This is a genomic window from Microbacterium sp. SSM24, assembly GCF_025989145.1.
Classification (GTDB): Bacteria; Actinomycetota; Actinomycetes; order Actinomycetales; family Microbacteriaceae; genus Microbacterium.
The window spans coordinates 228,150-450,774 of the sequence record NZ_JAPDNQ010000001.1; the positions used below are offsets into that span (position 1 = coordinate 228,150).

The window sequence follows — 222,625 nt, forward strand, 5'->3', positions numbered from 1 at the left end:
ACAGTGATCCCTCGTACGGGCGGCGTCAGAGCTGAGCCGCGAACTCCTTCAACCAGGGCCGCAGTTCGGGACCGAGATCCTCGCGATCGGAGGCGAGCTGGACGATGGCCTTGATGTAGTCCACCCTATCGCCGGTGTCGTAGCGGCGACCGCCGAACACGACGCCGTACACGCCGGGACCCTCGGGGTCTGCGGCGAGCTCCTGCAGGGCGTCGGTGAGCTGGATCTCTCCGCCCTTGCCGGGCTGGGTGCGCTCGAGGATGTCGAAGACGCCCGGAGTCAGCACGTACCGCCCGATCACCGCGAGATTGGAAGGAGCGTCCTCCCGCTTCGGCTTCTCGACGAGGCCGGTGACGCGCACGATCCCGTCCACGTCGGTCTCCTGCACCGCGGCCGCGCCGTAGAGGTGGATGTGGTCGGGGTCGACCTCCATGAGGGCGATGACGGTCGCTCCGGTTCGCTCGTGCTCGGCGATCATGGTCGTCAGCAGCGGATCGCGCTCGTCGATGAGGTCGTCGCCGAGCAGGACGGCGAACGAGGCGTCGCCGACGTGGGCCTTCGCCCGCAGCACCGCGTGGCCGAGGCCCTTCGGCTCACCCTGGCGCACGAAGTGGATGTCGGCGAGATCGCTCGACGCCATCACCCGGCGCAGGCGGTCGTCGTCGCCCTTGTCCTTCAGCTTCTCCTCGAGCTCGGGCACCGAGTCGAAGTGGTTCGAGATCGCGTTCTTGTTGCGCCCGATGATGACGAGGATGTCGTCGATGCCGGCCTGCGCGGCCTCTTCCACGACGTACTGGATCGCCGGCTTGTCGACGACAGGCAGCATCTCCTTGGGCATCGCCTTGGTGGCCGGCAGGAATCGCGTGCCGAGTCCGGCGGCGGGGATGACGGCCTTCATGGGGGTATGGGGCATGCCTGGCATTCTAGGGTGCCGATCGCGCAGGACCGCGCGCGTTGACAGGCCGGTCCCCCGGCCGGTACCGCCCGCCGCGACGCTCATCGCGTTCGCGCCGCCTAGAATCGAGGACATGTCCGACGCGATCGCCGATGCGAAGCGCGCGCTGCGTGCCGAGCTCCGCGAGCGCCGGCAGCTGCTGACGCCGCACCAGCGCGAGCTGGCGGCCGGCGGCATCCGCTCCCAGCTCGATGCGCTCGTCGACCGCCTCGGCGTCACGTCGATGTCGTGCTTCCTGTCGACGACGACCGAGCCGGGCACACGCGAGTTCGTCGCGGCAGCGGTGGAGCGCGGCATCCGGGTCCTTCTTCCCGTCACGCGCGCGGACGGCCTCCTCGACTGGGCGGTCGCCACGCCCGACCTCGACATCGCCGAAGGCATGTTCGGACTCCCCGAGCCCGTCGCCGAGGTCATCGGCCCCATCGCCGTGAACGACGTCGACCTGCTCGTGATCCCCGCGGCCGCCGTCGATCGTCACGGCATGCGCCTCGGGTGGGGCCGCGGCTACTACGACAAGACGATCGGCTCGATGCACCGCTGCCCGCCCGTGTACGCCGTCGTGTTCGACTCCGAAGTCCTCGACGACGTGCCCAGCGACGTGCACGACCAGCCCGTCACCGGCATCGTCACCCCCACGCAGACCCTTGACCTCGCGCCGGTCCGGCGCTGACTCCCGAGAGATCCATGCCCACCTACGCCTACGCCTGCAAGCAGTGCGGCCATCGCTTCGACGCCGTCCAGTCCTTCGCCGACCCCACCCTCACCGAGTGCCCCGAGTGCGGCGGACCCCTGCGCAAGGAGTACGGCTCGATCGGCGTGACATTCAACGGCTCGGGCTTCTATCGCACCGACTCGCGCGCCTCGGGAGCGAAGGGCGGGTCGGATGCCTCGGCCGGCGGCTCCTCGTCGGCGGGCGGGTCGTCGTCGAGTGGCGGGTCCTCCTCGACTTCGGCATCATCGAAGGCCGAGGCGAAGTCCTCCCCCGCCTCGACCGGAACCTGATCGGCGGAAGCCGATGACAGTGAGGAGAGTCACATGATCAAAGGCTTCAAGGAGTTCATCCTCCGCGGCAACGTCATCGACCTGGCGGTCGCGGTCGTCATCGGCGCCGCGTTCACGCTGATCGTGAACGCGATCGTCAAGGGCATCATCGATCCCCTGATCGCGCTCATCTTCAACGCGAGCAGCCTCGACAAGGTCGGCTGGACGGTCGAGAACTACAACGGCGACGAGGTGTTCTTCGGCTTCGGCATGATCCTCGGCGCGGTGATCAACTTCCTCGCCGTCGCCGTCGTCGTGTACTTCGTGTTCGTCTACCCGATGAACCGCTTCAAGGAGCGGGCGGCCGCCAGGCGCGGCATCGTCGAGGAAGAGGCATCCGACCTCCCCACCGAGCAGGAGCTGCTGGTGCAGATCCGCGACCTGCTCTCCACGACGCCCCGGGCCTGACCCCGATTCGGCTCAGTAGTGCGGCGGGACGTCTCTCCGGAGACGGTCGTCGTTCGGGCCCGACGCGGCGCCGGATGCCGCGTCCGCGGCGACGTCCGCGTTCGTGTCGTCTCCCGGCACGGGCTCGGCGCTCGTCCCGGGGGCAGGAGTGAGCCTCACGCGGCGTGAGCCGGGCACGCGTTCGATGCGCTGGCGGTCAGTCGAAGACATCGAGCGGCTGCGTGTCGGACTCGACGCGCGGCGCGTCGGGCGGCAGGCCGAGCATCGTGGCGATGCGCTGTGCGACGCCCGCGGGGTCGCTGTACAGGTCGAACGAGTGCACGCGCACGTAGTGCCAGCCGAGTCGGCGCAGGATCTGGGGGCGCAGCCGCAGGGACTCCCGCAGCGATTCGCCGATCGTCTCGGGGTCGCTCTCGACGACCACCGCCTTGCCGTCGTATTGCGCGACGAGCGGGAGCAGTCCGCGGTAGTGCACGTCGACCGAGAGGCCGAGGCGGCGCAGTTCCCGGGCGAGACCGAGCGTCAGCGGGTCGGCGAGGTCTTCGAGGCGGGCCTCGCGCGATCGCGCGGCGATGCCGCCGAGGATCGACATGAGCGTCGCGGCGCCGTGCTCGAGACGCCCGTCGTCGAACGCCGAGGGCCGGATCGACGAGACGATCACCATCGACCGCCGGGCGCGCGTCATGCCGACCGTGAGCAGCCGCTCACCGTCGGGTGTCGACAGGTCGCCGAAGTCGCTGAGCACGCGTCCGTGCTTGGTGAGCCCGAATCCGAGCGAGAAGATCACGCGGTCGCGGCTCTCGGCGACGGACTCCTCGAGACTCAGCACCGCGAACGGCTCGGCCGTGTCGCGTGAGACGAAGTCCGCGACATCCGATCGTCCGGCGAACGCGGCCTCGACCGACGCGCGGATGCGCTCGGCGTGACGCGTGCTCGCGGTCACGACCATGAGCGACTCGGAGCCGCGATTGACGGCGTGCTCGACGACGAGCGTCACGACGCGGCGCACTTCGGCGTCAGGGCTCTCGACCGCGCCGGTGACGGGGTCGGGGGCACCCGTGCCGCCTTCGACGTAGTCCACGCCCAGGCTGCCGCGGCCGAGGTACGAACCCGCCCACGGCAGCGACACGAGCTCGCCGCCGTAGAACGCGTCGTTCACGAGCTCTGCCAGGTCTTCGCCGCCCGCGCGATAGCTGCGGGTCAGCGTCTCGACCGGAAGCAGCTCGGCCAGCCGCTCGAACACGCTCACCGCGTCGAACGGCGTGTCGAACTCGGATGCCTCGGCCTGCGCGTCGGCGGGCACACCGGCGGCCACGCGGAACGGCGTCGGCTTCTGCGTCACGGGGTCGCCGAACAGGACGACCTGACGCGCACGGCGCAGCGCGGGCGTCGCCTCCGCGAGGCACAGGGCTGCGGCATCCGCGATCACGACCACGTCGAACGCGTCGGACGGGAGCAGCGGAACGTCGTAGGGCGACGCGAGCCACACCGGCGCGAGCGTGCGCGAGAGCGTCGGAGCGACCTCGGCGAGGCGTGCCGGGGTGACGTCGCCGTTCTTCAGCGCGAGCTTGAGCGCGGCGGCCTCGTCGGCCTCGTCGACGATGCCGATGCGCCACTGGGTGGCGAGCTGCGCGGCGAGAAGGGGTCCGGATGCCGCGGCATGCGCTTCGTCGACGAGCCGGAAGTCGCGTTCCAGGCGGTCGACCACGGCCGTGTTCGCGCCGAGGACGGCCCGGTCGCTGCGCAGCAGCTGCTCCAGCGCCGACTGCCACCACGCGAACTCGAGTTCGTCGGCCACCTGGCTCTCGGGCACGTGCCGCACCGACAGCTCGGTGAGCAGCGGCTCGAGGCCGAGCGCGGCGAGCTCGGTGCGCAGCGTCGCGCGCTCCTTGAGGTTGTCGAAGACGTCGGAGTCCGCGGCGAGCCCGGCGAGCGTGCGCACGAGCTGCTTCACGGGCAGGGTGGAGAGCCGGTCGGGGTCGGTGCGGCCCAGGATCGCGTCGAGCTCACCGAGTTCGGCCTCGACGCGCGACCAGGCCACGTGCACGTCCGACAGGCCGATCGGCACTTCGGGCGTGACGCCGGGCTCGACGAAGCGCTGCCACTCGGTGCGCTGCTGCTGAATGCGCACGAGCGCCTCGTACATGTCGGGCACGTGCACCCCCGGGCGCACGTACTCGCGCGACAGGCGCCGCAGGCGACGACGGTTCGGCCCGCTCATCGACGGGGCGTCGCGACGCGGTCCGTGCGCCTGGATCAACTCGCCCAGCGGCCGCTCGAAGACGGTGAGGCTGAACTTGTCGAGCGAGTCGCGGATGCCTGCGAGCACACGCAGGTAGACGCCGAGCTCGGAGATCGTCTGGAACGGCCGCATGCGCGTCTGCGCGATGAGCGCGTATCCCCGCTCGAGCAGGCTCGGCAGATCGCTGCGCTGCAGCTTGCCCGCGAGCGCGTGCGCGGCGCGGGCCTCTTCGGTCGTGGCGAACGAGACGCCGTACCACGGCGAGTCGTCGGGCCCGAAGCGGAACTCCCCCAGGCGCGCGGCCGCCGCGAGCTTGCCCGCCGCCTCGGCGCGCGTGTGCGCCAGCCGCTCGAGCGTGCCGTGGCCGAATCGTGCGGCGGTGGACGGCGGCGTCTCGCGACCGGAGAGCGTCGACAGCGCGCGCAGGATCTCGAGCACCGACACGTCGAGGGACGGATGCTGCGCGGTGACCGCTCCGCGGTAGTCGCGCAGCACGCCGCGAAGCCGCACGAGGGCGTCGTCGATGTCGGCCACCTTGGGCTTCTCGGCCTTCTCGTTGCGGCCGATCGCGCGGATCAGGTCGGCCCGGAGGCGACGGGGCGAGACCGCGAGACCGGGCAGTCCGATGCCCGCGAGACGATGACGGATGCCGTCGATGGTCGAGCTGCGGGCGCTCACCACGAGCACGCGCTTGCCGTCGCGCACGAGCGCTCCGACGGCGTTGATCACCGTCTGGGTGCCGCCGGTGCCGGGGAGCGTGTGCACGGCGATCGACTGGCCGGCGGTGATGCGGGCGAGCACGCGCTCCTGCTCGGAGTCCGCGTCGAGGAGCAGCGTGTCGGCGGCCGGCGGTCGCTCGTCGGGGCTCGCAGGCTCGACGGCGTCGCGCCGCATGGTCAGCGACTCGCGATCGGCCGGGTGCCCGGCGAGCGCGTTGAGCACGGGATGGTCGAGGTCGGCGGCGTCGCGCGCCATGCCGCCCGCGACATCGGCGAAGCTCGACACGAGAAGCCGCGGCTTGACCGTGTACGAGTCGATCCACGATGTGAGGGCACGCAGGTGGTCGATCACGGGCTGCGGCTTGAACAGGCCGTCCTCGTGCGCCAGGGCGGCGAGCCCGGCGCCGTCGAGCTCGATCGAGAAGTGGGCGAGCATCGCGCGCACCAGCTCGGGGTTGACGATGAACGTGCCGTGGAGCTTGAGCTCGAAATCGGAGTGGTGGCGGCGGATCGCGAGCGGTCGCAGCAGGATCGGCGCGGAGCACTCGAGGCCGCCGATGCGCCATTCGGCGAGGCCGACGGCGAGGTGCACGGATTCGAGCCCGCGCGTGGTTCGCAGTTCGACGTTCTTGGCGGTGATCCGCTCGGCGGCGAGTCGCGCGTTCCGCAGTGCGACCTCGTCGCGGAACAGGTTCGACAGCAGCGTCGAGCGTCCGGTGATGAACTGGGGAAGGCTTCCCGGGTGCGCCTTCGTGATCTCGATCGACGAGTCCAGGGCGTCGGTGAAGTGCAGGAGCGTCGAACGTCCGCCGAGCTCGGCGGACTCCCGCCGCAGGCGCTCGCGCTCGGGGTCGGCGATGTGCGCCACGGTCACGTCAGGATCGGCGAGGCCCAGATCTCCGGGCGTCACCGCGTTGCCGTGCACAGCGTTCTCTGCGTCGCCGGCCACGACGCTGCCTTCTGCTCGCCACACATCAGCCACACTAAGCGCGCTTCTGCCGGGCCACTTGCAGCGGAGCCGAGTTTCGCGGTATTGGAACACGCCGAGTGACCAGCCGTTCCTCCCCAGGTCTCTCGAGCGTTCCTGATCGCACAGCCCGCACCCGCTCGGGACGTGCTGCCACCCGGGCGCGCCAGGATGGTCGCATGACCTCGCCGACCTCCCCGCGGTTCCTCGTCCACCCCTCACCCGTCGGCGACGTGATCATCGTCACGACCGACGAAGGCGTCGTCACGCTCCACCCGTTCGACGGTCCGCTCGGAGCCGAGCTCGAGCGTGTGGCGCTCGCGTTGCGAGAACTCCCGGTTCCGGTGGAGTCGGATGCCGCGCCCGGCGACGCGGCGACCGTCGTCGCACGCGTCGCCGCCGAGCAGCTCGACGAGTACTTCGACGGTGAGCGTCGCATCTTCGACCTTCCGCTGGACTGGCGCCTCGTGCGCGGCTTCACGCGCGCGGCGCTCGAGGCCGTCTGCGACATCCCGTACGGCGAGACGGCCGGGTACGGCGAGGTCGCGATCAGCGCTGGGAGCCCGAGGGCAGCGCGAGCCGTCGGCACGGCGTGCGCGACGACCCCGTTCTCGATCGTCGTGCCGGTGCACCGCGTGGTGAGAGCCGACGGCTCGCTCGGCGAGTACGGCGGGCGCCCCGACGTGAAGCAGTACCTCATCGATCTCGAACGCGCCGCGGGCGTGTAGGCCGCCCGTGCGCCGCACGGCCCCGGGGGTTGAGAGCGCCCGGGGCCGTGCATCTTCGGAGGAGCCCGGCTGGTAATCTCGTCGCTACCAACACGGCGAGGACGCCGTCCCCCGGAAGCAGGTAGTGCGTGGGCGCGCAGACCGGAACGCAGCGACCGACCGGCGCTCAGCCGGCCGACATTCAGAGCGACGCGCAGGTTCTCGCCGGCGCGGTCGCCGACCTCGTGCGCCGCACCCGCTTCCCCGTCGCGTTCGGCGGGTTCGAGCACGACGGCGCGATCCACATCACGTCGGTCGTCGGCGCGCGCACGCGCAGTCTCGACGGACTCGTCGTGCAGGCCTCGCGCGGGCTGGGCGGGCGGGCATTCGTCGAGAAGCGCCCGCGCCTCGCGCTGGACTACCGGTCGTCGCGCAGCATCACCCACGACTACGACCGCGCCGTGCTCGGCGAGGGCATCGCGACGCTGTTCGCCGTCCCGTTCATCGTCGGCGGCAACGCCCGCGGCGTGATCTACTGCGGGTCCTGGGCCGAGTCCCCCGTGGGCGACATGGTTGCGCGCCCGGCTTTCGCGGTCGCCGACGAACTCTCGTCCGAGCTGCGCATCCGCGAAGAGGTGCGGCGGCGACTGGCCTTCTCGTCGCCAGTGCCGGCGGTCGAGGCATCCGCCCTCGCCCCTGCGGCGCGGGAGGAGCTGCGCGAGACCTACGCCGAGCTGCGGAGCATCGCCGCCGTCGTCGAGGATGCCGGTGTGCGCGAGCGCCTCGAAGCGGTCGAGCGGCGGCTCGCCGCGCTGTCGCAGTCCGAGAGCGAGCCTCCGGTCGGCCTCGACGTGCGCCTCTCACCGCGCGAGACCGATGTGCTCGCATGCGCTGCGCTCGGATCGACCAATTCCGAGATCGCCGCCGCATTGTCGCTGCGCGAAGGAACGGTCAAGTCGTATCTGCAATCTGCGATGGCGAAATTGGATGCCTCCACCCGCCACGCTGCCGTCGCCCGCGCGCGGCGCGCCGGCATCCTGCCCTGAACCTCGCGCCCGCCGGGCGAGCAGCCGATCTCGGAGGATTCACCGAATCCCGGAGGTATTCAGGGAGATCCTCCGAATTGCCGGCGATTCCCCGAGATTCGACGCCGCCGAGTTATCCGTGCGCAATGTCACGGCCGAGAGAATTGCGGCGCAGGTGCGACAATTCGGCGTAATGTGCTTTTCATGGCCCGCAGAATCGTGCATCAGCTCGTCGACGACCTCGACGGCACCGTCCTCGAAGTCGGCGAAGGCGAGACCGTCCTCTTCTCGCTCGACGGCGTCGCGTATGAGATCGACCTCACCAGCGAGAACGCCGCACACCTGCGCGACTCGCTCGCGTCGTACATCGACGCCGCTCGCAGCGTCTCCTCTCGCGGCGCCGGCGGCGCCTCGTCCGGCGGTGCGCGCAAGCGCCGTCGCACCGGACAGCAGGACTACTCGGCCGTGCGGGCATGGGCCAAGGCGAACGGTCACCAGGTATCGGAGCGCGGGCGGGTTCCGGCATCCGTTCTCGACGCCTACGAGGCGGCGCAGTAGCACACGCCGCCTCACGGCCCGTCAGCTCTGCGGAACCTGCGCGAGCTGCATGAGGATTTCGTCGACCTTGTCTTTCGCGTCGCCGAACAGCATTTGCGCATTGTCGCGGTAGAACAGCGGATTCTGCACGCCCGCATATCCGGATGCCATCGAGCGCTTGAACACGATCACGTTCTGCGCCTCCCACACACGCAGCACCGGCATTCCGGCGATGGGGCTCGACGGGTCTTCGGCCGCGGCGGGATTGACGGTGTCGTTCGCGCCGATCACGAGCACGACGTCGGTGGATGACAGGTCGTCGTTGATCTCGTCCATCTCGAGCACGATGTCGTACGGCACCTTCGCCTCGGCCAGCAGCACGTTCATGTGCCCGGGCAGGCGTCCGGCGACCGGATGGATGCCGAACCTCACCTCGATGCCGCGCTCGCGGAGCTTCTGCACGAGGTCGGCGACACCGTGCTGCGCCTGCGCGACGGCCATGCCGTAGCCGGGGGTGATGACGACGCTGGAGGCCCCGGCGAGCATGTCGGCCGCGCTCTCGGCGTCGATCTCGCGGTGCTCGCCGTACTCGGCCTCGGCCCCGCGGGGCGCCTCGATCCCGAACCCGCCCGCGATCACCGAGAGGAAGGACCGGTTCATCGCCTTGCACATGATGTAGCTGAGGTAGGCACCGGACGATCCGACGAGGGCGCCCGTGACGATGAGCAGGTCGTTGTTCAGCAGGAAGCCCGCGGCCGCGGCCGCCCAGCCGGAGTAGCTGTTGAGCATCGAGACGACGACCGGCATGTCGCCCCCGCCGATCGAGGCGACCAGGTGCCACCCGAGGGCGAGCGCGAGGAGAGTGACCGCGACGAGCAGCCACAGTTCGGGAGTGATCACGTACCAGACGGTCAGGATCACGAACAGGACGAGCGCGCCCAGGTTGAGGACGTTCTTGCCCGGCAGCATGAGCGGCTTCGACGAGATGCGCGCGGAGAGCTTGAGGAATGCGACGATCGAGCCGGTGAACGTCACCCCGCCGATGAACACGCCGATGAAGACCTCGGCGTGATGGATGTCGGCGAGTGCCCCCTCGAGGCCCGTGTCGTAGAGCGCGCCGTTCCAGCCGACGAGTACGGCCGCGAGCCCCACGAAGGAGTGGAGCAGGGCGATGAGTTCCGGCATCCCGGTCATCTCCACGATGCGCGCGCGCCACAGTCCGATCGCGCCGCCCACGAGCACCGCGGCGACGAGCAGGATCAGGCCGGTCATGGCCTGCGGGTCGCCCCAGCCGCTCGCGGCCACCACCCACACGGTGGCGACGAGCGCGATCGCCATGCCGGCGATGCCGAAGCCCACGCCGCGTCGGCTGGTCTCGTGCTTGCTCAGCCCGGCGAGGCTGAGGATGAACAGCAGCGCCGCGACGATGTAGGCGGCGCCGGCGACCTGGCCCGCGTCGACGGTCATCGGCTCTCACCCTTCTGGAACATGGCGAGCATTCGCCGGGTGACGGCGAAGCCACCGAAGATGTTGATGCTCGCCAGCAGCACCGCGATCGCCGCGAGGATCTGGACCGTGAGGTCGGGGGCGGTGATCTGCACCATGGCGCCGACGACGATGATGCCCGAGATCGCGTTGGTCACGCTCATGAGGGGCGTGTGCAGGGCGTGAGCGACGTGGCCGATGACGTAGAAGCCGACCACGATCGCCAGAGTGAGCACCAGGAAGTGCTGTGGCAGGGGCGGTGGCGCGAAGGCGCAGATCGCGAACAGCGCCGCGATTCCCGCGATGACCAATCCGGTCTTCGCGCCGCGCGACATCGCCTTCTTCGGTTCGACCGGTGCGGCTGCGGCGGCCGGCTTCGCCGCCGGCGCAGCCGACACCTGCACGGGCGGAGGCGGCCAGGTGACGGCGCCGTCCTGGACGACGGTGACGGTGCGCTGCACCACGTCGTCGAAGTCGAGGGTGAGCGCGCCGTCCTTGGCGGGGGTGAGGAGCTTGAGCAGGTTCACGAGGTTGGTCGCGAAGAGCTGCGACGCCTGCTGCGGCAGGCGCCCGGGCAGGTCGGTGTAGCCGAGGATGACGACGCCGTTCTCGGTGACCGTGCGCTCGCCCGCGACCGAGCCCTCGACGTTGCCGCCCTGGGCCGCGGCCATGTCGACGACGACGCTCCCGGGTCGCATCGTGGCGACGTCCGCCGCCGTGATCAGGCGGGGAGCCGGACGCCCGGGTACCAGCGCCGTCGTGATGATGATGTCGACGTCGGCGGCCTGCTCCGAGTAGATCTCTGCCGCACGCGTGTTGTAGGCATCGCTGGTCGCCTTGGCGTATCCGTCGGCCGAGACCTGCTTCGCCTCTTCAGGAACGACGACCTCGAGATACTGGCCGCCGATGGACGCGACCTGATCGGCGACCTCGGGCCGCGGGTCGGTGGCGCGGACGATCGCGCCGAGGCTCGACGCGGCGCCGATCGCCGCGAGACCCGCGACGCCCGCTCCGGCGACGAGCACCTTCGCCGGCGGCACCTTCCCGGCCGCCGTCACCTGGCCCGTGAAGAACCGGCCGAACTCGTGCGCCGCCTCGATCACCGCGCGATAGCCCGAGATGTTCGCCATCGAGCTGAGCACGTCCATCGACTGCGCGCGCGAGATGCGCGGCACGGCATCCAGCGCGATCGCCGTGATTCCGCGGGTCGCGAGCGCCTCGACGAGGTCGGGCCGCAGTGACGGGCTGAGCGTCGCCACGATCGTCGCGCCGTCGGCGAGTCGGTCGATCTCGCCCTGGCTGGGCGCGTTCACCTTGAGGATGACCGGCGCTGCCCACGCCGCGGCCGTGTCGACGACGGATGCTCCGGCCGCGGCGTACGCGGCGTCGGGGAACGACGACGCCGCCCCGGCGCCGGACTCGACCACGACCTCATAGCCGAGCGCGATGATCTTGGGGACGGTGGTGGGCGTCGCGGCCACCCGGTTCTCTCCGGGCGCCTCGGCGACGATGCCGATGCGGGTCATGCGTTCCTCGGGCTCTGGTGCGGTCGAACGCCTCCACCCTGGCAGAGGGCGGGGACGTTCAGCCTCGCATTTCCCGCGACACGGCGGCAAGAACTCCCGATCTTGTGGATCGCGGATGTTTAGTGCGCGTGAGGAGGAGTCGCGGCATCCGGAACGTGGGAATCCCCTCCGAATGAACCTGTGCGCTTGAGATCACCCCGCGATCTCGGAATCGTGGCCGGTCCGCAGTCCGCTACGGAAGGAAGAACATCATGCTCACGATGACCCAGACCGCCGCCGAGGCCGTCAAGCAGATCGTCGCACGGGTTCCGCAGGCCGAAGACGGAGGCGTGCGCATCCGCGACACGGGGACCGACACGGGCTTCGAGCTCAGTGTCACGCCCGATCCGCAGCCGCACGACACGGTCGTGGTCACCGACGGCGCGCGCGTGTTCCTCGACGAACGCGCCGCGAGCGCTCTCGACGACCGCGTGCTCGACGCCGAACTCGCCGCCGACGGTGCGGTGCGGTTCGCGCTCGGCACCCAGAGCTGACCGCTCGGTGACGCGGCCCCGGCGCATCGGCGTCGGGGCCGCTGTCTTGCGCGGTGGGTCGCTCAGTCGTCGCGGCAGAGTGCGAAGACGTACGCGGGATCGCCGGGTGCGGTGAGGTCGCGGTCTCGCAGCACGGCGGCGTCCGGCATCCGCTCGTCTTCGCACGCCGCGCGGAACGTCGCCTCGTCGTACTCGATGGCGATGACATGGTCGCCGTAGACGTCTTCATAGGCGTCGCAGTCGTCGAACTGCGCGCATTCCTCGGTGACGGCGAAGTCGAATCCGGATGCCGCGCGCAGCGCCGCGGCGACTTCGGCGGCGTTCTTCTGCCCGGCCGCGAGACCTGCGTCGTGGGCGACATCGACGAGGGCGGTGGCGAGGGCGGCGTTGTGCTCGAACGTGAGCGCGCCGTCGCTGCGGGCGTAGGTGTCGAGGTTGTCGAATTCGACGCCCAGGTACCCGGCGTCCGCGCACTCGCGGATCCACGGCTCGACGATCTCGACGATGGCCGCACGGTGGGCCTCGGTCGAGGTGTCGAGCAGGGCCTCGTCGGGCCAGTCCGGGTCGAACACGGTGTTGTCGTCCGCATCCTTGAGGAGGAGTTCGCCGGGCCACGCATCGAGCTCGCCCGGCTGCGTCTGGAACCCGTTCACGTAGCAGATCGAGTACAGGCCCTCGGCAGGCGCCGCGGTGCGGTCGCGCACGACGATCCCGACCTGGGGCTCGGGCGGGTACGCCTCGCCGAGCTGGTAGTCCGGCGCGGCATCCTCAGGCGGCAGCGTCACCGCCGGATCGCCCTGCGCGCACGCGGTGACACTCGCGATGATCACTGCCGCGGCGAAGACGGATGCCGCGCCCCTCCCGATGCCCATGGCGCGACGCTATCTCACGGAGGCGGCGTCGGCGCGAGGGTAGACTTTCGACGCCAGCCTCTGTAGCTCAGTGGAAGAGCCACTCCGTCCTAAGGAGAGGGTCGGGGGTTCGAATCCCTCCAGGGGCACCGATACTCACCCCGAGTCCGCGCCGTCAGCCGCCGGCGGTGCTGGATGCCGGCCGGGCCCCGTCCGGCCACGCGACGAGGCAGACCTTGTTGCCGGATCGATCCGCGAGGACCCACTGGGCGGGCGCTCCGGAGTCATCGACGATCCGCCCGCCGGCAGCCAGCGCCTCGGCCAGTCGCGTCTCGATCTGCGCGCCCGAGAGGGAGACGTCGAGGTGCATGGCGTGACGCAACGGCTTGGACGGGTCGAGATCCTGCATCCACACCGTCGAGCCCTGGCCCAGCGGATCGAGGCCGTTGTCGTCGTGCAGCGGCGCGTATCCGAGCACGGCCCGCCAGAACGGCAGGTCGATCGCGTCCGGCTTCGCCGCGACCGCCACCTGCACCTCCTGCACGGCGCTCGGGTCGGACACGGCTGCGTGCTCTCGCGCCACGGCCGAGATCGCGCGCGCCACCTCGAGATGCTCCCGCTCGGTCCCCCACATCTCACGCGTCAGCTTGACGGTGAGACGATCGGATGCCGCGGTCAGAATCGTTCGCGGCGTGAGGCCGGAAACGCCCGACACCGCCACCGCCAGCCGGGCCGCATCCTGGAGAGAGGCGGTGCGGAACACCGCCGTCGGCCCTCCGTGCAGCACCACCCAGTCATCGACGCCTTCGCCCGAGACGAACTCCCGCCACCCGTCTTCACTCATGGCGCCCACCCTACGCACCCGCGCGCGCACACCGAAGAGCGAGCACCGGACGGCTGCTCACGATGGACGCCGCGCGCGGCCCCGCCTCACGCGTCGGCGACGACGACCCGGTCGCCGCCTGCGGACTTCGCCCGGTACATCGCGAGGTCGGCTCGCCGGATCAGCTGCTCGGCCAGCAGTCTCGACCCTTCCGGCGCGACGGCGACCCCGATGCTCGCACGCAGCGGCGGCACCGAGGTCTCGACCGGATCCCCGCGCAGCACGTCGAGAATGCGCCCGGCGATCTCCATCGCGACGGCCTGATCAGCCACCTCGCAGGCCAGCACGAACTCGTCGCCGCCGTACCGTGCCACGAGGTCGCCGGCGCGGACGGCGCTGAGGATCCGCAGGCCGGCGTCGCGCAGCATCCGGTCTCCCGCTTGGTGACCGAGGCGATCGTTGACGGCCTTGAAGCCGTCGAGATCGATGAAGATCGCGGCGCACGGGGACGTGCCGATGATGCCGCCGAGCTCGGCCTCGAGCAGTCGGCGGTTCGGCAGCCCGGTGACCTCGTCGTGCATCGCCGCGTGAGCCAGCCGCGACTGCAGCCGCAGCGTCGCGAGAGCCTGCGCGGCCTGGTTGGCGAGCGCCTCGGCCAGTGGCGCGGCCTCGTCGTCGAACGTGCGGTCGTGGTGGAACCAGCTCACGAAGGCTCCGAAGTCGATCTCCTCGTGGTGCAGCGGCGCTGCGACCAGCGCGTGCACCCCGGCCCGCTGCATCGCGGCGCCGAGTCCGGGGACGAGGGCCTCGCCCTCGGCCTCCCCCACGACCTTCCGCACCTGATGCGGAGCGTTGACCAGGGCGATCAGCGACTCGGGGTCGATCGTGCCGTTGAGCGGATTCCGACCCGCGACCACCGCGCTCGTCCCGTCGGGCTGGTGCAGGTAGACCGTGGACTCCTCGGCGCGATAGGCGCGCGCGGTCGTGTCGGCGAGGATCTCGGCCAGGCGCGTCTCGGTCGTCGCCGACGACAGTGCGATCGCCGAGTCCATCACGAGCTGAAGACGCGTGCGCGTGCGGTCGGCGAGCGCGTAGCGGCGACGCAGATCCGCCAGGGCCTGCCACCTCGTCGACGCCTCCGACACCACCAGCACCTCGTGGTCCACCTCGCGCTGGCGAGTGACCATGACGGCCCGGTCGAGGGTCGCGGCATCCAGCATCATCCACGGACCGCCGCCCGACTCCGCCGGCAGCAGGTCGTCCTCGGGGTGGACGAGCAAATCGTCGATCGAGCGTCCGACCAGGTCGTCTGCCGTCGTGCCGACCCACTCGGCGAACCAGTCGTTCGCCTCTCTGATGACGCCTCGCCGGTCGACGTGCACCACGCCGACTCGAAGCGCGGCTGCGCCGCCGTCGTCCACCGATTCCCTCTTCCACCGGCCCGCATGACCGGTGAAGGAACGATATCCGCAGGTGGACGGGAGACGTCAGGCGCTGTCCACTAACCGCCGAGTTCAGCCGGGTGCGTCAATCGCCACCACGCGTCCGGCGGACGGATGCTGCCTTCGACCACGACCGGCGCCGTCACGGTGTTCGGGCCGGCCGACCAGGTGATCGTGCCGACCTCCTCCCCATCGATGTACCCCTTCGGGGTCTTCAGGTCGAGTTCGACCTCGATGGGGGTGTCGGACCACGTGAAGATCGCGGCATCCTCCCCGACGACCAGCTTCGCGCTCGAACCCCACGGCGTCGTGAGTGCGCCGATCTCGTCGCCCTGCGCGGCGAGCGGCACCCCGTTGTGGAACCCGGCGCGAAGGCTGTCGAGCAGCAGGAGCGCGGACTGGTTCGTCCATTCCCGCGACGGGCCGCCGAGGATCACGCCGATCACGGTGAGGGGCTGGTCGAGGCCGACTTCGACCAGCGCGGAGTACAGGAGGTTGTATGTGCCGGGGCCGAGGTTGCCGGTCTTGAGACCGGTGATGCCGCCGCTCCCGAGCACCGCGTTGGTGTTGTAGACCGCTCCGGCGCCAGGGATCGACACCGACTCCTTCGACACGATGCTCGCCACGGCGGGCTGGGCCGCGGCCAGCTTGCCGATCGCGATGAGGTCGCTCGGGGTGCTGAGGTTGCCCGGATCGTTTCCCGTCGGCTCGACGATCGTGGTCCCGGCGAGCCCGTGCTTCTCGAGCCACGACTGCGCCGCGCTGCGGAAGCCCCACGTCGAGCCGAACGCCCACGTCGAGACCGCCTCGGCATAGTTGCTCGCCGACGGCACCAGCATTGCGGAGATCGCATCGTGCAACGACATCCGCGTTCCCGTCGGCATCGCCGCGATCGTCGAACCCATCACGTAGTACTTGTCGTACAGATCGTGATCGCGCTTGCCGAACGTGATCATGGGTCCGGGATCGTCGGCGGCCGCGAGAGGGTGCGCGTCGAGCACGACGAGCGCGGTGATCAGCTTCGTGAGGCTCGCGAGAGGTCGCGGGTCGTTCGATCCGCTGCTCAGCCAGATGCCCTCCGCTTCGGCGCCGAGGTACTCGGCGCCGCCGGCGACGCTGAGCGCTGCGGCACCGGTCTCGGGGACCGCGAAGTCCACCGCCCCGGGCGACGGCACCGGGGGTGGATCGGATGCCGCGGCCGGCGGATCCACCGGTGCAGTGAGCGCCCACCCCGAGTAGCCGCCGATCGCGGCGAGAACGACGGCGACGACGATCGCGGTGACGATCCAGCCTCGCCGGCGACGCCGGTGCCGGGCTGCGAGGTCGACGGGCGCGCGCTCCGCGCTCTCCGCGCTCATGAGTTCATCGAGGTCGGCGAACTCGTCGGGGCCGCGCTGATCCGTCGTCGTCACGGGCGGCACCGCCGCGAAGAGCCACGCATGGGACTCAGCGTCTCATGACTGACCCTGCCGCGTGCACCCCGTTCTGGGATCGTGGAGAGCGCCGCGCCGTCTCAGCCGCGCTGGTCGATCGCGCGCACCCGGTTGTTCCGGGGATTGTGCTCCAGCTCGACGAGACCGAGCGCCTCCAGCAACGGCGGCACGTACATGCCGAACCGGCCGCGGTAGCCCTTGCGCTGCCCGTACCACCCGCCCACCGGGTTCTCGGGTGAGCGGCCCCACGCCTCGACGGTGCCGGGCGCGGCATCCTTCTGCTCGTCGGCGGCGCCGAGCGGCATCCAGTCGCCGTGGGCGAGGAGCATCTCGTGGAGATCGTCGACCGCACGCGCGAGATACGTGAGCTTCGTGCTGCCGACCTGGCACACCAGCAGCGGTGGATCGACGTCTTCATCGCGATAGATGGTGAAACCCGACGACAACGGCGCCGTCTTGAGATTCCACGGATCGTTCTTCGTGCCCGCACCGGACCATTCGGCCATGACCGTTCCTCCCCAGCGACGTGTCGTCACGCCCATCCTGCCGCGGTGGTGGTGCCGGCGCTACCGGTCGCGCGAGGCCTTCTTCGTCGCCTTCTTCGTCGCGTTCTCGGCCTCGCGATCAGCCTTCGCCTGCGAGCGCTCGGCTGCGGCCTGCGCCTTCGCACGCTCGCGCTGCTGCGCCTGTTCCTGCTTCTGCTGCTCTCGAGCCTGCTTCTCGGCCACTTTCTCGGCATCGGGTTCCGTCGCGACATCGGAGGTCGAACTGGCCGGGACGACCTCGCCGCCGCCGGACGCGCCGACGTCGGCGGGAACGATCGGATCGGGGCCCCCGTCATCGGGAACGATCGCGACGACCGACGGCTCCTGGGGGTACCCCGCCGTCGCCCACAGACCGGCGGGGATGGCCAGCGCCGCGATGATGACGGCGGTGCCGACGAGCACCGCGGTGCGCCGCATCCGGCCCTTGCGGGTGCGGGCCCGACGCAGCTGCGCCCGCTCCCCGGAACCGACCATCGGGGATGCGTGCGCGGCACGGCGTCGAGCGGCCGCGACCGGCGCAGGCAGAGCGGCCGCGACCGGCGCGGTCAGCGGGGCCGCGACCGGCGCAGGCAGCGGGGCAGACAGAATCTGCGCCGCGTCCAGAGGCTGCGTCGGCACCGGCGGCAGATCAGGGCGAGCGGGGGCTGCGACCTTCGCGCCCGGCGCCGGGACGTCGAGCGGCCCCGCACCCGCCACGGGCGCGTGGCGGGCTGTCTTGCGCAGCTCGGTCGTGATCGCGACCACTTCGCGCGCGCTCGGGCGCTCTGCGGGGACGGATGAGACCATGCGACTCAGCAGCGCGCTCCACTCCGGGCGGACGCTCGCGGCGATGGCCGGCGGCTCGACCAGACGCGCCATGACGGCGCCGATCCCGGACGCATGAGGGTAGGCGCGTTCCCCGGTGAACGCTTCGAGCAGCACCAGACCGAGCGCGTAGATGTCGGCGGGTGGGGCCGCAGCATCCCCCCTCACCTGCTCGGGCGCGAGATACGCGGCCGTGCCGACCACCATGCCGGGGGTGGTGAGCCGTGTGCTGTCGATGAGGAACGCGACACCGAAGTCGGCGAGCTTCGCGTGGAACGGCACACGCGGCGACGCCGCCGGGGCGAGCAGGATGTTCGCGGGCGTCAGGTCGCGGTGCACGATACCGGCGGCATGGACGGCGTGGAGGCCCGATGCCAGGTCGACCGCCAGCGACGCGACCTCGACCTCTGTCAGCGGTCCTCCCTGCAACCGGCGAGCGAGCGACGGGCCGTCGACGAACTCCATGACGAGGTACGACGAGGCGGCGTCGTCGATGCGCGCGTCGAGCAGAGTCACCAGCGACGGATGCTGCACCGCGGCCAGCAGCGCCACCTCGTTGCGCACGCGGTCCGGCGAGTTCGAGACGCTGCGGTCCGCAGCGACGATCTTGACGGCGACGGTACGGCCGAGCACGACGTCCTCCGCACGGTGCACCTGGCCCATGCCGCCTCTGCCGATGCACTCGCCGAGGCGATATCTGCCACCCAGCAGCGGAGCCGACGGTGACTCCTGCCACGCTCGATCCACGGTTCGCCCTCTCCCCCGCACGGAGCGGACTGCATTCGCCGCGCCTCAAGCGAAGCTACCGGCGACCGGCTTCTCCGCCCGAGGCTTGACAATCGCCCGAACAGTGCGCTCACCCACGGGCGCACCGAATCCCGGACGCTGGGGACGCCCGAGATCCGGCTACCGACAGCTGCGCTCGCACCTCCAAGGCTCACGAACGCCGCCCGGTATCGCAGAGGAGGGTGGGGACCCGTCCTCCGCCGCAGGTGCTGGGGACACCCGCAGTCTCGACGCTATCGGTTCGGACTTGCGGATGCCGGGAGGCGCGGCACCGGCCTGTCCCCCGCGCGCGTCGGCTCTCTGCCACCGGCATCCCTCACAATGGGCCCATGCCGATCATCGACAACGCCGTGTACGTGGCGGGCCGCCGCATCGAAAACCCCTCGAGCCTCGAGGACACGTTCGAGTACATGCGCGCCCGGAACGGCATGGCGTGGATCGGGATGTTCCGCCCGACGCCCGAGGAGATCCAGCAGGTCGCGAGCGAATTCTCGCTGCACCCGCTCGCCGTCGAGGACGCCCTGACCGGGCACCAGCGCTCGAAGCTGGAGCGCTACGGCGACATCCTGTTCACCGTGCTGCGGCCGGCGCTCTACATCGACGAGTCGGAGACCGTGGAGTTCGGCGAGCTCCACGTCTTCGTCGGGCCGGATTTCGTCGTCACGATCCGACACGCCGAGTCTCCCGATCTCGCGCGTGTGCGTCGCCGACTCGAGAACCAGCCCGAACTGCTCGCGCAGGGGCCCGAGGCGGTGCTCTACGCCATCCTGGACGAGGTGGTGGACGAATACGCGCCGGTCGTGGACGGCGTCGAGAACGACATCGACGAGATCGAGGACGCCCTCTTCGGCGGCGGCGACCCCGGGCTCTCGCAGCGCATCTACGAGCTGTCGCGCGAGGTGATCGCGTTCCAGCGCGCGACGCAGCCGCTGGCGGAGATGCTCGACAGCCTGCAGCGCGGCGCCGACAAATACCGCGTCGACATCGAGCTGCAGCGGGCGCTGCGGGACGTCCACGACCACGCGCTCAAGACGATCGACCGGCTCGCGGGCTTCCGTGTGATCCTCGAGAACGCGCTGACCGTCAACGCCACGCTCGTCGCACAGCGCCAGACCGACACGGCGCTCCTGCAGGGCGAGCAGGTGAAGAAGATCTCGGGATGGGCGGCCATCCTCTTCGGTCCGACGCTCGTCGGCACCGTCTACGGCATGAACTTCGTCTACATGCCCGAGCTCGAGTGGGTCTTCGGCTACCCGATGGCCCTCGCGCTCATGGCCGCGACGAGCGCTGCGCTGTACGTGACCTTCAAACGCCGCCACTGGCTCTGACGCCGACGGACCCGACCGGCCCGACGCGATCCGGTTCAGCCGAACAGGCCCGCACCGACGTACGAGCCGGGGTCGACGCCGGGAGGCACCGCCCAGATCCCCGAGCCGACGTGCCGGATGTACTCGTTCATCACATCGGTGGACAGCGACCGCTGCAGCCGCACGAACTGGTCGGGGTCGCGCTGGAAGGAGAGGAAGAACAGCCCGGCGTCGAGGCGCCCGAGGTCGTTGTTGCCGTCGACGAAGTTGTAGCCGCGACGCAGTATCCGGGTGCCGCCGTTGAGCTCGGGATGTGCCAGCCGCACGTGACTCGTCTCGGGCACGGCCTTGGCTCCGGATGCGTCGACCGCGGCGAAATCGGGCTCGGTGAACTCGTCGCCGCCCGACAGCGGTGCACCCGCGCCCTTGTCGCGTCCGATGATCGTCTGCTGCTCGCTCAGGGGCACGCGGTCCCACGTCTCGATGAGCATCGCGATCTTGCGGGCCACGAGGTACGAGCCGCCCGCCATCCACGAAGGATCGTCGGATGCCGCGACCCACACGTGCTCGTCCAGACCCTCCCGGTCGTTCGCGAGGATGTTCGCGGTGCCGTCCTTGAACCCGAACAGATTGCGCGGCGTCGCCTGCGCCGCCGTGGTGCGGGACGTGCGGCCGAAGCCGAGCTGCGACCAGCGGAGGCGGGCGCGGCCGAACGCGATGCGACTGAGGTTGCGGATCGCATGCACCGCCACCTGCGGGTCGTCGGCGCACGCCTGCACGCACAGATCCCCACCCGAGGCGTCGGGGTCGAGATCGTCGCCCAGGAACGCGGGCAGCCGCTCGAGCCCGGCAGGACGCGAGGCGGCGATCCCGTACCGGTCCTCGCCGTCGAGCTCGAACAGCGTCGGCCCGAAGCCGAACGTGATGGTCAGGCCGCTGGCCGCAAGACCCAGCGCCTCACCGGTGTCGTCGGGCGGCGCCTGCAGCGACCCGCCGACGGCCCCGGTCGCGCTGACCTCGAGGCCCTGGCTCATGCGTGCGGCGGCATACGTCCAGTCCTGCAGCAGTGACACGAGGTCGTCGCGGTCGGTGCGGGGCATCATGTCGAACGATGCGAAGTGCAGGTGGTCCTGCACGGGGGTCGTGACGCCGGCCTGGTGGACGCCGTAGAAGTCGTAGGCGGATGCCGCGGCATCCGCTTCTCTCGCCCGTCCGACAGCGACGCCGGCCGACGCGCCCGCCCCCGCGCCGATCGCGAGACCGGCCGCTCCCGCCCCGATGGCGAGCCCGAGCAGGCCTCGGCGGGACACGCCCGCCGAGGTCTCCTCGTGATTCGCCTGCTCGGTCACATCACTCCAGCACGGTGACGGTGAGCTGCGAGATCGGCTCGGCGAGCGCGTTGAGCAGGTCGGTGAGCTCGCGCTTGTCGTCGTCCGTCAGTGCCGTGTAGGTCACGAAGCCCGCGGCGAGGGAGCCGTGCTCGGCGAGAGCGTCTTCGAGCGCGGTGTAGCCGGCGTCGATCTGCGCGACCAGCGCGGCTCCGTCGTCGCCCTTGGTCGCGGCGAAGTCCTCGACGAGCGAGAACGCCATCTTGGACCCTTCGACGTTGGCGGCGAAGTCCCACAGGTCTGTACCCGACCACCAGTCCTCCTCACCGGTGATCTTGCCGGTCGCAACCTCGTCGAGCAGCGCCCGCGCGCCGTTCGAGAGGCCGGCGACGCCCTGCGCGTCGAGCGCCTCCTGGAAGTCGGCGGAGTGCACGTAGTCGTAGAGCTCCTGCACGTCGGCGATCAGCTGGTCGCCGTAGCCGGCGCGCTCGTCCTCGGTGGAGGGGGCCCAGTCCTGCCAGGCCGGCGTCTCGCCGTCGGCGTTGAGCGCGTCCTGCGCCGGCACCCACAGGTCCTTCTCGATGCGGTGGAAGCCGGTCCAGTCCAGCCCCTCCGCCACGGCGTCGACCTCGCGGTAGTCGATGCGCGGGTCGAGGTCGCCGAGAGCCTCGGCGACGGGCTCGATGCGCTCGTAGTAGGCGCGCACCAGCGGGAACTGCTCCCGCGCGGCCTCGTCGTCACCGGTCTCGTAGGCGGTGGCGAAGGTCTCGACCGCCGGAAGGAGCTGACCGACCTGGTCCTTCACGAACGCCGCGTAGAGGTCGACGGCCTGCTGCTTCTGCTCGCCGTCCGGCCCGTCGACGGCGACGCTGTCGCCCGTGACCGTGAAGCCCGCGCGCCCGACGCCGTCACCGACCATGCCCGGCTTGCACAGAGTGAAGTACTCGCCCGGCTGAGCCGTCAGGGTGAGCGTGCGCGAGGCGCCCGGCGCGATGTTCTCGACCTCGCCGACGATCCGCAGACCGTCATCGGCGAGGAGATAGAACTCGGTCACCTCGTCGCCGGAGTTCGTGACCTCGAACGCCACGGTGCCGCTCTCCGCCGTCGCACCCGATACGGTGCACCCGTCGGCCGTGGAGGCGACGGTCAGCGCGTCGGCACCCGGGACGGCCTTCGCGACGCAGCCGGACAGGATGAGCGCGCCCGCGCCGGCGACGGCGAGGCCCGCGAGGAGGCGGCGAGTGGTCATGATGCTCCCTGCTGTGAGGTGGTGGGGACGGATGCTGCGCCCCGCGTGGTCGGAACCGTCGACTCGGTGCGCACCGGCGCGAGCCGTGGGGCGGGCCCGTCGACGGGCTCGGCGTCGGCGGCAGGCTCGGCGGTGAGGGCGGGCGCGGGGACGACGGCGGATTCGGCCCCGGCGGGCTCGGCCGCCGGGCGCTTCGCCGGGCGGAACTGGCCGCGCGCCCAGATCGTGCCCACCACGCCGACGTAGAGAACCCACGCGATGACCTGCAGCCACGACATTCGCGGCATGAAGCCGAACGTGGCCTGGAGGATCGCGGCGAGCGGCGACGTCGGCGCGATCGCCGACCTGACGTCGAAGGCCCAGCCGAACGGGAAAGCCGCCCATCCCACGGCGACGGTGCCGGTGAGCGGATCGATGGGCGCCGCCGCCGTGAAGGGACCCGGCAGCGCGCCGGCCTCCTGCAGATCGTGGATCGCATACGCGAGCACACCGGCAGCGACGACGATGAGGAAGGCACCGGTCCACAGGAAGAAGCGACGGAGGTCGAGGCGCAGCATCCCACGCGCCAGCAGCCAGCCGAGCACCACAGCGACACCCAGCCCCAGGAGTGCGCCGAGGAGGACGGCGGGAGAGTCGCCGAACGACTGGAGCATCGACCACAGCAGCAGCGTCGTCTCGACGCCCTCACGGGCGACCGAGATGAACCCGATCGCGACGACCGCCCACAGACTGCTGGCGGCGAGCGCGCGGTCGATCCCCTCCTCGAGGGTGCGCTTGAGGGTGCGCGCAGTGCGCTGCATCCAGAAGATCATCCAGGTCACCATCGCGACGGTGAGCAGCGACAGGATGCCGCCGAGCAGTTCCTGGGCCTCGAATGTCAGCGTGTAGGCGCCGAAGGTCAGGACGGCGCCGACCGTCAGGGCCAGGCCGATCGCGAGACCGACGCCGATCCACAGCCTCGGCAGCACGTCGCGGCGCTGCAGGCGCGTGAGGTAGGCGACGAGGATGCCGACGACGAGCGCCGCTTCGAGGCCTTCGCGCAGGCCGATGAGGAAGGTTGCGAGCACAGGGATTCCGGAAGATTGTCGGCGCCAGGTTAGGCGAGCCTCACCTACCCTAAACCTCGCCGACGCGTGACGCGAATCCGGTTACGCGCGGCGTGCCCTGGGCGTTACGGGCCGGGGCGTGTGGCGGTGGGCGGGCCGGGTCGTACAGCCGAAGCCGGGTTCAGGCGACGACGGTGTTGCCGCAGATGCCGCACACACCCGTCGCGGGGACTTCGACGAAGCAGTCGGGACACAGCACGCTCGGACGCTCGACGGCCGGGGTGCTGCGCCGGGGGGCGGCGCGGCGCTCTCCGGTGGTGCGGCGAGGGTCGACGGTGGGCGTGATCCGCGGCGGAGCCGGCCGGTGCGCGAGGCAGTAGAAGCGCACGTAGCCGCTGTGGTTCTTCGGATGCCGGTGCTTGACCGCCCACAGCTCGGTGCGGGGAACGGGGGCGGAGTCGGCACCGCACACGAAGCAGCGCGCATCTTCGCCGGGCGAGACCTCGGAGACGAGAACCGGCGTCTCGAACGCGAGTCCGTCGCGCCAGTCCGAGCTCGCGACGATCCGCATGGTGTGCCCTCTCCGGCATCCGGTCGTTGCGCGAGAACCGCGGCGACGAGCAACCGGAAGCAGTCCTTCGAGGTTACCCCGCGCGTCTGTACGCCCGGTGCACGGCGGGTGACCGTCGAAGACCCGTCGCGGCCATCACCGGAAGTCGCGGGACTGGTGCTGCACCCCCACTCGCAGGTCTTCGAATCGGTCGGCGAGCACGTTGACCACACCCTCGGGCGATCGCTCGAGCACTCCCCGCACGATGAGCGCGGGGGCGTCCCGTGCCACGCGGCGATAGCGGTTCCACACCCCGACCGAGCAGATCACGTTGACGAGGCCGTGCTCGTCTTCGAGGTTGAGGAATGTGACCCCGGATGCCGTGGCCGGCCGCTGCCGGTGGGTGACGAGTCCTCCCACCTCGATGCGCCGGCCGGTCTCGTGACCGCGGAGTTCGCGCGAGGTGAGCACGCCGCGGGCGTCGAGTCGGGAGCGGTAGTGGGTCATCGGATGGTCGTCGGTGGAGACCCCCGTCGCCCACAGGTCGGCCGCGAGGCGCTCGTAGCTGGTGGGGTCGGCGAACAGCGGCGGCTGCACCGCGATGAGGGAGTCGGGCAGGAACTCCGGTCGATCCATCGCGGCGGACCCCGCGAGCCAGATCGCCTCGCGGCGGCCGAGGCCGAGCCCTTCGAAGGCTCCGGCGGTCGCGAGCGCCTCGACCTGCACGGCGGTGATGCTCGTGCGCCGCACGAGGTCGCGCAGGTCGCGGAAGCTCCCTTCGGCCTCGCGCGCGGCGACGATGCGCTCGGCGACCTTCGCGCCGATGCCCTTGACCCCGGCGAGACCGAGACGCACCGAGGAGCGTCCGTCGCGGCGGTGGGCGGCGTATTCGTCGGGCGCGGAGATGTCGAACTCCCCCACCGGCGGCTGGTGGCGATCGGCGCACGCATCGAGCCCCGTCGGTCCCGGCATCCCCCCTTCGTCGACAGGCTCGAGCACGGCCTCGACGCCCGACAGGTGCAGGTCGGGTCGGCGCACCTCGACCCCGTGGCGCCGGGCGTCGTTCACGAGCGATGCCGGCGAGTAGAAGCCCATCGGCTGGGCGCGCAGCAGCCCGGCGAGGAACGCCGCCGGATAATGCAGCTTGATCCACGAGCTCGCGTAGACCAGCAGCCCGAACGACAGCGAGTGGGACTCGGCGAAGCCGAAGTTCGCGAACGCCTGGATCTTCGCGTAGATCGCGTCGGCGTCCTCTCCCAGGAGCCCGTTCGACGCCATCCCCGCGTACAGCTTCTCTTTCAGCGAGTCGATGCGTTCGACGCCGCGCTTCGAGCCCATCGCGCGGCGCAGCAGGTCGGCGTCCTCGCCGGTGAGCCCTCCGACGGCCATGCCCATCTGCATGAGCTGCTCCTGGAAGACCGGAATGCCGAGCGTGCGCTCGAGCACCGGTTCGAGCTTCGGGTGCGCGTAGGTGACCTCCTCGAGTCCGAGCTTGCGCTTGACGAACGGGTGCACGGCGCCGCCCTGGATGGGACCCGGACGGATCAGCGCGATCTCGATCACGAGGTCGTAGAAGCGTCGCGGCTGCAGGCGCGGAAGCAGCCCCATCTGCGCGCGGGACTCCACCTGGAACACCCCGATGGAGTCCGCCCGGCACAGCATGTCGTAGACCGCCTTCTCCTCCTTGGGGAGCGTCGAGAGCTCCCAGTCCTCCCCCGTCGAGGCGCGGATCATGTCGAAGCAGTACTGGAGGGCGGCCAGCATCCCCAGGCCCAGCAGGTCGAACTTGACCAGCCCCATCCAGGCGGCGTCGTCTTTGTCCCATTGGATGACCGTGCGGTTCTCCATGCGGGCGTGCTCGATCGGCACGACCTCGCCCACCGGCCGGTCGGTGAGCACCATGCCGCCGGAGTGGATGCCGAGATGACGCGGCGCCTTGAGCAGCTCGCCGGCGAACTCGAGCACACGGTCGGGGATGTCGTGACCCGGCCCGGTCTCGAGGTGCGCCCCCCACCCCTCGACCTGCTTGGACCAGGCGTCCTGCTGGCCGGGCGAGTGGCCGAGCGCCTTCGCCATGTCGCGCACGGCGTTCTTCGGCCGGTACTGGATGACGTTGGCGACCTGCGCGGCCCGGTCGCGCCCGTACTGCCCGTAGACCCATTGGATGATCTCTTCCCGGCGGTCGGAGTCGAAGTCGACGTCGATGTCGGGCTCTTCCTCGCGCAGGCTCGACAGGAACCGCTCGAACGGCAGGTCGTAGGCGATCGCGTCGACGGCGGTGATGTCGAGCAGGTAGCAGATCGCACTGTTGGCCGCGGAGCCGCGGCCCTGGCACAGGATGCCGCGGCGCCGCGCCTCCTGCACGATGCCGTGAACGATCAGGAAGTAGCCCGGGAAGTCCTTCAGCTCGATGACCCCGAGCTCCTTCTCGATGCGCGCCCGGTTGTCGTCCGTCAGGTCGGGGTACTTGCGGGGGACGGCGTCCCACACGAGCTGGCGCAGCCACGACATCGGCGTATGCCCCTCGGGCACCTTCTGCTTCGGCAGGGCGGGCTTCGCGCGCCGCAGCGGGAACGCGAGCTCGTCGGCGAGTGTGACGGTGCGGGCGACGGCATCCGGATGCCGCACGAACCGCTCCGCCATCTCGGCGCCCGATCGCAGGTGCGCTCCGGCGTGCGACGGCAGCCACCCGTCGAGTTCGTCGAGCCCGCGGTTCGCGCGCACGGCCGCCACCGCCGCCGCCAGCAGCTGCCGCCGCGGCACCGCGTAGTGCACGTTGTTCGTCGCCAGGAGCGGCAGCCCTCGCTCGCGGGCGAGGCCGGCGAGCGCGTCGTTGTCGCGGGTGTCGAGCGGGTTGCCGTGGTCGATGAGCTCGACGTGCACGGCGTCGCGTCCGAACAGCTCGACGAGGCGGTCCAGCTCGCGGGCAGCTCCGTCTGCCCCCTCCTCCGCCAGCGCACGGCGGACCGCCCCTTTGCGGCATCCGGTGAGCACCGCCCAGTGGTCGCGGCCCTGGTCGGCGAGCTCGTCGAGACGGTAGACGGGACGGCCCTTCTCGGCGCCCTGCAGCTGCGCGTGCGTGATGGCCCCGGCGAGGCGGTGGTAGCCCTCTTCGCCGCGTGCGAGCACGAGCAGGTGCGCCCCGACCGGATCGGCCGCACCGTTCTGCGGCTTCGGCAGCTCGAGCGACAGCTCGGCGCCGAACACGGTCTTGAGCTCGAGGGTCTCGGCAGCCTCGGCGAAGCGCACGATGCCGTAGAACCCGTCGTGGTCGGTCACCGCCAGCGCGTGCAGGCCGAGCCGTTCGGCCTCTTCGGCGAGTTCTTCAGGCGAGGAGGCGCCGTCGAGGAACGAGAACGACGAATGCGCGTGCAGTTCGGCGTACGGGATCGCTTCGGCGGGCCGCGGGATGCCCGGCGGCACGTACGGCCCTCGCTTGTGCGACCACGCCGGGCTGTCGCCTCCGTCGGCCCCCGCGGGGCGGCCGGTCGGACGACGCCGGTCGCTGAGCACGCGCTCCAGTTCGGACCACGGCACGGACGGGTTGTCGAACCCCATCAGCGCGCCCTCCCTCGGATGGCCGCGCGCCCCGTCTCGTCGCCGCGTCTGCGCGGTCGCCGACCCCGCGCGTCAGTCATAGGTCGCCTCCGCCGTCCAGCTGTCACCCTCGCACACCAGCAGCCAGGCGGCGCCGTCGGCGTCGACGACCTGGAACCGGTGCGCACGACGCGAGCGCGCGGCATCCCACGACCTCTCCACCACCGGCCACGGACCGGCCCACGCCTCGATCCGCCGCCGTCGCCCGCTCTCGATCAGCACCGTCGGCACGGCCGACACGCTCCCTCGCTCGTCGACGTCGATCAGCTCGCCTCCGAGCGCGCGCACGTCGACAGGGATCGGCTCGGCGAACACGGTCGTGGGCAGCGGGTCGGGAAGGCTCCCCGGCCACGGCCGTGCTCGCTGCGCCGCAAGGCCGTCGGGACCCGTGCCGTGGCGATCGCCCCACGGCACGAGCACCTGCCGTTCGACCAGCCAGCGGCCGCCGCCGATCGCCGGGGTGAGCACACCGCGGTGGCCGAGCATCGCCTGCACGCGCGACAGGGCGTGATGCACCTTCTCTTCCGGTCCGCCTCCGAAGATGGCGGGGGCATGGTGGGATGCCGCGTCCACCGCCTCGGGAGAGATCCGCACGAGCGCGACGCCGCTGCGCAGCGCCCTGTCTTCTCCCCCGCCGCCATGCGTGCCGACCTCTTCGGAGAGCTGCCAGCGCACCCGGTCGACGACCGCCGCGGCATCGAACGATCCGGGGTGCAGCCACACCCGCTCGCTGCGCTCCCCTCGGTCGCCGACGAGCTCGACGCGCAGTTCGGTGCAGACGAGATCGATCGCGCCGAGCCCCGCGATGAAGTCGTCGGCCGTGACCCTCATGCCGAACGCCACCTGATCGGCGATCTCGAGCGGGGGTTCGAACGCGATCTCGCGCTGCAGCTCGGGTGGTGGCGTGCGGGGCTGGACGGGTCGCGAGTCGAGTCCGCCGGCGAGCGAGTGAAGACGGATGCCGCGCTCCCCGAACCGTTCCCGGACCCGATCGGGAGGCAGGGCGGCGAACTCGCCGAGCGTCTGCACGCCCAGCCGTGCGAGCAGCCCGACGAGGTCGTCGGACGCCGACGGCGCTGCACCGCCGCCGAGGGAGGCGGCATCGAGCACCGACACCGACAGCGGGGCGAGGAAACCCGCCGCCCCGCCCGCCGGGATCACGCAGACCGGTTCGGCGATGCTCGTGCCGGACCTGGCTGCCTGCTCGGCCGTGAAGGGACCGTCCGCGATCCCCGCGCGCACGTCGCCCAGACCGAGTGCCCGCAGCGTGTCGAGCAGCACCCGTGCCGCCTCGGTCTCACCGCCGTAGTAGCGGGATGGGCCCTTCGCCCGCAGCGCGCACAGTCCGGGCCGCACGAGCTGCACACCGGGAACGCGCTCCTCGATCGCCGACACCACGGGGGCGAAGGCCCGATGATCGCGTGCGGCATCGGCGGGCACGACCGTGAGCCCGGGGCAGCGCGCCTGCGCGTCGCGTCGCCGTTGCCCACGTCGCACTCCCTCTGCCCGGGCCGCCGCCGAGCATGCCACGACGAGATTGCGCTCGACCACGGCGATCGGCCGGGACGGATCGAGGGGCGCGGAGGCATCCGCTCCGGCAGGCCGGGCCGGCGCATCCGGGCCGGCCGGAGCATCCGGTCCGGCCATGCCGGCACCCGCCCCCGCACCGGCCCCGTGCAGCAGCGCCGTCACCGGCCAGTCGGGGAACCACAGGACGAGACTGCGCACAGGAGAGTCCACGGCCATGTCAGCCCACCGCCCTGGCCTCGAGAGTCGCGTCGTCGGCATCGGCGCTCCAGTGCCCACCCGCCGGCACGGCGGCGAGCGTCGGCACCGGCTCGGCGACGGCGGCGATCGCCCCGGAGGCATCGGGCAGCAGCAGCCGCGACCGGCGCGGTCGTGGCCACCGCCGACTCGACGTCGTGACCGTGACCTCGCGCCCGGAGAGGTAGCCGTGGCCGCGGCCGACGCCCGTCCACTCCGGGGCCTCGACCTCGATCACCGCCTCGGCCTGCGGCCACGGCCCCTGCACGAGGAGGACCGCTCCACGATCCCGCAGCCGCGCCGCCAGTCGGGAGATCTCGGCGTCGGGCGCACGGCCGGACGGGCGGACCGCGACCACCGGCAGCACTTCGGCGATCGTGGCCGTGATCGCGAGCCACCGTGTGCCGGGCTCGGGGATGAGCACGAGCCGGGAGAGGTCGACCCCCAGTCGCTCTGCCGCTTCGGCGCCGAGCCGCGGCATCCCCACCACCCCGCACCACGACCCCGCCTGCGAGGGCAGCGACATGAGCGCGAGCAGCAGCGACGTGGAACGCGAGAGAGAATAGGCGGCGCCGGGACGCAGTCCGCCGCCCGGCAGGAGAGACGCCAGCGCCGAGTGCACGGGCAGCACCGGAGCGTCGAGACGACGACCCTGCACCCGCTCGAGCTGAGCGCGCAGGGACGCTACGTCTCCCGCCACGCCGGCACGATCGCGCACTGCCGTCATTCGAACATCCTAGAATCTTTGTTCTAATGAATCAATCCCAGGAATGACGTTACTTCGTACCTCCGACACACTGCGTGCGCTCGAGCGCCGTCACGTCTCCGCCGGTGCAAGAGCCCTCGACGCCACCCGCCGCCCAGGCAGCGCGCCGAGCGCGATCCCCGCCAGCACCAGAGCCACCCCGACCGCCTGCGGCACGCCGAACGCCTCCCCGGCGAGGAGCACGCCGAGCGCGACCCCGGTGACGGGATTGAGAAGGCCGATCACTCCGACGACCCCCGGCGCCAGATGGCGCAGCCCGGCGAACCACGCGGCGTAGGCGACCGCGGTGGCGATGAGCGTGACATACGCGAAGCCCAGCGTCGACTCGAGGGTGAGCACCGGCGGCGCACCCTCCACGAGCAGGGCGGCGGGCAGCAGCACGAGCGACCCCGCGACGAGCTGCCAGGCCGTCATCGGCAGCGCGGGCACGTCGCTCCCCCACCGAGCCGTGAGCACGAACCCGATCGACGAGGCGACCATGGCGCCGAGGGATGCCGCGACACCCCACGGATCCACCCCGCCGACGTCGACGCCGAACATGACGACGACGCCGATGAGCCCGATACCGGCACCGGCTACGGCCGCCGCGCGCGGACGACGACGGAGCAGCAGCCACGCGAACAGGAGCATGCACGCCGCCGACGTCGACATCAGCGTCGCCGCGAGGCTCGACGGCAGACGCTGGCCGGCGATGTAGACCAGCACGAAGAACCCGCCGACGTTGAGCGTGCCGAGCACGAGCGAGCGCCACCACCACGATCCTCGCGGCAGGACCCGCGCGGCCAGCAGCACGAGAAGTCCCGCCGGCAGCGCTCGCAGCACGCCGCCCCACAGCGGCGATTCCGGCGGGAGCAGGTTGCGCGTGACGACGTACGTGCTGCCCCAGGCGATCGGAGCGATCGCCGTCACCGCGATCCAGCGCCATCTTTTATCTTCCACGGAAGATACTTTATCTTACCGGGAAGATAAGATGGTGCGATGGATGCCGCTTCCGACGAACCGCTCGACCGCGTCGCCGAGATCCAGGAGGCGTGGCGCCGAGAGCGGCCCGATCTCGACCCCTCCCCGCAGGGGGTGATCGGCCGACTGCACCGCGTCGCGATCGAACTGACCGAGCGCCTCGTCGCCGTCTACGGAGAGTTCGGGCTCACCGAGGGCGAGTTCGACGTGCTGGCCACGCTGCGCCGCGCCGGCGAACCGTACGAGCACGCGGCGGGCGACCTCGCCGACCACACGCTCGTCACGACCGGCGGGCTGACCAAGCGCGTGGACCGCCTCGAGGCCCGCGGTCTCGTCGAGCGTCGTGCCGAGGCATCCGATGCCCGTCGTCGCCTCGTGCGGCTCACGCCCGAGGGTCGCGACCTCATCGACCGCGCCTTCACCGCGCACCTCGCGAACGAGCATCGCCTGGTGCAGGAGCTGGGAGAAGCGGATGCCGCAGCCCTCGAGCCGATCCTCACCCGCTGGCTGCGCGCACTCGACGCGCGCTGACTCAGGCGGCGAGTGCCAGGTAGGGCTCCCAGCTCGGCTCGCTGCGCTCGGTGCCTCGCACCGTCCACTGCGCACCGCGCGGCGGGTTCGGGGTGAAGCGGAGCTCCCACTTCATCTCCTGCGGGGTCCGATCGCCCTTGACGTTGTTGCACCGCAGACAGCACGCCACGAGGTTCTCCCACGAGTCGCCGCCGCCTCTCGAGCGTGGAAGCACGTGGTCGATCGTCGAAGCCGACGCTCCGCAGTACGCGCATCTGTGCGAGTCGCGGCGCAGCACCCCACGTCTGGTCACCGGCACGCGGCGTCCCCCGGGCACGCGCACATAGCGCGTCAGCACGATCACCGCGGGGCGATCGTAGGCACGTCTCGTGCCCCACACGGGTTCGCCATCGGTGTGCTCGATGACGGTGGCCTTCTCGTTCATCACGAGCACCAGCGCCCGCTTGAACGACACGACGGCGAGCGGCTCATAGCCCGCATTCAGCACCAGAGTGCGCATTGATCATCCTCTCGAATGGCCGGGACGGCTTCTCGGTATTCGACGTGCGACGATCGGTCCGCGCAGGGGCATGAAAAAAGGCGCTGTCTTATAGACAGCGCCTTGGAGCCACGGCGAGGCCGCGGCATCCACTCGTGCAATGCCGGAGGACGAGGCGTCCTAGCGCATCCATGGTTCGGATGCGAGGAATGCTGTCCATCGGCTCCCTCCGCTTCTCTCGCGTCGGAATCAGGCTAACGCACCACGGCAGGGCGAGGGCCGCAGGCGCGGATGAACGCCGCGTGGCGTGTCGGAGAACGAAGAATCCCCTCGAAGCGAGGCTTCGAGGGGATCGTTCGAGAAATCGTCAGCCGGCGTTGGCGTTGAGCCACGCGAGCGGATCGACGTTCCCACCGTTCATGTACACCTCGAAGTGCAGGTGGTTGGCGGTCGAGCGGCCCGTACTGCCGACGCACCCGATGACCTGGCCCACCTGCACGGTCTGGCCGGCGACCACCTTGCGGCAGCCGTAGCTCTGGTGGGCGTACAGCGTGTTGACGACCTGGCCGTTGATGACGTGGTCGATCGTGATCGCGACGCCATAGTCGTAATAGGCCTCGGACGAGACCTTCACCACACCGGCCGCCGCAGCGTAGATGGGCGTTCCGGCCGGCGCGACGAGGTCGATTCCTCGGTGCGCACCGCCGCGCGTGCCGTAGGTGTCGGTCAGCGTGTAACTCGTGAGCGGCCAGCGCACCGCGCCGGAGCCGGGGGCGACCATGTTGAGATCGATGTTGTAGCTCGTGGTCGTGGCGGTCTGCGCCGACAACCTGGCGCGCTCGGCAGCCGCTTCCGCAGCCTTCTTCTTCGCGATCTCGTCGGACGTCGTCGCGGAGTAGCTCTCGCGGGTCAGCTCGGCGCCGACGGCGTCGGAGGCGACGACGACCGACTGCGCGTCGTCGACAGCCATCTGCTGAAGGGTCATCGCCTCGTCCTTCTGCAGCACGCCGGCGAACGCGGGCATCGCGGCAGCGGCGACGAGGCCGCCGACGAGTGTGAGCGCGAAGAGGCTGCGCACCTGCTTCGCCGCACGCTTGGGCGCGCGGGTCGCGGGACGGGTCGTCACCGCGGTCGAGGTGGTCACCACCGGCGCGGCGGCCTTGGTCCGTCGTGCGGGGCTGCGGCGCGCGCGCGAACGACGAGACAGACTCGTCGCGTCACTCTGGGGCTCGTTCGCGAGCGAATCGTTGTGATCAGCCAAACTGTCCTCCGGCGCCTCGGCGCCGGAGGCGCTGGCTCGTCGGCATTCGGTGTCGGGGCACGATATGCGGGCTTCACCGTGTGGACGACGAGCCAGGGAGGCAATCCACGCGGGGTCCGGTCGGCGGGCTTCTCGCCTGGTGGACTTTTCGAGGCTACCCGAAGGTAACGAATAAGTCACGCTCATCCCCTGGCAAGTGCCTGGGGATGCCGCGTCACGGATGCCGCGGCATCCGCTCTCCGCGTCAGCGGCGGTCGTCGACGAGGAAGATGTGCGAGGCGACCTCGACGGGGAGCTCGAGTCCCTCGTCGGCATCGTCCATCTGCACGAGGACGTAGCCCTCGTTGTAGCGATACTCGCCGGACGCGCCAGGAACCACGCCGGCGCCCTTCAGCTGCTGAAGCAGCTCGGGGTCGACCTGAGCGGGTTCGGCAAGGCGTCGGACGGTGCCGGAGATGGGCTCGCCCGCCTCGTTGAGGCGGCGGACGAGTCCGACCACGCCCTGCTCGAAGCCGCCGGTCGGGACGTCACCGAGCTGGTCGAGGCCGGGGATCGGGTTGCCGTACGGCGACTCCGTCGGGTGGCCGAGCAGCTCGACGAGACGGCGTTCGACCTGCTCGCTCATCACGTGCTCCCACCGGCACGCCTCTTCGTGCACGTACGCCCAGTCGAGGCCGATCACGTCGGAGAGCAGCCGCTCGGCGAGACGGTGCTTGCGCATGACGTCGACGGCCTTCTGGCGGCCGGAGTCGGTGAGTTCGAGGCTGCGGTCCTCGGTCACGACCACGAGGCCGTCGCGCTCCATGCGGCCGATCGTCTGCGACACCGTCGGGCCGGAGTGGCCGAGGCGCTCCGAGATGCGCGCGCGCAGGGGAACGATGTTCTCCTCCTCGAGTTCGAGGATGGTGCGCAGGTACATCTCGGTGGTGTCGATCAGGTCGGTCATATGCGGTGTCCTCGTTCGTCTAAGGGGCAGAGACAGCCTATCCATTCCCCCGACACCGGGCTCCTGCCGCGAGTTCGGGTGGGGGCTTCAACAGGTCAACCACCGCTCCGCAGGAACGACCGACGCCGAACCGTCCTGCAGAACCCCGGTTGACCTTCCTGAGCGCGGCACGACGGCCATCCTCCCCGCCCCCGCCACGAGGGCTTCCCGACCCGCGCGGGCCAGTCACCGGTCCACTCCGCGCGCCCGGCATGCGAGGGCGGACGCGCGCGGCATGCGAGGGCGACGCGCGCCGTCTCGCTCCCATCCGGCTCACGCGCAGTCGCGCAGTACTCACGCAGCCCGATGCAGTCCCTGCGCCACGGCGCGCATGATCTGCTCCTGGACGTCGGGCCAATGATCGATCACTTGACCATACGTGAACCGGATCACATGGAATCCGAGAAGCATCAGCGCAGCATCATGGGCCACGTCTTCGGAACGCTGCTGTCCGACATGGTGCCCACCGTCGATCTGCACCGCGAGCCGCTCCCCGATGAGGAAATCGAGGCGGTGCCCGTGAATCCATATCTGCGAGCGGATCGGATGCCGCAACCACCGCAGCCGCGTCCGGAAGATCGTCTCGAGCCCCGAATCGGCGAAGGGGGTCGCCTCATCGAGCACCCGCCTGACGGCACCGGTCAGAGGCAGGCGTTCGAGCTCCGCCTTCTCCACGAGTCCGACGTTCAGCGCGGAGTCCCACACTGCCAGTGCCGTCTCGTGCGGCTGACACGCCGCGACCATGACGAGCGTGTTGAGGATGCCGTCCTCGAGCGTTCCCGCCGGCCGAGGCTCCGCCGGCCGCGACCAGTGCACGGTGGCCGTCGGGGAAGCGAGCTTCAGTCGCGAGGCGTTCTGCGCCACCCCGACATGTGGGCCGTCTTCGTCCAGCACCCACAGACCGAGGCGCTTCGCGCGAGTGATGCAGGTCAGCACCACTCCCGCCCGGGCCGCTGCGATGAGGTACGGATCGGCATCCGGAAGGGCCACCCAACCCCGTCGCGGCCTCAAGAGATATCCCGCCCTGATCGCCATGTCGATCGCGTACGAACTGATGCCTGCCTCGATGACCGAGACCTTGCGCGCGACACCGCCGAGGGCACGCAGCATGTGAACGGGATCCCGCATCCCTGAATACTCGTGCGCCACGACTTCGCCGGGCACGGATTCGTCGTCCGTTCTGAACAACTCACGTCTGAGGCATCCGATCACGCCCTTGTGGAGGAAGCGAGCGAACAGGTCGACGACCATTCCACGGGACCCAGCTCTCACTCAGCGCCCTGCAGAACGCCGCGTGACCTGTCAGACGCATGTGCACGCGGCGGCGGTCGAGCAGCACGGATGCCGCACCCACCCTCCGCCGCTTCTTCGGCCGCCGGCGCGCGACCCGATCCCGACAGGTCAACCGCGACTCCGCAGGACCCGATCCCCGCTCAGCCTCCTGCAAAAGCCCGGTTGACCTGTTGAAGGGTCCCGGGGAGGCTTCCCGACCCTCCCGCGGCTCACAAGCTCCTCGACGCGCGGCTCCTCCCCGCGCGGCTCCTCCCCCACAGGCTCCTCCCCGCGCGGCTCCTCCCCTCGCGCCCGCGGGCCGCGGGCGCTGCGTCACGACCCGTCATCCGGCGGCGAGGCGAATCGGGCGAGCCTAGAATCGAGCCATGCCCCACGTCGCGCTTCCCCGTGAGATCCTGCCCGCCGACGGACGCTTCGGCTGCGGTCCGTCGAAGGTGCGCGCCGACCACCTGGCCGCCCTCGCCGGACCTGGTTCGGTGCTGCTGGGCACGTCGCACCGCCAGGCGCCGGTCAAGGATCTCGTCGGTCAGGTGCGCGCCGAGCTCGCGGAGCTCTTCCGCCTGCCTGCCGGCTACGAGGTCATCCTCGGCAACGGCGGCTCGACCGCGTTCTGGGATGCCGCGGCGTTCGGCCTGATCGAGAAGCGCAGCCAGAACCTCGTGTTCGGCGAGTTCGGCGGCAAGTTCGCCGCCGCCGCGAAGGCGCCGTGGCTCGAGGCCCCCGATGTGCGCGAGGTGCCGGCAGGCACCCGCACCACCGCGGAGGCGGTCGAGGGCGTCGACGTCTACGCCTGGCCGCACAACGAGACCTCGACCGGCGTCAGCGCCCCGGTCGCGCGCGTGCAGGCAGACGCCGGCGCGCTCACCGTGATCGATGCCACCAGCGCCGCCGGCGGCATCGACTTCTCCGTCCACGAGGCCGACGTCTACTACTTCGCGCCCCAGAAGAACCTCGGCTCCGACGGCGGCCTGTGGTTCGCCCTCGTGTCGCCCGCGGCGATCGAGCGGATCGAGCGGATCGCGGCATCCGGCCGGTACATCCCGGAGTTCCTCAGCCTCAAGAACGCGCTCGACAACTCGCGCCTCAACCAGACGCTGAACACGCCCGCCCTCACGACGCTCTTCCTGCTCGACCGCCAGCTGGACTGGATCCGCGACAACGGCGGCCTTCAGTGGGCGGATGCCCGCACCCGCGAGTCGTCGCAGGCGCTGTACGACTGGGCCGAGGCATCCGCGTTCGCCACGCCCTTCGTGAGCGACCCGGCCGACCGCTCCCCCGTCGTCGTGACGATCGACTTCGACGACAGCGTCGACGCCGCGGCCGTCGCGAAGAGCCTGCGCCACAACGGGATCGTCGACACCGAGCCCTACCGCAAGCTCGGGCGCAATCAGCTGCGCGTCGCGACGTTCGTCTCGATCGATCCCGACGACGTGCGTCAGCTGATCAAGTCGATCGACTACACGGTCGAGCGCCTCGGCTGACGCGAGCGCCTCGGCTGACGCCGGCGGGGAGCACGCTCAGACGAGCGGTGACGGAACGGGCTCGAGCACCGAGGCGACGATCGCCTCGATCGCGAACTCCGACGCGCGGCCCAGGTCGAGCGAGGTCGGATCGAGCAGCCACTGCACCTGCAGTCCGTCCATGACGGCGAGGATGCTGGTCGACGCGTAGGCGACCGTCGCCGGTTCGCGGATGCCGCGCTCGGCGCACACGACGGCGAACGCGTGGGCGACCTCTGCGCGCAGCGTCTCGTACCGCTTCTGGAAGAACTCGCGCCCGGGGTGGTCGTCGGTCACCGACTCGGCCGACAGCACGGCGTACGCCTGCACGATGCCGGGTCGTTCGGCGTTCGCGAACGCGGTGCGCACGAGGTGCCGGAAGAGGTCCATCCCGTCGGGGATGTGCTGCTCGGCGAGGTCGGCGACATCGGTTTCATCACGATGCTTCAGAACCTCGAGCAGCAGGGCGTCCTTGGAGCCGAAGTGATGGAGGATGCCTGCATGGGTCATGCCGACCTGGTCGGCGATCTCCTGGAGCGTTCCGCCGGTGAACCCCTTGGCGCCGAAGATGTCGGTCGCGGCGTCGAGGATGTCGCGTCGGCGCAGCAGTGTCTCGGGTCGCGAACGCGGCTGCCTGCGCTGCTCGACCATCGGCCCTCACCCCCTCGACTCGTCCGGCGGATCAAGAGTCTACGCACGAGTCGGACACGCGTGGTGCAACCGCGCTTGCATTAGTTACTTACTTGCACGTAAGTTGATTCCGCAATCACCCCCACGACGACGCCGTCGACTCTGTGAGCACGATGACGTCCCCTCACGAAGGAGAAGCAATGAGGCTTAGGTCTTCCCTCGTCGCCGTCGGCATCGCCGCGGCGATCGTGCTGACCGGCTGCGCAGCAGGCAGCACAGACTCCGGCGATTCCGAACCCGGCGCGGCGCTCACCATCGCCAAGCCGGACGGTGCGATCACCACCGAGTCGAACAACCCCTACCTGGGCGACTCGTCCGCCTCGAAGTACGCCTACGGCAAGGTCATCTTCGAGTCGCTCGCCCTCGTCAACCCGACCGGCGACCTCGGCACCACCCCGTGGCTCGCCGAAGAAGTCACGTGGAACGACGACTACACCCAGCTCACCGCGAAGGCGCGCAGCGGCGTGAAGTGGAGCGACGGCGAGGACTTCACCGCCGACGACATCGCGTTCTCGTTCAACCAGGTGCTCGACGGCAAGCTCAACGACACCAACGCGCTCGACCTGAAGAGCGTCAGCGTCGACGGCGACACCGTCACCATCGACTTCAACAGCTCGAAGTACACCCAGCAGGCCCGCGTGCTGCACTTCCAGATCGTGCCCGAGCACATCTGGGCCGACATCGCAGACCCCAACACCGACCCGCTCACGGGCGAGGGTCAGGTCGTCGGCACCGGTCCGTATGTGCTCGACTCGTGGACGACCGAGTCGGTCACCCTCACCGCGAACCCCGACTACTGGGGCGGCGAGCTGACGGTCCCCGAGCTGCACTACGTCTCCTACGGCGACAACGCCGCTCTGACCACGGCTCTGGCCACCGGTGAAGCGGATTGGGCGCAGGCATTCATCCCGCAGATCGAGGACAGCTACCTGTCGGCCGACCCCGACAACCAGTTCCTCGTCTCGCCGACCGCCGGCGCCGGAACGCTGTTCATGAACCTGCAGACCAAGCCGTTCAACAACCCGGCGCTCCGCGAGGCGCTCGCGTGGACGATCGACCGCCAGGCCTACGTCGACATCGCCCGCGAAGGCGCGAGCGAGGCCGTGTGGAGCGTGACCGGTCTGGGCGCGCTGCTCGACGACGAGATCATCCCCGAGTACGCCGGGCAGGAGTACTCGGTCGACATCGACAAGGCCCGCGAGGTCCTCACCGACGCCGGCTACACGTGGGAGGGCGAGACCCTCATCGACCCGGACGGCGAGGCCGTCACGTTCTCGATCTCGGTCCCTGCGGGCTGGAGCGACTGGAACACCGAGCAGGCCCTCATCGCCGAAGAGCTCAAGGAGGGCCTCGGCATCGAGGTCAAGATCGATCAGCCCGACTGGGGTGGCTGGGATGCCGCGCGCCAGGAAGGCACCTTCCAGGCGATCATCCACTGGCTCGAGGACACCGGCAACGCGTACGGCCTCTACACCTCCACGATGGACCCGAAGTGGATCGTCGACAACAAGGCGGCGTTCAACTTCGGCCGCTTCGACGACCCGGCCGTGACCGAGGCGCTCAACACCTACGCCAACGCCGCGACCGACGCCGACCGTGAAGCCGCTCTCGCGGTGATTCAGACGGCCTTCGTCGAGAACGTGCCGGCCATCCCGCTGGGGGCGCACCCGCTCCTGGGCGAGTTCAACACGCGCAACTACGTCGGTTGGCCGTCGGAGGAGGACCAGTACGCCTCCGCCGACCCGACGCAGCCCGCGATCGTGCAGATCCTCACCCAGCTGCAGCCCGCCGACTGACGCACGTCGGGCGGGGCGGATGCCGCGGCATCCGCCCCGCCCGCACGTCGGTCCTCATGAAAGCCTGGCCCCATCGATGAGAGATTCCCTGCTCTCCGTCCACGACTTCTCGATCGTCTACGACGTCGATCCCCCCGTGAGGGCGGTGAAGAACGTCACCCTCGAACTCCAGCGCGGTGAGATCCTCGGACTCGCCGGCGAGAGCGGGTGCGGCAAGACCACGCTCGCCTACGGCGTCCAGCGCCTTCTCAAGCCGCCGGCCGTGATCACGAGCGGCTCCGTCACGTTCCACGACGCGACCGGCGTCGACATCGACGTCAACGGTCTCGAACCCGAAGACATGCGCCGATTCCGCTGGGACAAGATCTCGATGGTCTTCCAGGGCGCGATGAACTCGCTCAACCCCGTCGCCACCATCGGCTCCCAGCTCGACGACGTCTTCGAAGTCCACCGCCCCGACCTCTCGCGTCGCGAACGGCGCGCGGCTGTCGTCGAGCTGCTCGAGATCGTCAAGGTCGGCGCGCAGCGCTACCGCTCCTACCCCCACGAGCTGTCGGGAGGCATGCGCCAGCGCGTCATGATCGCCATGGCGCTCGCACTGCGTCCGCAGCTCATGGTGATGGACGAGCCCACGACCGCCCTCGACGTGCTCGTTCAGCGCGAGATCCTGCGACAGATCTCTCACCTGCGCCACGAGTTCGGCTTCTCGGTGATCTTCATCACCCATGACCTTCCGCTCCTCCTCGAGATCAGCGATCGCATCGCGATCATGCGCGATGGCGAGATCATCGAGCTCGACACGGCGGAACGCGTCTGGACCGACCCGCAGACCGACTACACGCGGACGCTCCTCGCCTCATTCCCGCGACTCACCGGAGAGAGGGGGGTGGTCCACCGATGACCGTCCTCGAGTTCGACGCCGTCACCAAGGTGTACGCCGTGCGCGGCGCCGGTGAGATGAAGGCCCTCGACGATGTGAGCTTCACGCTCCGCTCGGGTCAGACCATCGGCCTCGTCGGCCAGTCCGGCAGCGGCAAGTCGACGATCGCGAAGATCCTCACGCAGCTCGAGACGCCGACGAGCGGCGAGGTGCGCCTCGACGGCGAGCCGCTCCCCCGCCGCGGGAAGGCGCTGCGCGCGTATCGCCAGCAGCTGCGCATGGTGTTCCAGGACCCGTTCGCATCGCTGAACCCCTACCACTCGATCCGCTACGCGATCCAGCGCCCGCTCCAGCTCGACGAGGTGGTCCCCAAGGACCAGCTCGATCACGAGGTGCGCCGCCTGCTCGACCGCGTGCGGCTCGACGCCGACGCGGTGATCGACCGTCGCCCGCACGAGCTGTCGGGCGGCCAGCGCCAGCGCGTCGCGATCGCCCGCGCCCTGGCATCCCGTCCCCGCCTGCTCGTCGCCGACGAGCCCGTCTCGATGCTCGACGTGTCGATCCGCCTCGGGGTGCTCAACCTGCTCGCCGATCTGCAGCGCGAGGAAGGACTCGGCGTGCTGTACATCACGCACGATCTCGCCACGGCGCGCCACTTCAGCGACGAGATCCTGGTGCTCAACCAGGGAAGGGTCGTCGAACGCGGAACCGCCGACGACGTGATCCTGCGCCCGCAGAGCCCGTACACGCAGGAGCTGCGCGCGGCATCCCCTGATCCCGATACCTACTTCGCGCACGCCGCGGGCATTCTCGGAGGTGAGAAGTGAGCGCCGTCGCCCCCCAGCTCCCGGCCCCGGACTTCGACGCGATCGAGGCGGGCACCACCGCGACCGGCGCCGTCAAGGGCCGCGCGCGCGTCCCGTGGCGCTTCCTCGGCAACCGCGTGCTGTTCTACCTGTTCACGCTGTGGGCGGCCATCACGATCAACTTCTTCCTGCCGCGGCTGATGAAGGGCGACGCGGTGACCGCGTACCTCGCCCGCAACCGGAACGTCTCTCCCGAGGCCGCTGAAGCGCTGCGTGCCCTTCTCGGCCTCGACACCGACAAGTCCCTGTGGCAGCAGTACCTCGACTACTGGGGCCTGCTGCTGCGCGGCGACCTCGGGATCTCGCTGCTGCACGGCATGCGCCCGGTCACCGAGGTCGTCGGCCAATCGCTGATCTGGACCGTGTGCCTCGTCGGCTTCGCGACGCTCGTCGCCTTCGCGATCGGCACCATCGGCGGCGCGATCGTCGGATGGCGCCGCGGCAGTCGGCTCGACGCGCTCATCCCGATCACGACGTTCCTGAGCACGATCCCCTACTTCTGGCTCGGGCTGCTCGCGATCTCCATCTTCTCTGTGACGCTCGGCTGGTTCCCCATAGGCAAGGCGTACGGCGTCGGAGTGGTGCCGGAGTGGTCGTGGGAGTTCATCGGAGACGTCCTCCATCACGGCTTCCTTCCCGCGGCGACCATCATCATCGCGTCACTGGGCGGGTGGATGCTGGGCATGCGCAACATGATGCTCACGGTGCTCGACGAGGACTACGTCACGGTCGCCCAGGCCAAGGGGATGCCGAACAGCCGCGTGCTGTGGCGCTACGCCGCGCGCAATGCCGTGCTCCCCCAGATCCAGAGCTTCGCTCTCGCGCTCGGCTTCATCGTCGGCGGCACGATCGTGATGGAGATGGTGTTCAGCTATCCGGGCGTCGGCAAGCTGCTGCTCGACGCCACGAACGCGAAGGACTACGCCCTGATGCAGGGGGTGTTCCTCGTGCTCACCATCTCGGTGCTGCTGGCGAACCTCCTGGCCGACGTCGCCTACGGATTCCTCGACCCGCGCACGCGCCAGACGGAGGCCTGAACATGGACACCATCGTCAACGACACCACGTCGCAGCGGTCCGCGAACGCCCCCGCGACCGCGACCGTCCGCACCCCGGGAACCGCCGCCGCGAGTCGCCCGCCCAAGAAGCCGACCTTCTGGTCCAGGCTGGGCTCGGCCTTCGCGATGTTCCGCAACGGCAAATCGATCGCCGGCCTGTCGATCCTGGGCTTCTTCGTCCTCGTCGCGATCTTCGCGGACGTGCTGGCCCCGTACTCGCCGACGAAGGTCGACAACACGGCGCGGTTCCAGCCGCCCTCGGCGGCGCACTGGCTCGGCACGACCCACATCGGCGAAGACGTGCTGAGCCAGGTCATCCACGGCACGCGCGGCGTCATCGTGGTCGGCTTCCTGGCCGCGATCATCGCGACCGTGATCGCGGTCGTGGTCGGTGTCATGTCGGGCTACCTGCGCGGGTGGCGCAGCGAGGGCCTGTCCGCACTCACGAACGTGTTCCTCGTCATCCCCGGCATCCCGCTGATCATCATCGTGGCGTCGATGTTCGACGACCCGCCGCTCATCCTCATCGCGGGAGTCCTCGGTCTCATCGGATGGGCGTGGGGTGCGAGGGTGCTGCGGGCACAGACGATGTCGCTGCGCAGTCGCGACTTCGTGCAGGCGGCGCGAGCCAACGGCGAGCCGCTGCACCGCATCATCACGGTCGAGATGCTGCCGAACCTCATGGCGCTCATCGCCGCGAGCTTCGTGGGAACGGTGACCGCCGCGATCATCGGGCTCACGACGCTGTCGTACATCGGCATCATCCCCGTCACGACCTACAACTGGGGCACGATCCTCAACTGGGCGAGCGCGCAGGGCGCGTTCCGCCAGGGGCAGTGGTGGTGGTTCATGCCTCCCGGCCTCTGCATCGCCGCGATCGGCGTCGCCCTCTCGCTCATCAACTTCGGCATCGACGAGTACGTCAACCCCCGTCTGCGCTCGGCCGGCGAGCGCGCCCGAGCCCTCAAGAAGAAGGGCATGAACGTCAACGACACCGTCACGGCCGTTCGCACCGAGCCCGCGACATCTCGACAGGAGAAGCAGTGACCAACGCCCCCTACCTCGACCCCGCTCTCCCGGTCGAGGCGCGGATCGCCGATCTGCTGGCCCGCATGACCCGCGAGGAGAAGGTCGGGCAGATGCTGCAGCTCGACGCCCGCGAGGACCTCGACGACCAGATCCTGCGGATGCACGCCGGATCGATCCTGCATGCCTCGCCCGCGCGCGTCCTGCGCGCCCGGGACCTGACGCTCCGCACGCGCCTGCAGATCCCGCTGCTCGTCGGCGAGGACTGCATCCACGGTCACGCGTTCTGGGAGGGCGGCACCGTCTTCCCGACGCAGCTGGGCATGGCGGCGACGTGGGATGCCGCGCTCGTCGAGCAGGTGGCGAGGGCGACCGCCGCCGAGGTGTCGGCGACCGGCATCCACTGGACCTTCTCGCCGGTGCTGTGCATCGCGCGCGACCTGCGCTGGGGCCGCATCGACGAGACCTTCGGCGAGGACCCGTACCTGATCGGCGAGCTCGCCTCCGCGATGGTGCGCGGCTATCAGGGCGGCGGACTCGACGACCCCGACGCGATCCTCGCGACAGCCAAGCACTTCGCGGGCTACTCCGAGACCCAGGGGGGCCGCGACGCGAGCGAGGCCGACATCTCGCGCCGGAAGCTCCGCTCGTGGTTCCTGCCGCCGTTCGAGCGCGTCGCCCGTGAGGGATGCCGCACCTTCATGCTCGGGTACCAGACCACCGACGGCGTGCCGATCACGGTCAACGACTGGCTGCTCAACGACGTGCTCCGCGGCGAGTGGGGCTACACCGGCACGCTCATCACGGACTGGGACAACGTCGGCCGCATGGTGTGGGAGCAGAAGGTCCAGCCCGACTACGCCCATGCCGCCGCCGCGGCGGTCAAGGCCGGCAACGACATGGTCATGACCACGCCGGGCTTCTTCCCGGGCGCGATCGAGGCGATCGAGCGGGGGCTGATGGCCGAGGCCGATCTGGATCGCGCCGTGTCGCGCATCCTCCGTCTGAAGTTCGAGTTCGGCCTGTTCGAGAACCCTCGCCTTCCCGACGCGGAGCGCATCGAGACGGTGATCGGCAGCGCCGCGCACGTCGCCCTCAACCTCGAGACCGCGCGCCGCTCGCTCGTGCTCCTCCGCAACGACGGCACGCTCCCCCTCGTCACCGACGAAGGGCCGCGCCGCGTCGCGGTGGTCGGGCCGCTCGCCGATGACGCGCAGACGCAGCTCGGCGACTGGGCCGGTTCATCGGGCCAGGTCGACTGGCTGCCCGACGGGCAGCCCCGCGCGCTCATCACGACGGTGCTCGACGGATTGCGCGCGCACGCACCGTCGACGTGGGAGGTGACGCACGCGCAGGGTGCCGGCATCCTGACCCTGAAGGCCGACCCCGAGGGCGAGTTCTTCCCGGACGGACAGCCGCGCCCGCAGGTCGTCGTCCCCGCCGCGCCCGATGCCGCGCTGATCGCCGAAGCGGTCGCCGCCGCCGAAGCAGCCGATTACGTCGTCGCCGTCGTGGGCGACCGCGTCGAGCTCGTCGGAGAGGGCCGCTCGACGGCGACCCTCGAGCTGCTCGGAGGCCAGCAGGCGCTCCTCGAGGCCCTCGCCGCGACCGGCAAGCCCGTGATCGTCGTCCTGCTCGCGTCGAAGCCCCTCGTGCTGCCCGCTTCGGTGACGGATGCCGCGGCCCTGGTCTGGACCGCGAACCCCGGCATGGAAGGCGGCCGGGCCATCGCCGAGCTGCTGCTCGGGCTCATCGAGCCCTCCGGACGGCTGCCCATCTCGTTCGCCCGCCACGTCGGCCAGCAGCCGACGTACTACAACCAGCTGCGCGGCCAGCACGGCACGCGCTATGCGGACCTCACGCAGAGCCCCGCCCATGCGTTCGGAGAGGGGCTCTCCTACACGACCGTGGAGTACTCCGACCTGCGCATCCAGGCGAGCGACCTGGACGAGACGGACACGGTCCGCGCCACGGTCACGCTGCGCAACACCGGGTCCCGCCCGGCGCGCGAGGTCGTTCAGGCCTACGTGCGCGACACCGTCACGTCGGTCAGCTGGGCCGACAGAGAACTCAAGGGGTTCACCGTCGTCGACGTCGAGCAGGGCGCCGAGGCGACGGTCGAGCTCGCGATCCCCGTCAGCGACTGCACGATCGTGGATGCCGGTGGCCGCCGCATCGTCGAGGCCGGCGAGTTCGAACTGCTGGTGGGTCCGTCCTCACGCGAGGGCGCCCTCCTCAGCGCGCGCTTCTCGGTGTCGGCCCGAGCGGCCGAGCGCACGGTCGAGCTGGTGACCGGGGCCGCGCTCACCCCTTGAACCCCGGGGGCGGCGGCGCGGCGAGTCACTCCTCCGCGTCGTCGTCCTCGTCGGATTCGTCCTCGTCGTCGGAGTCGTCCTCGTCGTCCTCGGACTCGTCATCGTCGTCGGACTCGTCCTCGTCGGAGTCGTCGTCCTCGTCGGAGTCGTCGTCCTCGTCGTCGTCTGCCGAGTCGTCGAGCTCGTCGATGTCGACGCCGTCCAGATCGCCGGCGTGCAGGATCGGAGACCCGTCGTCGTCGAAGTCGGCGGCGTCCAGGTCGTCGACGTCGTCGAGATCCTCGTCGTCCTCGTCGGAATCGTCCTCGTCGGACTCATCGTCCGACGCGTGCGGCGACTCGGAGAGTGCGATCTGCGCGGCCTGGTAGTCGGCGAGCCGCACAGCCCACGGCACCCAGTCGGGCGCGAGCAGCGCGTCGTCGCCGGGCATCAGCTCGACTTCGAGCACGGTGGGCTGTTCGCCTTCGACGCGTGCCAGGCTGACCGTCCAGAACCACCCGGGGTATCCCGCGAGCAGGTTCTCGAAGCTCAGCGACACGACACCGTCCGGCTCGAGGCGGTATCCCGCGGGGTCGCCGATGGTCGCCGCGGGCGTGATCTCCCGCAGCGCGGCGAGCGCGAGGTCGTGGGACTCGAGCAGCGCGGGGTCGGGATCGACGACGGGCGCCGGGGTGGCGGCATCCGTCTCGTCGACGACGACCTCTTCGGGCATCGCCTCGGCGGGAGCGTCGGCCGGCTCAGGCGTCGAGTTCATCCGCCACCTTGCGCAGCACGGCCGCGACCTTCTTGGCGTGGGCGCCGGCGGGGTAGCGGCCGTGACGCAGGTCGCCGCCGATCCCGTCGAGCAGCTTCACGAGGTCCTCGACGATGATCGCCATGTCGTCCGCGGGCTTGCGCGAACGCTTGGCCAGGCTCACCGGCGCCTCGAGGACGCGGACCGACAGCGCCTGGAGTCCGCGCTTGCCGTCGGCGACGCCGAACTCGAGCCGCGTGCCGGCCTTGGGCGCAGGGGTGCCCGCGGGCAGGGCCGTGGCGTGCAGGAAGACGTCCTGGCCGTCGTCGGTGGTGACGAAGCCGAACCCCTTCTCCTCGTCGTAGAACCTGACCTTGCCGGTGGGCATCGGAACCTCGCTGTGTACGGTGCCGCCGAGCGGCGGGCATGACGGAACAGGGATCGAAGGATCCCCGCCCCCCAAGCCTACGGCAACGGGCGTCGCCGACGTCCGCGCGAATCCGCCTGGCACTAGGCTGTAGCGGATGAGCACGAACACCCCGGGCGAGGACGTCCCCGTCCGCCGGATCGACCGCATCCTGGCCTTCATGTCGCTGGGACTCCTCGTGCTGTCGATCCTCAGCTTCTTCGCGATCATGATCGCCTCGTCCTCCGGCGCCGATATGGCGTCGGGCATCTGGCCGCTGGTGGGAGTGCTGGTCTACGTCGCGCCGATCATCGCCTTCGCGATGATGCTCGCCGTCCTCATCATGAGCTTCGTGCGGAGGTCACGAGCCAACCGAGGAGGCTGAGTGGTCTCCGACGAGCGCGCGCTCGCGACCTGGCTCGCCGGTCGCGACGACACCGACGTGGCCGCGACGCTCGCGGCCCGCGGGATCTCTGCGTCCGCCGCCTGGAACGACTTCTTCGACGCCGCCGAGGCCCTGCTCGATCCGGCATCCGTCGACCGCGCACTCGTGAGGCTCCCCCGCGCCGCGCTCGCCGCGCTGTCCGCCGGTGCGGCCGCACCGCACCCCGCCCTCACGGATCTCGCCCTGACGGATCTCGCCCTCACGGATGACGCCGGGCGCCCGTACGCGCCGATCGCCGAGCGGGTGGCCGCGCTCCGGTCGACCCACCCCGACGCGTTCGGCGCCGTCGACCCGGCTCCGTCGCGCGTGCCGGCCGACGACCGCGCTGCGGCGGCAGCGGCGGAGCGCGCCTTCACGACTGCCGGTTCGCTGGCCGACGTGCTGCTGGCCGGCCTCCACGTGCCGTTCGCGCGCACGGGCGCGGGCTCGGTCACCGCAGCCGATCGCAAGCGTCTCACCGAAGCGGGCGCGATCCGCGACGACGACGATCTCGAAGATCTCCTCGCCGCGGCGAGCGCCGCGGGTCTGGCGGTGCCGGCCGAGCGGACGTGGCTGGTGACGGATGCCGGGGAGAAGTGGCTCGCCGCGCCGACGACCGAGCGCTGGGCGCGCATCGCCGAAGGCTTCCGCAGCTCGCTCCCCGCGGGCCTGCGCGCTCCGGACGGGGGCGTCCTCGATCCCGCGACGTGGGAGAGCGCGTATCCGCTCGACCCGGAGTGGCCCGACCGGGTGGCGCGCTACCGCCGCATCGGCCGGCAATGGGGCCTGCTCGCCGCTGATCCTGCCGAGTTCGCGTGGACGACGGCCCTGCGCGAGGGCGCACCGGCCGATCCGACGGGGCTCGCCGCGCATCTCCCGGCCGAGATCGATCGCGTCTACCTCCAGGCCGACCTGACGGCGATCGCGCCAGGCCCGCTGGCACCGGCGCTCGACCTCCGCCTCCGGGGCGTCGCCGCGCGAGAGTCCCGCGCTCAGGCGTCCACCTACCGGTTCACCGCCGAGTCGCTGGGTGCCGGCATGACCGAGGGCGAGACCGCGGAGTCGATCAGCGCCTTCCTGTCGACCCTGTCGCTGACCGGCATCCCGCAGCCCCTCGCCTACCTCATCGAGAGCACCGCCGCCCGCCACGGGCTGGTGCGGGTCGGTCTGGACGCCGCCACCGGCCGGACCCGCATCGAGACGGCTGACGCCTCGCTGCGCGACACCATCGCGGTCGATCAGGCGCTGCGACCCCTGGGCCTCCTGCCCGACGCCGACGGCCTCGTCTCACGCGCCCCCCGCGACGCCGTCTACTGGTCCCTCGCCGACGCGCGCTATCCCGTCGTCGCGCTCGACGACGACGGAACCCCCGAACTCGTGCGACGCCGGGCGGGCACCGCGGTCCCCCCTCCGCCACCGACTCCGTCGCAGACGTACGCGCGCCTCATCGCAACGCTCCGCGGCGGCCACGGCACCGACGGCGAGGAGGGCTGGCTCGGTCGCGAACTCGAGCAGGCGGTGCGCGCGCGGAGCGAGATCGTCGTGGTGGTGCGGATGCCGGACGGCTCCGAGCGCGCGTTCACCCTCGAAGCATCCGGACTCGGCGGCGGGCGGCTGCGGGGGCGCGACCGCGCTGCCGACATCGAGCGGACCCTGCCGGTGTCGAGCATCATCTCGGTCCGGCCGGCCTGACGCGCCGTCCTCGTCCTGGGCTCACGTAGACTGGCACGTTATGGCTGACGGCCCCCTCATCGTCCAGAGCGATCGCACCGTGCTGCTCGAAGTCGCCCACCCTGATGCGGAGAGCGCGCGCCACGAGCTCGCCATCTTCGCCGAGCTGGAGCGCGCCCCCGAGCACATCCACACGTACCGCATCACGCGGCTCGGGCTGTGGAACGCCCGCGCGGCGGGCCATGACGCCGCCGATATGCTCGCGACGCTCGACCGCTGGTCGCGCTTCCCCGTGCCGCCGTCGGTGTCGATCGACATCGCCGAGACCGTCGGCCGCTACGGCCGCCTCGTGATCGAGCGCACGCCCGTCGCCGAGGACGGCTCGGGGGGCGAGCTGGTGCTGCGGTCGACGGATGCCGCGGTCCTGGCCGAGGTCTCGAAGAACAAGCGCATCCAGCCCCTGCTCATCGGGCGTCCCTCCCCCGACACGTTCGTCGTCGATGCATGGGCGCGCGGGCACATCAAGCAGGAGCTGCTGAAGATCGGCTGGCCCGCGGAGGATCTCGCCGGATACACGCCGGGGACGCCGCATCCGATCGATCTCGCGGAGGACGGGTGGCATCTGCGCCCGTACCAGCGGCAGGCGGTCGACATCTTCAGCGACGGCGGGTCCGGCGTCGTCGTGCTCCCCTGCGGTGCCGGCAAGACGCTCGTCGGCGCGGGTGCGATGGCGGCGACCCGCACGACGACGCTGATCCTCGTGACGAACACGGTCAGCGCCCGGCAGTGGCGTGACGAGCTGCTCAAGCGCACCTCGCTCACTCCGGAGGAGATCGGCGAGTACTCCGGCCAGGTCAAGGAGGTCAAGCCGGTCACGATCGCGACCTACCAGATCCTCACCGCCAAGCGGAAAGGCCAGTACGCGCACCTCGCGCTGCTGGACGCGCTCGACTGGGGCCTCATCGTCTACGACGAGGTGCACCTGCTCCCGGCACCCGTGTTCAAGCTCACTGCGGACCTGCAGGCGCGTCGGCGTCTCGGGCTGACGGCCACCCTGGTGCGCGAGGACGGTCGCGAAGGCGACGTCTTCAGCCTCATCGGACCCAAGCGGTTCGACGCCCCGTGGAAGGAGATCGAGGCCCAGGGCTTCATCTCCCCCGCCGTCTGCTACGAGGTGCGCGTCGACCTCCCGGCCGGCGATCGGCTCGAGTACGCCGCTGCAGCCGACGACGAGCGCTACCGGCTCGCCGCGACCGCTCCGGCCAAGATCGGCGTCGTGCGCCGGCTGGTCGAGCGCCACGCCGGCGAGCGGATCCTCGTCATCGGCCAGTACCTCGACCAGATCGACGTGCTCGCCGAGGCGCTGGGGGCGCCGAAGATCACCGGTGCGACTCCGGTCGATGAGCGGGAAGAGCTCTACCAGGCGTTCCGCGTCGGAGAGATCTCGCTCCTGGTCGTGTCGAAGGTGGCCAACTTCTCGATCGACCTGCCCGAGGCATCCGTCGCCATTCAGGTGTCGGGTTCGTTCGGCTCGCGCCAGGAGGAGGCGCAGCGGCTCGGACGCCTGCTGCGGCCGAAGGAGTCCGGCCGCACCGCGAGCTTCTACACCCTCATCGCGCGCGACACCGTCGACCAGGACTTCGCGCAGAACCGGCAGCGCTTCCTCGCCGAGCAGGGCTACGCGTACACGATCCTCGACGCCGACGGCATCGCCGCCTGACCTCTCCGGATCGCCGAGGGCGCGCGCACGGCGGATCCCCCGATCGGCGCGTCTTCGTGCACGTGGCACGACGAGCTCACGCCAGGAGGAACCGGCCGATCCGCCGGGCGACCTCCTCCGGCTCGTCGTCGACGAGGAAGTGCGCGCCACCGGGGACGAACTCGACGGTCGTGCGGGGCGCATCATCCGACGGCACGCGCATCGCGTCTCGCGGCAGCAGCGCGTCCGAGGCGCCGAACAGCAGGAGCGTCGGGGTGCGCAGGACGCGCCCGCGGTACGCGCCATTCATCATCCTCACGAATCCGGGCAGGATGAGTCCGCGATAGAGCTTGGACGCCGCCTGAGCCCGAGCGGGCTCGCGCAGCGCCGCGACATACGCCGTCACATCCGCGTCGTCCATCGGCCGGGTCCAGAACCCGCGGAGCAGCCAGTGCGCGAGTCGCTGCCGGCCACGTGAGAGCAGCATCGGACCGAGTCCGGGCGTGGCGATGACCCACTGGAACCACAGGTGCGGCATGGCCTTGCCCATCCCGATCGCAAGGGCGCGGTTCATGCGGAGGTAGGGCGCGGGAACGGCGATCGCCACGTATCGTCGGATGCGCTCGGGGTGGTCGAGGCACAGGTCGAATCCGACGAGCGCACTCCAGTCGTGGGCGACCAGGTCGACCCGGTCGAGGCCGAGCGCGTCGAGCAGGGCGAGGACGTCCTGCACGACGGTGGGCGCATCGTACCCCGACGGCGGGGCGTCTGTGAGTCCGGCTCCGCGCAGATCGGGCGCGATGAGGTGCGCACGGCGCTGCAGGACCTCCATCACCGGCGCCCACTCGCGAGAGCTCTCCGGGAAGCCGTGCAGCAGCAGCACCGGCGAGCCGGCGCCGGCTTCGGTCACGTGCATACTCAGTCCGTTCGCGGTGACGCGACGCGAGCGGATGCCGGTGGTCTCGGCCATGCGCGACACGCTACTACGTTCGTAGTGGATTGTCACTACGTCTGTAGTTGCGCTGATACGCTCGGCGGATGACCTCCATCCGGGAACGGGCGCTGGACGCCGCGGTCGAGCTCGTCGGAACGCAGGGGATCCGCGCGCTCACGCACGCGAGGATCGACGCGCAGGCAGGGCTTCCCCGGGGTTCGACCTCGAACCACTTCCGCACCAGGGCGGCGCTCCTCGCGGGCGTGACGACATGGATCTCCACGCAGGAGACGCAAGACCTCGGCGCCGCCCTCTCGCGGCAGTTCGACGATCTCGACGGGTTCATCGACGTGTTCGGCGACGCCGTCCAACTGCTGACCGGGCCCCACGCGGTGCGCACGCGCGCGCGATACGCACTGTTCCTCGAAGCGGCCTCCGACCCCGAGCTCTACGCGCCCCTGCACGATCAGCGCGAAGGCATGGCCGCGTTCACCCGGTCCGTCCTCGAACGGCTCGGAGCGCAGCATCCGGATGCCGCCACCGGGGCGTTCATGGCGTTCGCAGACGGCATCATCCTGCACCGTCTGAGTGTCGATCCCGACGCTCCGGTGCGTCCGAGCGTCGCCGTCGCGGTGCGCGGCTGCCTCGCCGCGTGATCGACGCGAGTCCGCCTCTCCGGGTGATATCCCGCCACGGTGGCGCAACCCTGGCCATAATGAGGGCATGACCGCACCGCGCATCCTCGTCGTGGACGACGAGCCGAACATCCGCGACCTGCTCATCACGAGCCTCCGCTTCGCGGGGTTCCAGGTGAGGGCCGTCTCCAACGGCGCCCAGACGATCTCGGCCGTCCTCGAAGAGGAACCGGACCTGATCATCCTCGACGTGATGCTGCCCGACATGAACGGGTTCAGCGTCACGAAGCGCCTTCGCGGCGCCGGCTACACCGCGCCGATCCTGTTCCTGACGGCCAAGGACGAGACCGAGGACAAGATCACCGGCCTCAACGCCGGCGGCGACGACTACGTCACCAAGCCGTTCAGCCTCGACGAGATCGTCGCCCGCATCCAGGCGATCCTCCGCCGCACCATGCAGGCCGACGAGGAGTCGGTGATCCGCGCCGGCGAGCTCACGATGGACCAGGACACCCACGACGTCCAGGTCGGCGAAGCATCCATCGATCTCAGCCCCACCGAGTTCAAGCTGCTGCGCTACCTCATGCTCAACCCCAACCGCGTGCTCTCCAAGGCGCAGATCCTCGACCACGTGTGGGAGTACGACTTCAACGGCGACGCCGGCATCGTGGAGAGCTACATCTCGTACCTGCGCCGCAAGATCGACCCGCACTCGACGGAGCCGCTCATCCAGACCAAGCGCGGCTTCGGCTACATGCTGAAGGCGGGCAAGCCCGCGTAGTCCCGCGGCACGAACCGAGGAGCCGACCTGGCGCAGAAGACGGACGCGATCACCCGGTGGTGGCGCGGGACGAGCCTGCGCGCGAAGGTCACCGGGGTCACGGTCGCGCTCCTGGCCGTGGGGCTCTTCGCCGCCGGCATCGGAACGCTCGCCTTCCTGCGCAACACCCTCATCATCAACCTCGATGCTCAGCTCGAGGCGCTGGCGCCGACCGACGTGGCCAGCGGGCTGATCGACATCGAACAGGACGGCGAGGACCTCCGGTTGACGGTGAAGCCCGACGGAGCGCCGACGGACTACGTCGTCGCGCTGTACGGGCCCGACGGGGAGTTCCTGGTCAGCGCGGGCGGGAACAGCGACAGCGAGCCGGTGCTCCCCGAGACGATTCCGCTCCAGCAGACGACCTCGCAGGGGCTCACGCCGTTCCCGCTGCCCAGCACCGAAGGCGGCAGCGGCTGGCACGCCAGCGTCGACACGTACCCGATCGACGGCGTCAGCAGCCTCTTCACGCAGCTCGTCGCGCTGCCCGTGGCGCCGATCAACCAGGTGGTCGCCACCTACGTCGGCATCTACAGCATCCTCGCGCTCCTGATCCTCGTCGGCGGTGCCGTCATCACGCGCTTCCTCGTCACGCTCACCTTCCGCAGCCTCGGTCAGGTGGAGTCGACCGCCGAGGCGATCGCAGGAGGCGACTTCCGCCTGCGCATGACCGACATCGAGCCGACGACCACCGAGGTCGGTCGCCTCAAGACCGCGATCAACGCGATGCTCGACAGAGTGGATGCCGCCATCTCGCAGCGCGACTCCACCGTGCGTCAGATGCGGCGCTTCGTCGGCGATGCGAGCCACGAGCTGCGCACGCCGCTCGTCACCGTCCGCGGCTACGCGGAGCTGTACCGCATGGGCGCGATCCGCGGCGACGAGGATGTCTCGCAGTCGATGGACCGCATCGAGAAAGAGGCGATCCGCATGGGCGTGCTGGTCGAGGACCTCCTCGCCCTCGCGCGCCTCGACGAGCGCCGGGACGTCGTCATCGCTCCGGTGGACCTGCGTCCGGTGGCGAGGGATGCCGCCCTCGACCTGCGCGCGGCGGCCCCGATGCGTCCGGTCACGGTGATCGACACCACCGTCGACGAGCTGCCGCCGCCGATCATCCCGTCGGCGCCCGACGAGCCCGACGAGGACCGCCGTCCGCCCACCACGGCGCTCACACGCGCCGGCGCGACCCTGTCGCTTCTTCGCCGTCGGCCCAAGCCGGTGCCCGCGACGAGCGCGACCGGCGTGCGGGAGCAGCCGCCGATCGCGCCCGTTCCCGATGCACCGGTCGCCGCGGGAGCGGTGGTGCCGGTCGTGCTGGGCGACGAGAACCGCATCCGCCAGGTGGTGACCAATCTCATCGGCAATGCTCGGCGCTTCACGTCCGACGACTCCCCCATCGAGCTGAGAGTCGGCGTCGACATGGTCGCGCTCCGCGGCTGGGTCGAGATCGTCGACCACGGCGAGGGCGTGCCCGACCAGATCAAGGACAAGATCTTCCAGCGCTTCTGGCGCGCCGACACCTCCCGTACACGGGAGACCGGAGGGTCGGGGCTCGGGCTGTCGATCGTCGCGTCGATCGTCGATGCCCTGCACGGCACGGTCGGGGTCACCGACACCCCCGGTGGCGGAGCGACGTTCCGCGTCGCCTTCCCGCTCGCCGCGGGGCGGGATGCGGCGGAGCATCTGCAGATCCAGACCCAGCCTCTCGAGCGCCTGCGCCTCGAGCAGGAGTGACCGGTTCCTCCCCAGCGCACCGCGAGGGCCGAGCCTGCACCGCCTGCGGCCGGCTGCTCCCGTCCCGTCGACGGAATCCCTAGCGTGACGGAGACACGGGGCGCGGCATCCGATCCGCCCCGAGGAAGGATCACCACATGGCCGTCTATTCCGTCGACAGCGATGGACTGCTCGCCGCCACATCCGGCGTCCGCGGGACCATCGAGCGTTTGCAGGCCGAAGCGAACGCGATGATGGCTCAGCTGACGCAGCTGCAGAGCACCTGGACCGGGTCTGCGTCGGTCGCGTTCCACACCGTGACCGATCAGTGGCGCTCCACGCAGCGGCAGGTCGAAGAGACGCTGTCGGGCATCAGCGTCGCGCTCGCGGCGGCCGGTCGGCAGTACGCCGAGGCCGAGGTCGCGACGACGAGCCTGTTCCGCTGACGCCTCCGCCGAGGGCGCCGAACGGCGCGCCGCACGCAGCCCGCCCACGCATCCGAGCCTGCACCGCTAGCATTCCCCCGTGAGTGCACGCCCGACGCTCGGCATCGTGCTGTCGGCGGCCGCGGTGGCGGCGGTCGGCGCCCTCGGCGTCTGGCTCGGGCTCGCGGCCACCGCCGTCCCGAACGTCGACCTCGGCGCGACCGTCAATGACACCGTGGTCGTCTCGACCGGCACGGAAGACGCCGGCATCACGGCGGAGTGGCGGCTGCATCGAGACGGCCACGTATCGATCACCGTCGGCATGGCGGCGTCCGGGATCGCGATCCCCGAGGACTTCCCCACGGCCACGCAGGCACAGATCGCAGTGGAGCTGTGGTGCGACACCCGGCTGAAGAACCTCGACCCGCCCGCCGGTGTGCAGCTCATCGACGACGGCGACGAGAGCGCGTGCTCCGACCCGACCGACGACGGTGTCGGGGCGCGCCAGATCTTCGTGATGGATGTCGCCTTCGACGAGGTCGTCGTGATCACCGGGCAGCCCGTGCGGTCCTGGTCGACGACCCTCGCGGGTCAGAGCACCGCACGCAGTCCACGAATGATCCTGTACGCGGGCGGGCTGTACGACCCCGTCATGCCCTTCGCGGGAGTCACCCCGGGCAAGTACTCGACCCTCGGAGCGGTACTGGAATCGGGTCCACAGGATCTCCTCGATCTCACGGTCACCCCGTCGGGTGAGACGGTCGAATCGACCAGCGTCATGGTGCAGGGCGATGGCACGGATGTCTGGGTCGACTCCGCTGCCTGGCTGCTCACTTTCAGCGGAGACCTGTCGGGTCAGACGACGATGGAGGAGGGTCTCGCACGGTGGACGGACCCCGCCGGCCAGACCTTCACCCAGCTGCTCCTGCTGCTCTCGGGTGCGTTCATCGGCGTCGCGGCATCCCTCGCCGTCGAGCGGCTCTATTTCTGGACGCTGCACCTGCGCAGATCCGGCACCGGGAACGCCGAAGGGGCGCCTCCCGAAGGAGACGCCCCCGTGGTCTAGTGCCAGACGGGTCAGGACCTCTCAGAAGTCCATGCCACCGGTCGGGTCGCCGGCGGGTGCCGAGACCTTCTCGGGCTTGTCGGCCACGACGGCCTCGGTGGTGAGGAACAGGCCGGCGATCGACGCAGCGTTCTGCAGCGCCGAGCGGGTGACCTTCACCGGGTCGTTGATGCCGGCGGCCAGCATGTCGACGTACTCGCCCGTGGCGGCGTTGAGGCCCTGGCCCGCGGGGAGCTCGGCGACCTTGTTCGCCACGACACCCGGCTCGAGACCGGCGTTGAGGGCGATCTGCTTGAGCGGAGCCTCGATCGCGACGCGAACGATGTTCGCACCGGTCGCCTCGTCGCCCGTGAGATCGAGACCCTCGAAGGCCTTCTTGCCGGCCTGGATGAGAGCCACGCCACCGCCGGCGACGATGCCCTCTTCGACGGCTGCCTTCGCGTTGCGGACGGCGTCCTCGATGCGGTGCTTGCGCTCCTTCAGCTCGACCTCGGTGGCCGCGCCCGCCTTGATGACGGCGACGCCACCGGCGAGCTTGGCAAGACGCTCCTGGAGCTTCTCGCGGTCGTAGTCGCTGTCGGTGTTCTCGATCTCACGACGGATCTGCGTGACGCGACCCTCGAGCTGACCGGCGTCGCCGGCACCCTCGATGATCGTGGTCTCGTCCTTCGTGATGATGACCTTGCGCGCACGGCCGAGCAGGTCGAGCGTGGCGTTCTCGAGCTTGAGACCGACCTCTTCGGTGATGACCTGACCACCGGTGAGGATCGCGATGTCCTGCAGCTGCGCCTTGCGACGGTCGCCGAAGCCGGGAGCCTTGACGGCGACCGACTTGAAGATGCCGCGGATCTTGTTGAGCACGAGGGTCGCGAGAGCCTCGCCCTCGACGTCCTCGGCGATGATCAGGAGCTCCTTGCCGTCCTGGATCACCTTGTCGACGATGGGCAGAAGGTCCTTGATGTTCGAGATCTTCTGGTTCGCGATGAGGATGTACGGGTCCTCGAAGACGGCCTCCTGGCGCTCCGGGTCCGTGACGAAGTACGGGTTGATGTAACCCTTGTCGAAGCGCATGCCCTCGGTGAGCTCGAGCTCGGTGCCGAAGGTCTGCGACTCCTCGACCGTGACGACGCCTTCCTTGCCCACCTTGTCGATGGCCTCGGCGATCAGGGCGCCGATCTCGGGGTCACCGGCGGAGATGGACGCGGTGGCGGCGATCTCCTCCTTGGTCTCGACCTCCTTGGCGTCGGCGAGCAGCTGGGTCGTGATGGCCGCGACGGCCTTCTCGATGCCCTTCTTGAGCGAGATGGGGTCGGCGCCGGCCGCGACGTTGCGCAGGCCTTCGCGGACCAGCGCCTGAGCGAGGACGGTGGCCGTGGTGGTTCCGTCGCCGGCCACGTCGTCGGTCTTCTTGGCGACCTCCTTGACGAGCTCCGCGCCGATCTTCTCGTACGGGTCGTCGAGCTCGATCTCCTTGGCGATGGAGACGCCGTCGTTCGTGATCGTGGGAGCGCCCCACTTCTTCTCGAGCACGACGTTGCGACCGCGGGGGCCAAGCGTCACCTTGACGGCGTCGGCCAGGATGTTGAGGCCGCGCTCGAGGCCGCGACGGGCCTCCTCATCGAAAGCGATGATCTTTGCCATGTGTGTTTCGTCCTCCCAGGACGGGCTTATGGATTAGCACTCAACGAACCGGAGTGCTAATCCATTCTGGCACTCACCCCTAGGGAGTGCAAGCCGCCGCGACCGGTGCCGAAACACGTCGAAACGGGATGCCGCGGCATCCCGTTTCGATTCGACCGAGGGGTGAGCGATCAGACGACGCGCACCGACTCGGCCTGCGGGCCCTTCTGCCCGGTGCCGACGGTGAACTCGACCGTCTGGCCTTCCTCGAGCACGCGGAAGCCCGACATGTCGATGTTCGAGTAGTGGACGAAGACGTCCTGTCCCTCCGCCGTGATGAAGCCGAAGCCCTTCTCGGCGTTGAACCACTTGACGGTGCCCTGAGTCATGCGAATCTCCTGATGCTGGTACGACTGGGTTCATCGTATGCATGGCTCAGGACCGGCTGCTGTCCCGCAGGCGAGTTGTTGACACGCAGGGACACAAGTATTTACCGGCGCGAAACACACGCGCCGGCCACCGCATCAGGGGGTGGGCGTGGGGCTCTGCCCGGCGGCCGTGCGATCGAGGCCGATCACGACGGTCAGCTGCTTCGTGTCGGGGCTGGCGGGCTGGTAGACCTCGCTCTGCTCGATGCGTGCGCCGCCGATGACCCCGGCGAGGCCCGCCGCAGCGGCCTCGTCCTCTGCTCCGACGTAGTAGACGGTCGTCTCGGGGAAGTCATCGGCGCTCGCGTCGCTCGGCAGCACCGATCCGTCCGGCCAGCCGGCCGCGACGACGACATCCTTCATCTGGGTCGCGAGCCCCTGCTCGGGCGTCGCGTTGAGGATCACGACCTGATAGCTCGTGTCGATCACCGGCGTCACCTCGACCGTGGGAGCGATCGTCGGCTCGGGTGTCGGGAAGAGTTCGATGCGCCCCGATGCGAGAAGCGTGCCGAAGATGCCGACCGCGATCAGGACGATCGTCGCGAGCGCAGCCCACAGCAGCACGACCCACCCGCGCATGCGGGGATTCTCGGCTCGATGGGCACCGACGCGATCCGCATCCGGGAGGTCGTCGAAGCGATCCCGGGGGAAGGACGATCTCGACACCCGACGATCCTACCGGCAGCCCGCAGAAGAACCCGCCGCCAGACTCAGAGCGTTCTCCCGCCGGCGGCGCGGTCCTCGCGAGCACGAGTACGGGCGTCGTGCAGCCGGCGCAGCCGCTTCACGAGCATCGGGTCGTGGGCCTGGGCCTCGGCGGTGTCGATCAGCCGCCCGAGCAGCTGGTAGTAGCGCGCCGGAGACATGCCCAGATCGGCGCGGATGGCCTCCTCCTTCACCCCGGCGTGGCGCCGCCACTCGCCCTCGAAGGCGAGGATCGCGAGGTCACGCTCGGAGAGGGGCACGTTCTCACGCTATCCGCGCGAGAAGCGATCGCCCGCGCGCCACTCCACGGATGCGCCGAGCGGGTCGACGGCGGCGAGGGGCGCACCGTCGCGTCCGAGCACGAACCCGCCCCACGTCGCCGGGTCGACGGCTGGATGCCAGTGGTCGTGCAGTCCCGGCGGGTCGATCGAGACCCACACCGCGTCGAGGTCCCCCAGCTCCGCGAGGAGGCGCTCCCGCCCCGCGCGGGGGACGTGCGGCAGCACGCCCGGCGTCGTGACGACGAGCGTCGCGCCCGCGGGCGCGAGCGCCGCCGCGCGCGAGAGCACCCCCGGAACAGTCGCGTCCCCGGCGATGAGCAGCGGCGGGTCAGCGGCCGCGACGTCGAGGGCGGCGTCGATGCGATCGGCGCGCCCGCGCTCGCCCGGCCACACCAGCGAGGTGAGGAACCGCCGGTCCGCCTGGTCCGCGGCATCCAGCGGTGCCAGGTCGACGCCCGCGCGCCACACGACCTCCGGCATCCGCAGCGGCGGATCTCCCGTCACTGCGCACTCGAGCACGACGCGCGACGGCCCGTCCGCAGGGTCGAGAGCGACGCCGTTCGAGAACCGGTACGAGTACCGGTCGGGGAAGAGGCACAGTCCGGCGCTCGCCCCGAGCTCGAGCAGCGCGACGGGGCCCGCGACGGTCGCGAGCGCGGGCAGCAGGGCGGCGCACCGCAGTGGCTCGTTCGTCTGCAGACTGCGAGCGGATGCCGCGGCCACCACGTCATCCGCGTGCGACGAGAGCCAATGCGCCCACTGCGGGAACGGCGCCTCCGGCGCTCCGAGCATCCGGCTGACGGCGAAGACGAGCGGGGGCTGGCGATGTGTCGGGGGTATCAGCGCGATCGTCGCCGCGACCGCCGGATCGGCGGCGACTCCCGCGGCCCACTCGGCGTAGAGGTCGCTCCGGCCGGGCGCCTCCTCGCGTGCGAAGCGGCCGTAGCGCTCGACGACGGCGGCGAGATCGGTTTCCACTCCCCCATTCTCGCGGCCGACGTCCAGCCTGCGCGGACCGCCGGGCGCCGGACTGGGGTTGAATGGATGCCATGACCTACGCCGTGGACAAGAGCGACGACCAGTGGCGGGCGGAGCTCAGCCCGCAGCAGTACGCAGTGCTGCGCGAAGCGGGGACCGAGCGCGCCTGGACGGGTGAGCTGCTCGACGAGGGCCGCGCCGGCCTCTACACGTGCGCCGCGTGCGGCACGGAGCTGTTCCAGAGCGGAACGAAGTTCGATTCGCACTGCGGCTGGCCGAGCTTCTACGAGTCGATCCGGCCCGAGGCCGTCGAGCTCATCGAGGACCGCAGCCACGGGATGCTGCGCACCGAGGTGCGCTGCGCGAACTGCGGATCGCACCTCGGCCACGTGTTCCCCGACGGTTTCGGCACGCCGACCGGCGACCGCTACTGCATGAACTCGATCTCGCTGAGCTTCACCCCCGAAGAGACGGCATGACCCTCCCGGCGCACCCTGCCCTCGAGGCGGTGCGCGCGCGGCGCTCGTGGTCGAAGGTCACCGACGAGGCGCCGACCCATGCGGAACTGCTGACGCTCGTCTCCGCCGCCGGGCGCGTCGCCGACCACTCCTCGATGCGGCCGTGGCGTCTGATCGAGCTGCGCGGCGCCGATCGCGAGCGGCTGGGCCGCGCGATGAACAAGGCCGAGGGCGACAAGGGCGCGTCGTCGAAGCCGCTGCGCGCGCCGCTGCTCATCGCCGTGGTGGCCAGCTACAAGAAGAGCGACAAGGTTCCCCGCTGGGAGCAGGAGGCCGTCGCGTCGGGCGTCGCCCATGTGCTGAGCCTGCTGCTCGACGAGGCGGGCTGGGGCGTCATCTGGCGCACCGGCGGCTACACCCGCTCGAAGGCCGTCGCGAAGGCGCACGGTCTCGCAAAGAACGAGGAACTGCTCGGCTGGCTCTACGTCGGCGGCAAGCCGCCGCGCTCGCGTCTCGGCCGTCGCAAGGGCGTCGAGGCGCGCAAGCACGTGAGCCGGATGCCGAAGCCCGGCAAGAAGGACTGAACGGCCGGACCTCCACCCGGCACCTGTCGGCGCCGGTCGTGTCGAGTCACCGTCGCCGCGAGCCCCACGGCACGGCCGCCACGACGACCGACGCCAGCGCGAGGGCCACCATCGCGAGTTCCTGCGCGAGCCCGGGCCCTGCCGGCGCGGGCCACAGCGCATCGATCGCCACCGACGTGAGCAGCTGGCCGACCACCGCGCCGAGCCCGAGCAGCAGCACGCCGGTGTACTGCACGACCGCGGCCGACAGGAAGATGTAGACGACGCCGACAGGTCCGCCCAGGTAGAGCCACGGCTCGGTGGGAAACGGCTGCGGCGGGCCGACGAATGCGGCATGCACGAACGCGGCGATTGCGAGCAGCACGGTCCCGCCGATGAAATTCACGAGCGTCGCGGTCAGCGGCGTCCCCACGCGCTGCCGCAGCCGGCCGTTGGTCGCCTGCTGCCACGCGATCGCGATCCCGGCGAGGAACGGCAGCACGAGCATCCACAGCGGCACCTCCGAGATGCCGTCGCCCACGAGCGCGAGGCCGACCGCACCCAGCGCCAATGCACCCCCGAGCAGTCGCGGAACCGTGACGGCGACGACGCCGGCCGGGCCGAAGCCGATGCGGTCCAGGAAGAGCCCGTTCACCGTCTGGCCCGCGACGACGCCGACGGTGAACAGCGACACCCCGATGAGGCCGACGGCGAGGCCCTGCGTGGCGACGGTGAGCGCTCCGGCGGCGCCGCCCGCCAGCATCCACCAGGGAATTCCTCCCGTGCGCACGCCGGTGACCAGCCGGGCCACGCCCGCGCGGCCGGACGGCAGTGCCGCGGAGAGGAGGACCAGGATGACCAGGCCGGATCCGAACGACACGACGGCGGCGACGAAGCCGTCGTCGACACGGATGCCGAGCTGGCCGTTGATGCGCGCCTGCACCGCGGTCATCACGCCGATCGAGACGGCGAAGCCGAGCGCCAGCCACGCGGGCATGCGGCGCGGCGCAGACGAGGAGTCCATCGAGCCGACTGCGGGACTTGAACCCGCAACCCCCTAATTACAAGTTAGGTGCGCTACCAATTGCGCCAAGCCGGCAATGCGGCCAGTCTACCGGCGCACAGACGAGCGCCCGCTCCCGGGCGACACCGGCTACGGGGTCGGGGTGGGAGTGGGGCTCGGCGTCTCTTCGTAGTACGCGTCGCTCGCAACGGTGAGCACGAACTGCGCGAACTCCTTGGGGTCGTTCAGCGCGCCGACGTAGGGCTCGCCGTTCACGAGGATCATCGGCGTGCCCGTGAGGGCGATGTCATCGGTGCCGGGCAGCCCGTCCAGAGCGCGCTCCGTGGCGGTCTTGGCCCACGAGGCGAAGTCCTGGTCCTCGATGCACGTGCGCACGACCTTCGCGCCGACGGCGCCCGACGCGATGGCCAGGTCGGCCAGCTCGGCGTCGGTGTAGCCGTCCGAGTCGATCTCGGGCTGCTGGGTGAGGAGCGCGTTGTTGTACGCGAAGAAGTAGTCGGGCGAGTGCGTCGCGACACAGGCAGCGGCGCTCGCAGCGCGCAGCGAGTACTTCGTGCCGTTCGACTTCGACGTGAGCATCGCCACCGGGTAGTAGCTGAGGGTCACCGCGTCTTCGGTCACCCACTTCGTGAGTTGCTGGGCGTTGGCGAGCTGGAAGTCGCGGGAGCCGGTCGAGAGGTAGTCGACGTAGACGCGGATGTCGACGACGGGCTGGTCGGTCGGAGTCGCCTCGGGGGTCGGTGTGGCCGTCGGGGTGGGCGTGGGCGTCTCGCCTTCGACGGTGCCGGTGCCGCCCGAGTCCTCGCCCGGGAGGCCGACGCCGGTCACGCCCGTCACGACGAACCCGTCGTCGCTCACGTTCTGCGGGCTGAGGACCGGCTTGGACGCTGCGGAGGAGACCGCCCACGTCACGCCCACCGCGACGACGGCGACGAACGCGACGATCACGGTGGCGAGGACGGAACCGCGGATCAGGCGAGCACGCGACTGCTGCGCCTGCACCTGCAGCGCCTTCTCGCGCACAGCGTCTCGCCGCTCGCTGGCAGCAGCGGCGTTCGATGACTCGTCGCTCGACATGGAACCTCTCGGGACGGAAGCGGGGCCGGGATCGGCAGGGCCTATCCGGGGGAAACGGCCGCAGACGATGCTAGCCAGCCACCCTGGGAAATGCCCAGACGAGGGCTCTATGCGAGCCGTGTCATACTGGTCGTGCGCCCGATGGCGGGCGTGCGGGTCAAGCCCCCGCTCATTCCATCACTACGGATCGTCCGGCACGTACCTGCCGGTGAAGGAGAAGAGAACATGGCGTCCGTCACCTTTGACAACGCAACCCGTCTGTACCCCGGGGGCACTCGCCCCGCTGTGGACAAGCTCGACCTGGATGTCGCCGACGGCGAATTCCTCGTCCTCGTCGGCCCCTCCGGCTGCGGAAAGTCCACGTCGCTGCGCATGCTGGCCGGCCTCGAAGAGGTCAACTCCGGCCGCATCCTGATCGGCGACCGCGACGTCACCGACGTCCCGCCGAAGGACCGCGACATCGCGATGGTGTTCCAGAACTACGCGCTGTACCCGCACATGACCGTCGCCGAGAACATGGGCTTCGCGCTCAAGATCGCCGGCATCGGCAAGGAGGAGCGCGCCGCGCGCGTCCTCGAGGCCGCCAAGCTGCTCGACCTCGAGCAGTACCTGACCCGCAAGCCGAAGGCGCTCTCGGGCGGCCAGCGTCAGCGCGTCGCGATGGGCCGCGCCATCGTGCGTCAGCCCCAGGTGTTCCTCATGGACGAGCCGCTGTCGAACCTCGACGCCAAGCTCCGCGTCCAGACCCGCACCCAGATCGCGTCGCTGCAGCGCCGCCTCGGCGTCACCACGGTCTACGTCACGCACGACCAGACCGAGGCGCTCACCATGGGCGACCGCATCGCCGTGCTCAAGGACGGCCTGCTCCAGCAGGTCGGCACCCCGCGCGACCTGTACGAGACGCCGAAGAACGTCTTCGTGGCCGGCTTCATCGGCTCGCCCGCGATGAACCTGTTCCCGGCGCACCTCGCCGAGGGTGGCGTCGAGTTCGGCGACAAGGTCGTCACCATCGAGGCCGACACCCTGGGCAAGGCACACGGCTCCGAGGTCACCATCGGCGTCCGCCCCGAAGACATCGTGGTCGGTCCCGAGGACGGCAAGGGCCTCTCGGTCATCGTCGACCTCGTCGAGGAGCTCGGCGCCGACGGCTACCTCTACGGCCACGCCGACGTCAACGGCAAGCGCACCGACATCGTGGCGCGCGTCGACGGTCGCCGTCACCCGAACGCCGGCGAGACCGTGACCCTGGCTCCGGTCCCCGGACACGTCCACGTGTTCGACGTCGAGTCGGGCGAGCGCCTGACCGACAAGGCCATCGCCTCGGCGTAAGCGCGTTTCCGTCGCAACGGCGCGGGTGGGAGAATATCCCCCCGCGCCGTTGTGCATTTCCAGGGGGTGACAGTGCCGGACGCGTTGAGCATCACGGCGAGCAGCGTCGATGCGGGCCTGCTGCTGCTGCCGTGGTCGACCACGCTCGCAGACTGGCCGTCGAGCAACATCGTCTATCTGCCCAAGGGCATCTCACGCCATCTGGTTCGCTTCGCGAACCTCTCGGGCCGCGTCGTCGCCATCAAGGAGACGACCGAGCAGATGGCTCGTCGTGAGTACGACATGCTCGGCAATCTCAGCCGGCTGGATGTGCCGTGCGTGCAGCGCGTCGCGGTGATCGCCGGACGCACGGATGCCGCGGGCAACCCCCTCCCCGCGGCGCTCGTCACGGCCCACCTGAAGTTCTCCCTCCCCTACCGCGCGCTGTTCACTCAGGTGCTGCGTCCCGACACCGCCACGCGCCTCGTCGACGCGCTCGCGGCGCTCCTCGTGAATCTGCACAACGTCGGTTTCTTCTGGGGCGACGTGTCACTGTCGAACACCCTCTTCCGTCGCGACGCGGGCGCGTTCGCCGCCTACCTGGTCGACGCCGAGACCGGTGAGCTGCACGAGAGCGGCCTCACCCCGGGCCAGCGCGCCCACGATCTCGACGTCGCCCGCACCAACATCGCCGGCGAGATCATGGACCTCGAAGCCGGCGGCCGGCTCGAGGGCGGCGTCGACGCGATCGCGATCGCCGACGGCATCGTGTCGTCCTATCACGCGCTGTGGGCGGCGCTCACGGACCGCGAGACGTTCGCCGCCGACGAGGTCTGGCGCATCACCGAGCGCGTGCAGCGGCTGAACGACCTCGGCTTCGACATCGGCGAGATGTCGATCAAGACGACCGAGGACGGCACGCGCGTCTCGATCCAGCCGAAGGTGGTCGATGCGGGTCACCACACGCGGCGACTCATCCGCCTCACCGGTCTCGACGTCGAGGAGAACCAGGCGCGTCGCCTGCTGAACGACCTCGACGAGTTCCGCGCGCGGGTCTCGCGGCTCGGCGACGACGAGGAGATGGTGGCGCACGAGTGGCTCACCCGCGTCTTCGAGCCGGTCGTCAAGTCCGTTCCGTGGGATCTGCGCGCGAAGCTCGAGCCGGCCGAGGTCTTCCACCAGGTGCTCGAGCACCGCTGGTACATGTCGCAGGCACGCGGACGCTCGGTGCCGCTGGCCGAGGTTCTCACCAGCTACATCGACGACGTGCTGCGCCACCGCCGTGACGAGGCGACGCTGATGGGACCGCCCACCGAGACGGTGTCGTTGCCGGTGATCACGGCGAGCATGCCCGTCGTGGACGACGACGACGAGGACGACATCGACTGGCGCGATCTCGTCTGACACGCCCTCGACCGAGACGGCGAAGACCCGCCCCGGCACGAGCCGAGGGCGGGCCTCCGTGATGTCCGTGCGGCGTCAGTACCCTACGGTGAAGCGCTCGCGCGAGTGCTTCGGGCTCTCGATCTCGTCGATCACCGCAACGCCCAGGTCGGGGCCGGAGATGAAGGACTCGCCGTTCTCGTCGGTCACGAGCACGTCTCCGCCGTCGCGGTAGCTGCCGGTGCGCTCGCCCGGGTTCCAGGCCCCGAAGCCGCCCGCCGGGTGCACGTAGAACCAGTCGCGCGAGGCCGGCCCCTGCTGCAGGTCCTCGAGGATCCCGATGGCCTCGAGCGCCTCGGGCTTGTACTCCTCGGTGAACGAGGGCTGATCGACCAGCCGCTCGCCGCCGGGGGCGATCAGGCTCCCGCCGGCGCCGCCGATCACGCCGACGCGCACGTCGGCGGGAAGCTCGGCGAGCAGCTCGGCGACGTTCGAGCGCACCTGGCCGACCATGTCACCGCGAGCCGGCACTGTCGACACGAGCACGTCGACGCCTTCGAGCTCGGCGACCAGGCTGGGCACGTCGAGCAGGGTTCCCTCGACGTACGTGGCGCCCTCCACGCGTTCGGCCGGAACGGAGCGGGCGACCGAGACGACGGTGTGGCCCCGGCTCACCGCCTCGTTGACGATGTGACTGCCGGCGTAGCCGGTTCCTCCGATGACGGCGATGCGAGCCATGCTCTCCCTTTCGACGGTTGCCCTGGATGCAAGCCGACTCCGCGGCGCTTCATTCCCATGAATACGCCGGGTGGCGGCATCCGGTCAGTCCTGCGCGCCTCGCATCGTCGCCACCTGGTACAGCGCGACGGATGCCGCGATGCCGGCGTTGAGCGACTCGGCGGCGCCGGAGATCGGGATCGACACGACCTGGTCGCACGTCTCCGTGACCAGGCGTGAGAGGCCCTTGCCCTCGGAGCCGACCACGATCAGCACCGGCCGGTCGGCCAGTGCGAGCGAGGGAAGCGAGACGTCGCCTCCGCCGTCGAGGCCGAGGACGAACACCCCCTGCTTCTTGAACTCCTTGAGCGTCGTCGTGAGGTTGGGTGCGATGGCGACGGGGATGCGTGCGGCCGCTCCGGCGCTCGTCTTCCAGGCAGCGGAGTTGACACTCGCCGACCGGCGCTGCGGGAGGATGACGCCCTGCCCGCCGAATGCCGCGGTCGAGCGGATGATCGCGCCGAGGTTGCGAGGGTCGGTGATGCCGTCGAGCGCGACCAGCAGCGGCGTCTCGCCGGAGTCGACGATGCTCTCGAGCAGATCCTGCGGATGGGCGTACTCGTACGGCGGGACCTTCAGCGCGACGCCCTGGTGCACCCCGTCGAAGCCGGCCATGCGGTCGAGCTCGGGACGCGTGACCTCGAGCACGGGGATGTCACGGTGCGTGGCGATCGACAGCATCTCCTTGACGCGGTCGTCCATCTCCACCCGCTGCGCGATGTAGAACGCCGTCGCCGGGATCTTCGCCCGCAGCGCCTCGAGCACCGAGTTGCGGCCGGTGACCGTCTCGGTGTCCTCGTCCTTCTTCGCGCGCGGCGCGCGGCCACCGCCCGAAGAGCCGGGCTTGCCCTTGCCGCCGGCCGCGGCGTACCGCTCGGCCGCGGCCTTGCGCTTGCCCGCGGGGTGCCACGCACGGTCCTCGGCCTTGGGGGTCGGTCCGCGACCCTCGAGCGAGCGCTTGTTCTTCCCGCCGGTCCCCTTCGTGGGACCCTTCTTGCCCTTGGCGGCGCCGGGGCGTCCTGGCTTAGTCATAGATACTCCAATGTGTTCCGTCTGCGCTGTCTTCCAGCGTGATTCCTGCCGCGGCGATCGCGTCGCGGATGCGGTCGGCCGCCGCCCAGTCCTTCGCAGCCCGCGCGTCGGCGCGCTGGGCGATCATCGTCTGCACGAGCGTGTCGAGAGCGGATGCCTCAGCCGACGCACCCGCGCGCGTCCACTGCGGGTCGAGAGGGTCGAGGCCCAGGATTCCGGTCATGATCGCCACATCGGCGAACGCGGCGAGCACGGCATCCCGATCCCCCGCATCGAGGGCGCTGTTGCCCTCCCGCACGCGCTCGTGCACCGCGGCGAGCGCCTGCGGGACCCCGAGGTCGTCGTCCATGGCGGTCGCGAAGCGGTCGGGCACCTGCCCCATGATGCGCACATCGTCGCCGGTGCGCACGGCCCGCAGCGCCCGCTCGAGGAACGTGCGGATGCGGTCCAGTGCCGCCTCGGCCTCGTCGAACGTGGTCGGGGTGATGTCGAGGTTCGAGCGGTAGTGCGCGGCGGCGAGCGCGTAGCGGACGACGAGCGGATCGCGCTCGGCGAGCACGTCCTCCGCCAGCACGAAGTTGAACAGCGACTTCGACATCTTCTGACCGTTCACCGTCACGAGGCCGTTGTGCACCCAGTAGCGGGCGAACGCGTCGCCGGCCGCGGTGGACTGGGCAAGCTCGTTCTCATGGTGCGGGAAGCGCAGGTCGAGCCCTCCGCCGTGGATGTCGAACTCCGCGCCGAGATAGCGGCGCGACATCGCGGAGCACTCGATGTGCCAGCCGGGACGACCCGGGCCCCACGGGGAGTCCCACGTCGCCGACGTCGGCTCGCCGGGCTTGGCGCCCTTCCACAGGGCGAAGTCCCGCGGGTCGCGCTTGCCGCGCGGGTCGGCGTCCGCTGCCGGCTCCATCGCGTCGAGCGACTGATTGGTCAGCGAGCCATAATCGGCCCACGAACGCACGTCGAAGTAGACATCGCCCGCGGCATCCGACACCGCGTCCGCGGCGTACGCGTGGCCGGCGGCGATGAGGCGCTCGATGAGCTCCTGCATCTGCGGGATGGAGGCCGTCGCCCGCGGCTCGTAGGTGGGAGGAAGGATGCCGATCGCGGAGTAGGCCCGCGTGAAGGCGAGCTCCATGCGGTACGCCAGCGCCCACCACGGCTCGCCGTCGGTGGCGTTCGCGAGCACCTTGTCGTCGATGTCGGTCACGTTGCGCACGAACGTCACGCGCTCGAAGCGGTGCGCGAGCCACCGGCGGAGGATGTCGAAGCTCAGGGCACCGCGCAGGTGGCCGATGTGCGGACCCGACTGCACCGTCGGACCGCAGACGTAGATCGTGACGTTTCCGGGGTCGAGTGGCACGAAGTCGCGCAGGGTCTGCGCCTTGGTGTCATAGAGCTGTACCGTCACCGCACCAGCCTACCGGCGGGCACCTGTGCGAACCGGGTGCGGCGACGCGGTAGAACTGGAGGGTGCTGCACGTTCTCGCCGTCCTCGCCGCCGCTGTGCTGTTCGGCACGACCGGCACGTCGCAGGCGCTCGGGCCGGAAGGCACGACGCCCCTCTCGATCGGGGTAGTGCGCATGGTGCTCGGCGGCACGGGACTCGCGGTGATCGCCTTCCTGCTCGCAGCGCGCCATGCGCGGCGACGGCCGGTGGATGCCGCTCCCCCGCCGCGCCTCGGCATCCGCCCCCTCGCGCTGATGGTGCTCACCGGCGCGTGCATCTCGATCTACCAGCCGCTGTTCTTCCTGGGGACCTCGCTCAACGGCGTCGCCGTGGGCACCGTCGTCGCCCTGGGCTCCGCGCCGATCCTCGCGGGCCTGCTCGAGTGGGTTCTCACGAGGCGGATGCCGTCCGCCACATGGATGGGAGCGACGGCGCTCGCCACGATCGGCGTCGTGATGCTCGGGTTCGGCGGCGAGGCCGGTGCCGCCGGCGGCACCGATCCGCTCGGCCTGCTCGGCTCCGTCGGCGCGGGAGCGTCGTTCGCGGTGATCGCGAACGCGCAGCGGCGTCTGCTCGACGAAGGCTGGGACCCGTTCACCGTGGTCGGCGCGATGGGCGCTTCGTCGGCGCTCATCTGCGCCTTCGCCGTGCCTTTCGTCGATCTGTCCTGGCTCGGCACGCCGAGCGGTGTCGCGATGGCGCTCTGGCTCGGGCTCGCCACGATCTCCGTCGCCTACGTGCTGTTCACGTGGGGGCTGAGCGGGCTCACCGCCGCGACCGCCGCCACGCTGACCCTCGGCGAACCGCTGACGGCCAGCATCCTGGGCATCGTCGTGCTCGGCGAACGCCTCTCGGCGCTCGCGATCGTCGGGCTCGTGGTGCTCGGCGCCGGACTCGCGCTGCTCGCGTGGGGATCGCGGGCGCCGCGCGATCCGAAGCCGTACGCCGTCGAGGCGTGACGAAACGCGCGCGCAACGCGCCCGTGGCACACTGCTGACGACATGCAGAACACGATCCAGATCCAGCAGGACGACCTCAGCGGCGAGGCGACGCGGCGCCTCATCGCGCGGCACCTCGCCGGCATGCACGACACGTCTCCGCCCGAGAGCGTCCACGCACTCGACCTCGATGCGCTGAGCGATCCCTCGGTCTCGTTCTGGTCGGCGTCGATCGACGGGGAGCTGGCCGGCATCGGCGCGCTCAAGGCGATCGATGCGGCGCGCGGCGAACTGAAGTCGATGCGCGTGGACGACCGCTTCCTCGGAGCCGGCGTGGGCAGGACGCTGCTGCGTCACATCGTCGCCGCGGCGCGCGAGCGCGGAATGACGAGCCTGTGGCTCGAGACCGGGTCGACCGAGGAGTTCGTGCCGGCCCAGCGCCTGTACGCGAGCGAGGGGTTCGTCGAGTGCGGGCCGTTCGAGGGCTACGCGCCCGATCCGTTCTCGGTCTTCATGACCCGCGAGATCTGATCAGGCCCGCACGACGAGCGCCGTCGCGAATGCCGCGACGCCCTCGCCCCGGCCCGTGAACCCGAGTCCGTCGGTCGTCGTGGCCGACACCGAGACGGGCGCCCCGCCGAGCGCGGCGGAGAGCACGGATTCCGCCTCGGCGCGACGCGCGGCGAACCGCGGACGATTCGCCTGCACCTGCACCGAGACGTTCCCGACGCGCCATCCGGCTTCGCCGAGAAGGCTCAGGGTGCGGGCGAGGAAGACATCGGCGTGCGCGCCGGCGTACTCGGGATGATCGGTGCCGAACAGCGTGCCGATGTCGCCCAGCCCTGCGGCCGCCAGCAGGGCGTCCACGATGGCGTGCGCGACCGCGTCGCCGTCGGAGTGACCCGAGAGCGCCGGTTCGCCCGCCCATTCCAGCCCCGCGAGCCACAGCGCGCCATCGCCGCCGAAGGCGTGGACGTCGGTGCCGACGCCCACCCTGGGCACGGCGACGTCGTGTTCGAGACGGGCCGAGACGGGCGCGATGGGGGTGTTCGCCACGAGGCTGCGCGCTCGGTCGAGGTCCGCCGGGGTGGTGATCTTGAAGGCGAGCGGATGCCCCGGCACGGCCGCGACGGTGTGTCCGGCATCCGCCACCAGGGCGGCGTCGTCGGTGAACTCCCGCGAGGCGCCGCGGTAGGCGGCATCCAGCACCTCGCGACGGAAGCCCTGCGGGGTCTGCGCAGCCGCCAGCTCGGAGCGATCGACCACGCCGACGATGTCCTCGCCTTCGACCCGTTTGATCGTGTCGATCACGGGGAGCACCGGCACGGCGCCGTCGCGTCCGCCGTCGATCGCGCCGATCACGCGCTCGAACACCTCGGGAGGGGTCAGCGCACGGGCCGCGTCGTGCACGAGCACGACCTCGATGTCGCCCCACAGCGCCCGCAGTCCGGCGGCGACGGACGCCTGGCGCGTGTCACCGCCGACGACCACGGTCAGCAGGTCGCGGCGGTCGCCCGCCGCCTCGAGGGCCTCGCTGCGGGCATCGCCCTCGCGACCTGCCGGCGCGACGACCACCACCTGTGCGGAAGGCGCGCGGAAGACGCGCTCCAGCGCGTGGCGGAGGATGGTGTGCCCGTCGATGCCGACGAAGCCCTTCGGCGCGCCAGCACCAAGACGCGTGCCGGACCCGGCCGCGACCACGATGATGCCGACACGAGGAACGGGTGCGATGGTCACGCGACCACGCTAGCGGGTGCGCTGCACCCGCTCATCCGTCAGGACGCGAGGACCTCGTCGAGGATGACGCTGGCCTTCTCTTCGTCGGTCTTCTCGGCGAGCGCGAGCTCGGAGATGAGGATCTGCTTCGCCTTCGCGAGCATCCGCTTCTCACCAGCGGACAGGCCGCGGTCCTGATCGCGGCGCCACAGGTCGCGCACGACCTCGCTCACCTTGATGACATCACCGGACGCGAGCTTCTCGAGGTTCGCCTTGTAGCGGCGCGACCAGTTCGTGGGCTCTTCCGTGAAGGGGGCGCGCAGCACCTCGAAGACCTTGTCGAGGCCTTCCTTGCCGATGACGTCGCGGACACCGACCAGATCGACGTTCTCTGCAGGGACCTCGATGATGAGATCGCCCTGGGTCACGTTGAGCTTGAGATACTTCTTCGTCTCGCCCTTGATGATCCGGTCTTTGACCTCGATGATCGTTGCCGCGCCGTGGTGGGGGTAAACGACCGTCTCGCCAACCTCAAAAAGCATGGAGTTATGTCCTTTCGGCAACCTCCAGGATACCACAGGCGACATACGCTAAGGTTCGCCGTCCACGCGTCGGCGACGCGCCTCACGACACCCGCAGGGAACCCCTAGAATGCTGAGGAAGCCGTCATCCGTCCTGGGAGGACCCGTGAAACCCCGTCACCTCGCGTCGATCGCCGTCGCAACCGCTCTGGTTCTCGGCACGACGGGCTGCAGCATGATCTCGCCCCAGGCGACGACGATCGCCTACTCGGCTGCCGAGGGCGTCAACGTCTACGACGCCGGCCCCCTCGACGTGCGCAACGCGTTCATCGTGGCGACCGACGACGGCGACACGGGCAACTTCGTGGCCGCGATCGTCAACGACACCGACGAGCCCCACACCCTGCGCATCGAGCTCGGCGAGGGGTCCTCCACGATCCCCCTCACCGTCCGGGTGCCCGCGCGCACCACGATCAGCCTCGGAGCCGACGGTGAGGACCCCATCCTCGTCGAAGGCCTCGACACGCCTCCCGGCGCCGACATCCCCGGCTACTTCCAGTCCGGCGACGAGAAGGGCGACCTCATCTCGGTGCCCGTCCTCGACGGAGCGCTCCCTTACCTGGCGCCGCTCGTCCCCTGACGACCGTCCGAACGACAGAGCCCGCCCGCGCAGTTCGCGCGAGGCGGGCTCTGTCGTTCCGGCTCAGCCCTCGAAGCGATAGCCGAGGCCGCGCACCGTCACGAGCATCTCCGGGGTTCCGGGGCTCAGCTCGATGCGCGAGCGGATGCGCTTGATGTGCACATCGAGCGTTTTGGTGTCGCCGAAGTAGTCGCTCCCCCACACGCGATCGATGAGCTGACCGCGCGTGAGCACGCGCCCGGCGTTGCGCATCAGCACCTCGAGAAGCTCGAATTCCTTGAGGGGCATGCTGATCTCGGACCCCTCGACGGCGACGGTGTGACGGTCGATGTCGAGCACGACGCGTCCGCCCTCCAGCACACGGTCGTCGAGGTCGGCATCCACCTGCGCGAAGCGCCGCAGCACCGCCCGCATGCGGGCGAGCAGCTCGCGCGCGGAGTACGGCTTGGTCACATAGTCGTCGGCGCCGAGCTCGAGACCCACGACGATGTCGACCTCGGAGTCCTTCGCGGTCAGCATGATGACGGGGACCGAGGACGAAGCGCGGATCTGACGGCACACCTCGGTGCCCGGCATCCCCGGCAGCATGAGATCGAGCAGCACGATGTCGGCACCCTTCTCCCGGAAGGCCACGAGCGCGGCGGGGCCGTCCTCGGCGATGTCGACCTCGAATCCTTCCCGACGCAGCAGGTAGGCCAGCGGGTCGGCGAGGTCCGGTTCGTCCTCGACGATCAGAACGCGGGTCATGCGGATTCTCCATTCAGGGGAAGGGGTCGGGATGCCTCGGCGGCGTCGCGCTTCTTCTTGCGGCCGCGCTTGGGCACGGCCCGCTCGATCGGCGCGGGCGTCCCGGGGAGTCGGATGGTGAACGTCGATCCGCGGCCGGGACGCGACCACAGCCGCACCTCGCCGCCGTGACGCTGGACGGCATGCTTGACGATCGACAGGCCCAGGCCGCTCCCGCCGGTGCGGCGGGCACGCGCCGGATCGGAGCGGTAGAACCGCTCGAACACACGGTCCTGCTCGCCCTCGGCGATGCCGATCCCGCGGTCGGTCACGGCGATCTCGACGACGCCGTCGACCAGTTTGACGCCCACGCCGACGCTGGAGCCCTTGGGCGAGTACGCGATCGCATTGGCGACGAGGTTGCCGACGGCCTCGCTCAGCACCTGCGCGTCGCCGCGCACGTACAGTCCGCGCGTGCCTCCGCGCACCACCTCGACCCCGGCCGAGTCGGCCTGGATCGCGTGGGCGTCGAGCGACGCCGCGACGACCTCGTCGATCGAGACGTCGCGCTCCTCGGTGAGGTCCTCCGAGGACTGCAGGCGGGACAGGTTCATGATGCGCGAGGTCAGCAGGCCGAGACGGTTCGCCTCGGCCGTGAGCCGCGCCGCGAAGATGCGCACCTGGGGCGGATCGTCGGCAGCCGACTCGATCGCCTCGGCGAGCAGGCTCACCGCGCCCACCGGAGTCTTGAGCTCGTGGCTCGTATTGGCGACGAAGTCTCGGCGCATCTGCTCGACGCGCTCGCGCTCGGTGATGTCGCGCAGCACCAGCAGCGTGAGCCGCGGCGAGATGCGCGTCGCCCGCACGACCACGAGGCGCGGCTCCGCAGGCGGGGCGCCGCGCCGGAGGCGGATCGTCTCCGTCGCGGCGCCGTCCGCATCGCGCGCGGCGCGCGCGACGGCGCGCAGCTCGTCGCCGGGCACGGAGCGCCCCTCGACGAAGTGGAAGGGCGCGGCAGGCGCGGATGCGGCGAGCACCGTGAACGAGGCATCGATGACGATCGCGGCATCATCCATGCCGTGGAGCACCTCGCGCACCCCTTCGGGGATGGCCAGCGAAGTCTCCGCCCTGGCACGATCACGCGCTCGCAGCGAGGTGACGATGACCGCGGAGACGGAGCCCCCGATGACGACGCCGGCGAGGAGGGCGAGCAGCGCGAGCTGCGTCGTATCCATGTTCACAGCGTAGAGGGAGCGCGACGGCCCGGCCCGCCACGAGACCGGAGTCCTGCGGGCGCGGCGGGTACTATTCACCGCGGTGGCACCGTTCGTTAACCTTCGCTGGCGACAATCGCCACGGATCGGGGTGGCAGGTGCTGCCCGAGTCACGAAAGGTGCGTCATGCGCGAAGTCTTCCACCAGTCGCTCGAGGATGTGCAGAGCCGTCTCGTCGAGATCGCCGAGCTCGTCACGGTCGCCATCGACAAGGCGACCCGTGCGTTCAGCACGAGCGACGTGTCGCTGGCCGAGGAGGTCATCGAGAACGACGCCGTCATCGACGAGAAGGCCGTCGCCCTCGACGAACTCGCGATCGAGATCCTCGCGCGTCAGCAGCCCGTCGCCCGTGACCTGCGCATCGTCGTCAGCGCCCTGCGGATGAGCGCCTCGCTGGAGCGGATGGGCGACATCGCCGAGCACATCGCTCAGCTCACCCGCATGCGGTTCCCCGAGCGCGCGATCCCCAAGGGCCTCAAATCCACGTTCACGAAGATGGGCGAGCTCGATGTCGAGGTGGCGCGCCAGCTCACCGAGCTCCTCCGCACGCAGGACCTCGCCGTGACCGAGCAGATCCGCAACGCCGACGACGAGATCGACGACCTGCACGTGTCGGTCTTCGAGAAGGTGCTCAGCGACAGCTGGCAGGGCGAGGCATCCGCCACCGTCGACGCGACCCTCGCGAGCCGTTACCACGAGCGCTTCGCAGACCACGCCGTCTCGGTGGCGAAGAAGGTCGCCTACCTCTCGACCGGCGACTGGACGCCCGCGACCGACGCCCTGGACGTCATCCAGCCCCAGCCGTAGAACCGACTCACGACGAGAGGACCGGATGCCGCGGCATCCGGTCCTCTCGTCGTTACGCTACTTCTTTCCCTGCGCGGCGACGGCCGCAGCACCGGCGGCGGCCGCTTCGGGGTCGAGGTACTCGCCCGGCGCCAGGGGGCGCAGGTTCTCGTCGAGGCGGTAGACCAGCGGAATGCCGGTCGGGATGTTGAGCTCCGCGATGTCGGCGTCGCTGATCCCGTCGAGGTGCTTCACCAAGCCTCGCAGCGAGTTGCCGTGGGCCGTCACGAGGACGGTCTTGCCCGCCTGCAGGTCGGGCACGATGTCGCTGTGCCAGTACGGCAGCATGCGATCGATGACGATCTTGAGCGACTCGGTGTCGGGCACCTCGCCGTCGATGCCGACGTAGCGCGGGTCGCCCACCTGGCTGTACTGGTCGTCGGCAGGCAGCGGCGGGGGCGGAACGTCGAAGGAGCGGCGCCACAGCATGAACTGGTCGTTGCCGAACTCCTCGAGCGTCTGGGCCTTGTCCTTGCCCTGCAGAGCGCCGTAGTGACGCTCGTTGAGGCGCCATGTGCGCTTCACCGGGATCCAGAGGCGGTCGGCGGTGTCGAGGGCGATGTTCGCCGTCTGGATGGCGCGGCTGAGCACCGAGGTGTGGAGGACGTCGGGAAGGATGCCGGACTCGGCGAGCAGCTCGCCGCCGCGCGCGGCTTCGGCCTTGCCCTGGTCGGTGAGGCGGACGTCGACCCAGCCGGTGAACTGGTTCGTCTTGTTCCATTCGCTCTGGCCGTGTCGAAGGAGGATCAGGGTGTAGGGCGCGGTCATGCGCCCCATGATATCCGCGCCCCGGGGACCGCCGCGGTCGATGACGGCTGGCATCATGGGGGCATGGGCGCGCGGAGGGTCGGTCGCATCACGCGCGGCACCACCGGAACCAACCGGCTCCGCCGCATCGACCGCTGGATCGCACGGCACCCGGCGCTGCGGCGCGCGGACGATCCGCTGGTGATCGACCTCGGCTACGGCGCCAGCGGCGTGACGGCGCTCGAGCTGCAGTCCCGTCTGGCCCGCGCCCGGCCCGACGTCGAGGTGCTCGGCCTCGAGATCGACCCGGTGCGCGTCGCCCGCGCCGACGAGCAGCTCGCGGCGGTGCGCGCGGGGCTGACACCGTTCGCCCCGGATGCGCGGGTCGCGTTCGGGCTCGGCGGTTTCGAGGTGCCCGTCGGCGCCGCGCGCCGCCCCGCGGTGATCCGGGCGTTCAACGTGCTACGGCAGTACGGCGAGCCCGAAGTGGCCCCAGCCTGGGCGTCGATGGCCTCACGGCTCGCGCCGGGCGGCCTCCTCGTCGAGGGGACGTGCGACGAGCTCGGGCGCATCGTGACGTGGGTCGCGCTCGACCACGAGGGCACGCCCCAGACGTTCACGATCTCGCTGCGCCTGGCCGGGTTGGAGCATCCGTCCGTCGCCGCGGAGCGGCTCCCCAAGGCTCTCATCCACCGCAACGTCCCCGGCGAGCGCGTGCATGCCCTGCTGAACGCCCTCGACGCGGAATGGGACCGCGCCGCCGCGGTGTCGCCCTTCGGTCCCGTGGAGCGGTGGCGGTCGGCGCTCGGCGCGCTCGCGCGCTCCGGCTGGCCGCTGCGCGAGCGCGCGCGCTGGAGGCTCGGCGAGCTGACTCTGCCATGGGAGGCGGTCGCCCCGCGCTGACTGCCGCGATCACTCGAGGTCGGGGTCAGCGGGAGGGGACGAGGGAGACGCCTGCGGCGGTCAGCTCCTGCGAGGTCGGGTCGTCGGCCGCAACGTCGGCGATGATGCCGGCGACGGCGTCGAACGGCAGCACGGAGTAGCGGGATGCGGTGCCGAACTTCTCCTCGCTGCCCAGCACGTAGGTCTCGGCGGCGCGCGACGCGAGGGCGCGCTTCATGGCGGCTTCCTCGGCGTCCCCGGTGGTCAGGCCGGCGGTGGCGTGGATGCCCGTGACCCCCAGGAAGAACAGATCCGCACTGATCCGGTTCGCGGATTCGACCGCGGCAGCACCCGAGGCGACGGCGGAGTGCTTGAAGAGGCGGCCGCCGATCAGGAAGATCTCGGCGTCGTGGTCGAGCAGAGCGGCGGCGATGGTGGGGCTGTGCGTGACGATGGTGCCCCGGAAGCTCTTCGGGAGCACGTCGGTCATCGCGAGCGCCGTCGTCCCGCCGTCGAGGATGACGGTGGCCCCGGGCTCGATCAGCGCAACAGCCGCTGCGGCGACGCGCCGCTTGCTGTCGGGCGCGACGGCTCGGCGCGCGGAGTAGTCGACGACAGCCGGCGAGGCGGGAAGCGCACCGCCGTAGACGCGGACGGCGAGTCCGGCGGCGTCGAGCTCCCGCAGATCTCGGCGGATGCTGTCTTCGGAGAGTCCGAGTTCGGCGGCGATCTCCTTGGCGACGATGCGCCCGTCCGCTCGCAGCCGGTCCAGAAGCAGGTCCTTGCGTGCGGCCGCCAGCATCTCGGTCCTTTCCTGTTGTTGCACGTTCTTGCTCTATTATGCATGTTTATGAGCACATCTCTGCTGATTCTGATCGCCGGCCCCTACGCGTCCGGCACCGATGGCGACCCTGAGCTGATGGCCCGGAACCTCCGGCGGCTCGAAGAGGCCGCCTGGCCGATCTTCCAGGCCGGCCACGTGCCCATGATCGGCGAATGGGTGGCGCTGCCGGTGCTGGCCAGCGCCGGGGCAAGCGGCCCGGCCGATCCACTGGCCGCGGAGGTCATGTACCCCACCGCCGCCCGCCTCCTCGAGCACTGCGATGCGGTACTGCGCCTGCCGGGTGACTCGCGCGGAGCGGATCAGGATGTCGCGATCGCGCAGGACCGCGGCATCCCGGTGTATCACTCCCTCGACGAGATCCCCGGGAGGTCAGGCGACCTCGTTGCCGCGCGCTAGATGCGCGGGACGGCGGCGCGGGAGTCCCCGGCGGACATGCCGGTGGCGGTGAGCAGATCGACCACGAGGGGCCGCATCGCCGCGATGAGGTTCTGGTCGCCCAGCGATGTGCCGGGGACGAGCGTCGACGGGTCCAGGCGAGCGGCGACGGCCACCAGCGCCGCGCGGGCCGCGGGCTCGAACGTGAGGTCGTCGAGCGAGTCCGCCACGAACCCCGCGCCGCGCACGATCTCGGCGAGCACGTCGGCGGCCACCGGGCGCGGGGCGCCGTCGTCGCACAGGTAGACCGCGCGCCGCGCCACCACGCGGAGGTTGCGCGTGGCGAGGTCGACCGATTCGCGGATGCGCTCGTGGCGCGCGAGCTCACTCCGCTGGCGCCGCAGAAAGGGCGAGATGCGCGCGATCGCCCGCCCCGATTCGAGAGAGGACTTCCAGTCGTCGAGCAGCGGCTGCAGCGCCCGGGCCTTCTCGAGGCCGCGCTCGGCGCGCAGTCGGTCTCCTCGGCGCAGCGCCTGCGTGATCGCCGCCGAGGCGCTCTCCATCGCCCCGAAGAGCTTGCGTCCGTCGCGCAGCGCGGCGCGCAGCGGGTTCCGCGGGATCAGCGCCGTCACCAGCAGCGCCGCCACCCCGCCCACGATGCCGTCGACGAGCCTCAGGAACGGCGCGGTCGCCGGGATCACCATGACGATGAGCGACTGGATCGCCGCCGCGATCGCGAAGCTCGCCTGTGGCGACAGGAACCGCGCGACCACCAGCGTGAGCCCGAGGGTGAGCCCGAGCTGCCACCAGCCGGTGCCCGCGACGAGCAGCAGCAGCTCGGCGACGAGGATGCCCACCAGCATCCCGAGCACCGTCTCGAGGACCCGACGCGGCCGGGCGTCGCGGACGAGCCCGAGGCTCGACACGGTGACGGTCGCCGCGAGAAGCGGCGCCGGATGCCCGAGGACGACGTGGGCGAAGGCGTAGGCCCCGGTGGCGGCGACCACGATCTGCACGATCGCCGTGCCGGACTCGCCGACGCGCACGAGCGCGGGCCGTGGATCGAACCGCGCCCGCCATCCCGTCGGCACCGCGCTCGTCGCGGCGGGGCCGCTCACCGGAAGACTCCGCTCCCCCGCGTCACGTCGCCGACGCGCGGCGAGACAGTCGCGTGATGCGCGGGACGTTCGCCGTGGCCCCCGCGTCCGGCGGGACGATGATCTCCTGCGCGGCCGAGATCGGACCGTCGTCGGTGTCGACGAGCAGCGTCGCATCGATCGGAGTGGAGCGCCGCACGATCGCGAGCGCGATCGGACCTTCTTCGAAGTGCATCGCGGCCGACGTGACCGACCCCACCGCGTCGTCGCCGACGCGGACCGCCGCCCCGTGCACAGGAAGGACGCTCGAGCTGCCGTCGAGCTGAAGCGCCACGAGGCGCCGCGGCGGGTGGCCGAGATTGTGCACCTTCGCCACGGTCTCCTGGCCCCGGTAGCAGCCCTTGCTGAGGTGCACGGCCGTGCGCAGCCAGTCCAGCTCGTGGGGAAGCGCACGCTCGTCGACGTCGGCAGACCACCGAGGGCGCCACGCGGCGACCCGCAGCGCGTCGGCCGCGACGAGGCCGGCGAGCGCGATCTCGCCGCGGGACGCGGCATCCGCGATGCGCTGTTCCTCGTCGCGCGTGACGATCGCCTCGGCCCAATCGCGTTCGGCGCCCGGATGCGGGTCGACGGCCGCGTACGCGTGACCACCCGGCGTGACGTCGGGCCACGGATCGGTCCAGACGAGCGGAAGGCCCGCGGGCACGGCAGGGTTCACCCCGGCGAGGCCCGCCGCCGTGCCGCCGATGACGGCGAACTCGTCGCCGGCGTCGCGCGGGTCGACCCGCAGGCGGAACCGCATCCTGCGCAGCCACGACAGCAGCCCCTCGGCGTCGGCCCGATCGACGATCAGCCACGTCGTCTCGCCGTCGTCGATGACGGATGCCGCGTGCTCGACGTGTCCCTGCGGGTCGAGGACCAGCAGCTCGGTGCTGACCCCCGGCGGGAGGGCGGCGAGCGCCTGCGAGGTGAGCGAGTCGAGCCACGAGAGGCGGTCCTCACCGGGAACGGCGAGGACCGTGCGGTCGCCGAGCGGCACCACGGCGCGGCCGGCGCCGAGTGCTCGCTGCTCGCCGAGCGGGCTGCCGACGTGCTGCAGTCCGGTCTCGTCGACCACGGCGCCGGAGAGCCCGGCGAACGGGGACCCCATCATTCCGCCCGGGCCAGGCGCGCCGACGCGTGCGCGCCGAGCTCCTCGCCGAGCGCGGCCATGTCCCACGCCCACAGCAGGTGTCCGTCGACGAGCCCGTACATGCGGGTCGCAGCGGAGTAGGTCTTCGCGCCGGCCGGTCGCACGACCGCGTCGGTCGCGATGTCGATGCGCGGGCCGCGGATCTGTCCGAGGTAGAGCTCGCTCACGCCGTCCGCGTGCACGAGGACGACCTCGATGTCGAAGCCGCCTTCGGCGTTGCGCAGCAGCTCGACGTCGTCGGCGGTGCGGGGCGGGGCCGTGCCGAGGGCCGGCAGCAGGCCGGGGCCGGCGTCCGCGTCGCCCGCAGGCCGCGAGAGCCGCCAGTAGCCCATCTCGGCCACGAGCGGCGTGCGGGTGTCGCCCTCACCGTGGAGCCACGCGTTCGCGGAGTAGTTCAGGTAGTCGCCGCCGTCATGGCTGAAGCTGACGCGGTGGGTGAACTCGCCCGCGTAGGCATGGCCGGCGTAATCGATGACCCCGGTGCCCTCCCAGACGCCGACGAGCCACGAGAGAGGCGCGAGATCCGCGGGAAGGTCGGTCGGCAGGTCGAACACGGCGCGGCCGATCAGCGCTGGCCGCGGTACAGGTTCTTCAGGACGACGACCGAGACGAAGGCGATCGCGAGCGTCGCCAGACCGAGCAGACCCACGAAGAACATCTCGAGCGCGAAGAGATCCATGGGTCCAGTCTAGCCAGGCCGATTCAGCCCGGGACGATCGAGGCCAGGCCGAAGCCGAGGCTGATGACGCCCATGACCAGGAGTGCGCCCAGCGCGCTCGCGGCGACCCGTTCGGTGAACCCCTGCGAGCGACCTCCCCACAGCTGGATGGCGAACGCGAGGATGAGGCATCCGCCCAGTCCGACGGCGAGCCACTGCGCACGCCACGCGTCTCCCGCCAGCACGCCGACGAGCACGCCGATCACGGCAGCGACGACCCACACGGCGATGATGCCGCCGAGAGTGCGACGGGGAGCGAGTTCAGGCACGGCCACGCGCCCATTCTCGCCCACGACGCAGCGAGATGCACCACTGGGACGGATGTCGCGCAGCATCCGTCCGCGGAGCGGCCCGTCCGCCACGCCCTACACTGGGGGCAACGGCGTGCCCCCGCGCGCCGGGAAGGCGACGCTTTGGCACAGCTCCTGGTTCTGAGCTCCGCGCACGGAGCCGGTCCCGTCCTGCCCTCGCTCGAACTGCTGAGCCACCGTGTGCGCCAGATCCCCGCGGAACCCGCGCAGCTGGTGAACGCACCGAGCGCCGACGTCATCTTCGTCGATGCGCGCATCGATCTCGTCGGCGCCAAGTCGCTGTGCAAGATCCTCAACACCACGGGCCTCGACGCGCCGCTGCTGCTGGTCGTCACGGAGGGCGGACTGACCGCCGTGTCGACGGACTGGGGCATCGACGACGTCATCCTGATGAACGCCGGACCCGCCGAGGTCGACGCGCGGGTGCGCCTCGCGATCGGACGGATGAGCCAGGAGCAGGTCTCGACCCGCATCCAGACGTCGGGCATCACGATCGACGAGGCGTCGTACTCGGCCAAGGTGCACGGCAAGCCGCTCGACCTCACGTACAAGGAGTTCCAGCTCCTCCACTTCTTCGCGACCCATCCGTCGCGCGTGTTCACCCGCGAACAGCTGCTGAGCGAGGTGTGGGGCTACGACTACTTCGGGGGCACGCGCACGGTCGACGTGCACGTGCGACGTCTGCGCGCGAAACTCGGCGACCTGGAGCAGCTGATCGGCACCGTCCGCAACGTCGGCTATCGCTTCAACGTCTACGAGGACGACCAGATCCCCTCGCCGCGCGAGCGCACGGGCGCCTGACACCGGACCCCGTTCACACTCTCGTCACCTGTCCCTGCAATGATGAGGGGATGATCGATCACGAGGTGCTCGACGCGGGGCTCGGCGACGCGGACGACGACGACTTCGACCTGGACGAAGAGCAGGATGCGCAGCTCCCCGAGCACCGCTACCTGGACCGCGAGCTGAGCTGGCTCGCATTCAACCAGCGCGTGCTCGAGCTGGCCGAGGACACGAACCTCCCCGTCATCGAGCGCGCCAACTTCCTGGCGATCTTCGCGAGCAACCTCGACGAGTTCTTCATGGTGCGCGTCGCCGGACTCAAGCGCCGGATCGTGACCGGCCTCGCGGTACCCACCAATGTCGGGCGGGCGCCCGCCGAGGTGCTCGCCGACATCTCCGTCGAGGCGCACCGGCTCCAGCTCCGTCACGCGGAGGCGTGGACGAGCCAGGTCATGCCGGCCCTCGCCGAGGCGGGAGTGAACGTCGTGGCATACGACGCCCTCGACGCCGCAGACCGCGAAGCGCTCTACGAGTACTTCCAGGCGCAGGTCTTCCCCGTGCTCATGCCGCTCGCGGTCGACCCCGCCCATCCCTTCCCCTACATCTCGGGCCTCTCGCTCAACCTCGCCATCCGCATCCGCAACGCCCGCACCGGACGCCAGGAGTTCGCGCGCCTCAAGGTGCCGCCCATGCTCCCCCGCTTCGTGCAGGTGCCCTCGAGCGACGGCGCGCTGCGCTACCTGCCGCTCGAGGACCTCATCTCGAACCACCTCGACGATCTCTTCCCCGGCATGGAGGTGCTCGACCACCACGCGTTCCGCCTCACCCGCAACGAGGACGTCGCGATCGAGGAGGACGAGTCCGAGAACCTCATCCAGGCGCTCGAGGCCGAACTGCTGCGCCGCCGGTTCGGCCCGCCCATCCGGCTCGAGATCACCGACGACATGGACGAGGTCACCCTCGAACTGCTGATCCGCGAGCTCGACATCACCGCGCAGGAGGTCTACCGCCTCCCCGGCCCGCTCGACCTGCGGGGGCTGTTCGACCTGCGCATCGACCGGCCGGACCTCAAGTTCAAACCGCATGTGCCCACCACGGCGATGGCGTTCCAGCCCGGCGACAACAACGAGCGGCCCGACGTCTTCGCGTCGATCCGCAAGGGCGACGTGCTCGTGCATCACCCGTACGAGTCGTTCGCGACGAGCGTGCAGGCGTTCCTCGAGCAGGCGGCCAAGGACCCGCACGTGCTCGCCATCAAGCAGACGCTCTATCGCACGTCGGGCGACAGCCCGATCGTCGAGGCGCTGATCGATGCCGCCGAGGCCGGCAAGCAGGTGCTCGCACTCGTCGAGATCAAGGCCCGCTTCGACGAGGCGAACAACATCCTGTGGGCGCGCAAGCTCGAGAAGGCGGGCGTGCACGTCGTCTACGGACTGGTCGGCCTGAAGACCCACTGCAAGCTCGCACTCGTCATCCGCGAAGAGGGCGGCGTGCTGCGCAGCTACAGCCACATCGGCACGGGCAACTACAACCCCAAGACGAGCCGCATCTACGAGGACTTCGGCCTGTTCACCGTCGACGACCAGGTCGGACGGGACCTCACCCGACTGTTCAACGAGCTGAGCGGCTACGCGATCGAGAAGAAGTTCAAGCGCCTCCTCGTCGCCCCCCTGCACCTGCGGAAGGGACTCCTGAGACTGATCGACAAGGAGCGCCGCAACGCGCTGGCGGGCAAGCCCGCGAGCGTGCGAATCAAGGTCAACTCGATGGTCGACGAGCAGATCATCGACGCCCTCTACCGTGCGAGCCAGGCCGGTGTGAAGGTCGACGTGTGGGTGCGCGGCATCTGCTCGCTCAAGCCGGGCGTCCCCGGCATGAGCGAGAACATCCGGGTGCGGAGCATCCTGGGCCGCTACCTCGAGCATTCGCGCATCTTCTCGTTCCACAACGACGGCGACCCGCAGCTCTACATCGGCAGCGCCGACATGATGCATCGAAACCTCGATCGCCGCGTCGAGGCGCTCGTGCGCGTGACCGCACCGGCCCACGTCAAGGAGCTCGGCGACTTCTTCGACCTTGCGATGAGCGACTCCTCGAGTTCGTGGCATCTCGGCCCCGACGGCGAGTGGATCCGCCACAACGTGGGCGAGGACGGCCATCTCCTCGTCGACGTGCAGGACCGCACCATGACCACCGTGCAGCGCCGTCGGCGGGCACGCGCGGTGCGATGACGGAGACCGCGGTCTACGCCGCGGGCGGTGTCGTCTGGCGCGTCGTGGACGGCAAACTGCGCGTGCTGCTGATCCACCGCACCCGCTACCGCGACGTGACGCTCCCCAAGGGCAAGGTCGATCCCGGCGAGATGCTCGCCGAGACCGCCGTGCGCGAGATCTTCGAGGAGACCGGCATCCGTGTCGCCCTGGGCATGGCCATCGGCGTCTCGCGCTACCGGCTGCCCAGCAAGCGCACCAAGATCGTGCACTACTGGTCGGCGGAGGCGACGGATGCCGCGATCCGCGCGTCCGCCTTCGTGCCGAACAAGGAGATCGCCGCGATCGAGTGGGTGACGGCGAAGAAGGCGCGCTCCCGCCTCAGCTATCCCGTCGATGTCGAGATCCTCGAGAACTTCCTCCGCCTAGTCGACGAGGGCGTGCTGCGCACCTTCCCCATCATCGTGCTGCGCCACGCCAAGGCGCTCGCTCGCGAGGAATGGGACGGTGAGGATGCCGCGCGCCCGCTCGCACCCCGTGGCAAGAAGCAGGCGAACTCGATCGTCGGTCCGCTGCTCGCCTTCGGCGCGCGCAAGCTGGTGTCGAGTCCCGCCGTGCGCTGCATGAAGACGGTCACGCCGCTCGCCGCCGCGCTGGGCCGCAAGGTCGAGAAGACGTCGCTCATCAGTCAGGACGCGTGGGAGGACGGCGAATCCGACGCTCGCACGATCATCGGTCAGCGCGTGCGCGCACGGAAGGCCGCCGTGCTGTGCAGCCACGGTCCCGTGCTGCCCGACATCCTGTCGGAGCTCGCGCTCGCGACGGGCACGCTGCGGGGGTCCTACCTCGGCAGCGCCTCTGCGCTCGAGCCGGGCGCGTTCTCGGTCGTGCATCTCTCCGTCGAGAACCCCGGATCGGGCATCGTCGCGATCGAGACCCACATACCCAAGGTCTGAGCGACGGCCGCGCCGGCGCAGAGGTGAACGAGCGCGCATCCCGATGCATGGATGTCGGCGCTCCGTTCACCTCCCGTTTACCAGCCGAGCGCAGTCTCTTAAGAGTCCGAGCCTACGTTTCAGTGCGAACCCCGCACCGGGTTCACTACCCGAAGCCCTCTGTGGCCTCATTTCCCTGACACGTGAAGGATTCACACAGTGAAGATCTCCCGCATCGCCCAGGTGGGCGCTATCGCCGCAATCGCGGCCCTCGCCCTCGCCGGCTGCGCCTCCAACGAGACCCCGGGCGAGCCCTCGGGCTCCGCACCCGTCTCCGACCTGAAGGGCGCCATCGCCGGTGGCGGCGCTTCCTCGCAGGAAGTCGCCGTCCAGACCTGGACCGCCGGCGTCCAGGGCGCCAACCCCGACGTCGACATCACGTACGACCCCTCGGGCTCGGGTGCCGGTCGCGACTCGTTCATCGCCGGCGCCGTCCAGTTCGCCGGCTCCGACCGCGCGTTCAAGGCCGAAGAGATCACCGACAGCACCTTCGCCGGCTGCGTCGAAGACACCGACATCGTCGAGCTGCCGCTGTACATCTCGCCGATCGCCGTGATCTTCAATGTCGAGGGCGTCGAGAGCCTCGACCTCGATGCCGCCACGATCGCCGGGATCTTCGCCGGCCAGATCACGAACTGGAACGACGCCGCGATCGCCGACCAGAACCCGGACGCCACGCTGCCCGACCTCGCGATCACCCCGGTCGTGCGCTCGGACAAGTCCGGCACCACCGGCAACTTCACCGACTACCTCGCCGCGACGGCGGAGAGCGTCTGGACCTTCGGCTCGGTCGAGGAGTGGCCCGCCACGTCCGTGACCCCCGAGTCGGCGCAGGGCACCTCGGGTGTCGTCGCGGCCGTCGAGGGTGGCTCCGGCACGATCGGCTACGCCGACGCGTCGCGCGCCGGTGACCTCGGCACCGTCGCGATCAAGGTCGGCGACGAGTACATCGCGTACTCGCCCGAGGCCGCCGCGAAGGCCGCCGACGTCTCGACCCTCGAAGAGGGCCGCGGCGCAGGTGACCTCGCGATCAAGATCGACCGCACCACGACCGAGGCCGGCGCCTACCCGCTGATCCTCATCAGCTACAGCATCGCGTGCGAGCAGTACCAGGACGCAGCCGCCGCCCCGATCGTCAAGGCGTACCTCAGCTACGCCGCGTCGGTGCAGGGTCAGGATGAGGCCGCCGCCGCCGCAGGCAGCGCCCCCATCTCGGACGAGCTGCGCGACCAGGTCAACGCCGCGATCGAACTGATCGTCACGGACTGACACCACTGACCCGGCCCGGCGGCCACACCGCCGGGCCGGGTCATCCACGCCCCCGCCACCCCGGACGAACGAGACCTCATGACGACAACCACTGCGCCACCTGCGAAGACCACGCAGCGGGCCGGCGACCGCTGGTTCTCCAGAACCGCACTGTTCGCGGGATCGATGATCCTCGTGACGCTCGCGGCCGTCGCCATCTTCCTCTTCGTCCAGTCCATTCCCGGGATCACTGCGACCAGTGACAACGCGTCGATCATCACGACCAACTTCTGGGACTACGTCTGGCCCCTCGCCTTCGGCACGGTGTGGGCATCGATCCTGGCACTCATCATGGCGGTGCCCCTCGCCATCGCTGTCGCCCTCTTCATCTCTCACTACGCCCCGCGTCGACTCGCTCAGACCCTCGGCTACATCGTCGACCTGTTGGCCGCAGTCCCGTCGGTCGTCTTCGGCCTGTGGGGCATCCTGGTCCTCGCTCCCGCGGTTCAGCCCGTCTATGCCTGGTTGGTCGACAACATGGGCTGGTTCCCGCTGTTCGGCGGCCCCGTCTCGGCGACGGGCCGCACGATCTTCACGGCGGCGATCGTCCTCGCCGTCATGGTCGTGCCGATCATCACCGCGATCTGCCGCGAGATCTTCCTGCAGACGCCGGTCCTCCATGAGGAGGCGGCCCTCGCCCTGGGCGCCACCCGCTGGGAGATGGTCCGCATGTCCGTCTTCCCCTTCGCGCGCAGCGGCATCGTCTCGGCCTCGATGCTCGGCCTCGGCCGCGCGCTCGGCGAGACGATGGCCGTCGCGATGGTGCTCTCGGCCTCGGGCGTGATCACGTTCCAGCTGTTCACCGCGCGCAACCCCTCGACGATCCCGGCCAACATCGCCCTCACCTTCCCCGAAGCGTATGGAACGAACATCAACGTCCTGATCGCGACCGGCCTCATCTTGTTCATCGTCACCTTCGCTGTGAATGCGCTCGCTCGCTGGATCGTCAGTCGGCGCAAGGAATTCTCGGGAGCCAACTGACATGACGACGATCCAGACTCCCCCGCTCGCGCCTGAGGCGCCGAGCATCACCCCCTCCGCACGCCTCACCAGCGGACGCCTGCCGCGATGGGCACCGTGGGCGCTGCTCGCCGGAACCGCCGCCGTCGCGGGGCTCGTGATGGCCATGCTCACCGTCGCGAGCGGGGATGAGTTCAGCCTCGCCGGCTGGGCGATCTTCACCGCGATCGGCTACCTGATCCTCATCGCGGTGATCTCCGCGATCGTCGAGGGCCGCCGCAAGGCCGTCGACCGTGTCGTGACCGGCGTCGTGAGCATCGCCTTCCTCATCGCGATGGTCCCGCTCGTCTCGGTCGCCTACACGGTGGTCGTCAACGGCGTGGCGGCCTTCAGCGCGGAGTTCTTCACGAGCTCGATGCGCAACGTCGTCGGCGAAGGCGGAGGCATCCTCCACGCCATCGTCGGCACGCTCCTCATCACACTCGCCGCCGCCGTCATCTCGATCCCGATCGGCATCTTCACCGCGATCTACCTCGTCGAGTACGGCGCAGGCAACCGACTCGCTCGCGGCATCACGTTCCTCGTCGACGTCATGACCGGCATCCCCTCCATCGTCGCGGGCCTCTTCGCCTACTCGCTGTTCGCACTGTTCCTCGGACCGGGCATTCGCATGGGCATCATGGGCTCGATCGCCCTGTCGGTGCTGATGATCCCGGTCGTGGTCCGCTCCAGCGAGGAGATGCTGCGCCTGGTGCCGAACGAGCTTCGTGAGGCGTCGTATGCACTCGGCGTTCCGAAGTGGCTCACGATCGCCAAGGTGGTCCTCCCGACGGCCATCGCCGGAATCACGACCGGCGTCATGCTCTCCATCTCCCGCGTCATCGGCGAGACCGCGCCGCTCCTGCTCACCGCGGGCGTGGCCACCTCGATGAACTACAACCTCTTCGAGGGACGCATGATGACCCTCCCGGTGTTCGCGTACACCCAGTACATGAATCAGGGCATCCCGCCCGAGGCGTATATCGACCGGGCCTGGGGCGCCGCCCTCGTGCTGATCATCATCGTGATGGTGCTCAACCTCGTCGCGCGCCTGGTCGCAAAGATCTTCTCCCCCAAGCTGGGCCGCTGAGCCGGGCCCCCCGAAACTTCCCGAAGCGAAATCAGAGGAATCGTGTCCAAGAGCATCGAAGTCAACGATCTGAACGTCTACTACGGCGACTTCCTGGCCGTCGAGGGCGTCTCGCTCGACATCGAACCCCGCAGCGTGACCGCCTTCATCGGCCCGTCGGGCTGCGGAAAGTCGACCTTCCTGCGCACCCTCAACCGCATGCACGAGGTCATCCCCGGCGCGCGTGTCGAGGGCCAGGTGCTGCTCGACGGAAACGACCTGTACGGAGCGAACGTCGACCCGGTGCTCGTGCGCCGCCAGGTGGGCATGGTGTTCCAGCGCCCCAACCCGTTCCCCACCATGTCGATCCGCGAGAACGTGCTGGCCGGCGTGAAGCTGAACAACAAGCGCATCTCGAAGTCCGACTCCGACGCCCTCGTCGAGAAGTCGCTTCAGGGCGCGAACCTGTGGAACGAGGTCAAGGACCGCCTCGACAAGCCCGGCTCGGGTCTCTCCGGCGGTCAGCAGCAGCGTCTGTGCATCGCCCGCGCGATCGCCGTCTCGCCCGAGGTCATCCTCATGGACGAGCCGTGCTCGGCGCTCGACCCGATCTCGACCTACGCGATCGAGGAGCTCATCGGCGAGCTGAAGAACGACTACACGGTCGTCATCGTCACGCACAACATGCAGCAGGCATCGCGCGTGAGCGACAAGACGGCGTTCTTCAACATCGCCGGCACCGGCAAGCCGGGCAAGCTCATCGAGTACGACAACACCACGTCGATCTTCACGACGCCGACCGTACAGGCCACCGAGGACTACGTGTCGGGACGGTTCGGATAACGCGGCACCTCACCGAGACCCCTGCCTCCGGGCGGGGGTCTTCGTGTCTCAGGCGACGGGCGTCGTGGTTCCGGTGGCGAGCGCGCCCAGCGTGTCGACCATCGAGCGCGGGTCGGATGCGGCATCCCACCCGCTCGAGACCAGCTGCTGGTAGCCGATGACCGCCGACACGATGATGACGGCCCGACGGCGGGCCTCATCAGGCGCGACTCCGGATGCCGCGACCAGCGACGCCAGGTAGGAGACGCGTCTCTCGGTCACCGTCGACACGAAGTCTCGCACCGGCCCCGTCGCATCGGCGTAGAGCGTACGCTCCCCCGATCGCTGGCCGGTGCGGTGTGCGATCAGCTCGAGCAGACCGCCCAGCCTGGCCGAGGCCGGCCGGATGCGCTCGACCTCGGCGATGAGGTGCTCGGTCTCGAGCTCGCGCCAGCGCTCGAGGACGGCATCCACCAGCGCGGGCCGGTCAGCGAAATGCCAGTAGAACGACCCCTTCGTCGCCCCGAGGGCGCGTGCGACGGGTTCGACGGCGACGGCCGTGATGCCGTCGGCGCTGAATCGCTCGTACGCGGCGGCGATCCAGTCCTCGCGCGTGAGCCTTGCCATGTCCGTACCGTACCGTATAGTCTCACCCGTGGAATCCATACGCATGCGTATGGCTCAAGGGGGAGGTGCCATGAGGCAACCGGCATTCTGGTCGCTCGCGCTGGCCGACATCAGCGATCCCGACTACACGCAGGTGTGGATCGACGTGCTCCCGGCGCACGCCACCGCAGATCCGGCCGCATGGGCGCGCAATCTCTTCTCGCGCACGGCGCTCCCCCGCTGGCTCGCCGGCGCCATCGTCGTAGGAGCCGTGCTGCGTCGGGAGCGACGTCGGTGCGACCTGTTCGCCGTGCGGCGCGTGGAAGGCGAGGAGGCTCTCGTGGCAGTCGACGCCCGCCGCGTCGACATGCGCGTCGGCGTCGGGGTCGACGAGGAACGGGCGCTCGTGCGCGTGGTGACCGCGATGCGGTTCAAAGGGCGCGGAGCCCGGCTGTGGTCCCTGCCGCTGCGCCTCTCGCTCGCCGTGCTCATGCGCGGGATGATCTCCCGCGCGCGGCGCGAGCTCTCCGGCGTGACACGCTGATTCAGGTGCGCGGGCTGAGCAGATAGTCGTTGAAGGATGCCGTCAGCTCGACGTCGACCGGCACCGCGACGCCGTCGATGGCCGAGATCGGCGCCGCCAGACGCACGCTCGACAGCAGCCACGCAGCATCCGCCTCGGCCAGCGCTGAGACGGGGATCGTCTCGTACGCGGTGTCGTGGCCGAGCTCGGCGAGGTGCTCGAACAGACTCAGCTGCGTCGTGCCGTGAAGGATGCCGCCATTCGGCGCGGGTGTGACGAACCGGCCGCCGACGCGCAGGACGAGGGACGCGGTCGGCGCCTCCAGCACGTAGCCGTCGGAGGTGACGAACACGGCGTCGTCGGCGCCGCGCCGCTTGGCCTCGCGGATCGCCGCCATGTTGACCGCGTACGACAGCGTCTTCGCGCCGAGCAGCAGCCACGGCGCGCGCGCCGGGGTGTCGATCGCGTAGCCGCGGTCGAGGGTGACCACGCGCACGCCGCTCTCGCGCACCGCCGAGTTGTCGGCGGCCTCCGCGGCCGTGACCCACGCCGTGGGTGCGGGGCCGTGCTCGACACCGCGACTGAGGATGAGCTTGATCACGCCCTCGCCGTCCTGCGGGCAGTGCGCGGCGGCGACGGCGACCGCCTGACGCCACTGCTCCTGCTGCGGAGCGGGAAGGTCGCACAGAGCGGCCGAATGGGCGAGTCGCTCGAGGTGCGCCGTCACCTCCTGCGGGTGCCCGTGCACGACGCCGATCGACTCGAAGATGCCGTCGCCGCGCTGCGTGCTCAGCTCGCCCACGCTCAGCGCCGGGGCCGCCGGGTCGATCTCTCGGAAGGTCGACGCGAAATCCGTGCGGGGATCATCGGATGCCGCGGGCTCGAGTACGAGCGCGTAACGCCAGGTCATGCCACGAGCCTAGGGCGTCGGGAATGCCGGAACCCCTCCCTCGGTTACACTGGATCAGCCGGGCCGCAGTAACCCCGGGCTCCATCTTCTGCCGCTCCGAGCGGCTCCGCGCCGAGAGGCGTTCTGCGGCCCGGCTTCTTCGTTCCCGGACTCAGGTCAGGGCTTCGCGGCGCCACAGCGCGGCGCATGCGGCGAGGTCGGCGGCGTAGTCCGTGAGGCGCAGCGCCCGTGTCGTGAGCGCCGATGCCCGCTCGGGCTCGGTCGCGTCGTAGTCGTCGGCGAGGTGCGTCGCCCCGGCCGCCTGCACACGGCAGAACGCCGCGGCACGATCGAGGGCGACGGCGAAGTCCCCCGCGAACAGCCCGCGCAGGATCTGGTCGATCAGCGCGACGAGCTCTTCCGGCCCGGCCGGCGTCGGCGCGCCGGCGACGACCTCATCGGCTGACGAGAGCTCGGCGCGGCCGCGCTCGTAGAGGAGCGCTGCCGTGCGCGCGTCGTCGTGGATCATGAGCTGGAGCAGGTAGAGGCGCCACAGCGCCCCGGGCAGCGTCTTGGCCGGCGACCGCGACCAGAGCTCCGCGATGTCGTCGATGCCGTGCTCATCGGTGAACGCGACGAGCCGGTCGACGACCCGCCCATCGGGATCCTCGCGCACGCGCGCGAGCAGGGCATGCGCCGTGGAGTGCGCCACCCGCGAGACCTCGGCGGGATCCTCGGCGGCGAACAGCCGATCGAACAGCTCCGCCGGCCGGCGCACCGGCTTGTGAAACCCTCTGGACTCGTCGCTCACCCCGCCAAGGGTACCGTCGCCTCGAGAGGCCGGCTGCGCTCGTCGGCGTCGCGAACGGAGGAGATGTCACGAAAGGAGGACGCCGACGCGGCATCCGATCCTCGTTTCGTGACATCTCCTCCTTTCGTCGCGCGCTGCGCGGCCTCCCACGGCAGGCACACGGGTCAGACCTGGTTGATGCGGATGTGGTTGCCCGACGGATCGCGGAACGCGCAGTCGCGCGGCCCCCACGACTGCTCGATGGGCTCCTGCAGCACCTCGGCCCCGAACGCGCGCAGGCGTTCGAACGTCGCGTCGATGTCGGTGGTCGAGAAGACGTAGGGTCCGGGGCCGGATCCCTTCACCACGAGCCGCTGCAGCGCCTCCCCGTCCTCCGGGGATCGGCCCGCGGTCGGATCGGACACCACGAGCATGAGGCCCTCCTGGCCGGCGAAGCCGAAGCTCACCCACCGATGGCCGTCGTACGCGACGTCGTTGACGATGTCGAGTCCGAGACCGTCGCGGTAGAACGGGATCGCGGCCTCGACGTCGTCGACCGTGATGGGGCAGTACGCGAGAGAGATGCTGGTCATGGATGCCACGGTAGAGGAGCGTTCCCGGGTCCGCTTCTCCGATCCTGCTCCATCGGATCCCGGGTGCTCAGCGACGGGGACGAGTGAGGATCTTCGCGACGCACAGCGGCATCGCCTCGGCGGCATCGTGCGGCCGGGAGCGATACGAGCTCGGAGTCTCGCCGACGATCTCGGAGAACGTCGAGCTGAACGAACCCAGCGACGTCGCGCCCACCGCGGTGCAGGCATCCGTCACCGACGTGCCCGCGCGCAGCAGCGCCATCGCCCGCTCGATGCGCCGCGTCATGAGGTACGCGTAGGGCGTCTCGCCGTAGGCGGCCTTGAACTCGCGCGAGAAGTGCGCCGGAGACATGAGCGCCTTCGCCGCCATCGTCGGAACGTCGAGCGGTTCGGCATAGTCGCGGTCTATGAGGTCGCGGGCACGCCGAAGGTGCACGAGGGTCTCGGTCGTCTGCGGGACGGATGCCACGCCCTCACGCTACCGCCGGAGGCGGCGGCGCGAGCTACGCGGTCGGGATCTGGACGATCGGGTCCGACGTCGGCTGCCCATCGGGCGATCCGCCCTGCGGCTCGACGGTCACCGCGATGACGTCGCCGGGTTCCATGGCCCCCTCGAGGAGAGCCGTCGATCCGCCGGTCGCCGTCGGCTCGAAGGTGCCCGCCGAGACGGCGGCGCCATCGCGCACGAACCACAGCTCGAAGCTCTCGTCGTCGGCGATCTCGGGCAGCCCTGCCGACACCACGACCGCCTTGCCGACGGACTCCGACCAGTGCGCGGTCATCGTGCCGCCGTCGTCGAGCTCGGCCGTGACGGACTGGGAATCGGGTGCGGCCTCGATCTCCTGGAGCGCGACGACCTCGGGCGATCGGTTGACGAACTGATTGATGGATGCCGCGCCGAAGCCGAGCACGACCAGGACGACGATCGACGCGGCGAGGGTGAGCAGACCGCGCGTCCAGTTGCGGCGCGAGATCGCCTGGATCGTCGCCGTCGTCGGCGCGGGATCCACGGCCGGCGCCTCATCGGGATCATCGGATGCCTCGGCCTCCGCCTCGGCAGCGGTCGGCCACGTCTCGGACACCGCGGCGTCCGCCGCGGTGATGTCGGGAAGCTGTGGCATGGTCGCGATGCGGGAGAGGAGTGTCGAACGAAGCGTCAGCGGCGGAGCCTCGTCGGGGACGCCGTCGCCGAGAGCGGCCGCGGTCGCGACATCCGATTCGACCCAGTGCTCCCACTCGGGGTGTGCGGCGCGCGCCTCGTCGAACGCGCGACGGTCGGCGGGCGACAGCGCGTCGAGTGCGAAGCCGGAAGCGAGCTCGGCGAACTCCCTCTCGTCCATCACGCGGTCACCCCCATCTCGGCCCTCAGGCGGGACAAGCCGTCCCGCATCCTCGTCTTGATCGTCCCCAGTGGCGCACCCACGAGCGCCGCGATCTCGCTCTGACTGTAACCTCCGAAATACGCCAGGGTGAGAGCCTCGCGCTGCACGTCAGGCAGCGCGGTGAGCGCTGCCGTGACCTTCTCGCCCTCGATGCGGAGCTCGACCTGCTCGGCCACCCCGTCATGCGCGACGTCAAGGTCGCGGAAGCCCACACGGACATCGCGATCGGTGCTCGCCTGCGCCGACCGCACGCGGTCGACGGCCCGGCGATGCGCGATCGTGAGCACCCAGGACCTTCCCTGGCCTCTGTTCGGAGCGAAGCGCGAGGCGGATTGCCACACCTCGAGGAACACCTCCTGCAGCACTTCCTCGCTCTGCGCCCTGTCGACGAGCACGCGCAGGATGAGCCCGAACACGCGCGCGGAGATGAGGTCGTACACGCGCGCGAACGCGGTCTGATCGCCGGCGGCGACGCGCTGCAGCAGCTCGCCGACGTGGTCGACAGGTTCGGCGCCGTCCTCCGGCACGTCGATCCCATCGATCACCATAGGGACCAGCATGCCGTACTCATGGCCCGTCCCCCGCTTCGTACCATCGCAATCCGGTTCCAATCCGTTCTGCTCCAGCCTCCGAAGAGCCCGTGTAGCCGCTCTTGCGGCACACCCCCGCACCGCGGGGCCTGCAGATCACGGTCCGCACCGGACCTCTACGAGGAGGAAGTCATGTCCCGCATCACAAAGAAGCGCGTCTCGGCCGGTCTGGCGCTCGCGCTCGCTGCCACGTTCGCGCTGTCGGCATGTTCGATGGGCGGAAGCGCCGCTCCGTCGGATGAGCCCTCGAGCCCCGCGATGGAGGAGTCCGAAGCACCCGCCGAGGAGATGGATCCCGCGGCGAACCTCGTCGGCCCCGGCTGCGCAGACTACGCCGAGGCCGTGCCGGACGGCGCCGGCTCCGTCGCAGGCATGGCGCAGGACCCGGTCGCGACCGCGGCATCCAACAACCCGCTCCTGACGACGCTCGTCGCCGCGGTGAGCGGACAGCTGAACCCGGACGTCGACCTCGTCGACACGCTCAACGGTGACGAGTTCACCGTGTTCGCACCGGTGGACGAGGCGTTCGCTGCGATCGACCCCGCGACGATCGAGGCTCTGAAGACCGACAGCGAGACGCTCACGTCGATCCTCACCTACCACGTGGTCCCCGGCCAGGTCGCTCCGGCTGACATCGCCGGCATGCACACGACCGTGCAGGGTGCCGACCTCGAGGTCACGGGTTCGGGCGACTCGCTCATGGTGAACGGCGCCAACGTCATCTGCGGTGGAGTGCAGACGGCCAACGCGACGGTCTACCTCATCGACGCGGTCCTGATGCCTCCCGCACAGTGACCGACCTGCCGGCTTCGGCCGGTTAGGGCGGCGTGGCCGCCGGTGCCTGGCGAGGTGCACCGGCGGCCTCGTCGTGCTCCCGGCAATGCACGCGTCCCGCAGGCTCGTCAAGGGTGTCGTTCCGGGGCGGGTGAGGGCGTAGCGTCGGAGATCGCTCGGCCCGACGATCGACTCCCCCGCGACCGCGAGACCGGCGGGGAGGACCATGTCGGATCTGCGCGAGGCCGGTGACCTGTCGACCGGCGAGATTCTGGACCACCGGTACGTGCTCAGGGAGCGCATCGGCGAGGGCGGGATGGCACGCGTCTACCGCGCCGACGACCAAGCACTCGGCCGCACCGTCGCGATCAAGGTCCTTCGCGGCGTCGACGCGATCGGATCGGTCGATCGCGCCAGGACCGAGACGACGCTCCTCGCCGCACTCAACCACCACGGGCTGGTCACCCTCTTCGACGCCCACATCTCCGACGAGGGCGCGAGCTATCTCGTCATGGAGTACGTCGACGGGATCACGCTCCGAGAGCGCATCGCGCAAGGCCCGATCCCGCCGGCCGAGACCGCGTCGATCGCCGTCGATCTGGCGGAGGCGCTCCACGTCGCGCACTCCTCCGACATCGTCCATCGCGACATCAAGCCCGCGAACGTGCTGCTGTGGAAGTCACCACTGCCCGGACGAGAATGGCGCGCGAAGCTCGCCGATTTCGGAATCGCGCATCTGCTCGACTCGGCGCGCGTCACGACCCCGGGCATGATCATCGGAACGGTCGCGTACGTGGCGCCCGAGCAGGCGCGCGGCGAGGAGCCCGCGCCACCGGCCGACATCTACGCACTCGGCCTGCTGCTCATGGAGGCCCTCACCGGCAAGCGGCCGTTCGCCGACGCCGAGGGCATCGGCTCGGTGATGGCACGGCTCGCTGCACCGCCGGAGGTGCCCGGATCGGTGGAGCCCGCGTGGCGAGGGCTGCTCCGCGGCATGACCGCGATGCGTCCCGAGGATCGCCCGACGGCGCTGGAGGTGGCGATCACCGCTGAACGCCTTGCGCTCGGGAGCGCGCCGCTCCCCGCCGCGCTCGCCGAGGAGCCGACGCAGGAGACACCGGTCATGAAGACCGGCCCGACACGGATGCTGCCCGCGCTGATGGTCGGCGATACCGGCGCCACCGCGCTGATGCCGCCGCCCCTCCCTGTCGCCGCGGCGCCGGCTCCGGGTTCCGCAGTGCCGCGTCCGGCGGGACGCGACGACCGGCGCCGGCGAACGGTCCTGATCGCCCTCATCGTCGCGGCCGTGCTCGCAATCGGGGCGGTGTCGGCCTCGCTCTGGTGGTCGACGAAGGCCGGCGGTGCAGACGTGCCCGAGCCCGTGCCCACCGTGGTCGACACTCCGTCGCCGCAGCCGAGTGAAACGTCCGTCGTCGACACCCCCGCGCCGCAGCCGAGCGAACCCGGGACCGATACCAGCGGAAACGGCAAGGGGAACGGCAACGGCAACAGCGGGCCGGGCAACAACAACGGGAACGGGAAGGGGAACGGCAAGAAGCCGTGACCTGCTAGGACGATCGGATGCCACGCGGGAAGTAGGCTTGGAGGCCGCGGGCCTCTAGCTCAGTCGGTAGAGCATCGGACTTTTAATCCGCGGGTCGTGGGTTCGAGCCCCACGGGGCCCACCGCATCAACTCCCCACCGCCGAGCGCGCCGTCTGCCGGGCGTGCACCGTCAAGTCTCCCCCGCGCCGGGCGCGGAACAGCTCGAGGCGACCGGGGTCGATCCGGCCGATCTCGCGCAAAGCGGCGCCGACGTAGGTCTGCGCACCTCGGGGTCGGCTGCGGGCTGTGGCGTGCGGGCCGCTCGAGCGATGACGCACACGCGCCGGGTCGAGCGAATCCGATTGCCTCTTCGTTCGTCGGGCGCCTTTCGGGCATCGGACCGCCCGCGGTAATCGTTCGCTCGCCGCGCCAGCGAGCTGACCGGCCGCGTCGCTCCTTGAGTCGCACCTATGCCGACCCGCTACCGGGCAGGGAGGCTGGGGCACGTCGATCCCGGACGAGGACGCGCGGATCTCGCGAGTCAACTAGCCCGTGGTCGAGCCCGGCAGCCTACCTCCGAGCGCGCGACCGTGCTGATCGACTTCCTTCCAGATTCCTGGGCATCGGGAGTATGCGCTTGAGGCGGGAACCGTATCTAGCTAAGGTTGATCTCAACTAGACCCGCCAAGCCTCTCCACGATGCTCAAACCGGCGGGTTATTTTTTCTTGTGCCACAAAGCCGACTAGAGATCGTACGAGGGTCGACGCCCTACCTGAAGCCGCCGCTCGACCTCGGGGCGCAGGCAGAGTTGCTGATCGCACGAGGCCTCCAGTGCGATAGGCCAGCGCTTGTAGCGTCGCTTAGCAGGATTGGCTATTACCGACTCACCGGCTACTTGTGGTGGTACCGCCTCGACGCCGAGCCTTCGGGATCGGCCGAGCTGATCCCTGGCACGACACTCGACGATCTGCATCGCCTCTATGAGTTCGACGCGAAGCTGCGATCGATCGTGATGGCCATGACCGACGTTATAGAGGTGTGGTTCCGTGGCGCCTTCGCCAATACGACGGGAATCAGGCTTGGTGCGTTCGGCTATCTCGAGCGTGCCAACGCTCTCGGTGCGGATGCACTCGAGCGTGATAAGCGGAAACTCACCGAAAGACTTGAGGATCCGAGTGAGAGCTTTCTTGCGCATTTCCTGGAGAAGTACTCGAATCCATACCCGCCCGTGTGGATGATGGTGGAGCTTTCGTCGCTCGGCTTGCTTTCGAAGTGGTACGACAATCTCGCCTCGGCGTCGCTTAGGCAGTCGATCGCCGATGGAGTGAGGCTCAACCACTCAGTCCTAGGCGGGTTCTTGAGAACGTGGACGGTTGTTCGAAACGTCGCAGCGCATCATGGACGCCTATGGAACCGACGCTTCGCGACGAAGATGAGCGCACCCAAGAAGCCTGAGTTGTTGAGGATCGCAACCGACGGCGCAGACTACTCTCGCATCTACCCGTATCTGGCAACCGCTGCGTACCTGACGAGTGTCATCGACCCGTCGAGCGACCTCCGCCAACGACTCGTGAACCTGCTGCTGTCTGCGGACGATGGATGGCTCGACGAGATCGACGCACCTCGGGCATTCGAGAACGATTCAATCTGGCTGTAGTGCGGCCCCGATCGACGCTCGATGGAGGACCAGCTATGGAGTCGCCTCGCTCGATCGCATACGCGCCTCGCAAACTGAGCACTGGCGTGTCTACAGCTTCAATGTCGGTGGTCCAGGCTGTACTTTGCAAGGAACAGGATCGGGAGGCTCCTCATGGCGAGACGGTCAGATTCAGCACGCGCAATGACGCCCGCGCTGGCGCCACCGGTCGGCGCGGATCCGAGATGGAGTGAGAAACGGGACATCGCGATCCGCGCTCGGGAACTCGCGGCGCAAGCCCGTCAGGGCAAGCCGGCGAGCTTTCGGAGCGGTGTCGGGCGAATCGCTCCGTGAGCGGGTCTTCTAGCGCGACTCATCTGTTTGCCGCGCAACACGCCGATCGGTACGCCCGCCAGGACCTCATTCGAGAATACGAGGAACTAGTCGGGGCTCGCCTAATCGTCATGATTGACCAGGTGTTCCCCTACGCCACGACTCTCGTCGAAGAGTTGTTGACTGGTGCGGATTCGTCAAAGCCGTTGCACCTGCTCTTATCGACGCCCGGCGGCGATGGTGAGGTAGCTGTGCGCCTCGTTCGTGCGATGAAAGCTCGGTGCACCGAGTTGACCATCATTGTGCCCGACATGGCGAAATCGGCTGGCACGATCATGTGTCTCGGCGCGGACAGAATCATTATGGCCGCCGGAAGTGACCTCGGTCCCATCGATCCCCAGATGCAGATCGGCGGGTCACTTGTTGGTGCTCGGGAGATAGATCAGGCGTTGCGCGACGCGGAAGAGCGCGTCGCTGCAGAGCCGAATGCTTTCCCGTTGTATGCAGGCCTACTGTCGGACGTCAACATGCTAATGATCGAGCAAGCCCGCTCGGCTACTGCTCGCACGTACGACCTGATCGACGAAGCACTCACTTGCAGAGGACTTAACGAGGAAGCACGTAAGGCGATCACGGAGGCAATCCGAGGGCCGCTAGTAGACGACGCGAAGAATCACGCCGCGACTGTCGGCCCCGAACTCGCCGCGAAGATGGGGCTTCCCGTCGAACTTGCCGATCCCGCAAGCGACTCCTGGCACCTGATCTGGTCGTTGTGGACGCGCTACTTCCAGCTCGGAGCTTGGCCAGCAGCACAGAACGCCGTTTACGAGGGCCAGCGCGCGTCACAGGTACTCACTCGCGGCTGAAGTCAACTGTCGCACGGTGTGCGGAGACACCCTCCAAAGCCTTTGGCAACGACGGCGGTCGACCAAGTCGTGGCGACCTCCGTCGGTGGCCACGGCGCGATTCAGATGAGGGTGAGCCGTTGTCCGGCGGCCCGCGATCGCCGAGCGAGAACGATGAATCCGTTGCGGCCATTTACGAATCCCTCGGCTGCGAACCGGACTGCACCTCTGTTGGTCTGCAAGACCATCTCACATGCGTCGATCTTGCCTCTCTTGTCGGGGCGGATCGCCGAGATGCCGGGGTAGATTGCGGGGGTCAACGCCTTGGGCAACATCTGCCGGACCGGCCCGTACTTCTTGGCGAAGCTGACGGACTGGCTAGTTATACCCTCGAAGATCGGTAGGGCGCCGCTGGCGCTCGAGAACATGCCTGTCCCCACGACGGCAACGGGTCTGCTGCTATCGGAGATGTAGCGCCGGATGGCCGCGGCTGCTGAAACCTGATACCGGCCGTTCAGGGCAAGTGGTACATCGAGTGATGGAGCCCAGTCATCCGCTTCTCGGTTGAACCGATCTCCGGCAAAGAGGATCTCCGCCGAGAAGAGGTTCGCTTCGAGCTCCAGCAGGTCCCGGGTGTCTGTGGCAAGTGTGTGGTAGTCATCTGCAAAATAGGCGAGTCGGTGCCACGGGAGTGTGTGGTGGCCAATCTCATGCGCCTCTGTGAATCTTCGGCGATCGAGGGTTAGGGATGCGTCAACGTAGTAGCGCCGCTCCTGCACGTCCAATAGGCCGAGGACTGTACCTCGAAGCTTGTGAATGATCGCTCGGATGCCGGCAGGCAAATCGATGTGCCCACCCAGATCGAACAGCGCCTCCTTATGGAGCTCAGCTGCAGCTGCGATGTCGGCGAGCGGGACGGGAAGTTCTTCACCCGCTGATGCCGCGCGCAATGCGCCACGCGCGTATCGTCGAACGTCTCGCTCGCTTGAGAGCAGCTGCAGCGCGGTCATCGTTGGTCCCCGCGCTTTTGACGGATGAACGCGAGATAGTTGCGCAGTTCCGCAGCCTCGTCTTCGGTCAGTTCTTCGAGGGCACGCAAAGGGATGCCTGCCAACGCGCTCGGACGCACGGCGTCGCCATCATTCGGGACATGGTGACCCGCGCGCCGCATGAGGTCGCTGTAGTCGATCCCGTACACGTCGGACAGTTTGTAGAGAACATTCGGGGAAGGGCGATCGACCGCGTTGCTCTCGATCTGGGACAGATAGCCGTTGGTGATCTGGGTTTGTGCTTCCACCCCCCGGAGACTCAGGCCGGTCGCCTTTCGACTCTTCTTGAGATGGTCCCCCAATCTTTCCTCGGCGGTCGAGCGGGGCGCGAGCGCGACGATGGCGGCTACGGCGACGATGCCCAGCGCCAGCGCCGACGTAATCGGACGAAGAGGTTGTGTTGTTGACCGCATGTAGCAAGTTTGCCCGAATCTGCTTGATCTGTCGAGCGCTTGCGCTCCGCGGGATGCATGCGTACTCTATCAAGCAGATGCCGCACAGATCGTGCGCCGAGAAGGGAGGGTCACGATGACCCCCAGCAGCCCCATCAACCTGCAGATCAACATCGATGGCACGGCTTACAACGTTCACGACTCCGACCAGGAGGCTGCAGCACTGCTGCGCCTCGCTGATCACGACCCGAAGACCTTCGACCTGTTCCTCGTGAAGAAGGATGGCGTCGAGGTGAAGATCCGTGACAACCAGATCGTCAACCTCGAGGACGGCGATCGGTTCGTCTCCCGCCGGAACCTCCGGTTCACGATCGATGGTGAGCCGTTCCGCAGCTACGACGACGATCAGGCGGCCGCCGCACTGGTGCGCCTTGCGGGCCTGGATCCGGCTGTCTTCGACCTGGCCCGCGTCGGAAGCCCTACAGCGTTCGCGGACGACGAGATCGTCACGATCGCTGACGGCGACGCGTTCGTCACCATTAAGCACGTCGGTGGCGTGGCGTGAGCGAGGCACCAGAGTTGTCCGAGGCGTCCCAGCAGTTCATCGCCGACATGACTGCTGCGGGCGCGTCGGCGCGCGCCGACGGACCTCGCATCCTCTATGACGTCGTCGCTGTCGGGGGCGCTCTCGCCGGCCAGACCATTACGACCGGCGTCAGCATCTCCGAGGTGCAGAGCTGGCCCGCTGTGCCACCCCACTGGATTCACCTTCCGGCGTCCGTCCACTTCACCGAGACCAACATGGACGAGACAGACTGCGCGCCCGGTTATGTGAGGCATTCGCGTGACTACAACTACACCGACACCTCCATCCGCCCCGCACGCGCGTGGCTGAGCCACGTCCGCGGATTCATTTCGATCGCGATCGCTGAGGCGGCCTGACATGCGCTACTCCGTCGCGATGAGCGGCGACACCGAAGCCGTCATGCGCGACCACCTGTTGCGTGAGGACGGTCAAGAAGACGTCCTTATCGCTACCTATGTGCTCTCCACGGGGATCGAGCGAACCACAGCAGTGATCCGGTCCGTCATCCTCCCTCGAGACGGAGAGCGGCACGTCCACGGCAACGCGTCGTTCACCAGCGCCTACGTGCTCCGCGCCGCGCACGAGGCACGAGTCGCGGGGCATGGACTCGCGCTCCTACACTCCCACCCAGGTGGCCACGGCTGGCAGCGCCTCTCGCGCACCGACTGGGAGACCGAGTCTGACTACGAACGAGTGGCCCGCTCCGCCACGAAGATGCCGATGCTTGGAATGACGCTCGGCGGCGAAAACATCGCGTGGTCGGCGAGGTTCTGGTTCGACCGGACCGAACCGACATGGGCAGAGTCCGTCCGCTCCGTCTCTCCCGTGCTCGCCGTCACGTGGAACGACGAGCTGCGCCCGGTCCCCAAGATCACCGGAGCACAGGAGCGAACAGTGTCGTCGTGGGGCGATCGCTCTCAGGGCAGGATCGCACGCCTCCGCGTTCTCGTCGTCGGAGCTGGAAGCGTTGGCCTGGATGTCGCTCAGCGCCTTGCCGCGACCGGGCTCATCACCGTCGGCGTGATGGACTACGACGCGGTTGAGCGCCGAAACCTGGACCGCATGATCGGCGCAACTCGGCTCGATGCCGCGCTCGGCCGCGCAAAAGTAGACGTCGCGGCGCGGCTGATGAAATCTGCCGCAACCGCCGACGTCATCGACGTTCGGCGCCACGAGGTCAGCATCACCGATCCTGTCGGCGTCAGCATCGCGCTCGACTATGACGTGATCTTCTCCTGCGTCGACCGACCCTGGCCCCGCGCCGTACTCAATGGGATCGCGTACGCCGACCTCATCCCCGTCATTGACGGAGGCATCGCATTGACCACGTTCCCGGACGGGCACATGCGAAACGGTATCTGGCGGACCCACACCCTCACCCCCGGTCGGCCGTGTATGGCCTGCATCGGCCAGCTGGTTGCAGGCGAGGTGTCCTTGGACAAGCTGGGGCTCCTCGAGGACCCTGAGTACATCGAGGGCGCCGGGCGCGAAGCACCGTCGCACCAGAATGTCGCCGCTCTCTCGGCGAGCGTCAGCGCCTCCCTTCTGGCCCAGTTCGTGAGCCTGGTCGCCCATCCGGGCAGCCGAGGGGCGCCCGCGCCGCTCCACTACGTTCTCTCCACGCACACCTTGATGCAGTCCGACACATCATGCGGGCCCTACTGTGCCTACGAGAACGCGACCAGGACGGGCGATCGTCGCACCCCAATCGCCGAGCACCGGAACGACTGGCGAGAGGAAGTCGAGGCGCGCAAGGCGAAGAGGCACCCGCTCCGACTCCGGATCCTTTCGAGCGTCGAGTACCTGCTGCAGCGGTACACCAATCGCCTTCGGTAGTCGGCCCATGCCTATGAATCGGAGCGGTCAAGTAGCGCGAAGGCGAACGATACGGGTCCCACACCTCGCTCCCCGCGACGGCCCCGCTTACGCGCACCGCCCGGATGGGGATCGAGCCGGGTCGTGGGCTCGGCAAGTCATCTCTGTCGGCAGCTACAGACGGCCGGCTGGCCGACCGAGCGCTGCGGCATAGCGCACGGCGATGCTTCGCGGTTCTTGACCGCGCCTCCCGCTCAGCCAACCTCCGATCGTTTCAGCGACGCCTGTGAGGGTGGCAGCAACGGCTGCGCCGACGGCGACTGCGACGCCGTTGCTAGGATCCGTGACTCCGCCCGCAACCGCGGACGCCACAATTGCCACGCCGGCGGGGAGTGCTCGGTCGCGCGCGTGCCGTTTGAGTGAGCTCGACCTGATACCGACCGCGAGCTCTTTCGCTGCGTCGTTCATTCGGGCTTCGAACTCCTTAACGGCGCGCTCCCTTTCCAATCGGTCCCGCGCCACCGCCGTGCGGTTGTCATCGAGCGCACGTCGGAGGTGGCCGCGGAAGAGTTCGAAGGAGTCGTCGCGACGAATTGTCACTGCTTCATCGACGGTGAGCTGCATCCCATCGAAGCTCGGGATGTCACCCAGCGACGCCATTCCCACATATTCCGTGTGAGTTGTGGCCCCCGCTATGTCCGAGTCGACCAGGGATGAGCTATTGACGAGCTCGCGGAAAAGGACTTCCTCTGAGGGGTTGAGAAGTACCACGTCAACCTCTGGATCGTCGGTGCAGACGGCGAGTTGCCACGACAGGTGGAGAAGGGCCTGCGCAGTCGACCTCATCGCGGCGTGCGCGACCCGAGGATCAGAGAACCTTTGCGGCGGAAGGCCAAGCAACACGATCAATTCCTCGCACTGGCGAAGTATTTGCTCACGACCCGTCTCGCTGAAGGCGTAGTAGCCGGCAAAGATCTCCTCGAAGTTGGTGAAGACCGTCATCCCTGGATCGATGCCGAAATGAGCGAGCACCGCGGCACGATCGCCTGACTTCAGTGATGGACGCGCGTGCTCGACCGCCAGCACGCCTGCTTCGAAGAGCGGCTCCAACTCGGCGTATATGAACATCATCCGTTTGAACAGCTTGATTGCTCTGAGGTCGTCGCCTAGGCGCGCGGCCTCGCGAATCTCGACGAGGGGGTCAGCTATGGCGAGACCGTCGTACAGCAGCAGCAGCGTAAGCGCGTCGTCCGCGATCCCATGTCTCTTCCGGCCTGGACGCAAGAGCCCGTGGGGGTTGAAGGGGTGATGGCTCAGCAGTGGCCACATACCCACGGTGGCTCTGTCGACAAGCGATCGCGATGTGACGTCCCAGTCGTCGGCTTCGAGGACGGATATGACGTCCTCCATAGGGTCACGAAGCTTCCTGAGTGGCTTCCAGTCGCTCGGAATAAGCGCTAGCCCTTCTCTGATCGAAACGATCGGGTTTTCTCTCAATCCCATCCCCCAGCGACGCGACGGTGAGCCCCCACACTGCCCGAGCCCTTACGGCTGATGATGTCAGCCGTCACCGTTGTGTCGCCATAGTTGGCCAATGTCGCGAGCGACTTTGCTTCGCTGACAGCGGCATGCATGCTCGGCGATGGTCGGCGCGGTTCCATTCGGCATGCGCTGCTGTCGCCTGCCGGTGTGCGGGATGACCGTCCCTGATAGTTCGCACGCCCGCTTGAGGATCCGGTGGTGAATGCGGACACGGCGGAGTCTGTGCGCAAGCTCGACCAGACGTTCGGCGTGGTCTCGCCGGGTACAGGCTGATGCCTCTCCCGCGACCTGAGACCCCGACACGGGGACATCACACTTCGAGTCTGTTTCGTCTGGTCCCGCGCCGAGGCAGCTATTGAATTGTCAGCAAGCGATCCAATTTCGACAGGGTGCTATCTGTGCTGGCCGCGCCTTCCGCGTACGCCGAGATTAGGTCAGCTACGTCCAGAACAATCCCGACTGCCTCGTCGCTGTCGTCAAATCCCACGTTGAGGTCGATCGTCCAATCCTGCACGAACCGGAGCAGTTCAAGATCCCGTCCAAGTGCGTAAACCCTCACGTTCGCCAGCTTCTCGTTGAACGACACAAACCAGCGCGTGATCTCGTCGAGACTGTCTGGCCCGTCCCGAATGTGAATTCGAGCGATGAGGGCGGTAGCGACCATCCCCCACCCTCGACGTAGCTCCCGAGAGGAGCGATCTTCGCGCTCGCGCTCGCGATCGAGGTGGGCTTCTCGACGTTCGAATTCTCTCTCTCGCTTATCCTCCGCTCGCTCAGACTCTCGGAAACGTCGATCCTCTGTGCGCTCTGCATCGCGCGTGAGGCGATCGCGGCGGCGAAGATCGAGGGCGAACAGCCACGTACCGATTGCACCAACCGCGGCGCCGGCGAGGGCGCCCCACATCGTTGCCCAAAAGGTTGCCCAAAAGTCCACGAGCACACGCTAGCGCCGGTGCTTCATCTCATCCGGGATGCGACGCGGCTCCAGGTCGGCGTCGAGGGCATTCAAGACCGTCCCCGGCCGCCACTTCCTCGTCGCATTCCGCCTCTACGGCACCGAACACGCCTTCTACGACCAAACCTGGAAACTCGACGACCTCATCAAGATCGACTGAACCAGACCCTCCCAAGTGAGCAGGAACGAACGCCACCCTCCCCCCACCGGGCACGGCCCGTTTGAGGATCCCTATGCGGGCGGTGCTCGAACGACACACGCGCCCGCGGATCTCGGTGGCCGAGTGTGTTCGAGACCTGAGCAGATACGTTTGTGCGATGACTGCTTCGGATGCCTGGAGTCAGCCGACGGTTGTCATCGTCACTGGTTTGCCCGGCACGGGCAAGTCGACGATTGCGGATCGGCTTGCACAGAATGCGGGCGTTCCCGCGTTCTCTGGAGACTGGTTGCTCGGCGCGATCGCGCCCACGGGCGTTCTCGACGACGTTGATCGCGCAGTCACGATGCAGGTGTACGAGGGATTGTTCGAGGCGCTATTCCGTCGCCAGCTTATGCTGGGGCAATCCGCGATCCTTGACTGCCTGGCATCCGACCAACTTGTCGACCGGTGGTCTGCGGTGGCGGCACAGGCCGGCGGACGCGTCGTCACCGTCGAATGCGTCTGCTCCGACGAGCGGGTCCACAGGGCGCGGATCGAGGGCCGACAACGGAACATTCCGGGGTGGCACGAGATCGACTGGGCACACGTCGAGTTCATGCGCCAGACCACCAAGCCGCTCACAGTACCTCGACTAACGCTCGACGCGATCGATCCGATCGAAGCGAACCTGTCCTCACTCCTGAGCTACACGGGCTGCAACCGCTGAAAGCTCATCTAGACGATCGGTCAGCGGGCGGTTTGCGCCAAGGGGCGATGAGGGCGGGCGGCGGGGCATCGGCGACGCGGATTCAGAAAATGTGCGCTTCGCAGGTGGCAAGGAATGCCAGTCGACGACGCTTCAGCTCGCGGTAGACGGTGGCACGGGAGACGTTGAACAGCTCGGCGATCTCAGTCTGTGTGTACTCGCCCCGATCCTGGACGTCGAAGAGAAGCTTGCGCTGGGTCATCGACAGCTTCGGCTGCTTGCCCTTCAAGTGGCCCTTCGCACGAGCCACCGCCATCCCTTCTCTGGTGCGCATGCTGATCAGGTCGCGTTCGAACTCCGCGACCATGGCGAGCACGTTGAAAAGCAGCCTTCCGACCGGGTCTGTCGGGTCGTATCTGCTTCCGCCGAGACTGAGTGCGACGCCCTTCGTCGTGAGTTCGTCGGCGATGTCGCGTGCGTCCTTCACCGATCGGGCGAGCCGGTCGAGTTTGGTGACGACGAGGGTGTCGCCTTCTCGGACGGCGGCGAGTGCCTCGCGCAGTCCCGGCCTGGCCCGGTTGGTTCCGGTCAGCCCATGATCGACGTAGATGTTCGAATCGATGACCCCCAGTCGCAGTAACGCGTCGCGCTGCGAGGTGAGGTCTTGATCCGCCGTGGAGACCCTGGCATAGCCAACCTGTATTCCGTTCATGCCGCCGACGGTGCCACCATCATCGCGGATACGCACCCAGGATGGATCCTCATGCGCGCCGTGCACGGATCAGAGAGGTCGGCGGGCGTCCTTGAGGCAGTCCTGTGCGAGTCCGTGGTGGGTTCGGCAGACTTATGCCATGGCTCTCACGCGGATGCGTATCGAAGCAGAGGTCCTCGTGCCGCAGGCTCTCACTGATGTGTGGGACTTCCTCAGCGATCCGAAGAACTCCGAGCTGTGGGACAAGAGCGTTGCGAGCATCGAACCCGTCGACACGCGGCCGGTCGGGCTGGGCTGGGAGGGTACAACGACGGCACCATCGGGCATGCGCCAGAGCTTCCGGATCAGCCGGTGGGAACCTCCGAAGGCGTTCGCGTTCCAGTTGCAGCAGTCGTCGATGTTCCGCGAGGCCGAGTTGAGCTTCCACCTCGAGCCGACCGCCGGCGAGGTCCTCATCCTTCATCGACTGGACCTGCAGTTGCGCAACGTACTGCTTTACCCGGTGCTGCGGCTCACTGCGAAGCGAGCGCTCGGCGCTGACCTTCAGTCCCTGAAGGACTGGCTGGCCAAGACCTATCCCTCCGGGAGAGAACAACGATCGTAGATCGCAGGACCGCACGGATCGTCCACCGTGCTGCGGACTTCGTGTCACGCGGGATGACGGTGTGAGGCACATCTAGCGCAAGATGCCGCGTTCTCTGGCTGCCGAGACGGCTGCGGTTCGTGAGGTGACCGCGAGCTTGGTGAAGATGTGGGCGAGGTGGGATTTGACGGTGGTCTCGCTGACGAAGAGCTCTGTTGCGATGTCGGTGTTCGAGTGGCCAGCTGCGACAAGCTTGAGTACTTGCATCTCGCGACTGCTGAGGCTTGCTTGGGGGGCTCGCATGCGGTTCAGGAGTCGAGAGGCGATGACGGGAGCGAGGGCGCTTTCGCCGGCCGCGGCTGCTCGGACTGCTGCTGCGAGCTCGTGGGGTGGAGCATCTTTGAGGAGGTACCCGCTGGCGCCGGCTTCAACGGCTCCCAGGATGTCGGCGTCGGAGTCGTAGTTGGTGAGCACGAGAACGTAGGGGGCTGCGTCGAGGGCGCGGATACGTCGTGTGGCGTCGGCTCCGGTCGTTGATGCTTGGGCGCCGAACTGGAGATCCATCAGTACGACGTCAGGATTGCTGTGTTCTGCCGCAGTGACCGCTTCATCTGGTGTGGCAGCTTCCGCGATGACGTCTATGTCTCCCTCGAGGGCGAAGAGAGCCACGAGTCCCGCGCGGACGATGGGATGGTCGTCGGCGATGAGAAGCCGGATCATGTGGGCTGCTCCAAGGTGAGCTCGATGGTCAGTTGTGTTCCTCCGCCGGGGTAGGTGTCGATGGTGAGGCTGCCACCGAGTTGTTCGGCGCGTTCGCGGATCGCCTGGAGCCCGAACGAATCTGAGTGCCCGCGCGATTCCACGGTCGCGAGGTGGGGATCGAAGCCTTCTCCGTCGTCGGCAATGGTGAACTGCAGTCGCTCGTGATCGGCGGCGAGGGTGATGGTCGCGGTGGTGGCATGCGCGTGCTGGATGACGTTGGCGATGGCCCCCTGCGCGATTCGCAGGAGCGCCGTTTGGACGTGCATGGGTAGATCGAGTTTGTCGGATACCCGCACGTTGACCTGAAGTCCTTGCGCTGCCCATCGAGTGTTGGCGAGTCTCCGCAGTGCCCCGCCGAGTCCGCGGTCGTCAAGGTCGGGCGGGGTGAGTTCGCGGATGAACCGGCGTGCATCGGCAAGATTGTTGGCTGCAGTTTCGCGTGCGAGGCGGATGTGTTCGGCACCAGGTCGATCAGGGTCGGCTTTTTCGGCGGCGTGAAGGAGCATCTGGATGCTGGAGAGGCCCTGCGCGACGGTGTCGTGGATTTCGCGGGCTAGCCGGGCGCGTTCGGCGAGGACTCCGGATTCGTGTTCGGTTGCGGCGAGCTGTCCTCGGGTCGCGAGCAGTTCGCGCATGAGGGTCTCGCGTTGTTCCGCCTCGCGGGCAAGAGCCTGGTAGCCGAGACCGATCAGGAGGGCGACTCCTGCCCCGATCAGTGGGCCGACGACTCCCGCGAGACTCCATCCGTTATGGATGCCGAGCGCACAGATCGCGGTCACGGTAGCGAGCACGATCGCTGCAGCGCCCCACCAGGGGCCGAGGAGGTGGAGGTAGAGGAAGAACAGGGGGAAGACGAGGTACGCGGCTTCGGGAGTCAGCCACAAGAGGACCACCCACTCGAGCGTGAGCGCCGCCAACCAGAGCAGGCGCACGGCGTGGGCATTCTGACCTGTGGTCCTGGCCTTTATCGCCCCGACCCCGTATGTGGCGATCATCCCCAGCGTGAGGACGATAGCGGCGACGCTGTTCTCCGTGGGTGAGATCACTGCACGGACGATGACCAGAACGGCGAGAGCAGCGAAAAGTACATGCAGTCCGGTGCGCAGACCCACGAATACGGGGGTGAGCGCAGTGTGGGGCATGGACCGAATCCTACGCATCGACAGGGCGACGGCATCGTCCGAAAGGATGACTTCCCCAGCCACCCTTCAGTCGGCAAAGCCTGTGCGGGCGGGCGATGAGATGGCAGGTCAAGAAAGGAAAAGTGGTACGGGTCCCCAGCTCGGGTGACAGGAAAGGAATCTCATGTTCGTCGCGCTCCGCGACCTACGCTTCGCCCGCGGCCGATTCGTCTTGATCGGGTCGGTCGTTGCCCTCATCACCGTTCTCGTCGGGTTCCTCAGCGGCCTCACCGGCGGCCTTGCCACCCAGAACATCTCCGCCGTCCTGTCCATCCCGGCAGATCGAGTCGTCTTCTCTGCGCCCACCACGGACGGCGCGGCCGCAAGCTTCTCCGACTCCACCATCACAGAACAGCAGACCACCGCCTGGGACACCGCGGCCGGCGTCACCTCGACGGAACCGCTCGGGATCAGTCAGACCCGGGCAGAGGCCGGCGACGTCCGCATCGCGATCGCCATCTTCGGGGTGCAGCCCGGCTTCAACACCACCGCACCCTCCCAGGACGGCCGGGTGAGTCTCTCCGCTCCCGCAGCCAAGGACCTCGATGTGGCCACTGGTGACGACGTGACGATCGCCGGGACCACATACACCGTCGAAACTATCGCTGGCGACGCCTGGTACAGCCACACCCCCGTCGTGGAGATGACCCTCGCCGACTGGCAGGCCTACTCGGCAGCCACTGGCAACCCCGACGCGTACGCGACGGTTCTCGCTGTCACGGGGGCACCGGACTGGGAAACCACAGACACCGCGAACTCCACCGTCTCTCAAACCATCCTCGGGTCATTGACCGCGCTCAGCGCGTTCCGCTCCGAGATCGGATCCCTCCTGCTGATGGTCACCATGCTGTTCGGGATCTCCGGCCTCGTCATCGGCGCCTTCTTCACCGTCTGGACCATGCAACGAAAGGGCGACATCGCCGTGCTCAAGGCACTCGGCGCCAGCACCTCCTCGCTGGTCCGGGACGCTCTGGGCCAGGCGCTGATCGTCCTGGTCCTGGGGATCGGCACCGGGTTGGGACTGGTCACCCTCTTCGGCACCCTCGCCGGTACCGCCCTGCCGTTTCTCCTAAGCCCCCTCACGACACTGCTGCCCGGCGCGATCATGATCACGCTCGGCCTCGCTGGCGCCGCATTCGCGCTCCGTTCCGTGACCTCCGCCGACCCCCTCACCGCCCTCGGGAGCAACCGATGATCCGCCTCGACAACATCACCCTCACCTTCCCAGACGGCGACAATCGCATCACCGCCGTCAACCAGGTGAGCCTCACCGCTCACCCGGGAACCGTTACCGCCATCACCGGCCCGAGCGGCTCGGGGAAGTCCAGCCTCCTCGCCGTCGCCGCGACCCTCATCCGCCCCGACACCGGACAGGTCATCATCGACGACGTCGATGCCACCCGCCTCACTCCCGGCGAAGCGACAGAGACCCGCCGAACCAAGATCGGCATCGTCTTCCAGCAGTCCAACCTCATCTCGTCCCTGACCGCGCTCGAGCAGCTGTCGGTCATGAACGAGCTCGGCGCACGCCACTCCCGCCGAAACCGAGGCAATGCGACCAAACGCGCCGAGACGCTCCTGGATGCGGTGGGACTCGCCGACCACCGAGACAAACGACCCCACCAGCTCTCCGGAGGTCAACGCCAGCGAGTGAACATCGCCCGTGCCCTCATGAACGACCCCAGCGTGCTCCTGGTCGACGAACCGACCAGCGCACTCGACCAGGAACGCGGCGCCAGCATCATCCAGCTCATCGTCCGCCTGACCGACCAGCTGAACACCTCGACGCTGCTCGTCACCCACGACCTCGTCCACCTGCCCCGGATGCACGGCGTCGTCAACCTCGTCGACGGCGCACTCGTCGACACCGTCTCTGCCGCCGCGTAACGGATCGGCGGTGAGGTTCCCCGAGAAGTTCGGCTTCAAGTCAGTAGGTGAGCTGCCGGCGAGCCAGGACCGTCGCGTCGCTCAGCGGATGCAGCAACCGCTCAGCCGGCGCCCCGGAGCCGCTCGGCCTGGCGCAGCAGGTGCTGCTGCTCGAGGACGCTGGTCGCCCGGCGCGCCGCTTCCGCGTACTCGGATGCCGCGGCATCCGTCTCTCCCGCCCGTTCGTGCATATACGCGAGCGCGGCGTGAAATCTCGGCACATCGACGTCCACCGCGGCGAGCGCTGCAAGACCGGCTTGCGGACCGTCCGCCTCTCCGACAGCGACCGCGCGACCGAGGCGGATGACGGGCGAGTCGCCGAGGCGGAGGAGCTCGTCGTACCACTCGACGATCTGCACCCAGTCGGTCTCCGAAGCGCTCGACGCATCCGCATGCAGCGCGGCGATCGCAGCCTGCGCCTGATACTGGCCCAGTGCGTCGCGGGCCAGTGCCTCCTGCAGGATGTCGACGCCCTCCGCGATCGCCGCGGTGTCCCACAGGGCGCGGTCCTGCTCGGCGAGCGGAATGAGCCGGCCGCCGACCACTCGAGCCGGTCGCCGCGCGTGGTGGAGGAGCATGAGCGCCAGAAGGCCGCGGACCTCGGGCTCGTCGGTCAGCACGGCGAGCTGTCGCGTCAGGCGGATCGCTTCGGCGGCGAGGTCGATCTCGCCCGAGTAGCCCTCGTTGAACAGCAGGTAGAGCACGCGCAGCACTCGGGACAGGTCGCCGCGCTGGTCCAGCGGGATTCCGGCGAGCCGCTGCTTCGCGCGACTGATCCGCTGTGCCATCGTCGCCTCCGGCACCAGGAAAGCATCGGCGATCTGGCGGGTCGTCAGCCCGGCGACCGCGCGCAGCGTGAGGGCGATCGAGGATGTCGCGGTCAGTATGGGGTTCGTGCACAGGAAGTACAGCGCGAGCGTGTCGTCGCGCTGAGGCACCGGGCCGACCTCCGGCTCGGTCGCGAGGCGCTCCTCGCGCGTGGCGCGGGCCGCGTCGCCGCGCACCTGGTCCAGGAACGCCCGCCATGCGACGGTGATCAGCCAGGCCCGGATGTCTCGGACCTCGTCGAGGTCCGCTCGCTCGAGCGCTCGCACGAGAGCGGTCTGGACGGCATCCTCGGCCGACGCGAAATCAGCGCCGCGCCGGACGAGGATGCCGGTGACCTCGGGGATCGCGCGGCGCAGGGCCGTGGCGTCCGAGATCGTCATCCCGCGTCTGCCGGGGGCGCGCTCATCACCTCGCGCAGCTCGAGCCACTCGCCCAGCGGCGTGCCGCCGGCCCACGGCGCCGCGGACAGCTCCGAGGCGAGCTCGAGCGCCCGATCGTACGAGTCGACCTCGATCAGCATCCACCCCGCGATGAGATCCTTCGTCTCGGCGAATGGGCCGTCGACGACCGGCGGGCGTCCCTCCCCATCGAAGCGCACCCACGCGCCGCCCATCGCGAGTCCCTCCGAAGAGACGAGCTCCCCGGACTCGAGGAGGCGTCGCTCCATGTCCCCCATGTACTGGATGTGCGCAGCCCACTCGTCCGGCGTGAGCTGGTCCATCGGAACCGAGTTCACGGCGGGGCGACCCCCTCGGTAGTGCTTCAGCATCAGGTACTTCGGCATGTCAGCCTCCCGTTCGTGCGGCCCATTCTGGCCGCTTCACAATGGAGACGGAACCGAACCCGCGTTCTCGACATCCGCCGGCGAACAATTTCTGTCGGATATCGGGACTGGCCGACAACAGCGCCGTGTCGGACTGCGACGGCAACGAGTAGATGGGCTCAGGGCGCGAACTCGTGAAAGCTCGGGACCACGGCGAGCCCTACCTCGGCCGCATACACAGCGACCTCTTTCACCAGTTCGTCTCCCGCCGCGATCCACGCTCGGCCCACCGCCGGATCTGACCAGCGCACCTCGTGCCTATCTGCGGGACGAGATCGACGTTCCCAAAAGGGTGTCCAAGAGGCAGCTTCCATCCCCAACTGCACGCATGATCGTTAAGAACCGAGGCCGCGCCATTCCCCGGCCTTGCCCTCGCGAGGAGCGTCGTCGGGCCAATCACTCGAGGCGCTGCCCGAGCGGCTTGAACCGCTGCGACCGTCCGGAGCACTCAACCCTTCAGCGCCGAGCGCGCGGTCCGCCGGGCGTGCGCCGTCAGGTCTCCCCCGCGGCGTGCGAGGAACTGCTCGAGACGGCCGGGGTCGATCCGCCCGATCTCGCGCAGTGCGACGCCGACGTTGTTCTGCACGAACGGCTCAGGGTCTGCGGCGAGCAGCTCGCACAGCGCGAGCGGGTCGTCGAGGTCACCGGTGCGGATGATCCAGAACGCCGCGGTGATCGCCGCCCGCCGGTGCCACCGATCGGCGGAGCGCGCCAGGTCGAACAGCACGTCGCGCGGCTGATCGACGAGGTACCAGCCCACGACGCGCGGGGCGGATCTGTCGATGAGGTCCCACGTGTCGATGCGGTCGAGCCGCCGCATCCACAGCTCGTAGAGCGACGCGCGGTCCGCGCCCTTGCGTCGCGCACGGAAGTCGAGGATCGAGACGGCGACCATCCTCATCTCGTACGCGTCGGAGTCGAGCAGCCGGTCGACCTCGGGCAGCGGCATCCGCTCGTTCTTCTTCGCGATCTCGAAGACCGTTCCCATGCGCACGCCGATGACCTCGGTGCGGTCGTCGGTCATGCGCGTGCGTATCTTGGCGGCTTCGTCCGCGGATGCCGCGTCGTCGAGCTGCGCGCGCACCGCGGCCGCGTTCAACGACTCAGGCATCACCGAGACCGCGGGACATCTCGAGCTCGCGGCCGTTCTGGCCGACGATCGTCCCTCCGGTCACCACGAAGCCCAGCCGCGAGTAGGCGGCGCGAGCGCGCGCGTTGTCCTCATGGACGTCGAGGGACAGGATGCCGCAGCCCTGCGCGCGCGCCCACTCGGCGCCCGCATCGATCAGTCGATCGAGGATGCCGCGACCGCGGTGATCCGGCGCGACGTAGACCGCGACGAGCAGCGCGGTGCCCGCCTCGCGGACGCGCCCGAAGTAGTCGGGGAGGGCGGGCTCGGGCACGAGGATCGTCACCGTGCCGACCCAGGCATGCCCCAGCTCCGCGATGAACTGGGCGGTCGACGAGGTCAGCGACGCTCCGACCGCGCGCTCGTCCCAGAACGAGCCGGGTCGTGCCGCCGCGGATTCGTAGGTGTCGAGGAAGGCGATCCCGGCCGCGGGGTCCTGCAGCGACTCGAGGCGCAGTGCGCGCAGCCGGTCTCCTTCGGTCGCGAGCACCCGGCGGATGCGGACGGGAGCGTCAGGCACCGGAGATGGCGAGTTCGGCGCCGGCGTGGGCGAGTTCGGCGAGCGCGGCGTCGCTCGTCTCGGCCGCGACTCCCGCGACGAGGTCGGTCAGGATCCGCACACGTCGACCGTGCTCGATGGCATCGAGGGCCGAGGCCCGCACGCAGTAGTCGGTCGCGATGCCGGTGATGTCGACATCGACCACGCCGTTCACCTCGAGGAGGTGCGCGACCGTCTCGCCGTCGTCGGTGGTGCCTTCGAAGAGCGAGTAGGCCGGACGCCCCTGACCCTTCTTCACGTGATGGGTCACGGCATCGACGTCGAGCGCCGGGTCGTACTCGGCACCCGCTGTGCCGCTCACGCAGTGCACCGGCCACGAGTCGACGAAGTCCGGTTGCGGATGGAAGTGCCCGCCGTTGTCGTTGTCCGCGTCGTGCCAGTCGCGGGAGGCCACGATCACGGCGTAGTCCTCGGCGTGCGTCGCGAGGAACGCGGTGATCCGCTCGGCCACCGCGTCACCGCCGTCGACGCCGAGCGCACCGCCCTCCGTGAAGTCGTTCTGGACGTCGACGATGAACAGCGCCTTGCTCATGAGTCGAGCGTACGCCTGTACTCCTCACGCGTGAGCGGATGCCCGTCGTCGGCGACGACTGCAGCGTCCGGCGTCGTCTCGCCGCGCTCTCGCCACAGCTTCGAGGGCCACCAGATCGCGCGTCCGATGTCGTACGAGAGGGCCGGCACCAGGAGGGAGCGGACGACGAAGGTGTCCAGCAGCACGCCGAACGCGACGATGAACGCGATCTGCGCGAGGAACAGGATCGGGATGACTCCGAGCGCCGCGAACGTCGCGGCGAGCACGAGGCCGGCCGACGTGATGACACCACCCGTCGCCACGAGCCCGCGCAGGATGCCGGGTCTCGTGCCGTGCACGAGCGACTCCTCGCGCACCCTCGACATCAGGAAGATGTTGTAGTCCACTCCCAGCGCGACGAGGAAGACGAAGCCGTACAGCGGCACCGCAGGGTCGGCTCCGGGGAAGGCGAAGATGCCGTCGAAGACCAGCGCGGCGACGCCGAGCGATGTCGCGAACGAGAGGATCACGGTCGCGATGAGAAGCACCGGCGCCAGGATCGAGCGCAGCAGCAGCATCAGGATCAGGAGGATCACCAGCAGGATCACCGGGATGATGACGGTTCGGTCGCGGATCGACGTGTCGTTCGAGTCGATGTCCGTCGCCGTCTCGCCGCCGACGATCGCGGTGCCCGCTCCGAGCGCCTCATCGAGGTCGGTGCGCAGCTCTCGCACGGTGTCCTCGGCGGCGACGGAGTCGGCGGCGTCGGTCAGCGTCCCGATCACGAGAACGTCCCCTTCCGACACGGTCGGCGTGGGCGCGGGGGTGCCGGGCGGGCCGACCGCGGTGAAGACGGGTTCGCCGTCCTCGACCTCGACGGCCGCCTGGCCGGTGGGCGAGTCGTCCGACGCCACGGCCACGGATTCGATTCCGTCGCTGCCGGCCAGGACCTCGACGGTGCCGGCGAGCTCGTCCTCGGGCACGATCACGTAGACCGGGCTTCCGGAACCGGCAGGGAAGTGCTCGGCCAGCACGGCCTGCCCGTCGCGCGCCTCGGACTGCCCGAGCACGAGGTCGCTCGACGGGACGCCGTCGGCCTTGAGCTGCGTGATGCCGACGGCGCCGACGAGCAGCACGACGGTGCAGATCACCCACACGGCGCGCGCGTGGCGAGCGATGAACCGCGCCTGTCGGGGCCACAGCCCCTTGACCGGCTCCGTGAGGTCGTCGGGGATCGTCGCGATCGGCTCCTTCGGGATGAACGGCCAGAACGCCGCCCGGCCGAACAGCGCCAGCAGCGCGGGAAGGAAGGTCAGGGCGGACAGCACTGAGAAGGCGATGCCGATCGAGGCGATCGGGCCGAGCGCGCGGTTCGTCGCGAGGTCGGAGAGCAGCAGGCAGAGGAGTCCCGCGATGACGGTGCCGCCCGAGGCGAGGATGGGCTCGAACGCACCGCGCCAGGCCCGGACCGTGGCATCCCATCGTCTCTCGCCGTCGGCGACCGCCTCGCGGAACCGCGCGACGTAGAGCAGCGCGTAGTCGGTCGCGGCGCCGATCACGAGGATGAACAGGATGCCCTGCACCTGCCCGTTGAGCACGAAGATGCCGGCGTAGGCGAGCCACCAGACCGTGAGCAGCGCGACGCACAGCGCGAACACCGACGTCAGCAGCACGAGCACGGGCAGCAGCGGCGAGCGGTAGACGATCACCAGGATCACGAACACCGCGATCAGCGCGACCGCGAGCAGCAGCCCGTCGATCCCGAGGAAACCGGCGACGAGGTCGGCGGTGAACCCGGCTGGACCGGTGACCCAGCCTTCGAGAGGGGCGGCGAGATCGTCGTCGACGAGGGTGCGGATCTCGTCGACGATCTCGGCGACCTCGCCGGATGCGTCGACGGGCACGAACACCTGGGCTGCCTCGCCGTCATCCGACACGATGGGCGGCGAGACGCCGTCGAGAACGCCGGAAACCCCGGCGATGTCGTCGGCCAGCGTCTGGACGTCGGCGAGCTGGTCTTCGGTGAGCTCACCGTCACCGGTGACGACGACGACTGCGGGGATGCTGTCGTCCCCGAGGAAGTCCGGAAGGCGCTCGTTCACCTGCGTCGCGTCGGCGCTCTGCGGGAGGAAAGACGACCGGTCGTTGGAGGAGACCTCGTCGACCTTGCCGAAGTAGGGTCCGCCGATCGAGCCGACCACGAGCCACACGAGCACGAGAAGAGCCGGGATTCCGATCCGGAGCCAGCGAGTGGGGGTGCGCCGCGCGTGGTGGGGGTTCGCCATATCGCTAGCTTATCTAGCGAAATCGCGTCGCGCGACATCCATATGCTGAAACCGATGATCTCCGCACTGCTCGCACTCGCCGGCGCCCTCGTCTACGGGGCTGCCGACTTCCTGGGCGGACTGGCGGCCAAGCGCCTGAGGTCGATCGTCGTCACCGCGGTGACGGCATTCTCCGGACTCGTCGCACTGGTGGTCGTACAGCCGTTCATCGGCGGCACGTGGGCACCCGCCGATCTCGGGTGGGGAGTGCTCGCCGGCGGATTCGGCGCGCTCGCGATCGTGCTGCTCTACGCATGCCTCGCCATCGGCCCGATGAGCATCCTGTCGCCGCTGACCGCCGTGGTGTCGGCCATCGCCCCGATGCTGTGGGGCCTGCTGGTGGACGGCGAGACCCTCTCCCCCGTCGCGTACGCCGGCCTCGCCGTGGCTCTGGTGGCCGTCGTGCTGGTGGGCTTCATCCCCGGCGAGAAAGTCGTGCGACCCAGCATCCGAGGTCTCCTGATGGCCGTGGGGGCGGGCATCGCGATCGGCGGATTCCTCATCGTGATCGATCAGACCTCGGGTGCGAGCGGACTGGTACCGCTGATCCTGAGCCGGTCGACCACGTTCCTCGTGGCCGGCATCGCCGTCGGCGTGCTCGCGCTGGTGGCGATGCGGCGGGGGCAGAGGGCAGCATCCGTCCTCTCACCGGCCTCCGGCCTCGGCGTCACGCCCACCGGCCACGCCGATCTCGAGCACGCCACCGCGACGCACCCCACTCCTGTGCCCTCGGTCTCGCGGGCGTGGCTGCTGGCGGCGGCCTGCGGGGTCGTGGACGCCGCCGCGAATGCGCTCACGCTGCTCGCGCTGCGCGGCGGCGACCTCTCGATCGTGTCGGCGCTCACCGCGCTCTATCCGGCGGGGACGATACTGCTCGCCGCCGTCGTGCTGCGGGAGCGGGTCGCCGGCGTGCAGTGGGCCGGTCTGGCACTGGCGCTCGTGGCGGGCGGGATGCTGGCGCTCGGCTGAATCGCCGTGCGGCGCCGATCAGCCGCGCGTGAAGAGCAGGACCCCCGAGACGACGACCGCCAGCAGGCCGAGGCCGATGAACCCACCTGCCAGGTACGCGACCGCGCGAACGGCCGGGGAACCCTGGGTGAGGCGCATGCGTCCGCGCGCACCACGGCGGTAGAAGAGGTCGGCCATGTCCTTGCCGGCGAGCTCGCGCTCCTGCTCGTGCGAGAGGTGGGCCTCGTTGACCCCGCCGTCCTCGTCGAACCAGCGCACGAGGCGGCCGTGCTCGGAGTCCTCGATCACGCCGCGTGCGGGCAGCCAGGTGCCGTCGAAGAGATACATGATCAGCGCGATGCCTGCGACGAGGGCGCCGACGGCGAACCCGACCCAGGAGAAGATCTCCACCAGGGCGTCGATCGCGGAATCCATCGGGGACCTCATCCTGCGCGGATACGGAAAACGGCCGCCGCGGGCGGCCGTTTCCGGTTCGAGCCACCTAAGGGAATCGAACCCTTGACCTATTCATTACGAGTGAATCGCTCTGCCGACTGAGCTAAGGTGGCGCGCTTCGCTTGCGCGATGCACGATCAACGATCTTACAGGGTCGCGGGAGCCCTCGCGAACACGCTCGAACGCCTCCCCGTGTCGACGTGTTACGCCGCGATTCGGAAGGGTCCGAACCCCGACATAGCGTCGAAGGCGTACCGCGACGGAGCGAGCGCGGTCGAATGATCGTGTTCGTGACGGACCGGCGGATCCACACGCACAGGAGTCACACACATGCCAAAGAAGATCACGATCGCCGCCGCAGCGGCCCTCCCCCTCGCCCTCCTCGTCCTCGCGGGGTGCGCCACCGGAAACGCCGATGCGGGTTCGGGCGACGGCGGCGCGTCGAACGAGGTCGTGCGCATCGGCGTCGTCGGCGCCGGCGACCCGTACTGGGAGACCTACAAGGAGGCGGCGGCCGCCGAGGGCATCGAGATCGAGCTCGTCGACTTCAGTGAATACACCCAGCCGAACCCCGCACTCTCCGCCGGCGAGCTGGACCTGAACCAGTTCCAGCACGTCATCTACCTGGCCACCTACAACGTCGCCAGCGACGACGACCTGCAGCCCATCGGTGCGACCGCGATCTACCCCCTCGGCCTGTACTCGACCCAGTACGAGTCGGTCGAGGACATCCCCGAGGGATCGACCGTCGCAGTGCCCAACGACGAGAGCAACCAGGCTCGCGGCCTGCTCGTGCTCCAGTCCGCAGGACTCGTCGAGCTGAAGGACGGCGGATCGATCTTCTCGACCGTCGCCGATGTCGAGCCGTCGTCGAAGGTCAAGGTCGAGGCGCTCGACGCCGCACTCACGGCGACGTCGCTGCCCGATGTCGCCGCGGCGATCATCAACAACGACTTCGTCGAGGATGCCGGTCTGACCTTCGAGGACGCGATCGCCGTCGACGACCCGTCCGACCCCAACGCGCTGCCGTACATCAACATCTTCGCTGCCCGCGCCGAGGACGCCGACAACCCGACGTACCTCAAGCTCGTCGAGATCTACCAGAACAGCCAGGACGTCCTCGACGGCGTGCTCGAGGCATCCGGCGGCACTGCCGTCTTCGTCGACACCCCGGCCGCCGACCTCGTCGCTTCGCTCAGCGACGTCGAGGACGACATCCGCGCGAACCAGTAATCGCCTTCGCGCTGTGCGGCCCGCTCGACGAGCGGGCCGCACACGCACGTCTCCAGGAAGCACCATGAGTCTCATCCGCCTGAGCGGCGTCTCCAAGACCTTCCCTCCCCCGGCCAAGGACGCCGCGCCGGTCATCGCGGTGGACGGCGTCGACCTCGCGATCGAGTCGGGCGAGGTCTGCGGCATCATCGGCTATTCGGGTGCGGGCAAGAGCACCGTGCTGCGCCTCGTGAACGCGCTCGAGACGCCGACGGAGGGAACCGTCGAGATCGACGGCCGCGACGTGACGGGACTGCGCGAGCGCGAGCTGCGCGAGCTGCGCTCCGACATCGGCATGATCTTCCAGCAGTTCAACCTCTTCGAGTCACGGACTGTCGCGAAGAACATCGCCTATCCGCTCGAGGTCGCGGGTCGCTCACGCAGCGAGATCGGCACACGCGTGACGGAACTTCTGCAGTTCGTCGGCCTGGCCGACAAGGCGCGCAGCTACCCCGAGCAGCTGTCGGGGGGACAGAAGCAGCGCGTCGGCATCGCCCGCGCCCTGGCGACGAACCCGCGCATCCTCCTCGCCGACGAGGCGACGAGCGCGCTCGACCCCGACACCACGCAGGAGGTGCTCGCGCTCCTCCAGCGCGTGAACCGCGAACTCGGCGTCACCATTCTCGTCATCACCCACGAGATGGACGTCATCCGCACCCTCGCCGATCGCGTCATCGTGATGGAAGACGGCCGGATCATCGAGTCCGGCGAGGTGTTCGAGGTGCTCTCCGCACCCCGCCATGCCGCGACGCAGCGCTTCGTCGCCAGCATCATCGAAGACGTCCCCGTCGGCGCGCAGCTCCGGACCCTCCGCGAGCGCCACCCCGGACGCATCGTGACGTTCACGGTGCGAGACGGCGATGTCACGCAGGCCGACGTCTTCGCCGCGCTGGCCGCCCACGGAGTGCGCTTCGAACTCATCCACGGCGGCATCAACGACATCCGCGGACGGGTCTTCGGGCATCTGACGCTGTCGTTGACCGGTGGTGACGCGGCGGTGACCGCGGCGATCGCCGCGGCATCCGTCCATGCCCCGCTCATCGAGGAGGACGCCCGTGGATAGGCTCATCGACCTGCTTCCCGAGCTGTGGACCGCCACGGTCGAGACGCTCTACATGGTGACGTTCAGCCTCATCCTGGGCGGCCTGGGCGGCCTGGTTCTGGGGGTCGCGCTCTACGCCACCCGCGCGGGCGGCCTGTTCCCGAGCCGCGCCGTCTCGGGCACGCTCAACGTCATCGTCAACACCGTGCGCCCCATCCCGTTCGTGATCCTGCTCACCGCGCTGCAGCCGCTCGCCCGGAGCGTCGGCATCCCCGGCATCGGCACGAACTTCGGTGTGTTCGTGATCTCGATCGCGTCGCTCTTCGCCATCAGCCGCATCGTCGAGCAGAACCTGCTCACCGTCCGCCCCGGCGTGGTGGAGGCGGCGCGTGCGGCGGGCGCGAGCCGATCGCGCATCCTGTTCCGACTGGTGCCGCGCGAGTCGCTCGGCCCGCTCATCCTCGGGTACACGTTCATCGTCGTCGCGCTCGTCGACATGACGGCGATGGCGGGCGCGGTCGCCGCCGGCGGTCTCGGCGACTTCGCGATCGTCTACGGGTTCAAGCAGTTCAACCCATGGGTGACGTGGGCGGCCGTGATCGTGATCATCGTGATCGTGCAGGGTGTGCAGTTCTTCGGGAACTGGCTGGCGCGGCGGGTGCTGCGCCGATAGCGGGGCGAGCGGATGCCGCGGCCCCGCCTCACCCGCAGGTGAGCCCGTCCTGCGGCACGGTGCCGTCGAGCAGATACTTCTCGACCGCGTCGTCGACGCAGTCGCTGCCCTTGTTGTAGCCGGTGTGACCCTCGCCCTCGCGCGTGATGAGCACGCCGGAGGCGAGCTGCTCAGCAAGGGACACCGACCATTCGTAGGGGGTCGCCGGGTCGTTCGTGGTGCCGACCACGACGATGGGCGCGGCGCCCTCGGCGGTGATCTCTCCGCGTGTGCCGGTCGCGGGGTACGGCCACACCTCGCAGGGGTCGGGGCCGAACCAGTACGGCGCCACTGTCGGGGCCTCCGAAGCCAGCTGCTCCTTCGCCGCCGCGATGTCGACGTCGGTGGCATCGACCGGATAGTCCATGCAGTTGTACGCGCGGAACGCCTCGGTCTGATTGCCGTAGTACGTGCCGCCCTCGCGGTTGTTGTAGAAGTCGGCGAGGATGAACGCCGTCTCGGGGTCGCCCTGGAGGGCGCCGTCGAGGGCGAGCGTGAGGTAGTCCCAACTCTGCTCGGAGTAGAGGGCCGCCACGATCGCGGTGAGGAGCGAATCCGCACCGAGCTCTCGCCCATCGGCCGCGGGGAGGGGATTGCGGTCCACCGACGCCATCAGCGCACCGAGGTCGGCCATCGCGTCGTCCACGGAGCCGCGGAACGGACACTCGCGGCTCTCGAGGCAGTGCGCCATGTACGCGCGAAGCGCCGATTCGAAGCCCACCCCCTGCGTCACGTTCATCTCGAGACCCGAGATGGCGGGGTCGACCGCGCCGTCGAGGACGAGGCGCCCGACCTTGTCGGGGAAGAGCTCCGCGTAGGTCGCGCCGAGGAACGTGCCGTACGAGTAGCCGAGGTAGTTCAGCTCGCTGTCGCCGAGCACCGCCCGCAGCAGGTCCATGTCGCGCGCGGAGTTCTCGGTCGTGATGTACGGCAGGATGCCGTCGCTGTTCTCGTCGCAGGCCTCGGCGAAGCCGGCGTGACGCTCGAGGAGCTCGTCGGTCCAGGCATCCGATCCCCGCTCGTTCTCGGGGATGTCGTAGAGGTAGGCGTCCATGTCGGCGTCGTCGAAGCAGGTGACGGCGGTCGATTCGCCGACTCCCCGCGGATCGAAGCCGATCACGTCGAACTGCTCGCGCAGCGGCTCGCCCACCGCGAAGGTCAGCGAGTCGCGGATCAGCTCGACGCCGCTCGCACCGGGTCCGCCGGGGTTGGTGAGGAGCGAGCCGATCGCCTCGCCGCCTTCGGCGCGGCTGCGGATCACCGACAGCTCGATGTCGCCCTTCGAGGGGTCCGCCCAGTCGAGAGGGGCCGTGACCATCGTGCAGTCGAACCCCTCGTCGCAGGCAGCCCAGTCGAGGGTCTGCTCGTAGTACGGCAGAAGGTCGTCCGGCACGCCCGCGGTATCGGGCGCGGGACTCGAGGTCGATATCGCTTCGTCGGGGATCATCGCGTAGAAGCAGCCGCTCAGGGCGACGGATGCCGCGGCCAGCGCCGCCACGACGGCGACGACACGGCGGGCACGGCGACGGGGGGACGCGTTCACGGGGTCCTTCCGCTCGCGACGGTCACGAGCATGCTCTCGAGGGCGAGGGTGGGAGCGGCATTGAGCTCGACGTTCTCACGCGTGACCGCGATGCGATCGACGACGGTGAGGGTGCGCTCGGGCGACCAGGCTGCGGCGAGCGAGCGCAGGTCGGGCTCGAGCTCGCGGTTGATGAGATCGGCGTCGCGGCCGAACTGGAGCATGAGCACGTCGCGGAACATCGACTCGAGGTCGGTGAGCACGCGATCGATGCCGTCGCGCAGACTGCGCGTCGCACGGCGCTTCTGGTCGTCCTCGAGAGCCGAGAGCTGGGCGCGCACCGCCGGCGGCACGGCACCGCCCTCGGGGATGCCGAGCGTGCGCAGCAGCGACGACCGCTCCGCCTCGTCGCGCTCGGTGGTCAGCGCCTTGGCGTCGTCGGTGGCCGCCTGCACGATCCGGCCGGCGACGTCGACGGCGTCGCCCACGCCGCGCACCCGCAGCACCGCGCGGAGCATGGCGTCCCGGCGGGCGCGCGTAGCGGCATCCGTCGCCAGCCGCTGCGCCATGCCGATGTGACGCTGGGCATGACGGGCGGACTGCTCCGCCGTCGCCTCGTCGACACCGGTGCGCTCGACGATCAAGCGCGCCACGTCGTCGACGCCGGGCTCGCGCAGCCGGAGGGTGCGCACGCGTGATCGGATCGTGGGCAGCAGGTCGGCGTCGCTCGGCGCGCACAGCACCCAGACCGTGCGCTCGGGCGGCTCTTCCAGGGCCTTGAGCAGGACGTTGGAGGTGCGCTCGGCCATGCGGTCGGCGTCTTCCATCACGATCACGCGGTAGCGGCCGAGCGACGGCGAGAAGTACGAGCGCTCGACGAGTGCACGGGCGTCTTTGGTCGAGATGATCACGCCCTCGGTGCGCAGCGAGGTCAGGTCGGGATGCGTGCCCGCGAGCACCTGTCGCATCGCGTTCTGGTCGCCGGGCTCGGCGATGAGCGCGGCAGCGAAGGCGTAGGCGAGCGTCGAACGCCCCGATCCGGGTGGACCCGTGATGAGCCACGCGTGGGTGAGAGCGGACGGATCGGATGCTGCGTCCTGCAGTGTCGCGACGGCATCGGCCTGTCCCCACACCTCGCCCCACGGGACCTCGGCACGCACGGTCGTCGCCGCCGCGCCCGCCGTCGAATCCATGCCAGTCAGCCTAGTCGCGGCCACGGACGCCCCCGGCTCAGCCGAGAAGGGCCGAGACCCGTTGCTGCACCGCGGCGGAGAGCTCCTCGGGCCGCCGCGTCGCGTCGAGCACGAGGAATCGGCCGGGCTCGGCGGCGGCGAGGGCGAGGAACTCCTCGCGCACCCGTGCGTGGAACGACTCGCGCTCGGCCTCGAGCCTGTCGAACGGCTTGTCGTCGGCGTCGAGTCGTCCGCGCGCGACCGAGGGGTCGAGGTCGAGGAGCACCGTGAGATCGGGCAGCAGGTCGCCGGTCGCCCACATCGACAGGCGCCGGACCTCGTCGGTTCCGAGCACGCGACCGGCACCCTGGTATGCGACCGACGAGTCGAGGTAGCGATCCTGGATCACGACGTCGCCGCGCTCGAGCGCCGGGCGCACCACGGCCTCGACGTGGTGTGCCCGGTCGGCCGCGTACAGGAGGGCCTCGGCGCGTGCCGCGACCTCACCGCGGTGGTGCAGCACGATGTCGCGGATCAGCCGCCCCACCTCGGTGCCGCCCGGCTCGCGCGTGCGGACGACGCGGCGCCCGGCATCCGTGAGCCACTTCTCGAGCAGCACCGCCTGGGTCGTCTTTCCGGCGCCGTCGCCGCCCTCGAGCGTGATGAAGAGCCCGGCGTGCGAGCCGGGCACGGCCGCGTCGGTCACTTCTTCGCCGGGGCCTTCTTCGTGGTGGTCCGTCGCGCGGTGCGCTTGGGCGCCGGTCCCTTCGCGCGCTTGTCGGCGAGCATCTGGACGGCGATCTCGTAGGTGATGTCGTCGGGCGTCTGGCCGCGCGGGATCGTGACGTTGGTCACCCCGTCGGTGACATACGCGCCGAACCGGCCGTCCTTCACCTTGATCGGCTTCTCGCTCACGGGGTCGTTCTCGAACTCCTTGAGCGCGCTGCTCGCCCCGCGGGCCCCGTACTTGGGCTGCGCGTATACGGCGAGCGCCTCGTCGAGCGTGATGTCGAAGAGCTGCTGCTCGCTCTGCAGCGTGCGCGAGTCCGTGCCCTTCTTGAGATACGGGCCGTACCGTCCGTTCTGCGCCGTGATCTCGGCACCGGACTCGGGGTCGGCGCCCACCACGCGCGGCAGGTCGAGCAGACGCAGCGCCGTCTCGAGGTCGATGGTGTCGACCGACATGGACTTGAAGAGCGATGCGGTGCGGGGCTTGGGTGCGACCTCTTTCTTCGCACCGCGCTTCTTCGGCGCGGGAGGCGCCTCGACGATCTCGCCGGTCTCTTCGTCCACCTCCTCGTCGGTGGGCGGGTCGGCCTCCTGCACGTAGGGCCCGAACCGACCGTCCTTGACGACGACGAGCTTGCCGTTGGCCGGGTTCTCACCCAGCACGCGGTCGCCCGCCACCGGCGCGTCGATGAGCTCCTGCGCCTTCGCGGGCGTGAGTTCGTCGGGCGCGAGATCCTCGGGGATGTTGACGCGGCGCGGATCGCCCTCGGGGTTCTCGGGATTGGGCACCTCGAGGTAGGGACCGTACTTGCCGAAGCGCAGGGTCGCGACGTCGCCGATGGGCGTCGAGTTGAGTGCGCGGGCGTCGATCTCGCCGAGGTTGTCGACGATGTTGCGCAGGCCGACCTGCCCCTCCGAGCCGAAGTAGAACTCCTTGAGCCAGTCCTCGCGCCGCTGCTCGCCGCGGGCGATCGCGTCGAGGTCGTCCTCGAGCGCCGCGGTGAAGTCGTAGTCGACGAGGTCGGCGAAATGCTCCTCGAGAAGCCGCACGACACTGAACGCGAGCCAGCTCGGGATCAGCGCCTGGCCGCGCTTGGAGACGTACCCGCGATTGAGGATCACGTCGATGATGCTCGCGAACGTGGACGGGCGGCCGATCCCCTTCTCCTCGAGCGCCTTGACGAGGCTCGCCTCGGTGTAGCGAGGCTTGGGGCTCGTCGCGTGCCCCTTGGGCTCGACCTCCTTGAGCCGCAGGACATCGCCCTCGGCGAGCACGGGCAGCGACTGGTCGTCGGCCCGGTCGGCGTCGCCGCGCTTCTCGTCCTTGCCCTCCTCGTACGCCTCGAGGAAGCCCTTGAAGGTGTAGACGGTGCCGGACGCCGTGAACTCGGCACGCCGATCGCCGGCCTGCGCCGTGAGCGTGACGGTCGTCGTCTCGTACTTCGCATCGGACATCTGGCTGGCCATCGTGCGCTTCCAGATGAGGTCGTAGAGCCGCTGCTCATCGCGGTCGAGCTCGCCGGAGACGGACGCGGGCGTGCGGAACTCCTCGCCGGAAGGACGGATCGCCTCGTGCGCCTCCTGCGCGTTCTTGCTCTTGCTGGCGTAGGTGCGCGGGTTCAGCGGAACGGCCTTCTCGCCGTACATCGCGACGGCCTGCGCCCGAGCGGCCTGGATCGCCTGCGTGCTGAGCGCCGTCGAGTCGGTGCGCATATAGGTGATGAAGCCCTTCTCGTAGAGACGCTGGGCGACGCTCATGGCGTGCTTGGCGCTCATCGAGAGCTTGCGGCCGGCCTCCTGCTGGAGGGTCGAGGTGGTGAAGGGCGCGCGCGGGCTGCGGGTTCCGGGCTTCGATTCGACGCCGGTGACGGACGCCTCGCCCGCCGCCTGGATCGCCTCGGCGAGCGAGCGCGCCTCGGTCTCGTCGAGGACGAGCACGGCCTTCTTCAGGGTGCCGCTGTCGTCGAAGTCGGTGCCGCGCGCGAGCGGCGCACCGTCGACGCGGGCGAGGCGGGCGCCGAACGAGTCGGATCCCTTGACCGCGAGCGTCTCGATGTCCCAGTACGAGGCGGACACGAATGCCATCCGCTCCCGTTCGCGCTCGACGACCATGCGGGTCGCGGCGGACTGGACACGCCCAGCGGACGTGCCCTGCTGCACCTTGAACCACAGCACCGGGCTGACATCCCACCCGTACAGCCGGTCGAGGATGCGGCGCGTCTCCTGCGCGTCGACGAGCGCGAGGTCGAGTTCACGCGTGTTGCCGACGGCGGCCTGAATGGCGTCTTTGGTGATCTCGTGGAACACCATGCGCTTGACCGGGACCTTCGGCTTCAGCGTCTGCAGGAGGTGCCACGCGATGGCTTCGCCCTCGCGGTCCTCATCGGTCGCGAGCAGGAGTTCGTCGGCTCCCTTCAGCGCACGCTTGAGCTCGGCGACGGTCTTGCGGCCGCGCTCGCTCTCGACGTAGTAGGGGTCGAAGCCGTTGTCGATGTCGATCGAGTACTTGCCGTACGCCTGCTTCTTGTCAGCCGGAATGTCCTTCTTGTCCGCGAGATCGCGGATGTGACCGACCGAGCTCAGCACCTCGTAGCCGTCGCCGAGATACCCCTGGATCGACCTCATCTTCGTCGGGGACTCGACGATGACGAGCTTCTTGCCATCTGCCAAAGGGGTGGTCCTTTCTTCGACGCAAACCATACACGCCCAATTTCGGTGTGGTGCCTGTGAGAGCGCCTCATGACGCTGGGCCGGCACGCGCCCGCGCCGTCGCGGTGAAGACGCCGAAGCCGCCCGACACCGTCACCGTCGCCACCAGAGCGTCCACGTCGCACACGCTGACGACGACCCCGGAGGCCGCGGCCACCTCGTCCGCGCGCTCGCACGGCACCCCCGTGACCGCCCCGGAGGCGGCATCCGCGGCGGCCAGCGCCGCAGCATCCGCCGCGCCCGCGAGGCGCTGCCCGTACACGGACGCGGCGGACACCGCCCCGAGGCCCAGGGTCACAGCGGCCACCGCCGCCATCACGCCCACGGCGAGCGCCGTGCCGGGCATCAGAGTCCTCCGGCGAGCGCACAGGCCGTGGCGTGGACATCGATCCCGAGAAGGGCGGACGCGGATGCCGTGACGCACACGAGATCGTCACGTGCGTCGACGGCGCCCCGTGCGCCGGGCACCGCACCGGTGATCGCCGCGGTGACACGGTCGTTCGACTCGCCGCGTGCCGCCAGTCTCGCCGCATCGGAGACCGCATCCTGCAGTCGCACGTGCCGGGCGCCTGCGGCCAGCACGCCCGCCCCGAGGAGCAGCACGAGAGCGACCGCCGGCAGCGCGACCGCGAACTCGGCGACGACCGAACCGCGATCGTCGCCGGGTCGCGGCCTCATCAGGCCACCGTGAGCGCGCGCCGGACCAGGTCGGTGAGGATGCCGCGCACCTCGTCGGATCGCATGATCACGACGAGCATGCCGGCGAAGGCCACGGCCGCCATCGTGGCGATCGCGTACTCGGCGGTGGCGGCGCCGGTGTCGTCGGCGTTCGCCTCGGCGAACAGCCGGGCGGCGCGGCGGGCGGTGAGCGGAGGAAGGACGAAACGGGGCATGTGCATCTCTTTCTGTGTGCGGATGGAAGGGCGGGCACGGTCGGTGGGTCACAACGAGAACGACATCGTCGACATGACGCTGAGCATCATCGGCGCGACGCCGAGCAGGAGGAAGGCGGGCAGGGTGCACACGCCCAACGGCAGGAGCAGGCGCGACGAGAGACGCGCCGCTCGAAGGCGGCCCTCGACGCGGGCACGATGGCGCGCGAGCACCGCCGACGCGCGGAGCAGCTCGACGGCGGGCACCCCCGCAGAACGCGAGAGGGAGAGGATGCCGTCCGTGGACGGGTCGGGGTGGGCGCCGCAGTTCTCGACGAGCGCCGTCGCGCGATCGATGGAGACACCGCCGCTGAGAGCGATCGCCAGCAATTCGGCGCTGTGGCCCGCGACGCCCGGTTCGGCGCGGGCGCGCCGAACGAGGGCCGCCGTCCACCGCTGCGCCGCGACGATGAGGGCCGCACCCGCGCCGAGGCACACCAGGCCGAGCGGGTGTCCGAAGAGCGCACCGAACGTGTCGAAGCCCAGCGCGGCGCCGAGTGCCACCGCCACCAGCGGCAGCCACCCCATGAGTCGCGCGGTGCCGGCGGGCTCGGCGAGCGCGACCCGCACCTCGTCGGCGGCCTCCTGCGCGTCGCGGAGCGCCGCGGCGAGCCCGCGCAGGCTCTCGGCCAAGGGCGCACCCACCGTCGTGGCGACGCGCCACGCCGACGCGATCTCGGACCACGCACCGCCGTCCGTGTGCGACTCCCCCGCTCCACCGATCGCCTCGGCCGGCGACGCGCCGCCCTGCATCGCTTCGACGACGCGCGCCGCCGCCGGATCGCCGGCGTCGGCGAGGTGCACCCAGGCGCGCGCGGGCGCCACTCCGGCCTGGAGGAGCACGGCGAGGCGCAGCACGGTCTCGGCGGCGGCGGAGGCATCCGCCCCCTGCGCGGACCGCCGCGTCAGGCGGCGCACGCGTGCTCCTCGATCGCGAGGCGGCCACGGTCATCGACGACGGGACGCCCCATCGCCGCCAGCCGCCGGGTTCCGTCGGGTGCGCGCTCGACATGGAGCACGCAGCCGATCGCGCTCGCCACCTGCCGCGCGAGCGCCCGATCGTCGAGGCCGGCCAGCGCGCCGAGTGCCTCGAGCCGCGCCGGCACCTCGTGCAGGCCGTTCGCATGCACGGTACCGGCACCGCCGTCGTGGCCGGTGTTGAGAGCGGAGAGGAGCTCCCTCACCTCCTCACCGCGACACTCCCCCACGACGAGGCGATCGGGTCGCATGCGAAGCGCCTCGCGGACGAGCCTGGCGAGGCCGATGGCGCCCGCGCCCTCGAGGTTGGGCTGACGCGCCTCGAGCCTGACGTGGTGGGGATGGTCGATGCGGAGCTCGGCGACGTCTTCGATCGTGATGATGCGCTCGCGCGGATCCGCGCAGCCGAGCAGGCTCGCGAGCAGCGTCGTCTTGCCGGCGCCGGCCGCACCCGAGACCAGGATGTTCTCTCGGCGCGAGACGAGTTCCTCGAGCGTGCGTCGCATCGCGCCGTCGAACGCGCCCGACTCCTGCAGCGCGTTCAGACTCGGCCGATCGAGGCGCGGCACGCGTATCGAGATCGCGGTGCCCTCGGCGGACACCGGCGGGAGCACCGCGTGCACGCGCATGCCGCCGTCGAGGCGCACGTCGACCGCGGGGCTCGCGTCGTCGATGTGCCGTCCGCCGAGCGCGATGAGGGCGACGGCCAGGTCGCGCACGTCGTCCTCGTCGGCGTGCCACTCCGGCGCGGCGACGGGTCCGCTCCCTCGGTCCACGAACAGGCCGGCCGACCCGTTCACGAAGAGGTCGGTCACCGCGGGATCGTCGAGATAGGTCGCCAGGGCCTCGAGCGAGGGGTGCCGGGGCGGTCGCGCCCTCGCCTGCGAGGTCGGCCGCGGCATCCATCCCCCGCCCCCGGAACCCGACGCGGGCGCCGACGCGACAGGTCCGGGCACCACGACCACGTCGGGCGCCGGCGGGTTCGCGGTGCCACGCGGCTGGACGATGAACGGCTCGGGCATGCCCCGACGCTAGGAGCCTCCTGCGCACACGAGGAGCCGGATCGGGACGACGGCGTGAATCGGCCTGACGAGGGGTGCCTGTGGAGGAGAGCGCGGACGAACGTCCCGGAGAGAACAGGGGCGGCATCCCATGGGGGGAATGGGATGCCGCCACGTGCGACACCACACTTCGGGGGGTGATTCGGGTGCCGCAATGCCAGAATCGATGTTCGGCCGCTGGACAGCATATGCGAGGAAAGCGTCCTCGCAAAACAGTTCATGAGAGCCTTCTCACTGATATATCGCTCCAGTCCGGCAATGGCCCGGTCCCCACTATCGGGGGTGGTGACCGCTCCCTCCGCTGGTTACATTGCAGTCAGACTCGGCCGACACCGCGGCCGCCGGATCGAGCGCGGCCCGCCGCGTCGAGACCATCAGCACAGCCCGCAAAGGAGCGCGCTCAATGAGCAGCCAGATCGACCACCTGCTGAACGAGGACCGGCGCTTCGCGCCGGCCCCGGACTTCGCCGCCGACGCCGTCGCCACCGCCGAGCTGTACGACCGCGCCGCGGCGGACCGCGAGGGGTTCTGGGCCGACCAGGCGCGCGAGCTGCACTGGCACACGCCGTTCACGCAGACGCTCGACTGGTCCAACCCGCCGTTCGCGAAGTGGTTCGCCGACGGCGAGCTCAACGTCGCCTACAACTGCCTCGACCGTCACGTCGAGGCGGGCAACGGCGACCGCGTCGCCCTGCTGTGGGAGGGCGAGCCGGGCGACGCACGCCGCGTGACCTACGCCGAACTGACCGACGAGGTGAAGCGACTCGCCAATGTGCTGACGGAGCTGGGCGTCGGTGCGGGCGACCGCGTCGCGATCTATCTGCCGATGATCCCCGAAGCGGTCGCCGCGATGCTCGCGGTCGCCCGCATCGGCGCAATCCACTCCGTGGTCTTCGGCGGGTTCTCGGCCGACAGCCTGCGAGCGCGGATCGACGACGCCGGCGCCCGGGTCGTGATCACCGCCGACGGCGGCTACCGCAAGGGCAAGGTGTCGCCGCTGAAGCCGGCCGTCGACCTCGCACTCGGCGACCGCAACGGCTCGGGCCCGCAGGAGACCGTCGAGCACGTGATCGTCGTCAAGCGCGGCGGGAACGATGTCGACTGGACGCAGGGGCGCGACCTCTGGTGGCACGACGTCGTGCCGCAGGCATCCGGAGATCACGAGGCCGAGGCGTTCCCCGCCGAGAACCCGCTGTTCATCCTGTACACCTCCGGCACGACGGGAAAGCCCAAGGGCATCCTCCACACCTCCGGCGGATACCTCACGCAGGCAGCGTTCACGAACAAGGTCGTGCACGACATCCATCCCGAGACGGATGTGTTCTGGTGCACCGCCGACATCGGGTGGATCACCGGACACAGCTACGTCGCCTACGGTCCCCTCGCCAACGGCGCGACGCAGGTCATCTACGAGGGCACGCCGGACTCCCCGCATCCCGGCCGCTGGTGGGAGATCGTCGAGAAGTACGGTGTGACGATCCTCTACACGGCGCCGACGGCGATCCGATCGTTCATGAAGATCGGCCGTGCGGTGCCGCAGAAGTTCGACCTCTCGTCCCTGCGACTGCTCGGATCGGTGGGTGAGCCCATCAACCCCGAGGCGTGGATGTGGTACCGGAAGATCATCGGCGGCAAGACCGCCCCGATCGTCGACACCTGGTGGCAGACCGAGACCGGGGCGATCATGATCTCCGCGTTGCCGGGCGTCACCGAGACCAAGCCCGGGTCGGCGCAGGTGCCGCTCCCCGGCATCTCGGTCGACGTCGTCGACGAGGACGGCTCGCACGTCGGAAACGGAAACGGCGGCCTGCTGGTCGTCACCGAGCCGTGGCCGTCGATGCTGCGCGGCATCTGGGGGGACCCGGACCGATTCGTCGAGACCTACTGGGAGAAGTTCCAGAAGCAGGGCTACTACTTCGCCGGCGACGGCGCGCGCCTCGACGACGACGGCGACGTGTGGCTGCTCGGCCGCGTCGACGACGTCATGAACGTGTCCGGCCATCGCCTGTCGACGACCGAGATCGAGTCGGCGCTCGTGGCCAACGAGGCGGTGGCCGAAGCCGCCGTCGTCGGCGCCTCCGACGAGACCACGGGTCAGGCCGTCGTCGCGTTCGTCATCGTGAAGCAGTCCTACCTCGACGAGCACTCCGCCGAGGGGCTCGCCCAGTCGCTGCGCGGCTGGGTCGGGGAGCAGATCGGCCCGATCGCCCGGCCCCGGGACGTCTACATCGTGGGCGAGCTGCCCAAGACGCGGTCCGGCAAGATCATGCGCCGCCTGCTGCGCGACGTGGCCGAGGGCCGCGAGGTCGGCGACACCACGACACTCGCCGACACCGCCGTCATGAGCGTCATCTCGGCCCAGGTCACGTAGCAGCGAAGACGACGGATGCCCCGGCACGTGCTGTGCCGGGGCATCCGTCATCTGCTTCTAGGCGTAGGAGAAGACGACCTCGACCTCGACGGGCGCGTCGAGCGGAAGCACGGGCACGCCGACGGCGGACCGCGCGTGCCGGCCGGCCTCGCCGAAGATCTCGCCGAGCACCTCGCTGGCGCCGTTGATCACTCCGGGCTGCCCGGTGAACTCCGGAACGGATGCCACGAACCCGACCACCTTGATCACGCCGGTGAGCCGGTCGACACCGCCCACGGCGGCCGCGGCAGCCGCGATCGCGTTGAGTGCGCACTGACGCGCGTAGGACTTCGCGTCGGATGCCGGCACCAGGCCGTGACCGTCGCCCACCTTGCCGGTCGCCGGCAGCGAGCCGGAGATCATCGGCAGCTGACCCGCCGTGAACACGAGGTCGCCGTGCGCCTTCGCCGGCACGTACGCTGCGACGGGCGGGACGACGTCGGGAAGATCGATGCTGAGCTCCGCGAGCTTCTGGGTGACGCTCACGCCGTGCCCTCCTCGAACTGCCTCGCGGCCTGTGCCGCGGCACCGAGGCCCGCGTTCGCCTCACCGGCGCCGCTCGGCCGCTTGAGATAGGCGACGAGCCCACCCTCCGGCCCGGGAACGACCTGCACGAGCTCCCAGCCCTGCTTGCCCCAGTTGTTGAGGATCGCGGCGGTGTTGTGGATCAGAAGGGGCGTGGTGAGATACTCCCACGTCGTCATCGCGGCTCCTCGAGTCGGCGTGCGGAAACGGGCTGGTGAAGGCTGGGAAACACCCGGTGGGCGCACGTCCGTCAGGGAATCGCCCAGGTAGTTCCCTTACGATCAAGCCTATGCCTGATACCAATCGATCGGCTAGCGGTGTGCTCGGCGGTCTCGCCGGCCTCGTCGGCCTCAGCGCTGTCGCCGGCGTCCTCGTCGCGGCGACCGTGACTCCCGCCATCGCCCTCTCCGGCGCGGCAGCCACCAGCGCGATCACGATGTTCGACAACCTTCCGAGCGTGCTCGACATCGACAAGCTCATGCTCCCGACCACGCTGTGGGTGAAGACCGACCCCACGAAGGACGACTACGTCGTCATGACGCAGTTCTACGACCAGAACCGCTCGCCCGTGGACTACAACGAGGTCGCTCCCGTCATGTACGACGCGATTCTCTCCAGTGAGGACCCGCGGTACTACCAGCACGGCGGCGTCGACCTGATCGGCACGACCCGCGCGGTGCTGTCTAACATTCAGGGCGGCGGCGAGACGCAGGGTGGCTCGACCATCAGCCAGCAGTACGTCAAGAACATCCTCGTCCAGCGCTGCGAGGCGGACGCCAAGACCGAGTACAAGACCGACGAGAACGGCGAGGTGGTCGTCGACGAGAACGGCCAGGCCGTCGTCGAGGTCTCCCTCGAGCAGGCGAAGCTCGACTGCTGGACGCAGGCGACCACTGCGGCAGGCGACGAGGGCATCCAGCGCAAGCTCCAGGAGATGCGCTACGCGATCGCCCTCGAGAAGAAGTACGACAAGGAGACGATCCTTCTCGGCTACCTCAACATCGCCAACTTCGGCGGCACCACGTACGGCATCGACGCTGCCGCTCGGTACTACTTCGGCGTCGCGGCGAAGGATCTGACGCTCGGCCAGGCGGCGACGCTGGCCGGCATCGTCCAGAACCCCAACACGTACAAGATCGACAAGCCCAAGGGCTCGATCGTCGACGGCGACGGCGTCGGGTACAACAAGGCGCCCGACGGGCTCATCGACGATGTCAACCCGAAGCAGATCGCCGCGCTGACCTCGAAGCTCGACGCCGGCGAGATCACGCAGGAGCAGTACCTCGCCGCAGCAGACGGCTACAGCTCGACCAAGGGCCGTCAGCTCTACGTGCTCTCCCGCATGCTCGACGACGGGAAGATCACGCAGGAGCAGTACGACGCCGCGGTGCTCGAGCCGATCGTTCCCAAGATCACCTCGCCCAAGGTCGGCTGCGCCGCCGCAACGGGCCTCGAGTACTTCTGCCAGTACGTGCGCTACGTCATCCAGCAGGATCCCGCGTTCGGTGCGACGCAGGAGGAGCGCACCGAGAGCCTCCGCCGCGGCGGCCTGAACGTGTACACGACCCTCGACATGCGACTCCAGAAGGAGGCGCAGAGCACCATGAACACGCTGGCCCCGTCGTCGGTTCCCGGCGGCTACTTCGGCGCGACGTCGATCAGCCTCGAGGCTTCGACCGGCCGCATCCTGGCGGTCGCGCAGAACACGAAGTTCAGCGAGTCGATCACCGACGACCCGAACTACTCGTCGATCGTCTACGCCGGCGATCTGAAGTTCGGCGGGTCCCGCGGGTTCAGCGCCGGGTCGACGTTCAAGCTCTTCACCCTCATCGACTGGCTCGAAAAGGGCCACTCGGTCAACGAGGTCGTCAACGGCCGCAACCGCATCATCAAGGAGTTCCCCGACTCCTGCTACAACGGCGGCACGTACTACAACTCGAACTGGAACCCGAAGAACTTCAAGAACCAGTCGGGTTACGTCGGCACGCCGATGCAGTTCACCCGTGACTCGCTGAACACCGGATTCCTCGCGATGGCCTCCGAGCTCGACCTGTGCGACATCGGCAAGGCCGCGACGCGCATGGGCGTCGAACTCGGCACCGGCGAGCCGATCGTGATGACCGGTCCGAACAAGGTGATCGGTGACGACGCCATCTCGCCCCTCGCGATGGCCTCGGCCTACGCGACGGTCGCGAACAAGGGCATCCAGTGCCAGCCGCAGGCGATCGACCGCGTGACCGACTCGGACGGCAAGGAGATCGCCAAGCCGGACCGCAAGTGCAGCCAGGTCATCGACCCCGCTGTCGCGGCGACCGCGGCCTACGCCTTCCAGGGCGTGATGGCTCCCGGCGGAAGCGCCTACCCCGGCAACCCGTTCGACGGCACCCAGGTGATGGGGAAGACCGGCACGCACGAGGAGACCCACACCTGGATCATCGAGTCCAGCACCAGGGTCACCACCGCCGTGTGGACGGGCAACGTGCAGGGCGAGATCTCGCTCTACGACAAGTACTGGACCGGCAGCTACGAGCCGCTGAGCCGCATCCGCTTCCAGATGGCGAGGCAGCTTCAGCACCTCGCCAACCAGCTCTATCCGGCCGGCGGCTTCCCCGGCCCCGACAGCAACCTGTCGCGCCAGGTCTACACGGACCTTCCCAGTGTCGTCGGCAAGTCGCTGGACGAGGCCAGGAGGATCCTGCAGGACGCCGGATTCGAGGTGACGGTGGGCGCCCCGGTCGATTCCGACATGCAGAAGGATCTCGTCGCGACGCAGAGCCCGGGTGCGGGCAGGGTCGCGGGCGGCACCGTGGTGACGATCAACCCGAGCAACGGGCAGGGCCTCACCGTGCCGGATGTCTCCGGGCGCAAGCTCGACCGTGCGATCGCGGAGCTGCGCCAGGCAGGATTCGGCAACGTGCTGCCCGGAGCGTGCACGCAGCGCGACGACGCCGATCCCCAGGGTGACGCGACGGGCACCAAGCCCGCCGCGGGCACCGTGACCAACCGCAACACCGCCATCACCGTGGACTACGCCGCATCCGACTGCGGCGGCGGCAACGGCAACGGCAACGGCAACGGCGACGGCTAGTGCCGCACAGCGCATCCCGCGCCGCCCTCACCACGCTCGGCGTGGTGGGGGCGGTCGGCGCAGGTGCCGCGGTGTGGGGGGTCGGCATCGAGCGATACCTCTTCACCGTCCGCTGGCACGAGCTCGCCATCCTGCCCGCGGGCTCGCGTCCGCTGCGCATCCTTCATCTGTCCGACGCGCACATGGCGCCGTGGCAGCACCGCAAGCAGCAATGGATCGCAGCGCTCGCTGACCTCGAGCCGGACCTCGTGATCAACACGGGCGACAACATGGGTCACCACGACGGCCTGCGCGGCCTGCGTGCGGCGTTCGACCCGCTACGCGGCATCCCGGGGTTCTTCGTCCACGGCTCGAACGATCACACGGCTCCGTCTCCCCGGAACCCGTTCAAGTACTTCCTCGGCCCGTCCCGGACATCCGGCCGGAACCGCACGGAGCCGCTCGACACCCAGGCGCTCGACGGCTACTTGACGGACGAGCTCGGCTGGGTCGACCTCAACAACGCGGTCGGATCGGCGGATGCCGCCGGCACGCGCATCGAGGCGTTCGGCGTCAGCGACGCGCATCGCGACTGGGACCGGCTGGATGTGCTCCCCGACCTGCTGTCCGGGCTGCGCGCCGACTCCCCGCGCGCGCTGACGATCGGAGTCACGCATGCGCCCTACCGCCGTGTGCTCGACGAGTTCACCGACCTGGGCGCCGAGGTGATCTTCGCCGGACACACCCACGGCGGGCAGGTGCGCATCCCCGGTTCGCCCGCCGCGCTGGTCGCGAACTGCGACATCCCGCTGCGCCAGGCCCGCGGCCTCAGCGACTGGTCGCACGGGGGACGACGCATCCCGCTCAATGTGAGCGCCGGTCTCGGCCACTCGATCTACGCTCCGGTGCGGTTCGCGTGCCGTCCCGAGGCGTCGCTGCTCACCCTCAGCGCTCGTCCCTGAGACGAAGGCCCGGCCCGGTTCGGCGCACGGCTTCGGATCGGTTAGACTCGGAGGGTTGCAAAACGGGGTGTGGCGCAGCTTGGTAGCGCGCGTCGTTCGGGACGACGAGGCCGCAGGTTCAAATCCTGTCACCCCGACCGGAGAGGCCACGAGGTGAGGAGCACATGACAACTCCTCGCCTCGTCGCCTTCGATCTCGATGACACCCTCGCGCCGTCCAAGAGCGCGATCGACCCGCGCATCGGCGATCTTCTCATCGCCCTCGCCGACCGGGTCGAGGTCGCCATCATCTCCGGCGGCCAGCTCGCCCAGTTCACGACGCAGGTGGTCGATCGACTGCCGGATGCCTCTGCTGTGACTCTCGCGCGCCTCCACCTGCTGCCCACCTGCGGCACGCAGTACTACCGCCTCACGCCCGACGGCATCACGACCGTCTACGCGCATTCGCTGACGGACGACCAGAAGGCGCGCGCACTCGCCGCCGTCGAGGGCGAGGCGCGGCGTCTGGGGCTCTGGGAGTCCGAGACGTGGGGCGACATCCTCGAGGACCGCGGTTCGCAGATCACGTTCTCCGCGCTCGGCCAGCGGGCACCGCTCGACGCGAAGATCGCGTGGGATCCCACCGGATCGAAGAAGAGCACGCTCCGGGCCGCCGTCGCCGAGCGCATCCCCGACCTCGAGGTCCGCTCGGGCGGATCGACGTCCGTCGACATCACGCACCAGGGCATCGACAAGGCCTACGGCATGACCCGGCTGTCCGAGCAGACAGGCATCCCCCTCGACGACATGCTGTTCGTCGGCGACCGCCTCGACCCCGACGGCAACGACTATCCCGTTCTGGCGATGGGCGTGGCCTGCCACGCGGTGGAGGGCTGGGAGGACACCGCCGCGTTCCTCGACGGCCTCATCCCCACCCTCCCGCCGCGCGACTAGACCTTCGTGGTGCGTGCCCGCGCCGGCGCACGCCGGGGGGCAGCAGCGATCGGCTGCAGTCGCGCGAGCTGCGTCACGTGCCGCGGCTCGAGCTCTGCCAGCGAGGCGACGCCGAGCAGCTGCATCGTTCGCTCGATCTCGGTGCGCAGGATCTGGATCGTGCGGTCGACGCCTTCCCGGCCGCCCGCCATCAAGCCGTAGAGGTACGCGCGCCCGATGAGGGTGAACTTCGCGCCGAGCGCGATCGAGGCGACGATGTCGGCTCCGTTCATGATGCCCGTATCGATCATCACCGTCGCGTCCTTGCCGACCTCGCGGACGACGGTGGGCAGCAGATGGAACGGGATCGGCGCGCGGTCGAGCTGGCGGCCGCCGTGGTTCGACAGGATGATGCCGTCGACGCCGGCGTCGATGAGCCGGACCGAGTCCTCGACGTTCTGCACACCCTTCACCACGATCTTGCCGGGCCAGATGTCGCGGATGATCGCCAGATCGTCGTAGCTGATCGTGGGGTCCATCGCGGCGTTCAGCAGCTCACCGACCGTGCCGCCGGTCGTCGAGAGCGACGCGAACTCGAGCTTCGGGGTGGTGAGGAAGTCGTACCACCACCACGGGCGCGGGATGGCGTTCACGATCGTGCCGAGCGTGAGCTGCGGCGGAATCGCGAACCCGTTCCTCTTGTCGCGCAGTCGGGCCCCCGCGACGGGTGTGTCCACCGTGAACTGCAGGGTGTCGAATCCGGCTTCCGCCGCCCGGCGCGCCAGTCCGTAGGAGATCTCGCGATCGCGCATGACGTACAGCTGGAACCAGTTGCGACCGTGCGGGTTCGCCGCCTTCACCCCTTCGATCGAGGTGGTGCCGAGCGTCGAGAGGGTGAACGGGATGCCCGCGGCCCCCGCCGCCGATGCGCCGGCGACCTCTCCCTCGGTCTGCATCAGGCGGGTGAAGCCCGTCGGCGCGATGCCGAACGGCAGCGCGCTCGGACCACCGAGGATCTCGACCGAGGTGTCGACCTCGGGTGCGGGACGGAGGATGCCCGGATGGAACTCGATGTCCTCGAACGCCTGCCGGGCGCGCGAGAGCGAGAGCTCGCCTTCGGCCGCGCCATCGGTGTAGTCGAAGGCCGCCTTCGGCGTTCGACGCTTCGCGATCGTGCGCAGGTCGTAGATCGTGAGGGCCGCGTCCAGACGACGCTTCTTGCCGTCGAACTCGGGCTTCTTGAACTTCATCAGCTCGAGGAGCTCTGCGGGATTGGGCAGCTGACGCTGAACCATGTGGGTTCTTTCCTTCACTCGGTGCGGCGGGACAGGCCCGCTTCGGCGTAGTAGCCGGTGATGTGGTCGTGAATGCGGGTGCGGGCGAGCGCGGTGTCGCCCGCGTCGACGGCGTCGAGGATCGCGCGGTGCTCGCGGCGCAGTCGGCCGGCAGCGGCATCCCAGTCGTCGATGCCGGCGGCTCCTGCTTGCACGTACGACTCGATCGCCGTGCGCAGCCCCGCCATCATCGCGGCGATGACGACGTTGCCGGATGCCTCGGCCAGCGCCAGGTGGAGCTGCGCGTCCAGCGCGAGGAACTCGGCCGGCGTGAGATCGGCCGAGTCCATCGCGTCGACGACGGCGCGCGCCGCCCTCGTGTCGCGCTCGGGGTCGCCGGCAAGCGCATCGACGACGGCTGATTCCAGGACGAGACGCGTGCGTACGACGTCGTCGAGGGGGAAGCCCTGCGCGGCGACCTGGAGGCGCAGCAGCGCCGACATGCCGCCCTGCGGGGTGGCGATGATGATGGCGCCGGCCGACGGCCCCGAGCCCGTGGCTGTGCGGATGAGACCCATGACCTCGAGGACGCGCAGCGCCTCGCGCACGCTCGAACGGCCCACACCCAGTGAGGCGGCGAGCTCGCGCTCGGGCGGCAGGCGGTCGCCCGGGCGCAGCGTGCCGTCGAGCAGGTCGGTCTCGACCCGTTCCAGCACGACCTGCCATGCCCGTGCGGTCGGCGTCTGCGTTGACTGGGCCACGGAACTCCCTCGACGATTGTGGTCAGACCACAGTATCGTGTGGTCCGACCACAAGCAACCGGTACCCTGGCGCCATGGATCCCCTCCTCGTCGTCCTCATCGTCGCGGGCGCGGCCTGCGCCTTCTGCTGGATCGCCTCGCTCATCACCAAGGACACCTCCTGGGTCGATCGCCTGTGGTCGATCGTTCCCGTCGTGTACGTCTGGATCTTCGCGATCTCGGGGATTCTGGGCGGCGAGGACGCCACCCGCCTGATCGTGATGGCGGTGCTGGTGACGGCGTGGGGCGCGCGCCTCACCTTCAACTTCGCCCGCAAGGGCGGGTACACCGGCATGGAGGACTACCGCTGGGCCATCCTGCGCGGTCGCATGAAGCCGTGGCAGTTCCAGCTGTTCAACCTGTTCTTCATCGTGCTGTACCAGAACGCCCTGCTGGTGCTCATCACGCTCCCGGCCTACATCGCCTGGCAGCATCCGGTGCCGTTCGGCGGGTGGGATGCCGCGTTCGCCCTGCTCTTCGCGGCGTTCCTCGTGGGAGAGTTCGTCGCCGACCAGCAGCAATGGGACTTCCACGAGAAGAAGAAGGCCGCAAGGGGCACCCTCGAGCCGGGATTCGTCACGAGCGGCCTCTTCGCCTACAGCCGTCACCCGAACTTCTTCTTCGAGCAGGCCCAGTGGTGGGCGTTCTACGCGATCGGTGCGGCCGCGCTCGTGACCGACGGCGGCGGATGGCTGAACTGGACGATCGCGGGAGCCGCGCTGCTCACGCTGCTGTTCATCGGCTCGACGGTCTTCACGGAGTCGATCACCGCGTCGAAGTACCCCGCGTACGCCGAGTACCGCCGGACGACCTCGATGCTGATCCCGCTCCCCCGCCGTCGCGGTGCGGCAGCGCCCGAGATCTCTTAGGCCTCAGGCTCCCGCGTACCCGCGCGGGTTGCGTGACTGCCAGTTCCAGTAGTCACGGCAGGCGTCGTCGATCGTGAGGCGCGTCGCCCACCCCAGCTCGCGTCCGGCCTTCGAGGGGTCGCCGTAGGTGGCGGCGACGTCGCCGGGGCGGCGCGGCGCCAGCCGCTTCGGGATCTCGCGTCCGCTCGCCCGCTCGAACGCGGCGATCAGCTCGAGGACTGAGACGGGCTCGCCGGTGCCGAGGTTGTAGACGTCGTACCCGGGCGTGGCCTGCTCGAGGGCGGCGACGTGGCCGGCGGCGAGATCGGTGACGTGGATGTAGTCGCGCTGTCCCGTTCCGTCGGGGGTGTCGTAGTCGGTGCCGAACACCGCCACCTCGGGGAGGGACCCGATCGCGACGCGCGACACGAAGGGCATGAGATTGTTCGGGATGCCGTGCGGGTCCTCGCCGATGAGGCCCGACGGGTGCGCGCCGACCGGGTTGAAGTAGCGCAGGCTGATCGCCCGCAGGTCGGGGTCGGCGGCTGCGGCGTCGGAGAGGATCTCCTCGATGATGCGCTTGGTCTTGCCGTAGGGGTTCGCGAGGTCGATGCCGGTGGGCGACTCCTCGGTGAGCGGGAGCTGCTCAGGCGTGCCGTAGACCGTCGCGGAGCTGGAGAACACGATCGTGCGGATGCCCTCCGCCGCCATCACCTCGAGCAGCGTGATCGACGATCCGAGGTTGACGTCGTAGTAGCGCACCGGCTCCGCCATCGATTCGCCGACGGCCTTCAGTCCCGCGAGGTGGATCACGGCGTCGACGGGCGCGTTCCTGCGCAGGAAGTCCGTCAGCGCCTGCCGGTCGCGCACATCGGCGACGAGCAGGGGCACGGTCGTCCCCGTGATCTGCTCGACGCGCGCAACCGCCTCGGGGCTGGTGCCCGACATGTCATCCACGATGAGCACGTCGTGGCCGGCCTCGAGGAGCGCGATCGCGGTGTGCGCGCCGATGTAGCCGGCACCGCCGGTGAGGAGAACTCGCATCGTCCCAGACTAGTTGGCGCCGATTCGCCCACCCGATTCGCGCAGGTAGCATTCCGCGCACATCGACTCGTAGGTGACGCGCGCCGTCGACAGCTCGTCGATCGCGACCTGGTCGCCGTCGAACACGAACCGGCCACCGACGAGGCGGGCGTTGAAGAGCGCCTTGCGCCCGCAGCGGCAGATCGTCTTGAGCTCCTCGAGGCTGTGGGCGAGTTCCAGCAGTCGACGGGATCCCGGAAAGGCCTGCGTCTGGAAGTCCGTGCGGATGCCGTATGCGAGCACCGGGACGTGATCGAGCACGACGATCCGCAGCAGGTCGTCGACCTGCTCACGGGTGAGGAACTGCGCCTCATCGATCATCAGGCACGCCACGTCGGGCGCGGCGCCGGTCGCCGAGGACTCCGGGATCAGCGCGTCCTCGGCGCGCTCCCGCACGCGCTCCCGATGCTCCGCGAAGAGCGCCCGGACGTCGGCGCCCGGCGGAATGAGGAAGTCGACGGTGCGCTCGACGCCGAGGCGGCTGGAGATCTGGTCCGCGCCCTTGGTGTCGATCTCGGGCTTGGCCAGGAGCACGTGCTGCCCGCGCTCCTCGTAGTTGTACGCGGCCTGCAGGAGCGACGTCGACTTGCCGGAGTTCATCGCGCCGTAGCGGAAGTACAGTTTGGCCACCCGGCGAGTCTACGGAAGTCAGCGGCCTCCGAACCCGCCTCCGCCTCCCCCGCCGCCGGAGAATCCGCCGCCCGACGACCCTCCCGACGACGACCAGCTCGAACTCGACGACGACCCGCTCGAACTCGATCCGCCGCTCGAGACCGGAGTGGCCGCGAGCCGTCCGATCGACTGCGACGCGTCCGAGAGCGAGCGCGAGGTGACGACGTCGAAGAGAGAGGCGCGGGAGGCGGCATCCGTGCCTGTGGCGGTTCGGATGACCTCGACCCATTCGCGCTCGAGGCCGAACAGCACCGCATACGGGAGGAGTCGCTCGTAGAGGTTCACCACCTCGGATCCTTCGACGTTCGGATTGTCGCCGTAGCGGCGGACGCCTGAGGAGACGAGGTCGGCCGAGCGCGGCGACTGGGCGGCGCGCAGGCGGTCCTCCTCGGCCAGACGGAGATAGTCGCGGATGCCGTCGAGATACGTGCGGTGCCGTCCGCCGGCGACCGTCAGCACGGTCGCGGGCATGTCGACGAGCGGCAGACCGAAGGTCGCGAAGAATCCGCTCGCGATCGCCGCGAAATAGATGAGGCTCCCCCAGCCGCCGAGCGGCGCGAGGATCTCCCAGGTGAAGTCGCCCACGAAGATGAGCAGCAGGGCGAGCGCCACACCGCTGAGCTGCGCGAGACCGCGCACCGCCGTGATCCACCCCGGGAGCTCGGCGCGGTAGCCCCGCTGCACGGTGGCCGTGTCGATCCGGCGCACGTAGGTCACCGCTCGGCTCGGCGGCTTGCGCGCGAACGCGCCGAGATCGATCCGCGCACCGACGCCGGCGTTCCTGCCGAAGAGCGTGTCGACGACCCGACGGTCGTCGTGCTCCAGCCCGTCGGTGTCGGTGAGGACCACCCCGAAGTCCTCGGCATCCGCTCGATCGCCCTCGGCGACGATCTCGACCTTGTCGCGCACGGCGAGATCGACGACGTGCGCCGCCAGCGCCCTGCCCGGTTCGTCGAGCACACCGGCCGACAGGGTCAGCGACTCGTCGACGGGCGGGGTGTACTGCACGATCACGGGGGCGTCGTCGGGGTTGCGACGCGCCACGGCCCGCACGACGAGCACGAAGACGAGCCCGCCGATGCCGGCGAGCAGCGCGAGCGAGGGCAGGATCCAGTGCCACCAGGGGTACGGCGGAGGAGGAGGCGGGGTCGGCGCCGCGAACGTGCCCTGCGCGAACCCGATGGCGACCGTGACGTTCTCGTCGGGCCCGAGATCCGAGTCTCGTGCGGTGAACACGACCGGCGACGCGTCGTCGACGATCGTCGGTCCGAGCCACGGCACGAGCTCGAGGGGCCACGGTTCGCCCGCCGCCGGTCCGGTGATCTCGCACTGCTCGGTCGAGCCCGCCGGACCGGTGTAGCAGTACGCGCGGCCGGGAAGGAGACCGGATGCCGCGTCCCCCGTCACGTGCACGCGTGCGGTGACCTCGTCGAAGGGCTGGGCGTGGTCGACGCCGACCGTGTCCCAGAGGAACTCATCGGCATCCGTGTCGTCGTAGCGCAGCACGACATCGCTCTGCGCATAGGTGATCACATACGTCTGCACGCCGCGCACGAACGAGTCGTCGCCGGTGAGGACGTAGACCCACTCACCGTCGGACTCCGTCCACCACGGGATCGGTGCGCCGCCCGCGCCCGTCACGTCGATGACCTCGGTGCCGAGCGACAGTCCGCTGTCGATCGTCGGCAGTGCCCGCACGATCCCCTTGTTCTGGTCGACGTCGGGGAATCGCGCGACGATCGTCTCGGTGGTCACGAGGTGGCTCGTCCCGTCGGCCGCCCGCGCCAGGTGGTAGTCCGCCTCGAACGAGTCGAAGGAGAAGTCGTCGACCGACCCGGCGAGCTGCGCCAGGCCCGCGGTGGGAGCATCCACTCGGGCGGCGAACGCGGCGGGGTCGCCCCCGGGCAGACGCAGCAGCGCGAGGAGCGCGCACGCGAGCACGATCACGGCCACGACGATCCACAGCCATGCGCGACGGGCAGGGCGGCGCACCGGCGAGGTCATGCCCCCACCCTAGGGGCGGGCGGCCTCAGGCCGGGAGGTTCTCAGGCGGAGAGGGCGAGGGTCGCAGCGGTCTCGGTGAGGGACTCCTCGGCGACCGCAGGACGCTGGTTGAGCGTCTCGCCGTAGCTCGGGATCAGCTCGCGCAGGCGCGGCTCCCACGCGTCGACGCGGTCGGGGAAGCACGTCTTGAGCAGGCCGAGCATGATCGACGCCGCCGTGGAGGCGCCCGGGGAGGCTCCGAGCAGGCCGGCGATCGAGCCGTCGGCACCGGTGACGACCTCGGTGCCGAACTGCAGGATGCCGCCCTTCTCCGGGTCCTTCTTCATCACCTGCGCGCGCTGGCCGGCCTGGATCAGCTCCCAGTCCTCGTCCTTCGCGGTCGGCATGAACGTGCGCAGGCTGTCGACCTTTCGCGCGTGGTTCTTGAGCAGCTCGCCGACGAGGTAGGTGATCAGCGACGGGTTGTCCCACGCGACCTTCAGCATCGGGCCGAGGTTGTGCGGCCGCACCTGGCTGACGATGTCGAGCATCGAGCCGTTCTTGAGGAACTTCGGGCTGAACGTCGCGAAGGGCCCGAAGAGGAGCGACGCCTCGCCGTCGACGACACGGGTGTCGAGGTGGGGCACCGACATGGGCGGCGCTCCGACCGATGCCTGCGAGTACACCTTCGCCTTGTGCTGCGAGACGACGGCGGGGTTCGTCGTCTTGAGGAACTGGCCGCCGATCGGGAAGACGCCATAGCCCTTGATCTCGGGGATGCCCGAGCGCTGCAGCAGCTTGAGCGCCCACCCGCCCGCACCGACGAACACGAACTTCGCGCGGATGGTCCCGGGGGTGCGGCCGATGGAGCGCCGGTACTTCACGCCCCACGTGCCGTCGGCGAGCCGCTTCAGGCTGCGGACCTCGGTGTTGGTGCGAACGTCAGCGCCGTTCTCGGCCAGGTGCGCGAGCAGCTGACGCGTCAGCGCGCCGAAGTCCACATCGGTTCCGGCGGGCACGCGGGTCGCCGCGAACGGCTCGCCCTTGCGGCGCTTCTGCATCAGCAGCGGCGCCCACGTGTTGATGACGCGGGAGTCCTCGCTGTACTCGATCCCTGCGAAGAGCGGCTCCTGCTTGAGCGCCTCGTAGCGCTTCTTGAGGTACGCGACGTCCTTCTCGCCCTGAACGAACGTCATGTGGGGCGCCGAGTTGATGAAGGTCGAGGGGGCGTCCAGAACACCTCGATCGACGAGGGACGACCACAGCTGACGGCTCTGCTGGAACTGCTCGTTGATCGAGATCGCCTTCGCGGGGTCGACCGAGCCGTCCTTGCCCTCGGGCATGTAGTTGAGCTCGCACAGGGCCGCGTGACCGGTGCCGGCGTTGTTCCAGGCGTTGGAGCTCTCGAGCGCGACATCCGACAGGCGCTCGAACAGCGCGATCTTCCAGGTCGGCTGGAGCTCCTGGAGCAGGGTGCCCAGCGTCGCGCTCATGATCCCGCCGCCGATCAGCAGCACATCGACAGTGCCCGCGGGCATGTCGCTGTCGTCGGGGTGAGGCAGGGCGTCGGAGGGCGTTTCGGTCACCCGACGAGTCTAGTTCGGCGCGAAAGCACTCCCGGCCGCGAGCACCGATTCCGCGCGAAAGAACGCTGCTTCTTGCAGCGACGACAACCCGGATGCCGCGTTCAGGCGCGAGCGCCGAGCGATGCGGCGACGACCTCGGCGATCTGGACCGCGTTGAGCGCCGCCCCCTTGCGCAGGTTGTCGTTCGAGATGAAGAGCACGAGACCCTTGCCCTCGGGTGCGGACTGGTCGGCGCGGATGCGACCGACGTAGCTCGGGTCGTTGCCCGCGGCCTGCAGCGGCGTGGGCACCTCTTCGAGCGCGACGCCCGGCGCGACGGCGAGGATCTCGCGGGCGCGGTCGGGAGTGATGTCGCGGGCGAACTCGGCGTGGATCGAGAGCGAGTGGCCCGTGAACACGGGGACGCGCACGCACGTGCCCGCGACGCGGAGGTCGGGCAGTTCGAGGATCTTGCGGCTCTCGTTGCGGAGCTTCTTCTCCTCGTCGGTCTCGTTCCACCCGTCGTCGACGAGGTTGCCGGCCAGCGGGATGACGTCGAATGCGATGGGTGCGACGTACTTCTCGGGCTCAGGGAAGTCCACCGCGGAGCCGTCATGCACGAGGTCGAGCGTGTGCCCCTGGGCGAGGACGCCCTCGACCTGGCCGAGGAGCTCCTGGGCTCCGGCGAGTCCCGAACCCGACACGGCCTGGTAGGTCGACACGATGAGTCGCTCGAGGCCGGCCTCGGCATCCAGCACCTTCAGCACGGGCATCGCGGCCATCGTGGTGCAGTTGGGGTTCGCGACGATGCCCTTGCGCGCATCGGCGATCGCGTGGGGGTTGACCTCGCTGACGATCAGCGGCACCTCGGGGTCCATGCGCCACGCGCTCGAGTTGTCGATCACGAGCGCGCCGGCCTCGGCGAAGCGCGGGGCGTGCGCTCGGCTGCCGGTGGCGCCCGCCGAGAAGAGGGCGATGTCGATGCCCGCGGGATCGGCGGTCGCGACATCCTCGATGATCACGGTCTCGCCGGCGAACTCCACGGCGGTGCCGGCCGAGCGGGAGGTCGCGAAGAGACGCAGCTCACGGATCGGGAAGCGGCGCTCGAGCAGGATCTCGCGCATCACGGTGCCGACCTGGCCGGTGGCGCCGACGACGGCGACGGAGAGTCCTGAATCGGAGATGCGGGTCATGAGGGATCCTTGGTGCGAAGAGGTCGCGCAGACGCCATCGGAGCGCGGGATTTGTGCGATTCTACCGGCCGGTCGCGGGCGACTCGGCCGTGTTACCCGGTCGAGACGGCCGCGAAGCGCAGGATTCGCGCCAACTCCGCGGGGCTGTCAGCGCCCGGTGCCGGCGTGGACGACGGCGTCGTCATCGCCGTCGAGCCCATAGGCGGTGTGCACGACGCGGGCGGCCTCGGCGAGCTCGGTGCCGCGCACGACGACCGAGATGCGGATCTCGGACGTCGAGATCATCTCGATGTTGACGCCGGACAGGCTGAGCGCCTCGAACAGCGTGGCCGAGACGCCCGAGTGCGTGCGCATGCCCGCGCCGACCACCGAGAGCTTGCCGATCTGGTCGTCGTGGACGAGGTTCTCGAAGCCGATCTCGGGCTTGTCGGCCGCGAGGGCCTTGAGCGCGGTAGCGGCGTCGGTCTTCGGCAGGGTGAACGAGATATCGGTGCGGCCGGTCGTGGCCGCCGACACGTTCTGCACGATCATGTCGACGTTCGCACCGGACTTGGCGACGACCTTGAAGATCTCGGCGGCCTTGCCCGGCACGTCGGGAACGCCGATCACGGTGATCTTCGCCTGGCTGAGGTCGGTCGCGACACCCGCGACGATCGGCTCTTCCATCTGTTCTCCTGTTTCGCCGTCGGGGAGGGTCATCCCCGGGCCGAGCACGTACGTTCCGACGCCCGAGCTGAACGTCGAGCGGGCGTGGATCAGCACGCCGTGGCGGCGCGCGTATTCGACGGCCCGGATGTACAGCACCTTGGCGCCGTTGGCCGCGAGCTCCAGCATCTCCTCGGCGGAGACGACGCCGAGTTTGCGTGCCTTCGGCACGACGCGCGGATCAGCGGTGAAGATGCCGTCCACGTCGCTGTAGATCTCGCAGACGTCGGCCTCGAGCGCTGCCGCGAGCGCGACGGCCGTCGTGTCGGACCCGCCGCGACCCAGCGTCGTGATGTCGCGGGTGTCGCGGTTGAAGCCCTGGAAGCCGGCGACGATGACGATGGCGCCCTCGTCGAGCGCCTCGCGCAGTCGGATCGGGGTGACGTCGACGATGCGCGCGGCGCCGTGGTCGGCGGTCGTGATCATGCCCGCCTGGCTGCCCGTGAACGAACGCGCCTCGAAGCCCATCGAGTGGATCGCCATCGCCAGCAGCGCCATCGAGATGCGCTCACCGCTGGACAGCAGCATGTCGAGCTCGCGCGGCGCGGGGATGGGCGCGACCTGCGAGGCGAGGTCGAGGAGCTCGTCGGTCGTGTCGCCCATCGCACTGACGGCCACCACGACGTCGTGCCCGGCACGGCGCGCGTCCACGATGCGCTTCGCCACGCGCTTGATGCTCTCGGCGTCCGCGACCGACGATCCGCCGTACTTCTGGACGATCAGCGCCACGTTCGAACTCCCGGGAAGGCGAGCGCGATCGGATGCCGCACCCATCGGATCATCTTACGGATGTGGTGATGCCGACTCGGCCATGTGTCGCTTCGCTAGAGTGCACGCATGAGCGAGCTTCTTGCCGAGTGGAAGGACTTCAACGTCGCCATCGTGGGTGCAACGGCGGCGCTCGGCGGCCTCGTGATCGTCGCGGCGAGCGTCAACATCGGCGACATCGTCAAGTCCCGCTCGTTGACGGCACGGCTCGGATCGGGCATCGTCATGCTCGTCGCGGCGCTGTGCGTCTCAGCGGTCGCTCTGATGCCGTCGGTCGACGAGGCCTGGTACGGCTGGCTCGTCCTCGCGATCGCCGTCGGGGCGGTCGTGTTCCAGATCGGGATCAGCCGCGCCATCGCCTCGGATCGCGACCCTCGCAGTCGTGCGACCGCCGCCAAGGCTCTCGTGGGCTTCCTGCCCGCCGTCGCCTACCTGGCGGCGGGCGTTCTCGCCGTCGCCGGGGTGCCCGGCGCGCTGTATGCGGCCGCAGCGGGAGCGATTCTCGCGATCGTCGCCGCGCTCGTCGTCTCGTGGGTCGCACTGGTCGAAGTCCTGCGCTGACCCGACGCGCGCGAGCGATCAGCCGGGAGCGACCGGTGGAAGCTCGGCGTCTTTCTCGCGCTCCGGATCGGATGCGGACGGGGCGAGCAGATCGGGTTCACGCGCGCGGAGCGTGCCGCCGGTGGCGGCGAGCCAGCAGCCGAGGATCACGAGCGGGAACCCGACCAGCAGCCCGAGGGTGAGCGACTCGCCGAGGATGATCGTGCCGAGGACGATCGCGACCACGGGATTGACGTAGGTGAACAGCGGGGCCCGGACCGGACCGACCCGCTTGATGAGCGCGAAGAACACGATGAAGGCGACCGCGGTGCACACGACGCCGAGCAGCACGAGCGCGACCGTGCTGTCGACGGTGGGCACCTCGTGCTGCGTGAGCAGGCCGATCGGCAGATAGAAGATGCCGACGGCGAAGAGCGAGAGGGTGATCGTGCCGAGCGCGGGGACGTCTGTGAGCTTGTGCGCGACGATGAACGGCGCGATCGCGTAGCAGACGGCGACGAGCAGCACCTCGCCCACCGCCAGGAGACCGCCGCCGCCCTCGATCGCGAGTCCCGGCCCCGCGACGATGACCGCGACGCCGGCGAAGCCGACCACGAGCCCGATCGCGCGGGCGGGCTTCAGCACGGAGCGATCGCCGCCGGTGAACGCGATCAGCGCGGCGAAGAGGGGAACGGTGGCGACGAGGAGCCCGGTGAGACCGGACGGCAGCGTCTGCTCGGCATGCCCCAGCAGCAGGAAGGGCCCGGCCATCTCGATGGCGCCGAACGCCAGCACCCACCCGATCTTCGAGAACGCCGGCCTGAGCGACTTCTGCCGCAGCGCGAAGGGCAGGAGAAGGATGGCGCCGATGAGCGTGCGGCCGGCGACTACCGCAGCGGGCGAGTAGGAGTCGACCGCGACCTTGATGAAGAGATACGGGATGCCCCAGACCAGCGCCATGATCGCGAACAGAACCCACGCCCGGCCGTCGAACCTCTGCACGGTGCTGTTCACTTCTCGGGGCCGTTCACTTCTCGGGGCCGTTCACTTCTCGGGGCCGTTCACGTCGACTCTTCCACCTGTCCAGGATCGTGGGTGGCGTCGCGCTGAGCGACGCACACGACTGCCAATGTACGGCGGACATCAGACACCCCACGTGATCGGTGACGCCCCCGGAGCGTGCACCGACCTCAGACCGAGCGCCGGCCCTCGAAGGCGCGACCGAGCGTGACCTCGTCGGCGTACTCGAGATCGCCTCCGACCGGGAGTCCGGATGCGAGGCGCGTGACCGCGATCTCGAGCGTGTGGAGAAGCCGGCTGAGATAGGTCGCCGTCGCCTCGCCCTCGAGATTCGGGTTGGTCGCGAGGATCACCTCCTGGACGGTGCCGTCCGCGAGGCGCTGCATCAGCTGCGTGATGCGCAGGTCGTCGGGTCCGATGCCGGCGATGGGACTGATCGCGCCGCCGAGCACGTGGTAGAGCCCGCGGAACTCGCGCGTGCGTTCGATCGCCGCGACATCCTTCGCATCCTCGACCACGCAGATGAGGCTCGGATTTCGGCGCGGATCCCGGCAGATCGAGCAGCGGTCCTGCTCCGAGACGTTCCCGCACACCTCGCAGAAGCGCACCTTGTCGCGCACGTCGGCGAGGAGTTCGGCGAGGTGGGAGACGTCGAAGTTGGGCGTCTGCAGGATGTGGAAAGTGATGCGCTGCGCGGACTTCGGACCGATGCCCGGAAGCCGCCCGAACTCGTCGATCAGGTCTTGAACGATGCCGTCGTACATGGACTAGTTGAACCTCGTCGGCGGTTCGTAGGGCTCTTCCCGCACGAATGTGGCGCCGAGCACCTGGCGCACGACCGCCTCGCCGTAACGCTGCACGCCGTCGTTGCGCATCGACGCCACCGGAGGCAGCGGCGGCGCGACCACGGGTGGCACCGGGGCATCGGCAGCGGCATCCGCCGTGTCGTCATCGTCGTCGTCGACGGGCTCGATCGAAGGCTCGACGTCGGCCGCGCGCAGCACGTCGCCCTCGCGGGTCGGCGCGAGCGTCGCGACGCGCGCTCGCGCGGCGTCTTCGGGCTCATCGTCGACGGCGAACTGCCCGAGCGAGAGCCCGGCCGGACCGGGATCGAGCGGCGGCGCGTCGGCATCGGTCGGAATCGGCGCGACCGCCCACTCGGTCACCGGCGCGGCAGCGGCCGGCGCGGACGCGCGGGTCGGGGCCGGACGAGCGGATGCCGACGGTGGTGCCGACGGAGCGGGGGCGCTGGGCGGCCCCGCCGGGCCGTCGTGCTTCGCGAGATACTTCACGCGGATGCCGAGCACGGCTACGATCGCCTGTCGGAGGTCTTCGCTCGGACCGCCGCCGGCCGCGCGCTGCTTGAACTTGGCGACGTCGGCCTGGCTCGCGAAAGACAGCGTGAGCACGTCGTCGTCGAGACCGGTGACCTCGGCGTTCGAGGCGAGAAGCCACGACGTGCGACTGATGTCTTCGAGCTTCGCGAGCACCTCGGGCCACGCATCGCGCATGCGCTGTGCCGTGACAGGGCCGGACGGCTCGGATGCTGCGACGACTGGTGCGGGCTCGGGCTCGGTGGCGACGGGCTCGGGCTCGCGCTGCGCGGACACGGGCTCCGGCGCAGGCGGCGTGACCGGCTCGGGCGTGGGCACCTCGACGGCGGCCGGTGCGGCAGAGGCGGGTGCAGCCGCGGCAGCCGGGGCAGCCGGTCGGGAGGCAGCCGGCGCCGGTCCGCGTTCGACCACGGCGGCGGCGCGCTCGACCGGCGCGGCGGCGCGCTCGACCGGCGCGGCCGGGGACGCGGCATCCGCTCCCCTCGCCATCACACGGGCGACCATCAGCTCGAGCTGAAGGCGGGGCGAGGTGGCGCCGGTCATGTCATCGAGCGTCGCGATCACGAGGTCGGCGATGACGGACAGGCGCGCTGTGCCGAACGCGTCGGCTTGACGCTGCATGCGCATGAGGTCTTCGGCCGAGACGCCGCGCAGCACGGCCGCCGCGCCCTGCCCGGTCGCCGACACGACGATGAGGTCGCGCAGTCGCTCGAGGAGGTCGTCGACGAAGCGGCGGGGGTCCTGCCCGGTCTGCACGACCCGATCGATCGCCGTGAAGGCCGCAGAGGCGTCGCGTGCGGCGAACGCGTCGACCACCTCGTCGAGCAGCTCGGCATGCGTGTAGCCCAGGAGCGCGACCGCGCGCTCGTAGCGCACTCTGCCCTCTTCGGACCCTGCGATGAGCTGGTCGAGCAGCGAGAGGGTGTCTCGCGGCGAGCCGCCGCCGGCACGCACGACGAGGGGGAGCACTCCGGCCTCGACCTCGACGCCCTCCTGCTCGCACAGCGACTGCACGTACTCGAGCATGGCCGCGGGCGGCACCAGCCGGAACGGGTAGTGGTGCGTGCGGGAGCGGATCGTGCCGATGACCTTCTCGGGCTCGGTGGTGGCGAAGATGAACTTCACATGGTCGGGAGGCTCTTCGACCAGCTTGAGCAGGGCGTTGAAGCCCTGCGGCGTGACCATGTGCGCCTCGTCGAGGATGAAGATCTTGAAGCGGTCGCGCGCCGGGGCGAACACCGCCCGCTCACGCAGATCGCGTGCGTCGTCGACGCCGTTGTGACTCGCCGCGTCGATCTCGACGACGTCGAGCGAGCCCCCACCCCCGCGCCCGAGCTCGACGCAGCTGTCACACGTGCCGCAGGGAGTGTCTGTCGGCCCTTGCGCGCAGTTGAGGCAGCGCGCGAGGATGCGCGCCGAAGTCGTCTTGCCGCAACCGCGCGGGCCCGAGAACAGATACGCATGGCCGACGCGGTCGCCGCGCAGAGCCGTCATGAGCGGTTCGGTGACCTGCGACTGGCCGATCATCTCGCCGAACGACTCGGGCCGGTAGCGGCGGTAGAGGGCGGTGGTCACCCCCACAGCCTACGGCGAACGACCGACATCCGACCCCTGCTCACAGTGCGTCCGCACCGTGTTCGAGGTCCGCCACCCCGACGATGATCGGAATCGACGAGGTGACCGTGGGCACCGAGGCCGACAGGTACGAGCCGTCCTCCCGCTGCACGTCGGTCAGCTGCCTCAGGGTCGGCCGTCCGGCGATGACGGGGCCCTGGCCGCGGAGGGGCACCACGACCTCTTCTCCGGCGCCGACGACGTAGCCGGTGCCGCGGACGCTGAAGCCGACCGGGTCGCCGTCGGATGCTGCGACGCGCAGCTCCTCGCGGGTGATGGTGATCTGCAGGCGGGTGCCGTGCCAGTGCAGCACGAAGCCGAGCTCGGGCCAGTCGGCGGGCAGGCGCGGGTCGAACGAGAGCTCGCCGAAGTGGTCGCGCATGCCGCCGAAGCCCGATACGAGCGCGGTCCACACGCCGCCGGCGGAGGCCACATGGACGCCGTCCGAGGCGTTGTGGTGCAGGTCGGCGAGGTCGACGAAGATCGACTGGCGGAAGTACTCCAGCGCGAGGTCCTGATAGCCGACCTCGGCGGCGAGGATCGACTGCACGACCGCCGACAGCGTCGAGTCGCCGGTGGTCAGCGGGTCGTAGTACTCGAAGTCGGCCAGCTTGTCCTCGTCGGAGAAGTGGTTGCCCTGCAGGAAGAGCGCGAGCACCACATCGGCCTGCTTGAGCACCTGGTACCGGTAGATCACCAGCGGGTGGAAGTGCAGCAGCAGCGGATGCTTGTCGGCAGGGGTGTTCTCGAGGTCCCAGATCTCGCGCTCGAGGAACACGTGGTCCTGCGGGTGGATGCCCAGCGCCGAGCTGAACGGGATGTGCATCGCCTCGGCGGCGCGCTCCCAGCCCTCCGGCTCCGCCGGGTCCAGGCCGAGCCGGTCGACCATCTTGCGGTAGTCCTCGCCGTCGAGCTCCGCCATCTCGCGCACCGTGCGTGCGGCGAAGCGGAGGTTGAACCGCGCCATCACGTTGGTGAACAGGTTGTCGTTGACGACGGTGGTGTACTCGTCGGGACCGGTCACGCCGTGGATGTGGAAGGTCTCCTCCCCCGCCCCGTCGACCTGTCGCCAGAACCCGAGAGTCGCCCACAGCCTCGCGGTCTCGACCGCGATGTCCACGCCCTCGCGGTGGAGGAACTCGACGTCGCCGGTCGAGCGCACGTACTTCGCCAGCGCGAAGCTGACGTCGGCGTTGATGTGGTACTGCGCGGTGCCTGCGGCGTAGTACGCGGATGCCTCTTCCCCGTTGATCGTCCGCCACGGGAACAGCGCACCGTGCTCGTTGAGCTGGTACGCGCGCTTGCGGGCCGCCGGCAGCATCAGATACCGCATCCGCAGCGCGTTGCGGGCCCACAGCGGGGTCGTGTACGCGAGGAACGGGAGCACGTAGATCTCGGTGTCCCAGAAGTAGTGGCCGCTGTAGCCCGAGCCGGTCATGCCCTTCGCGGGAACACCCTGGCCGTCGGCGCGCGCCGACGCCTGCGCGAGCTGGAAGAGGCACCACCGCGTCGCCTGCTGCAGATCGTCGTGGCCGCCGATGCGCACGTCCGAGCGCTCCCAGAAGCCGTCGAGCCATGCCCGCTGCGCGGCGAAGAGCGCCGGCACGCCGAGTCCGCGGGCGCGGTCCAGCGCGCGGCGGCCGCGGTCGACGATCTCGCGGGCCGGTACGCCGCGCGACGTGTGGTAGCTGACGATCTTCGTGACGCGGGTCGGAACGCCCGCCTTCGCCTGCACGCGGAAGACGTTCTTCGCGATGTCCTGCTCGCAGAGGTACCGCGAGTCGTACTCGTTGTCGGTCTCGATGGCGTGGTCGGCCACCACGGCGATCGTCATGCCGGACTCGGCCGCGCGGTACGACAGGGCCGACCGGTCGCCGTCCTGCCAGTACTCCTGCGGCTCGAGCACGCGCTCGTGGAGCTTCTCGGTCTTGCGCGGGTCGAATCCCGCCCGCTTCGGGCTGGCGGGCATTCCCCCGTAGACGTCCTCGCCATCCTGGCGGTTGAGCATCTGGCAGTTGATCGTGACCGGGGCGTCGGCGTTGAGGACCGTGACGTCGACCGTCATGACCGCGAGGTGCTTCTCTTCGAACGACACCATGCGCTCGAAGTCGATCCGCACGTCCTTGCCCGACGGCGTCACCCACAGGATGTGGCGGCGCAGCACGCCGTCGCGCATGTCGAGGACCCGCTCGTACTCGCGCACGTCCGCGAGGTCGAGCGAGAGCGGCTCGTCGTCGACGTAGACCCGCATCACCTTCGCGTCGGGCGCGTTGATGATCGTCTGACCGACCTCGGCGAACCCGTACGCCTGCTCGGCGTGACGGATCGGGAACGTCTCGTGGAACCCGTTGACGAAGGTGCCGTGCTCCTGCGCGTGACGGCCCTCGGGATGATTGCCCCGCATTCCGAGGTAGCCGTTGCCCACGGCGAACAGCGTCTCGGTGACGCCGACATCCTCGAGATCGAACTCGGTCTCGACCAGACGCCACGGGTCGACGGGGAAGCGATCGCGATCGATCATGCGGTGGGCTCCTCGGAGGTTTCGGTGGGTGCGGCGACGAACTCCGCTAGATCTTTGACCACGATGTGGGCTCCGACATGACGCAGCGCCTCATCTCCGGCTCCGCGATCGACGCCGACGACGAGGGAGAACTCCCCCGCGACAGCCGACGCCACACCGCTGAGGGCGTCTTCGACGGCCGCGCTGCGGCCGGGTTCGACGCCGAGCATGCGCGCCGCCTCGACGAACACGTCGGGCGCGGGCTTGGATGCGAGGTGGTCGCGCTCGGCGATGACGCCGTCCATCACGACGGCGAAGCGGTCGCGGATGCCGGCCGCGCGCAGGACCTCTTCGGCGTTCTTGGAGCTCGACACGACCGCGACGGTCGTGCCTGCTGCGGCGAGCGCGTCCAGCAGGGCGAGCGAGCCCGGGTACGGCGCGATCCCCTCGGCGCGCAGCACGCGCTCGAACACGACGTTCTTGCGGTTGCCGATGCCGCACACGGTGTCGGCGGTGACGGGGTCCGACGGGTCGCCCCACGGCACCTCGACGTCGCGCGAGCGCAGCAGCGCGGCGACGCCGTCATAGCGTTTCTTGCCGTCGAGGTGGTCGAAGTAGTCGCGCTCCGTGTAGGGCGGACTGATCTCCCACGCGGTGAAGAGCTCGGTGAACATCGACTCCCACGCGTGCATGTGCACTTCCGCGGTGGGCGTCAGCACGCCGTCCAGATCGAACAGCACGGCGTCGTAGTCGGTGAGATCGGGCAGGGATTCCATCGTCACGTGTCCAGCGTAACGAGCCTGCGCTCATGCGCGGGAGACGGCGAGTGTCTGTCGGGCGATCTCCAGCTCCTCGTCGGTCGGCACGACGAGGACGGTCACGGCCGAGGCATCCGTCGATATCTTCCGGATGCCGCGAGCCGAAGCCAGATTGCGCGCTTCGTCGACCTCGACCCCGGCGAAGCCGAGGGTCTCGAGAGCGCGGGCGCGCACCTGCGGCGCGTTCTCTCCCACGCCGGCCGTGAAGGAGATGACGTCGGCGCCGCCGAGCTGGGCGAGGTAGGCGCCGGCGTAGGCGCGCAGCCGGTGGACGTACACCTCGAACGCGAGGCGGGCCTGCGCATCGCCGCCTTCGATCGCCGCGCGGATGTCGCGCAGGTCGGCGGATCCGGCGAGGCCCAGCATGCCGCTGCGCTTGTTGAGGAGATCGTCGAGCTGGTCGATCGTCATGCCCTCGCGACGAGCGAGGTGTAAGAGCACGGCGGGGTCGAGGTCACCCGACCGCGTGCCCATCACGAGCCCTTCGAGCGGTGTGAGCCCCATCGACGTGTCGATCGAGCGACCGCCGTCGATCGCCGTCACCGACGCGCCGTTTCCGAGGTGGAAGACGATCTGCTTGAGCGCGGCCAGCGGTCGGCCGACGAATGCCGCCGCCGCTTCGCTCACGAACTTGTGCGACGTCCCGTGGAAGCCGTAGCGACGGATCCGGTGGGCTGCGGCCAGCTTCGCGTCGATCGCGTAGGTGTACGCCTCCGGTGCGAGCGTCTGATGGAACGCGGTGTCGAAGACCGCGACGTGAGGCACGTCGCCGAAGGTCTCCCGCGCTGCCACGATTCCGGCGAGATTCGCGGGGTTGTGCAGCGGCGCCAGCACCGACAGCTCGTCGATGTTGATCTCGACCAGGGGCGTGATGAGGGTCGGCTCGAAGAACCGCGCACCACCGTGCACGACCCGGTGCCCCACGGCCACCGGCGGGTGCTCGTCGAGCGAGGGTCCGTCTGCGGCGAAGGCGTCGAGCATCACCCGGAAGCCCGCCGTGTGATCGGGGATCGGCAGTTCGCGGGTGTAGCTCGCGTCCGTGAACGTCGCGCCGCCGCCGTCGGGCGCGGGGGCCTTGACGGTGTGCGTCGCACGCCCCATCGGCTCGCCGATGCGCTCGACGAGGCCCGACGCGAGGGTGGTCTCGGCATCCATGTCGATCAGCTGGTACTTGAACGACGACGATCCGGAGTTGACGACCAGCACGGGTGTCATGCGGATGCCTCTCCCTGCGCCTGGATCGCGGTGATGGCGATGGTGTTGACGATGTCATCCACGAGCGCACCCCGGGAGAGATCGTTGATCGGCTTGTTGAGCCCCTGCAGAACGGGACCGATCGCCACGGCGCCGGCGGAGCGCTGCACCGCCTTGTATGTGTTGTTGCCGGTGTTGAGGTCGGGGAACACGAAGACCGTCGCGCGGCCGGCGACCTGAGAGCCGGGCATCTTCGCGGCGGCGACGGCGGCATCCGCTGCCGCGTCGTACTGGATCGGCCCCTCCACGAGGAGCTCAGGCGCCCGCTCCCGCACGAGAGCGGTCGCCACCCTCACCTTCTCGACCTCGGCACCCGACCCCGACTCTCCGGTCGAGTACGACAGCATCGCGATGCGCGGGTCGATGCCGAACTGCGCCGCCGTCGCGGCTGACGAGACGGCGATGTCGGCGAGCTGCTCGCTCGTCGGGTCGGGGATGACCGCGCAGTCGCCGTAGACCAGCACGCGATCGGCGAGGGCCATGAGGAACACGCTCGAGACGACCGAGACCCCGGGTCGCGTCTTGATGATCTCGAACGCGGGCCGGATCGTGTGGGCCGTGGTGTGCGCGGCACCCGACACCATCCCGTCGGCGAGCCCGAGGTGCACCATGAGAGTGCCGAAGTACGACACATCGGTCACCGTGTCGGACGCCTGGGCGAGCGTGACGCCCTTGTGCGACCGCAGACGTGCGTACTCCTCGGCGAACTTGTGGACGTGCACGGCGTCGAACGGCGACAGCACCTCGGCGGCCTGGATGTCGATGCCGAGCTCGACCGCGCGGGCGCGCACCTCGAACGGCTCGCCGAGGATCGTGAGATCGGCGATGCCGCGCTTGAGCACCGTTGCGGCCGCCCGCAGCACGCGATCGTCGTCTCCCTCGGGGAGCACGATGCGCTTGCGCTCGGTGCGCGCACGCTCGATCAGCTGGAACTCGAACATGAGCGGCGTCACGACGGTGGCGCGCGCAACGCCGAACGACTCCAGAAGCTCGTCGGTGTCGACGTTCTGCTCGAACAGCGCGAGCGCGGTGTCGTAGCGGCGCTGCGAGTCGGCGGCGAGGCGTCCGCGCGTGCTCATGATGCGCACGGCCGTCTCGTATGTGCCGAGCTCCGTCGTGATGATCGGCACGTTCGAGCCCAGGCCGTCCAGCAGCCGCATGACCGGCTCGGGCAGCTCGAAGCCGCCGTTGAGCACGATCCCCGAGATCGACGGGAACGTGCCGGATGCGTTCGCGAGGAGCGTCGCCAGCAGCACCTCGGACCGGTCGGCGGGGATGATCACGACGGCGCCTTCGAGCAGCCGGGGCAGCACGTTGACCATCGACATTCCGGCGACCACGACACCCAGCGCCTCGCGCGTGAGCCGATCGGGGTCGCCGGCGAGCAGCTCGCCCTCGACGGCGCGCATGATGCCGCGGATCGACGGGGCTACGAGGTAGCGGTCCTCCGGGACCGCCCACACCGGGATGCGTGCGGCCGACGGCGCACCAGATGCCTCGAGCGACCGACGGATCGCCGCGATCGTGTCGTTCGCATGGTCGGGCTCGGTGCGGTTCGCGACGACCGCGAACAGCTCCGCGCGGCCGTGGGCGAGCTCCGTGAGTGCGAGGTCGGCGATCTGGCCCATCTCATCGGCCGTGCGCGGGAGCGAGGATCCGAGCTGCTCGGGCTGCGTCTGGCCCTGCGCCGAGCGACCGCCGAGCACGAGCAGCACGGGCGCACCGAGGTTCGCCGCGATGCGGGCGTTGTAGGCGAGCTCGGCGGGGCTCCCGACGTCGGTGTAGTCGCTCCCGAGCACCACGACCGCGTCGCACTGGGCCTCGACGGCTTTGTAGCGCTCGACGATGGCCGCGAGCGCGGCATCCGGATCATGGCGCACGTCGTCGTAGGTGACGCCGATGCACTCGTCGTAGGGCAGGTCGACGCCGTCGTGGTCGAGCAGCATCTCGAGCACGTAGTCGCGCTCGACCGTGGAGCGGGCGATCGCCCGGAACACGCCCACACGCGGCGTCGCGTGGCTCAGGGCGTCGAGCACGCCGAGCGCGACCGTGGACTTCCCCGAGTGACCTTCCGCCGACGTGATGAAGATGCTCCGTGCCACGACTCCAGCCTACGGGCGCGGGCGCGGCTACGCTCGGGAGATGGATGCCGCCCGCCCCGGAATCGAGGTCCCCGACCATCGCGGCCGCACCGGTCTCGACCGCGCCGGACGCGATCTCGAGCGGAACCCCGATGTGCGCGTGATCGATGTCGAGGTGCTCGCCGCCGCATGGCACGTGCTGCGGCGAACGACGCTGGAGTACCGCGATCCGAGCGGCGAGTGGGAGGTCCAGCAACGCGAGACGTACGACCGGGGCAACGGCGCGACGGTGCTCCTGTACGACGCCGAGCGGCGCCGCGTGCTGCTCACGCGTCAGTTCCGCTATCCCGTCTACGTGAACGACCACCCCGACGGGATGCTGATCGAGACCGCCGCCGGACTGCTCGACGCGGATGACCCGGCGACGGCGATCCGACGCGAGGCCGCGGAGGAGACCGGGGTCGAGATCGGCGCGCTGGAGCACGTGTGGGACGTGTTCATGAGCCCGGGCTCCGTCACCGAGCGACTGCACTTCTTCGCGGCGCCGTACGACAGCGGCGCGGGGGTGGGCGATCGCGGCGGCCTGGCCGAGGAGGGCGAGCACATCGAACTCGTCGAGCTCGACATCGATGACGCGCTCGACCTGGTGCGCAGCGGGGACATCCAGGACGCGAAGACCATCATGCTGCTGCAATGGGCGGTGCTCGACGGCCCCTTCGCTGCCGGCGCCCGGAAAAAGTAAGACTCTCCGCGAACCCGGCAGAGCCCGGTTACCCTTGCTACGTTTCCGTCCTGGGGGAGTTGGCCTGGATGCCGCCTCGCGGAGAGCTGCCCTCAGTCTAGCCCGCACTGCGGACAGGTCCGAATCCGATCGTGCCGCCGGTGAACCTGAGACGCGCCCCCAGCGTTCTCCCAGTGCCGGGGCGTCCGCCCCGCGATTAGGATCGGGACAGACGCGCGATGAGGCGCCCTGGAGCCGGCGCCACCCGAGGAGGCCGCAGTGACGGATACCGCGATGACGGATGCTGCTCCCGATGCGTCCGGTGCGATGACGGCCGATGCCTTCGCGCGCACCACCGATGCGATCCTGGCGTCGGTGGGCGGCGTGATCGACGGCAAGCCCGAGGCGGTGCGCAGTGCGCTGGTCTGCCTTCTCGCCGAGGGGCACCTCCTCATCGAGGACGTGCCGGGCGTCGGGAAGACAATGCTCGCCCGTGCCCTGGCCGCGTCCGTCGACGCGACGGTGCGCCGCATCCAGTTCACGCCCGACCTCCTTCCGGGCGACGTGACGGGCGTGAGCGTCTTCAATCCCGTCGACCGCGAGTTCGAGTTCAAGCAGGGCGCGATCTTCGCGAACATCGTGATCGCCGACGAGATCAACCGCTCCTCCCCCAAGACCCAGTCCGCGCTCCTCGAGGCGATGGAGGAGGGGCAGGTGACCGTCGACGGGCGCACGCATCCGCTGCCGGGCCCGTTCCTCGTCGTCGCGACGCAGAACCCTCTCGAGATGGAGGGCACCTACGCGCTCCCCGAGGCGCAGCGGGACCGCTTCATGATGCGCATCTCGATGGGATATCCCGACCAGCGCTCCGAGGCCCTCATGCTGCGCCAGCGCGACACCCTCAATCCTCTCGACCAGCTCTCGGCTGTCGTCTCCGCCGACCAGGTGACCGCGCTGATCGCGTGGGCGCGCGCGGTGCACGTGGCGCCGACCATCGAGGACTACGCCGTCGCCCTGTCCCATTCCACGCGCACGCACGCCGATCTGCGGCTGGGCGCGAGCCCCCGCGCGACGCTCCAGCTCGTGCGGGCGGCGAAGGTCTGGGCGGCGCTCGACGGGCGCGGGTTCGTCATCCCCGACGACGTCACGTCCCTCCTCGCCCCGGTCTTCGCCCACCGTCTGATCCCCACCCGCTCGGCGGGCGGCGCGCGGGCGCGGGGCGCCGCCGACGCCGTCACCACGATCCTCGCGCGCATCGCGAGCAACGTGCGCGTCCCCATCGCCGCCCGTCAGTGAGTTCGCGATGAGACGCCTGTGGCCCCTGACCGTGCGCGGCACGGGCGCGCTCATCCTGGCCCTCACGTGTTTCGTCATGGCGTCCGAGTTCGGCGTGTCCGAGCTGATGTACTTCGGCATCCTCCTCCTCGCCGTGATCGTCGCGAGCGTGGCCTCGCTCTATCTGTCGCGGCGGTCGGACGTGGTCACGCGATCGCTGGCGCCGGATGTCGCGACCGTCGGACGGGAGTCGCTCGTCTCCGTCACGGTCGGCGTGCGCACCGCGCTTCCGACGCCGCCGGGAGTCTGGAGCGACGCCCTCCCGAAGGGTCTCCGCGGCAAGCCGGGCGGCATCTTCCCCGCTCTGTCCTCGGGCCTGCGGCGCAACGAGCGTGTCGTCGAGCTGTCGTACGTCATCACCGGCGCACTCCGGGGAGTGCACCGGATCGGGCCGTTGTCGGTGCGGTCGACCGATCCGTTCGGCCTCGCCCGTCGGCAGACGGTGTTCGGTGAGCGCACGCCGGTCACGGTCGCACCGGCGCTCATCGACCTTCCGCCGCTGACCGACTTCGCCGGCGAGACCGGCGGAACCCTCCACACCACGACGAACCAGCTGGGGCAGGGCGCCGACAACCTCGTCGCGCGGCCGTACTCCCCCGGCGACTCGATGCGCCGCATCCACTGGCGTGCCACGGCCCATCGCGACGAGCTCATGGTGCGGCAGGAGGAGCAGGAGTCCACACCCGAGGCGAGCGTCGTCATCGATCGCGGCGTGCTGCGGTGGTCGACCGAGGCGATGCAGGCGCCGGGCACCGACCCGGGGTTCGAGGCGGCGGTGTCGGCGTGCGTGTCCGCCGTCGCACGCCTCGTCCACGACGGGTACGCCGTCGAGGTGATCGACTCCGACGGAACGATGCTCGCCGCGCGCATCGACGGTGGGGACATGGCCGAGGTGGAGGCGATGCTCGGCCACTTCGCGACCATCACCGCGCGGCGCGACGACGACCTCACGCGCCTGACCCGTCTCTTCGCGGGTGTCATGACCGGGCCCGTGATCCTCATCGTGGGGCGATTCGATGCTTCCGACGCGCAGGCGATCGCGCCGGTCGTGCACCACAGTTCGCTGCCGATGCTCTTCGCCGTGTCGCCGATCGGTGACGCACTGGACCGCGCGGCGGACAGCGGCTGGCGCGTGGGCGCGATCGACCCCGACGGCGATCTCGCCGCAGCGTGGGCGAACGCGGTCGGGCGAGGGGTGAGCCATGTCATCGCCTGACGGCCTCGCGCAGCGCTCGGGTCGCCGCGGCGGGGAGCTGGTCCTGACGATCGCCGTGCTGGCAGCGCTGCTCGCCGCGCTCATCCCGGTCGTGCGGGTCGTGAAGCCCGGAGGCTGGCTGCTCGGTTCGGTGCTGCTCGCCACCGCGGTGCTCGCGGCCGGGTTCGTCGCGCGCCGATTCCGCCTTCCCGCCGTCGCCGTGAGCCTCATCGAGGCCGGCGTCTGGGTGGCGTTCATGATGGTCGTCTTCCTCCGGCACACCGCGCTGCTGTGGGTGGTGCCGACGCCCGAGACCTTCCGGGCCGTTCCGCCGCTCTTCGACGAAGCGGTCGAGCGCATCACCTTCGGGGCGGCGCCCCTCGACGATCACGTCTCCCTCGCTTTCCTGATCGTTGGCGCGATGGGGCTGCTCGCGCTGATCGTCGACCACGTCGTGCTCACCGCTCGAATGCCGCTGCTGGCGTCGATCGGGATCGTCGCCGTGTCGCTCATCCCGGCGATCGCGGTGCCTCGCGAGGTCGACGTCGTCGCGTTCGTGTTCCTGGCGGTCGCGATCCTGTTCCTCATCCGCGCCGAGACGCGGTCGCGAGAGCGGCCGCTCGAGCGCGAGTCGGAGCGCACCGCCGGCGTGCCGGCGACCGCGCTGGGCATCGGCGCGATCGCGGTCGTGGTCGCGGTGGTCGCGACCCCGCTCCTGCCGCAGCCCGCGGTGCGGGCGGGAGGGGGACTCGGCCCTGGGCCGGGAATCGACGCGAGTCTCCAGCTGGGCGATGACCTGCGCCGTCCCGAGGCGGTGGAGGTGCTGCGCGTGCGCACCGACGCCCCGTCCGCCCCGTACCTGCGCGCGACGACGCTGTCGCGGTTCGAGGGCGGCATCTGGGAGCCCGATCAGGTGCGCACCGTGCCGCTGGACAGCGAGTTCGGCCTGGGCCGCGTCACCGTCGGCACCGGCGTGCGGGTGTCGGAGTACACGACGTCCGTCGAAGTGGTGAACCTCGCGACGGTCTGGCTTCCGGTGTCGTTCCCCGCCGTCTCGGTCGCCGGGCTCGACGGACGGTGGGCCGCGGTGCCCTACAACCGCACGGTGATCTCCCAGTCGGGATCGACGCAGGGGCAGGCCTACGACGTCGTGGCGAACGTCCCTCGGCCGACTCTCGAGCAGATCCGCAGCTACAACGCCGGCGGACCGGAGCTGCGGGACGAGACGACCCAGCTGCCCGAGAACACCCCGCAGATCATCATCGACCTCGCCGCCGAGGTGACGGCGGGCGCGACGAACGACTACGACCGCCTCATCGCGATGCAGCGCTGGTTCCGCGGCGGAGAGTTCCGCTACTCGCTCGATGCGCCCGTCGAGGACGGGTTCGACGGGAGCGGGGCCGAAGCCGTCGCGCGGTTCCTCGAGGTGCGCGAGGGGTACTGCATCCACTTCGCCTCGGCCTTCGCCCTGATGGCCCGCAGCCTGCACATGCCGACGCGCATCGTCGTCGGCTACCTTCCCGGTAGCGCGACGACCGATGTGATCGACGGGCAGACCGTCTACTCCGTCTCGAGCTCCCTCACCCACGCGTGGCCCGAGGTCTTCTTCGACAACGTGGGCTGGGTTCCCTTCGAGCCGACAGCGGGTCTCGGCGTGCCGACGACCTTCACCCCGGCATCCACTCTGCCCGGCGATCCCGACGATCCGTCCTCGGCGACACCGGGTGCCACGCCGTCACCGACGTCGAGTTCGAGCGCCGACCCGAACAATTCGATCAACCCGCGCGACGAGGCGCTGCCGGGCACGCCGCTCACCGGCTCGAACCCGCTGCCGACGCTCGGCGTGGTCATGCTGATCCTCCTCGTCCTCGCGCTGCCGTTCCTCGTGCGCGAGGTGCGGCGCCGCCAGCTGACGGCATCCGGACGCGGGGGCGATGCCGCCGCCGCGTGGACGATCGTTCAGGATGCCGCGATCGACGTGGGCATCGCGGTGCCGGCGAGCGAGAGCCCACGCGGGTTCGCCCAGCGCCTCATCGACCAACACGGCGTCTCGCCGGACGACATGGAAACGCTGGTCGCCGCGATCGAACGCGCCTCGTACGCACCGTCCGGCGGGCGGGACTACTGGCTGGGCGACGCGGCGACGGATGCCGCCACCGCCGTTCGCGCGCAGTTGATCGCCGCCGCCCCCGTCGCTCGCCGGATCCTCGCCGTCATCGCGCCCCGCTCGCTCATCGTTCGCCCGGGCAGCGTCTACGCAGGAGGCGCTCCGACGACCAGGTAGGATGTTCCGTGGCCCTCCGGGGCCAAGGAGGATTCGCCTAGTGGCCTATGGCGCACGCTTGGAAAGCGTGTTGAGTGAAAGCTCTCAGGGGTTCGAATCCCCTATCCTCCGCAGACGGAGAAACGGCGCCGCCCCGAAGGGGCGGCGCCGTTCTCATCTTGACCCGCACACGACTCGAGCGAATACCGGGGCCCTCAGTGGCTGGCGTCCTCGTGGTCGTGGTCGTGACTGTCGTCCTCGAGGATCATTCCGACGGAGGTCGCACAGGCGTCACCTCGCCAGGCTTCTCTACCCTCTCGGATCGCGAAACCGGCGATAACCAGTCCGGCGAGGGCGTCGGCCCACCACCACCCGAATACCGAGTTGAGGAGAAGGCCGACGAGTACCGCTGCCGACAGGTAGGTGCAGATGAGGGTCTGCTTCGAGTCCGCAACGGCAGTAGCCGAGCCGAGCTCGCGGCCGGCCCGCCGCTCGGCGAGCGAGAGGAACGGCATGATGATCACGCTGAGCGTGGTGATGGCGATGCCGAGTGTGCTGCGCTCAGCCTCGACCCTGCCCAGCAGCGTTATCAGCGACGTCGCGATGACATAGATCGCCAGGGCGAAGAACGCCACTGATATCACCCGCAGCGTCGGCTTTTCCCATCGCTCGGGGTTACGCCGAGTGAACTGCCAGGCGACCGCGGCTGCGGAGAGGACCTCGACGGTGGAATCCAGTCCGAACGCGACCAGCGCACCCGAGGAGGCGATGCTGCCCGCGGTGATCGCGACGATCGCTTCGATGACGTTGTAGACGATCGTCGCGGCGACAATCCATCGAATTCGACGCTGGAGGACGTGTCGACGCTCCGCATGCAAGGCTGTGCTGCTCATGCGCAGGTGCAGCCTTCGCTATCGCAGCAGTCGGGTTCGACAACCAGCACGACCTGGAGGAGTTCTCTGAGGGCGGGTGCAAGATGCGGGTCAGCGAGGCGATACTCCGTGCGGCGACCATCGGGGGTGGCCTCCACCAGACCACAGCCGCGTAGACACGCGAGCTGGTTCGACATCACCTGTCGCGACACGCCAAGACTGTCCGCGAGATCAGATGGATACGCGGGCGACTCGCGTAGGGCGAGGAGGATCGCGGCGCGCGTGGCGTCGGAGAGTGCGTGACCGAGCCGAGCCAGGGCGGCAGTGTGGGTGACGGTGGCAGTGAGCGCGGTCATGCGCATGACGATACAGCGAAACCTGAATAAAGAGAACCGTGAACTCTCGGATCTTTCCTGGACCGCGAGTTCGTAGCGGTGGCGTCGTGCGCGCTCGTCAACCGCGACGGGAGAAGCCGCGGCTCGGGAGGATCTCCGACAGCAGAACCTCGATCCTTCGGCGGATCTCATCGCGAATCGGACGCACCGCCTCGATGCCCTGGCCCGCCGGGTCATCGAGCTCCCAGTCCTCGTAGCGCTTGCCGGGGAAGATCGGGCACGCGTCGCCGCATCCCATCGTGATGACGACATCCGATTCCCGAACCGCCTCGACGGTGAGCACCTTCGGCGCGTTGCCGGCGATGTCGATGCCCTCCTCGGCCATCGCCTCGACGGCGACAGGGTTGATCGCGTCTTTGGGTGCCGACCCTGCGGACAGCACTTCGACGGCGTCGCCGCCCAGCGCCCGAAGGAAGCCGGCGGCCATCTGGGATCGGCCCGCGTTGTGGACGCAGACGAACAGCACGGTGGGCTTGGCGCTCATGTGATCTCCCTCTCTCACAAGGAAGCATAGACTACTATCTATCTATTATCGATCCGGGGTCTCCGACGGCACGAGGTCAGCGAGGAGGTCTCGCACACGTGCCTCGATGTCGTCCCGGATCGTCCGCACGCGGTCGGTCGGCTTGCCCACGGGATCCTCGATCTCCCAATCGAGATAGCGGCGGCCGGGATAGATCGGGCAGGCGTCGCCGCAGCCCATGGTCACCACCACGTCGGCCGCACGGACGGCCTCGTCGGTGAGCGGCTTCGGATACTCCGCTCCGATGGGCACTCCGATCTCATTGAGCACGTTGACGACCGTGTGCCTGATGTCGCTCGCGGGCTCGGACCCTGCCGTGTGCACTGCCACCCGGTCACCGGCGAGCTGGCGCATGATGCCTGCTGCGATCTGCGAGCGACCGGCGTTCTGCACGCAGACGAAGAGCACGCTCGGCTTGTCAGGGGTCGCGGACTCGGCATGCCGCAGCGCGTCGAGGCGAGTGGCGGCGAAATCGGCCGTCCGGCTCGCGAGCAGGGGCGAGGTCCCCTTGCGCGCGAGGAGCGCGTAGCTCTCATCGACGGTGACGCGCACCGTCTCCGGACTGAAGGAGCCGCGGAACCGGACGGCGAGGTCGCCGGCGATTCTCTCGAGGTCGGGCACACCGACGACGGCAGGAACCTCACCCAGGAGAGCGTCGATCCGGTCGGCGTGCTGAGGGGTGATGGAGTACCACACCCGCCGCCCGTCCGGCTGCCGCTCGACGATGCCTTCCGCGTGCAGCGCCCGCATGTGGTGGCTCACCGTCGGCTGGCGAAGCTCGAGCACCTCAGCAAGCCGGCCGACCAATGCGCGCCCATCGTCGGACTCGCGGATCAGCCGAAGGATGCGCGCGCGAGTGGGGTCGCCGAGGGTCGTCAGCTCCCCCGCGCCAGCACGACTCATAGACCTCAGTCTATCGACGGTGCCGTCATCCGGCGCCGTGGACGACAGCACTCCGGCGCTCGATCAGAAGCGTGTCGCGCCACTGCCCGGTGTGCGGACCTGCACCCGACCGAGCGATGCGCTCCCGCCGCCCGACGACGCGGAAGCCCGCAGACTCGTGGAGTCGCAGGCTCGCCGCGTTCTCGGGGAAGATGCTCGACTGGATCGTCCAGATCCCGGATTCCTCTGCCGCATCGATGAACGCTGCGAGCAGCATCCGCCCGACTCCGTGTCCGCGCGCATCGCGGTCGATGTAGACCGAGTGCTCGACGACGCCTCTGTACGCGGGTCGCGAAGAGACGGCGGATGCCGCAATCCAGCCGACGACCGCACCCCCGCCATCGACCGCCACGAACCTCAGCGCAGGGAGTCTGCCGGCGTCGAAGACCTCCCAGGACGGCGTCGCGATCTCGAAGGTCGCTTCGCCGTCGGCGATGCCCTGCGCGTAGATCGGTTCGACGGCCGGCCAGTCGTCCGGGGTCAGCGGGCGGACGGTGGTCACGAGCAGCAGCTCGAGGCGCCGTCGCCGAGGTTGGTCGAGCAGACCCCGGTTGCCGGCAGAACGAGCTCGACGTTCGAGGCCGAGGCGGTGTCGCCGGCGAGCCATGCCGTGACGGAGCGCACCTGTTCGTATCCGGTCGCCAGGAGGAACGTCGGCGCACGCCCGTAGGACTTCATTCCGACGATGAAGAACCCCTGCTCCGGATGCGTGAGCTCACGGAAGCCGTGCGGCTCGACCGTCCCGCACGAGTGCACGTTCGGATCGATGAGCGGAGCGAGTCGCTTGGGCGCCTCGACGATCTCATCGAGCTCGAGGCGGATCTCGCGGAGCATGTCGAGGTCGGGGCGGAAGCCCGTCGCGTTCACCACGACATCCGTCGCGTGCTCGACGACCTCGCCGCGGCGATGTCCGACCAGCTCCACCGGGCCGTCGGAACGACGAGCACGGATGATTTCGAAGCCGTCGAGCACCGTGATGCGTCCGTCGGCCACCGCCTGGTCGACGCGGCTGCCGAGTCGCGCGCGATCGGCCAGTTCGTCGTCGGCCGAGGACGACACGCGCACGGCCTGTGCGTTGCGGATCAGCCAGGTCACCGTCGTGCCGGGTTCCTCGTCCGCCAGCCGCGCAAGACCGAGCAGCGTGTTCGCGGCCGAGTGGCCGGCGCCGACGACGGTCGTGCGACGGCCTGCGAATCGTGCACGGTCACGACCCAGCACATCCGGGAGCGCCGGGGTGACAGCATCCGCGATGTCATCCATGCCGAGGAGCTCCAGGCCGCTGGATGAGAGCGAGTTCGGTGACAGGTAAGTGCCCGAGGCGTCGATCACGGCACGACCGGCGACGTCCTCGACAAACCCGTCCGCGGTGCGGACACGGACCGAGAAGGGCGTGGCCGCGCGTGCGCGGGTGCGCGTGCGGTCCATGCCCTCACGGGTCACACCGAGCACCTCGGCACCGAGGCGCACGCGAGTGGATATCTCGGGCAGCGCCGCGAGCGGGGCGACGTACTTCTCGACGAGCTCGGCGCCGGTCGGTGCGCGTTCGGGGTCGGGAAGCTCCCACCCGGTGGCGGCGGTCAGGAGACGGACGGATGCCGGGTCGACGAGGTGCTTCCAGGGCGAGAAGAGACGCGTGTGACCCCATGACCGCACGCTTGCGGCGATCTGATCGCCCGATTCGTAGACGACGAAGTCGATGCCGCGCTCGACGAGATTCGCCGCCGCTGCGAGACCGATGGGGCCGGCGCCGATGATCACGACCGGCAGAGTCGAAACTCGATCCACGCTCGTGGCGCGGGGAGTCAGGTCGAGCAGGGTCACAACAGCCTCCAACAGATATCGATGAACGTCGATGCTCGATTGTGCACGCATCTATCGACATCTGTCAATATCCACTACCATCGATATATGGCCACGATGCTCGACCTCACCGACGTCTCCGCAGATGCGTGCTGCACCCCGCTGGTGCGCGAGCCGTTGACCGCCGCAGAGGCCGATCAGCTCGCGACGACGATGAAGGCGTTGGCAGACCCCACACGGCTTCGGCTGCTGTCTATCGTGGCGGCGTCTGAAGACTCCGAGGCCTGCGTGTGCGATCTGATCGAGCCCGTGGGGCTCAGCCAGCCCACGGTGTCGCATCACCTCAAGATCCTCACCACCGCGGGATTCCTGACTCGGAGCAAGCGAGGCACGTGGGCGTACTTCACGCTCGTTCCCGGCGCGCTGGACCGCGTCTCGCGACTCCTCGTCGCTTCGTGACGCACACCATTCGCGCTGCCGCCGGAGAGTTCGTGGGCAGCGCAGGACTCGCCGCGGTCGTCGTCGGCTCGGGCATCGCCGCGCAACGCCTCTCCCCCACCGACGTCGGACTCCAGCTGTTCGAGAACGCGTTCGCCACCGCACTGGGGCTCGCCGTGCTGATCCTCATCTTCGCCACCGTGTCGGGAGCGCATTTCAATCCCGTCGTGACTCTGGTGGACATCACGCTTCACCGGCGGTCCTGGTCGACGGCTGCGATCTACCTGCCGGTCCAGATTGTCGGATGCATCGCGGGAGCGGTGCTCGCGAACGTGATGTTCGCGGTGCCCGCTGTCGCCTGGAGCACGACCGACCGCTCGGGCTGGCCGTTGCTCCTCTCGGAGGTCGTGGCCACCGCGGGCCTGATCCTGGTGATCTTCGCGCTGGTGCGAACCGGCCGCTCGCACCTCGCTGCCCCCGCTGTCGGCGCCTACATCGGTGCGGCGTACTTCTTCACGTCGTCCTCGAGTTTCGCGAACCCTGCGATCACGATCGGTCGCATGTTCACCGACACGTTCGCCGGGATCGCGCCGGCATCAGCACTCCCCTTCATCGCGGCCCAGCTCGTCGGTGCCGCGCTCGGATTCGCGGCCGTCCGGTTGCTCTTCCCCATCGCCGCTCCCGAGCCCGTCGCCGTCTAGATCGGGCGATCGAGTCGCGCTTCGGCCTCCCGCTCCACGAGCCCTCTTCTGCGTCTCATGGGCGAGTCTGCCGAGACTCCGGGGCGCTCAGTGGGTGTGCCGATGATGCGCGTCCGGGTAGTGGTCGTGGCCGTGGGTGAGTCGCTCGTGTACATGGGCGTGCCTGTGGCGGGTACCGGCCGCGACGGGCTCCGCGTGCGCGTGGGTGTGATGTTCGTCGTCGTGGGTGTGCCAGTGGTCGTGCACCACGGGTTCGTGAGTGTGTTCGTGCCCGTGGCGCTCGGTCAGGTGCAACCAGACGCCCAGTGCCATGAGCACGCCAGCGACGATGAGCTGCCAGGTGATGGCCTCCCCCAGAATGATCGCGAGGACCGCGCCGAAGAACGGTGCGACGGAGAAGTACGCGCCGGCACGCGCAGTTCCGACGTGCCGCATGCCGACGATGAACAGGGCGAGGCTGACGCCGTAGGCGAAGAACCCGACAACGAACGCGGCGGCGATGCTGCCGACCGCTGGTAGGGAAGCTCCGAGAGCAGGGGCTGCCGAGCTCAGCGCCGTTCGGGATGGATAGCAGAACCGCGCCGGCGACGATGGCGGTCATGCCGAGCGCGATGCGACGGTCGAAGTTCTCACGGAACACGAACCAGGCGAGGACGGCCGTGAAGACGCCCTCCGCATTGAGCAGCAGCGACGCGCCGGAGGCGGGCATGCGAGAGAGCCCGAGCATCAGCAGGACAGGAGCGACGATGCCCCCGCTGAGGACCACCCCGCCGAGCGGGAGCAACTCACCGCGCTCGAGGCGGACGCGCGGAGCGCGGGTGATCATGCGCAGGATCCCCAGCCCGATCCCGGAACCGCAGTAGAGCAATCCTGCCAGCAACCACGGGCTGACATCACCGCCGAGCAGGAGCTTGGCCACAGGCGTACCCGCCCCGAAGAGCAGCGCGGCCAAGAGGGAAGCTTGGACGCCGCGATTGGAGAGGGCTGCAGGGAGCATGCTCCAGTGTCGCACCGGGCGATCTTGTCCTGCCCGACTGCCGGGCGGTCCGCCGGGGTCACGCCCGACCACGCGGTGTACGATCGCGATGAAGGCACCCGGACCCAGCGCCTCTTCATTCCGATATGAACGGCGGGGAGCGATGCCCAGCACAGCCGGCGACGATCCGCCAGGCGATGTCTTCTCTCTCGCTGCGGCCGCTCTGGTTCGCGGCGGCAGCGACGATCTGTGCTCACCGCTGCGGGATGCTGTCGCGATGCCCGGCGCGGTGATCTCCACCCTCGGGTCTCCCATGGGCTCGCAGACGGTGTGCGCCAGCACGAGGCTCGGCGCACGGATCGACGAGATCCAGATCGACCTCGGTGAGGGCCCGTCGTGGGAGGCTCTGCGCACCAGGCGGCCGGTCGCGGCATCCGATCTCCAGGCCGACGGAGGGGCGATGTGGCCGGGAGCCTGGGCGGCGCTCCGGGAGCTCGATGTGGGCTCGCTCTACGCGTTCCCCCTGTTCGTCGGCGCCGTGGGCATCGGGTCCATCGCGCTCTATTCGACGGCCGCCCGCGAGTTGTCCGGCGCGGACATCTCCGGGCTGAGCCGGCTTGCCGCGATCGTCTCCGGCACCCTCCTCCGCCGGGCGGTGAACGGCCTCGAGGTGCCGGACGATGCGGCGGCCCCCGAGCCGTACTCCCGCCGCGAGGTGCATCAGGCGACCGGCATGGTCGCGGCGCGGAACGGGATCGGCGTGGATGATGCGCTCCTGCTCCTCCGCGGCCACGCGTATGCGGTGGGACGGCCGGTGCGAGACGTGGCGCTCGACGTCATCGCTCGACGACTCGACCTGAGCCTGTGATGGCCGCCAGGCTTAGAATGACGGCATGACGGCGCTCTCCCGTGAGCATCAGCTGCTGGGGACCTTCGTCGCCTTGGCGGACTCCCTGGTCGACGAGTTCGACGTCGTGGATGTGCTCCAGCGCCTCGTGGACGAGTGCATCTCGCTCTTCGATGCGTCCGCCGCCGGAATCCTGCTCCTGAGCCCGTCGGATCAGCTCGAGGTGATCGTCTCCACCAGCGAGCGGAGCGAACTCGTCGAGCTGATGCAGCTGCGAGTCGGCGCGGGCCCCTGCGTGGAGGCGGCGACGACGGGTCAGGTCGTCTCCGTGGACGACATCGACCAGATCGCCGACCGGTGGCCGGCGTTCGCGGCCGACGCCCGCGCCTCCGGGTTCTCGTCGATTCACGCGATTCCCTTGCGCCTGCGGGACTCGACCCTGGGATCGCTGAACCTGCTGCGCGACGAGCCGGGCGCTCTCAACGAAGCGGATGCTGCGGCGGCGCAGGCCCTGGCCGACATCGCCACCATCAGCATCCTGCAGCAGCGGCTGGTCGAGGAGTCCGAGCTCGCGCAGGCCCAGCTCCAGCGCGCGCTGGACAGCCGCGTGGTGATCGAGCAGGCCAAGGGCTACCTCGCTCAGCGGCTGAACATCGAGATGGATGAGGCCTTCGCGCGCATTCGCACCAGGGCACGGTCCACGGGCACGCGCATCGGGGTCGTCGCGGCCGACGTCATCGCGGGCCGCGTCGATCTCTGAGCCGCCGTTCACCCCACGATGTCGTCGTGCGTCGTCGCTACACCGCTTCCCGTTGAGCGAGGAGCGGACACGCGAAGGGATCCCGCTCGCCGAGCCCGACGCGGTTGATGTAGCGCACGACGATCCCGTACGACTGCCACAGGCCCGTTTCCGTGTACGTCACGCCGTGTTCGCGGCAGAACTCGGAGACCATTCCGGATGCCGCGCGCAGGTGCGGCCGCGGCATCGACGGGAACAGGTGGTGCTCGATCTGGTAGTTGAGCCCTCCCATGGCCGTATCCAGGAGCCGGTTGCCTCGAACGTTCCGGCTCATCAGCACCTGTCGGCGGAGGAAGTCCACCTTCACGTCGGCCGGGACGAGCGGCATCCCCTTGTGATTCGGAGCGAACGCCATGCCCATGTAGACGCCGAACAGGCCGAGCTGGACCCCGAGGAAAGCGAACGCGATCCCAGGTGAGAGCACCAGGAACACGACGGCGAGATAGCCGAGGATCCGGGCCGAGAGGAAGGCGATCTCGACCGGGCGTCGACGCAGAGGCTCGCGCGAGAAGACACGGCGCACGCTCGAAGCGTGAAGCGAGAGACCCTCGAGCAGCAGGATCGGGAAGAACAGCACGCCCTGATGCGCGATGAGCCAGCGAAGCGGCCCGCTGCGGCTGGCGCGCCGTCGGTCGGCCTGCTCCGGAGTGAAGGCGATCACCGGCAGGTCGATGTCGGGATCGCTGCCGATCTTGTTCGGATTCGCATGGTGCCGGGTGTGCTTGTGCTGCCACCACCCGTAACTCAGCCCCACGAGGAAGTTGCTGATGACGAGGGTGGTCCAGTCGTTCCAACGCCCGGAACGGAAGATCTGCCGGTGCGCCGCGTCGTGCCCGAGCATGGCGACCTGCGTGAGCACGACGGCCAGCACCGCCGCGGTCACGAGCTGCCACCACGTGTCGCCGACGAGGACGAAGACGGCGATCACCGCCGCGATCACGATCGGCGCGGCGATGAGTTTCGTCCAGTAGTAGCCGTACCGGCGCCTCATGAGGCCGCTCGCCATGACCAGCTGCGACAGTTCGGTGTAGCTGTTGGATGCCCGGGGCATCGTCGATCGAACGGTCGACCGGACCTGTCCGGGAGAGATGACTGACATTTCGATACCCCCTGTCATGAGCAGCGCGCACGGAGCGTGTCGCGCCAATGACAGGGTCTAGGCCATCTGATCTCAGGGTACGCCCATTGCCGGGTGCAGGCGCCGGCGTCCCGGGGAACGCACAGGTGAGTCGCGTCGGCCTGAGAGACTACGGGACGAGGAGGGCGAGAAGCTCGTCGACGGCGATGGAGCACACGCCGATGCGTGAGTCCCCGATGCCGAACGGGATCCAGAGGACGTCGTCCACGATGACCCCGCCGCACGAGTACACGACGTTCGGGACGTAGCCGTCGCGACGTTCGTCCACGGGCCGCAGGAGGGGCATCGTCGTCCTTCCGAGCACGATCGTCGGATCGTCCAGATCGAGGAGCAGGGCTCCGAGCGAGTACCGGCGCATCGGGCCCACACCGTGCACGAGGACGACCCACCCCTGCGGCGTTTCGAGCGGGGGTCCGCAGTTGCCGGTCTGGACGATCTCCCACGGGTCCTCGGGGGCGTGCACGATCCCGACGTGGTTCCAGATCACGCCGTCGCGGGACTCCGCGAGCGAGATGCTGTCGCCGCCGGTCCGGCTCAGCGCGAGGTACCTGCCGTCGACCGGACGGGGAAAGAGGGCCATCCCCTTGTCTTGGGCGGCCTCACCCGTCAGTCGATGGATGTCGAAGACGCGGAGGTCCTGCGTGACCATCAGGCGGGGCGCGATGTCGCGGCCGTCGTACGCCGTATAGGTTCCGCGGTAGTGGACAGCCCCGGTGAGGTCCGTGAATCGTACGAAACGCGCGTCTTCCATCCCGTGTCGCTCCTCTGCCGCAACGGGTGTGAGCACGCGCTGGCTCAGAGCGCTCTCGGCGGAGAAGACGGCGCGGTAGACGGAGTTCGTCAGGTCGCGCAGGGCTTGGATATGCCGAGGACTGTCCTGGCGCCGAGCGAGTGCGCTCGGCAGACCGGTGACTGCTGCCTCGACGTCCGATGCGGTGAACCTGTCGGGAAGGGCCTGCAGCACGCTGTGCGAGATCTCGTCGAGTATTCCTTCCTCCTCGACGGCGGCACGGAAATGCGCGATGCTCCAGTCCCCCTCCTCGATACGCGCGCGCCACAGCGGCCGTGCCCGCTCCCCGAACGTCCATCGTCGGCCCGGGCCGACGACGGCCTCGGCGAATCCGATGGAGGAGCGATGTCCCTCTCCGATCGACCGCAACGCGATCGCGATGCGAACCTCCCCCGGCTCGAGTCCTGCCTGATCCGGATGCTCGACCGCGCTGGGGTTGCACAGCGCCGCCCCCTCGACGGCGTACTCCGACGTGAAGCAGGCGCCGAGGACCAGCCGCTGCGCATCGCTGATCTCGACCGGATCCGCCAGGCGGGAGCTCACCACCTCGGCGTTGCCGGTGAACAGATCGAGGACGTCCGGATGCCGGAAGCCGAAGTCGCGGGTCAGCTCCGCCGCGAGCGCCTCGATGGTGTCGACCGGCATCGACATCACGCGCGCGATGATCTCGGCCGCACGCGAGCGGTTCGCGGACCACTCCTCGCCCGGAAGGAAGAGCTGGGCGATCACCCGGTCCGGCTCGGCGGTGAGTTCCGCCGCGTGGATCCGGACCGTCATGGCCGGGCCGGCTCACTGTGACGGCGGGCCTGCTGGAAGGTGCTCAGCGCGGCGAGGGTCGACTCGGCGCCGCGGTTCTCGTTCCGGCCGTCGCGTTCGAGCCCGTCGAACCCTGCCCCGGTCTGTTCGTCGAACATGACCGCACCACCGTCGTTGAGCCCGGTGAACCAGCTCCATGCGAGCTCGATCGGGGGGAGCCACGCCGGGTCGCCCGTCACCGCGTACGCGCGGGCGCAGGCATCGGCGAGCGCTGCGAGCTCGATCGGCTGCTGATCGAACACGGGTTCGGTCTCGCCGAGTCCGCGCCCGCCGGTTCCGGTCACCGAGAACCGGCCGTTCGACGTCTCGAGGGAAAGGAGGAACTCGAGCATCCGCAGACCCTGCGCCGTGGCATCCGCGTCATGGAGGGCATGGCCTGCGGCGATCAGCGCCTCCGGGATCGAGGCGTTCCCATAGGTGAGACGACGCTCCGGCCAGAGCCAGACCTCGTCCGTCAGCACCGGCATCGCCGTGACGAAGTCGAGGAGGAGGCCGCGGGCGATGTGATCGTCCGGGCGCACGCCCACGATCTCGGCTGCGCCGAGGGCCGCGAACGCGAGAGTCCGCAGGCTCGTGGAGCGCTCGCGCGCCGCGAGACGGAACGACCGCATCGCGCGCGCTCTCGTCCACGGGTCGCCACCCTGTGCTGCCATCGTGCCGAGCGCCCACAGGAGCCGCCCCCACCAGTCGCCCATCGCCGGCTGGTCGGACCAGGTCCCGTCAGCGCTCATGCGATTGTGCGTGAGCCCGTCCGGCCGGACCGCCGACTCGAGGAAGCGCAGGTAGATCGCCGACAGCCGCGCGAGAGCGATCGTCTGCTGCGGTTCACGCGCCACGACGATCAGCGCTCGCGCCACATCGTCGACGCAGTATCCGTGCTCGAGACGCGGCTCGTCGAAGAGGGCGTGCTCGAAGATGCCCGTGTGGTCCGTCAGAACCCCGAGGTGCGCATACGACGGCGAGGCGTCCATCACGCCGCCTGAGCGGCGAGCAGCCCCGCGCTGAGCGCGCGGTAGCGATCGGCGACGGCGGACCACGTCGTCTCGTTCGTCTCGCGGAGGGCGGCCTCACGCATGCCGCGCGCGACGGACGGCTCGGTGAGGATCTCCCGCAGCGCCTGCGCGATCGCATCCGGGTCCCGGTGCGCGACGACCGTGCCGGCTCCGCCCGACAGCAGCTCGACCGCATGGGGGAAGCCCGTCGCGACCACCGGTATGCCGGCGGCGACAGCTTCGGCGAGGACGCCCGACGTGGCCTGATCGACAGAGTCGTACGGCAGCAGCACGACGTCCGCCGACGCGATGAGCGCGGCGAGCTGCTTCGGTCCGAGGTAGTGTCCGTCGACCCGCACGGACGATTCCACGCCCAGGTCGCTTGCGAGGCGGGAGAGGGAGGTCCGGTAGCTTTCGCCCGCGTGCGCGAGCACCTTGGGGTGCGTCTGACCGGCGACGATGTACTCGACGTGCGGGGTGAGGTCGGTCAGCTGCGCCATCGCGCGGATGCCCCATTCGATGCCCTTGCCCGGCGAGAGGAGTCCCCATGTCACGACGCGCCGGCCGCTGTGCGGCTCGGCCTCGCTGAGGGCCACGTGCTTCACGCCGTGCGGGATGACGTGGACGCGGGCGAGGTCCACCGCGTAGTGCGCGGCGAGGTTCTCCCTCGCATGGACCGTCATGACGACGACGACCGAGGCGAGCCGGCACACTTCCGTGAGCACCTCCCGCTGATGGGCCGTCGGCGAGACGAGGACCGTATGGAGCACGACGATGGTCGGGACCTTCAGCGCTGCGAGCACCTCGAGCACCTGGTCGCCGTCGCGCCCGCCGTAGATCCCGTACTCGTGCTGCACGATCGCGACGTCGCACGCGTTCAGCGCCATCGTCGCGCGGAGGGTGCTGAGCCGGTCGCCGGCGATCAGATCGGTGCGCACTCGGGAACGCGCACGCGCGCGGTGGCGCGCGCGGTCCTCCGGCTGATCGAGGGCGCGCACGATCGTGCCGTCCTCGTCGCCGGCGAGCACCAGCGCGTCGGAGAGGGACTCGGTGAAGGTTGCCAGACCACAGCGGGTCGGCGGGAACGTGCTGAGAAATCCGTAGTGGGTCACGGTGACGCTCTCTGATGCTGCCCGGGCGGATTCGCGGCGGGCGATGGCGAGACGTCTGCCAGCGGCATCCCTCGTGGAACCGCGTCCCCATCGCCGCAGTCCGGTCCACGTCCGAGGTGAAGAACCGGACGCTGTGGTCGCCACGGTACACGGCCGACCTGTGCGTCGGCCGGGATCAGCCGCGCAGCACCGACTCGTAGACGCGGAGGTACTCGTCGACCATGCGGTCCACGTCGAAACGCGTGACGGCGTGATCGCTGACCCTCCGCCGATCCAACGAGATCACGGCGGGGAGCGCCGCAACCGCCTCCTCGATCGAGGCGACGGTGGTGCCGGTCACGCCCTCGTCGATGACCTCGGTCATGGACCCGCGCCGGTACGCGAGGACGGGCGTGCCGCACACCATGCTCTCCACCACCGAGAGCCCGAACGGCTCGTCGAAGTCGATCGGGTGAAGGAGGGCGACAGCGTGCCCGAGGATCCGGGCGCGCTCCTCGGCCCCCACCGCGCCGAGGAAGACCACGCGGTCTCCGTCGATGCGGGGTTCCACTTCGTCCCGGAAGTAGGCGGCGTCCTGGATGAGTCCGCAGATGACCAGACTCCGACCCGCGCGCCCCGCGATCTCGATCGCCGCCGCGGTGCCCTTGTCGGGATGGATGCGCCCGAACGAGACCAGGTAGTCGTCCGGCTCGGTCACGAAGGGCAGCTCTCCCGTGTCGATCCCGTGGTGGATCGTCGCGACGTACTCGAGGTCCGGGGAGCGGTCGGAGTCCGAGATCGAGACGAACGCCGAGGCGGATGCCGCGTAGGCAGGCAGGATCGCAGGGCCGGAGAAGCCGTGGATCGTCGTGACCATCGCCGCATCCCACTGCGCACTGAAGGCGAGCGGCAGCCAGTCCAGCTGGTTGTGCACGAGATCGAACTCCCCCGAGCGCTTCAGCGCGTGGGCGACATGGAGCGCCTCCCACACCCTGCCGTCCATCGACGCGTCCTCGGCGTAGCCGTGCGGCGACACCGCGTCGAGCTCGGCGTCGGTGACCGAGTCGCGGGTTGCGAAGAGCGTGACATCCACCCCGCGGCGCACGAGCCCCTCGGTCAGCAGGCTCGTCACGCGCTCCCACGGTCCGTAGCCCACCGGCGGCGTTCGCCACGCGATCGGTCCGAGCATCGCGATCTTCACTGCGGAGCTCGCGGAGGCGCGTCGACCGTCGCGATCGTCACTCCTGAGAACTGCGCGCCGACCGCGTGCGGAGCGTCCCGGGGTGGGCTGACGCGAACACGACCGACTCGGCGAGCGCCGCGACGGCGGCGGCACGCTCCTGCTCGTGCTCCGCCGCGATCTCGAACTGGGCCGCCGCGGCCTGCCGCCGGGCGTGCACGTCGGCGCTGATGGCGGCGAGTCTCTCGGAGAGGAGTCCGGCCAGGCCATCGCGCAGTTCCTCGAGGTTCGTGTTCGCGATCTCGAGCCGACGGTCCGAGATCGTCACCTCGACCGTGGAGTAGCCCGCCCGCGTCAGGAACTGACGCGTGTCCGAACCGAGGATGTCCTTGATCTCATCGGGATCGGGTCGCCGTGTGAAGACCGCCTCGACCGTGTAACGGTCTGGTGCGCCATCGGTCAGCAGCGTCGCCGGCAGCGACCCGACCAGCACCGATCCGAGCCCCAGCTGCGCCACCTCGGCGCCGTTCGTCTTTTCCTGTGTACTCATGATCGGACGTTACGCCCCCACCCTGTACGGCTCACAGGTCCGGGACATCCGGCCACCGGCATGCGACCCTGCTTCGTCACGTCGTAGAGGACGCCTGGCCGCCGCGGCGCACCGCGATGACCGCCTCGAGCGCGCGGAGCCGATCATCTCTGCTCCCGGCGATCTCGACCACCTCCGTGCGGCCGCCGATCAGGTCCGGGTCGTCGAGGAGGTCGAGGAGGATGTCGTTCATCGCGACGCGCAGCTCGAGATCCTCGTCCGCACCGGCTTCGATACCGTCGGCCGCCGTGAGCGGCAGCACCGCGAGCACGTCGACCCGGCGGAGCGCCTGGGCAGTGAGCGCTCGCGCGCGATCCAGGAGGTCGGCCGAGATCGATCCGTCCGTGCGTTCGTCGAGGGCCAGAAGGTAGGCGAGGAAATCGAGCGGCCCGCGCTCGGCGATCAGGTCGACGGCGGCATCCGCCGAACGAAGTCGATCCGCGGAGACACGGAGCTGCGCCGCGAACATCGCAGCCCCCGGGGCATCCCAGTCTTCGGGGATGAGCTCGAACGGGTCCGCGAGCACGTCGAACGCCGGGTGGCGGAGGGCGAAGTCGGAGATCAACGTGCTCTTCCCGCTCGCATGGGTTCCGGAGACGACGATCCGCATGAACGGGACACTAGCGCGAGCGCTACGGTGATGCTGTCCACCGAGCGACGAGGAGCGGCAGTCATGGGCTACTTCATCCTGGTGATCGCGCAGACCGTCGCGCTGCCGCTCATCTGCGGTGCGTGGGAGCTCGCCGCGAGGGGCGGCGACCCGGTTGTCGTGTTCGGCACCTGGTGGGTGTTCTGGGGCGTCGGCACGCGGCTGCTCGTCGCCGGCGTCGCCCAGGTATCCGGCAAGGGGCCGACCGCCGCCATCCTCGGTTCGACGGCCCCGACGATCCAGGAGAAGCAGCTGACCCGCGAGCTCGGCACGGCCAACATCGCCATGGGGATCGCCGGACTCCTCGCACTCGTCCCGGGCTGGGCTGTGCCGGCGGGACTCGCCGGCGGGCTCTTCCTCCTCATCGCGGGAGCGATGCACGTGCCCAAGAAGGGCAAGAACGCGCAGGAGTCGCTGGCGACCTGGACCGACCTGCTCGTCGGAGTGGTCGTCCTCGTCCTCGCGGTGCACACGCTGATCGGATTCCTCACCCGCTAAGCGTCGGCGATCGGTTCGACAGCTCCGATCGGGCAGACTCGAACCACCGCCAGCCGAGGGAGCATCGCTTGTCCGCCATCGCCACCACCGCCGATCCGATGTCGACCCTGCGCCGTCGTTCCAGCGTGAAGTGGCGCGCCTACCCCGACGACGTCCTGCCGATGTTCGTCGCCGAGATGGACTTCCCTCTCGCCCCCGCCATCAAGGCGGCGCTGCTCGAGGCGGTCGAACTCGGCGACACGGGCTACGTCGACGGCGAGGATCCGGTCGTCCGGCGGGCGTTCAGCGACTTCGCGTCGTCGAAATGGGGCTGGATGCCGGACCCGGCGCGCATGCGGATCACGACCGACGTGAGCGTGGTGATCGCGGAGTCGCTCCGGGCGCTGCTCCAGCCGGGCGACGGCGTGATCATCACGCCTCCCGCCTACCCGCCGTTCTTCGATCTGATCCCCGAAGGCGGAGGAGTCGTCGTGGAGGTGCCGCTTCACGACGACGGCGCGGGCTACTCGCTCGACCTGGAGGGGATCGACCGCGCGATGGCCGCGGGCGCCAAGGGCGTGCTGCTGTGCAATCCGCACAATCCCGTCGGGCTTGTCCACGATCGCGACACCCTGACGGAGCTGTCGCGCATCGTCGAGCGGCACGGCGGCTTCGTCGTCTCCGACGAGATCCACGCGCCGATCACCCACCACGGGGTCGAGTTCACGCCGTACCTCACCGTGTCCGACGAGGCGCGCCATCACGGCATCGCGGCGGAGTCGGGAAGCAAGGCGTTCAACCTCGCCGGATTGAAGGCCGCCTTCTTCGTGACGGAGTCAGAGCGCATGCGGGACGTCGTGCGCGGGCTGCCCGCGGAGGTCACCTACCGCACCGGTCAGTTCGGACTGATCGCCACGCGTGAGGGCTTCGCGAGCAGCCGGGACTGGCTGGATGCCACGATCACGGCGGTGGAGGCGAACTTCGACCACCTGCGCGCGGAGCTCGACGCGCACCTCCCCGAGGTCGTCCTGCGTCCGGCATCCGCCAGCTACCTCGCCTGGCTCGACATGACGGCGCTCGGCTGGGGAGAGGACCCGGCCACCACCGCGCGGAAGAGGGCGCGGGTCGCCCTCGCGAGCGGCCCCTCGTTCGGGCGCCAGGGATCGGGCTTCGCACGGATGAACGTGGCGTGCGCGCCCGAGACGATCACCGAGGCGGTGCGCCGGCTGGCGGAGGCCGCCAGGGCCTGACACGAGGGAGGATGGGCCAGACCGCATTCGCCCCGAGGAGGCCCTCATGCCCGAGTGGCTGATCATCGTGCTCGGCGTGCTCGGCGGGATCGTGCTGCTGTGGCTCGGTCTCCTCGTTGTGCTGTGGATGCAGCAGCGTCGCGCAGGCAACGACGTCGACTGGCGCGAGATCCTCCGCCTCGTTCCCGACGTCGTGCGTCTCGTGAAGCGGCTCGCTTCAGATCCCGCCGTCCCGCGGACGACGCGCTGGTGGCTCCTCGGCCTGCTCGGGTACCTCCTGCTGCCCATCGACCTCGTGCCCGACTTCGTGCCGGTGATCGGGCTCGCCGACGATGCGATCATCGTGGCCATCGTGCTCCGCTTCGCCATCCGCCACGCAGGTATGGAAGCCGTCGAGCGGCACTGGCCGGGCAGCCCGGCCGGCCTGCGGACCGTGCTGACCCTCACCGGGGCGGCGTAGGAACCGCGGCTGCGGCGTCACGCGCCGCGGCGAGCGCCAGCCGGTCGCCGTGCAGCGGGCCGATCACCTGGACCCCGATCGGCACGCCGTCCGCGCCCGTTCCCGCCGGGACGGCGACGGCGGGAAGGCCGAGGAAGTTCACGGCCACGGTCAGGGCGAGCGCGCGCCACGCGGCGGTCGCGGCATCCGGTCCACCGAGATCGAAGTCGATCGGCGGCGTCCCGGTCGTCTGAACCGGCCCGAGGATGATCGGGTGCTCGCGCTGGAAGCGGCGCCACTCCGCGGCGATCGGCGCACGCCGCGCCCATGCTGCGGCGTACTCGGCCGCCGTCTCGTACGGGCGGGCCGCGGCGGTGCTGTCGCGCAGGAACCGTGTGGCCGACGCGCCCAACGGCATGGGCAGCACCGCGGGATCGAGGGTGAGCAACATGTCGGTGCACGCGAGCCGACGCCAGAGCACCGCAGCCTCCTCGAGCATCGGGGGCTCGACGTGCTCGACGGTCCACCCGGCCTCCGAGAGGCGCGTGGCCGAGGCGTCGACGGATGCCGCGACCCCGGCGTCGACACCCCATGCGAGCGGGTCGCGCACGACCGCCACCCGGCGCGGCCCCGGGAGGGCGGGCTCGTCCGGCAGGTCGAGAGAGACCGGGTCGTCGGCATCCGGTCCTCTCACTGCGTCGTACGCGAGTTCGAGGTCGTCGATCGACCGTGCGAGGATGCCGTTCACCGAGAACTGCTGGAGCGTCATCGCCACCGGCGCGCCGCGCACGGCGGCGCGCGGGACGCGGCCGACCGAGGGTCGCAGGCCGAAGATGCCGTTCGCGGCCGCAGGGATGCGGATCGACCCGCCGAAATCGTTGCCGAGGCCGATCGTCGCCATGCCGGTCGCGACGGCGACGGCGTCTCCCCCGCTCGACCCTCCGGCCGAGCGGGTGGCGTCGAAGGGGTTCACGGTGCGCCCGAACAGCTCGTTGTCGGTGTCCCACCGCATGCCGAAGTCGGGCATGTTGCCGCGCCCGATCGGGATGGCGCCCGCCGCGCGCATGCGCCGCACGATGGCCGCGTCGACGGACGGGACCGCGTCGGCGAGTCCGCGCCACCCCTGCGTCGTCGCGGACCAGGTGAGATCGATGTTCTCCTTCACCGAGAACGGCGCGCCCGCGAGCGGCCCGGGGTCGCCGCCGGCGGCCACGACCGCGTCGATGCGACGCGCTTCGGCCAGCGCGGGAGCGGCGAGCACGACGCTGAGCGCGCCCAGACGGGAGTTCTGGTCGCCCGCATGCCGGAGGTGCTGCTCGACGACGTCGACCGCGCGCCTCCGACCGGCGCGCACATCAGCGGCGATCGATGCGGCCGAACTCACGCTTCGAAGTCCTCGGGCTCGACGTCGTCGAGGAACTTCTTGAACTCGTCGAGGCGCTCCGAGGCGTCGGATTCGGTGAGGACGTCCGGCACCCCCGCCTCGTCCATCACCGCCTCGGCCACCCAGATGCCGGCACCGGTGCGCGAGGCGAGGGCGACGGCATCCGACGGTCTTGCGTCCACGGTCACGGTGCGCTCCCCCGCAGTGAGCGTGATCTCGGCGTAGAACGTCCCGTCGTCGATGCGGGTGACCTCCACACGGGTGAGCTCGGCGCCGAGCGTGTCGATCGTCGAGCGCAGCAGGTCGTGGGCGAGCGGTCGCGGCACGGGCGCTTGCTCCACGGCGACGAGGATCGAGGTCGCTTCGAGCTGCCCGATCCAGATCGGCAGCACCATGCCGTCGCCCGGCAGCTGATCGATCGGCTTGAGCAGCAGGACGTGCTGCCCTGAGGCGTCGAGGGCGACGCCGGCGACTCGGACCTGCACCTCGGACCCCCTCACTGATCGACTCCTGCCATCGTAGGCACGGCGGGCGCGGGGCGGCCGGATCTCTTCAGGGGAGGTCGCGTCCGAGCTCGCTCAGTCCCTCGGCCAGGACATCGCGGAGCAGCGCCGCGCATCGCCCGTCGGGATCGAGGTCGGGATCGAAGACCGTCACCGCCGCGCCGACGGCACGGGGTGCGAGCTCCCGCAGCAGCCCCACCAGGGCATCGGGCGTGAGACCTCCGGGCGTCGGGCTGTCGACGGCCGCCAGGAACACCGGATCGAGCACGTCGACGTCGAGCTGCAGCCAGAATCCGTCGCGATCGACTGACCGCCGTGCGGCCGCAGCCGCGTCCGCCGCACCCCCTTCGAGGATCTGGCGCGCCGTGACGACGTGGGCGATCGTCCCCCGCACCTCGGCCAGATACTCGTCGTCGTCGTGGCAGCCGAGCTGCACGGTGCGGGCAGGGTCGAAGTAGGGACCGCGGCCGTCGATGTCGGAGATCGCGGGCCAGTGGAGCCCGACGGCCGCCGCGAGATCCTCGCCGGCGACACTCGCACAGGACGCACTGTTGCCCGGATGCCGGAAGTCGGTGTGGCCGTCGAGGTGCACGAGTCCGCGACCCGGCGGGAGGGCCGTCGCAAGCCCCGCGGCGATCACCAGGCTGCAATCCCCGCCGATCACGAGGGGCACGTCGCCGGCCGTCACGATCTCGTCGAGTCGCGCGGCGAGCCGCCGCGCGTGGTCCACCAGTGCCCTCGCGTTGCGCACGCGACCCGCCGGCCGAGAGCGGTCGTCGTCGACGTAGCGGCCGGGGAGCACGGTGCCCGCATCGCGCGCGCCGGCCGCAGCGAACCGCGCGAAGAGCCCGGCCTCGCGCAGCGCCTCCGGCGCCTTCGCCGTGCCGGGGACGGCGCCTGGCTCGGGAGGGCGCAGCCCGAGGTTGGTCGGGGCCGCTACGAGCGCGATCATGCATTGACGATGCCACGGGTCGCCGACACCGCACCGGCACGAGCACGGCACCGGCGCACGGGCGCAGCATCCGCTCCATTCACCGGAATGGATGCCGCGGGCGTACCGTTGGAGTCGACATGCAGCGATTCGGAACCCTTTCGTTCGGACACTACGGCCCCCTGGGCGGGGGCCGTCAGCTGACGGCGGGCGACTCGATGCTGCAGGCGATCGATCTCGCCCAGGGCATGGATGAGCTGGGCGTCGACGGCGCGTACTTCCGCGTGCACCACTTCGCCCGCCAGCAGTCGTCGCCGATGCCGCTCCTCGCCGCGATCGCCGCGAAGACCGAGCGCATCGAGGTGGGCACGGGTGTGATCGACATGCGCTACGAGAACCCCCTGTACCTGGCCGAGGAAGCGGCATCCGTCGATCTCATCTCGGGCGGACGACTCGCGCTCGGCGTGAGCCGCGGTTCACCCGAGACGGTCGTGCGCGGATACGAGACCTTCGGGTACACCGGATCCAGCGACCCGCGCGGCGCGGACATCGCCCGCGAGCACTTCGACCTGTTCCTGCGGGCGATCGACGGCGAGGGGCTGGCCGAGCGGGACGGCTCCTCCGCTTTCGGCGCCGGAGCCTCGGGCATGCAGCGCGTCGAGCCGCACTCCCCCGGGCTGCGCTCACGCGTGTGGTGGGGAGCCGGCAACCGAGACTCTGCGGAGTGGGCGGGCCGTGTCGGGGTGAACCTCATGTCGTCGACGCTTCTGACGTCGGCGGACGGCCGCCCGTTCGACCTCCTCCAGGCCGAGCAGATCGACGCCTTCCGGGCGTCCTGGCGCGAGGCCGGGCACGCAGGAGAACCGCGGGTGTCCGTCAGCCGCTCGATCTTCCCCCTCATGACCGCCGAGGACCACATGTACTTCGGCGGGCGCCAGGACGGCGACCAGATCGGCGTCATCGACGGCATGCGGTCGACCTTCGGCAAGACGTACGCGGCCGAGCCCGACGTGCTCGTGGAGCAGCTGAAGGCGGATGCCGCGATCGCCGCTGCCGACACCCTCATGCTCACGATCCCCAGCCAGCTGGGCGTCGAGTTCAACCTGCGCGTCGTCGAGGCGTTCGCCACGCACGTCGCGCCGGCGCTCGGATGGGTCGGCACGCGCGGCTGACGCGTCGAGCCCGGCGGCGTCAGCCGGCGTCGTCGATGAGGTGCAGCTGGGTCCCGTCGGGGTCGATCAGGAAACCCGCGCGATGGCCCCACTCCTGCAGCGCGACCGGGACCAGACGCGGGATGCCGATCGTCTTCTCGGGAACGCCGCTCTCACGCACCTGCGCGTAGAGGGCATCGAGGTCGCCGACGCGGATGCTGGCCATGAACCAGCTCTCGTACGGATCGTGCTCGGGCGCGAGGAAGAACTCGAGCACCACGGTGCCTCGGGCGAGGATGAGCCAGCCGCCGTCGCGGTAGGTCTCGTCGAAGCCGAAGCCGCCGTAGAACGCGATCGTCGCGTCGAAGTCGCGCGACGGGAGGTTCGGCACCGAACGGTCCATGACGCTGAATCTACGGCAGTCCGATCACCGGCAGGCCGAGCCATTCGCCGAGTTCCGAGATCTCGGCGCGCACGATGTCCTGCTCCTCCGGTTCGAACGGCAGGAACTCGTGCACCGCGGTGATCCGCAGCGCCTCACGTTCCTTGTCGACCTCGGCATCCAGCATCCCCACGAAGCGGTCCCCCATGAGGATCGGGTGCGCGAAGTAGCCGTAGACGCGCTGCGGCTTGGGCTTGAACTGCTCGAGCACGTAGTCGAACGCGAAGATCTCGCTCAGGCGCGGGCGATCGAAGAGCATCGGGTCGTAGGGATTGAGGAACGCGACCCGCCCGTCGTCCTCGGCTTCGAGCGCGGCGAGCGCCTCGGGATCGACGCGGAACCTCCACGTGCTGCCCTCGACGGTGGCGGCCTCGCCCGCCTCGCCGATCTGCGACCACGGCGACTTCAGCTTCGCGATGCCGACGGCCTGGAGCCGGCGCTCGGCGAGCGCGTGCGCCGCCTCGTCGGGGTCGAGCTCGGGCAGGTTCTTCGGGTACACGCGCTCGGCGAGGTCCCACCGGCGGTGACGCCCCTCGCGACCCACGATCGCGACGAGTCCCTGGCGGCTGAGGAAGTCGAGCATGTGCGGCACCTGGTTCTTGCCGTACCACCCGTCGGGCGCCCGGTCGACCTTCGCCGTGTCGGGGATGTCGCTCGCGAGCAGTGGCCCGTCGTTCCTGAGCCGGGCGAGGACGTCCTTCTTGAAGGACGCATTCGCGTCCAGCCACTGACGGCTGCTCTCGCGCCGCGGCCAGTCCCGCATCGCGGGCTGCATGAGGGGCAGCAGGCTCATCGGACGGAACGCGCCCTCGAACTCGAACAGAAGGCGGTCGATCTCCACCGCCTTCTGCAGCTGGCCCGGCTCGTACGACCACCCGATGCGCGACCACAGGATCGTGTGCTCGCACGGTGCGATCGTCGCGGTCGGGTCGATCTTCACGTACCCGAGCTGCTCGGCGACCTCGACGACATCGCCCGGCCGCTCGGCGTCGAGCAGCTGCGCGCGCAGCGCGATGCGGCGTGCCTCGTCGCGGGTCAGATGGTGCACCACGGTCACTCCGTCAGTGCCGACAGCGCCGGGGAGAGGGCGTCGGCGAGCGCCGTGTCGTGGGCGCGCACCTCGTCGTGGAAGAGCGCGAGCAGCGCCCGCTTCGACCGCTCCAGCTCATCGGGGCGGAGTGAGTCTGCGCGTGCCTGCTCGAGGAGGCGGAGGGATGCCGCGTCCAGCCGGTCGACATCGCGACCGTGCCACGGATTCACCCCGGCGCGAAGACACTGGAGGGCGACGATCTCGTCGCGCAGGTCATCGAGCATCATCGCGGCCTGCCACACCTTGCCGCGAGCGAGGGCGGACCGCGCGTGGAGCGCATACAGCCAGCCCATCCCGATCATCCGGCGCACCTCGGGATCGGGCGCGCGGGTCGGGGCCGCGGCCGTGCCGAACTGCAGTGCGAAGCCCTCCTCGGTCGCGCGGAACAGATCGTGCGGCCAGAACGAGACGTCGATCTGCAGCGACGTCGGCAGAAGGAACACGCGGTATCGCACATCACCTGCAGCGAACACGTCGAGGGTGTCGGCGATGCCGTGCCGGTCGCGGAGCGCGGCCGTCCACCGCTCGACGACGGTCGGCTCATGCGCGCCGCGGTCGAGCTGGAGCACGAGATCGATGTCGGACCAGCGATCCTCCGCACCGCGGGCCGCCGACCCGACCAGCGCCGCCCCCGTGATGTCAGCGTCGGCGCGCGCGGCGTCGAGGAGCTCGTCGCGGATCCGCGCGCGGTCGCCGGGGTCGAACATCATGCACTCATGATGCCGCGCGACCCGAGCTCGCCTCGGAATCGTCGAAGCCGGCGCGTTCGAGGGGCAGTTCTCGCGATGGGTCCCACGGCTCGGTCCAGCCCAGCCGATCGAACAGGCCGTCGAGCACCATTCCCGTGAAACCCCACACGAGATGGTCGCCGTCGTGCGACGGGACGAGGAAGCCCGGACCCCGCCACACCTGGCCGTCGCGGCGGATGACCGTCGAACCGCGATTCGCCGGGTCGAGCAGGTCTGCCACCGGCGCCCGGAACACATCGGCCGACTCGGCTTCGTCGACCACGCGGACGGGAGACGGATGCCGCCACCACGCCAGCACCGGAGTGACGAGGTGCTGCGAGTAGACGAGGGGGATGTCTTCGAGGGTGCCGAGCACTTCGACACCGGCGGGATCGAGGTCGGTCTCCTCCCGCGCCTCGCGCAGCGCGGCGCCGACCGCGCCGTCATCACCGGGGTCGACGCGCCCGCCCGGGAAGGCGACCTGACCGGCATGCGAGCGGAGGGTGGACGCGCGCGAGAGGAGGAGCACGTCCAGATCGCGCGACACCGCGCGCGCCTGCGCGCCGTGATCGCTCGGCAGGGCGTCGAGCACACCGAACAGCATGAGCACGGCGGCCGGCCGCGCGTCGTCGGACATCGGCAGGCCGGCGAACCCGGGCAGAGCCTGCGGGCTGCGGGACGCGGCATCCGCCACCGCCGCCAGCTGCGCCCGCGCGGACTGCGGTGATGAGTCGGCGAGCATTGGTTCAGGCTACGCCGGATCACCGACGCGCGGCCCGTGCGATCCGTTCGGGCGGGAACTACGCTCATCGCATGAGCACGCAGGCAGCTCCGGGCTGGTACGACGACGGCACCGGGCGGCAGCGCTGGTGGGATGGCGCGCGCTGGACCGACGAGTTCATCGATCTGCGCGAGACGCACACCGAGCTGCACACCGGTGCCGCCCCCGTGGGGACGGGAGTCGCCGCCGCGGGGTGGTACGACGATCACCGCGGACGGCAGCGCTGGTGGGACGGCACCCGATGGACGAGCGCCGTCCGCTACAGCGGGCAGGAGCAGGACTTCGCGGGGGTCGTGCTCGACGGACGCTGGGTGCATTTCGGCGACCTGAGCCTGCCGGTGGGCGGGGTCGCAGCATCCGTCGACTCCGGCGACAGCCTCCTTCGCACGCCGGCGTTCACGCGCACCGCGGTAGAGCGGCGGCTGTTCGGCGCGGGCGGGCCGATCACCTCCCGCACCATGAATCGCGCGCTCGACCGGGCGCGGTCGTACCTGGTCGTGACGGGGCAGACGCAGGTGTGGGTCGCGGCCGTTCCGACGGGCCAGGATGCCGAGGCGCGCCGGTTCGCGGCGTGGATCGAAGCGAGCTCGTCGCACTACCGATACGGGTGAAACGCGCCCCGGGGTCGCCCGGCGCAGCCCCGTGATCAGGACTTTCTGAGCTCGCCGCTCCCATGTAACGCTCAGGTAACGCACCGGAAGCGTCCAGAACAGGTGGGCAGACTCGGGGGCTTGTGCCCGCCGCGCGGGTGCGCGCGCCACCCGATCGGCGCCTTCTCACGATACGAAACCGGTTCATTTCATGCGCTCCAGCTCCCCCATCGCCCTCGATCGTCGCGCTCGCACCGCCCGCCGCCGCACCCGCCGCCGCAGCACCGTCCTCACCGCGGGACTGGCTTTCGGCGTGATCGCCGCCGTCGCCGTCAGCACGGTCCCGCCCGTCTCGACGGCCGAGGAATCCGCTCGTACCGGCGGCTTCGCGCTCGCATCGTTCACGCTGCCCGCCGAGCCCACCGCGATCGTCGCCGCCGGCGGCACGGACGAGATCTCGACGGAGGCGACGCAGGCGATGGACGATGCGGATGCCGCGATCGACGCCGCTGCGCAGGTGACCGCCGACGTCAAGGCCTCCGGCCTGAAGCTCGGCGACGTCGAGACCACGGTCGACACCGCGGAACTCGGCTCCGCCGCCGAGCGGCTGGCCGGTGGGCTCGACCTCCCCGCTCCCCTGGTTCCCGACCTCATCGATGACGTGACCGCGCTCGTCGCGTCGGTCGAGGCCAGCACGGCCGAGGTGCGCGGCAGCCTCAACGCCGCGAAGGCACTCAAGGCGAAGCAGGAGGCTGCGGCGAAGGCGAAGCGCGAGGCCGCGGCCCGCGCGGCCGCTGCGGCCGCCGAGGCGGCTGCCTCCCAGTCCTCGGGTGGCGGCTCGGCTCCCTCCCCCGTCGCCGTCGGTGGCGGTGCGAGCCCCGCGGAGGCCCAGTCGATCGCGAAGGGCATGCTCAGCGGCTACGGCTGGGGCGGCGACCAGTTCTCGTGCCTCGTCTCGCTGTGGAACAAGGAGTCGGGCTGGAACTACCGCGCCTACAACTCCTCCAGCGGCGCCTACGGCATCCCGCAGGCGCTCCCCGGCAGCAAGATGGGCAGCGCAGGTGCCGACTGGCAGACCAGCGCCGCCACGCAGATCCGATGGGGCTTCGGCTACATCGCGGGTCGCTACGGGACCCCGTGCGGCGCCTGGTCGCACTCGCAGTCCGTCGGCTGGTACTGAACCGCGTGTGATGCGGCCCGTCTCCCTCGGGAGGCGGGCCGCTTCCACAGGTCCGTCTCCCTCGGGAGGCCGGCCCGCTTCCACAGGTCAACCAGAGTTATTCAGGATGCGTGAGGCGCTCCGCGTCCTGTAGAACCGCGGTTGACCTGTGGAAAAGAGAAGGGCGGATGCCGCGGCGCCGGTCAGCGCAGGAAGGCTGCGGGGTCGAACTCGTCGATCGGGATGACGCGCACGCGCGGCAGCGGGGCGTCGAAGGCCTCGGCGTCGTACTCGATGTCGAAGAGCTCGATCCCGGGAATCGCCGCGAACTCGGCGCTGCGGAACTCGTGGAAGCCGAGGACGCCCACTCGCCGGCCGTTGCCGGTCAGGCGGGCGATGTCCTCCACGAAGTCGCGGTCGTGACTGACGAGCGCGACGTCGTCGTCGCGATCGGCGAGCGCACGCAGCGTGCGCTGGATCGCGATGTCGACGACCTTCTCATCGGCCGCGCCAGACAGCGGCACCGGCTGGTAGCCGAGCGCGAGCAGCGCCTGCACGAACGACATCGGAAGGTGCGAGCTCGCGTTGAGGAAGAACAGGCCCTGCGACGGCTGGTTCCACCGCTCGGCGACGAAGGTCAGCAGGCGATCCCATCGCGGCCGCTCCTCGGGCTGCGGCCGTCGCCCGAGAATCGATCCGCCGAGGGTCGCGTCGATGTTCTCGCCGTCGACCAGCACCCAGCTCCTGCGCTCTGCCACGTCTGCCCCTCGCTGCGCGACCGCACGCGCGGTCGGCGTTCCCGAACGTACCAGCCGCGCACCCGCGCGAACGAGGAGCGGATGCTGCTCCTCAGCCCCCGCCGGGCATCATCTCCATCGCCGGCGCGGCTGCGACGCCGAACCGGCGTCACAGAGATGGCCCCGGGCGGGTGCCCACCCGCCGGGGCCATCGCGCGTCTGCAGGAGTTGACCGGACCCGAAACCGGACCTCGACCGCACCGCGCATCACTGCCCTGCCAGGCTATGACGCCCTGCGCCCGCACCGCGGCCCCTTGACATCGCACGGCGACCCGGTATACGCCTTCCCGGATTCAGAGCCCGCTCCCAGGTTCGCGGGACCAAAAGGGACGCGGCATCCGTTCTCTCTCTATGACGCCGCAGCCAGCGACGCCATAGAGGAGGAACTCCGTGAATCCGAACGACTACCGCAAGACCCCCGAGGCGCTCGGCCGCCTCACCGACGCGCAGTATCGCGTCACGCAGGACGACGGCACCGAGCCGCCGTTCCGCAATCCGTACTGGAACAACCACGAGGCGGGCATCTACGTCGACGTCGTCTCGGGGCAGCCGTTGTTCTCATCGCTCGACAAGTACGACAGCGGCACCGGCTGGCCGAGCTTCACACGACCCATCGACGCCGAGGCCGTCACGACGAAGACCGACCGCACGCTCTGGATGTCGCGCACCGAGGTGCGCTCGTCGGGAGCGGACAGCCACCTCGGCCATGTGTTCACCGACGGCCCCCGGGATGCCGGAGGCCTGAGATACTGCATGAACTCGGCAGCACTGCGCTTCGTCCCCGCCTCATCCCTCGAGGCGGAGGGCTACGGCGACTACCGAACCCTTTTCGACATGCTCGACGACCGAGCTGAGAACCAGAACCAGGAGCACGCATCATGACCAGCGGTCCCTTCGACACCGGCCAGATCACCCGCACCCCCGGCACCGAGACGGCGGTCCTCGCCGGCGGCTGCTTCTGGGGCATGGAGGATCTCATCCGCCGCCAGCCCGGCATCCTCGGAACACGGGTGGGCTACACCGGCGGTGAGAACGCCCACGCGACGTACCGCAAGCACCCGGGGCACGCCGAGGCGGTGGAGATCGTCTTCGACCCCGCGCAGACGAGCTATCGCGACGTCCTGGCGTTCTTCTTCCAGATCCACGACCCGTCGACCAAGGACCGTCAGGGCAACGACATCGGCTCGAGCTACCGCTCGGCGATCTTCCCGCTCTCGCCCGAGCAGGAGCAGATCGCGCGGGACACCATCGCCGACGTCGACGCGTCGGGCCTCTGGCCGGGCAAGGCCGTCACCACGATCGAGGCGGAGGGCCCGTTCTGGGAGGCCGAGCCCGAGCACCAGGACTACCTGATCCGCATCCCGAACGGGTACACCTGCCACTTCCCGCGCGCCGGCTGGGTGCTCCCCAAGCGCGCCGACGCCACGGCGTAGAGCCAGCGGATGCCGCGTCCCAGCCTGGGACGCGGCATCAGTCCTCGCGGACGGCGACGACGACCTTGCCGCGCGCGCGTCCCTCGCCGTGCCACGCGAGCGCCGCCGGAACCTCTTCGAGGGGGAACACGCGGTCGATGCGCACCGGCGCCCCGCCGCTTTCGCACAGCGCGGCGACCGGCGCGAAGCCGCGCGGGCCCTGGCGCACCAGCAGCACGCCGAGATGCGCGCCGGTGAGCAGTCCCAGCAGCGGACCGACCGTCACCATGCGCAGCAGTGCGCGCGCCGTGCCGCCCACGATCACGCACCGGCCGCCCCGGGCGAGTGCGCGCCGATAGGCGAACACCGACCTGTGCGCGACGAGATCCACGATGAGGTCGTACGGCCCGGTGCGGGTGAAATCGGTGACGCGGTAGTCGATCACGTGCTCGGCTCCGAGCTCGCGCAGGAAGTCGAGCTTGCCCGCATTGTCGACCGCGGTCACGTGCACGCCCTTGGCCGCGGCCAGCGGGATCGCGAAGGCGCCCGCGCCTCCGCCGGCGCCGTTGAGCAGCATCCGCGAGCCCGGCTCGGCGAGAGCCACGGCCTGCGCCGCGATCGCGCCGGACTGAGGAATGGCGGATGCCTCGGCGAACGTGAGCGCCGCGGGCTTGTGCACGATCGCGGAACCGGGGACCGCGACGTACTCGGCGAACCCGCCGTAGCGCGGAAGATTGTCGCCGTACACCTCGTCGCCGACGGCGAAGCCGGTCGTGCCCTCGCCGACGGCGACCACACGACCGGCGATGTCGGTGCCGAGGATCGGGTGAGCCGGCCGCCGCAGCCCGCCGAATCGGGCATAGGCGGGCGAGCCGCGCAGCCCCTCCCAGTCGGAGAGGTTGATCGACACCGCGACCACCTCGACGAGCACCTCACCGGCTTTCGGAGAAGGCTTCGGCACGTCGCGCACCTCGAGCACCTCGGGTCCGCCGTACCGCTCGTACACCACCGCACGCACACCCACACCCTAGGGACTGCGGTCCACCGGCGGCGCATAACTCCTGCAGAAATCACCCGCTTCGTGCACGGCTCCCCGCCATCCAGCGGCTCGCCACACTCTCTCCCGCAGAAGTGCAGGAGTTATGCGCCCGGCGAGAATCGCACCGCCGATCCGTGCTCGCTAGCGGCGGCCGGCCCCGGCGAACACGGCATGCAGCAGCGGGATCACCGACACGGCCATGAGCACGGTGCCGAAGACGGCCTCGTCGGCGCGCAGCACCGCACCGCCGATGAAAAGGCCGGCGAACAGCACGGCCGACACGGCGCGGCGCACGATGCGCTCGAGGGACCGTATCCGCTGCTCGACCCGCGGCGACTCGACGGAGAGCCGACCCTCCTCGGCGCGCGTCACGACGTCGTCGATCCGTCGCGGCAGCCGTGCGGCGATGCCGGCGATCGACACCGCCTCCTTCGCGAACGCCTGCGCGACGTTGCCGCGCTCCTCGCGGATCAGCTGACCGGCGTACGGCTCGACGGCGTCCCACATGTTGAAGTCCGGCTCGAGCGAGGAGCACATGCCCGACGTGAGCGAGACCGCCCGCACGATGAGCAGGAAGTTCTCGGGCAGCTGGAACGGCAGCGATCGGATCACGTCGCCGAATTCGCGCGCGAACGCTTGGAACTCGCGCGGATCCACTTCCTGCAGCTCGGCGAATCCCATGCCGCCGAAGCGCGCGAACAGGGCGGTCATCGCCCGCTCGAGTTCGGCAGTGTCGGCCGATGGCAGCAGCACGCCGACATCGCGGATGCTGTCGACCAGCTGCTTTCCGTTGCGCGAGGCGACGGCGATCACGACCTGCTGGAGATCGCGGCGCAGCCGGTCGGGCACCTCGCCCATCATGCCGAAGTCGATGAACGTCAGTCGCCACGGCCGCTCACCGCCCGGCGTGGGCGTGACGAAGATGTTCCCCGGGTGCGGGTCGGCGTGGAAGTAGCCGTCGCGGAACAGCTGATCGAACATCACCGTCGCGAACTCGCTCGCAACGTCGGCCGGCTCGATGCCGGCGGCGCGCAGTCCTTCGACGTCGTTGATCTTGATCGCCGTGACGTCGGCGAGAGTGAGCACGCGTCTGGTCGTGCGCTCCCACGCGATCTCCGGGGCATCGACCCGCGGGTCGCCCACGAAGTTCTCGGCGAAGCGCACCGCGTTGCGCGCCTCGTGGAGATAGTCGATCTCCTCCTCGCTGGTGTGCGCGAACTCCTCGATCAGCACCGGCAGGTCGACGTGATCGCGCACGACCCGCACGCTGCTGAGCCATTGCGCGACCCGTCGCAGCGCCGCGAGGTCCACCTCGACGATCCGCTCGATCCCGGGGCGCTGCACCTTGACGACGACATCGGCGAACCCGGTGTCGGCAGCGTCCGCCGGCACGAGCCTCGCGCGGTGCGCCTGACCGAGGGATGCCGCGGCCACCGGAACGGGGTCCACCCACTCGTACGCGACCTCGAGCGCGACACCGAGCTCGGCCTCGGCGAGCGTCCGGATCGCGTCGAACTCGACGGCCGGCACCTCGTCCTGCAGGCCTTCGAGCTCCTTCGTGATCTCAGGCGGCAGCACGTCGAGGCGTGACGACATGAACTGTCCGACCTTGATCATGAGCCCGCCGAGCGACACGGCGAGCGCATGGAACCGGCGGGCCAGCTTCGTCAGGCGCGCGGCGCGCCCGCGCGCGGCGAAGCGAGCGAGCCCGATACGCGGCAGGAACAGCTCGTACCACCACGCCTGGACCATGTATCGCGCGGCGAAGCGCAGGATCCGGCGGTAGCGGGCGCGCGAACTGCCGTCGTCGGCCATCGAGACTCCCTGATTCGGGACAGCAGCGGGCCGACGTTCCGGCGGCATCCGGCTCAGTCCTGGGCGAGGATCGAGTAGAGCTTACGCCGCGCCTCGTCGAGCACCTCGACAGCCTGCTGAACCTGCTCGGGCGACCCGCTCGTCGCGACCTGCGCCGCCGCCTGGGCCAGCTTCGCGCCGGCCTTCGGGAGCACGGTCGAGCGCGCGGCATCCTTGCGCCCGGCGGACTCCCAGGGAGCCGACCGGTCCTCGCTCGCAGCGGCTTCGGCGCGGCCGGCTTCGGTGAGCGAGTAGGTCTTCTTCCCTCCCGCCTCCTCGGCCGTGATGAGGCCCTCGTCGGCGAGCAGCTGGAGGGTCGGGTAGACCGAGCCCGGGCTGGGCTTCCACGTGCCGCCGCTGCGCTCCTCGATCTCGTAGATGATCTGGTAGCCGTGCATCGGGCGGTCGGCGAGCACGGCGAGGATGGCGGCGCGCACGTCTCCGCGGCCCATGCGCGGGCTCATGACCTTCTGCTCGAACATGTCGCGCAACTGATCCATGGCCTCGAACAGTCCGCCGCCGCCCGGGCGTGCGGGGCCGTGACCCTGCCCGCGGTCACGCGGACCGAACCAATCTCCTGTGAACGAATCGCTCATGACGACCTCCCTGAGATGAACTCACCGATATACCGGCGATACTCAACGATATATCGTTAAGTCGGATCCGGCCAGCGTCCGCCAGCCGAGTCAGTCCGCGTCCTCGACCGGCTGGCGAAGGATCGTGCGCAACCGCTCGGGCGCGGTGCGACGGGGATCGGCGAGATAGATCTCGTGATGGCGACCCCGCATCCGCAGCCCCTCCTCCGGGATGAATCGGCGGTGCATCTCGTCCAGCACCGGAGCCTCTTCGTCATACGAGCCGACGTGCAGCGTCTGCACGCATCGCCCTTCTGCGAGCTCCTCGAATCGGAGACGGCCGACGGCCTCGGAAGCCCCCTTCGATGCGACGACCGAGCGCGCGGCCTCGACGTGCGCGTCCTCGGTCCAGTCCGGAACGAGGATCATCATCGTCCAGCTCCACCGCGACTTGTCGCGAGCTGTGGTGAACGAGTCCATGTCGTCGGACCACCACAGCCCCTCGAGCGGCATGACGACGTAGTCGCGCCCGAGCTCGAGCTTGCTCTGGAACTTCAGCTTGTAAGCCACCGCGTACAGCGCCGAGACGGCGTCCGTGTACGCCGCGGCGGAGTTCGGGTCGCCGCACCCGTCGACCATGAGATAGCGCAGCGGCGGCAGGTCGATCACGCCGAAGCTGCCGCGCGGCGCCGAGTACGATGCGAGTTCTCTCTTGAGGTCGGTCTTGCCCCGCCTGGTCCCGGAATCCACACGCGTCACGGTACCGGGCCGCGAAGATCGACGGGCATCAGGCAGATCCCCAGGCGAACGCGCTACAGTGGAGGTAGCCCGCTCGGGCTTCCTCGGTCGTTCGCCTCCGCCTCATCGTGGAGTGACAGGGTGAGCGACCTCCCTCCGCCACCACGGCGGTCCTCTTCTCATCCTCGCGTGCGGTCGTCCGACCGACATCCGCGCCCCATCCTTAGGCAGTTCTGACTTCCGTCGTCTCACCCCTGTTCCCGTCTCGCGGTGCCGTTCACTGGCGCTCCGCCGACGACGGCATCTTCGTCGCGACCATCGCCGGCGAGTACGCCGGTTTCATCGGCGTCACATCCCGCGGCCACGAGGCTCACGGCCCGCGCGGCGAAGATCTCGGAGTGCATGCCGTCCGGCACGACGCGATGGCCGCGGTCGAGGCATCCGAGCCCGGGCTCCCACACTCCTCAGCGGGTCACGCCCGCCGAACACGTCCGCTCCGCATTCGTCGGCGCGGCACCCCGGTCGCTTCTCGCGGCCCGAAAAGAAGAAGGAAAGACACGATGGCCACTGGCACCGTGAAATGGTTCAACTCCGAGAAGGGCTTCGGCTTCATCGCACCCGACGACGGCGGCGCCGACCTGTTCGCGCACTTCAGCGCGATCACGGGCGACGGATACAAGGAGCTCCGCGAAGACCAGAAGGTCGAGTTCGAGGCGGAGCGCGGCCCCAAGGGCATGCAGGCCGCCAACATCCGGCCGCTCTGACCCTCGCCGATCGGCGGCCGCACAGCGAGCCGCCGATCGCTACCCTCACACCCGCGCGCGGGTCAAGGGGGTGGGCGGCGCGCACTGCGCCGCCGAAGCTGGTGTCATGACTCAGATCATCGAGACCATCGACGTGGACGTGCCCGTCACCACGGCCTACAACCAGTGGACGCAGTTCGAGAGCTTCCCGAACTTCCTCGACGAGGTGGAGTCGATCACCCAGCTCGACGACACGCACACCCACTGGACCGTGAAGGTCGGCCCGTTCGAGCGCGAGTTCGACGCCGAGATCACGGAGCAGCACCCCGACGAGCGCGTCGCGTGGCGCAGCACCGGAGGCGAGACCGCCCACGCCGGAGTCGTCACCTTCCACAAACTGGACGACACGACCTCCCGCGTCACCGTGCAGATCGACTGGGAGCCGAGCGGAGCGATCGAGAAGCTCGGCTCGCTCGTCGGTGCCGGGAAGCACGCCGTGAAGAAGGACCTCGAGAACTTCAAGGTGTTCATCGAGAAGGCGCATCGCGAGACGGGCGCCTGGCGCGGCGACGTCGCGCGCTGACCCGGAACGGACGGATGCCGCGGCCCGCCATCGTGCGGACGCCGCGGCATCGTCGTTCCCGGCGAGCGCTCGACGGTGTCTGCGGCACCGGCCACACTGGACGACATGTCCGAGTCCTCGTGGGTGCTGCACGTCGACCTCGACCAGTTCATCGCCGCCGTCGAGGTGCTGCGGCGACCCGAGCTCGCCGGCAAGCCCGTGATCGTCGGCGGCCGGGGCGATCCCACCGAGCGCGCGGTCGTGTCGACGGCCTCGTACGAGGCTCGGGCGTTCGGCGTCGGTTCGGGCATGCCGCTGCGCATCGCGGCGCGCAAGGTTCCGGACGCCGTGATCCTGCCCGTCGACGCCCCCGCCTACACGGCGGCCTCGGAAGAGGTGATGGCGACGTTGCGCGCCCACCCCGGTGCGATCGTGCAGGTGCTCGGATGGGACGAGGCGTTCGTCGGCGTTCGCACCGCCGACCCCGAAGCGACGGCACACGAGATCCAGCGCGCGGTGCTCGATCGCACCCGGCTGCACTGCAGCGTGGGCGTCGGCGACACGCTGATCCGCGCCAAGAACGCGACGGACTTCGGCAAGCCGCGCGGTGTCTTCCGCCTCACGGCCGAGAACTGGCTCGACGTCATGGGCGACAAGCCGACGATCGAGCTGTGGGGCGTGGGAAGCAAGATCTCGAAGCGGCTGGCCGCGCTCGGCATCCGCACCGTCACCGAGCTCGCGTGCGCCGACGAGGCTCCGCTCGCGGCGGAGTTCGGACCGAAGATGGGTCCCTGGTACCGCCAGCTGGGTCGCGGCGACGGGTCGGCGGTCGTCGACGACACCCCGTGGGTGGCGCGCGGGCACGGGCGTGAGACGACGTTCCAGAAGAACATCGTCGAGCGGGCCGAGATCGAGGCGGCGGCGCGCGAGCTGCTCACACAGGTGCTGGCGGATGTCGCGGCCGAGGGGCGTCCGGTCGTCGGCGTCGGACTCAAGGTGCGCTACGCCCCGTTCCTCACCAAGACGTTCGTGCACAAGATCGCGACCACGTTCGACCGTGACACGGTGATCGCCGAGACGCTGAAGCTCGTCGAGCGGATCGAGCCGGATCGTCCGCTGAGACTGCTCGGCGTGCGCGCCGAGATGGAGATGCCCGACGACGCCCGCGAGGGCCACACGCCCACTCGCGGAGGTTGGTGAGCCCAGGGTCTGGAGGAATGCCGCCTCCATCCGCTACTCTTCGTGCAGGACGGTTGGGGAACCGTCCGAGGCGATCGGGGACTTCGCCTCTATTCACTCAACTGGGGATGAGATGAGCGAAGACACTCGTGTGGGCGCGCCCGCACCAGGATGGCTGTACGACGCCGAGACCGGCCGGACGCGGTGGTGGGACGGCGTGCACTGGACCGACCTCGCCAAGCCGCTCGATCCGGTCGTGCGCACCGGCCCGGCGTATCGACCGGCCTCCGCCGCCGCAGGGTCCTGGTCGACGGCTCCGAGCGCGAAGAACGGGCCGGCCACGACCGCGCTCGTGCTCGTGCTGGTCTCCGTCGTGGGCGCCGTAGCATCGGTGTGGCTGGCGCCGGGTCTCGCACCTGCGACGGCCGCGGTGCTGGGCTTCGCGCAGGTCGGCGTGCTCGTCGCGACGTTCGTGCTGTCGCTGATCGGGCTCGTGATCGCGGTCCGGCGCCCGACCCGCAAGCGCGAGGCCGTGTTCGGCCTGGTTCTCTCCGGTCTCGTCCTCGGAGTCCTCGCGTTCCGTCTCGTCACCGGAGGCGCCATCGACACCGGCGCTTTCGCGGGCGAGATCGCGGCATGGGTGACCAGCCTGACCTGAGAACCGGGAGCGGGCGCGGCATCCGCGGCCCCCGCTAGCGTGGGGTTCGTGACGTTCCCCGCCGCGACCGTGCCGCTGTTCGTGTACGGCAGCCTGCGCCCGGGAATGGCACTGTGGGACGCGATCGCCGACCACGTCGCGGAGGTGCGCGCCGCGAGCGTCGCGGGCCGTCTTCACTGGCATGAAGGGGGCGAGTGGCCCCTGCTCCTCCTGGGCGGCACCGAGCGGGTGCGCGGAGACCTGCTCGCGCTGCGACCGGGCGACGCGGCCAATCGGGTGATCGTCGACGAGGAGCTCCGCTACGGCTACGACGCACGGTGGCTGCCCGTCACGACCGATGACGGCGAGCAGCTCGAGGCGCTGGTGCTGGTGTGGCCGCGCGAGACGGAGCTCGGCCCGCAGATCGCCGACGGCGACTTCGCCGTGGCCGTCGTCACTCCGAGAGAGGAATGACGACCGGCGTATGCCGCGCGCTCACGTCACGCGTACCAGCGTCCGCTGCCACCCGGTCGAGCCGTCCGGCGCGATGGGCGCCCGCTCTTCGATCTGCAGGTCGCCGTCGCGGTTCACGGCGCGGACGGTGACGTTGTAGTTTCCCGGCGTCGCCTCCCACTCCAGCATCCACTGCACCCACGTGTCGTCGTTGACCGGCGCCGACAGCGTGGCCGTCTGCCACTCGCCGCCGTCGATCCTGACCTCGACGCGCTCGATGCCGACGGTCTGCGCCCACGCGACGCCGGCGAGCGGCACGCGGCCCGCCGGCACCGCTTGTCCGGTGCGCGGGGTGTCCAGGCGTGAGGAGAACTTGATCGGCGCCTCCGCGCTGTACCCGCGGGGCGTCCAGTACGCTTCGTCGGCCGCGAAGGTCGTGAGCTGGAGGCGCGTGAGCCACTTCGTCGCGGAGACGTAGCCGTACAGTCCGGGCACCACCATGCGCACGGGGAAGCCGTGCTCGAGCGGCAGCGGCTCGCCGTTCATCGCGACGGCGAGGATCGCATCGCGACCGGGGTCGGTGAGAGCGTCGAGAGGCGTGCTCGCGGTGAAGCCGTCGATGCTGTGCGAGAGAACCATGTCGGAGTCGCCCTGCGGCCCGGCGAGGGCCAGGATGTCGCGCACGGGGACGCCGAGCCACTTGGCCGTGCCGAGCAGCTCTCCCCCGACCTCATTGGACACGCACGTGAGGGTGATCGAGTACTCGTCCAGTCCCATCCCCACGAGGTCGTCGAACGTGAGCTCGATCTTCCTGTCCACGAGGCCGTCGACGGTCAGCCGCCAGGTGGCGGGATCGACGGATGGCACGGTCAGCGCGGTGTCGACGCGGTAGAAGTCGGCGTTGGGCGTATAGAGCGGGGAGATCCCCGGCACGTCGAACTCGGCATCGGCGGGAACCTCGACGCGCGTGCGCGGCTCCGGCAGCCGCAGCGCGCGGCGCACTGCGGCGATCGACGTCGTCGCGACGTTCGCGACGCGTGCGCCGACGCCGGCGATCAGAGCGGATGCTCCGGCGATCGTCAGCACCTGGAGGAACACCCTCCGGTCCAGGCGCCCCGACCCGGACTCGTCGAGCGCGGCATCCGCGTGCTGCCACCCGCGCAGCCTCGCGACCGTCACCCACAGGACGACCGCGCCGGCGACCGTGCCGAGCACCGGTGGCACCCACGCGAACGGCGTGGCACCGGCTCGCGTGACGATCGCCGCGACGGAGAGGGCGCCGGCGATGCCGAGCGCGACGATTCCGAGCGGCGGCCGCCACAGCTGAAGCAGGCCGGCGATCGCGGACGCGATGATCACCGCGAGGCCGAGACCGCCCAGCAGCACGGGCTTGTCGTTCTCGCCGAACGTGGCGATCGCGAACTCCTTCAGCGGCTGCGGCACGATGTCGATGACGAAGGAGCCGACCGCGAGGATCGGACTGCTCTGGCGCGCCACGAGGAGGGCGACGACTTCGGCCACGGCGAGGAAGACCCCCGCGCTCACGACTCCGGCGAGCGCGGCCCACGCCGCGAATCGTACCTTCCGCGCCCGCTCCGACATGCCGCACCCCATTCCCGCTGTCGCCTGGTCTTCGGCGCGAGAACCCTGCCGGATTGCGCGTGTCTTCACACGAGGACTTCTCCGCGACTCGCCAAGACACGCCGAGAGCTGCACAGCGGCTCCGGCGTGTCCTGGCGAGTGGATGTCAGCCCGGGTGTCTCAGTCGAGTTCGTCGAGCCAGGTCAGCGCGAGCTCGTGCGAGCGCAGTCCGTAGTCGAGTGTCGCCCGCTGGTACCGGAAGATCTCGGCGAACTCGTCGGGGATCTGCGCCGCGTCGAGCTCCTCCGCGACAGCCCGCAGCTCGGCGAGCGCCGCGGCGGCACTGGCACGCAGGACGCCGAGCGCGGCATCCCGCTCCCGGCCATGCGGCAGCAGCCCGAGCAGGAACACCTTCGCCAGCATCGAGGTCTCGGCGTGGGCACCGGTGAGGGGCTCGGCCATCCATTCCCGCCAGGCATCGATGCCGGCAGGCGTGGGCGCGTGGAGGTTGCGGCGGCGGCCGGAGGACGAGGCATCCGTCACGGTCACCCACCCCTGGGCGACGAGCTGCCGCAGCGCACGCTGCAGGCTGCCGAAACTCGCGCTGTAGAAGAGCGATGGGCCCGCGGCGAACTGCTTGTGGAGGTCGTAGAGCGACATCGGCGCGATCATCAGCAGCCCCAGGATCACGAACTGCATGTGGCACCTTCCTCGCGATTCTGCCAATGTATCCCTTAGATATATCTCAGGGGGATATCACCGATGGCACGACACTCCGACCTCGCCGCAGATCTCGCGAAGATCGCCGACGGCTTCGCGCGCACGCGGCAGGCGCTCCCCGCCCCGCAGGTGCTCGTGCGGGCGCCCGGCGTCGAGTACGCGTCCGGCGATCGCGGTCGGCGCTTCCACGCCGCGAGCGTCGGCAAGATGCTCACCGCCACCCTCGCCTTCCAGCTCGCCGAGAGCGGAGACCTCGACCTCGATGCACCCCTCGCCGGCCTGCTCCCCGAATCCGAGATCGACGGGCTGTTCGTGCGCCGGGGAACGGATGCCGCGCCCGCCGTCACCCCACGGCACCTGCTCACTCACACGAGCGGCGCCGCCGACTACTTCGAAGGACCGAACGACACCGGAGAGTCCTTCGTCGAGCGGATCACTCGGCGGCCGGGCGAGCGCTACCTGCCGGCGGACCTGCTCGCGTTCTCGCGAGAGCACCAGCGACCGGTCGGTGCGCCCGGCGAGCGATTCGCGTACTCCGACACCGGGTACGTGCTCCTGGCCCGCGTGATCGAAGAGGCCGGCGGCGCATCGCTGGGTGCTCAGCTGCACGACCGCATCCTCGGGCCCGCAGGGATGGACGCCTCGTGCCTCCTCTTCCACACGATGCCCGGCGGCGCGGCATCCGTCGCACCGCCCGGCGCGGCGCTCGACCTCGCCCCGATCCTCGTCGGCCGTGTGGACCTCGGCCGTGCCGAGAGCCTCAGCTGCGACTGGGGAGGCGGCGGCGTCGTGACGACCGTCGACGACCTCCAGCGGTTCGCCGCGGCGTGGCACGGCGGCGCGCTCCTCGGCGGCGCGTCGCGCGCGAGCATGTCGACCATCGAGCACCGGTTCCGCGCCGGCATCCACTACGGCGCGGGCCTCATGCAGCTGCGGTACGGCGGCTTCTTCCCCCTTCTCGCCGCGATGCCGCGGACGATCGGACATCTCGGTGTCACCGGCGTGCACCTGTTCTCCGACCCTGCGCGCGACGTCACGATCGTGCTCAACCTCCACTCGACGGCCGAGATGACCCGGAGCTTCCAGCTGCACATCCGGCTGCTGCAGCGCGTGCTGCGCGCACTGCGCTGACGGCCCGTTCCTCGTCCGATGTATTTCAGCGGACGTCGCACGCTCCTCGGGTTCGATGCCGGTCGGGCGCGGGGTCGGGGGGCAGCCGACGCGGACCGCATCATGCCGCGGCATCCGTCCGGTTCTGTGGACGGATGCCGCGGTCTCTCGCTCGCGCTACGAGGCGATGCGGCGGGCGCGGCGCACGCGACGTACGGCGGCGGCGAGGACGCGCCAGCCGACGAGGAGCACGAGCAGAGTGAGGGCGGCCACGACGAGGAAGGGGATGGCGGTGCCCTGACCGGATGCCGCACGCAGCAGCATCCCGCCGACGAGGGTGATCGCCCAGACGCCGACGCCCGTGCGGACCGGAGCGAGCGGCGCACGCCATGCGAGCGTCGCGAGCCACCCGGCGGCGAGCGCCGCGAGGAAAGGCCAGGCCGTGGTCGCCAGCCCGAGGAGCCCGTCCTCGCCGTGGCTCGCGCGGCCGATCGCGGCGAACACGACCACCAGTGCCGCGTCGAGCCCGAAGGCCAGCGCGATCGTGCGCGAGCGCGGCTTCCCCGGAGTCGGGGTCACGACGCCACGGCAGCGTCGTGCGGCGCGAGATCGGGGGTGAGCGCTTCCCGCTCGTCGAAGACGAAGCAAGCGCCGTTCCAGTGCGCGCCGCCCACGTGCTCGAACCAGCCGAGGATGCCGCCCTCCAGCTGGAGCGCGTCGACGCCGGTCTCGCGCAGGTGGATCGCGGCCTTCTCGCAGCGGATGCCGCCCGTACAGAAGCTCACCACCGTCTTGTCGCGGAGGTCGTCGCGGTGCGCGGCCGCCGCGTCGGGGAATTGAGTGAAGCGCTCGATTCGCCAGTCGACGGCGCCCGCGAACGTGCCGTAGTCGACTTCGAACGCGTTGCGCGTGTCGAGCAGCACCACCTCGCGGCCGGTGTCGTCGTGGCCCTGTTCGAGCCAGCGATGCAGGTCGGCCGGAGCGACGGCGGGGGCACGGCCGGCCTCGGGCCGGATGGTCGGGCGATCCATCCTGATGATCTCGCGCTTGAGCTTCACGAGGAGCTTGCCGAACGGCTGCTCGGCCGACCAGCTCTCCCTCGCCCTGAGGGCTGCGAAGCGCGGGTCGGCTCGCAGCTGCTCGAGGAACGACCGGACGGATGCCGCGTCCCCCGCGAGGAACAGGTTGATGCCCTCCTCCGCGAGGATGACGGTGCCCTTGAGCCCGAGCTGCACGGCGCGCTCCCGCACGACGGGGCGCAGCTGCTCGCGGTCGTCGATCCGCGTGAACAGGTACGCGGAGACGTTCAGGACCGATGCCACGCGTCCAGCCTACGTTCCACGACCAAGGGGGGTAGCACTCGATCGCGCACCTCGCAATCCCCCGGCGCGAAGGCAGGGACGGGCTTACCGTCGAAGCGTTCGACGAGAGGATGAACACCGTGGCAACGACCACCGCCAAGAAGACCCCCACGAAGGCGAGCGCGACAACGACGGGGAACCGTCGTCGGCCCGCCCGCGGAGGCTCAGGAGCAGAGCTCACGAAGGAGCAGAACGCCGAGCAGGGGTTCAGCGCCTCGGAATCGCTCAGCGAGAACCTGCAGAAGGTGCTCGTCGACCTGATCGAGCTCTCGTTGCAGGGCAAGCAGGCGCATTGGAACGTCGTCGGTCGCAACTTCCGCGACACCCACCTGCAGCTCGATGAGATCATCGAGGCGGCCCGCGACTTCGGCGACACCGTCGCCGAGCGCATGCGCTCGCTGCACGCACTGCCCGATGGCCGCAGCGACCTGGTCGCGCAGACCACGACGCTGCCCGAGTTCCCTCAGGGCGAGATCGCGACGACGGAGGTCGTCGATCTCATCACCGAACGCCTGGACGCCGTCGCGACCACGTGCCGCGACGTGCACGACGACGTGGATGAAGAAGACCCCACCAGTGCTGACATCCTGCACGCGATCCTCGAACGCGTCGAGCAGCTCTCGTGGATGGTGAGCGCAGAGAACCGTACCCCCAGACGGTGATTCAGGCGCCCCAGACGCTGCCCACCTCTTCCCGTGGAATGGTGGGCAGCGCCGATTCCGGGGCCGTCGTGGACTTCCTCCCCGCTCCGACAGGTCAACCGCGGGTGCGCAGGACGCACGGTGCCTCACGCGACCTGCAGAAGCCCGGTTGACCTGTGGGAAGCGGGTGCGTTGGGCACGCGGGTCAGAAGACGTACAGCTGGCCCATGATCAGGATCGCGATGAAGAACACGCCGAGGATGGCGGCGATGATGCCGAGCGTCTTGCCCGACAGCTTCGCCACGCCCCAGCCGACGAGGAACGGCAGCGCGAAGAGAAGGATCGCAACGATCCACCAGAACACCACGTAGCCGGTGGTCGAGGCCTCTTCGAGGCGCCCGCCGAAGAGCTGCTGAGTGCTCGGGTGGGTCGCGAAGCGCACCGCCGCCGAGATGGGGACGGCGACGAACGCGAAGATGATGATGCCGATGAGCGCGCCCCACAGCCCGGGGCTGCCGTTGCCGCTGAGGACGCCGCCGTGGGGTTCCTGGTCGTGACGAGTTGCCATGTCGACGACCCTATCCGTGGGGCACCGGACCTTCGCGTCCCCCGATCAGTATGAGAACGCCTCCGGACGCCTCGCCCAGCGCGGCAGCCGGCATCCGCTCCGCCCGAGGCGCCCCTGCGACCCGACCCCCGATGAGCGAGGCAGCCCGCGGCATCCGCTCCGCAGGAGCTTCTCGCTCCCGCAGGAGGATCGAGCCTGCGGAGTCCTGTGCAGCAGAGATCTCCTGCGCAAGCGTCCGGATCGCCGCCGCGGCCCGCGCGCTCGCGTCGTCGGGGGCCGAGGAGGCCCCCTCGCCATAATGGAGGCATGGCGGCCGGCTACAGCGCGATCTCGAGCTACTCGCGCGTCGAGATCATGCACCTCGTGCAGCAGGAGCCGCGGCGTCCGATCGCCGAACTCGTCGAAGCGACCGGACTGCACCCGAACACGGTGCGCGAGCACCTCCAGCGTCTGATCGATGCCGGGTACGTGGTGGCCGAGACCGAGCACCGCACCACCCGCGGTCGGCCGCGCGTGCTCTACACGGCGGCCACCGGCGGGGAGCAGGCATCCAGCCCCATCGCCGCCCAGCGCGTGCAGGATGCCGCGCGCCGGGGAGACCTGCTGCGTCGCGTCTATCCCGTCGGCGAGGCCGAGAAGCTCGGCCCCGACGCCCTGCACCAGCTCGACGCGCTCGTCGAGGACCTCGGCGAAGCCGGCTTCGATCCGCTCATCGACGAGGCCGCGCTCACCGTCGACCTCACGCCGTGCCCGCACGCGTCGACCGCCGACCACCGCGGCACCCTGTGCCGTGTGCACGTCGGACTCATGGAGGGGGTGCTGGCGCAGGCGGGAGGCCCGCTGCGGGTCGACGACATCGCGCCGTCCTGCGATCCGGCGCAGTGCGTCGTGCAGCTCTCGGTTCAGCCCGCGGCGTCACGCCTCACGCGCTCCGCGACCGAATAGACGTTCATCGACTCGCCGCGCACGAAGCCGGCGAGGGTGAGCCCGGATGCCGCGGCCAGTTCGACGGCGAGCGACGACGGTGCCGACACGGCGGAGAGGATCGGGATGCCGGCCATCACGGCCTTCTGCACGAGCTCGAAGCTCGCCCGGCCCGACACTTGCAGCACGGTGCCCCGCAGGGGCAGCCGGTCGGCCAGCACAGCCCAGCCGACGACCTTGTCGACGGCGTTGTGCCGCCCGACGTCCTCGCGCACGACGAGCAACTCCCCCGTCGCCGCGTCGAAGAGGCCCGCCGCGTGCAGGCCCCCGGTCTTGCCGAAGACGGCCTGCTCCTCCCGCAGCCGGTCGGGCAGGCCCAGGAGCCACGCGGCGTCGACGGGCGCGGCATCCGTCCCCACGTCGTACGACGAGACCGTCTCGACGGCCTCGATCGAGGCCTTGCCGCACAGCCCGCACGAACTGGTCGTGTAGAAACGGCGCGCGAGGTCGGGATCGGGCGGCGCCACGCCCGGGGCGAGCGCGACGTCGAGCACGTTGTAGGTGTTCTCGGCGCTGCCCGCGCCGCCGATCGGCGCGCCACCGATCGGGCCGGTGGAGATCGAGGCCGCACCCATCGGGCCGGTGCCGATCGAGACGACGCCCGCACCGGTGGCGACCGCACCGCCGCCCACGCCACGGCCGATCGAGGCGCTGCCCGCACCGCCGCCCGCGCCGGTGCCCGGCCCGCCGCAGTGGATCGCCGAGCGGAACTGTCCGCCGTGCGAGATGACGCCCTCCGACACGAGGAAGCCGGCCGCGAGTTCGACGTCGTGCCCGGGTGTGCGCATCGTGATCGCCAGGGGAGCGCCGCCGACCCGGATCTCGAGGGGCTCCTCGACGACGAGCGTGTCGCTGCGGCGACGGCTGCTCACCGTCTCGCCGTCGCGGGTGATCCGCACGACCGGACGGTGCACGGTGAGCCGGCCCACGGCGTCAGCCGCCGATCGCGTTCATACCGCGCGCGGGCTGCAGGAACGCGGGGTCGTTGATCGCGTGTCCCGGGAGCTTGCCGTGGATGCAGGATCGCAGCATCCGATCGACCCCCTCGTCGCGCGCACCGTCGGCCGATCCCCGAAGGATCGGCAGCAGGTCGTACTCGGTCGTCGAGAAGAGACAGTTGCGCAGCTGTCCGTCGGCCGTGAGGCGGAGCCGGTCGCAGTCCCCGCAGAACGGCGCGGTGACTGACGCGATCACGCCGACGGTGTGCGGGCCGCCGTCGAGGAACCAGCGTGCGGCGGGCGCTCCGGCCCGACCGGGCACGGGCGTCAGGTTCCAGCGCTCGGACAGCGCCGCGAGGATCTCATCCTGCGTCACCATGGTCGCGCGGTCCCACGTGTGGCCGGCGTCGAGGGGCATCTGCTCGATGAAGCGCATCTGCGCGCCGTGCGCGACCGCGAACTCCACCAGCTCGACGAGCTCGTCGTCGTTGACGTCGCGCATGGCCACCGCGTTGAGCTTGAGCGGTCGCAGGCCGGATGCCGCCGCCGCGGCGATTCCGTCGAGCACGTCGTCGAGCCGATCACGCCGGGTGAGGTCGCGGAACCGATCGCGGCGCAGGGTGTCGATCGAGATGTTCAGGCGGCGCAGGCCCGCGTCCGCCAGACCGGGAAGGAGCTCGCGCAGCCGGATGCCGTTCGTGGTCATCGCGATGTCGACCGGTCGCCCGTCGGGCGTGCGGAGGGCGGCCAGCCGGCGCACGACGTCGACGATGTCGGTGCGCAGCAGCGGTTCGCCGCCGGTGAGGCGGAAGGTGCTGACGCCGTCTGCCGCGGCGATGCGTGCGACGTCGACGATCTCGTCCACGGTCAGGATGCTCGACTTCGCGAGCCACTCGTTCCCCTGCTCGGGCATGCAGTACGTGCAGCGCAGGGAGCAGCGGTCGGTGAGCGAGATGCGCAGGTCTCGATGCACCCGGCCGTGCGTGTCGACGAGCGGATCGCCGGGGCGCGAGAGACCGGCATCCGCCGGCGCGGCGGGCCGAGGCATCCGCGGCGCGATGGTGACCGGGATCGCGGTCACGCGTCCGTCCTCCGCCGAGCCGAGCCTCTCGCCATGGTTCGAGGGTAATGCGCGGACGAGTGGGCGGGCCGCGGACGTGGGCATTATTCACGGCGCGGAGGGGTGCGCAAGGCGCTGATTGCTGGGAATCTGTGTGTCACCGTCGAGTCGCCAAGACACGCCGTGCGCTCGTCGCACCGTGCGGCGTGTTCTGGCGACTCGAGGGGAATCTCTGTGGTCTGACCACATGCTAGTGTGGTCGGACCACATGATCGGCTCGAGCGATCGGAGAACGCATCGTGGATCTGCTGGACCCCCTGCTGCTGGCCCGCTGGCAGTTCGGCCTCACGACGCTGTACCACTTCCTGTTCGTGCCGCTCACGCTCGGCATGGCGCTGACCGTGTCGATCTTCCAGACGGCCTGGTTCCGCACGGGCAACGTGAAGTGGCTGCACCTCACGCGCTTCTTCGGCAAGATCTTCCTGATCAACTTCGCGATGGGCGTGGTCACGGGCATCGTGCAGGAGTTCCAGTTCGGCATGAACTGGTCGGCCTACTCGCGGTTCGTCGGCGACGTGTTCGGCGCCCCGCTCGCCTTCGAGGGACTGATGGCCTTCTTCTTCGAGGCGACCTTCATCGGCCTGTGGATCTTCGGCTGGGATCGCCTGCCCAAGGCCCTGCACCTCGCGAGCATCTGGATCGCCACGATCGGCGCCTGGTTCTCGGCGTACTTCATCCTCGCCGCCAACGCCTTCATGCAGAACCCGCTCGGCTACAAGATGGCCGAGGACGGCTCGCGCGCCGAGATGACCGACTTCCTCGCCGTGCTCACCAACCCGGTGGCGCTCGCCGCCCTCCCGCACACCCTGTTCGCGGCGTTCATGATGACGGCGGGCGTGATCATCTCGATCTCGGCCTGGCAGCTCGCGCGCGGGCAGAACGTCGCGATGATGCGCTCGTCGCTCAAGTACGGCCTGTGGGGCATGATCGTCGCCTTCGCGGGCGTCGCGCTCTCGGGCGACCAGCTCAGCCTCGTCATGGTGTCGACGCAGCCGATGAAGATGGCGGCGGCCGAGGCGATGTTCGACAGTGCGTGCGGAGCGGATGCCTCGTTCTCGATCTTCACGCTCGGCACCCCCGACGGCTCGAGCGAGCTGTTCTCGATCCGCGTGCCGTACCTCCTCGCGTTCTTGTCGACCCACTCGCTGCAAGGGTGCGTCGAGGGCATCAACGACCTCAACGCGCTCTACACGACCGAGATGTTCCCGCAGTTCGCGGACCAGGTGGACGGCAACTTCGCTCCCGTCCTCTGGGTCACCTACTGGGCGTTCCGCTGGATGATCGGCCTGGGCGGCGTCGCAGCCCTCACGGCCGTCGTCGGCCTCTGGCTCACCCGCAAGAAGGCGAAGCGCGATGTGCCGCAGTGGGCGTGGAAGCTCGCGATCTGGGCGTGGCCGGCATCCATGTTCGCGATCCTCGTCGGCTGGGTCTTCACCGAGATGGGGCGCCAGCCCTGGATCGTGTTCGGTCTCATGCTCACGGAGGACGGTGTCTCGCCGAGCGTCCCCGGCTGGACGGTGCTGATCTCGCTCGTCGCCTTCACCCTCATCTACGCCGCGCTCGCCGTGGTGGAGATCGGGCTGATCATCAAGACGTCGAAGAAGGGACCCGATCCCCTGCCCGGACCCGACGATCCCGACCCGGGAGAGCTCGCGGTCGCCGACACCCCCACGACGGTCTACTAGGAGCGCGCCATGGACCTCGCATACCTCTGGTTCTGGATCGTCGGATTCCTGTTCGTCGGCTACTTCGTGCTCGACGGGTTCGACTTCGGCGTGGGCATGTCACTGCCGTTCCTCGGCAAGGACGACATCGGCCGCCGGCAGATCATCAACACCATCGGTCCCGTCTGGGACCTCAACGAGACGTGGATCATCGTCGCCGGCGCGTGCCTGTTCGCGGCATTCCCGGAGTGGTACGCAACGCTCTTCAGCGGGTTCTACCTGGCGCTGCTGCTCATCCTGCTCGCGCTGATCCTGCGCGGCGTCTCGTTCGAATACCGGCACCAGCGCGACAGCCTGCGCTGGAAGCGCGGCTTCGACACGATGATCGTCGTCGGCTCGGCCGTGCCCGCCCTGCTGTGGGGCGTCGCGGTCGCCAACATCGTGCAGGGCGTCCCGCTCGACGCGGACCACGAGTTCACCGGCTCGCTGCTCACGCTCCTCAACCCCTACGGGCTCCTCGGCGGGCTCACGACTCTGCTCCTCTTCTTCACCCACGGCGTGTACTTCGTCGCGCTGAAGACGGACGGCCAGGTCGCGGCCGACGCGCGGCGGCTGGCCTCGCGAGCGGGCATCGTCACGATCGTCGTGGCTGCGGCGTTCCTGATCTGGACGGTGGGGATGGCGTTCGCCGAAGGACGCGAGCTCGCGATGGCGACGGCGTTCCTGTCGGCGATCGCCGCGGTGCTCCTGATCGCGTCGTGGATCTCGAACGCCCGCGGCCGCGAGGGCTGGGCGTTCGGGTTCGGGGCGGCGACGATCGTCGCCGCCGTGCTGGCGGTGTGGTTCGCGCTCTTCCCGTTCGTCATGCCCTCGAGCACGGACCTCGCGAACAGCCTGACCATCGAGAACGCCTCGAGCACCGACTACACGCTGACGATCATGTCGTGGGCCGCGCTCATCTTCCTGCCGCTGGTGCTGCTGTACCAGGGCTGGACGTACTGGGTGTTCCGCAAGCGCGTGTCGCGGACGCGGATCGAGAAGGCCGCCGCGATCGTCCATTGAGTCCGACGTGCGGCGCCGGTCGGAGGCGCACGAGCGCGGTGGATAGGGTCGAAGCGTTGTGAACAGCGAATCGGAGAGCGCGGGGCCTCCCCGCCCGTCAGGCAAGCCCCTCGACCCTCGCCTGCTCCGCTACGCGAGCGCCTCGCGCGGCTTCTTCGTCGCGATCGGCGTGATCGCGGTCGCGCAGACGGCCGTGGTCGTCGCCTTCGCGTGGCTGCTGACGCGCGCGATCACGGGTGCGATCGACCGGATGCCGCTCGCCGACCTCGCCGCCACGCTCGGCGCGCTCGCCGCGGTGGTCGCCGTGCGGGCGGTCCTGCTGTGGGCGCGCGAGGCCGTCGCCGCGCGCGCAGCCGCGCGTGTGCAGACCCAGCTGCGGACGGCTCTGGTCTCGTCGGTCGGAGTCCTCGGGCCGGACTGGCTCGGCACCCGCAATTCGGCCCAGCTGGCCGTCACGGCGGGGCGCGGCCTCGACGCCCTGGAAGCGTACTTCGGCCGGTATCTGCCCCAGCTCGTGCAGACCGTCGTCGCCACGCCGATCATCGTCGCGGTGATGTGGTGGCAGGACTGGATCTCGGGGCTCACCGTCCTGCTGACCCTGCCCCTCATCCCGATCTTCATGGTGCTGATCGGCCTCGCCACGCGCACCGTGCAACAGCGGCAGTGGCGCACGCTGCAGCGTCTGGCGGCGCGTTTCGCCGACACGGTCCACGGTCTGTCGACGCTCAAGGTGTTCGGCCGGCAGCACCGGGCGGCGGCATCCATCGAGCAGGTCACCGGCGAATACCGCCGCGAGACGATGCGGGTGCTGCGCATCTCGTTCTTGTCGGGGTTCGCGCTGGAGTTCCTGGCGAGCATCTCGGTGGCGATCATCGCCGTCTCCATCGGGTTCCGCCTCATCGACGGCGCTCTCGCGCTGACGGTCGGGCTGTTCGTGCTGCTCCTCGCGCCCGAGGCCTACCTGCCGATTCGGCAGGTCGGCGTGCAGTTCCACGCGGCTGCCGAGGGTGTGGCCGCGACCGACGACGTGTTCGCCGTGCTCGACGCCGCGCGCGGCGCAGAGGCCGGCGGGCCGCAGGCATCGGTCGCCGCGCCGGGATCCGTGCTGCGACTGGCCGCCCTGCGTGTGCGACGCGGCGAGCGGATGCTGCCACCTCTCACCCTCGAAGCGGCGCCGGGGTCGGTGGTGCTCATCGAAGGGCCGAGCGGCGCGGGCAAGTCGAGTCTCTTCGCGGCGCTGCGGGGCGCCGCCCACTTCGAGGGCGAAGCGGTGTACGGGACCGCCGAGGTGAGGACCCTCGCCCCTTCCGCCTGGCTGGCGTGGGCCGGTCAGCACCCCGGCCTCGTCGCCGGTTCGATCGCAGCGAACGTGGCGCTGGGAGACGACGCCCCCGACGCCGGTTCGGTGCGGCGAGCGCTCGGCCTCGCGTGCGCGGGCGACCTCGATCCGGACCGCGAGCTGGGCGTGCAGGGAGCAGGACTCTCGGGCGGCCAGGCGCAGCGCGTCGCCGTGGCGCGGGCGTTCTACCGGCACCTGCGCGGGCGCGCGGCGGTGCTGGCACTCGACGAGCCGAGCTCTGCCCTCGACCCCGACACCGAAGCGGCCCTGTGGACCGGCGTCCGCGCCCTCGCCGACGGCGGAGCCGCCGTGCTGCTGATCTCGCATCGCACGAGCGCGCGCGCCATCGCCGACACGATCGTGCGTCTCGAGCCGACCGAGGTGAACGCATGAGCTCTCCCTCGACCGCGCGCACCACGCCCCCGACGACACCCGCGAGCGTGCTGCGCGGCGCCGTGCCCCCGGCACGACGGCTATGGCCCGCCCTCGCGTCAGGATTCGCCTCCGAGGCATCGGCCGTCGCCCTGCTCGCCGTGAGCGCGTGGCTCATCGTGCGCGCGAGCGAGCAGCCGCCCGTGCTCTACCTCTCGGCGGCGGTGGTCGGGGTGCGCTTCTTCGCGCTCTCCCGCGCCTCGTTCCGCTACCTCGAGCGGCTCACCGGACACGATGCGGCGCTGCGGCAGCTCGCGACGACCCGGGCATCGCTGGTGCGAAGACTCGTGCCGCTCGCGCCGGACGGCCTGTCGCACACGCGCCGCGGGTCCGTCCTCGGCGCACTGGTGGACGACGTCGACGATCTCCAGAATCTCCCCCTGCGCGTCGTGCAGCCGCTCGTGGCGTCGGCGACCGTCGCGATCGGCGCGGTCGTGCTGGTGGCGTTCGTGTGGTGGCCCGCTGCCCTCACGCTGCTCGCGTGCCTGATCGTGGCGGCCGTGGCGGCGACGCTGTGGGGATGGGCGGCGGGCGGCCGCGCGGAGCGCGAGATCGCCCCGCTGCGCGCGCGCCTTGCGGATGCTGTGCTCGACCACCTCGGGAGCCTCGACGTGCTCCTCGCCTACGGCGCTGAGGAGCAGAGCCGCGCCCGCATCGCCGACGCCGATTCCGCGCTCCGCCGCGCGGTCGTGCGCCGGTCGGGAGCGCAGGCCGGTACCGCGGCCGTCGTCTCGCTCGTCGCCGGTGCGGCATCGATCCTCGCCGTGCTCGTGGCGCTGCCGGGCGCGGCATCCGGAGCGCTCGACGGCCCGTCGCTCGCGGTGGCCGTCCTCGTGCCGATGGCGGTGTTCGAGGTGTTCGCGGCCGTGCCGATGGCGGCGTCGGCGTGGCGGCAGGTCCGGGCGTCGGCCGAGAGGATCTCCGGCGCGCTTCCCGACACGCTGCCCGACGGGCTCGTCGACGAGCGCGTCGCGGCGACCGGTGAGGCGCCGCCGCTCGGCGACGGCGTACGGCTGCGGGGCGCCTCGGTCCGCTGGCCGGGAGACGCGGACGTGGGCCTGCACGACGTCGACCTCGACATCCGCCCCGGCGAGCGCGTGCTCGTCATCGGTCCGAGCGGCGCCGGCAAGACGACGCTCGCCCACGCGCTCGTCCGATTCCTCGAGGTGGATGGCGCGTACGACCTCGGCGGTCGTCCGGCCCACGACCTCGCCGGCGACGACGTGCGCCTGACGGTGGGGCTGTGCGAGCAGCATCCGATGCTCTTCGACGAGGACATCCGCCAGAACCTGCTGTTCGCGCGCGACTCGGCCACCGATGCCGAGCTGGAGGCCGTCCTCGCCCGCGTCGGACTCGGCGACTGGCTGCGGGCGCGCGGCGGACTCGACGCGCGGGTCGGTGAGCGCGGATCGCTGGTGTCGGGCGGCCAGGCGCAGCGCATCGCGCTGGCACGCGGCCTGCTCCGCGGCTTCCCCGTGCTCGTGCTCGATGAGCCGACCGCGGGCGTCGACCCCGAGGCATCCGATGCGCTGCTCGTCGATCTTCTCAGCGCCGTCGAACCCGATCAGGCGGTCGTGCTGATCTCGCACGTGGCCGTGCCGCCGGCCCTCGTCGATCGTGTCGTTCGCATCGAGGCGGGCCGCGTGCGGTCCTGAGGCTCAGCCCGGGAGCCTCGTCTCACCGCGCCGCTTCCGCCGCGATGATGTCGGCCGTCGCACCGGGGTCCGCCGACGGATCGACCTGCTCGACCGACGGGGCCGGCCCGTCAGGACCCGGCGTCGTCGCCTGCGCCGCTGCGGCGATGCGGGTCGCCATTCCCGCGAAGATGAAGCCGTGGAAGGGCAGCACGGCGAACCAGTAGAGGCGTCCGGCGAGGCCCTTGGGGAAGAACACGGCGCGCTGGTCGTACCGCGACCCGTCCCCGTCGGCGGTGGCGCGCAGCTCGAGCCACGCGAGTCCGGGCACCTTCATCTCGGCGCGGAGCCGCAGCATCCGTCCCGGTTCGATCGCCTCGACGCGCCAGAAGTCCAGCGCGTCGCCGACCCCGAGTCGCGCGCGAGAACGGCGTCCGCGGGCGAGCCCGATGCCGCCGACGAGCCGGTCCATCCAGCCGCGCACCGCCCACAGGAACGGCGAGGAGTACCACCCGTTCTCGCCTCCGATCCCCTCGATGACCCGCCACAGCGCCTCGGGCGGCGCCGTGGTGTGCGCCGTGCGCGCGTCGGTGAAGACGGCGCGGCCCGACCAGTCCGGGTCGCTCGGGAGGGGGTCGCTCGGCACTCCGAGCACTTCGGAGTCCGCCCAGCTGGTCTCGACGGCGTCGCCGGCGACGCGGCCGAGGGCCAGCCGCACAGCCCGCCGGTAGGGCGTCAGGCCGTCGGCGGGCGGCGGGATCAGGTCGTCGATGTCGCGGTCCTTCATGACGCACTCGTTCTGCAGGGACTCGACGAGAGGACGGGCGATGGATGCCGGGATCGGCGTGACGAGGTTGACCCATAGCGATGCGAGCCGAGGCGTCAGCACCGGGAGGGACGCGATCGGACGCTGATGCAGTCCGGCCTCGACGGCGTACCCGTTCATCATCTGTCCGTAGCGCAGCACGTCGGGTCCGCCGATGTCGACCGCGCGGTTCACGTCGGGCGCGACGCGCGCTGCTCCGAGGAGGTAGTGCATGACATCGCGCACCGCGATCGGCTGGATGCGGTTGCGCACCCAGCGCGGGGCGGGCATGTAGGGCAGCACCTCGGTCAGATGCCGCACCATCTCGAACGACGCGGAACCCGAGCCGATCACGACGCCGGCCTGCAGCACGAGCGTCGGCACGCCGCTGCCGAGCAGCATCTCTCCGACCTCGACGCGCGAGCGCAGGTGGTCGGACAGCTCCACGCCGGACGGGTGTAGTCCGCCGAGGTAGACGATGCGTCGCACCCCGGCGTCCGACGCGGCGCGAGCGACGGTCGCGGCGGCGCGGCGGTCGGCCTCGGCGAAGTCCCTGCCCGCCGCCATCGAGTGGACCAGGTAGAAGACCACATCGACGTCGTCCATGGCGCGAGCGGCGGCGACGGCATCCGTCGCGTCCCCGGCGACGACGTCGACCCGGCTCCCCCACGTGAACGCCGAGACCCGGCCGGGTTCGCGCGCGAGCACGCGCACGTCGTATCCGGCGGCGAGGAGGCGGGGCACGAGGCGCCCGCCGATGTAGCCGGTCGCGCCGATCACCAGGGCGCGCGTCGCCGTGCCGTCATCCCGTGGGACGGCGGCGAGCTCCGGCTCGCGACCGGTGGGTGCCGAGAGGTCCTCCATGCTGGCAGGCTACGCGCGCCCCCGAGATCGGCGAAGGGGTTGACGCGGAGCCCCGAGACGCGTCAGGAGAGCGTCATTCCGAATGCGCCGGGCCCGTCGGGCGAGGGCAGCGGCGCGAAGCCGACCCGCGGATAGAACGCGATGGCGCCCGCGTTGTCGGGCGACGCGACGAGGTGCAGCCCGGCGACCCGCTGCCGCCGCAGCTCAGCCACGAGGGTGCCGATCAGGCGTCGGCCCAGCCCGTGACCCTGCGCCTCCGGCAGGAGGTCGATGTGCAGGTGCGCGGGGTACTCGGCGCCGAACGACACGGCTTCCGTGCCGCGACGGTAGGCGTAGAGCAGGATGCCGTCCTGCCGTGTGACCTCGGATGCCGGCCGGGGCCACCGGGTCCCGTGCCGGGGCCACCATTCGGCGCGGAACCATTCCTCGAACGCCGCCGTGTCCGGCGCGGCGACGACGTAACCGACGACGCGGTCGTCCTCGGTCTCGACGACGAAGGCGAGGTCGGGGTGGCGGGCGACGTAGGGCAGCACGAAGATCTCGGCCCACAGGTCGTCGTCGTCGAGGACTCCGGTGCCGTCGGCTCCGGCATCCGCCGTCTTCAGGCAGATCTCGGCGAGCGCCGGCTCATCGCCGGGTCGGAAGGGGC

Annotated in this window: 222 protein-coding genes, 6 tRNA genes, 1 other RNA gene and 1 pseudogene (2 of these 230 only partly in view); 96 read left to right on the forward strand and 134 right to left on the reverse strand. The window is 69.9% G+C overall.

What is annotated here, in order from left to right; genetic code table 11:
* Window positions 1-2, reverse strand: partial view of a GNAT family N-acetyltransferase gene (locus tag OL358_RS01020; RefSeq protein ID WP_264708073.1) — a 2-nt sliver only. The gene continues 628 nt to the left of window position 1, outside the view; a 2-nt sliver of its 630-nt coding sequence is all that appears in the window; the start codon is cut by the window's left edge — 2 of its three bases fall inside, at window positions 1-2; its stop codon lies beyond the left edge, outside the window.
* A gap of 23 nt (window positions 3-25) precedes the next feature.
* Window positions 26-913 (reverse strand): UTP--glucose-1-phosphate uridylyltransferase GalU, encoded by an 888-nt coding sequence (gene galU / locus OL358_RS01025; RefSeq protein ID WP_264708074.1) that lies wholly within the window; start codon window positions 911-913, stop codon window positions 26-28.
* Between the two features lie 115 nt (window positions 914-1,028).
* Between galU and OL358_RS01030 the strand changes: the two genes are divergently transcribed.
* From OL358_RS01030 to mscL, 3 genes are read left to right on the forward strand one after another with little or no spacing between them, the layout of a single operon-like run.
* The gene (locus OL358_RS01030) at window positions 1,029-1,625 is read left to right on the forward strand and encodes a 5-formyltetrahydrofolate cyclo-ligase (RefSeq protein WP_264708075.1); all 597 of its coding nucleotides are present in this window, start codon (window positions 1,029-1,031) and stop codon (window positions 1,623-1,625) included.
* A gap of 14 nt (window positions 1,626-1,639) precedes the next feature.
* A complete protein-coding gene (locus OL358_RS01035) occupies window positions 1,640-1,957 on the forward strand; it encodes an FmdB family zinc ribbon protein (RefSeq protein ID WP_264708076.1) in 318 nt (105 codons plus the stop codon).
* A gap of 33 nt (window positions 1,958-1,990) precedes the next feature.
* The gene (gene mscL / locus OL358_RS01040; RefSeq protein WP_264708077.1) at window positions 1,991-2,404 is read left to right on the forward strand and encodes a large conductance mechanosensitive channel protein MscL; all 414 of its coding nucleotides are present in this window, start codon (window positions 1,991-1,993) and stop codon (window positions 2,402-2,404) included.
* A gap of 12 nt (window positions 2,405-2,416) precedes the next feature.
* Here the strand turns inward: mscL and OL358_RS01045 are convergent, their stop codons facing one another.
* Together OL358_RS01045 and OL358_RS01050 are read right to left on the reverse strand one after the other, a co-directional pair.
* A complete protein-coding gene (locus tag OL358_RS01045) occupies window positions 2,417-2,614 on the reverse strand; it encodes a hypothetical protein (protein WP_264708078.1) in 198 nt (65 codons plus the stop codon).
* Window positions 2,601-6,314 (reverse strand): AAA family ATPase, encoded by a 3,714-nt coding sequence (locus OL358_RS01050; RefSeq protein ID WP_264708080.1) that lies wholly within the window; start codon window positions 6,312-6,314, stop codon window positions 2,601-2,603. The genes OL358_RS01045 and OL358_RS01050 overlap by 14 nt, the downstream gene beginning before the upstream one ends.
* Window positions 6,315-6,511: 197 nt before the next feature.
* On the opposite strand from OL358_RS01050, the gene OL358_RS01055 reads away from it, so the two are divergent.
* From OL358_RS01055 to OL358_RS01065, 3 genes are all read left to right on the forward strand, one after another.
* Window positions 6,512-7,060 carry a methylated-DNA--[protein]-cysteine S-methyltransferase gene (locus tag OL358_RS01055; RefSeq protein ID WP_264708081.1) on the forward strand — a complete coding sequence of 183 codons (549 nt, stop codon included), beginning with the start codon at window positions 6,512-6,514 and terminating at the stop codon, window positions 7,058-7,060.
* 128 nt (window positions 7,061-7,188) lie between these two features.
* Entirely contained in the window at window positions 7,189-8,085 is an 897-nt protein-coding gene (locus OL358_RS01060; RefSeq protein ID WP_264708082.1) for a helix-turn-helix transcriptional regulator, read from the forward strand.
* A 183-nt stretch (window positions 8,086-8,268) separates the two neighbouring features.
* Complete coding sequence (locus OL358_RS01065; RefSeq protein WP_264708083.1) at window positions 8,269-8,622, forward strand: histone-like nucleoid-structuring protein Lsr2; 354 nt, start codon at window positions 8,269-8,271, stop codon at window positions 8,620-8,622.
* 21 nt (window positions 8,623-8,643) lie between these two features.
* Here the strand turns inward: OL358_RS01065 and pntB are convergent, their stop codons facing one another.
* Both pntB and OL358_RS01075 read right to left on the reverse strand, forming a co-directional pair.
* Complete coding sequence (gene pntB / locus OL358_RS01070) at window positions 8,644-10,068, reverse strand: Re/Si-specific NAD(P)(+) transhydrogenase subunit beta (RefSeq protein WP_264708084.1); 1,425 nt, start codon at window positions 10,066-10,068, stop codon at window positions 8,644-8,646.
* Entirely contained in the window at window positions 10,065-11,612 is a 1,548-nt protein-coding gene (locus OL358_RS01075) for a Re/Si-specific NAD(P)(+) transhydrogenase subunit alpha (protein ID WP_264708085.1), read from the reverse strand. Before OL358_RS01075 ends, pntB begins: the two co-directional genes overlap by 4 nt.
* Before the next feature lie 251 nt (window positions 11,613-11,863).
* Here OL358_RS01075 and OL358_RS01080 point away from each other — a divergent pair, with 251 nt between their 5' ends.
* Complete coding sequence (locus tag OL358_RS01080) at window positions 11,864-12,145, forward strand: Fe-S cluster assembly protein HesB (RefSeq protein WP_264708086.1); 282 nt, start codon at window positions 11,864-11,866, stop codon at window positions 12,143-12,145.
* 62 nt (window positions 12,146-12,207) lie between these two features.
* On the opposite strand, the gene OL358_RS01085 is transcribed toward OL358_RS01080, so the two are convergent.
* Window positions 12,208-13,017, reverse strand: a complete 810-nt coding sequence (locus OL358_RS01085; protein WP_264708087.1) for an endo alpha-1,4 polygalactosaminidase — start codon at window positions 13,015-13,017, stop codon at window positions 12,208-12,210.
* A gap of 56 nt (window positions 13,018-13,073) precedes the next feature.
* On the opposite strand from OL358_RS01085, the gene OL358_RS01090 reads away from it, so the two are divergent.
* Window positions 13,074-13,145 (forward strand) — tRNA-Arg (locus tag OL358_RS01090).
* A 26-nt stretch (window positions 13,146-13,171) separates the two neighbouring features.
* Here the strand turns inward: OL358_RS01090 and OL358_RS01095 are convergent.
* From OL358_RS01095 to OL358_RS01115, 5 genes are all read right to left on the reverse strand, one after another.
* Complete coding sequence (locus OL358_RS01095; RefSeq protein WP_264708089.1) at window positions 13,172-13,840, reverse strand: VOC family protein; 669 nt, start codon at window positions 13,838-13,840, stop codon at window positions 13,172-13,174.
* A gap of 86 nt (window positions 13,841-13,926) precedes the next feature.
* Window positions 13,927-15,240: a sensor domain-containing diguanylate cyclase gene (locus OL358_RS01100; RefSeq protein ID WP_264708090.1), complete on the reverse strand. Its 1,314-nt coding sequence runs from the start codon at window positions 15,238-15,240 to the stop codon at window positions 13,927-13,929.
* Window positions 15,241-15,320: 80 nt separating this feature from the next.
* Window positions 15,321-16,673, reverse strand: a complete 1,353-nt coding sequence (locus OL358_RS01105) for a D-alanyl-D-alanine carboxypeptidase family protein (RefSeq protein WP_264708091.1) — start codon at window positions 16,671-16,673, stop codon at window positions 15,321-15,323.
* A gap of 101 nt (window positions 16,674-16,774) precedes the next feature.
* Window positions 16,775-17,200, reverse strand: a complete 426-nt coding sequence (locus OL358_RS01110) for a DUF6855 family protein (RefSeq protein ID WP_264708092.1) — start codon at window positions 17,198-17,200, stop codon at window positions 16,775-16,777.
* Between the two features lie 60 nt (window positions 17,201-17,260).
* On the reverse strand, window positions 17,261-18,790 hold the full coding sequence (locus tag OL358_RS01115; protein WP_264708093.1) for a serine/threonine-protein kinase: 1,530 nt from the start codon (window positions 18,788-18,790) through the stop codon (window positions 17,261-17,263).
* Window positions 18,791-19,158: 368 nt separating this feature from the next.
* Between OL358_RS01115 and OL358_RS01120 the strand changes: the two genes are divergently transcribed.
* Window positions 19,159-20,157, forward strand: coding sequence for a magnesium and cobalt transport protein CorA (locus OL358_RS01120; RefSeq protein WP_264708095.1), 999 nt, complete (start codon window positions 19,159-19,161; stop codon window positions 20,155-20,157).
* A 35-nt stretch (window positions 20,158-20,192) separates the two neighbouring features.
* Here OL358_RS01120 and efeB read toward each other — a convergent pair whose 3' ends face one another.
* The 8 genes from efeB to OL358_RS01160 form a co-directional block, all read right to left on the reverse strand.
* Window positions 20,193-21,485: an iron uptake transporter deferrochelatase/peroxidase subunit gene (gene efeB / locus OL358_RS01125; protein ID WP_264708096.1), complete on the reverse strand. Its 1,293-nt coding sequence runs from the start codon at window positions 21,483-21,485 to the stop codon at window positions 20,193-20,195.
* 1 nt (window position 21,486) lies between these two features.
* Complete coding sequence (efeO, locus tag OL358_RS01130; RefSeq protein WP_264708097.1) at window positions 21,487-22,713, reverse strand: iron uptake system protein EfeO; 1,227 nt, start codon at window positions 22,711-22,713, stop codon at window positions 21,487-21,489.
* Window positions 22,710-23,780 (reverse strand): iron uptake transporter permease EfeU, encoded by a 1,071-nt coding sequence (gene efeU, locus OL358_RS01135; RefSeq protein WP_264708098.1) that lies wholly within the window; start codon window positions 23,778-23,780, stop codon window positions 22,710-22,712. The genes efeO and efeU overlap by 4 nt, the downstream gene beginning before the upstream one ends.
* 160 nt (window positions 23,781-23,940) lie before the next feature.
* Window positions 23,941-24,330: a glucose-6-phosphate dehydrogenase gene (locus OL358_RS01140; RefSeq protein ID WP_264708099.1), complete on the reverse strand. Its 390-nt coding sequence runs from the start codon at window positions 24,328-24,330 to the stop codon at window positions 23,941-23,943.
* A 135-nt stretch (window positions 24,331-24,465) separates the two neighbouring features.
* Entirely contained in the window at window positions 24,466-27,867 is a 3,402-nt protein-coding gene (locus OL358_RS01145; RefSeq protein ID WP_264708100.1) for an error-prone DNA polymerase, read from the reverse strand.
* 72 nt (window positions 27,868-27,939) lie between these two features.
* Window positions 27,940-29,652, reverse strand: coding sequence for a DNA polymerase Y family protein (locus tag OL358_RS01150; RefSeq protein ID WP_264708101.1), 1,713 nt, complete (start codon window positions 29,650-29,652; stop codon window positions 27,940-27,942).
* A gap of 1 nt (window position 29,653) precedes the next feature.
* Window positions 29,654-30,397 carry a hypothetical protein gene (locus OL358_RS01155; protein WP_264708102.1) on the reverse strand — a complete coding sequence of 248 codons (744 nt, stop codon included), beginning with the start codon at window positions 30,395-30,397 and terminating at the stop codon, window positions 29,654-29,656.
* Between the two features lie 90 nt (window positions 30,398-30,487).
* Window positions 30,488-31,375, reverse strand: a complete 888-nt coding sequence (locus tag OL358_RS01160; protein ID WP_264708103.1) for a DMT family transporter — start codon at window positions 31,373-31,375, stop codon at window positions 30,488-30,490.
* A gap of 39 nt (window positions 31,376-31,414) precedes the next feature.
* Between OL358_RS01160 and OL358_RS01165 the strand changes: the two genes are divergently transcribed.
* The gene (locus OL358_RS01165; protein WP_264708104.1) at window positions 31,415-31,927 is read left to right on the forward strand and encodes a MarR family winged helix-turn-helix transcriptional regulator; all 513 of its coding nucleotides are present in this window, start codon (window positions 31,415-31,417) and stop codon (window positions 31,925-31,927) included.
* 1 nt (window position 31,928) lies between these two features.
* Here OL358_RS01165 and OL358_RS01170 read toward each other — a convergent pair whose 3' ends face one another.
* The 4 genes from OL358_RS01170 to OL358_RS01185 all read right to left on the reverse strand — a co-directional run bounded on the left by OL358_RS01170 (window position 31,929) and on the right by OL358_RS01185 (window position 35,779).
* Entirely contained in the window at window positions 31,929-32,426 is a 498-nt protein-coding gene (locus tag OL358_RS01170) for an HNH endonuclease (protein ID WP_264708105.1), read from the reverse strand.
* Window positions 32,427-32,772: 346 nt separating this feature from the next.
* Window positions 32,773-33,549, reverse strand: coding sequence for a M23 family metallopeptidase (locus OL358_RS01175; protein ID WP_264708106.1), 777 nt, complete (start codon window positions 33,547-33,549; stop codon window positions 32,773-32,775).
* Between the two features lie 361 nt (window positions 33,550-33,910).
* Window positions 33,911-34,612 (reverse strand): metal-dependent transcriptional regulator, encoded by a 702-nt coding sequence (locus OL358_RS01180; protein WP_264708107.1) that lies wholly within the window; start codon window positions 34,610-34,612, stop codon window positions 33,911-33,913.
* Between the two features lie 333 nt (window positions 34,613-34,945).
* Complete coding sequence (locus OL358_RS01185; protein WP_264708108.1) at window positions 34,946-35,779, reverse strand: endonuclease domain-containing protein; 834 nt, start codon at window positions 35,777-35,779, stop codon at window positions 34,946-34,948.
* A 530-nt stretch (window positions 35,780-36,309) separates the two neighbouring features.
* Here OL358_RS01185 and serC point away from each other — a divergent pair.
* Complete coding sequence (gene serC, locus OL358_RS01190; protein WP_264708109.1) at window positions 36,310-37,425, forward strand: phosphoserine transaminase; 1,116 nt, start codon at window positions 36,310-36,312, stop codon at window positions 37,423-37,425.
* A 36-nt stretch (window positions 37,426-37,461) separates the two neighbouring features.
* Here serC and OL358_RS01195 read toward each other — a convergent pair whose 3' ends face one another.
* Entirely contained in the window at window positions 37,462-38,094 is a 633-nt protein-coding gene (locus tag OL358_RS01195) for a TetR/AcrR family transcriptional regulator (protein ID WP_264708110.1), read from the reverse strand.
* A gap of 179 nt (window positions 38,095-38,273) precedes the next feature.
* Between OL358_RS01195 and OL358_RS01200 the strand changes: the two genes are divergently transcribed.
* The 6 genes from OL358_RS01200 to OL358_RS01225 all read left to right on the forward strand — a co-directional run bounded on the left by OL358_RS01200 (window position 38,274) and on the right by OL358_RS01225 (window position 46,073).
* The gene (locus OL358_RS01200; RefSeq protein ID WP_264708111.1) at window positions 38,274-39,929 is read left to right on the forward strand and encodes an ABC transporter substrate-binding protein; all 1,656 of its coding nucleotides are present in this window, start codon (window positions 38,274-38,276) and stop codon (window positions 39,927-39,929) included.
* 76 nt (window positions 39,930-40,005) lie between these two features.
* On the forward strand, window positions 40,006-40,830 hold the full coding sequence (locus tag OL358_RS01205) for an ABC transporter ATP-binding protein (RefSeq protein WP_264708112.1): 825 nt from the start codon (window positions 40,006-40,008) through the stop codon (window positions 40,828-40,830).
* Window positions 40,827-41,636, forward strand: a complete 810-nt coding sequence (locus OL358_RS01210) for an ABC transporter ATP-binding protein (protein WP_264708113.1) — start codon at window positions 40,827-40,829, stop codon at window positions 41,634-41,636. The genes OL358_RS01205 and OL358_RS01210 overlap by 4 nt, the downstream gene beginning before the upstream one ends.
* Window positions 41,633-42,712, forward strand: a complete 1,080-nt coding sequence (locus tag OL358_RS01215; RefSeq protein WP_264708114.1) for an ABC transporter permease — start codon at window positions 41,633-41,635, stop codon at window positions 42,710-42,712. Before OL358_RS01210 ends, OL358_RS01215 begins: the two co-directional genes overlap by 4 nt.
* 2 nt (window positions 42,713-42,714) lie before the next feature.
* Window positions 42,715-43,779, forward strand: a complete 1,065-nt coding sequence (locus OL358_RS01220) for an ABC transporter permease (RefSeq protein WP_264708115.1) — start codon at window positions 42,715-42,717, stop codon at window positions 43,777-43,779.
* Window positions 43,776-46,073, forward strand: a complete 2,298-nt coding sequence (locus tag OL358_RS01225; protein ID WP_264708116.1) for a glycoside hydrolase family 3 N-terminal domain-containing protein — start codon at window positions 43,776-43,778, stop codon at window positions 46,071-46,073. The genes OL358_RS01220 and OL358_RS01225 overlap by 4 nt, the downstream gene beginning before the upstream one ends.
* Before the next feature lie 25 nt (window positions 46,074-46,098).
* Here OL358_RS01225 and OL358_RS01230 read toward each other — a convergent pair whose 3' ends face one another.
* Window positions 46,099-46,827 carry a DUF3027 domain-containing protein gene (locus OL358_RS01230; RefSeq protein ID WP_264708118.1) on the reverse strand — a complete coding sequence of 243 codons (729 nt, stop codon included), beginning with the start codon at window positions 46,825-46,827 and terminating at the stop codon, window positions 46,099-46,101.
* Window positions 46,811-47,194, reverse strand: coding sequence for a cold-shock protein (locus tag OL358_RS01235; protein ID WP_264708119.1), 384 nt, complete (start codon window positions 47,192-47,194; stop codon window positions 46,811-46,813). Before OL358_RS01235 ends, OL358_RS01230 begins: the two co-directional genes overlap by 17 nt.
* 136 nt (window positions 47,195-47,330) lie before the next feature.
* On the opposite strand from OL358_RS01235, the gene OL358_RS01240 reads away from it, so the two are divergent.
* Genes OL358_RS01240 through OL358_RS01250 form a run of 3 tightly spaced genes read left to right on the forward strand, consistent with a single transcriptional unit; the run spans window position 47,331 to window position 51,027 of the window.
* Window positions 47,331-47,597, forward strand: a complete 267-nt coding sequence (locus OL358_RS01240; protein ID WP_264708120.1) for a multidrug ABC transporter ATPase — start codon at window positions 47,331-47,333, stop codon at window positions 47,595-47,597.
* The gene (locus OL358_RS01245; RefSeq protein WP_264708121.1) at window positions 47,598-49,328 is read left to right on the forward strand and encodes a helicase-associated domain-containing protein; all 1,731 of its coding nucleotides are present in this window, start codon (window positions 47,598-47,600) and stop codon (window positions 49,326-49,328) included.
* A 40-nt stretch (window positions 49,329-49,368) separates the two neighbouring features.
* The gene (locus OL358_RS01250; protein ID WP_264708123.1) at window positions 49,369-51,027 is read left to right on the forward strand and encodes a DNA repair helicase XPB; all 1,659 of its coding nucleotides are present in this window, start codon (window positions 49,369-49,371) and stop codon (window positions 51,025-51,027) included.
* A 76-nt stretch (window positions 51,028-51,103) separates the two neighbouring features.
* Here the strand turns inward: OL358_RS01250 and OL358_RS01255 are convergent, their stop codons facing one another.
* Complete coding sequence (locus OL358_RS01255; RefSeq protein WP_264708124.1) at window positions 51,104-51,976, reverse strand: alpha/beta fold hydrolase; 873 nt, start codon at window positions 51,974-51,976, stop codon at window positions 51,104-51,106.
* A gap of 68 nt (window positions 51,977-52,044) precedes the next feature.
* Here OL358_RS01255 and OL358_RS01260 point away from each other — a divergent pair, with 68 nt between their 5' ends.
* From OL358_RS01260 to OL358_RS01280, 5 genes are all read left to right on the forward strand, one after another.
* Window positions 52,045-52,596, forward strand: a complete 552-nt coding sequence (locus OL358_RS01260) for a TetR/AcrR family transcriptional regulator (RefSeq protein ID WP_264708125.1) — start codon at window positions 52,045-52,047, stop codon at window positions 52,594-52,596.
* 67 nt (window positions 52,597-52,663) lie between these two features.
* The gene (locus OL358_RS01265; protein ID WP_264708127.1) at window positions 52,664-53,356 is read left to right on the forward strand and encodes a response regulator transcription factor; all 693 of its coding nucleotides are present in this window, start codon (window positions 52,664-52,666) and stop codon (window positions 53,354-53,356) included.
* A gap of 117 nt (window positions 53,357-53,473) precedes the next feature.
* The gene (locus tag OL358_RS01270; protein WP_264708128.1) at window positions 53,474-55,129 is read left to right on the forward strand and encodes a sensor histidine kinase; all 1,656 of its coding nucleotides are present in this window, start codon (window positions 53,474-53,476) and stop codon (window positions 55,127-55,129) included.
* Window positions 55,130-55,266: 137 nt separating this feature from the next.
* Window positions 55,267-55,554 carry a WXG100 family type VII secretion target gene (locus OL358_RS01275; protein ID WP_264708129.1) on the forward strand — a complete coding sequence of 96 codons (288 nt, stop codon included), beginning with the start codon at window positions 55,267-55,269 and terminating at the stop codon, window positions 55,552-55,554.
* Window positions 55,555-55,633: 79 nt separating this feature from the next.
* Complete coding sequence (locus OL358_RS01280) at window positions 55,634-56,599, forward strand: hypothetical protein (RefSeq protein ID WP_264708130.1); 966 nt, start codon at window positions 55,634-55,636, stop codon at window positions 56,597-56,599.
* Between the two features lie 21 nt (window positions 56,600-56,620).
* Here the strand turns inward: OL358_RS01280 and groL are convergent, their stop codons facing one another.
* The 5 genes from groL to OL358_RS01305 form a co-directional block, all read right to left on the reverse strand.
* A complete protein-coding gene (groL, locus tag OL358_RS01285; RefSeq protein ID WP_264708131.1) occupies window positions 56,621-58,240 on the reverse strand; it encodes a chaperonin GroEL in 1,620 nt (539 codons plus the stop codon).
* A 170-nt stretch (window positions 58,241-58,410) separates the two neighbouring features.
* Window positions 58,411-58,608, reverse strand: a complete 198-nt coding sequence (locus tag OL358_RS01290; protein WP_127476195.1) for a cold-shock protein — start codon at window positions 58,606-58,608, stop codon at window positions 58,411-58,413.
* A 135-nt stretch (window positions 58,609-58,743) separates the two neighbouring features.
* Window positions 58,744-59,313 carry a LytR C-terminal domain-containing protein gene (locus OL358_RS01295; protein ID WP_264708132.1) on the reverse strand — a complete coding sequence of 190 codons (570 nt, stop codon included), beginning with the start codon at window positions 59,311-59,313 and terminating at the stop codon, window positions 58,744-58,746.
* 44 nt (window positions 59,314-59,357) lie between these two features.
* Window positions 59,358-59,612: a DUF3263 domain-containing protein gene (locus OL358_RS01300; protein WP_264708133.1), complete on the reverse strand. Its 255-nt coding sequence runs from the start codon at window positions 59,610-59,612 to the stop codon at window positions 59,358-59,360.
* Between the two features lie 9 nt (window positions 59,613-59,621).
* Window positions 59,622-60,611, reverse strand: a complete 990-nt coding sequence (locus OL358_RS01305; RefSeq protein ID WP_264708134.1) for a DUF2332 domain-containing protein — start codon at window positions 60,609-60,611, stop codon at window positions 59,622-59,624.
* A gap of 71 nt (window positions 60,612-60,682) precedes the next feature.
* Here OL358_RS01305 and msrB (OL358_RS01310) point away from each other — a divergent pair, with 71 nt between their 5' ends.
* Both msrB (OL358_RS01310) and OL358_RS01315 read left to right on the forward strand, forming a co-directional pair.
* Entirely contained in the window at window positions 60,683-61,090 is a 408-nt protein-coding gene (msrB, locus tag OL358_RS01310) for a peptide-methionine (R)-S-oxide reductase MsrB (RefSeq protein WP_264708135.1), read from the forward strand.
* On the forward strand, window positions 61,087-61,653 hold the full coding sequence (locus tag OL358_RS01315) for a nitroreductase family protein (protein ID WP_264708136.1): 567 nt from the start codon (window positions 61,087-61,089) through the stop codon (window positions 61,651-61,653). The genes msrB (OL358_RS01310) and OL358_RS01315 overlap by 4 nt, the downstream gene beginning before the upstream one ends.
* Window positions 61,654-61,699: 46 nt before the next feature.
* Here OL358_RS01315 and OL358_RS01320 read toward each other — a convergent pair whose 3' ends face one another.
* The 3 genes from OL358_RS01320 to OL358_RS01330 all read right to left on the reverse strand — a co-directional run bounded on the left by OL358_RS01320 (window position 61,700) and on the right by OL358_RS01330 (window position 63,733).
* A complete protein-coding gene (locus OL358_RS01320; RefSeq protein ID WP_264708137.1) occupies window positions 61,700-62,656 on the reverse strand; it encodes a DMT family transporter in 957 nt (318 codons plus the stop codon).
* Between the two features lie 2 nt (window positions 62,657-62,658).
* Window positions 62,659-62,731, reverse strand: a tRNA-Thr gene (locus OL358_RS01325).
* A gap of 54 nt (window positions 62,732-62,785) precedes the next feature.
* Complete coding sequence (locus OL358_RS01330) at window positions 62,786-63,733, reverse strand: DsbA family protein (protein ID WP_264708138.1); 948 nt, start codon at window positions 63,731-63,733, stop codon at window positions 62,786-62,788.
* Between the two features lie 225 nt (window positions 63,734-63,958).
* Here OL358_RS01330 and OL358_RS01335 point away from each other — a divergent pair, with 225 nt between their 5' ends.
* Together OL358_RS01335 and OL358_RS01340 are read left to right on the forward strand one after the other, a co-directional pair.
* Window positions 63,959-65,062 carry an ABC transporter ATP-binding protein gene (locus OL358_RS01335; protein WP_264708139.1) on the forward strand — a complete coding sequence of 368 codons (1,104 nt, stop codon included), beginning with the start codon at window positions 63,959-63,961 and terminating at the stop codon, window positions 65,060-65,062.
* A 72-nt stretch (window positions 65,063-65,134) separates the two neighbouring features.
* The gene (locus OL358_RS01340; RefSeq protein WP_264708140.1) at window positions 65,135-66,445 is read left to right on the forward strand and encodes a DUF4032 domain-containing protein; all 1,311 of its coding nucleotides are present in this window, start codon (window positions 65,135-65,137) and stop codon (window positions 66,443-66,445) included.
* A 75-nt stretch (window positions 66,446-66,520) separates the two neighbouring features.
* Here OL358_RS01340 and OL358_RS01345 read toward each other — a convergent pair whose 3' ends face one another.
* The 3 genes from OL358_RS01345 to cysS form a co-directional block, all read right to left on the reverse strand.
* Entirely contained in the window at window positions 66,521-67,162 is a 642-nt protein-coding gene (locus OL358_RS01345; RefSeq protein ID WP_264708141.1) for an NAD(P)-dependent oxidoreductase, read from the reverse strand.
* 84 nt (window positions 67,163-67,246) lie between these two features.
* The gene (gene rlmB, locus OL358_RS01350) at window positions 67,247-68,233 is read right to left on the reverse strand and encodes a 23S rRNA (guanosine(2251)-2'-O)-methyltransferase RlmB (protein ID WP_264708142.1); all 987 of its coding nucleotides are present in this window, start codon (window positions 68,231-68,233) and stop codon (window positions 67,247-67,249) included.
* Window positions 68,226-69,647 carry a cysteine--tRNA ligase gene (gene cysS / locus OL358_RS01355; protein WP_264708143.1) on the reverse strand — a complete coding sequence of 474 codons (1,422 nt, stop codon included), beginning with the start codon at window positions 69,645-69,647 and terminating at the stop codon, window positions 68,226-68,228. Before cysS ends, rlmB begins: the two co-directional genes overlap by 8 nt.
* A 62-nt stretch (window positions 69,648-69,709) precedes the next feature.
* Between cysS and OL358_RS01360 the strand changes: the two genes are divergently transcribed.
* Together OL358_RS01360 and OL358_RS01365 are read left to right on the forward strand one after the other, a co-directional pair.
* Window positions 69,710-70,645 (forward strand): DMT family transporter, encoded by a 936-nt coding sequence (locus OL358_RS01360; protein WP_264708144.1) that lies wholly within the window; start codon window positions 69,710-69,712, stop codon window positions 70,643-70,645.
* A gap of 42 nt (window positions 70,646-70,687) precedes the next feature.
* Window positions 70,688-71,155, forward strand: coding sequence for a GNAT family N-acetyltransferase (locus OL358_RS01365; protein WP_264708145.1), 468 nt, complete (start codon window positions 70,688-70,690; stop codon window positions 71,153-71,155).
* Here OL358_RS01365 and ispD read toward each other — a convergent pair whose 3' ends face one another.
* Window positions 71,156-72,361 carry a 2-C-methyl-D-erythritol 4-phosphate cytidylyltransferase gene (ispD, locus tag OL358_RS01370; RefSeq protein WP_264708146.1) on the reverse strand — a complete coding sequence of 402 codons (1,206 nt, stop codon included), beginning with the start codon at window positions 72,359-72,361 and terminating at the stop codon, window positions 71,156-71,158. It abuts the gene before it with no gap.
* Window positions 72,362-72,399: 38 nt separating this feature from the next.
* Window positions 72,400-72,882: a CarD family transcriptional regulator gene (locus tag OL358_RS01375; RefSeq protein WP_127476223.1), complete on the reverse strand. Its 483-nt coding sequence runs from the start codon at window positions 72,880-72,882 to the stop codon at window positions 72,400-72,402.
* Between the two features lie 145 nt (window positions 72,883-73,027).
* On the opposite strand from OL358_RS01375, the gene OL358_RS01380 reads away from it, so the two are divergent.
* Window positions 73,028-73,501, forward strand: a complete 474-nt coding sequence (locus tag OL358_RS01380; RefSeq protein ID WP_264708147.1) for a DNA modification methylase — start codon at window positions 73,028-73,030, stop codon at window positions 73,499-73,501.
* 63 nt (window positions 73,502-73,564) lie between these two features.
* Here the strand turns inward: OL358_RS01380 and OL358_RS01385 are convergent, their stop codons facing one another.
* Both OL358_RS01385 and OL358_RS01390 read right to left on the reverse strand, forming a co-directional pair.
* Window positions 73,565-74,248, reverse strand: coding sequence for a response regulator transcription factor (locus OL358_RS01385; RefSeq protein WP_264708148.1), 684 nt, complete (start codon window positions 74,246-74,248; stop codon window positions 73,565-73,567).
* On the reverse strand, window positions 74,245-75,462 hold the full coding sequence (locus OL358_RS01390) for a sensor histidine kinase (protein WP_264708149.1): 1,218 nt from the start codon (window positions 75,460-75,462) through the stop codon (window positions 74,245-74,247). Before OL358_RS01390 ends, OL358_RS01385 begins: the two co-directional genes overlap by 4 nt.
* 165 nt (window positions 75,463-75,627) lie before the next feature.
* On the opposite strand from OL358_RS01390, the gene phoU reads away from it, so the two are divergent.
* Complete coding sequence (gene phoU / locus OL358_RS01395) at window positions 75,628-76,308, forward strand: phosphate signaling complex protein PhoU (protein ID WP_264708150.1); 681 nt, start codon at window positions 75,628-75,630, stop codon at window positions 76,306-76,308.
* A 57-nt stretch (window positions 76,309-76,365) separates the two neighbouring features.
* On the opposite strand, the gene OL358_RS01400 is transcribed toward phoU, so the two are convergent.
* On the reverse strand, window positions 76,366-77,115 hold the full coding sequence (locus OL358_RS01400; protein ID WP_264708151.1) for a phosphoglyceromutase: 750 nt from the start codon (window positions 77,113-77,115) through the stop codon (window positions 76,366-76,368).
* Between the two features lie 63 nt (window positions 77,116-77,178).
* Here OL358_RS01400 and OL358_RS01405 point away from each other — a divergent pair, with 63 nt between their 5' ends.
* Window positions 77,179-77,997 (forward strand): class I SAM-dependent methyltransferase, encoded by an 819-nt coding sequence (locus OL358_RS01405; protein ID WP_264708152.1) that lies wholly within the window; start codon window positions 77,179-77,181, stop codon window positions 77,995-77,997.
* Window positions 77,998-78,022: 25 nt separating this feature from the next.
* Here OL358_RS01405 and OL358_RS01410 read toward each other — a convergent pair whose 3' ends face one another.
* The gene (locus tag OL358_RS01410; RefSeq protein WP_413631327.1) at window positions 78,023-78,802 is read right to left on the reverse strand and encodes a DeoR/GlpR family DNA-binding transcription regulator; all 780 of its coding nucleotides are present in this window, start codon (window positions 78,800-78,802) and stop codon (window positions 78,023-78,025) included.
* 24 nt (window positions 78,803-78,826) lie between these two features.
* Between OL358_RS01410 and OL358_RS01415 the strand changes: the two genes are divergently transcribed.
* Complete coding sequence (locus tag OL358_RS01415; protein ID WP_264708153.1) at window positions 78,827-79,216, forward strand: DUF4406 domain-containing protein; 390 nt, start codon at window positions 78,827-78,829, stop codon at window positions 79,214-79,216.
* On the opposite strand, the gene OL358_RS01420 is transcribed toward OL358_RS01415, so the two are convergent.
* The 4 genes from OL358_RS01420 to OL358_RS01435 all read right to left on the reverse strand — a co-directional run bounded on the left by OL358_RS01420 (window position 79,213) and on the right by OL358_RS01435 (window position 82,477).
* Entirely contained in the window at window positions 79,213-80,313 is a 1,101-nt protein-coding gene (locus OL358_RS01420) for an FUSC family protein (RefSeq protein WP_264708154.1), read from the reverse strand. The genes OL358_RS01415 and OL358_RS01420 overlap by 4 nt on opposite strands.
* Window positions 80,314-80,335: 22 nt before the next feature.
* The gene (locus OL358_RS01425) at window positions 80,336-81,445 is read right to left on the reverse strand and encodes a YgfZ/GcvT domain-containing protein (protein ID WP_413631328.1); all 1,110 of its coding nucleotides are present in this window, start codon (window positions 81,443-81,445) and stop codon (window positions 80,336-80,338) included.
* Window positions 81,442-82,038 carry an FABP family protein gene (locus OL358_RS01430; RefSeq protein WP_264708156.1) on the reverse strand — a complete coding sequence of 199 codons (597 nt, stop codon included), beginning with the start codon at window positions 82,036-82,038 and terminating at the stop codon, window positions 81,442-81,444. Before OL358_RS01430 ends, OL358_RS01425 begins: the two co-directional genes overlap by 4 nt.
* 148 nt (window positions 82,039-82,186) lie before the next feature.
* Window positions 82,187-82,477, reverse strand: coding sequence for a hypothetical protein (locus OL358_RS01435; protein WP_264708157.1), 291 nt, complete (start codon window positions 82,475-82,477; stop codon window positions 82,187-82,189).
* 138 nt (window positions 82,478-82,615) lie between these two features.
* On the opposite strand from OL358_RS01435, the gene OL358_RS01440 reads away from it, so the two are divergent.
* The 7 genes from OL358_RS01440 to pstB all read left to right on the forward strand — a co-directional run bounded on the left by OL358_RS01440 (window position 82,616) and on the right by pstB (window position 90,720).
* Window positions 82,616-83,314: a winged helix-turn-helix domain-containing protein gene (locus OL358_RS01440; protein WP_264708158.1), complete on the forward strand. Its 699-nt coding sequence runs from the start codon at window positions 82,616-82,618 to the stop codon at window positions 83,312-83,314.
* Window positions 83,315-83,364: 50 nt separating this feature from the next.
* On the forward strand, window positions 83,365-85,527 hold the full coding sequence (locus OL358_RS01445) for an RNA degradosome polyphosphate kinase (RefSeq protein ID WP_264708159.1): 2,163 nt from the start codon (window positions 83,365-83,367) through the stop codon (window positions 85,525-85,527).
* Window positions 85,524-86,462, forward strand: coding sequence for an NUDIX hydrolase (locus OL358_RS01450; RefSeq protein ID WP_264708161.1), 939 nt, complete (start codon window positions 85,524-85,526; stop codon window positions 86,460-86,462). The genes OL358_RS01445 and OL358_RS01450 overlap by 4 nt, the downstream gene beginning before the upstream one ends.
* A 198-nt stretch (window positions 86,463-86,660) precedes the next feature.
* On the forward strand, window positions 86,661-87,770 hold the full coding sequence (locus tag OL358_RS01455) for a phosphate ABC transporter substrate-binding protein PstS (RefSeq protein ID WP_264708162.1): 1,110 nt from the start codon (window positions 86,661-86,663) through the stop codon (window positions 87,768-87,770).
* Window positions 87,771-87,848: 78 nt separating this feature from the next.
* The gene (gene pstC, locus OL358_RS01460; protein WP_264708163.1) at window positions 87,849-88,790 is read left to right on the forward strand and encodes a phosphate ABC transporter permease subunit PstC; all 942 of its coding nucleotides are present in this window, start codon (window positions 87,849-87,851) and stop codon (window positions 88,788-88,790) included.
* A gap of 1 nt (window position 88,791) precedes the next feature.
* Window positions 88,792-89,898, forward strand: coding sequence for a phosphate ABC transporter permease PstA (gene pstA / locus OL358_RS01465; RefSeq protein WP_264708164.1), 1,107 nt, complete (start codon window positions 88,792-88,794; stop codon window positions 89,896-89,898).
* Window positions 89,899-89,940: 42 nt separating this feature from the next.
* A complete protein-coding gene (gene pstB, locus OL358_RS01470) occupies window positions 89,941-90,720 on the forward strand; it encodes a phosphate ABC transporter ATP-binding protein PstB (RefSeq protein WP_264708165.1) in 780 nt (259 codons plus the stop codon).
* Window positions 90,721-90,768: 48 nt separating this feature from the next.
* Here pstB and OL358_RS01475 read toward each other — a convergent pair whose 3' ends face one another.
* Entirely contained in the window at window positions 90,769-91,326 is a 558-nt protein-coding gene (locus tag OL358_RS01475) for a TetR/AcrR family transcriptional regulator (RefSeq protein WP_264708166.1), read from the reverse strand.
* A gap of 70 nt (window positions 91,327-91,396) precedes the next feature.
* On the opposite strand from OL358_RS01475, the gene OL358_RS01480 reads away from it, so the two are divergent.
* Window positions 91,397-91,849 (forward strand): DUF2867 domain-containing protein, encoded by a 453-nt coding sequence (locus OL358_RS01480; RefSeq protein WP_264708167.1) that lies wholly within the window; start codon window positions 91,397-91,399, stop codon window positions 91,847-91,849.
* Between the two features lies 1 nt (window position 91,850).
* On the opposite strand, the gene OL358_RS01485 is transcribed toward OL358_RS01480, so the two are convergent.
* The 6 genes from OL358_RS01485 to sigK form a co-directional block, all read right to left on the reverse strand.
* A complete protein-coding gene (locus OL358_RS01485; RefSeq protein WP_264708168.1) occupies window positions 91,851-92,738 on the reverse strand; it encodes an aminodeoxychorismate lyase in 888 nt (295 codons plus the stop codon).
* 151 nt (window positions 92,739-92,889) lie between these two features.
* Entirely contained in the window at window positions 92,890-93,528 is a 639-nt protein-coding gene (locus OL358_RS01490) for a DNA-directed RNA polymerase subunit beta (RefSeq protein WP_264708169.1), read from the reverse strand.
* A 164-nt stretch (window positions 93,529-93,692) separates the two neighbouring features.
* Window positions 93,693-94,100: a VOC family protein gene (locus OL358_RS01495; protein ID WP_264708170.1), complete on the reverse strand. Its 408-nt coding sequence runs from the start codon at window positions 94,098-94,100 to the stop codon at window positions 93,693-93,695.
* 67 nt (window positions 94,101-94,167) lie between these two features.
* Entirely contained in the window at window positions 94,168-94,569 is a 402-nt protein-coding gene (locus tag OL358_RS01500; protein WP_264708171.1) for a helix-turn-helix transcriptional regulator, read from the reverse strand.
* A 34-nt stretch (window positions 94,570-94,603) separates the two neighbouring features.
* Window positions 94,604-95,440: an anti-sigma factor gene (locus tag OL358_RS01505; RefSeq protein WP_264710206.1), complete on the reverse strand. Its 837-nt coding sequence runs from the start codon at window positions 95,438-95,440 to the stop codon at window positions 94,604-94,606.
* A complete protein-coding gene (gene sigK / locus OL358_RS01510) occupies window positions 95,440-96,042 on the reverse strand; it encodes an ECF RNA polymerase sigma factor SigK (protein ID WP_264708173.1) in 603 nt (200 codons plus the stop codon). The genes OL358_RS01505 and sigK overlap by 1 nt, the downstream gene beginning before the upstream one ends.
* 162 nt (window positions 96,043-96,204) lie before the next feature.
* Here sigK and OL358_RS01515 point away from each other — a divergent pair, with 162 nt between their 5' ends.
* The 5 genes from OL358_RS01515 (at window position 96,205) to OL358_RS01535 (ending at window position 101,226) form a co-directional block, all read left to right on the forward strand.
* Window positions 96,205-96,867: a fasciclin domain-containing protein gene (locus tag OL358_RS01515; RefSeq protein ID WP_264708174.1), complete on the forward strand. Its 663-nt coding sequence runs from the start codon at window positions 96,205-96,207 to the stop codon at window positions 96,865-96,867.
* A gap of 205 nt (window positions 96,868-97,072) precedes the next feature.
* On the forward strand, window positions 97,073-98,410 hold the full coding sequence (locus tag OL358_RS01520) for a serine/threonine-protein kinase (protein ID WP_264708176.1): 1,338 nt from the start codon (window positions 97,073-97,075) through the stop codon (window positions 98,408-98,410).
* Between the two features lie 48 nt (window positions 98,411-98,458).
* Window positions 98,459-98,531, forward strand: a tRNA-Lys gene (locus OL358_RS01525).
* Between the two features lie 668 nt (window positions 98,532-99,199).
* A complete protein-coding gene (locus tag OL358_RS01530) occupies window positions 99,200-100,048 on the forward strand; it encodes an Abi family protein (RefSeq protein WP_264708178.1) in 849 nt (282 codons plus the stop codon).
* A 443-nt stretch (window positions 100,049-100,491) separates the two neighbouring features.
* Window positions 100,492-101,226: an SDH family Clp fold serine proteinase gene (locus tag OL358_RS01535; protein WP_413631329.1), complete on the forward strand. Its 735-nt coding sequence runs from the start codon at window positions 100,492-100,494 to the stop codon at window positions 101,224-101,226.
* A gap of 101 nt (window positions 101,227-101,327) precedes the next feature.
* On the opposite strand, the gene OL358_RS01540 is transcribed toward OL358_RS01535, so the two are convergent.
* Window positions 101,328-102,215: an ImmA/IrrE family metallo-endopeptidase gene (locus OL358_RS01540; protein ID WP_264708181.1), complete on the reverse strand. Its 888-nt coding sequence runs from the start codon at window positions 102,213-102,215 to the stop codon at window positions 101,328-101,330.
* Window positions 102,212-102,667, reverse strand: a complete 456-nt coding sequence (locus OL358_RS01545; RefSeq protein ID WP_264708182.1) for a helix-turn-helix domain-containing protein — start codon at window positions 102,665-102,667, stop codon at window positions 102,212-102,214. The genes OL358_RS01540 and OL358_RS01545 overlap by 4 nt, the downstream gene beginning before the upstream one ends.
* A 115-nt stretch (window positions 102,668-102,782) precedes the next feature.
* Between OL358_RS01545 and OL358_RS01550 the strand changes: the two genes are divergently transcribed.
* Genes OL358_RS01550 through OL358_RS01560 form a run of 3 tightly spaced genes read left to right on the forward strand, consistent with a single transcriptional unit; the run spans window position 102,783 to window position 105,068 of the window.
* A complete protein-coding gene (locus OL358_RS01550) occupies window positions 102,783-103,211 on the forward strand; it encodes a hypothetical protein (protein ID WP_264708183.1) in 429 nt (142 codons plus the stop codon).
* 14 nt (window positions 103,212-103,225) lie between these two features.
* The gene (locus tag OL358_RS01555) at window positions 103,226-103,588 is read left to right on the forward strand and encodes a hypothetical protein (RefSeq protein ID WP_264708184.1); all 363 of its coding nucleotides are present in this window, start codon (window positions 103,226-103,228) and stop codon (window positions 103,586-103,588) included.
* Window position 103,589: 1 nt separating this feature from the next.
* The gene (locus tag OL358_RS01560) at window positions 103,590-105,068 is read left to right on the forward strand and encodes a ThiF family adenylyltransferase (RefSeq protein WP_264708185.1); all 1,479 of its coding nucleotides are present in this window, start codon (window positions 103,590-103,592) and stop codon (window positions 105,066-105,068) included.
* 153 nt (window positions 105,069-105,221) lie between these two features.
* Here OL358_RS01560 and OL358_RS01565 read toward each other — a convergent pair whose 3' ends face one another.
* Together OL358_RS01565 and OL358_RS01570 are read right to left on the reverse strand one after the other, a co-directional pair.
* Complete coding sequence (locus tag OL358_RS01565) at window positions 105,222-106,550, reverse strand: hypothetical protein (RefSeq protein WP_264708186.1); 1,329 nt, start codon at window positions 106,548-106,550, stop codon at window positions 105,222-105,224.
* Window positions 106,551-106,941: 391 nt separating this feature from the next.
* Window positions 106,942-107,523 (reverse strand): hypothetical protein, encoded by a 582-nt coding sequence (locus tag OL358_RS01570; protein WP_264708187.1) that lies wholly within the window; start codon window positions 107,521-107,523, stop codon window positions 106,942-106,944.
* Window positions 107,524-107,560: 37 nt separating this feature from the next.
* On the opposite strand from OL358_RS01570, the gene OL358_RS01575 reads away from it, so the two are divergent.
* Window positions 107,561-107,704, forward strand: coding sequence for a hypothetical protein (locus tag OL358_RS01575; protein ID WP_264708188.1), 144 nt, complete (start codon window positions 107,561-107,563; stop codon window positions 107,702-107,704).
* A gap of 157 nt (window positions 107,705-107,861) precedes the next feature.
* Window positions 107,862-108,410, forward strand: coding sequence for an AAA family ATPase (locus OL358_RS01580; RefSeq protein ID WP_264708189.1), 549 nt, complete (start codon window positions 107,862-107,864; stop codon window positions 108,408-108,410).
* 82 nt (window positions 108,411-108,492) lie between these two features.
* Here OL358_RS01580 and OL358_RS01585 read toward each other — a convergent pair whose 3' ends face one another.
* A complete protein-coding gene (locus tag OL358_RS01585) occupies window positions 108,493-109,101 on the reverse strand; it encodes a recombinase family protein (RefSeq protein ID WP_264710207.1) in 609 nt (202 codons plus the stop codon).
* Between the two features lie 139 nt (window positions 109,102-109,240).
* On the opposite strand from OL358_RS01585, the gene OL358_RS01590 reads away from it, so the two are divergent.
* On the forward strand, window positions 109,241-109,705 hold the full coding sequence (locus tag OL358_RS01590) for an SRPBCC family protein (protein ID WP_264708190.1): 465 nt from the start codon (window positions 109,241-109,243) through the stop codon (window positions 109,703-109,705).
* Between the two features lie 72 nt (window positions 109,706-109,777).
* Here OL358_RS01590 and OL358_RS01595 read toward each other — a convergent pair whose 3' ends face one another.
* A complete protein-coding gene (locus OL358_RS01595) occupies window positions 109,778-110,404 on the reverse strand; it encodes a LuxR C-terminal-related transcriptional regulator (RefSeq protein WP_264708191.1) in 627 nt (208 codons plus the stop codon).
* Entirely contained in the window at window positions 110,401-111,588 is a 1,188-nt protein-coding gene (locus tag OL358_RS01600; RefSeq protein ID WP_264708192.1) for a sensor histidine kinase, read from the reverse strand. Before OL358_RS01600 ends, OL358_RS01595 begins: the two co-directional genes overlap by 4 nt.
* Window positions 111,589-111,751: 163 nt before the next feature.
* Here OL358_RS01600 and OL358_RS01605 point away from each other — a divergent pair, with 163 nt between their 5' ends.
* Both OL358_RS01605 and OL358_RS01610 read left to right on the forward strand, forming a co-directional pair.
* A complete protein-coding gene (locus tag OL358_RS01605; protein WP_264708193.1) occupies window positions 111,752-112,822 on the forward strand; it encodes an ABC transporter permease in 1,071 nt (356 codons plus the stop codon).
* Entirely contained in the window at window positions 112,819-113,514 is a 696-nt protein-coding gene (locus tag OL358_RS01610) for an ABC transporter ATP-binding protein (RefSeq protein ID WP_264708194.1), read from the forward strand. Before OL358_RS01605 ends, OL358_RS01610 begins: the two co-directional genes overlap by 4 nt.
* Before the next feature lie 101 nt (window positions 113,515-113,615).
* Here the strand turns inward: OL358_RS01610 and OL358_RS01615 are convergent, their stop codons facing one another.
* The 6 genes from OL358_RS01615 to OL358_RS01640 all read right to left on the reverse strand — a co-directional run bounded on the left by OL358_RS01615 (window position 113,616) and on the right by OL358_RS01640 (window position 119,688).
* The gene (locus tag OL358_RS01615; RefSeq protein WP_264708195.1) at window positions 113,616-114,761 is read right to left on the reverse strand and encodes an RNA polymerase sigma factor; all 1,146 of its coding nucleotides are present in this window, start codon (window positions 114,759-114,761) and stop codon (window positions 113,616-113,618) included.
* A complete protein-coding gene (locus tag OL358_RS01620; protein ID WP_264708196.1) occupies window positions 114,758-115,165 on the reverse strand; it encodes a YciI family protein in 408 nt (135 codons plus the stop codon). Before OL358_RS01620 ends, OL358_RS01615 begins: the two co-directional genes overlap by 4 nt.
* Before the next feature lie 487 nt (window positions 115,166-115,652).
* Window positions 115,653-116,315, reverse strand: a complete 663-nt coding sequence (locus OL358_RS01625; RefSeq protein WP_264708197.1) for a DNA alkylation repair protein — start codon at window positions 116,313-116,315, stop codon at window positions 115,653-115,655.
* Entirely contained in the window at window positions 116,308-116,853 is a 546-nt protein-coding gene (locus tag OL358_RS01630; RefSeq protein ID WP_264708198.1) for a GNAT family N-acetyltransferase, read from the reverse strand. Before OL358_RS01630 ends, OL358_RS01625 begins: the two co-directional genes overlap by 8 nt.
* A complete protein-coding gene (locus OL358_RS01635; protein WP_264708199.1) occupies window positions 116,846-117,424 on the reverse strand; it encodes an isochorismatase family protein in 579 nt (192 codons plus the stop codon). Before OL358_RS01635 ends, OL358_RS01630 begins: the two co-directional genes overlap by 8 nt.
* Complete coding sequence (locus OL358_RS01640) at window positions 117,421-119,688, reverse strand: MMPL family transporter (protein ID WP_264708200.1); 2,268 nt, start codon at window positions 119,686-119,688, stop codon at window positions 117,421-117,423. Before OL358_RS01640 ends, OL358_RS01635 begins: the two co-directional genes overlap by 4 nt.
* A gap of 54 nt (window positions 119,689-119,742) precedes the next feature.
* Here OL358_RS01640 and OL358_RS01645 point away from each other — a divergent pair, with 54 nt between their 5' ends.
* Complete coding sequence (locus OL358_RS01645) at window positions 119,743-120,696, forward strand: EamA family transporter (protein WP_264708202.1); 954 nt, start codon at window positions 119,743-119,745, stop codon at window positions 120,694-120,696.
* 18 nt (window positions 120,697-120,714) lie between these two features.
* Here the strand turns inward: OL358_RS01645 and OL358_RS01650 are convergent, their stop codons facing one another.
* Together OL358_RS01650 and OL358_RS01655 are read right to left on the reverse strand one after the other, a co-directional pair.
* A complete protein-coding gene (locus OL358_RS01650; RefSeq protein ID WP_264708203.1) occupies window positions 120,715-121,110 on the reverse strand; it encodes a hypothetical protein in 396 nt (131 codons plus the stop codon).
* A gap of 61 nt (window positions 121,111-121,171) precedes the next feature.
* Window positions 121,172-121,244, reverse strand: a tRNA-Thr gene (locus tag OL358_RS01655).
* A 217-nt stretch (window positions 121,245-121,461) separates the two neighbouring features.
* Between OL358_RS01655 and OL358_RS01660 the strand changes: the two genes are divergently transcribed.
* From OL358_RS01660 to OL358_RS01670, 3 genes are all read left to right on the forward strand, one after another.
* Entirely contained in the window at window positions 121,462-122,364 is a 903-nt protein-coding gene (locus tag OL358_RS01660; RefSeq protein WP_264708204.1) for a MetQ/NlpA family ABC transporter substrate-binding protein, read from the forward strand.
* Between the two features lie 64 nt (window positions 122,365-122,428).
* Window positions 122,429-123,466, forward strand: coding sequence for a methionine ABC transporter ATP-binding protein (locus OL358_RS01665; RefSeq protein WP_264708205.1), 1,038 nt, complete (start codon window positions 122,429-122,431; stop codon window positions 123,464-123,466).
* Window positions 123,459-124,118, forward strand: coding sequence for an ABC transporter permease subunit (locus OL358_RS01670; RefSeq protein ID WP_264708206.1), 660 nt, complete (start codon window positions 123,459-123,461; stop codon window positions 124,116-124,118). Before OL358_RS01665 ends, OL358_RS01670 begins: the two co-directional genes overlap by 8 nt.
* Window positions 124,119-124,146: 28 nt before the next feature.
* Here the strand turns inward: OL358_RS01670 and OL358_RS01675 are convergent, their stop codons facing one another.
* From OL358_RS01675 to OL358_RS01715, 9 genes are all read right to left on the reverse strand, one after another.
* A complete protein-coding gene (locus OL358_RS01675) occupies window positions 124,147-125,700 on the reverse strand; it encodes an alpha/beta hydrolase (RefSeq protein WP_264708207.1) in 1,554 nt (517 codons plus the stop codon).
* The gene (locus tag OL358_RS01680) at window positions 125,697-126,872 is read right to left on the reverse strand and encodes a DNA polymerase III subunit delta' (RefSeq protein ID WP_264708208.1); all 1,176 of its coding nucleotides are present in this window, start codon (window positions 126,870-126,872) and stop codon (window positions 125,697-125,699) included. Before OL358_RS01680 ends, OL358_RS01675 begins: the two co-directional genes overlap by 4 nt.
* Before the next feature lie 37 nt (window positions 126,873-126,909).
* A complete protein-coding gene (gene tmk, locus OL358_RS01685) occupies window positions 126,910-127,557 on the reverse strand; it encodes a dTMP kinase (RefSeq protein WP_264708209.1) in 648 nt (215 codons plus the stop codon).
* Window positions 127,554-130,250, reverse strand: coding sequence for a type I DNA topoisomerase (gene topA / locus OL358_RS01690; RefSeq protein ID WP_264708210.1), 2,697 nt, complete (start codon window positions 130,248-130,250; stop codon window positions 127,554-127,556). The genes tmk and topA overlap by 4 nt, the downstream gene beginning before the upstream one ends.
* A 67-nt stretch (window positions 130,251-130,317) precedes the next feature.
* Window positions 130,318-130,635 carry an Rv3654c family TadE-like protein gene (locus tag OL358_RS01695; protein ID WP_264708211.1) on the reverse strand — a complete coding sequence of 106 codons (318 nt, stop codon included), beginning with the start codon at window positions 130,633-130,635 and terminating at the stop codon, window positions 130,318-130,320.
* On the reverse strand, window positions 130,635-130,967 hold the full coding sequence (locus OL358_RS01700; RefSeq protein ID WP_264708212.1) for a TadE family type IV pilus minor pilin: 333 nt from the start codon (window positions 130,965-130,967) through the stop codon (window positions 130,635-130,637). Before OL358_RS01700 ends, OL358_RS01695 begins: the two co-directional genes overlap by 1 nt.
* On the reverse strand, window positions 130,967-131,182 hold the full coding sequence (locus OL358_RS01705) for a DUF4244 domain-containing protein (RefSeq protein ID WP_264708214.1): 216 nt from the start codon (window positions 131,180-131,182) through the stop codon (window positions 130,967-130,969). The genes OL358_RS01700 and OL358_RS01705 overlap by 1 nt, the downstream gene beginning before the upstream one ends.
* A gap of 48 nt (window positions 131,183-131,230) precedes the next feature.
* Window positions 131,231-132,139: a type II secretion system F family protein gene (locus OL358_RS01710; RefSeq protein ID WP_264708215.1), complete on the reverse strand. Its 909-nt coding sequence runs from the start codon at window positions 132,137-132,139 to the stop codon at window positions 131,231-131,233.
* Window positions 132,127-133,221: a TadA family conjugal transfer-associated ATPase gene (locus OL358_RS01715; RefSeq protein ID WP_264708216.1), complete on the reverse strand. Its 1,095-nt coding sequence runs from the start codon at window positions 133,219-133,221 to the stop codon at window positions 132,127-132,129. Before OL358_RS01715 ends, OL358_RS01710 begins: the two co-directional genes overlap by 13 nt.
* A gap of 442 nt (window positions 133,222-133,663) precedes the next feature.
* Between OL358_RS01715 and acs the strand changes: the two genes are divergently transcribed.
* Entirely contained in the window at window positions 133,664-135,631 is a 1,968-nt protein-coding gene (gene acs, locus OL358_RS01720) for an acetate--CoA ligase (RefSeq protein ID WP_264708218.1), read from the forward strand.
* Window positions 135,632-135,688: 57 nt separating this feature from the next.
* On the opposite strand, the gene OL358_RS01725 is transcribed toward acs, so the two are convergent.
* Both OL358_RS01725 and OL358_RS01730 read right to left on the reverse strand, forming a co-directional pair.
* Window positions 135,689-136,156, reverse strand: coding sequence for a RidA family protein (locus tag OL358_RS01725; RefSeq protein ID WP_264708219.1), 468 nt, complete (start codon window positions 136,154-136,156; stop codon window positions 135,689-135,691).
* On the reverse strand, window positions 136,153-136,374 hold the full coding sequence (locus OL358_RS01730; RefSeq protein WP_264708220.1) for a DUF4177 domain-containing protein: 222 nt from the start codon (window positions 136,372-136,374) through the stop codon (window positions 136,153-136,155). Before OL358_RS01730 ends, OL358_RS01725 begins: the two co-directional genes overlap by 4 nt.
* A gap of 110 nt (window positions 136,375-136,484) precedes the next feature.
* Between OL358_RS01730 and OL358_RS01735 the strand changes: the two genes are divergently transcribed.
* From OL358_RS01735 to OL358_RS01750, 4 genes are all read left to right on the forward strand, one after another.
* The gene (locus OL358_RS01735; RefSeq protein ID WP_264708221.1) at window positions 136,485-139,283 is read left to right on the forward strand and encodes a transglycosylase domain-containing protein; all 2,799 of its coding nucleotides are present in this window, start codon (window positions 136,485-136,487) and stop codon (window positions 139,281-139,283) included.
* A complete protein-coding gene (locus OL358_RS01740; protein ID WP_264708222.1) occupies window positions 139,283-140,224 on the forward strand; it encodes a metallophosphoesterase in 942 nt (313 codons plus the stop codon). Before OL358_RS01735 ends, OL358_RS01740 begins: the two co-directional genes overlap by 1 nt.
* Before the next feature lie 63 nt (window positions 140,225-140,287).
* Window positions 140,288-140,361: transfer RNA gene (locus OL358_RS01745), tRNA-Pro, on the forward strand.
* A gap of 27 nt (window positions 140,362-140,388) precedes the next feature.
* A complete protein-coding gene (locus OL358_RS01750; protein WP_264708223.1) occupies window positions 140,389-141,156 on the forward strand; it encodes an HAD-IIB family hydrolase in 768 nt (255 codons plus the stop codon).
* On the opposite strand, the gene OL358_RS01755 is transcribed toward OL358_RS01750, so the two are convergent.
* Entirely contained in the window at window positions 141,153-142,430 is a 1,278-nt protein-coding gene (locus OL358_RS01755; protein WP_264708224.1) for an alpha-hydroxy acid oxidase, read from the reverse strand. The two genes, OL358_RS01750 and OL358_RS01755, sit on opposite strands and share 4 nt — an antisense overlap.
* 14 nt (window positions 142,431-142,444) lie before the next feature.
* On the reverse strand, window positions 142,445-143,170 hold the full coding sequence (locus OL358_RS01760) for a FadR/GntR family transcriptional regulator (protein ID WP_264708225.1): 726 nt from the start codon (window positions 143,168-143,170) through the stop codon (window positions 142,445-142,447).
* 74 nt (window positions 143,171-143,244) lie between these two features.
* Here OL358_RS01760 and OL358_RS01765 point away from each other — a divergent pair, with 74 nt between their 5' ends.
* Window positions 143,245-144,078 (forward strand): DUF1295 domain-containing protein, encoded by an 834-nt coding sequence (locus tag OL358_RS01765; RefSeq protein ID WP_264708226.1) that lies wholly within the window; start codon window positions 143,245-143,247, stop codon window positions 144,076-144,078.
* 3 nt (window positions 144,079-144,081) lie between these two features.
* Here the strand turns inward: OL358_RS01765 and galE are convergent, their stop codons facing one another.
* From galE to OL358_RS01795, 6 genes are all read right to left on the reverse strand, one after another.
* Window positions 144,082-145,101, reverse strand: coding sequence for a UDP-glucose 4-epimerase GalE (gene galE / locus OL358_RS01770; protein ID WP_264708227.1), 1,020 nt, complete (start codon window positions 145,099-145,101; stop codon window positions 144,082-144,084).
* A gap of 9 nt (window positions 145,102-145,110) precedes the next feature.
* Window positions 145,111-145,770: a thymidine kinase gene (locus OL358_RS01775; protein ID WP_264708228.1), complete on the reverse strand. Its 660-nt coding sequence runs from the start codon at window positions 145,768-145,770 to the stop codon at window positions 145,111-145,113.
* Window positions 145,771-145,788: 18 nt separating this feature from the next.
* Window positions 145,789-147,816, reverse strand: a complete 2,028-nt coding sequence (locus tag OL358_RS01780) for a DUF2207 domain-containing protein (RefSeq protein WP_264708230.1) — start codon at window positions 147,814-147,816, stop codon at window positions 145,789-145,791.
* Between the two features lie 41 nt (window positions 147,817-147,857).
* Window positions 147,858-149,333 carry a malate:quinone oxidoreductase gene (locus OL358_RS01785; RefSeq protein WP_264710208.1) on the reverse strand — a complete coding sequence of 492 codons (1,476 nt, stop codon included), beginning with the start codon at window positions 149,331-149,333 and terminating at the stop codon, window positions 147,858-147,860.
* A 149-nt stretch (window positions 149,334-149,482) separates the two neighbouring features.
* Complete coding sequence (locus tag OL358_RS01790; protein ID WP_264708231.1) at window positions 149,483-150,553, reverse strand: aspartate-semialdehyde dehydrogenase; 1,071 nt, start codon at window positions 150,551-150,553, stop codon at window positions 149,483-149,485.
* Between the two features lie 147 nt (window positions 150,554-150,700).
* On the reverse strand, window positions 150,701-151,987 hold the full coding sequence (locus tag OL358_RS01795; RefSeq protein WP_264710209.1) for an aspartate kinase: 1,287 nt from the start codon (window positions 151,985-151,987) through the stop codon (window positions 150,701-150,703).
* Window positions 151,988-152,095: 108 nt separating this feature from the next.
* On the opposite strand from OL358_RS01795, the gene OL358_RS01800 reads away from it, so the two are divergent.
* Entirely contained in the window at window positions 152,096-152,587 is a 492-nt protein-coding gene (locus OL358_RS01800) for a hypothetical protein (protein ID WP_264708232.1), read from the forward strand.
* 18 nt (window positions 152,588-152,605) lie between these two features.
* Here OL358_RS01800 and OL358_RS01805 read toward each other — a convergent pair whose 3' ends face one another.
* The 7 genes from OL358_RS01805 to pta form a co-directional block, all read right to left on the reverse strand.
* Complete coding sequence (locus tag OL358_RS01805; protein ID WP_264708233.1) at window positions 152,606-153,568, reverse strand: DMT family transporter; 963 nt, start codon at window positions 153,566-153,568, stop codon at window positions 152,606-152,608.
* 188 nt (window positions 153,569-153,756) lie between these two features.
* Complete coding sequence (recR, locus tag OL358_RS01810; RefSeq protein WP_264708234.1) at window positions 153,757-154,350, reverse strand: recombination mediator RecR; 594 nt, start codon at window positions 154,348-154,350, stop codon at window positions 153,757-153,759.
* A gap of 3 nt (window positions 154,351-154,353) precedes the next feature.
* Window positions 154,354-156,495: a DNA polymerase III subunit gamma and tau gene (locus tag OL358_RS01815; RefSeq protein WP_264708235.1), complete on the reverse strand. Its 2,142-nt coding sequence runs from the start codon at window positions 156,493-156,495 to the stop codon at window positions 154,354-154,356.
* 40 nt (window positions 156,496-156,535) lie between these two features.
* Complete coding sequence (locus tag OL358_RS01820; protein WP_264708236.1) at window positions 156,536-159,055, reverse strand: glycoside hydrolase family 65 protein; 2,520 nt, start codon at window positions 159,053-159,055, stop codon at window positions 156,536-156,538.
* Window positions 159,052-159,810 carry an HAD family hydrolase gene (locus OL358_RS01825; protein ID WP_264710210.1) on the reverse strand — a complete coding sequence of 253 codons (759 nt, stop codon included), beginning with the start codon at window positions 159,808-159,810 and terminating at the stop codon, window positions 159,052-159,054. Before OL358_RS01825 ends, OL358_RS01820 begins: the two co-directional genes overlap by 4 nt.
* Before the next feature lie 30 nt (window positions 159,811-159,840).
* A complete protein-coding gene (locus OL358_RS01830; RefSeq protein ID WP_264708237.1) occupies window positions 159,841-161,067 on the reverse strand; it encodes an acetate/propionate family kinase in 1,227 nt (408 codons plus the stop codon).
* On the reverse strand, window positions 161,064-163,208 hold the full coding sequence (gene pta, locus OL358_RS01835; protein ID WP_264708238.1) for a phosphate acetyltransferase: 2,145 nt from the start codon (window positions 163,206-163,208) through the stop codon (window positions 161,064-161,066). The genes OL358_RS01830 and pta overlap by 4 nt, the downstream gene beginning before the upstream one ends.
* 40 nt (window positions 163,209-163,248) lie before the next feature.
* Between pta and OL358_RS01840 the strand changes: the two genes are divergently transcribed.
* Window positions 163,249-163,929 carry an NUDIX domain-containing protein gene (locus tag OL358_RS01840; RefSeq protein WP_264708239.1) on the forward strand — a complete coding sequence of 227 codons (681 nt, stop codon included), beginning with the start codon at window positions 163,249-163,251 and terminating at the stop codon, window positions 163,927-163,929.
* On the opposite strand, the gene ffs is transcribed toward OL358_RS01840, so the two are convergent.
* Window positions 163,924-164,020, reverse strand: an RNA gene (gene ffs / locus OL358_RS01845) — signal recognition particle sRNA small type. The two genes, OL358_RS01840 and ffs, sit on opposite strands and share 6 nt — an antisense overlap.
* A gap of 182 nt (window positions 164,021-164,202) precedes the next feature.
* Between ffs and OL358_RS01850 the strand changes: the two genes are divergently transcribed.
* The 4 genes from OL358_RS01850 (at window position 164,203) to OL358_RS01865 (ending at window position 168,833) form a co-directional block, all read left to right on the forward strand.
* A complete protein-coding gene (locus tag OL358_RS01850; RefSeq protein WP_413631482.1) occupies window positions 164,203-165,204 on the forward strand; it encodes an AAA family ATPase in 1,002 nt (333 codons plus the stop codon).
* Between the two features lie 7 nt (window positions 165,205-165,211).
* Complete coding sequence (locus OL358_RS01855) at window positions 165,212-166,459, forward strand: DUF58 domain-containing protein (protein WP_264708240.1); 1,248 nt, start codon at window positions 165,212-165,214, stop codon at window positions 166,457-166,459.
* Window positions 166,446-168,722 carry a DUF3488 and transglutaminase-like domain-containing protein gene (locus tag OL358_RS01860; protein WP_264708241.1) on the forward strand — a complete coding sequence of 759 codons (2,277 nt, stop codon included), beginning with the start codon at window positions 166,446-166,448 and terminating at the stop codon, window positions 168,720-168,722. The genes OL358_RS01855 and OL358_RS01860 overlap by 14 nt, the downstream gene beginning before the upstream one ends.
* A gap of 26 nt (window positions 168,723-168,748) precedes the next feature.
* Window positions 168,749-168,833: transfer RNA gene (locus OL358_RS01865), tRNA-Ser, on the forward strand.
* A gap of 83 nt (window positions 168,834-168,916) precedes the next feature.
* Here OL358_RS01865 and OL358_RS01870 read toward each other — a convergent pair.
* The 6 genes from OL358_RS01870 to OL358_RS01895 form a co-directional block, all read right to left on the reverse strand.
* Window positions 168,917-169,594 (reverse strand): cation transporter, encoded by a 678-nt coding sequence (locus tag OL358_RS01870; RefSeq protein WP_264708242.1) that lies wholly within the window; start codon window positions 169,592-169,594, stop codon window positions 168,917-168,919.
* On the reverse strand, window positions 169,591-169,929 hold the full coding sequence (locus OL358_RS01875; protein ID WP_264708243.1) for an ArsR/SmtB family transcription factor: 339 nt from the start codon (window positions 169,927-169,929) through the stop codon (window positions 169,591-169,593). Before OL358_RS01875 ends, OL358_RS01870 begins: the two co-directional genes overlap by 4 nt.
* 97 nt (window positions 169,930-170,026) lie before the next feature.
* Window positions 170,027-170,452, reverse strand: coding sequence for an arsenate reductase ArsC (locus OL358_RS01880; protein ID WP_264708244.1), 426 nt, complete (start codon window positions 170,450-170,452; stop codon window positions 170,027-170,029).
* A 45-nt stretch (window positions 170,453-170,497) separates the two neighbouring features.
* Window positions 170,498-171,394 carry a metalloregulator ArsR/SmtB family transcription factor gene (locus OL358_RS01885; RefSeq protein WP_264708245.1) on the reverse strand — a complete coding sequence of 299 codons (897 nt, stop codon included), beginning with the start codon at window positions 171,392-171,394 and terminating at the stop codon, window positions 170,498-170,500.
* Window positions 171,395-171,419: 25 nt separating this feature from the next.
* Window positions 171,420-171,935 carry a GNAT family N-acetyltransferase gene (locus tag OL358_RS01890; protein WP_264708246.1) on the reverse strand — a complete coding sequence of 172 codons (516 nt, stop codon included), beginning with the start codon at window positions 171,933-171,935 and terminating at the stop codon, window positions 171,420-171,422.
* Window positions 171,932-173,254, reverse strand: a complete 1,323-nt coding sequence (locus OL358_RS01895; protein WP_264708247.1) for an NAD(P)-binding domain-containing protein — start codon at window positions 173,252-173,254, stop codon at window positions 171,932-171,934. The genes OL358_RS01890 and OL358_RS01895 overlap by 4 nt, the downstream gene beginning before the upstream one ends.
* 87 nt (window positions 173,255-173,341) lie before the next feature.
* Here OL358_RS01895 and OL358_RS01900 point away from each other — a divergent pair, with 87 nt between their 5' ends.
* Together OL358_RS01900 and OL358_RS01905 are read left to right on the forward strand one after the other, a co-directional pair.
* A complete protein-coding gene (locus OL358_RS01900; RefSeq protein WP_264708248.1) occupies window positions 173,342-173,692 on the forward strand; it encodes an ArsR/SmtB family transcription factor in 351 nt (116 codons plus the stop codon).
* The gene (locus OL358_RS01905; protein WP_264708249.1) at window positions 173,689-174,372 is read left to right on the forward strand and encodes an aquaporin; all 684 of its coding nucleotides are present in this window, start codon (window positions 173,689-173,691) and stop codon (window positions 174,370-174,372) included. Before OL358_RS01900 ends, OL358_RS01905 begins: the two co-directional genes overlap by 4 nt.
* An 87-nt stretch (window positions 174,373-174,459) precedes the next feature.
* Here OL358_RS01905 and OL358_RS15825 read toward each other — a convergent pair whose 3' ends face one another.
* Together OL358_RS15825 and OL358_RS15830 are read right to left on the reverse strand one after the other, a co-directional pair.
* Window positions 174,460-174,924 carry a DMT family transporter gene (locus OL358_RS15825; protein WP_319805440.1) on the reverse strand — a complete coding sequence of 155 codons (465 nt, stop codon included), beginning with the start codon at window positions 174,922-174,924 and terminating at the stop codon, window positions 174,460-174,462.
* A gap of 25 nt (window positions 174,925-174,949) precedes the next feature.
* Window positions 174,950-175,369: pseudogene (locus OL358_RS15830) on the reverse strand (EamA family transporter); the annotation flags it as partial.
* Between the two features lie 142 nt (window positions 175,370-175,511).
* On the opposite strand from OL358_RS15830, the gene OL358_RS01915 reads away from it, so the two are divergent.
* Window positions 175,512-176,216: a GAF and ANTAR domain-containing protein gene (locus OL358_RS01915; protein WP_264708250.1), complete on the forward strand. Its 705-nt coding sequence runs from the start codon at window positions 175,512-175,514 to the stop codon at window positions 176,214-176,216.
* A 25-nt stretch (window positions 176,217-176,241) separates the two neighbouring features.
* Window positions 176,242-176,955 (forward strand): GAF and ANTAR domain-containing protein, encoded by a 714-nt coding sequence (locus OL358_RS01920; RefSeq protein WP_264708251.1) that lies wholly within the window; start codon window positions 176,242-176,244, stop codon window positions 176,953-176,955.
* Between the two features lie 37 nt (window positions 176,956-176,992).
* On the opposite strand, the gene OL358_RS01925 is transcribed toward OL358_RS01920, so the two are convergent.
* From OL358_RS01925 to OL358_RS01955, 7 genes are all read right to left on the reverse strand, one after another.
* Window positions 176,993-178,045, reverse strand: coding sequence for a fatty acid desaturase family protein (locus OL358_RS01925; RefSeq protein WP_413631330.1), 1,053 nt, complete (start codon window positions 178,043-178,045; stop codon window positions 176,993-176,995).
* A 196-nt stretch (window positions 178,046-178,241) separates the two neighbouring features.
* Entirely contained in the window at window positions 178,242-179,699 is a 1,458-nt protein-coding gene (locus OL358_RS01930; RefSeq protein ID WP_264708253.1) for a glycosylase, read from the reverse strand.
* Window positions 179,696-180,709, reverse strand: coding sequence for a glycosyltransferase (locus OL358_RS01935; RefSeq protein ID WP_264708254.1), 1,014 nt, complete (start codon window positions 180,707-180,709; stop codon window positions 179,696-179,698). The genes OL358_RS01930 and OL358_RS01935 overlap by 4 nt, the downstream gene beginning before the upstream one ends.
* Window positions 180,709-181,842 carry a glycosyltransferase gene (locus OL358_RS01940; protein ID WP_264708255.1) on the reverse strand — a complete coding sequence of 378 codons (1,134 nt, stop codon included), beginning with the start codon at window positions 181,840-181,842 and terminating at the stop codon, window positions 180,709-180,711. The genes OL358_RS01935 and OL358_RS01940 overlap by 1 nt, the downstream gene beginning before the upstream one ends.
* Before the next feature lie 175 nt (window positions 181,843-182,017).
* Window positions 182,018-183,010 carry a glycosyltransferase family 4 protein gene (locus tag OL358_RS01945; RefSeq protein ID WP_264708256.1) on the reverse strand — a complete coding sequence of 331 codons (993 nt, stop codon included), beginning with the start codon at window positions 183,008-183,010 and terminating at the stop codon, window positions 182,018-182,020.
* Window positions 183,011-183,059: 49 nt separating this feature from the next.
* Complete coding sequence (locus OL358_RS01950; protein ID WP_264708257.1) at window positions 183,060-183,551, reverse strand: hypothetical protein; 492 nt, start codon at window positions 183,549-183,551, stop codon at window positions 183,060-183,062.
* A gap of 76 nt (window positions 183,552-183,627) precedes the next feature.
* On the reverse strand, window positions 183,628-184,200 hold the full coding sequence (locus OL358_RS01955; RefSeq protein WP_264708258.1) for an ATP-binding protein: 573 nt from the start codon (window positions 184,198-184,200) through the stop codon (window positions 183,628-183,630).
* Window positions 184,201-184,263: 63 nt separating this feature from the next.
* Between OL358_RS01955 and OL358_RS01960 the strand changes: the two genes are divergently transcribed.
* The 3 genes from OL358_RS01960 to OL358_RS01970 all read left to right on the forward strand — a co-directional run bounded on the left by OL358_RS01960 (window position 184,264) and on the right by OL358_RS01970 (window position 186,426).
* The gene (locus tag OL358_RS01960) at window positions 184,264-184,737 is read left to right on the forward strand and encodes a hypothetical protein (protein WP_264708259.1); all 474 of its coding nucleotides are present in this window, start codon (window positions 184,264-184,266) and stop codon (window positions 184,735-184,737) included.
* 68 nt (window positions 184,738-184,805) lie between these two features.
* Complete coding sequence (locus tag OL358_RS01965; RefSeq protein WP_319805419.1) at window positions 184,806-185,966, forward strand: MalY/PatB family protein; 1,161 nt, start codon at window positions 184,806-184,808, stop codon at window positions 185,964-185,966.
* Window positions 185,967-186,012: 46 nt separating this feature from the next.
* The gene (locus OL358_RS01970; RefSeq protein WP_264708260.1) at window positions 186,013-186,426 is read left to right on the forward strand and encodes a YkvA family protein; all 414 of its coding nucleotides are present in this window, start codon (window positions 186,013-186,015) and stop codon (window positions 186,424-186,426) included.
* Here OL358_RS01970 and OL358_RS01975 read toward each other — a convergent pair.
* The 3 genes from OL358_RS01975 to OL358_RS01985 form a co-directional block, all read right to left on the reverse strand.
* On the reverse strand, window positions 186,410-187,789 hold the full coding sequence (locus OL358_RS01975) for an amidase (RefSeq protein WP_264708261.1): 1,380 nt from the start codon (window positions 187,787-187,789) through the stop codon (window positions 186,410-186,412). The genes OL358_RS01970 and OL358_RS01975 overlap by 17 nt on opposite strands.
* Window positions 187,786-188,274 (reverse strand): bifunctional nuclease family protein, encoded by a 489-nt coding sequence (locus OL358_RS01980; protein ID WP_264708262.1) that lies wholly within the window; start codon window positions 188,272-188,274, stop codon window positions 187,786-187,788. The genes OL358_RS01975 and OL358_RS01980 overlap by 4 nt, the downstream gene beginning before the upstream one ends.
* Window positions 188,275-188,341: 67 nt before the next feature.
* Window positions 188,342-189,244: an arginase family protein gene (locus OL358_RS01985; RefSeq protein ID WP_264708263.1), complete on the reverse strand. Its 903-nt coding sequence runs from the start codon at window positions 189,242-189,244 to the stop codon at window positions 188,342-188,344.
* Between the two features lie 119 nt (window positions 189,245-189,363).
* On the opposite strand from OL358_RS01985, the gene OL358_RS01990 reads away from it, so the two are divergent.
* Entirely contained in the window at window positions 189,364-190,395 is a 1,032-nt protein-coding gene (locus tag OL358_RS01990; protein WP_264708264.1) for an LLM class flavin-dependent oxidoreductase, read from the forward strand.
* A 19-nt stretch (window positions 190,396-190,414) separates the two neighbouring features.
* Here the strand turns inward: OL358_RS01990 and OL358_RS01995 are convergent, their stop codons facing one another.
* From OL358_RS01995 to OL358_RS02010, 4 genes are read right to left on the reverse strand one after another with little or no spacing between them, the layout of a single operon-like run.
* On the reverse strand, window positions 190,415-190,777 hold the full coding sequence (locus OL358_RS01995; protein WP_264708265.1) for a bleomycin resistance protein: 363 nt from the start codon (window positions 190,775-190,777) through the stop codon (window positions 190,415-190,417).
* Between the two features lie 10 nt (window positions 190,778-190,787).
* Window positions 190,788-191,873: a DNA glycosylase AlkZ-like family protein gene (locus OL358_RS02000; RefSeq protein ID WP_264708266.1), complete on the reverse strand. Its 1,086-nt coding sequence runs from the start codon at window positions 191,871-191,873 to the stop codon at window positions 190,788-190,790.
* Window positions 191,870-192,616 carry a nucleotidyltransferase domain-containing protein gene (locus OL358_RS02005; RefSeq protein ID WP_264708267.1) on the reverse strand — a complete coding sequence of 249 codons (747 nt, stop codon included), beginning with the start codon at window positions 192,614-192,616 and terminating at the stop codon, window positions 191,870-191,872. The genes OL358_RS02000 and OL358_RS02005 overlap by 4 nt, the downstream gene beginning before the upstream one ends.
* Before the next feature lie 4 nt (window positions 192,617-192,620).
* Window positions 192,621-193,376: an NUDIX hydrolase gene (locus tag OL358_RS02010; RefSeq protein ID WP_264708268.1), complete on the reverse strand. Its 756-nt coding sequence runs from the start codon at window positions 193,374-193,376 to the stop codon at window positions 192,621-192,623.
* A gap of 71 nt (window positions 193,377-193,447) precedes the next feature.
* On the opposite strand from OL358_RS02010, the gene OL358_RS02015 reads away from it, so the two are divergent.
* Both OL358_RS02015 and OL358_RS02020 read left to right on the forward strand, forming a co-directional pair.
* Window positions 193,448-194,026: a DUF2510 domain-containing protein gene (locus tag OL358_RS02015; protein ID WP_264708269.1), complete on the forward strand. Its 579-nt coding sequence runs from the start codon at window positions 193,448-193,450 to the stop codon at window positions 194,024-194,026.
* A 190-nt stretch (window positions 194,027-194,216) separates the two neighbouring features.
* The gene (locus tag OL358_RS02020; protein ID WP_264708270.1) at window positions 194,217-195,185 is read left to right on the forward strand and encodes a lytic transglycosylase domain-containing protein; all 969 of its coding nucleotides are present in this window, start codon (window positions 194,217-194,219) and stop codon (window positions 195,183-195,185) included.
* Window positions 195,186-195,367: 182 nt separating this feature from the next.
* Here the strand turns inward: OL358_RS02020 and OL358_RS02025 are convergent, their stop codons facing one another.
* A complete protein-coding gene (locus OL358_RS02025) occupies window positions 195,368-195,922 on the reverse strand; it encodes an NYN domain-containing protein (protein ID WP_264708271.1) in 555 nt (184 codons plus the stop codon).
* Between the two features lie 429 nt (window positions 195,923-196,351).
* Here OL358_RS02025 and msrB (OL358_RS02030) point away from each other — a divergent pair, with 429 nt between their 5' ends.
* Window positions 196,352-196,843, forward strand: coding sequence for a peptide-methionine (R)-S-oxide reductase MsrB (gene msrB, locus OL358_RS02030; RefSeq protein WP_264708272.1), 492 nt, complete (start codon window positions 196,352-196,354; stop codon window positions 196,841-196,843).
* On the forward strand, window positions 196,840-197,394 hold the full coding sequence (gene msrA / locus OL358_RS02035; protein ID WP_264708273.1) for a peptide-methionine (S)-S-oxide reductase MsrA: 555 nt from the start codon (window positions 196,840-196,842) through the stop codon (window positions 197,392-197,394). The genes msrB (OL358_RS02030) and msrA overlap by 4 nt, the downstream gene beginning before the upstream one ends.
* Window positions 197,395-197,431: 37 nt before the next feature.
* Here the strand turns inward: msrA and OL358_RS02040 are convergent, their stop codons facing one another.
* The 4 genes from OL358_RS02040 to OL358_RS02055 form a co-directional block, all read right to left on the reverse strand.
* Window positions 197,432-198,391 (reverse strand): NAD(P)-dependent alcohol dehydrogenase, encoded by a 960-nt coding sequence (locus tag OL358_RS02040; protein ID WP_264708274.1) that lies wholly within the window; start codon window positions 198,389-198,391, stop codon window positions 197,432-197,434.
* A gap of 162 nt (window positions 198,392-198,553) precedes the next feature.
* Complete coding sequence (locus OL358_RS02045; protein WP_264708275.1) at window positions 198,554-200,227, reverse strand: ABC1 kinase family protein; 1,674 nt, start codon at window positions 200,225-200,227, stop codon at window positions 198,554-198,556.
* A 53-nt stretch (window positions 200,228-200,280) separates the two neighbouring features.
* Window positions 200,281-200,862, reverse strand: coding sequence for a PadR family transcriptional regulator (locus tag OL358_RS02050; RefSeq protein WP_264708276.1), 582 nt, complete (start codon window positions 200,860-200,862; stop codon window positions 200,281-200,283).
* A gap of 90 nt (window positions 200,863-200,952) precedes the next feature.
* Window positions 200,953-201,591: a GyrI-like domain-containing protein gene (locus tag OL358_RS02055; RefSeq protein WP_264708277.1), complete on the reverse strand. Its 639-nt coding sequence runs from the start codon at window positions 201,589-201,591 to the stop codon at window positions 200,953-200,955.
* Between the two features lie 548 nt (window positions 201,592-202,139).
* Here OL358_RS02055 and OL358_RS02060 point away from each other — a divergent pair.
* The 5 genes from OL358_RS02060 to OL358_RS02080 all read left to right on the forward strand — a co-directional run bounded on the left by OL358_RS02060 (window position 202,140) and on the right by OL358_RS02080 (window position 205,174).
* On the forward strand, window positions 202,140-202,343 hold the full coding sequence (locus tag OL358_RS02060; protein ID WP_056118089.1) for a cold-shock protein: 204 nt from the start codon (window positions 202,140-202,142) through the stop codon (window positions 202,341-202,343).
* A gap of 106 nt (window positions 202,344-202,449) precedes the next feature.
* Window positions 202,450-202,905 (forward strand): SRPBCC family protein, encoded by a 456-nt coding sequence (locus OL358_RS02065; protein ID WP_264708278.1) that lies wholly within the window; start codon window positions 202,450-202,452, stop codon window positions 202,903-202,905.
* Window positions 202,906-203,010: 105 nt separating this feature from the next.
* Window positions 203,011-204,084, forward strand: coding sequence for a DNA polymerase IV (locus OL358_RS02070; RefSeq protein WP_264708279.1), 1,074 nt, complete (start codon window positions 203,011-203,013; stop codon window positions 204,082-204,084).
* Between the two features lie 112 nt (window positions 204,085-204,196).
* Entirely contained in the window at window positions 204,197-204,721 is a 525-nt protein-coding gene (locus tag OL358_RS02075; RefSeq protein ID WP_264708280.1) for a hypothetical protein, read from the forward strand.
* A 48-nt stretch (window positions 204,722-204,769) separates the two neighbouring features.
* On the forward strand, window positions 204,770-205,174 hold the full coding sequence (locus OL358_RS02080) for a gamma-glutamylcyclotransferase (RefSeq protein WP_264708281.1): 405 nt from the start codon (window positions 204,770-204,772) through the stop codon (window positions 205,172-205,174).
* A 21-nt stretch (window positions 205,175-205,195) separates the two neighbouring features.
* Here OL358_RS02080 and OL358_RS02085 read toward each other — a convergent pair whose 3' ends face one another.
* Window positions 205,196-206,755 (reverse strand): molybdopterin-dependent oxidoreductase, encoded by a 1,560-nt coding sequence (locus OL358_RS02085; RefSeq protein WP_264710213.1) that lies wholly within the window; start codon window positions 206,753-206,755, stop codon window positions 205,196-205,198.
* A 159-nt stretch (window positions 206,756-206,914) separates the two neighbouring features.
* Window positions 206,915-207,433 carry a PadR family transcriptional regulator gene (locus tag OL358_RS02090; protein ID WP_264708282.1) on the reverse strand — a complete coding sequence of 173 codons (519 nt, stop codon included), beginning with the start codon at window positions 207,431-207,433 and terminating at the stop codon, window positions 206,915-206,917.
* A gap of 63 nt (window positions 207,434-207,496) precedes the next feature.
* On the opposite strand from OL358_RS02090, the gene OL358_RS02095 reads away from it, so the two are divergent.
* Entirely contained in the window at window positions 207,497-208,585 is a 1,089-nt protein-coding gene (locus OL358_RS02095) for a serine hydrolase domain-containing protein (protein ID WP_264708283.1), read from the forward strand.
* A 156-nt stretch (window positions 208,586-208,741) separates the two neighbouring features.
* Here the strand turns inward: OL358_RS02095 and OL358_RS02100 are convergent, their stop codons facing one another.
* A complete protein-coding gene (locus OL358_RS02100) occupies window positions 208,742-209,143 on the reverse strand; it encodes a DUF3054 domain-containing protein (protein ID WP_264708284.1) in 402 nt (133 codons plus the stop codon).
* Window positions 209,140-209,886: a sulfurtransferase gene (locus OL358_RS02105; RefSeq protein WP_264708285.1), complete on the reverse strand. Its 747-nt coding sequence runs from the start codon at window positions 209,884-209,886 to the stop codon at window positions 209,140-209,142. Before OL358_RS02105 ends, OL358_RS02100 begins: the two co-directional genes overlap by 4 nt.
* A gap of 110 nt (window positions 209,887-209,996) precedes the next feature.
* On the opposite strand from OL358_RS02105, the gene OL358_RS02110 reads away from it, so the two are divergent.
* On the forward strand, window positions 209,997-210,587 hold the full coding sequence (locus OL358_RS02110; protein ID WP_264708286.1) for a Dps family protein: 591 nt from the start codon (window positions 209,997-209,999) through the stop codon (window positions 210,585-210,587).
* Window positions 210,588-210,771: 184 nt separating this feature from the next.
* On the opposite strand, the gene OL358_RS02115 is transcribed toward OL358_RS02110, so the two are convergent.
* The gene (locus tag OL358_RS02115; protein WP_264708288.1) at window positions 210,772-211,134 is read right to left on the reverse strand and encodes a hypothetical protein; all 363 of its coding nucleotides are present in this window, start codon (window positions 211,132-211,134) and stop codon (window positions 210,772-210,774) included.
* Window positions 211,135-211,440: 306 nt separating this feature from the next.
* Between OL358_RS02115 and OL358_RS02120 the strand changes: the two genes are divergently transcribed.
* Window positions 211,441-212,079, forward strand: coding sequence for a helix-turn-helix transcriptional regulator (locus tag OL358_RS02120; protein WP_264708289.1), 639 nt, complete (start codon window positions 211,441-211,443; stop codon window positions 212,077-212,079).
* Here the strand turns inward: OL358_RS02120 and fdhD are convergent.
* Both fdhD and moaA read right to left on the reverse strand, forming a co-directional pair.
* On the reverse strand, window positions 212,037-213,047 hold the full coding sequence (gene fdhD, locus OL358_RS02125) for a formate dehydrogenase accessory sulfurtransferase FdhD (protein WP_264708290.1): 1,011 nt from the start codon (window positions 213,045-213,047) through the stop codon (window positions 212,037-212,039). The two genes, OL358_RS02120 and fdhD, sit on opposite strands and share 43 nt — an antisense overlap.
* 4 nt (window positions 213,048-213,051) lie before the next feature.
* Complete coding sequence (gene moaA / locus OL358_RS02130) at window positions 213,052-214,104, reverse strand: GTP 3',8-cyclase MoaA (RefSeq protein ID WP_264710214.1); 1,053 nt, start codon at window positions 214,102-214,104, stop codon at window positions 213,052-213,054.
* A gap of 311 nt (window positions 214,105-214,415) precedes the next feature.
* On the opposite strand from moaA, the gene OL358_RS02135 reads away from it, so the two are divergent.
* From OL358_RS02135 to cydC, 4 genes are read left to right on the forward strand one after another with little or no spacing between them, the layout of a single operon-like run.
* Window positions 214,416-215,861 (forward strand): cytochrome ubiquinol oxidase subunit I, encoded by a 1,446-nt coding sequence (locus tag OL358_RS02135; protein ID WP_264708291.1) that lies wholly within the window; start codon window positions 214,416-214,418, stop codon window positions 215,859-215,861.
* A gap of 9 nt (window positions 215,862-215,870) precedes the next feature.
* Window positions 215,871-216,902 carry a cytochrome d ubiquinol oxidase subunit II gene (gene cydB, locus OL358_RS02140; RefSeq protein WP_264708292.1) on the forward strand — a complete coding sequence of 344 codons (1,032 nt, stop codon included), beginning with the start codon at window positions 215,871-215,873 and terminating at the stop codon, window positions 216,900-216,902.
* A gap of 58 nt (window positions 216,903-216,960) precedes the next feature.
* Window positions 216,961-218,634 carry a thiol reductant ABC exporter subunit CydD gene (gene cydD, locus OL358_RS02145; protein WP_264708293.1) on the forward strand — a complete coding sequence of 558 codons (1,674 nt, stop codon included), beginning with the start codon at window positions 216,961-216,963 and terminating at the stop codon, window positions 218,632-218,634.
* Complete coding sequence (cydC, locus tag OL358_RS02150) at window positions 218,631-220,328, forward strand: thiol reductant ABC exporter subunit CydC (RefSeq protein ID WP_264708294.1); 1,698 nt, start codon at window positions 218,631-218,633, stop codon at window positions 220,326-220,328. The genes cydD and cydC overlap by 4 nt, the downstream gene beginning before the upstream one ends.
* Window positions 220,329-220,350: 22 nt before the next feature.
* On the opposite strand, the gene OL358_RS02155 is transcribed toward cydC, so the two are convergent.
* Both OL358_RS02155 and OL358_RS02160 read right to left on the reverse strand, forming a co-directional pair.
* On the reverse strand, window positions 220,351-221,976 hold the full coding sequence (locus OL358_RS02155; protein ID WP_264708295.1) for an SDR family oxidoreductase: 1,626 nt from the start codon (window positions 221,974-221,976) through the stop codon (window positions 220,351-220,353).
* A gap of 62 nt (window positions 221,977-222,038) precedes the next feature.
* A protein-coding gene (locus OL358_RS02160; RefSeq protein WP_264708296.1) for a GNAT family N-acetyltransferase crosses the window boundary here: on the reverse strand, window positions 222,039-222,625 show its 3' portion. 10 nt of this gene lie beyond the right edge of the window; only the last 587 of its 597 coding nucleotides appear in the window; its start codon lies beyond the right edge, outside the window; it ends in the stop codon at window positions 222,039-222,041.

What these genes read in the sequence shown, in the direction of transcription:
- galU (WP_264708074.1), bottom strand. Translation starts at nt 913, where the DNA reads ATGCCCCATACCCCCATGAAGGCCGTCATCCCCGCCGCCGGACTCGGC.
- OL358_RS01030 (WP_264708075.1), top strand. Translation starts at nt 1,029, where the DNA reads ATGTCCGACGCGATCGCCGATGCGAAGCGCGCGCTGCGTGCCGAGCTC.
- OL358_RS01035 (WP_264708076.1), top strand. Translation starts at nt 1,640, where the DNA reads ATGCCCACCTACGCCTACGCCTGCAAGCAGTGCGGCCATCGCTTCGAC.
- mscL (WP_264708077.1), top strand. Translation starts at nt 1,991, where the DNA reads ATGATCAAAGGCTTCAAGGAGTTCATCCTCCGCGGCAACGTCATCGAC.
- OL358_RS01045 (WP_264708078.1), bottom strand. Translation starts at nt 2,614, where the DNA reads ATGTCTTCGACTGACCGCCAGCGCATCGAACGCGTGCCCGGCTCACGC.
- OL358_RS01055 (WP_264708081.1), top strand. Translation starts at nt 6,512, where the DNA reads ATGACCTCGCCGACCTCCCCGCGGTTCCTCGTCCACCCCTCACCCGTC.
- OL358_RS01065 (WP_264708083.1), top strand. Translation starts at nt 8,269, where the DNA reads ATGGCCCGCAGAATCGTGCATCAGCTCGTCGACGACCTCGACGGCACC.
- pntB (WP_264708084.1), bottom strand. Translation starts at nt 10,068, where the DNA reads ATGACCGTCGACGCGGGCCAGGTCGCCGGCGCCGCCTACATCGTCGCG.
- OL358_RS01075 (WP_264708085.1), bottom strand. Translation starts at nt 11,612, where the DNA reads ATGACCCGCATCGGCATCGTCGCCGAGGCGCCCGGAGAGAACCGGGTG.
- OL358_RS01080 (WP_264708086.1), top strand. Translation starts at nt 11,864, where the DNA reads ATGCTCACGATGACCCAGACCGCCGCCGAGGCCGTCAAGCAGATCGTC.
- OL358_RS01085 (WP_264708087.1), bottom strand. Translation starts at nt 13,017, where the DNA reads ATGGGCATCGGGAGGGGCGCGGCATCCGTCTTCGCCGCGGCAGTGATC.
- OL358_RS01095 (WP_264708089.1), bottom strand. Translation starts at nt 13,840, where the DNA reads ATGAGTGAAGACGGGTGGCGGGAGTTCGTCTCGGGCGAAGGCGTCGAT.
- OL358_RS01110 (WP_264708092.1), bottom strand. Translation starts at nt 17,200, where the DNA reads ATGGCCGAATGGTCCGGTGCGGGCACGAAGAACGATCCGTGGAATCTC.
- OL358_RS01120 (WP_264708095.1), top strand. Translation starts at nt 19,159, where the DNA reads ATGCCGATCATCGACAACGCCGTGTACGTGGCGGGCCGCCGCATCGAA.
- efeO (WP_264708097.1), bottom strand. Translation starts at nt 22,713, where the DNA reads ATGACCACTCGCCGCCTCCTCGCGGGCCTCGCCGTCGCCGGCGCGGGC.
- OL358_RS01140 (WP_264708099.1), bottom strand. Translation starts at nt 24,330, where the DNA reads ATGCGGATCGTCGCGAGCTCGGACTGGCGCGACGGACTCGCGTTCGAG.
- OL358_RS01145 (WP_264708100.1), bottom strand. Translation starts at nt 27,867, where the DNA reads ATGGGGTTCGACAACCCGTCCGTGCCGTGGTCCGAACTGGAGCGCGTG.
- OL358_RS01150 (WP_264708101.1), bottom strand. Translation starts at nt 29,652, where the DNA reads ATGGCCGTGGACTCTCCTGTGCGCAGTCTCGTCCTGTGGTTCCCCGAC.
- OL358_RS01155 (WP_264708102.1), bottom strand. Translation starts at nt 30,397, where the DNA reads ATGACGGCAGTGCGCGATCGTGCCGGCGTGGCGGGAGACGTAGCGTCC.
- OL358_RS01165 (WP_264708104.1), top strand. Translation starts at nt 31,415, where the DNA reads ATGGATGCCGCTTCCGACGAACCGCTCGACCGCGTCGCCGAGATCCAG.
- OL358_RS01170 (WP_264708105.1), bottom strand. Translation starts at nt 32,426, where the DNA reads ATGCGCACTCTGGTGCTGAATGCGGGCTATGAGCCGCTCGCCGTCGTG.
- OL358_RS01180 (WP_264708107.1), bottom strand. Translation starts at nt 34,612, where the DNA reads ATGACCGACCTGATCGACACCACCGAGATGTACCTGCGCACCATCCTC.
- OL358_RS01185 (WP_264708108.1), bottom strand. Translation starts at nt 35,779, where the DNA reads ATGCGGGATCCCGTTCACATGCTGCGTGCCCTCGGCGGTGTCGCGCGC.
- serC (WP_264708109.1), top strand. Translation starts at nt 36,310, where the DNA reads ATGCCCCACGTCGCGCTTCCCCGTGAGATCCTGCCCGCCGACGGACGC.
- OL358_RS01195 (WP_264708110.1), bottom strand. Translation starts at nt 38,094, where the DNA reads ATGGTCGAGCAGCGCAGGCAGCCGCGTTCGCGACCCGAGACACTGCTG.
- OL358_RS01200 (WP_264708111.1), top strand. Translation starts at nt 38,274, where the DNA reads ATGAGGCTTAGGTCTTCCCTCGTCGCCGTCGGCATCGCCGCGGCGATC.
- OL358_RS01205 (WP_264708112.1), top strand. Translation starts at nt 40,006, where the DNA reads ATGAGAGATTCCCTGCTCTCCGTCCACGACTTCTCGATCGTCTACGAC.
- OL358_RS01210 (WP_264708113.1), top strand. Translation starts at nt 40,827, where the DNA reads ATGACCGTCCTCGAGTTCGACGCCGTCACCAAGGTGTACGCCGTGCGC.
- OL358_RS01220 (WP_264708115.1), top strand. Translation starts at nt 42,715, where the DNA reads ATGGACACCATCGTCAACGACACCACGTCGCAGCGGTCCGCGAACGCC.
- OL358_RS01230 (WP_264708118.1), bottom strand. Translation starts at nt 46,827, where the DNA reads ATGAACTCGACGCCTGAGCCGGCCGACGCTCCCGCCGAGGCGATGCCC.
- OL358_RS01235 (WP_264708119.1), bottom strand. Translation starts at nt 47,194, where the DNA reads ATGCCCACCGGCAAGGTCAGGTTCTACGACGAGGAGAAGGGGTTCGGC.
- OL358_RS01240 (WP_264708120.1), top strand. Translation starts at nt 47,331, where the DNA reads ATGAGCACGAACACCCCGGGCGAGGACGTCCCCGTCCGCCGGATCGAC.
- OL358_RS01250 (WP_264708123.1), top strand. Translation starts at nt 49,369, where the DNA reads ATGGCTGACGGCCCCCTCATCGTCCAGAGCGATCGCACCGTGCTGCTC.
- OL358_RS01255 (WP_264708124.1), bottom strand. Translation starts at nt 51,976, where the DNA reads ATGGCCGAGACCACCGGCATCCGCTCGCGTCGCGTCACCGCGAACGGA.
- OL358_RS01260 (WP_264708125.1), top strand. Translation starts at nt 52,045, where the DNA reads ATGACCTCCATCCGGGAACGGGCGCTGGACGCCGCGGTCGAGCTCGTC.
- OL358_RS01265 (WP_264708127.1), top strand. Translation starts at nt 52,664, where the DNA reads ATGACCGCACCGCGCATCCTCGTCGTGGACGACGAGCCGAACATCCGC.
- OL358_RS01275 (WP_264708129.1), top strand. Translation starts at nt 55,267, where the DNA reads ATGGCCGTCTATTCCGTCGACAGCGATGGACTGCTCGCCGCCACATCC.
- groL (WP_264708131.1), bottom strand. Translation starts at nt 58,240, where the DNA reads ATGGCAAAGATCATCGCTTTCGATGAGGAGGCCCGTCGCGGCCTCGAG.
- OL358_RS01290 (WP_127476195.1), bottom strand. Translation starts at nt 58,608, where the DNA reads ATGACTCAGGGCACCGTCAAGTGGTTCAACGCCGAGAAGGGCTTCGGC.
- msrB (WP_264708135.1), top strand. Translation starts at nt 60,683, where the DNA reads ATGACCTACGCCGTGGACAAGAGCGACGACCAGTGGCGGGCGGAGCTC.
- OL358_RS01315 (WP_264708136.1), top strand. Translation starts at nt 61,087, where the DNA reads ATGACCCTCCCGGCGCACCCTGCCCTCGAGGCGGTGCGCGCGCGGCGC.
- OL358_RS01320 (WP_264708137.1), bottom strand. Translation starts at nt 62,656, where the DNA reads ATGGACTCCTCGTCTGCGCCGCGCCGCATGCCCGCGTGGCTGGCGCTC.
- OL358_RS01330 (WP_264708138.1), bottom strand. Translation starts at nt 63,733, where the DNA reads ATGTCGAGCGACGAGTCATCGAACGCCGCTGCTGCCAGCGAGCGGCGA.
- OL358_RS01335 (WP_264708139.1), top strand. Translation starts at nt 63,959, where the DNA reads ATGGCGTCCGTCACCTTTGACAACGCAACCCGTCTGTACCCCGGGGGC.
- OL358_RS01345 (WP_264708141.1), bottom strand. Translation starts at nt 67,162, where the DNA reads ATGGCTCGCATCGCCGTCATCGGAGGAACCGGCTACGCCGGCAGTCAC.
- rlmB (WP_264708142.1), bottom strand. Translation starts at nt 68,233, where the DNA reads ATGACTAAGCCAGGACGCCCCGGCGCCGCCAAGGGCAAGAAGGGTCCC.
- OL358_RS01365 (WP_264708145.1), top strand. Translation starts at nt 70,688, where the DNA reads ATGCAGAACACGATCCAGATCCAGCAGGACGACCTCAGCGGCGAGGCG.
- OL358_RS01375 (WP_127476223.1), bottom strand. Translation starts at nt 72,882, where the DNA reads ATGCTTTTTGAGGTTGGCGAGACGGTCGTTTACCCCCACCACGGCGCG.
- OL358_RS01385 (WP_264708148.1), bottom strand. Translation starts at nt 74,248, where the DNA reads ATGACCCGCGTTCTGATCGTCGAGGACGAACCGGACCTCGCCGACCCG.
- OL358_RS01390 (WP_264708149.1), bottom strand. Translation starts at nt 75,462, where the DNA reads ATGGATACGACGCAGCTCGCGCTGCTCGCCCTCCTCGCCGGCGTCGTC.
- phoU (WP_264708150.1), top strand. Translation starts at nt 75,628, where the DNA reads ATGCGCGAAGTCTTCCACCAGTCGCTCGAGGATGTGCAGAGCCGTCTC.
- OL358_RS01400 (WP_264708151.1), bottom strand. Translation starts at nt 77,115, where the DNA reads ATGACCGCGCCCTACACCCTGATCCTCCTTCGACACGGCCAGAGCGAA.
- OL358_RS01405 (WP_264708152.1), top strand. Translation starts at nt 77,179, where the DNA reads ATGGGCGCGCGGAGGGTCGGTCGCATCACGCGCGGCACCACCGGAACC.
- OL358_RS01415 (WP_264708153.1), top strand. Translation starts at nt 78,827, where the DNA reads ATGAGCACATCTCTGCTGATTCTGATCGCCGGCCCCTACGCGTCCGGC.
- OL358_RS01425 (WP_413631328.1), bottom strand. Translation starts at nt 81,445, where the DNA reads ATGATGGGGTCCCCGTTCGCCGGGCTCTCCGGCGCCGTGGTCGACGAG.
- OL358_RS01445 (WP_264708159.1), top strand. Translation starts at nt 83,365, where the DNA reads ATGATCGATCACGAGGTGCTCGACGCGGGGCTCGGCGACGCGGACGAC.
- OL358_RS01450 (WP_264708161.1), top strand. Translation starts at nt 85,524, where the DNA reads ATGACGGAGACCGCGGTCTACGCCGCGGGCGGTGTCGTCTGGCGCGTC.
- pstC (WP_264708163.1), top strand. Translation starts at nt 87,849, where the DNA reads ATGACGACAACCACTGCGCCACCTGCGAAGACCACGCAGCGGGCCGGC.
- pstA (WP_264708164.1), top strand. Translation starts at nt 88,792, where the DNA reads ATGACGACGATCCAGACTCCCCCGCTCGCGCCTGAGGCGCCGAGCATC.
- OL358_RS01475 (WP_264708166.1), bottom strand. Translation starts at nt 91,326, where the DNA reads ATGGCAAGGCTCACGCGCGAGGACTGGATCGCCGCCGCGTACGAGCGA.
- OL358_RS01480 (WP_264708167.1), top strand. Translation starts at nt 91,397, where the DNA reads ATGAGGCAACCGGCATTCTGGTCGCTCGCGCTGGCCGACATCAGCGAT.
- OL358_RS01485 (WP_264708168.1), bottom strand. Translation starts at nt 92,738, where the DNA reads ATGACCTGGCGTTACGCGCTCGTACTCGAGCCCGCGGCATCCGATGAT.
- OL358_RS01495 (WP_264708170.1), bottom strand. Translation starts at nt 94,100, where the DNA reads ATGACCAGCATCTCTCTCGCGTACTGCCCCATCACGGTCGACGACGTC.
- OL358_RS01505 (WP_264710206.1), bottom strand. Translation starts at nt 95,440, where the DNA reads ATGGACGAGAGGGAGTTCGCCGAGCTCGCTTCCGGCTTCGCACTCGAC.
- sigK (WP_264708173.1), bottom strand. Translation starts at nt 96,042, where the DNA reads ATGCTGGTCCCTATGGTGATCGATGGGATCGACGTGCCGGAGGACGGC.
- OL358_RS01515 (WP_264708174.1), top strand. Translation starts at nt 96,205, where the DNA reads ATGTCCCGCATCACAAAGAAGCGCGTCTCGGCCGGTCTGGCGCTCGCG.
- OL358_RS01520 (WP_264708176.1), top strand. Translation starts at nt 97,073, where the DNA reads ATGTCGGATCTGCGCGAGGCCGGTGACCTGTCGACCGGCGAGATTCTG.
- OL358_RS01535 (WP_413631329.1), top strand. Translation starts at nt 100,492, where the DNA reads ATGATTGACCAGGTGTTCCCCTACGCCACGACTCTCGTCGAAGAGTTG.
- OL358_RS01540 (WP_264708181.1), bottom strand. Translation starts at nt 102,215, where the DNA reads ATGACCGCGCTGCAGCTGCTCTCAAGCGAGCGAGACGTTCGACGATAC.
- OL358_RS01545 (WP_264708182.1), bottom strand. Translation starts at nt 102,667, where the DNA reads ATGCGGTCAACAACACAACCTCTTCGTCCGATTACGTCGGCGCTGGCG.
- OL358_RS01550 (WP_264708183.1), top strand. Translation starts at nt 102,783, where the DNA reads ATGACCCCCAGCAGCCCCATCAACCTGCAGATCAACATCGATGGCACG.
- OL358_RS01560 (WP_264708185.1), top strand. Translation starts at nt 103,590, where the DNA reads ATGCGCTACTCCGTCGCGATGAGCGGCGACACCGAAGCCGTCATGCGC.
- OL358_RS01565 (WP_264708186.1), bottom strand. Translation starts at nt 106,550, where the DNA reads ATGGGATTGAGAGAAAACCCGATCGTTTCGATCAGAGAAGGGCTAGCG.
- OL358_RS01575 (WP_264708188.1), top strand. Translation starts at nt 107,561, where the DNA reads ATGCGACGCGGCTCCAGGTCGGCGTCGAGGGCATTCAAGACCGTCCCC.
- OL358_RS01580 (WP_264708189.1), top strand. Translation starts at nt 107,862, where the DNA reads ATGACTGCTTCGGATGCCTGGAGTCAGCCGACGGTTGTCATCGTCACT.
- OL358_RS01585 (WP_264710207.1), bottom strand. Translation starts at nt 109,101, where the DNA reads ATGAACGGAATACAGGTTGGCTATGCCAGGGTCTCCACGGCGGATCAA.
- OL358_RS01590 (WP_264708190.1), top strand. Translation starts at nt 109,241, where the DNA reads ATGGCTCTCACGCGGATGCGTATCGAAGCAGAGGTCCTCGTGCCGCAG.
- OL358_RS01595 (WP_264708191.1), bottom strand. Translation starts at nt 110,404, where the DNA reads ATGATCCGGCTTCTCATCGCCGACGACCATCCCATCGTCCGCGCGGGA.
- OL358_RS01600 (WP_264708192.1), bottom strand. Translation starts at nt 111,588, where the DNA reads ATGCCCCACACTGCGCTCACCCCCGTATTCGTGGGTCTGCGCACCGGA.
- OL358_RS01605 (WP_264708193.1), top strand. Translation starts at nt 111,752, where the DNA reads ATGTTCGTCGCGCTCCGCGACCTACGCTTCGCCCGCGGCCGATTCGTC.
- OL358_RS01610 (WP_264708194.1), top strand. Translation starts at nt 112,819, where the DNA reads ATGATCCGCCTCGACAACATCACCCTCACCTTCCCAGACGGCGACAAT.
- OL358_RS01615 (WP_264708195.1), bottom strand. Translation starts at nt 114,761, where the DNA reads ATGACGATCTCGGACGCCACGGCCCTGCGCCGCGCGATCCCCGAGGTC.
- OL358_RS01620 (WP_264708196.1), bottom strand. Translation starts at nt 115,165, where the DNA reads ATGCCGAAGTACCTGATGCTGAAGCACTACCGAGGGGGTCGCCCCGCC.
- OL358_RS01625 (WP_264708197.1), bottom strand. Translation starts at nt 116,315, where the DNA reads ATGCCTGAGTCGTTGAACGCGGCCGCGGTGCGCGCGCAGCTCGACGAC.
- OL358_RS01635 (WP_264708199.1), bottom strand. Translation starts at nt 117,424, where the DNA reads ATGAGCAAGGCGCTGTTCATCGTCGACGTCCAGAACGACTTCACGGAG.
- OL358_RS01640 (WP_264708200.1), bottom strand. Translation starts at nt 119,688, where the DNA reads ATGGCGAACCCCCACCACGCGCGGCGCACCCCCACTCGCTGGCTCCGG.
- OL358_RS01645 (WP_264708202.1), top strand. Translation starts at nt 119,743, where the DNA reads ATGATCTCCGCACTGCTCGCACTCGCCGGCGCCCTCGTCTACGGGGCT.
- OL358_RS01650 (WP_264708203.1), bottom strand. Translation starts at nt 121,110, where the DNA reads ATGGATTCCGCGATCGACGCCCTGGTGGAGATCTTCTCCTGGGTCGGG.
- OL358_RS01660 (WP_264708204.1), top strand. Translation starts at nt 121,462, where the DNA reads ATGCCAAAGAAGATCACGATCGCCGCCGCAGCGGCCCTCCCCCTCGCC.
- OL358_RS01665 (WP_264708205.1), top strand. Translation starts at nt 122,429, where the DNA reads ATGAGTCTCATCCGCCTGAGCGGCGTCTCCAAGACCTTCCCTCCCCCG.
- OL358_RS01680 (WP_264708208.1), bottom strand. Translation starts at nt 126,872, where the DNA reads ATGGATTCGACGGCGGGCGCGGCGGCGACGACCGTGCGTGCCGAGGTC.
- OL358_RS01695 (WP_264708211.1), bottom strand. Translation starts at nt 130,635, where the DNA reads ATGCCCGGCACGGCGCTCGCCGTGGGCGTGATGGCGGCGGTGGCCGCT.
- OL358_RS01700 (WP_264708212.1), bottom strand. Translation starts at nt 130,967, where the DNA reads ATGAGGCCGCGACCCGGCGACGATCGCGGTTCGGTCGTCGCCGAGTTC.
- OL358_RS01705 (WP_264708214.1), bottom strand. Translation starts at nt 131,182, where the DNA reads ATGCCCCGTTTCGTCCTTCCTCCGCTCACCGCCCGCCGCGCCGCCCGG.
- OL358_RS01715 (WP_264708216.1), bottom strand. Translation starts at nt 133,221, where the DNA reads ATGCCCGAGCCGTTCATCGTCCAGCCGCGTGGCACCGCGAACCCGCCG.
- acs (WP_264708218.1), top strand. Translation starts at nt 133,664, where the DNA reads ATGAGCAGCCAGATCGACCACCTGCTGAACGAGGACCGGCGCTTCGCG.
- OL358_RS01730 (WP_264708220.1), bottom strand. Translation starts at nt 136,374, where the DNA reads ATGACGACGTGGGAGTATCTCACCACGCCCCTTCTGATCCACAACACC.
- OL358_RS01735 (WP_264708221.1), top strand. Translation starts at nt 136,485, where the DNA reads ATGCCTGATACCAATCGATCGGCTAGCGGTGTGCTCGGCGGTCTCGCC.
- OL358_RS01750 (WP_264708223.1), top strand. Translation starts at nt 140,389, where the DNA reads ATGACAACTCCTCGCCTCGTCGCCTTCGATCTCGATGACACCCTCGCG.
- OL358_RS01755 (WP_264708224.1), bottom strand. Translation starts at nt 142,430, where the DNA reads ATGGTTCAGCGTCAGCTGCCCAATCCCGCAGAGCTCCTCGAGCTGATG.
- OL358_RS01765 (WP_264708226.1), top strand. Translation starts at nt 143,245, where the DNA reads ATGGATCCCCTCCTCGTCGTCCTCATCGTCGCGGGCGCGGCCTGCGCC.
- galE (WP_264708227.1), bottom strand. Translation starts at nt 145,101, where the DNA reads ATGCGAGTTCTCCTCACCGGCGGTGCCGGCTACATCGGCGCGCACACC.
- OL358_RS01780 (WP_264708230.1), bottom strand. Translation starts at nt 147,816, where the DNA reads ATGACCTCGCCGGTGCGCCGCCCTGCCCGTCGCGCATGGCTGTGGATC.
- OL358_RS01785 (WP_264710208.1), bottom strand. Translation starts at nt 149,333, where the DNA reads ATGCCCGCGGGCACTGTCGATGTGCTGCTGATCGGCGGCGGGATCATG.
- OL358_RS01790 (WP_264708231.1), bottom strand. Translation starts at nt 150,553, where the DNA reads ATGACCCGCATCTCCGATTCAGGACTCTCCGTCGCCGTCGTCGGCGCC.
- OL358_RS01800 (WP_264708232.1), top strand. Translation starts at nt 152,096, where the DNA reads ATGAGCGAGCTTCTTGCCGAGTGGAAGGACTTCAACGTCGCCATCGTG.
- recR (WP_264708234.1), bottom strand. Translation starts at nt 154,350, where the DNA reads ATGTACGACGGCATCGTTCAAGACCTGATCGACGAGTTCGGGCGGCTT.
- OL358_RS01820 (WP_264708236.1), bottom strand. Translation starts at nt 159,055, where the DNA reads ATGATCGATCGCGATCGCTTCCCCGTCGACCCGTGGCGTCTGGTCGAG.
- OL358_RS01825 (WP_264710210.1), bottom strand. Translation starts at nt 159,810, where the DNA reads ATGGAATCCCTGCCCGATCTCACCGACTACGACGCCGTGCTGTTCGAT.
- OL358_RS01830 (WP_264708237.1), bottom strand. Translation starts at nt 161,067, where the DNA reads ATGACACCCGTGCTGGTCGTCAACTCCGGATCGTCGTCGTTCAAGTAC.
- OL358_RS01840 (WP_264708239.1), top strand. Translation starts at nt 163,249, where the DNA reads ATGGATGCCGCCCGCCCCGGAATCGAGGTCCCCGACCATCGCGGCCGC.
- OL358_RS01850 (WP_413631482.1), top strand. Translation starts at nt 164,203, where the DNA reads ATGACGGATGCTGCTCCCGATGCGTCCGGTGCGATGACGGCCGATGCC.
- OL358_RS01855 (WP_264708240.1), top strand. Translation starts at nt 165,212, where the DNA reads ATGAGACGCCTGTGGCCCCTGACCGTGCGCGGCACGGGCGCGCTCATC.
- OL358_RS01860 (WP_264708241.1), top strand. Translation starts at nt 166,446, where the DNA reads ATGTCATCGCCTGACGGCCTCGCGCAGCGCTCGGGTCGCCGCGGCGGG.
- OL358_RS01870 (WP_264708242.1), bottom strand. Translation starts at nt 169,594, where the DNA reads ATGAGCAGCACAGCCTTGCATGCGGAGCGTCGACACGTCCTCCAGCGT.
- OL358_RS01875 (WP_264708243.1), bottom strand. Translation starts at nt 169,929, where the DNA reads ATGACCGCGCTCACTGCCACCGTCACCCACACTGCCGCCCTGGCTCGG.
- OL358_RS01880 (WP_264708244.1), bottom strand. Translation starts at nt 170,452, where the DNA reads ATGAGCGCCAAGCCCACCGTGCTGTTCGTCTGCGTCCACAACGCGGGC.
- OL358_RS01885 (WP_264708245.1), bottom strand. Translation starts at nt 171,394, where the DNA reads ATGAGTCGTGCTGGCGCGGGGGAGCTGACGACCCTCGGCGACCCCACT.
- OL358_RS01900 (WP_264708248.1), top strand. Translation starts at nt 173,342, where the DNA reads ATGGCCACGATGCTCGACCTCACCGACGTCTCCGCAGATGCGTGCTGC.
- OL358_RS01915 (WP_264708250.1), top strand. Translation starts at nt 175,512, where the DNA reads ATGCCCAGCACAGCCGGCGACGATCCGCCAGGCGATGTCTTCTCTCTC.
- OL358_RS01920 (WP_264708251.1), top strand. Translation starts at nt 176,242, where the DNA reads ATGACGGCGCTCTCCCGTGAGCATCAGCTGCTGGGGACCTTCGTCGCC.
- OL358_RS01925 (WP_413631330.1), bottom strand. Translation starts at nt 178,045, where the DNA reads ATGCCCCGGGCATCCAACAGCTACACCGAACTGTCGCAGCTGGTCATG.
- OL358_RS01930 (WP_264708253.1), bottom strand. Translation starts at nt 179,699, where the DNA reads ATGACGGTCCGGATCCACGCGGCGGAACTCACCGCCGAGCCGGACCGG.
- OL358_RS01935 (WP_264708254.1), bottom strand. Translation starts at nt 180,709, where the DNA reads ATGGACGCCTCGCCGTCGTATGCGCACCTCGGGGTTCTGACGGACCAC.
- OL358_RS01945 (WP_264708256.1), bottom strand. Translation starts at nt 183,010, where the DNA reads ATGCTCGGACCGATCGCGTGGCGAACGCCGCCGGTGGGCTACGGACCG.
- OL358_RS01950 (WP_264708257.1), bottom strand. Translation starts at nt 183,551, where the DNA reads ATGAGTACACAGGAAAAGACGAACGGCGCCGAGGTGGCGCAGCTGGGG.
- OL358_RS01955 (WP_264708258.1), bottom strand. Translation starts at nt 184,200, where the DNA reads ATGCGGATCGTCGTCTCCGGAACCCATGCGAGCGGGAAGAGCACGTTG.
- OL358_RS01960 (WP_264708259.1), top strand. Translation starts at nt 184,264, where the DNA reads ATGGGCTACTTCATCCTGGTGATCGCGCAGACCGTCGCGCTGCCGCTC.
- OL358_RS01970 (WP_264708260.1), top strand. Translation starts at nt 186,013, where the DNA reads ATGCCCGAGTGGCTGATCATCGTGCTCGGCGTGCTCGGCGGGATCGTG.
- OL358_RS01985 (WP_264708263.1), bottom strand. Translation starts at nt 189,244, where the DNA reads ATGATCGCGCTCGTAGCGGCCCCGACCAACCTCGGGCTGCGCCCTCCC.
- OL358_RS01990 (WP_264708264.1), top strand. Translation starts at nt 189,364, where the DNA reads ATGCAGCGATTCGGAACCCTTTCGTTCGGACACTACGGCCCCCTGGGC.
- OL358_RS01995 (WP_264708265.1), bottom strand. Translation starts at nt 190,777, where the DNA reads ATGGACCGTTCGGTGCCGAACCTCCCGTCGCGCGACTTCGACGCGACG.
- OL358_RS02005 (WP_264708267.1), bottom strand. Translation starts at nt 192,616, where the DNA reads ATGATGTTCGACCCCGGCGACCGCGCGCGGATCCGCGACGAGCTCCTC.
- OL358_RS02010 (WP_264708268.1), bottom strand. Translation starts at nt 193,376, where the DNA reads ATGCTCGCCGACTCATCACCGCAGTCCGCGCGGGCGCAGCTGGCGGCG.
- OL358_RS02015 (WP_264708269.1), top strand. Translation starts at nt 193,448, where the DNA reads ATGAGCACGCAGGCAGCTCCGGGCTGGTACGACGACGGCACCGGGCGG.
- OL358_RS02020 (WP_264708270.1), top strand. Translation starts at nt 194,217, where the DNA reads ATGCGCTCCAGCTCCCCCATCGCCCTCGATCGTCGCGCTCGCACCGCC.
- msrA (WP_264708273.1), top strand. Translation starts at nt 196,840, where the DNA reads ATGACCAGCGGTCCCTTCGACACCGGCCAGATCACCCGCACCCCCGGC.
- OL358_RS02045 (WP_264708275.1), bottom strand. Translation starts at nt 200,227, where the DNA reads ATGGCCGACGACGGCAGTTCGCGCGCCCGCTACCGCCGGATCCTGCGC.
- OL358_RS02050 (WP_264708276.1), bottom strand. Translation starts at nt 200,862, where the DNA reads ATGAGCGATTCGTTCACAGGAGATTGGTTCGGTCCGCGTGACCGCGGG.
- OL358_RS02060 (WP_056118089.1), top strand. Translation starts at nt 202,140, where the DNA reads ATGGCCACTGGCACCGTGAAATGGTTCAACTCCGAGAAGGGCTTCGGC.
- OL358_RS02065 (WP_264708278.1), top strand. Translation starts at nt 202,450, where the DNA reads ATGACTCAGATCATCGAGACCATCGACGTGGACGTGCCCGTCACCACG.
- OL358_RS02070 (WP_264708279.1), top strand. Translation starts at nt 203,011, where the DNA reads ATGTCCGAGTCCTCGTGGGTGCTGCACGTCGACCTCGACCAGTTCATC.
- OL358_RS02075 (WP_264708280.1), top strand. Translation starts at nt 204,197, where the DNA reads ATGAGCGAAGACACTCGTGTGGGCGCGCCCGCACCAGGATGGCTGTAC.
- OL358_RS02085 (WP_264710213.1), bottom strand. Translation starts at nt 206,755, where the DNA reads ATGTCGGAGCGGGCGCGGAAGGTACGATTCGCGGCGTGGGCCGCGCTC.
- OL358_RS02090 (WP_264708282.1), bottom strand. Translation starts at nt 207,433, where the DNA reads ATGCAGTTCGTGATCCTGGGGCTGCTGATGATCGCGCCGATGTCGCTC.
- OL358_RS02095 (WP_264708283.1), top strand. Translation starts at nt 207,497, where the DNA reads ATGGCACGACACTCCGACCTCGCCGCAGATCTCGCGAAGATCGCCGAC.
- OL358_RS02110 (WP_264708286.1), top strand. Translation starts at nt 209,997, where the DNA reads ATGAACACCGTGGCAACGACCACCGCCAAGAAGACCCCCACGAAGGCG.
- OL358_RS02115 (WP_264708288.1), bottom strand. Translation starts at nt 211,134, where the DNA reads ATGGCAACTCGTCACGACCAGGAACCCCACGGCGGCGTCCTCAGCGGC.
- OL358_RS02120 (WP_264708289.1), top strand. Translation starts at nt 211,441, where the DNA reads ATGGCGGCCGGCTACAGCGCGATCTCGAGCTACTCGCGCGTCGAGATC.
- moaA (WP_264710214.1), bottom strand. Translation starts at nt 214,104, where the DNA reads ATGCCTCGGCCCGCCGCGCCGGCGGATGCCGGTCTCTCGCGCCCCGGC.
- cydB (WP_264708292.1), top strand. Translation starts at nt 215,871, where the DNA reads ATGGACCTCGCATACCTCTGGTTCTGGATCGTCGGATTCCTGTTCGTC.
- cydC (WP_264708294.1), top strand. Translation starts at nt 218,631, where the DNA reads ATGAGCTCTCCCTCGACCGCGCGCACCACGCCCCCGACGACACCCGCG.
- OL358_RS02155 (WP_264708295.1), bottom strand. Translation starts at nt 221,976, where the DNA reads ATGGAGGACCTCTCGGCACCCACCGGTCGCGAGCCGGAGCTCGCCGCC.